Origin of the sequence: Aliigemmobacter aestuarii (genome assembly GCF_004799285.1) — a bacterium.
Taxonomy (GTDB): Bacteria; Pseudomonadota; Alphaproteobacteria; order Rhodobacterales; family Rhodobacteraceae; genus Aliigemmobacter; species Aliigemmobacter aestuarii.
Genome location: NZ_SSND01000001.1, coordinates 784,543 through 1,010,297, shown reverse-complemented (window position 1 = coordinate 1,010,297; position 225,755 = coordinate 784,543). Strand labels below are relative to the sequence as shown.

The following is a 225,755-nucleotide window of genomic DNA, read 5'->3' as shown; positions in this document are numbered from 1 at the left end:
TACTGATTTTCGCCTTAATGGTTTACAGTGCGCACGAGACCGGGTGCGCGAGAGCCCACGCGCCCCTTTGGACGGAATCGGCGGCGGATCGGCCGCCAAGGATGGAGGAGCTTGCATGTCGGATCAGGGTCAGGTCGTGGGGATGGTCCCCCCTTCGGCTGATTTCATCGCCAAGGCGCATATCGATGCAGCCGGCTACGAAAAGATGTACGCCGCTTCGGTGGCCGATCCGGCGGCCTTCTGGGCCGAGCAGGGCAAGCGCATCGACTGGATCCGGGATTATACCAAGGTCAAGGACACCACGTTCGATTACGGCCAGGTGTCGATCAAGTGGTTCGAGGACGGCACGCTGAACGTCAGCGCCAACTGCATCGACCGTCACGTCGCCACGCGCGGCGACCAGACGGCGATCATCTGGGAACCCGATGACCCGAAGACCCCGGCGCAGCACATCACCTATGCCCAGCTTCTGGAAAGCGTCAGCCGCATGGCCAACGTGCTCAAGGCACATGGCGTGGGCAAGGGCGATCGCGTCGTCCTCTATCTGCCGATGATCCCCGAAGCGGCCTATGCGATGCTGGCCTGCGCGCGGATCGGCGCTATTCATTCGGTCGTCTTCGCGGGCTTCTCGCCCGACGCGCTGGCGAACCGGATCAACGACAGCGAAGCCAAGGTGGTGATCACTGCCGATTTCGCGCCCCGCGGCGGCAAGAAGACCCCGCTGAAGTCGAACACCGACAAGGCGCTGTTCGACTGCTCGGACAAGGTCAAGTGCATGGTGGTCAAGCACACCGGCGACCAGACCACCTGGATCGACGGGCGCGACATCGACGTGAAGGCCGAGATGGCCGCCGCCAAGCCCTATTGCGCCTATACCGAAATGGGCGCGGAAGACCCGCTGTTCATCCTTTACACCTCGGGTTCGACCGGGCGGCCGAAGGGTGTGGTGCATACCTCGGGCGGCTATCTAGTTTATGCCTCGATGACCCATCAGTATACCTTCGACTATCATGAAGGTGACGTGTTCTGGTGCACGGCCGACGTGGGCTGGGTGACCGGCCACAGCTACATCCTTTATGGGCCGCTGGCCAATGGCGCGACCACGATCATGTTCGAGGGCGTGCCCACCTATCCCGATGCAGGCCGCTTCTGGGAGGTTTGCGCCAAGCACAAGGTGAACCAGTTCTACACCGCCCCCACCGCGATCCGCAGCCTGATGGGCATGGGGCCGGAATGGGTGGAAAAGCACGACCTGTCGTCGCTGCGCGTCCTGGGTTCGGTGGGCGAACCGATCAACCCCGAAGCCTGGAACTGGTACAACACCCATGTCGGCAAAGGCAAATGCCCCATCGTCGACACCTTCTGGCAGACCGAGACCGGTGGCCACATGCTGACCCCGCTGCCCGGCGCGATCCCGACCAAGCCGGGTTCGGCCACGCGCCCGTTCTTTGGGGTCAAGCCCGTGGTGCTGGACCCGGCCAACGCCGAGGTCAAGACCGAGACGGAAACCGATGGCGTGCTGTGCATCGCCGACAGCTGGCCGGGCCAGATGCGCACGCTCTGGGGCGACCACGAACGCTTCCAGGAAGCCTATTTCGCGCAGTACCGCGGCTATTATTTCACCGGTGACGGCTGCCGCCGCGATGCGGATGGCTATTACTGGATCACCGGGCGCGTGGATGACGTGATCAACGTCTCGGGCCACCGGATGGGCACCGCCGAGGTCGAAAGCGCGCTTGTGGCGCACGAGGCCGTGGCCGAAGCCGCCGTCGTGGGCTATCCGCATGACATCAAGGGGCAGGGCATCTATGCCTATGTCACGCTGATGAACGGGGTCGAACCCACCGACGCGCTGCGCAAGGAGCTTGAGGCCTGGGTCCGGACCGAGATCGGCCCGATCGCCAAGCCCGACCTGATCCAGTGGGCCCCCGGCCTGCCCAAGACCCGCTCTGGCAAGATCATGCGCCGCATCCTGCGCAAGATCGCCGAGAACGACTTTGGCAGCCTGGGCGACACCTCGACGCTGGCCGATCCCTCGGTGGTGGACGAACTGATCGAAAACCGGATGAACCGTGGCTGACGGGGTGGCTGACATCATGGCGGATACTCCCGTTCTGATCCTTCTCGGTCCTCCGGGGGCCGGGAAGGGCACACAGGCCCGGATGCTCGAAGAGGATTTCGGGCTGGTCCAGCTTTCCACCGGCGATCTCTTGCGCGCGGCCGTGGCCGCGGGCACCGAGGCGGGCCGCAAGGCCAAGGCGGTGATGGAAGCGGGTCAGCTTGTCTCGGACGAGATCGTTCTGGCGATCCTGAAGGACCGCATGGCCGAACCTGACACCGCGCGCGGCGTCATCCTCGACGGCTTCCCCCGCACCGATGGCCAGGCCGCGGCGCTGGATGCCATGCTGGCCGAAAAGGGCCAGAAGGTGACGGCGGCGATCAGCCTGGAAGTGGACGACGAGGCCATGGTCGGCCGCGTTTCGGGCCGCTACACCTGCGCCGGTTGCGGCGAGGGATATCACGACGAATTCAAGCAGCCCGCCCACGCAGGCACTTGTGACAAATGCGGCGGCACGGAGTTCAAACGCCGGGCCGACGACAACGCCGAGACGGTGCGCGAAAGGCTGAAGGCCTATCACGCCCAGACGGCACCGCTGATCGCCTATTACGACGGGCGCGCTGTTCTGGAACGGATCGACGCGATGGGTGCCATCGCCGACATCCGCGACGGGCTCGCGGCCATCGTGAAACGCGTTTCGGCGTGAAGGGAGGCTGCCGTCCCTCGGGGAAGGGGGGCGGTGGTATGGAGAGAAACCTCAGGGAGTAGCACTCATGGCGGACAAATCATCGTCCAACGCCTATTGGGCCGCGAACGTCCGGATCATCCTCATTTCTTTGGCGGTCTGGTTTGCGTGCTCGTTCGGGCTTGGCATCATCCTTCGCCCCGCGCTGAAGGGCATCATGGTCGGCGGCGCCGATCTGGGCTTCTGGTTCGCGCAGAACGGGTCAATCTACGTGTTCCTCGTGCTGATCTTCGCGTATGCCGCGCGGATGAACAAGCTCGACAAGGAACACGGTGTGGACGAATAAGGGAGCAGGGGACAGATGGATCAGTTTACCCTTAACCTGATCGTGGTTGGCATCACCTTTGCCATCTACATCGGGATCGCGATCTGGGCCCGGGCGGGCTCGACCGCGGAATTCTACGCCGCCGGTCAGGGTGTGAACCCGATCATGAACGGGATGGCCACCGGCGCCGACTGGATGTCGGCCGCGTCGTTCATCTCGATGGCGGGCATCATCGCGCTGGCACCTGCCGGCGGCTATCAGCAGTCGGCCTTCCTGATGGGCTGGACCGGTGGTTACGTGCTTCTGGCGCTGCTGCTTGCCCCCTATCTGCGCAAGTTCGGCAAGTTCACCGTGCCGGAATTCATCGGCGACCGTTTCTATTCGACGACGGCGCGTCTGGTGGCGGTGATCTGCCTCATCGTGATCTCGGTCACCTACGTGATCGGCCAGATGCGCGGTGTGGGCGTGACTTTCTCGCGCTTCCTCGAAGTGTCGACCGACATGGGCCTTTATATCGGTGCGGCGATCGTGTTCGCCTACGCCGTTCTGGGCGGCATGAAGGGCATCACCTACACGCAGGTGGCGCAGTACATCGTCCTGATCATCGCCTACACCATCCCGGCGATCTTCATCTCGCTCGCGCTGACCGGGAACTTCTTCCCGCAGCTCGGCCTGATCGGCAGCTATGCGCCTTCGAACGGTGAAATCTCGATGCTGGCCAAGCTGGACAGCCTCGTGACGGAACTGGGCTTCACCGCCTATACCGCCGAAACCTCGAACATGTTCAACATGATCCTGTTCACGATGGCGCTGATGATCGGTACCGCGGGTCTGCCGCACGTGATCATCCGCTTCTTCACCGTTCCGAAGGTTGCGGACGCCCGTTCGTCGGCCGGTTGGGCGCTGGTCTTCATCGCGCTGCTCTACACTGTCGCTCCGGCGGTGGGTGCGATGGCCCGTCTGAACCTGACGACGACCTTCTGGCCCGGTGCCGTGACCGGTCCGGCCCTGTCGGCCCCGGCGCTTTCGATCGCCGATATCGAAAGCAAGCCCGAACTGTCCTGGATCAACACCTGGAAAGCCACCGGCCTGCTGAACTTTGAAGACCGGAACGGCGACGGCATGATCCAGTACTTCAACGAACCGGCTGCCGTGGCGGCCGCCAACAAGGCTGTGGCCGATGCCCAGAAGGCACTTGCCGAAGCCGCGGCGGATGCCGACAAGGCCCCGCTTGAAGCTGCCGTGACCGAAGCGCAGGCCGCTCAGGCCGCCGCGCTGGCCGAAGCCAAGCTTGGCGACAAGTCGCTGGCCGAACTCGGTCTGGTCGGCAACGAACTGACCAAGGTCGACAACGACATCATGGTGCTGGCGAACCCGGAAATCGCGGCTCTGCCGGGCTGGGTCGTGGCTCTGGTGGCTGCCGGTGGTCTGGCTGCCGCTCTGTCGACCGCCGCCGGTCTGCTGCTTGCGATCTCGTCGGCGATCTCGCACGACCTGATCAAGGGCGCCCTGAACCCGAACATCTCGGAAAAGGGTGAACTGCTGGCCGCGCGTATCTCGATGGCGGTTGCCATCGGTGTGGCGACCTGGCTGGGTCTGAACCCGCCCGGCTTTGCCGCGCAGGTGGTGGCGCTGGCCTTCGGTCTGGCTGCCGCGACGATCTTCCCGGCTTTGATGATGGGCATCTTCTCGAAGCGCATCAACAAGGAAGGCGCGATCCTCGGCATGCTGGCGGGTCTGGTGTTCACCGCGGTCTACATCTTCCTCTACCTGGGCTGGTTCTTCATCCCCGGCACGAACGTGTATGCCAACACCCCGGCCAACCACTTCTTCGGCATCTCGCCGCTGTCCATCGGCACCATCGGTGCTCTGGTGAACTTCGGCGTGGCCTGGATCGTGTCGATGGCCACCAAGGCTCCGCCGCGCGAAGTGGTGGATCTGGTGGAATCGATCCGCATCCCGCGCGGCGCCGGCAAGGCGCAGGCCCACTGATGATGACGGCGCGTCCCCGCTCAGGGGGCGCGCCACCCAACAAGGGCGGCGACCATGATTCCATCTGACGATCCCATCATCGGTTTTCTGGAAAGCGTCCATCCCTACGATACCCTGCCGCGGGACGAACTGGCGCGGGTCGCCGGTTCCTTCAGCCGCAGGGAATTCGCCGCGGGCGAAGAGGTCTATCACGCGGGTGAGCCGCTCAAGGGTCTTTACCTTGTCAAGCGTGGTTCGGTCGAGGTTCTGGAACCTTCGGGCGGGCTTGTGTCGCTTCTTGGGGTGCGCAACAGTTTCGGCGAACGGGGGCTGATGCGCGACGGGCTGGCGGTGACGACCGCGCGCGTGACCGAGGATGCGGTCCTTCTGCTGCTTCCCACGGCCGAATTCCGGCGCCTGATCGCGACCTTCCCGGCTTTCGAACGGTTCTTCAACCGCGGCCGGTCGTCCGAGGGGCGCAACACCGACCTGACGACGTTGAAGGTGGGCGACCTGATGGCGCGCAAGCCGGTCACGGTGGGCGCCGCCGACAGCGTGCGCACCGCGGCACAGAAGATGCGCGACGCGCATGTCTCAAGCCTGGGCGTCGTCGAGGATGGCCGCTTCGTCGGCATCGTGACGACCCGCGACATGACGAACAAGGTTCTGGCCAGCGGGATGGACCCGGCCACGCCCGTGGGCGAGGTGATGACCGCAGACCCGGTGGCCCTGACCCCCGAAAGCCTGGGTTCCGACATCCTTCACATCATGCTGGAACGCCGGATCGGACACCTGCCGGTGGTCGACGATGGCCGCCTTGTCGGCATGGTCACCCAGACCGACATCACCCGGTTTCAGGCCGTGTCCTCGGCGCTTCTGGTCCGCGACGCGGCCACCGCCGAGACGGTCGAGGAAATGGCCGCCGTCACGGCGCGCATCCCGAAACTGCTGGTCCAGCTTGTCGGCGGCAACAACGCGCACGAGGTCGTCACCCGCCTGATCACCGACATCGCCGACACGGTGACGCGCCGGCTTCTGGCCATGGGCGAGGCACAGCTTGGCCCCGCGCCGGTGCCGTATCTCTGGCTGGCCTGCGGAAGCCAGGGACGGCAGGAACAGACGGGCGTGTCGGATCAGGACAACTGCCTGTTCATCGACGACAGCGCCACCGATGACGACATGGCCTATTTCGCCGATCTGGCGCGCTTCGTTTCGGACGGCCTGCACGCCTGCGGCTATGTCTATTGCCCCGGCGACATGATGGCGACCAACCCGCAATGGTGCCAGCGCATGTCGGTCTGGCGCGGGTATTTCAGCGGCTGGGTCAACAAGCCCGATCCGATGGCCCAGATGTTGGCCAGCGTGATGTTCGACCTGCGGCCGATCGGCGGTGCCGCCAGCCTGTTCCGCGACCTTCAGGCCGAAACGCTGGAAATGGCCGCGAAGAATTCCATCTTCGTCGCGCACATGATCTCGAACAGCCTCAAACACACGCCGCCGCTTGGCCTGTTGCGGGGCTTTGCCACGATCCGGTCGGGCGAACACAAGAACCACATCGACATGAAGCACAACGGCGTGGTGCCGGTGGTCGATCTGGGCCGCATCTACACGCTGATCGGCCAACTGGAACCGGCGAACACCCGCGCGCGCCTGCTGGCCGCCGAGGATGCGGGCGTGATCTCGACCTCGGGCGCGCGCGACCTGATCGAGGCCTATGACCTGATCGCCCAGACCCGGCTGGAAAACCAGGCGCGGCTGGTCCGGTCGGGCCGCAAGCCCGACAATTTCCTGGCGCCGTCCGATCTGTCGGATTTCGAACGAAGCCACCTGCGCGACGCCTTCGTGGTGGTGCGGACGATGCAATCCGCCATCGGCTCGGCCCGTGGCGCGCGAGGATAACAGAGGAAGAACATGGCACTCGAACTGATCGCCGCCATCGTCGCCGCCATGGGCTTTGGCGGGATCGCGCTGCTGATGCGCAAGATTTCCGGTTCGAGGATTCCCCGCTGGTTCGTCACGGTCGTCGCGGCGGCGGGGCTGATCGGCGTGACGATCTGGCTGGAATATGACTGGTTCGACCGCGTGTCGGGCGAACTGCCCGAGGGGTTCGAGATCGTCGAGACCCGGACCGAACCGCAGGCCCTGCGCCCCTGGACCTTCATCGTGCCGATGACTTCGGGCTTTCTGGCGATGGACCGGTCCAAGACCGCCCGCCATCCGGAACGCGCCGAACTGAAGGTCGTGCAGCTTTTCGCCTTTGAACGCTGGAAGAACCCCAGAAACGCCCTGATGGTGTTCGACTGCGCCGAAGGGCGCCGCGTGCCCGTGACGGAAGGCATGAACATTGGTCCCGATGGCACGCTGACCGGTGCCGAATGGATTGTACCCGAGACGGAAGACAGATTGCAGAAGGCGGCCTGCCAGGAGGATTGATATGGCCGACGGAGGGAGGAAACATCGCGTTCTCGTCGTCGAGGACGAGGACAACATCGCCATCGCGCTGGATTTCCTGATGACGCGCGAAGGCTATGACCATGACCGCATCGCCAGCGGCGGCGAGGCGTTGGAGCGGATCCGCGCCACGCATCCCGATCTGGTCCTGCTCGACGTGATGCTGCCGGAAGTGTCCGGCTATGAGATCTGCCAGGGGGTGCGGCTTGATCCGGACCTTGCGGATGTGAAGATCCTGATGATGACCGCGCGCGGGTCGGCCATCGAACGCAAGAAGGGTCTGGCCCTCGGCGCCGACGGATTCATCTCGAAGCCCTTCGAATTGAAGGAGTTGCGCGAAGAGGTCCGCCGCCTGCTGGGCGAGGGGGCCTGATCCATGCTGTCAAGGCTCAGCCTGCGGGTAAGGATGTTCCTGTTCTTCGCCGCGCTGGCCGTGGGGGCGGTGGCGGCGGTGGGGGTCGGCCTTTGGCTGGGATACCGGCGCCTTGGTGATCCGGAAACGCTTTCGGCCTTCATCCAGGGCGGCACTGTCGGTGGCTTTGCCATCTTCGGACTGACCGCCTGGGTCTGGTACCTGTTCGACATGAACGTCGCCAAACCGATCGAGACGCTGGCGGGTTCGCTGCGTGCGCGCGCCCATTCCGATGCGTCGGGCGACATGAACGCCGAAATCGCGCGCTATCTGGGCGATCTGGCCCCCGCGGCGAAGGCGGCGGCGGCAAGCCTCGATGAAACCCGCAATGCGCTGGCCGAAGCGGTGGCACGGGAAACCACGCGCCTTGCCTCGGAAAAGGAGAGGCTTGAAACCCTGCTGTCGGATGTGCCCGTGGGGGTGCTGCTGTGTTCGGCCGATCATCAGCTGGTCTTCTACAACGGGCAGGCTGTGGAACTGATCGGCGCCGGGGCTGCCGCGCCCGGACTGGACCGCAAGCTGTTCGATTACCTGCGGGCGGGGCCTGTAAAGCTCGCCTATGACCGTCTTGTCGCCACCGGCGACGAGGATGCCGCCTCGGACCTGCTGGCCACGACGGTGGGCGAGGCGCGTGTTCTTGCCGCAAGGATGCGGCTTTTGCCGGTCGATGCGGGTTCGGCCCCCGGCTATGTCCTGACCTTGCGCGATGTGACCGGCGATCTGGCGATGCATGCCCGGCGCGAGGCGCTGATGGCCGAAATCTTCGACCGCCTGCGCCGGCCAGCGGCCAACCTTGCCACCCTGATGGGCGTGCTGCCCGAAGGCGAAGCGCCGCCGCCCCGCATTGAAAAGGCGCTGCGCGACGAGGTCTCGGCCCTGTCGCAGGCTGTGACCGACCTGGGCCGCCGCCACGACGAGGGCCGCAGCGAAGGCTGGCCGCTGTCCCTGACCCGCGCTTCCGACCTGATCGACGGCCTGCGCGCGCGGATGGAGGCGGACGGCTACCGGGTCGAAACCGAAACCGCGCCACTCATGCTGCGCTGCAACGGGTTCGAGGTGATCGGGCTTCTGGACATGCTGGCGCTGCGTCTGGCGCGGGCAGGGCATGGCGACGCCTTCCGCGTCACGCTGGCCGAGGACGGGACCGAGGCCATGATCCGCCTGTCGTGGCAGGGCCGGACCCTTTCCGTCACGGACCTGGAAAGCTGGCTGTCCGAACCGCTTGACCCCGCCGTGCCGCAGGTCACGGGCCGTTCGGTCCTGGCGGCGCATGCGACCGAGATCTGGCCCGAACCCGCCGGGGCCGGCCGGGCGCAGCTTTGCCTGCCGATCCGCGCCGCCCGGCGCGAGGTGAAGCGGCCAAAGCCCGTCGTCCGGGCCGTCGTCTACGATTTCGATCTTCTGTCGAAGGCGAGGAACGAGGAAGTGGCCGCCGCCCGCCTGGAAGACCTGACCTATGTCGTCTTCGACACCGAAACCACCGGCCTGATGCCCGCCCATGGCGACGAGATCGTGCAGATCGCCGCCGTGCGGATCGTCAACGGCAAGCGGGTCGAGGCCGAGGTCTTCGACACGCTGGTCAATCCCCGCCGCCCGATCCCGCCCGGATCGACCGAAGTGCATGGCATCACCGAGGCGATGGTGTCCGAGGCCCCTTTCATCGAGGAGGTGGGCCGCGCCTTCCACAAGTTCGCCGAGGGCGCCGTGCTGGTGGCGCATAATGCGCCCTTCGACATGGAATTCCTGCGCCGCCACGAAGACGGGATCGGGCAGCGCTTCGACAACCCGATCCTCGATACGGTTCTTCTTTCGGCGGTCGTCTATGGCCAGCACGAGGTGCACAGCCTTGATGCGCTGAGCCACAGGCTTGGCATCACCATCCCCGAGGAGGCCCGCCACACCGCCATCGGCGACACGGTGGCCACGGCCGATGCCTTCCTGAAGCTGGTGCCCATGCTGAAGGGGCGCGGCCTGACCACCTTTGGCGAGGTCCTGACCGAAGTGCGCCGCCACGGCCGCCTGTTGAAGGATCTGAACTGATCCGGGGCTTTCGGCGCACAGGCGATAGGGGGGCTGTCTGGCCCTCGTTGCCCGCGGCAGATTGACCGCACCGAGTGTATTTCCGAACAGGTGAGGGACGATCCGGGTCAAAGGTGGCCCCTTTTCGTTTCGGCTAGCCCCTCGCTGGCGCCGTCAACCCGCGAACGGGTCCGAAGGATAGCCGACCCCGGTCAGATACAGCCCCTGCGGCGGGCAGACCGGGCCGCAGGCGGCGCGGTCGCGGGCGGCAAGCGCGGCGCTGACGTCGTCGGGGCTCCAGCCCCCGGCGCCCACCCGCTCCAGCGTTCCCACGATCGACCGGACCTGGTTGTGCAGGAAGCTGCGCGCCCTGAGCGCAAAGCGGTATTCGCGCCCGCCGGGGTAGGGGTGTTCGGTGATCGCGATCTCGTCCAGCGTCTTGACCGGCGATTGCGCCTGACAAATGGATGACCGGAAGGTGGTGAAGTCGTGATGCCCGATCAGGCGCGCAGCCCCGGCGCGCATCCCGGCAAGGTCAAGCGGGTTCATCACCTGCCAGACAAGCCCCGCATCATGCGTCACGGGCGCGCGGCGCTGGACAAGGCGGAACAGGTAGCGCCGTTCAATGGCCGAAAACCGGGCGTGGAACGTGTCATCGACGCGGACCGTCGAAAGGATCGCCACCGGGGCAGGTTTCAGATGCCAGTTCAGCGCTTCGGACAGGCGGAACGGATCCCAATCGCGCGCGAGGTCGCAATGCGCGACCTGCCCCGTCGCATGGACGCCCGCATCGGTGCGGCCCGCCGCCGCGATGGTATGCGCCCCCGGTTCCAGCCGCGACAGCGCCGTCTCGATCGCGGCCTGCACCGAAGGCTGGCCTTGCGCCTGCCGTTGCCAGCCACTGAACGGGCCGCCGTGGTATTCGATCTTCAGTGCAAATCTGGGCATGGCGCGGGCATAGCGCGGGGCGCGCGCGCTGGCAACGGTCGGCACGCGCGGACCTTTCCCCCCTGTTCAGCCACGCGGGGCCTGCCTATCTTGGGGGCGCAGGCGGCAACGGGCGGGCGGCACTTGGGACTGAGCGATATCACCGACGGGATCGGGCGGAGCCTCGAGGGGCTGGTGTCAACCGTGACCGATCCCTTTGGCGACCCCGTGATCCGGCTGGGTGTGACGGGTCTGTCGCGGGCCGGAAAGACGGTGTTCATCACCGGACTGGTCGCGAACCTTCTGGATCGGGGGCGGATGCCGCAGTTCAAGGGGGCCGAGCGGATCGAGGCCGCCTACCTGCAACCGCAGCCCGACATGACCCTGCCGCGTTTCGATTACGAGACGCATCTTGCCGCCCTGACCGGGGACGACCCGCGCTGGCCGGAAAGCACGCGGACCGTGTCGGAACTGCGGCTGTCCTTCCGGATCCGCCCTTCGGGGTTCCTGTCGGGACTGACCGGGCCGCGCACGCTGCATCTGGACATCATCGACTATCCCGGCGAATGGCTTCTTGACCTTGCGCTGCTGGACAAGGGCTATGCCGACTGGTCGGACGAGACGCTTGCGCGCCTTGCGAAACGGACCGAGGCCGCGGGCTGGCTGGCCCAGGCCCGGGCCGTTGACGGATCGCGGCCACTGGACGAACCCGAGGCGCAGGCGCTGGCCGCGGGCTTCACCGCCTATCTGCGGGCGGCGCGGGCGGCGGGCTGGACGGACTGCACGCCGGGCCGTTTCCTGCTGCCGGGCGATCTGGCCGGATCGCCGGTCCTGACCTTTGCGCCCCTGCCGCGCCCCGCGATGACCCCGCGCGGGTCCCTCTGGCGCGAGATGGAACGGCGGTTCGATGCCTACAAGGCCAAGGTCGTCAAACCCTTCTTCCGCGATCATTTCGCCCGGATCGACCGGCAGGTCGTCCTGGTCGATGCTCTTGGTGCGATCCACGCGGGGCCTGCGGCGCTGGAGGACCTGCGCCGCACGATGGCCGAGATCCTTTCGGCCTTCCGTCCGGGTCGCAACGGGTTCCTGTCGCAGATCCTGCTGGGCAAGCGGGTGGAACGGATCCTGTTCGCCGCGACCAAGGCCGATCACCTGCATCACAGCCAGCACGCCCGGCTGACGGCGATCATGCAGGCGATGCTGCGCGAGGCGCGCGACCGCGCGGCCTTTGCCGGGGCGCGGGTCGAGGCGATGTCGCTGGCCGGGCTGCGTGCCACGGTCGAGGCCGAGGTTACGCGCGATGGCGCCACGCTTCCTGCGGTGCGGGGGCGGCTTTTGACGACAGGCAAGCAGGCGGTGATGTATCCGGGCGAATTGCCGGAAGACCCGGCGCGACTGCTGTCGCCCGCGCGCGGCGGCGCCGAGGCCTGGCTGGATGCCGAATTCGCGCTGATGGCCTTTGCCCCGGCGCGGATGACGGTGCGCCCCGGAGAGGGGCCGCCGCATATCCGCCTTGACCGGGCCGCCGAATTCCTGATCGGAGACATGATTTGACCGAAGATCCCGCGCCCCTGAAGCGCCCCGCGCTGATCGAGATTGACGAGCGCGAGGCCATGGCCGGACCCGCCGATCCGGGGCTGGCGCCGCCTGTGCCCGAGGCTGCGGCGGCGAACGGGCAGGCCATGCAGATCGCGATGCGGGCAACGGGTGTGGGACAGGGCGGGGGGCTTGGCCGTCTTGCGGCCTGGGTCTTTGCGGCCCTTTTCACCTTCGTGCTGTCGGTTGCCGCTTGGAACTTCGTCAACGGGCTTTTGGCCTCGAACGCGCTTCTGGGGGCGGTGGCCTTCGGGCTGATCCTGCTTGCGTCGCTGTTGGCGCTGATCCTTGGGCTGCGGGAATGGTTGGCCTATCTGCGGCTTGGCCGGATCGAGGGGCTGCGTGACAGGGCCGCGCGGGCGCGGGCGGGCGACCTGGCCGAGGCGCGCGCCACGGTCGACGCGGTGGCGCGGATTTATGCCGGGCGCGAGGATCTGGCCTGGGCGCGCGCCCGGTTCGGGGAACGGCGCGCGCAGGTGATGGATGCCGATGCGCTGCTCGACCTGGCCGAGACCGAACTGATGGCCCCGCTGGATCAGGCCGCGCGCCGCAGCATCGAAACCGCCGCGCGTCAGGTGGCGACGGTGACTGCGCTGGTGCCGATGGCGCTGGCCGATGTGGCGGCGGCACTGTTTTCCAACCTGCGGATGGTGCGGCAGATGGCGCAGATCTATGGCGGCCGGTCCGGCAGTCTTGGCAGCTGGCGGCTGATGCGGCGGGTCTTTTCGCATCTGGTGGCGACCGGGGCCGTGGCGCTGACCGATGACCTCATCGGTTCGGTGGCCGGCGGTGGAATTCTGTCCAAGCTGTCGCGCCGGTTTGGCGAGGGGCTGGTGAACGGTGCGCTGACCGCGCGGGTGGGTGTGGCCGCGATGGAGCTTTGCCGCCCGATGCCGTTCCATACATTGCCCAAGCCGAAGGTGACGAACCTTGTCGGCCGCGCGCTGGCCGGAGTCTTTGAACGGGACGAGGCCGACGCCGGGTCGGGAAAGCCGGACTAGCCTTTCGGCCTGCCGCATGATCAGATGCGCCTGATGGGTCGCCCGTAACAAGGGCGCTCGTGATGGGCGAAGTGCGGGTGACGGTGGAATGGAAGACGCGCTCATTCTGATGGTGGTGCTGGTCGCGCTGGCGATCCCGATCGCCATCGTTTACCTGCTGGTCGCTGTCCGGGGTCTGAAGGGCCGGGTGAGCGACCTTGAACAGGCGCTGACCGAAGCGCGCGCCGGTGCGGGGCTTGCCGAACGGCGCCAGCCCGCGACCGCCGCCCCGCCCACGCCCCCAGCCCCGCAGGCCGAACCCGAAAGCCCGGCGGTTCCGGCATCTCGGCCCGAAGACAGCGCGGCAGAGCCGTCGGAAAGACCTGTCATCAAGGACCCGTGGAGCGGGCGCACGACCCCCGCCGCCGGTGGTCCGGTGATCCCCGTGCCCGTGCAGGCGGCCGCAACAGCCGGGGCAGGAATGCGGCGCCAAGCTGAGCCCGACGTGTCGCAGGATCGGCCCCTGGTCTTCCGCGCTGACCGGATCGCCACGCTGGGGCGGTGGCTCGTCCAGAACTGGGTCTATGTCCTGTCGGCCGTCTCGCTTGGTCTGGCGGGTATCTTCCTTGTCCAGTACGGGGTGCAGAAGGGCCTCTTGCCGCCGCCTTTCAGGGTGCTGGCCGCCCTTGCACTGGGGGCAGGGCTGGTCGCCGCCGGCGAATGGCTGCGCCGCAGGCATGGCGATGCCGACGGGGCGACAGCCTATCTGCCCTCGACCTTCTCGGCCGCCGGGATCACGGTTGGCTTCGCGGCGATCCTTGCGGCGCGCCAGATGTACGGGCTGATCGGCCCAGTCCCGACCATCGCCGGCCTCCTGGTGGTCGCGGGCGGCGCGCTTTACCTTGGCTGGCGGCATACCCCGGTCCTGGCCGCGATGGGCCTGACGGGGGCCGCCGCCGCGCCCTTCCTGACCGGCGGCAGCGCCGAAAGCATCGACTGGCTTTACGGCTATGCCGCGCTGATCGCGGCGGTGGGTCTGGGTATCGACGCCTTCCGCCGCTGGGCCTGGATTTCGGTGCTGGCGCTGTCTCTGGGCTATGGCGTCGGCCTTCTGGTGGATGCGGGTGGCGGGTCGGATTTCGGCCTTGCCCTGCTGGCCACGGGCCTGCCCGCCCTGGCCTTCACGATCCCGGTCCGGTCGCTGATGCCGGTGATGACAGGGGCGACGGTCGGCGGCGCGATCCTGCGCGCCTTCGCCTCCGGTGCAAAGGGGGCGTGGCCGGAATTCCCGGTGCGCCTTGTCGCTGCGGCACTGCTGGCTTCGGTGCTGATCCTGCTGGCGGTCGTCAAGCCCGGAGAGGCGTCATTGCCCGCGTTCGTGTTGCTGACGCTTCTGGCCGCGGGCGGCGCCGTCTGGGCCAGCCGTTCGCCGGCCGTCAGCGACCTTCTGCTTCTGCCGGTGATCGGTTTTGTCGCGCGCCTGCCGCTGGAGTGGACGGAATACGGCGGCATCGCGCGGGACTTCGCGGCCCAGACCATCGCCGCCCGCCCGCCGGAAACCGGCGCACCGGCGATCGTGTCGCTTCTGGTGCTTCTGGCCGTGGCGATGGCGGCGGCGGCGGGAATGCGTGCACTGATCGGGCCGGACCGCCCGCGGTATTGGGCCGTGATCGCGGCCGCGATCCTGCCCGCGGCGGGCTTCATGCTTGAGGTCTTCTGGCTGCCCGTTCCGGTCCTCGGGGCCTACCCCTGGGCGTTGCACGCGATGGCGGCCGCCGCGATGATGACCGGGCTTGCCCTGATGCTCGCGCGGTCCGGGCAGAAGCCGGGCGCCACCTATGCGACCCTGTCGGCGCTGGTGCTTATTGCCTTCGCGATGGTCGTCACGCTGAGTTCTGCGGCGCTGACTGTCGCGCTTGGGGTGCTGCTGGTGGTCGCGGCCGCACTCGACCGGCAGTTCCGCCTGCCCGAGATGGCCTGGTTCATCCAGGCGGCGACGGCCGTTCTGGCCTGGCGCCTGGTTGCCGATCCGGGCCTCGCCTGGGCCTTCGAGGATGGCCCCCTGTGGGAAGTGCTGCTGGCCAACGGGTCTGCCGTCGGTGCCGGTCTGGCCGGGCTGTGGCTGTTGCGCGAACTGGACCGGCCGCTGGCCAGGGTCGTTCTGGACTCCGCCGTCTGGGTCTTTGCCGCGCTTCTGGCCGATGTCCTGTTGTGGCGCCTGCTGGAGGCGTTGCTTCCCGTCACCTACAGTGTCGAAGCCTGGCGCATCACCCTTCTGGCGCTGCCCTGGCTTGCCGTTTCCCTGGGGCAGCTGGTGCGGGCAAGGCTGGGGGGGGCGCTAAGGTTCATCCGGATCGGGCTTTCGATCCTGACAGGCGCCTTTTATGCCCTGCTGCAACTGGGGGCCGTCACCATCGCGAACCCGGCGGCGGGGATCTTTGGCGAAAGCCGCGTCTTCGGCCCGCCTGTGGTCGACACGCTGGCCATCGCCTATGCCCTGCCGGGGATCGTGCTGATCGTGGCGCGGCGCTGGCTTGGCCAGCCGTCCCGCGTCGTGTCGGTGATGCTTCTGGCTGCGGGCACGGCGCTTCTGACGCTTTACGCGGTGCTGGAGATCCGGTCGTGGTTTCATGCGCGCGACCTCGGGGCCATGGGCGTCACGCAGGGCGAGCTTTACACCTACACGATGGCGATGATGTTGACCGGGGCGGTGCTGCTTTGGCAGGCGCTGGCAAAGCGGTCCGTCCTGCTGCGGCGTCTGGCGATGGCGGTGATCGGGTTGACGGTGGCCAAGGTGTTCCTGGTCGATGCCTCGGGGCTGACCGGGCTGACGCGGGTCGCCTCGTTCCTGGCGCTCGGTCTGTCCCTGGCGGGGCTGGCATGGCTCAACCGTTGGGCTGCGGGGCGGCAGACTGGGACCGCCTAGCGCAGGCGGGGGATGCCCTGCGCGTCGGTCTGCGCCTCGACCAGACCATAGCGCAGGCCCCTGCCGATCCGGTGGGCGAGGGCGGACCATTGCGCGGCGGTTTCAATGGGCAGGTTGCGCCGCAGCACCGTGTCGAACAGCCCGAGCCAGACGTCGAACATTCCCGGCCGGACATTCCCCGCGGCGCGGTGGGAGTGCATCGGATTGCCGTCATAGCCGCCTTCGAACAGAATCGCATTGCGCCAGAAGCGCGCGATCTTTTCCTCATGCGCGGGCCAGTCGGTGACATGGGCAGCAAACACCGGACCAAGGCCGGGATGCTGGCGGATCAGGAAGTAGAATTCCTCGACCACGGCGTCGATCTCGGCCGGGGTGACGGGGAACCGGGGCGGAATGGCGGGCATGGCGCGTCCTTTCCCGGCATCCTTTGCCGAAACCCGCGCCCCTGACAAGCGACAGCCTGTCGCGCGCCCGCCGCAGGAAGGGGGCTCTGCCCCCCCCCTTTACCCGGACCGGCCCCAACCCTATAAGGCGGGGCATGAAGCATCCGGCCGCCCGCAACGCGATACGAATTAGCGGCCCGGCGTCCTGAACAGCGGGGCGCCGGGACCAACCTCTTGCGCCCTTTCCGCTTCATCCGACCTTTTCAAGGACCCCGCCCATGTGCGCCGATACGCCCGACACGACTGGCCCCGACTATCGCGATACCGTCTTCCTGCCGGAAACCGAATTTCCGATGCGCGCGGGCCTGCCGCAGCGCGAGCCCGGCTGGCTGGCCCGCTGGGAGAAGATCGGCGTCTATGACCGCCTGCGCGAGAAGACGGGGCGCAAGCCCTTCACCCTGCATGACGGCCCGCCCTATGCCAACGGCCACCTGCACATCGGCCACGCGCTGAACAAGATCCTGAAGGACATGGTGGTGCGGTCCCAGCAGATGATGGGCCATGACGCGCGCTATGTGCCCGGCTGGGATTGCCACGGCCTGCCGATCGAATGGAAGATCGAGGAACAGTATCGCGCCAAGGGCCTGAATAAGGACGACGTCGACGTGGTGGCCTTCCGCCAGGAATGCCGCAAGTTCGCCGAGGGTTGGATCGACATCCAGCGCGACGAATTCAAGCGCCTCGGCGTGACCGGCAACTGGGCCGATCCTTACCTCACGATGGATTTCCACGCCGAGGCGGTGATCGCGGCGGAATTCATGAAGCTTCTGATGAACGGCACGCTCTATCAGGGATCGAAACCCGTGATGTGGTCGCCGGTCGAAAAGACCGCGCTTGCCGAGGCCGAGGTGGAATACCACGACCACACCAGCCACACGATCTGGGTGCGGTTTCCGGTCGTGAAGGTCGGGGCAAATGAGTTTGCCGATGCCGTCAAGCAGATCATTATTGATCCCGTTGAGGCTGAGGCGGCATCTCAGAGCGTCAAGGACGAGTTGCTGCAAGCATCCGTAGTCATTTGGACGACTACTCCATGGACGATTCCGCAGAACCGTGCAGTTGCATTCAATCCTTCTTATGCTTCGGTCGACTACGGCCTCTACCAAGTAGTTGGTTCGAATGATGGTAGTAATGCGAAAGACGGTGAGCTGCTCATCATCGCCAAGTCCCGAGCCGACGATGTCGCATCAGCCGCCAAGATTGACGCATTGGAACTCCGACGGGACGTCAGCCAAGTCGAACTTGCCAATCTCACCCTCGCCCACCCCTTCCGGGGTGTCGAGGGTGGCGCGGGCGAGTGGGATTTCGATGTTCCCATGCTGCCGGGCGATCATGTGACCGATGATGCGGGCACGGGGTTTGTTCATACCGCGCCCAGCCACGGGGATGACGACTATCAGCTGGGCCTGAAATTCGGCCTGCCGATGACCTATAACGTCGAACCCGACGGCAGCTATCGCGCCGATCTGCCCTTGTTCGGGGGGCAGGCGATCATCCAGCCCGATGGCAAGGAAGGCCCGGCCAACGTCAGCGTGATCAAGCAGCTGGCCTATGCCGGCGCGCTGTTTGCCAAGGGCAAGATCAAGCACAGCTATCCGCATAGCTGGCGGTCCAAGGCGCCACTGATCTATCGCAACACGCCGCAGTGGTTTGCCGCGATCGACCGGCCGATCGAGGACGGGCAGGGGGCCTATGGCGACACGATCCGGGAACGCGCGCTGCGCTCGATCTCGGAGCTTGTCAGCTTCACGCCGCCCTCGGGCAAGAATCGGCTTTACTCGATGATCGAGGGCCGCCCCGACTGGGTGCTGTCGCGCCAGCGCGCCTGGGGGGTGCCGCTGACCTGTTTCGTGAAGAAGGGCGCAAGGCCCACCGATCCGGATTTCCTGCTGCGTGACGACCGGGTGAACGCCCGCATCGTCGCGGCCTTCGAAGCCGAGGGCGCCGACGTCTGGTATGTGCAAGGTTTCAAGGACCGCGTGTTGTCGGACCTTGTGGATTCGTCCGAATATGAACAGGTCTTCGACGTGCTGGATGTGTGGTTCGACTCTGGCTCGACCCATGCCTTCGTGCTGCGCGACCGGCCCGATGGCACGGCGGACGGTCTGGCCGACCTTTACCTGGAAGGCACCGACCAGCATCGCGGCTGGTTCCATTCCTCCATGCTGCAGGCCTGCGGCACGCGCGGTCGCGCGCCCTATCGCGGTGTGCTGACCCACGGCTTCACCCTGGACGAGAAGGGCATGAAGATGTCCAAGTCTCTGGGCAACACCGTGGCCCCGCAGCAGGTGATCGACGAATACGGTGCCGATATCCTGCGGCTGTGGGTGGCGCTGTCGGATTACACGGTCGACCTCAGGATCGGGAAGGAAATCCTGAAGGGCGTGGCCGACAGCTATCGGCGGCTGCGCAACACCATGCGGTTCATCCTGGGCAATCTGGACGGGTTCGATCCTGCCGAACGGGTTGCTGCGGCCGAGATGCCCGAACTGGAACAATGGGTGCTGCATCGTCTGGCGGAACTGGATGCCGAGGTGCGCAAGGGCTATGCCGCCTATGATTTCCAGGGCGTGTTCCAGAAGCTGTTCACCTTCGCCACCACGGACCTGTCGGCGGTCTATTTCGACATCCGCAAGGACGCGCTTTACTGCGATCCGCCGGGGTCGATCCGGCGGCGGGCCTGCCGGACGGTTCTGGACATCCTCTATCACCGTCTGACCGTCTGGCTGGCGCCGATCCTGGTCTTCACCATGGAAGAGGCCTGGCTGTGCCGGAACGCGGACGAGGCGGCGTCGATCCACCTGGAGGATTTCCCCGACACTCCGGCCGATTGGCTGAACGAACCGCTGGCGGCGAAATGGGCGCAGGTGCGCCAGGTGCGCCGCGTGGTGACCGCCGCGCTTGAGGTGCAGCGCACCGCCAAGGTGATCGGCGCGAGCCTCGAGGCAGCGCCCGTCGTGCATGTGCAGGACAAGGCCGTTCTGGCGGCGCTGAAATCGGTGGATTTCGCGGAAATCTGCATCACCAGCGACATCCAGGTGACGGGCGATCCGGAACCGGCCGAGGCGTTCCGCCTGCCCGAAGTGCCCGGCGTGGCGGTGGTCTTCGAACTGGCCGAGGGCGAGAAGTGCCAGCGCTGCTGGCAGATCCTGCCCGATGTGGGAAGCCACGCGCACGCAGGCACCTGCAAGCGCTGCAACGACGCACTGGGCTAGGGCCGGGTGGCCCGCGCGCGGGATCATGGCGTGATGATCGGGCGGTTTCCGCCCGGTCGCTGGAACGCGATCACCGATGTGGCGGGTGTGGCCGTGGGGCATGTCACCCTGATCGAGGGCGAACGCACCCGCACCGGTGCGACCGCGATCCTGCCCCATCCGGGAAACCTGTTCGCCGAGAAGGTTCCGGCGGGAATTTCCGTTCTGAACGGCTTTGGCAAGTTCGCGGGCGTCACGCAGGTGCAGGAGCTGGGGCAACTGGAAACGCCGATCCTTCTGACCAACACGCTGGCCGTGGGCCGGGCAATGCAGGCGCTGGTGGCGCACACACTGGACCAGCCCGGCAACGCGCGCGTGACATCCATCAATGCCGTGGTGGGCGAAACCAATGACAGCCGCCTGAACGATATCCGCGCGCCCCGCCCCACGCTGGCCGAAATGCGCATGGCGCTTGATGCTGCCCGCCCCGGCCCTGTGGCCGAGGGCGCGGTCGGCGCGGGCACGGGATGCGTGGCCTTCGGGATGAAGGGCGGGATCGGCACCGCCTCGCGCATCGTGGATCGCCAGACCCTTGGCGTTCTGGTGCAGGCCAACTTTGGCGGAAGCCTGCGGCTGAACGGGCGGGACTGGCCCGGTTCGACGGCCGACAAGGACGGGTCCATCGTCATCATCCTGGCCACCGACGCGCCGCTGGATGCGCGCGGCCTGACACGGCTGGCGACCCGCGCCTTCGGCGGGCTGGCGCGCACCGGGGCGGCGCTGTCGAACGGGTCGGGCGATTACGCGCTGGCCTTCTCGACCGCGCGCGGCATCCCTTCCTTGCCGCCCGAGGCCTGTTCGCCCCTTTTCGAAGCGGCGATCGAGGCCACGGAAGAGGCGATCGTGAATGCCCTTCTGGCGGCAGGCGACATGGACGGATGGGATGCCGGGCAGGACTGCCCGTCGCATTATCCGGGGCTTCGCCTGTGAGCGCGACCGTCCGGTCCCCTTTCGGCCCGCTGTCGGTGGCCGAGGCGGGCGGGCGGATCGTGGCGCTTTACTGGAAACCTTCCGGGCCTGACCCCTCCGCCCTTCAGGTCGAGGCGGCACGGCAGCTTGCGGCCTATTTTGACGCCCGGTTGTGCGCCTTCGACCTGCCGCTGGACTTTGGCACCGGGTTTCAGGAAAGGGTGCGCAGGGCGATGGCCGCGATCCCCTTCGGCGAGGTGCGCCGCTATGGCGATCTTGCGCGCGATCTGGGGGTGCCGGCGCAGGCCGTCGGGCAGGCCTGCGGTGCAAATCCGATCCCGATCCTCATCCCGTGCCACAGGGTTCTGGGCAAGGGCGGGCTTGGCGGGTTCTCGGCGCCGGGCGGGGTGGAAACCAAGGTCGCCCTCTTGCGCCATGAAGGCGCGGCGGGGCTGTTGATCTGAACGCTCAGCGGATCCGCGTCAGGCCTTCGGGGATGATCTGCTGTGCGATGCCCGCCAGCACCAGATAGACCGATGTCACCACCAGGCCCCAATGCACCCAGATGGCCGGGTGAAAATCGACCCAGGCCGCCCAGCCGGCAAAGAATGTCCACCCCAAGGCCATCGGCAGGGTGACGCTGCGCCAGCGGTCGGTGCGCACGGGATGGACGAATTTCAGGTTGGTGAACATCGCGACCGTCAGCGCTACGACCATCGCGAGGATCCAGCCCTTGCCGGGCTCAAGCGCGAACATCACCAGCACGAACATGTTCCAGCAGGCCGGAAAGCCCGCAAAGGAATTGTCCTTCGTCTTCATCCGCGTATCGGCGAAATAGATCACCGACCCGAAAACGATCACGATGATCGCGATCCAGCCGGTCCAGCCCGGCAGCAGCCCCGATTTGAACAGGGCGAAGGCGGGGATGAAGACATAGGTCAGATAGTCAATGATCAGGTCCAGAAGCACACCGTCATAGGTGGGCCAGTTCGTCTTGACGTGATAGCGGCGGGCCAGAGGGCCATCGACGCCATCCACGACCAGCGCCACGACCAGCCACAGGAACATCAGATCCCACTTGCCATCCACCGCCGCCAGCATCGCCAACATCGACAGGACCGCGCCGGTCGCGGTCAGGAGATGGACGGAAAGGGCCTTGTAGCGGATATCCATTTTTCGGGTTTCGCAGCTATTTTCCCGGGGTGCAAGTGTTCCGGCCCGCTCAGGCACGGGGATGGGCCCTTTCGTAAACCTCCATCAGCCGCGCCGCGTCCACCGCCGTGTAGGCCTGCGTGGTGGAAAGCGAGGAATGGCCCAGAAGCTCCTGGATCGCGCGCAAATCGCCCCCCGCCGAAAGAAGATGCGTGGCAAAGGAATGGCGCAGCGCGTGCGGTGTGGCCGTGGGCGGCAGGCCGAGCGTGGCGCGCGCCCGTTCCATCGCAAGCGCGATCAGGCGGGGGTTGAGGGCGCCGCCACGCGCCCCCCGGAACAGCGGGCGATCGGCAACCAGATCATAGGGACAAAGATCGGCATAGGCTGCAACCGCCTCGCGCGCGGCAGGCAGGACGGGCACCAGCCGTTCCTTGCCGCCCTTGCCGCGGATGCGCAGCACCTCGGGCAGGGGATGGGCGGCGCCGGTCAGGCCAAGCGCCTCGGATATCCGCAGGCCGCAGCCGTAAAGCAGCGTGACCACCGCCGTATCGCGCGCGGCGATCCAGTCTTCGCGTGCCTGATCGGCGACATGGGAAATCACCGCCTCGGCCGCGTCCTCGGTCAGCGGGCGCGGCAGCTTGCGGCGGTATTTCGGGCTGCGGGCAGACAGGACGGCGGTCGCCTCGCCCGCGTGGCGGTCCGCAAGCCAGGCGGTGAAGCCGCGCACCGCCGACAGCGCCCGCGCCATCGACCGCGCGCCAAGACCCCGGGCGCGTTCGTGCGCCATCCAGGCCCGAAGATCGGACAGCGGCACATCGGCCAGCCCCGCCAACCCCTCGTTTCCACCCCGATGCACGGCCAGAAACCCCAGCCAGCCCGCCACATCGCGGGAATAGGCGCGGATCGTGTTTTCGGACGCACCATCCAGTGCCCGCCGTTGCGCCAGCCATTCCGACAGCGCCGCCCGCGCCGCTGGCGAGATGGCCAGCGTATCGGCCCCGCCGGTCACGACAGCCAGCGACGCATGGTCCGTTCGAACACCCCGGCGAAGAAGGCCAGAAGGTCGGTGCCATGCGTCGGCTTGAACTGATGCGGGTCTTCGGCGCCCATGACCAGAAGGCCGGGCAGGCGCCCCTTGCCGAAATCCAGCCGCATCAGCGCCTCGGACCGGATAAAGGCGGCGCGGTCGCCGTAGATCGCGTCCGATGTGGGCAGCGTCTGGCGCAGGGTGACAGCGCGCAGGGGCACGTTGCGGCCACCCGAAAGGTAATCCGCGATGAACCCCGGTTCGGCCACGCAAAGCACGTCACCCAACCGCCGCAACGCCGGGTCGTCTGCATCCTGCACGCTTTCCAGCACCAGCCGGATGCAATCCACCTTCAGCGTCTGTGCCACGTCGCCGGCAAGCGATTTCAGGAAATCCTCGAAGCTCAGCGGATCCAGCAGCTGCAGGATCGCCCGATGCACCTGATTGGTGCCGGCCAGGTTTTCATAGGCTGCCGCGATCACCGAACGGTGCGTGTCTTCAAGCCGGTCAAGCCGCGCCTCGAGCCGTTCCATCGCGATCCCGCGAAGGTCGATGATGTTCGACCCCATCGCCCGTTCGTTGGCCGCGATCAGCGCGCGCATCAGGTCGCGATCTTCCAGGATCACCTCGGGTTCCGAGATGATGCGGTCGCGCATGTCCTGTTCGATCATGGAAAGTACCGTCCCAGGCGTTTCTTCGCTTCTGGGCGCGGACCATATCAGGCATCGGATCGGATTTCCGCAGAAAATTGCAGGCTTGCAGGCCTTTCTTCACAAGGCGTTGCAGTTGGGTCAACGCGCGGGGGCACGCCGTGCCGCCTGTGGGCAGATGCGGAAAGGGGCGGCCCCGATGGCCGCCCCCGTCCGTTTGCCGCCCTGTGCGGAGCTGTCAGAGGATTTTCTGCCCGGTCTTGGCCCAGTCCTTCATGAACTGATCCAGCCCCTTGTCCGTCAGGACGTGGCTGGCCATCGCCTTGATCACATTGGGGGGCGCGGTCGCCACATCCGCGCCGACCAGCGCGCATTGCGTCATGTGGTTCACGCTGCGGATCGAGGCGGCCAGGATGTTCGTCTCGAAGCCGTAGTTGTCATAGATCGTCCGGATATCCGAAATCAGGTCCATCCCGTCGATGTTGATGTCGTCCAGGCGCCCGATGAAGGGGCTGATGAACGTGGCCCCCGCCTTGGCCGCCAGAAGCGCCTGATTGGCCGAAAAGCACAGCGTGACGTTCACCATCCTGCCTTCGTCCGACAGGACCTTGCAGGTCTTCAACCCGTCCCAGGTCAGCGGCACCTTGACCGCGATGTTCGGTGCGATCTCGGCCAGCTTGCGGCCCTCGGCGATCATGTCGTCGGCCTTCAGCGCCACGACTTCGGCCGAAACCGGGCCATCGACGATCGAACAGATCTCGCGCGTGACCTCCAGGATGTCACGGCCCGATTTCAGGATCAGCGAAGGGTTGGTGGTGACGCCGTCGACCATGCCCAGATCATTCAGTTCGGCAATGGCCTCGACATCGGCGGTATCGACAAAGAAACGCATATCGGCTGTCCTTGAGGTTCGTCCCGCACGATGCGGGGTTGCAGCGGTGTCGGGGCGTGTCATACCCCATGACTCGGCAAGGGGAAAGAGAGGCAGGCGGCGTGACCGGCGCAGAGGACCGCATTTTTGCACCCGGCGACCGGGTGGGCGTCCTGACGGCCGAGCCGTTGGGCCGGGTGCTGGATTACCTCGCGCCCGAGGAAGGCTGCGGCACGGGCGATTTTGTCGAGGTGCCGCTTGGCCCGCGCCGGGTGCTCGGCGTGGTCTGGGGTGCGGGCGACGGGCGGTTCGATGCGGCACGGCTGCGCCGGGTGCACCGCGTGCTGGATGCGCCGCCCATGCGGGCGGAGTTGCGCGCCTTCCTGGCGCGGGCGGCCGATTACACGTTGACCCCACTTCCGGCGATGCTGCGCCTCGCGACCCGCGCGCCGGGGCTCGGCGATGCGCCGGGGCTGCGGCGGGTGTTGCGGGCAGGGCCCGCCGAACCCGACCGGATGACCGATGCGCGGGCCCGGGTGCTTGCGGCGCTGGCCGCCTTCGGGGGCGCGGCGATGACCCTGGGCGAACTGTGCGCCGAGGCGGGTGTGACCGCCTCGGTCGTGAAGGGCCTTGTGAAACAGGGCGCGATCCTGGAAGAGGACGCGCCGCGCGACCTGCCCTACCCGCGCCTTGATCCGGACGGGCAGGTGCGCCTTGAAGGCGATCAGGTGGTGGCGGGCGATGCGCTTGTCGCGGCGGTCGCGCAAGGCGGATACGGAACGACGCTGCTGAAAGGGGTGACAGGATCGGGCAAGACCGAGGTCTATCTGGAAGCCGTGGCCGAATGCATCAGGCAGGGCAGGCAGGCGCTGGTCCTTTTGCCCGAGATCGCGCTGACGTCAGAGTTCCTTACCCGGGTCGAGGCCCGGTTCGGCGCGCGTCCGGGCGAATGGCATTCGGGCGTGACCCAGACCGAACGGCGGCGGCTGTGGAAGATGGTCGCCAGCGGGCATTGCCAGATGGTCGTGGGGGCGCGGTCGGCGCTGTTCCTGCCCTTCCGGGAACTTGGCCTGATCGTGGTGGATGAGGAACACGACACCTCATACAAGCAGGAGGATGGCGTGCTTTACAACGCCCGCGACATGGCTGTGCTGCGCGCGGCGATCTGTGGCTGTCCCGTGGTGCTGGCCTCGGCCACGCCCTCTCTTGAAACCTGGGTCAACGCCGATCTGGGGAAATACGCGCGCCTCGACCTTGGGTCGCGGTTCGGGGTGGCGGAACTGCCGGTGATGCGGGCGATCGACATGCGGGGGGAAACCCTGGCAGCCGACCGCTGGATCTCCGAACCGCTGGCCCAGGCCGTGCGCGCCCGGGTGACGGCAGGGGAACAGGCGCTTTTGTTCCTCAACCGGCGCGGCTATGCGCCGGTGACGATCTGCCGGGCCTGCGGGCATCAGGTGGGATGCGACGACTGCGATGCGCGCATGGTCGAACACCGGTTCCTGAAACGGCTGGTCTGCCACCAGTGCGGCGCGACGAAACCCGTGCCCACGACCTGCCCCGCCTGCGGGGTCGAAGGGCGGATGGCCCCGGTCGGCCCCGGCGTGGAACGGCTTGCCGAAGAGGTCGCCGCCCGGTTCCCCGAGGCGCGGCTCGCGGTCCTTTCCTCTGACCTTTTCGGGTCGGCCCGGGCGCTGAAGGAACAGATCGCCACCATCGCGGACGGCGGGGCCGACATCATCATCGGCACCCAGATCGTGGCGAAGGGGCACAATTTCCCGCTGCTGACGCTGGTCGGCGTTATCGACGCCGATCTTGGCCTGCAGGGGTCGGACCTGCGCGCCGCCGAACGCACCTTCCAGCTGATGCGCCAGGTCGCGGGCCGCGCGGGCCGTGCCGAACGCCGGGGCGAGGCGCTGCTGCAAACCCATCAGCCGGACCACCCGGTGATCCGGGCGATCCTGGGCGGCGATGAAGAAGCCTTCTGGCGCGCCGAGGCCGAAGAGCGCCGCGCCGCGGGCATGCCGCCCTTCGGCCGCATGGCGGGGATCATCCTCTCGGGCCCCGACGTGGCGCAGGTGTTCGATTTCGCGGGTGAACTTGCCCGGCGCGACGCTCCGCTGCGGCGGATCGCGGCGCAGGTTTTCGGCCCGGCCCCGGCCCCGATCGCGCGCATCCGGGGGCGGCACAGGGTGCGGCTCCTCGTCAAGGCGGACAAGACGGCGCCGCTGCAGGCCGCGCTCGCGGAATGGATCGGGCAGCTGAAACCACCAGCCAACCTGCGCCTCGCCGTTGACATCGATCCGCAAAGCTTCTTCTGACAGCGGGGGCAGGGGGGCTGTCTGCCCCCCTCTTTGGCTGCGCCAAATTCACCCCCCGAGGGTATTTTCGCCAGGTTGAAAGACAACTTGAGTCAAACGTTCTTCTCTTTGGCTCAAATATCCTCGGGGGGTGAGCCGCCGGAGGCGGCGAGGGGGCGGAAAGCCCCCTGAACGGAACAAGTCCGGATCGGCGGTCGGGTCAGGCGGCCGGCAGGGCCGCCGAGCGGGGGCTCGATGCCCCCCGAGGCGGCGTCATCCGTCAAAGAGATCGGACTGGCCGGGTGCCCTTGGGGGTTCGAGGCCCAGGTGCCGCCAGGCCCGCGCGGCCAGCATCCGCCCGCGCGGCGTGCGCTGGATCAGCCCCTGTTGCAGCAGATAGGGTTCGATCACCTCTTCGATCGCATCCCGGCTTTCCGACAGGGCGGCCGATATCGTCTCCACCCCCACCGGGCCGCCGCCATAATGTTCGGCCAGAAGCAGCATGTAGCGCCGGTCCGCCCCATCGAGGCCGAGGTTGTCCACCCCCATCCGTGTCAGTGCCCGGTCGGCGATGGCGCGGGTCAGCCGCCCGTCACCCTCGACGGTCACGAAATCGACCACCCGGCGCAAGAGCCGCCCGGCGATCCGGGGGGTGCCGCGGGCACGTCGGGCGATCTCGCGCGTGCCGTCAGCGTCGGTGGCGATCCCCATCAGCCGCGCCCCGCGGGTCACGATATGGTCCAGTTCGTCCTCGGTATAGAACTGAAGCCGTGTGGGGATGCCGAAACGGTCGCGCAGCGGGGTCGTCAGCAGGCCAAGGCGGGTGGTGGCGCCGACCAGCGTGAAGGGCGGCAGGTCTATCCGTACGGTCCGTGCGGCTGGACCCTCGCCGATCACGAGGTCGAGCGCGAAATCCTCCATGGCGGGATACAGCACCTCTTCCACAACGGGGGAAAGGCGGTGGATCTCGTCGATGAACAGCACGTCACGCGGTTCGAGGTTGGTCAGGATCGCCGCAAGGTCGCCCGCCTTGGCCAGCACCGGCCCCGATGTCATGCGGAAACCCACACCCAGTTCGCGCGCCATGATCTGCGCCAGCGTCGTCTTGCCGAGGCCCGGCGGACCGTGGAACAGCGTGTGGTCCATCGCCTCGCCGCGCTTGCGGGCGCTTTCGATGAAGACACGCAGGTTCGCCCGCGCTTCGGCCTGGCCCACGAAATCGTCGAGCGCCTGCGGCCTGAGCGCGCGGTCGGCGTCTTCCGGGATCCGTTCGGGGCGAAGGGCGGGATCGGGTTGCATGCCTTACCCCTTCGGTGCCAGCAGTTTCAGTGCGGCGCGGATCAGGGCGGGGGCTTCGGCCTCGGGTGTTTCGGCGGCGGCGGTGGCGACGGCCTGGGCCGCCTCGCCGGGCCCATAGCCGAGGTTCTGAAGGGCCGAGAGCGCGTCGGCGGAATGGTTCGCGCGTGAGGGCGCAGGGGCGGCCGGCTTGCGCGCCGCCCTGGCGGGGGCGGATGGCGGGGGTTCGACCACCTCGTCAAGGTCGGGCGCGGCCGAGGCGGGGCCGGCACCCATCGCCATGATCGCGGGCGCTTTCGACTTAAGTTCAAGCACCACCCTTTGGGCGATCTTCGGGCCGATTCCGGGGGCGGACTGGATGGCGCGGGCATCGCCAAGCGTGATCGCACGCGACGTGCCTTCGGCACCCAGGGTGCCGAGGATCGCCATCGCGGCCTTTGCGCCGACGCCCTGCACCGTCATCAGCAGGCGGTGCCACTCCTTTTCGATCAGGGTCGGAAAGCCGAAGAGCTGCAGCAGGTCCTCGCGCACCAGAAGTTCAGTGTAAAGCGACACGGCCTCGCCGGGGCCGGGCAGGGCGGCCAGCGTTCGCTCGGACACATGGACGATATATCCCACGCCGCGCACGTCGATCAGCACGTGATCGCTGGCGCGGTAGTCGAGCCTGCCGGAAATCCGCCCGATCATCCTGCCGCCCTTTTCAGCGCCTCGACCAGTCGGCCTGCGGATTGCTGGTGGTGGGCATGGCAGATCGCGATAGCAAGCGCATCGGCCGCATCCGGCCCGGCGAGATGGACGCCGGGGAAATGCAGCCGCACCATGTGATCGACCTGTGCCTTGGCCGCGTGGCCGACGCCGACCACCGTCTTCTTGACAGCGTTCGGGGCGTATTCGCCCACCGTCAGCCCGAACTGCGCGGGCACCAGAAGGGCGATACCGCGCGCCTGTCCCAGTTTCAGCGTCGCCACCGCGTCCTTGTTGACGAAGGTGTGTTCGACGGCCGCGGTCTCGGGCGCATGGGTGCGGATCACCTCGGTCAACTGGGCATGAAGCGATTTCAGCCGCTCGGCCAGATCGCCTTCGCCCTCGCCGGGGGCGGAATGGCAGATGCCGTTCGCGACATGGCTCAACCTCGCGCCCGAGACGTCGATGATTCCCCAGCCAAGGTTTCTCAGCCCCGGATCGATGCCGATGACGCGCATGCCTGCCCCGTGCCTGCCCTGTGTTTCCTGCCCTGGACCGGAATTAGCACGAAAAGAGAACATCCGCCAACTGCTTTCCGGGCTTGCCATTCCGGGGGGTGAAGACTATGCAGATGCAGAAATCCGACGCAGTGACGCAAGAAAGCGACGGATGGCATGCCTTGCATCCGCTTTGCCAATGAAAAAAGGGCAAAAATCGGGTTGTGAGCCATGCATTTGCTGCAAGGGGGCATTGCTTCCTTGGCAGTTGTTTTGCACATGCAGCACGAATAATTACCAGCCAGCCGAGCAGGACGCCCGGTGTTTGAGCAGTTCTGAAAAAGGAAACCCGTCATGGCCGCCTATGAGACGACCCGTACGGCGCCCTTCGGCGCCATTTCCACCTACCGCTTCATCAACTTCTTCGGCGGTGTGTTCGCTGCTGTCGCCGCGTGGAACGATGCCCGCGTGACGCGCAACGCGCTGGCCAGGCTGTCGGACCGCGAACTGGACGATATCGGCCTGTGCCGCGGCGACATTGAGGCCATCGGATCGGTGGTTCGCTGAACACGACGCCACACACATGCTGGCGCGTGAAGGAAGGCCGCAGGGGTTAACCGCTGCGGCCTTTGTGTTTTTCCGCCTGTATGGAACCTGCCTGCGCCCGGCCGCCCCTGCCCATCCCTCTGACGGTCCCTCTGGCCCGTCCCGATGACCCGTTCCTCTGGCCCATGGGCCAGCGGTTGACGGCGGTGTGCCCGGCTTAGAGGGTCGACAGCTTTTTCGAAACGAACAGCGTCGCCGGGTCTGCCTGCATGAGATAGCCGCCCAAGCGTTCGAACCCGTCGCCCTGCATCAGGCGTTCGACCCGCGCGTCGTAGATCGCATCGCCGATCTGGTGGTGCAAGGCGCCCTTCATGCCGATGACGCACATCAGCGAAAAGATCACCGGCGCCACGATCGAGCGGCTCCGTTTGCGCGGTTTGCGATAATAGGAACGGCCAAGGGTGCCTTCGGCTTCAAATCCATAGCCAAGGGCCCGGGCCTTCTCGATGCGGGCAATACGCCCGTAGAATTCGGAGAGATCCGCGTTGGACATGTCTTTCTCCACACTCTCGGCCCCCGCCTAAGGGTTACTTAGGGCCAGATTGTGGCAAAATTAGGGCCAAGGCGGCGATTTTGTGGCATCAGCGCTTTCGCAGGACGAGCGTTGACCATTCCCCGATGTCCTCGCGCGCCGTCAGTTCGAAGCCGGCGGCAAGATAGGCATCCGTCACCGCTTCGGCCTGAACCACCAGAAGGCCTGACAGGATCGCGACGCCGCCTTTCGCGCAATGCGCCGCCATGGACGGGGCGAGTTCGATCAGCGGGCCTTTCAGGATATTGGCGAAGATGAGGTCGAACGGGGCGGCGCTGGCGAGGCGGGGATGGTCGAAGCCTGAGGCCTCAAGACATTCGACACGGCCATCCAGCCCGTTGATCGCGACATTCGCCTCGGCCACGTCCACGGCGACCTCGTCGATGTCCGAGGCGATGATCAGCGCGTCGGGCAGGACGGCGGCGGCGGCCAGCGCCAGGACCGCGGTGCCGCAGCCGATGTCGGCCACGCGGGCCGGGCGGAACCCGTCGGAATAGAGCTGGTCGAAAGCGCGCAGGCAGCCCAGGGTGGTGCCGTGGTGGCCGGTGCCGAAGGCCACGGTCGCCTCGATCTGAAGCGGGATGCAGCCCGCGGGCACCTTGTCGGCGTCATGGCTGCCATAGACGAAGAAACGCCCCGCCTCCACCGGATGCAGTTCGCGCTGCACCTTGGCGACCCAGTCGACATCGGGCAGTTCCGACAGCGCGAAGGGCTTCGCGCCGAAGGCAGCGGCGAGGACATCCAGCATGATCTCGTCGGGTTTTTCCGTGAAATAGGCACCCACCTCCCACAGGCCCGACCCGTCCTCGATCTCGAACACGCCGACACCGACAGGTTCGGGATTCAGCTTTTCGATCGCAGCGGCCAGCGCCTCGGCCGGGTCTTCGCCGGGCAGGGTGGTGAGGGCGGAATAGGTGGTCATCGGGGCATCCTTGCGGCTGGCGCTGTCGTTTGGGCGCTGTCTAGCAGGGAAGCGGGAGACGCGCCACCCGGCGCGGCGCGGCCCTGTCGACGGATTGCCGGGATCATACCCTTGCGAGCGGCCGCAGCCGGTTGGTCAGCCGCGTCTCGTTGCCCGGTTCGGGGTGGCGCGGCACCAGAAGCGCCAGCGTGAGCGAGGTCGATGCCATCCCCGCCGCCAGAAGGAACACCGATGACGGCGAGGTGACCCAGAGATAGCCCAGAAGCGCCGGCAGGAACACGGCCGCGATGTGGTTGATGGTGAAGGCCACCGCAGCCGTGGGCGCGATGTCGGCGGGATCGGCGATCTTCTGGAAATAGGTCTTCAGCGCGAAGGACATGCCAAAGAACAGATGATCGAGCACATAGAGAACCGCCGCCACGACGAAGCCCCAGCCAAACCAGTAGAGCCCGCCATAGGCCATGAACACGCAGACGAGGCCCGTGTATTCGATCAGCATGGATTTCTGTTCGCCGAAGCGGCCGATGAAGCGGCCAAGGAACGGGGCCACCACCATGTTGACCGCGAAGTTGATCATGAACAGCGCCGTCAGCTGATGCACCTGGAAACCGAAGCGTTCGACCATCATGAAGGCGGCGAAGACGACGAAGATCTGCCGCCGCGCGCCGGCCATGAACTGCAGCGCATAGTAAAGCCAGTAGCGCCGCCGCAGCACCATGCGCTTGTTCTGCGGGTGGGGCGCCTCGAACTGGCGGAAGCCCAGAAGGCACCACACGGCAATGGCCGCCGTGATCCCGCCCGCGACCATGAAGACGGTGTTGTAGTCAAGATCGAAGGTTTTCCACGTCAGCACGATCGCGCCGTAGGCCAGAAGCGAGGCCCCCGCGCCAACCGCCACCAGCTTGCCGATCACCTCGGGGGCGCGGGCCTTTTCGATCCATTGCAGCTGCAGGCTCTGGTTCACGGTTTCATAGTAGTGAAACCCGATCGAGGACAGGAGCGTGACAACCAGAAGCCCGCCGAAGGACGGAAACCACGCGGTCACCGCCGTCGCCACGCCCAGAAGGAACAGCGAGACGACACCCAGCACCTGTTCGCGGATGAACAGGATAAGGAAGATCACGCCGATGGCAAGGAAGCCGGGAATCTCACGCACCGTGTGCAGCCAGCCGATTTCCACGCCGGTGAAACCCGCGGCCTCGATCACGAAGTTGTTCAGCAGCGCCGACCAGGAATTGAAGGCGATCGGCATCGCCGCCGCCATCAGCGCCAAGAGGAACACGGGCCGCCGCCAGACCGGCAGGGCGCGCGTTTCGGACAAAGGCAGCGGAGCGTTGAGAATCATGCAGATCTGTTACGCCTTTCCGGCGCGATGCGCGAGGGTCCTGTCCACGGCAGGCGGCGCGCCTCGGGTGTCAGGCCGCCATGTCAAAACACCACGCCCATCCGCAGGATGAAACAGCCGAAGGGGCGGTTTTCGGTGCAGCGGACCACGGCGAATGCGCCGCGTGCCTTCTGGTAGAAGGCTTGCCGTTCGATCGACCCGACCCCTGCGCCATCGGGAAGAGCCGCCCGGATCACCGGCAGCGCGGCCTGATGCACCGGGTCGGGTGCGTCTCCGGCGCCGTCGCGTTCCATCCACAGCGCGCCGTGATCGGTGAACCCGTCCAGCGGCATCAGGCCAAGGATCACCCGAAGGGTATCGACGACATCCAGCCCCGGCATCTCGACCACGCGGCCCGTGACGGTTTCCAGCGAATGGGCGGGGTAGTTCGAATCCACCACCGCAAGCTCGTCGCCATGCCCCATGCGCATCAGCACGTCCATCAGGTCGGGTGTGATGCGCGGGTCGATTCCCTTCAGCATGGCGGCGCCCTCTTTGTTGCACCCGCATAGTGCCCAAGGTTGCGGGGCCAGAAAAGACGGCTTAAGCGGTGGTTGCGCAAGGCAGAAGGCGGAAAGGGTGCGGGCGATGGATGCGGCAGAGGTTCAGGCGCTGTTCACGCGGGCCGACGGGCAGTATCTTTGCGCACGCTGGGGCCGGCCCATCGTGCCGGTGGTCTTCGGGGTGGATGACGCGACCCTTTCGGTCGTGAAGGGGGCGATCGAGGCGGTCGTTGCGCTGGCCGGTCACAAGATGGCCGAGACGGACCCGGAACTGGGCGCGAACCTGATGGTCTTCTTCTTCCGGGATTGGTCGGAACTGCCCGAGGTTCCCAACCTTGACAGGCTGATCCCCGACCTGGCGCCGCTCTGCGACCGGTTGCAGGGGGCCGGTGCCAACCAGTACCGCATCTTCCGCTTCGACGAGGCGGGCGCAATCCGGGCGGCCTTTGTCTTTGTGCGGATGGATTCCGATCTTCAATCTGTCCCGGCCGAGACGCTGGCGCTGAGTCAGGCGGTGCAGGTCATCCTGCTGTGGTCGGACACGGCCTTTCTGGGCGCATCGCCGTTGGCCCGCGCGGGCGAGACGGTCATCCTGCGCCCCGAAATCGGCGACGTGATCCGCGCGGCCTACGATCCGGTCATGCCGGCGGTGGCCCGTGATGCCAGCCACGCCTTGCGGCTGGCCGCGCGGACCGGGCGCACGACCCAGGCCTGAGGGGCCGCGATCCGGGGTTTTCGGGGCTTCGAGATTGCCAAGGCGCCGGTTTCCGTCTAGCCCTTTGGGCGCATTAGGGGCGATGCCCCAGGGGGCAGCGGACATGGCGCATATCCATCACCTAAGGGTCTATTACGAGGATACGGACCTTGCCGGGATCGTCTATTACGCCAACTACCTGAAATTCATCGAACGCGGGCGCAGCGAATGGGTGCGCAGCCTCGGCATCGACCAGACCCGCCTGCGGGCCGATCAGGGCATCGTCTTTGCCGTCCGCCGGGTCGAGGCCGATTACCTGCGCCCGGCGAAATTCGATGACGAGTTGCAGGTCGTCACCCGTATCCAGACGGTCGGCGGCGCCCGGATCGTGCTTGAGCAGGAGGTGATCCGCACGGGCGAGCGGCTGTTCGCGGCCACGGTGACGCTGGTCTGCATGGCCGAGGATGGCCACGCGGCCCGCCTTCCGCCCGAAATCCGCGCCCGTCTGGCGCCGGGGCTGCACTGACCCCGCATGGGCGCTGCACAGGTGCCGTGCCAGACATTTGAAGGCCCTCTGGGCGGAAACCTGCATCCTCGCAAGGATGTGTTGGCTTTCCCCCTCAAATCCGCGTAGAATCACGCGTAATGGAAGGCCGGAGACAACGGCCACAGCAACGAGCAGGCGTAATGGAAACGGAAACCCTCGCGATGGCGCAGGAGATTGATTTCTCCATGCTTGCCCTTTTCGCTCGCGCGACCCTGACGGTTAAGATCGTCATGATCATGCTTATGGTCATGTCCTTCTGGTCCTGGGCGATCATCATCCAGAAACACATCATGTTTCGCGGTGCCCGCCGCGAGGCGGCGGTGTTCGACCGGGCCTTCTGGTCGGGCGAGCCGCTGGACGAGCTGTTCGAACGCATCGGGCCCGAGGCCGTGGGCGCAAGCGAGAAGATATTTGCCAGCGGCATGGTCGAATGGCGGCGCAGCCACAGGCAGGACGGCGGCCTGATCGCGGGCGCGCAGGCCCGGATCGACCGGGCCATGGACGTGGCCATCGCGCGCGAAAGCGAGGCGCTGAACAAGGGCCTGTCCTTCCTTGCGACGGTCGGTTCGACGGCGCCCTTCATCGGGCTGTTCGGCACCGTCTGGGGGATCAAGCACGCGTTCGAGCAGATCGCGATCAGCCAGAACACCAACCTTGCCGTCGTGGCGCCGGGGATCGCCGAGGCGCTTCTGGCGACCGGGATCGGCCTTGTCGCGGCGATTCCGGCCGTGGTGTTCTACAACAAGCTGAACGCCGACAGCGAACGCATCATCGGCGGCTACGAAGCCTTTGCCGACGAATTCGCCACCATCCTGTCGCGCCAGCTGGACGCCTGACCGATGGGCGCGGGTGTCATCAAGGGCGGTGGAGGCGGCGGGCGCCGCGGCCGCCGCCGGCGCGGCAAGGCCGCCGCGATGAGCGAGATCAACGTCACGCCCTTCGTGGACGTGATGCTGGTCTTGCTGATCATCTTCATGGTTGCGGCCCCCCTGCTGACGGTGGGCGTTCCGATCGAGCTGCCCGATACCGCCGCACGGTCGCTGCCGACCGAACAGGAAGAACCGCTGTCGATCACCATGGCCGCCGACGGACGGCTTCTGATCCAGACGACCGAAGTGACAGAAGACACGCTGATCCCCCGCCTGCAGGCGATTGCGGCGGAACGGACCAGCGACAAGATCTTTCTTAGGGCCGATGGTGGCATTCCCTATGCCCGCGTGGCGCAGCTGATGGGGGCGCTCAATTCCGCCGGTTTCAATTCCATCGGTCTGGTGACGGACACCGACGGTCCGACCTTTGGCGGTGGCAACTAGGCCCAGGCGATGAACAAGGGCGTCATCATCTCTGGCATCGGGCATCTGGGCCTGATCCTCTGGGTCATCCTGGGGGACTGGCTCTTTGCGCCGAAGGACCTTCCGGCGGTGGAGGTGGCCGAGGTGTCGCTGATGTCGGGGGCCGAGTTCGAGGCGATGATGGCATCGGTCCCGGCCGATGCCGTGCCTGTCGAAGTGCCGCCGGCGCCCGAACCGCAGCCCGAAGCGCCGCCGCCGCGCCCCGAACCCGAGCCGGAACCTGAACCTCAACCGGAGCCGGAACCCGAACCTCAACCGCAGCCCGAAACGGAGCCCGAGCCGCAACCGGTTGTCGAGCCTCAGGTCGAACCCGAGGCCGAGCCGGTCATCGCGCCGCCGTCGGAAATCGTGCCGATCGACCCGGTCCCGACCGCCTCGCCCCGTCCGCGTCCGCGCCCGGCGGATCGTGTGTCGCCTGATCCGGTGGTGGCGCCCGAAGAGCCTGTGGAAACCGCGCCCGAGCCGACCCCCGCCGTCAGCCCCGAACCTGCACCCGAGGCCGAGGTGGTCGAGGAAGAACGCCCCGAGACCGCCCCCGAGGAATCGGGCGACATCCTGCGGACCGAGGCGACCGAAGAGGTCGAAGAGGCCCAGGCTCTGGCCCCGGTGGCCAGCGCCCGGCCGAAGCCGCGCCCCGCCCGCCGGGAAACCCCGGCCGAAACCCCGGCAGAGACGCAACCGGAAACGCCCGCCGATACGGGCACGAACGATGCCGTGGCCGCCGCCCTTGCCGAGGCCACGGCCGAACCCGCCCGGCCCTCGGCGCCGTCGGGGCCGCCGATGACCGGCGGCGAGAAGGACGCGCTGCGCGTCGCCGTCCAGCGTTGCTGGAACGTCGGCTCGCTGTCGACCGAGGCGCTTCGCACGACAGTCGTCGTCGGGGTCAGCGTGGCCCAGAACGGCGTTCCGGATGCCGGGTCGATCCGTCTGATCGAAAGCTCGGGCGGGACGGACGGGGCGGAACGCCAGGCCTATGAGGCCGCGCGCCGCGCCGTCATCATGTGCGGGTCGCGCGGGTTCCCGCTGCCGCCCGAAAAATACGAACAGTGGAAAGAGCTGGAACTTGTCTTCAACCCCGAAGGGATGCGGATGCGATGACACGGGTTCCGCCTGACCGGTTTTTCCCATTGGCGCAGGGCGCACGGCAAATTTATGCCGGATCGCGCCGTTGCCTGTCACGCTTCGCGCCGAAGCGTGCTATCCAGACCGCAAAGCATGAGGATCGCATGAGCCTGTTCCGTACCCTAGTCACCGCCCTGTGCGTGGCGCTTGGCCTTGGGGCGCTGTCCGCGCCCGTGCTGGCGCAGAGCGGCCCCTTGCGGATCGAGATCACGGAAGGCGTGATCGAGCCGCTTCCCTTCGCGGCTCCGGATTTCGTGGCCGAAAACGGCGCGGCGGCCGATTACGCGACCAACATCGCGCGGGTGATCGCCTCGGACCTGACCGGCACCGGGCTGTTCCGCGAGATCCCGGCCAGTGCCCACATCAGCCGCGTCACCAGCTTTGACGCGCCGGTGGCTTATGCCGACTGGAAGGCGATCAACGCGCAGGCACTGATCACCGGCGCAGTCGAGGTGGGCGGCGACAGGATCGTGGTGAAATTCCGGCTGTTCGATGTCGTTTCGGGCCAGCCTTTGGGTGACGGGCTGCAGTTCGCGGGAACGACGCAAAGCTGGCGGCGCATGGCGCACAAGGTGGCCGATGCCGTCTACAGCCGGATCACGGGCGAGGGCGGTTATTTCGACAGCCGTGTGGTGTTCGTGTCGGAAAGCGGCCCGAAGAACGCCCGGCAGAAGCGTCTGGCGGTGATGGATTATGACGGCGCGAACCTGGCCTATCTGACGGATTCCTCGTCGATCGTGCTGGCGCCGCGCTTTTCGCCCCGGGGCGACCAGATCCTGTTCACCTCCTACACCTCGGGGTTTCCGCGCATCTACCTGATGGACGTGGCCAGCCTCGCGACCCGCGCCCTTGCCGAACAGCCCGGCACGATGACCTTCGCGCCGCGCTTCTCGCCGGACGGGCAGACTGTGGTCTTTTCGCTTGAGCGGGGCGGCAACAGCGACCTTTACGCGCTGTCGCTGGGGTCGGGGCAGCTGACGCAACTGACGAACGCGCCGTCGATCGAGACCGCGCCGTCGTTCAGCCCGGACGGCAGCCAGATCGTGTTCGAAAGCGACCGGACCGGCACGCAGCAGCTGTATATCATGCCCGCCTCGGGTGGCGAGCCGCGCCGCATCTCGGGCGGGCAGGGGCGCTATGGCACCCCGGTCTGGTCGCCGCGCGGCGACCTGATCGCCTTCACCAAGCAGAACGCGGGCCGCTTCCACATCGGCGTGATGCGCACCGACGGGTCCGAGGAACGTCTGCTGACCGCCTCCTTCCTGGATGAAGGCCCGACCTGGGCGCCGAACGGCCGGGTGCTGATGTTCACCCGCGAGACGGCGGGCGAAGGTGGGCGGCCCGCGCTTTATTCGGTTGATATCTCGGGGCGGAACCTCAAACAGATCCAGACCGAGACGGCGGCGTCCGATCCGGCTTGGTCGCCCTTGTTGCCGTGAACGAAAGAGAACGTGAACAGGCGCCGGATTCCCCCGGCGCCGCAAAGCTGATAACCTGCCCGGCAAGGGACAATTCCCGTGGGCAAGACCTGTCGAGGGGCAAGACATGCAGATGATGACCAAGGCACTGATGGTGGTGGCGGCGTTCGGCCTGGCCGCCTGCAACAATCCTGACCGTTTCGGCGGCGGCCCCGGCGGCCCGGGCGGCCCGCTGAACGGGACGGGGATCGACGGATCGACCCTGGGCGGGCCAAACGATCCGCGCTCGGTGGCCTATTTCAACCAGACGATCGGGGATCGCGTGTTCTTTGCCGTCGACCAGTCGACCCTGTCGCCCGAGGCGACGGCGACGCTGATGCAACAGGCGCAGTGGCTGAACACCAACACCGATTACGCGGTCATCGTCGAAGGCCATGCCGACGAACAGGGCACGAGGGAATACAACCTTGCCCTCGGCGCGCGCCGTGCCAGCGCGGTGCAGAACTACCTGATCTCGCAGGGGGTGTCGCCGAACCGCATCCGCACCGTGTCCTACGGCAAGGAACGCCCGGTCGAGGTCTGTTCGGACGAGGCGTGCTATTCGCGCAACCGCCGCGCGGTGACGGTCCTGTCGATGGGGGCGGGGGCGTAACGCCGTGCTGCGGGTCCTGACCCTTGTCGCGTTCTTGCTGCCCGGTTTGGCCCTTGCGCAGGACCGGGCGCAGACACTGGCCGACATCCGGGCCGAGCTGTCCCAGCTGAATGCGCAGTTCACCGCGCTGAAGCAGGAGCTGGTGACGACCGGCGCCGCGCAGACCGGCATCGCCGGCGGTTCCGCGCTGGAGCGTCTGAACACGATCGAGGCGGAACTGATGCGGCTCAACGCCAAGACCGAGGAGGTCGAACTGCGCCTGAACCGCGTGGTGCAGGACGGATCGCTGCGGCTGAACGATCTGGAATTCCGCGTGGTCGAGATGGAAGGCGGCGATCTTTCGCAGGTCGGCCAGGCCCCGCCCCTGGGCGGTGAAGCGCCCGTGGCCGCGTTTCCCGCACCCACAACCCCGCCCGCCGGGACGCCCGAGCTTGCAATGGGCGAACAGGCGGATTTCGACCGGGCCAAGGGGGTGCTCGGTCAGGGTGACTTTCGAACCGCCGCGGACCTCTTTGCGGCCTTTGCCACGGCCTACCCGGGCGGCCCCCTGAGCCAGGAGGCGCAATTCCTGCGCGGCGAGGCGCTGGAAAACCTGGGCGATACCGCGAATTCCGCGCGTGCCTATCTTGAGGCGTTTTCCGGCCAGCCCGACGGCCCGCGCGCAGCCGAGGCGCTGTTCCGGCTTGGCCGGCAACTGGGCGCGCTGGGGCAAGGCCCCGAGGCCTGTGTGACACTGACCGAGGTCGGCGCGCGCTTTCCGGGCTCGCAGGCGGCGGCCGATGCGGCGGCGGCAATGGCAGGGCTGGGGTGCCAGTAGACGGCTGGCCGCCGGATCAGGGGGCGGATGCGCCCCTCTTGCTGTCGGCGAGCCATCCCTTTCCGCCGGATGCACGTCGGATAGGCGTTGCGGTTTCTGGCGGCGGGGATTCCATGGCGTTGCTGCATCTGCTGCACCGCGCCGCGCCCCATCGCGGGTTTTCCCTTTCTGCGGTCACCGTCGACCACCGCCTGCGCCCCGAGGCTGCAGCCGAGGCCCATGCCGTCGCGCGGTTCTGCGCAGGTCTTGGCGTGCCGCATGAAACGCTGGTCTGGGATCACGGCGCGATCCAGGGCAACGTGATGGACGAAGCGCGCCGGGCGCGGATTTCGCTGATCTCGGCTTGGGCGCGGGCCAAGGGGATCGGCCATGTCGCGCTTGGTCACACCGCGGACGACCGGGCCGAGGGGTTCCTGATGGGTCTGGGCCGGGCGTCGGGGCTCGACGGGCTGACCGGCCTGCGCCCCTTCTGGCGCGAGGCGGGCGTCTGGTGGGGGCGTCCGCTGCTGTTGCACGGGCGCCAGGAGCTGCGCGCCTATCTCACGCGCCACGGCATCGGCTGGATTGACGACCCGACGAACGAGGATGACCGCTTTGCCCGGATCAGGGCGCGGCGCGCGCTTGCCGCGCTGGCGCCCCTGGGCATCACCATCGACCGGTTGGCGACCACGATCGACGCCCTGACCGAGGCCCGCCGCGCGCTTGAGGCGGCGACGAAGGCCGCCGCCGCGCGCATGGATTGCGCCGCTGGCGCCTTGCGGATCGGTCAGCAGGACCTGGCGGATCTGCCACGGGAAATCCGCCGCCGTCTGTTGACTGCCGCGATCCGCTGGATGGGCGGGGCGGACTATCCGCCGCGTGAGGCGAAGGTCGCGCATCTTCTGGAGGCGCTGGACGAGGGGCGGGATGCAACGCTGGGGGGCGTACGGTTCCGGTCGCGCAAGGGCGGGGTGTCGATCACCCGCGAGCCGCGCGCGGCATGCGGGCCGGTGGCGATCGGGCAGGTCTGGGACCACCGCTGGCAGGTCGAGGGGCCGGACCTTCCGGGCGCGCATGTCGCGGCCCTTGGGGCAGAAGGCCTGCGGCAAGTCGCGGACTGGCGGCAATCGGGCCTCGCGCGCGATGTACTGGCCGTGACGCCCGCGATCTGGCAGGGAAAGCGGCTGATTGCCGCGCCATCTTGCGAAAAAACGGGGCAATGGCGCGCCACTTGCTGCCCGTCCTTCGTGACATTCATCTTATCGGATTGAACCCCTCGCAGTTATGCCTATTTTATTCGGCAAGGCGTGCGCCAACATCCTTGGCGCCGTATGGGGAGACATATTCGTGGGCAATGCACGAAACATCGCATTCTGGGTCGTCCTGTTCCTTCTGGTGCTGGCCCTGTTCAACTTGTTCAGCGGCGGCCAGACCACGACGTCCTCGCGGAGCCTGTCCTATTCTGATTTCATCCAGAAGGTCGATGCGGGCGACGTGACGTCGGTCACGATCGACGGCGAACGGGTGATCGTCCGGGGCAAGGATGGCAATCAGTACATGACCATCCGCCCCGAGGGTGAAGACGGGCTGACCGAACGGCTGATCGCGAAGGAAGTGGAAATCCGCGCCGAGCCGCAACAGCAGTCGGGCTTCATGTCGCTACTTTCGCTGTGGCTGCCGTTCCTTCTGCTGATCGGTGTCTGGATCTTCTTCATGAACCGGATGCAGGGGGGGGGCCGTGGCGGCGCAATGGGCTTTGGCAAGTCGCGCGCGAAACTGCTGACCGAAAAGCACGGCCGCGTCACATTTGACGACGTGGCCGGCATCGACGAGGCCAAGGAAGAACTGGAAGAGATCGTCGAATTCCTGCGCAACCCGCAGAAATTCAGCCGTCTGGGGGGCAAGATCCCGAAGGGCGCGCTTCTGGTCGGCCCGCCCGGCACCGGCAAGACCCTTCTGGCCCGCGCCATCGCGGGTGAGGCGGGCGTGCCCTTCTTCACCATCTCGGGTTCGGACTTTGTCGAGATGTTCGTGGGCGTGGGCGCAAGCCGCGTGCGCGACATGTTTGACCAGGCCAAGAAGAACGCCCCCTGCATCGTTTTCATCGACGAGATCGACGCCGTGGGCCGGGCCCGTGGCGTGGGCATCGGCGGCGGCAATGACGAACGCGAACAGACGCTGAACCAGCTTCTGGTGGAAATGGACGGCTTCGAGGCGAACGAAGGCGTGATCATCGTGGCCGCGACGAACCGCAAGGATGTGCTGGACCCGGCCCTGCTGCGTCCGGGCCGCTTCGACCGGCAGATCCATGTGCCGAACCCCGACATCAAGGGCCGCGAGAAGATCCTTGGCGTGCATGCCAAGAAGGTGCCGGTCGGCCCCGACGTGGACCTGCGGATCATCGCGCGCGGCTGCCCCGGCTTTTCGGGCGCGGATCTGGCGAACCTCGTGAACGAGGCCGCGCTGATGGCCGCGCGTGTGGGCCGCCGGTTTGTCACCATGGAGGACTTCGAGAACGCGAAGGACAAGGTGATGATGGGGGCCGAGCGTCGCAGCATGGTGCTGACCCCCGAACAGAAGGAAAAGACTGCCTATCACGAGGCCGGCCATGCCATCGTCGGCATGAACCTTCCGAAATGCGACCCGGTCTACAAGGCCACCATCATCCCGCGCGGGGGCGCGCTTGGCATGGTTGTCAGCCTGCCCGAGATGGATCGGCTGAACATGCACAAGGACGAAGGCAAGCAGAAGATCGCCATGACGATGGCCGGCAAGGCCGCCGAGATCATCAAGTATGGCGAGGAGGGCGTGTCTTCGGGTCCGGCGGGCGACATCCAGCAGGCGTCGAGCCTGGCGCGTGCCATGGTCATGCGTTGGGGGATGTCCGACAAGGTCGGCAACATCGACTACGCCGAGGCGCATGAGGGTTATCAGGGCAACACGGCGGGGTTCTCGGTTTCGGCCCATACCAAAGAGCTGATCGAGGACGAGGTGAAGCGCCTGATCGACGAGGGCTATGAGACCGCGCGGCGCATCCTTCTGGAAAAGGCCGAGGATTTCGAACGACTGGCCAAGGGCCTGCTGGAATACGAAACCCTGACCGGCGACGAGATCCGCAAGGTGATGGCCGGCGAACCCCTGGGCGGCGATGACGACGCGGGCAAGGGATCGTCCGGGGGCGGCGCAAGCTCGATCATCGCGATCCCGAAGACCAAGCCTCGCGCCCCGAAATCGGGTGGCGGGATGGAGCCCGAACCCTCGGCGTGATCCGGCCGCAACACTGTTGGCAAACCCCCGCCCATCCGGCGGGGGTTCTGCTTTCGGGGCCATCGACATCGGTTTCGCCCGGTCCGAAAAGGTGGTCTTATCGCCCTGGAACTGCGGGAGCCGCATATGATCACGATCTATGGTGTGGAAGCCGGTCGGCTTGTCGCGCTGCCGGGGCAGGACGACAGGACGCAGGCCCCTGCCGGGGGGCCGGCGCCCGTGTGGATCGACATGCTGTTTCCCTCCGAAGACGAGGAAAGGTTCGTCGAGGCACTGCTCGGGATCGGTATCCCCACGCGCGAGGACATGCAGGAAATCGAGATCTCGTCGCGGCTTTATCAGGAGGACGGCGCGCTTTTCCTGACGGCCCTTGTCATGGCCAGCGTCCCCGGCGGCCTTGCGGAAAACGAACCGGTCACCTTCGTGCTGATCCGGAACATCCTTGTGACCATCAGATACCATTCGCCACGGTCTTTCGGGGTCTTTGTCGATCTTGCGGGCCGGCAGTCCATGGGCCTGACGGGTGGCGGCGCCGTGTTCACCGCGCTTCTAGAGGTCGTGATCGACCGGCTGGCCGATATTCTTGAGGGCGAAAGGTTGCGGCTCGACGGCCTGACGGGGATGATCTTCCGCATAGGTTCCGACGACACGACGCACAAGCGGGCGGCCGATCTGACCGAGATGCTGGACCGGATCGGCCTTGCAGAAGACATGAACGGAAAGGTGGCCGAGTCGCTACGGTCGATCGAACGCGTTCTGGGCTTTGCCGTTGCCCCGAGCCCGGGCACAGGCGCCGCGCTTCAGAAGGTCGATCTGGTGCGCGTCAAGACGATGCGACAGGATCTGAAATCCCTCAGCGAATATGCCGAGACGCAGGCACAGAAGGTCAGGTTCCTGCTGGATTCCTCGTTGGGCCTGATCAACATCCGCCAGTCCGAGATCATCAAGGTCTTTTCGGTCGTGGCCTTTGTCTTTCTGCCGCCGACGCTGATTGCGTCCATCTACGGGATGAACTTCGATTTCATGCCCGAATTGCGGTGGCAATGGGGATATCCCGCTGCCTTGCTGGCGATGGTCGTATCGGCCGTCCTGCCCTATCTGTTCTTCAAGCTGAAGGGATGGATCAAGTGACCGACTGGAACCCGTCGAAATATGCGCAGTTCGGCGATTTGCGCCTGCGCCCGGCGCTGGATCTGCTGGCGCGGGTCGGCGACCTGCCGCCGGGGGCGGTGGTCGATCTGGGCTGCGGCAACGGCCCGGTCGGGGCGGCGCTTGCCGCGCGCTGGCCGGACCGCGACCTGATCGGCGTGGACCAGAGCCCGGCGATGCTGGAAAAAGCCCGCGAGACGGGGGCCTATGCGCGCCTGATCCAGGCGGATGTGGCAGACTGGCAGGCCGACGCGCCGCCTGCGCTGATCTTTTCCAATGCCGTGCTGCACTGGCTGCCCGATCATGACGGGCTGCTGCCCCGTCTGGCGGGGATGCTGGTTCCGGGCGGGATGCTGGCGGTGCAGATGCCGCGCCAGTTCAAGGCGCCTTCGCACCGGTTCCTGCGCGACATCGCCGCCTCGATGTTCCCCGACCGGTTCGATTTTGCCGACTATCAGCCACCTGTCCGGTCGTCCGAGGCGTACTGGGCGCTGCTGGAACCCCTGGGCGCGGTCGATGCCTGGGAGACGGACTATGTCCAGAAGCTTGACCCCTGGGCGGATGGTCACCCCGTGCGGCGCTTCACCGAAAGCACCGCGATGCGGCCGTTCCTGGAAAAGCTGACCGGGGCCGAGGCGGCGGAATTCATTCATGCCTATGAAACCGCCCTTGGCGCGGCCTATCCGCCGATGGCGGACGGGTCGGTGCTGTTTCCGTTCCGGCGCTGTTTCTTTACGCTGAAAGTCTGAACCCGTGCCGGCCCTGATGAAAACCGGATTGTCCGCGCGCATCGTCTGGATGGGTCTGGTGGCCGACCGCGCGGCAGCGCTGGAGGCAGCGCTGGTCACGTCCATCCTGGCGCGGTTCTCAGGGCCCGAGGGCGACGCGCATGGCGGGGTGACGCGCCCCTCGTGCAGCCGGGTCCTGGGGCAGTATCCGCGCGGCACGACGATCCGCAACACGCGGCAGTTCTCGATCCTGTCGGCCGAGGATCTGGCGTCCATCGCGGCGGAAATGGGGCTCGAAACGCTTGATCCAGCGCTGGTCGGGGCGACGGTCGTGGTCGAGGGGCTCCCGGATTTCAGCCACCTGCCCCCATCGTCGCGCCTTCAGGCGCCGTCCGGGGCGACGCTGGTCGTCGACATGGAAAACCGGCCCTGCTCCCTGCCGGCCCGTCCGATCGAGCGGCGCCATCCCGGCAAGGGCAAGCTGTTCAAGGCCGCCGCAGCCGGGCGGCGGGGCGTCACCGCATGGGTCGAGGCCGAAGGCGAATTGCGGCTGGGCGATGTGCTGACGCTGCATATTCCCGATCAACCCGTCTGGTCGCAGCTGGAACGGGTCCGCGCCCGCTGAAGCGGTTCGGCGCAATCTTGTGGAACGTATGTTCCACTGCGCGAAACTTTCCATCCATGCGTTCCGTTTTTTCCCATCGGAAACGACTGCTGGCGAATTTGCCGCCAATCGTGTCGGATTCGCTCCTTCCGTCGTTTTTCGGCCTCGGTATAGCGGGGGTGACGGAATAACAGCGTCACGGGGCGGCCCCGGCGCAGGGAGACAGATCAGCATGGCGTTCAAGACCGATATCGAAATCGCACGCGAGGCGAAGAAGAAGCCGATCATGGAAATCGGCGACAAGCTGGGCATCCCGGCGGAACACCTGCTACCCTATGGCCATGACAAGGCCAAGGTCGGGCAGGAGTTCATCAAGTCGCTGGAAGGCCGTCCGGATGGCAAGCTGATCCTCGTGACCGCGATCAACCCGACGCCCGCGGGCGAGGGCAAGACGACAACGACCGTGGGTCTGGGCGACGGCCTGAACCGGATCGGCAAGAAGGCGATCATCTGCATCCGCGAAGCCAGCCTTGGCCCGAACTTCGGCATGAAGGGCGGCGCCGCGGGCGGCGGCATGGCCCAGGTCGTGCCGATGGAAGAGATGAACCTGCATTTCACCGGCGACTTCCACGCGATCACCAGCGCCCACAACCTGCTGTCGGCGATGATCGACAACCACATCTACTGGGGCAACGAGCTTCAGATCGACGAACGCCGCGTGTCCTGGCGGCGGGTGATGGACATGAACGACCGCGCGCTGCGCGACATCGTCACCTCGCTTGGGGGCGTGTCCAACGGGTTCCCGCGGCAGACCGGGTTCGACATCACCGTGGCTTCCGAGGTGATGGCGATCCTCTGTCTGTCGAAGGATCTGGAAGACCTGCAGACGCGTCTTGGCAACATCGTGGTGGCCTATCGCCGCGACAAGTCGCCGATCTATTGCCGCGATATCAAGGCCGACGGCGCGATGACCGTCCTTCTGAAGGACGCGATGCAGCCGAACCTGGTGCAGACGCTGGAAAACAACCCCGCCTTCGTGCACGGCGGCCCGTTCGCCAACATCGCGCATGGCTGCAACTCGGTCATCGCGACGCAGACCGCGTTGAAGCTGGGCGAATATGTCGTGACCGAAGCCGGTTTCGGGGCGGACCTCGGCGCCGAGAAGTTCTTTGACATCAAGTGCCGCAAGGCTGGCCTGAAACCCGCCGCGGCGGTGATCGTGGCCACCGTGCGCGCGATGAAGATGAACGGCGGTGTGGCCAAGGCCGATCTGGGCGCGGAAAACGTCGAGGCGGTCAAGAAGGGCTGCCCGAACCTGGGACGCCACATCGCCAACGTCAAATCCTTCGGCGTTCCGGTCGTCGTGGCGATCAACCACTTCTACAGCGACACCGATGCCGAGGTGCAGGCCGTCAAGGACTATGTCGCCGGTCAGGGCGCCGAGGCGATCCTGTGCAAGCACTGGGCCGAGGGCAGTGCAGGGATCACCGACCTCGCGAAGAAGGTGGTGCAACTGGCCGAATCCGGGGCGTCGCACTTTGCACCGCTCTATCCCGACGAGATGCCGCTGTTCCAGAAGATCGAGACGATCGCCAAGCGCATCTATCACGCCGACGAAGTGATTGCCGACAAGTCGATCCGCGACCAGCTGAAGACCTGGGAAGCGGCGGGCTATGGCCATCTGCCGATCTGCATGGCCAAGACGCAATACAGCTTCTCGACCGATCCGAACCTGCGCGGTGCGCCCACCGGCCATTCGGTGCCGGTGCGCGAGGTGCGCCTGTCGGCCGGCGCGGGCTTCATCGTGGTGATCTGCGGCGAGATCATGACCATGCCGGGCCTGCCCAAGGTGCCGTCGGCCGAAGTGATCCGGCTGAACGACCTGGGGCATGTCGAAGGCCTGTTCTGATCCGTCGCGGGGCGTTGCCATCCGGGGCCGGCGGGCGTAAGCCCCCGGCAGACCCGGAAGGAGACTTGGCAATGAAGACCCCGGCGGAATGTGCGACCATGGCCGACATCCGGGCCGAGATCGACCGGCTGGATGCGGAACTGGTGCGGCTCTTTGCGGCGCGCGCGGGCTATATCGACCGCGCCGCAGAGGTGAAGCAGGCCGCCGGCCTGCCCGCCCGGATCAACGACCGCGTCGAGGAAGTCGTCGCCAATGTGCGCCGGCACGCCCTGGAGCATGGTCTGCCGCCAGACGGCATGGAAGCGATCTGGCGCGGTGTCATCGAATGGTCGATCGCGCGGGAAATGGAAACGCTGGGGCCGGGCGCGCACGCCTGACCCCGAGACGGCGGAAGAAGGCGGGGGCCGGAGTGGCAGCGACACTGATCGACGGAAAGGCCATTGCTGCGGGAATGATGCAGGCGGCGCGCGCCGAGGTCGCCGAGCTTGAGGCAAAGGGATGGGCACCGCGTCTGGTGTCGATCTCGGTCGGGGATGTGGCCGCCGCCGAACTTTACGTGCGCAACCAGCGCCGGCAGGCCGAGGCGGCGGGCGTGGCCTTCGAGGCACGAAACTACCCCAACACCATCAGCCTTGAACAGCTTTCCGGCGTGATCGCCGGGCTGAACGCGGACCCGCGCGTCAACGGGATCATCATCCAGCGTCCGCTGCCCGGGCATATCCCGGTGAAGGCGCTGCAACGCGCGGTTCATCCGCTGAAGGATGTCGAAGGGATGCACCCGGCATCCATCGGCAACATCGTCTATAACGACCTGGCGCTTGGCCCCTGCACGGCGGTGGCGGCGGTCGAGATCCTGAAGACGCTGCCCCTGAACATCGAGGGCCTGGATGTCTGCGTGATCGGCCACAGCGAAATCGTCGGCAAACCCATCGCCTTCCTGATGATGGGGCTGGGGGCGACGGTCACGGTCTGCCATCACATGACCCGGCAGGTCGCGGTGCATTCGCGGGCGGCCGATGCGGTCTTTGTTGCGGTGGGCAGACCCGGCCTGGTGACAGGCGCGATGCTGAAACCCGGCGCGGCGCTGATCGACATCGGGATCAACCGCATCGAAGGCCCGGACGGAACGGCCCGCACCGTGGGTGACGCGGATTTCGACAGCTGCGCCGAGGTCGCGGGCTGGATCACGCCGGTTCCCGGCGGGGTCGGGCCGGTCACGGTCGCCACGCTTCTGCGCAATGCCGTGCTGGCCACGCGGATGCAGATGGACCATTACAGCCGCGCCTTCGCGGCCGAACAGTGAAGAAGGGGGACAGACCCATGACGGCGAAGATCATCGACGGCAAGGCCTTTGCGGCCAAGGTGCGCGAACAGGTGGCAGCCCATGTCGCGCGGCTGAAGGAAGAGCAGGGGATCACCCCCGGCCTTGCCGTGGTTCTGGTGGGCGAGGACCCGGCGTCGAAGGTCTATGTGTCGTCGAAGGGCAAGCAGACCGTCGAGGTCGGCATGAACTCCTACGAACACAAGCTGCCCGACACCACCGGCGAGGCCGAACTGCTGGCCCTGATCGCCAGGCTGAATGCTGATCCGGCGGTGCACGGCATCCTTGTCCAGCTGCCGCTGCCAAAGCACCTGAACAGCGACCTGGTGATCAATGCGATCGACCCCGCGAAGGATGTGGACGGGTTCCACATCTCGAACGTGGGCCTTCTGGGGACGGGGCAGAAATCCATGGTGCCCTGCACGCCGCTTGGCTGCCTGATGATGCTGCGGGACCATCATGGATCGCTGGCGGGAATGGATGCGGTCGTCGTCGGACGGTCGAACATCGTGGGCAAGCCGATGGCGCAGCTTCTGCTGGGCGACAGCTGCACCGTGACCATCGCGCACAGCCGCACGAAGGATCTGGCCGAAGTTTGCCGCCGCGCCGATATCCTTGTCGCCGCCGTGGGCCGGCCCGAGATGATCCCGGGCGACTGGGTCAAGCCGGGGGCGACAGTGATCGACGTGGGGATCAACAGGATCGAACGCGATGGCAAGGCACGCCTGGTGGGCGACGTGCATTACGACAGCGCCGCCGCCGTGGCCGGTGCCATCACGCCGGTGCCCGGTGGCGTCGGTCCGATGACGATCGCCTGCCTTCTGGCCAACACGCTGACCGCCTGCTGCCGTGCGAACGGCCTGCCCGAACCCGAGGGGTTGACCGCCTGACCGGCGCGGCCGGGGATCAGCCCCGGTCGGTCGCCGCGTCCACGGGGACCATCGTGCCCTGGAAGATCGCGATGCTGTGTTCCTTGTCGCCCGTCACCGCGACGACCTCGGCGGTGACGACGGTCAGGCGGCGACCGGCCTTTACCACGCGGCCGCGGGCGATCAGCCTTTCGCCCAGGGCGGGCGCGATCAGGTTGATCTTTGCCTCGGCCGTCATCACCTCTTGCCCCGGTGGCATCAGGGTCAGGGCGGCATAACCCGCCGCGCTGTCCGCCAGTGCGAAGGTCAGGCCGGCATGTCCCGCGCCATGCTGCTGGGTCGCGCCGGGCAGGATCGGCGCCTCGATCCGGCAAAATCCCCCTGCGGCCTCGACCAGCGATGCATGAAAAGTCGTCATCAGCCCCTGACGGCTGAAACTACTCGAAATTCTTGGGTCGATCCTGGTCGGTTGCGCTGTCATGTCGCCTTCATTTCCGGTTGCGAGAGCCTATAGGTAGTTGATTCTTGCAGGCGGTGACAGCTAAGGGAAGCTGTAGTCGCGTAAATGGTATGTCGAGATGATGAGGGTTTGGAAAGTTCTGGAGAGCGATCTCCGGTCGCCGTTGCCATATCTGATATGGCTTGTCGTCACGATCATGTTCGGTCTTTCCGGGCCGTTCGGCAGTTTTCAGGCGCTTGACCTTTGGCCACGCATGGCGTTCTGGGCAGGTGCTGCCCTGGTAGCCGTGTTGCTTGGACTGATCGTCGATGCCTTCGTGACCGAGATCATGGGGCTCCGCGGTTTCGGCCGTGGGGCCATGATGACCTCGGCCCTGGTCACGGCACTCCTGACCGGTCCGCTGCTTCTGGTCTGCGAGCAGATGTTCGGGGCGCATCTATCGTTGATGGACTACAGCGCCGAATTTGGCGTCTTTGTCTTTTGCGTCACCTTGTCGGCCGCGGCCGTCCGGCTTGCCCTGAAGACCGGCAACGCCTTGCCTGACGCCTTCACCCTTGCGGAAGCGGAACCCCATTCCACCAGCGATCCCCGTTCCCCGCGCCTGCTGGAGCGTCTGCCCGAGGAGGTGCGTGCCGAGGTTGTTTCGGTGTCGGTGCGCGACCATTATGTCGACGTGAAGACGGAGGCGGGAAAGGCCAGCCTGCTGATGCGGTTTTCCGATGCCATCGCCGAGCTTGAGGGCGTCGATGGCGATCAGGTCCATCGGTCGCACTGGGTTGCTTGGAACCATGTCACGGGTGCCGAACGGGTGGGAAACAAGCTTGCGGTGCTGATGCGCTGCGGACGGCGCATTCCGGTCAGCCGAAATCACCGCGACAAGCTTGAGGAGCGCGGGCTGATCTGATCCAGCGGCGCCACGATCGGGCGCGGGCCGGTCAGGATCACCCTTGCGCCCTTTCCGAACAGATCGCGCAGCGCGGGCGTGGTACAGTCGAGACCGCCCGTATAGCTGCCGTAGGCCGGCAGGACGAGCCTCGATCCGTCGGTGACGAAGCAGGGGCGCGAAAGCCCCGCGATCCGGGCCTTGGGGTGGAAGTGACCCGACACCTCTGCCCCGCCGTCCGGTTCGGCAATATGCCGGAACGACAGCGGCCCGACCCTGAGGCTTTCCAGATGTGCGCCGCCGATGTCGATCGGCCCCGGATCGTGGTTGCCTTCGATCCAGAGCCAGTCGCGCCCGGCCATCAGCCGCAGCAGCCAGAGCCGGTCGGCCTCGTCCATGGCCTCGGCGGCGGCCAGATCGTCGAAACTGTCGCCAAGGCAGATGACCCGCGCGGGCCGCACCGCCTCGATATCGGCATCGAGCCGGGCAAGGGTGGCGGCGCTGTCATAGGGCGGCAGCAATGCGCCCGCCCGGCGGGCCATGCGTTCGGACCGGCCCAGATGCAGGTCCGAAACACAAAGCAGGCCTTCATCGGGCCAGAACAGCCCGCCCGAGGGCAGGGCGATCAGCGCGGCGCCGGAGAGGGTGAGGCTGTGGCCAAGGGTCATGCCCGCCTTCTGCCCGATGGCGCAGGGCGGGGCAAGGATCGCCGTCAGGCCAGCCCCGCCGCCTTCATCAGGCGTTCGGCGGCGGCCTCGGCAAGACGTTCGCGACCCTCGCCCTGCACCGGGATGCGGCCCGGTTCCAGAAACAGCGGGGCGGCCAGCGGCGTCACGCGGTCAAGCCGGACAAGGTCGATCCGGCCTTCGGTGCGGGCGATCATCTCTTCGATGCGGGCGAAATCGACGAGGCCGCGCATCGCCTCTTGCCGGGTGATGTCCAGCAGAAGATGGCCCGGATCGAACCTGTGCAGCGTGTCATAGAGGATGTCCGAGGAAAACGTCGCCTGCCGCCCCGTCTTGCGGCGGCCCTGATGGCTGCGCTCGATCAACCCCGCGATGATCGCCGAGGCGCGGAAGGTGCGCTTCATCACGGCATTGCCCGACAGCCAGCCTTCCAGCCCGTCGCGCAGCGCCGCGATGTCGAACAGGGGTGCGGGGTCCGTCACCGGCTCCAGCCCCCAGATCAGCGTGGCATAGTCCGTGGCGACGAACCCCAAGGGGGCAAGGCCGGTTTCCTCCATCCGCTTGGTCAGCAGAAGGCCAAGTGTCTGCTGCCCGTTGCGCCCGGCAAAGCCGTAGACGCACAGATGTTCGCGCCCGTCGTGGGGAAAGCTTTCCAGCAGCAGCCGGTCGGGTTCCGGCAGGCGCGACACGTCGCGCTGAAGCGCCAGCCATTCGGCGGTATGGCGCGGCAGGTCGGGCCACGCCTCTTGCTGGAACATCCGCAGGATGCGTTGGGTCAGAAGGGTCGATGTGGCGAATTTCGTGCCGTTGAAGACAGCCACCTTGGGGTCGCGACCGGGCTGGCGCGTGACCTCGACGGTCATTTCGCGCAGGCCTTCGTAGCGGACGATCTCGCCCCCGATCAGGAAGGTGTCTCCGGGGGTGAGGGTGGATGCGAAGCCCTCTTCGACCTCGCCAAGCGGTGTGCCGCCGGGGCGGCCTTTCAGCCGCACCTTCAGCGTCTCGACGTCGATGATCGTGCCAAGGTTCTGCCGGATCACGGCGGCCTGCCTTGGGTCGCGCAGCTGCCAGCGGCCATCGCGCAGGACAAGGCGCTGCCAGCGGTCATAGGCGCGCAGGGCATAGCCGCCGGTGGCCACGAAATCCAGGCAGGCGTCGAATTCGGGTCGCGTCAGGCTGCCGTAGGGGCCGGCCTCGCGGACCTCGGCGAAAAGAGCATCCGCCTCGAACGGGCCGGAGGCCGCCGTCATCAGGATATGCTGGCAGAGCACGTCGCGGGGGCCGGGGCCGCGCGGTTCGCCATCAAGATCGTGATCGCGCACGGCCTGGAGGGCAGCCACGCATTCCACCACCTCGAACCGGTTGGCCGGAACCAGAAGCGCCTTGGAGGGGGCGTTGTAGCGGTGGTTCGCCCGCCCGATCCGCTGAACCAGGCGCTTGACGTTCTTCGGTGCGCCGACCTGGATGACCAGATCCACATCGCCCCAGTCGATCCCCAGATCCAGCGATCCGGTGCAGACCACGGCGCGCAGCTTGCCTGCGGCCATTGCCGCCTCGACCCGCTCGCGCTGTTCGCGCGCAAGGCTGCCGTGGTGGATGCCGATGGGCAGGCTGTCTTCGTTGGCAAGCCAGAGGTGATGGAAGAACAGTTCGGCCTGGGCGCGGGTGTTGTGGAAGATCAGCGTCGTGCGGTGGCGGCGGACCTGGTCGAGGATGGCGGGAATGGCATGGCGCCCGCCCCCGCCGGCCCAGGGCGGCGGCGCGCCGGTGTCGAGCATCGAGATGTCGGGATCGGGGCCGGGATCGGCCTGGAGGATCGCGGTATCGGGGCCGAGATAGCGTGCAAGCGCGGGCGGGTCTTCGACCGTGGCCGAAAGCCCCACGCGGCGCAGGCCGGGCGCAAGCCGGGCCAGGCGCGCGAGGCACAGCATCAGCTGGTCGCCCCGCTTCGATTCGGCCAGCGCGTGGATTTCATCCACGATCACCCGTTGCAGCCCTGAAAAGATGCGGGGGGCGTCCTCGTAGGACAAAAGGAGCGCGAGGCTTTCGGGGGTGGTCAGCAGGATATGGGGCGGGTCGGCGCGCTGGCGCCGCCGCTGGGTGTAAGGGGTGTCGCCGGTGCGATCCTCGATCCGGATCGGCAGGCCCGCGCCTTCGACCGGGGCGCGCAGGTTGCGCCGGATGTCGGCGGTCAGCGCCTTGAGGGGCGAGATATAGAGTGTGTGGAGTCCCGCATGGCCCTGCGCGAGTTCTGCAAGCGAGGGCAGGAATCCGGCCAGCGTCTTGCCCCCGCCGGTGGGTGCGATCAGGAGCGTCGAGGCCCGTCCGGCCCGTGCCAGCATGTCGGTCTGATGCGGATGCAGCGCCCAGCTTTGGGCGGAAAACCAGTCGGCAAGGGGGCGGGGCAGAGCGGGCATGGGGCGAAGGTAGCCAGTGCGCGGGCGCTGTCAAACCCGGACCTGCGGAAGGACGGAGAGCGCCGGGGGCTGCCTGCCCCCGGACCCCCGGGGGTATTTTGGCCAGGTTGAAGACGGGCGGGGCTTGTCTGATGGCGGAGGGCGGCCTATTGGCAGGGAATGAAGCTTTTATTCCTTGGCGATGTGATGGGGCGCGCGGGGCGCAAGGCGGTCATTGACCGGCTTCCGGGCCTGCGCGCGGAATGGGGCCTCGATTTCGTCGTGGTCAACGGCGAGAACGCATCGAGCGGCGCGGGGCTTACGGCCGAACACGCGCGGCTTCTGCTGGATGCGGGGGCCGATTGCCTGACGCTGGGAGATCATGCCTTCGACCAGAAGGACATGCTGACCTTCGTGGAGCAGGAGACCCGGATCATCCGCCCGCTGAACTTTGCCAAGGTGGCGCCAGGACGCGGCGCGCGGCTGTTCCAGGACAGGCGCGGACGCAAGGTTCTGGTCGCGCAGGTTCTGGGGCAGGTGTTCATGAAACGCCCCTTCGACGATCCGTTCAGTGCGATCGACGGGGTGCTGAAGACGCATCCGTTGGGCGGGATGGCGCAGGCGGTGATCGTCGACATGCACTGCGAGGCGACAAGCGAGAAGATGGCGATGGGCCACTGGTGCGACGGGCGGGCGAGCCTTGTGGTGGGGACCCATACCCATGTGCCGACGGCCGATGCGATGATCCTGTCGGGCGGGTCGGGGTATCTGACCGATGCGGGGATGTGCGGTGACTATGACAGTGTGATCGGCATGAACAAGGCCGAACCGATGCGCCGCTTCATCACCGGCATGTCGAAATCGCGATTCGAACCGGCGACCGGCGAGGCCACTCTGTCGGGCATCTATGTCGAGACCGACGACCGCAGCGGCAAGGCCACGCGCATCGTCATGGTGCGGATCGGCGGCCGCCTGCCGGAAAGTCGCCCCTGATCCGGCGCGTGGCATTCGCCTTGCGTTTCGATTGCTTTCCCCGTGCGGATCGTTAGACAGGCTGTCGGGGATTTTCGGAAGGCATCATGTTCGGGCTCGAACTTTCGGCGACGGTGCAGGCGTATCTTGCGGTGGCGATCGTCCTGGGGATGTTGGCGCTGTTCATCCGCGAGACCTTTCCGGTCGAGGTGACGGCGATCGGCGGTGCGGTGGCGATGCTGGTCCTGGGCATCCTGCCGCAGGATGACGCGCTGGCCGTCCTGTCGAACCATGCCCCCTGGACGATCGCGGCGATGTTCATCATCGTGGGCGCGCTGGTACGGACCGGGGCTCTGGACTGGGTCACGCAACTGGCGGGGCGGCATGTCGAGGCGCGGCCCGTGACCACGCTGTTCGTGCTGTCCTTGGCGATCATCGGCATGTCGGCCTTCATGAACAACACGCCGATCGTCGTCGTGATGCTTCCGGTCTTCATGCAACTGGCCAGGCAGATGCAGATGTCGCCGTCCAAGTTGCTGATCCCGCTCAGCTATCTGGCGATTTTCGGGGGTACGGTCACGCTGATCGGGACATCGACGAACCTTCTGGTCGACGGTGTCGTGCGCCGGGCCGGGCTTGAGCCTTTCGGCATCTTCGAGATCACGCCGCTTGGCCTTGCGATGTCGGCGGGCGGGCTGATCTACCTGGCGCTGTTCGCGCGCCGCCTGCTGCCGGACCGCGACAGCATGTCGGTGATGCTGTCGGACCGGTCGAAGATGAAGTTCTTCACCGAGGTGGCGATCCCCGAGGGGAGCGCCCTGATCGGCCGCAAGGTCGATGAGGTCGAACTGTTCAAACGCGACAGCCTGAGGGTGATCGACGTGCTGCGCGGCGATGCGAGCCTTCGTCGCGCGATGGCGGATGTGGTGCTGGAAGAAGGCGACCGCGTGGTGCTGCGCACGCCCATGTCCGAGGTGCTGAGCCTGCAGCAGCACAAGGAACTGCGACTGGTCGACAAGCTTTCCTCGGTGCAGACGACCACGGTCGAGGTTCTGATCACGCCCGGCTGTCACATGGTGGGCCGGAGCCTGGGGTCGATGCGCCTGCGGCGGCGTTATGGTGTCTATCCGCTGGCCGTGCACCGGCGGAACCAGAACATCGGGCGTCAGCTTGACGACCTGATCGTGCAGGTCGGCGACACGCTGCTTCTGGAAGGGGCCCCGGCGGACATCCAGCGGCTGGCCGCCGAGATGGACATGGTCGATGTCTCGCGCCCGTCGGAACGGGCCTATCGGCGCCGCCATGCGCCGATCGTGATTGCGGTTCTGGCCGGTGTGGTCGGGCTTTCGGCGCTGAACCTGGCGCCGATCGTGATCCTGTCGATGATCGGGGTGGCGATCGTGCTGCTGACCGGCTGTATCGACGCCGAGGAGGCGTTCGGGTTCATCGAAGGGCGTCTTCTGGCGCTGATCTTCGCGATGCTGGCGGTTGGCGCAGGGCTGGATCATTCGGGCGCGGTGCAGCTGATCGTGAACGCGATTGCCCCGGCGATGACGAACCTGCCGCCCTTCGTCCTGGTGTTCGCGGTCTACGGGCTTGCCTCGATCCTGACCGAGATGGTGTCGAACAACGCGGTCGCGGTGATCCTGACGCCGATCGCGATCGGGCTTGCGCAAACGCTCGGGATCGATCCGCGCCCGCTGATCGTGGCGGTGATGTTCGGCGCTTCGGCCAGTTTCGCCACGCCGATCGGCTATCAGACCAACACGCTGGTCTATGGCCCCGGCGGCTACCGGTTCACCGATTTCCTGCGGATCGGGATTCCGCTGAACGTGACCATGATGTTCGTGATGTCCTCGCTGATCCCGATCTTCTTCCCGTTCTGACAGGCCGGTGACGAAGCGTCGCTTGCGGCGCGCCGCGCGCGCCGGGGTTGCCCTGCCCCCCGGCGCTGCGCTATAGGCCCCACATTCAGCCGAAATACCGCATGACCGGAGTAGGGCACCATGGCAGGCCATTCGAAATGGGCGAACATCCAGCACCGCAAGGGCAAGCAGGATGCGATCCGCTCGAAGATGTTTTCCAAGCTGGCGAAGGAGATCACCGTCGCCGCAAAGATGGGCGACCCCGACCCGGAGAAGAACCCGCGCCTGCGACTGGCGGTGAAGGCCGCCAAGGCCGTGTCGATGCCCAAGGACGTGATCGACCGCGCAATCAAGAAGTCGATGGGCGGCGATGCCGCCGACTACACCGAAATCCGCTATGAGGGCTATGGCGCGGGCGGCATCGCGATCATCGTCGAGGCGATGACCGACAACCTGAACCGGACCGCCTCGAACGTGCGCAGCTACTTCACCAAGGCGGGCGGCAACCTGGGCCAGACCGGATCGGTCAGCCATTCCTTCGACCGCGTGGGCGAGATTTCCTATCCCGTCGGCGCGGGTGACGCCGATACGGTCATGATGGCCGCGCTTGAAGCGGGCGCGGATGACGTGGAATCCGACGACGAGGGCCACTGGATCTATTGCGCGGTGGAAAACCTTTCGGACGTGTCCGACGCGCTGGAAAAGACGCTTGGGGAATCCACCGAATCCAAACTCGTGTGGCGCCCGCAGTCGCGCACCGAGGTCGATCTGGACACGGCGCAGAAGCTGATGAAGCTGATCGACCTGCTGGAAGAGGATGACGACGTGCAGACCGTCACCCACAATTTCGACGTGCCCGAGGATGTGGCGGCACAGCTTGCCTGAGCCTTCCTGACCACGAGATTCCCGACAGCCCCCCTTGCGGGGGCTGTCTGCATTTCGGGGGATCAGACCAGCGCGGCCTGCGCCGCTTTCCGGATCGCCTCGGTCAGCGGGGAAAGCGTGCGGGCGGAAAGCCGGGTGAACTGCCAGTTGAGCGGCACGTCAAGCGGCGTGCCGGGGATGATCTCGACAAGGCGCCCGGTGGCCAGATGGGACGCGATCAGCGGTTCGGGGTTCATTCCCCAGCCAAGACCCGCGAGGGCCGCGTCGACGAACCCCTGGCTTGAGGCGATGCGGTGGGTCGGAAAGGGAAAGGGCGGGCCGAAGCGCGCCGCAAGCCAGGCGCTCTGCAGGCGGTCCTTGTCGGAGAATGTCAACGCCGGGGCGCGGGCCATCGCGGCGGCCGTGGCCCCGCCGGGCAGGTGGCGGGCCATGTAGGCAGGGCTTGCCGTGGCGCGATAGCGCAGATGGCCCAGAGGCACCGTGTCGCAGCCCTGAAGCGGGCCCGGATGCGAGGTGATCGCGGCCGCGACCTCGCCCCGGCGCAGCCAGTCCTGTGAAAAATCCTGATCGTCGATCACCAGATCGAACAGCAATCCGGGGCAGGCGGCCAGCGCCGGGATCACCCAGGTGGCAAGGCTGTCGGCATTGACTGCAAGCCGGATCGTGGCCGGCCCGCCATCGGGCAAGGGCAGGTCGGCCGCCAGCGTGGTTTCCAGAAGTGCCACCTCGTCATGGTGGCGGATCAGGCGCAGCCCGGCGGGCGTTGCGGTGCAGGGCTGTCCACGCCGGATCAGAAGCGTGCCGATCCGTTCCTCCAGCGCCTTGATCCGTTGCGATACCGCCGAGGGCGTCAGCCCAAGCTGCGCCGCGGCAAGTTCGAACGACCCGCGCCGGTGAACGGCGGCGAGAGCGGCGAGATTGGGATAGTCGATCATTAGAGTTTCTTAATCAACTGGAGAAAGATTAAATTGATTGAAGGTGGAACGTGATCCTATGTCAAGCAAACGGGAGGATCGCGATGACGGGTGAAACGGATCTGGCGGTGCTGTTGCGGTCGATGCAGCCCGACCTGCGGGGGAAAGACTGGGGCTTTGCAGTGGCTCACGCAGTGCCCGAGGGTATCCTGCCTTTTGCCACAGTCGCCGAGGATGAAGGGCTGACGCTGGTGGCGCCGATGGCGGCGCTTCAGTCGGCGGGGCTGGCGCCCGAGGGGCCGATGGCGCGGATCAGCCTGACGGTCCATTCGTCGTTGCAGGCAGTGGGGCTGACGGCGGCCTTTGCCACAGCACTGGGGCAGGCGGGCATCAGCGCGAATGTGATCGCCGGTTTTCACCACGACCACATTTTTGTTGCGGCGGCGGATGCCGACCGGGCCATGACCGTCCTGAGGGCGCTTTCGAATGCTTGAAGCAGCGCTGGCAGGGTATTTCGTGGCGCTGAGCCTGATCGTCGCGATCGGTGCGCAGAATGCCTTTGTGCTGCGCCAGGGCCTGCGGCGCGAACATGTGCTGACGGTCGTCCTGATCTGCGCGCTGTCCGATGCGGTTCTGATCGCGGCCGGGGTTGCGGGGTTTGGCGCGGCCTCGGCGCGGCTGCCCTGGCTGGGCGAGGCGATGCGGTGGGCCGGTGTAGCCTTCCTTCTGGTCTATGGCGCGTTGCGGTTCCGCGCCGCGTGGCGCGGGGGCGAGGCGCTGATGCCGGCCGAAGCCACCCGTGCGCCGCTGCGGCAGGTGGTGCTGATGTGCCTGCTGTTCACCTGGGCCAATCCACATGTCTATCTGGATACGGTCGTCCTGATCGGTTCGGTCTCGGCGCAATACACGCCGCACGGGCTGATCTTCGGCCTTGCCGCGGCAACGGCCTCGCTGTCGTTCTTTTCGGCGCTCGGGTTCGGGGCGCGGCTGCTGGCGCCTGTCTTTGCCCGCCCCCGTGCCTGGGTGATGCTGGAAATCGGCGTGGGCTGCGTGATGTGGGCGATCGCGGCGGGCCTTGCGATCGGGGCCTGAGGCCATCGCAGGGCGGCCATGCGTGGTCGGCCCTTGCCATTCGCCGCGCCTTCGGGTCAGGTCGCGGCATGGCCGATGCACCTGCCCCTTCTGCCCCGTCCCGCCCGCTGGTCGGCGTCCTGTGGATGCTGGCCTCGGGCCTGAGCTTTGTCGGCGTGACCGGCATCGTGCGGTATCTGGGGACCGACCTGCCCGCCGCGCAATCGGCCTTCCTGCGCTTTGCCTTCGGCGTCGTGTTCCTGCTGCCAAGCCTGCTGCCGCTGATCGGGCGCGGCTTTGCCCCCGGCGCGATGCGCCTCTTCACGCTGCGGGGGGTGGTCCACACGGCGGCGGTCGTTGCATGGTTTTATGCCATGGCGCGTATCCCCGTGGCCGAAGTGACCGCGATCGGCTATCTGAACCCGGTTCTGGTGACGCTTGGGGCGGCGCTGTTCTTCGGGGAAAAGCTGGCGCTGCGCCGGATCATGGCGGTCGTGGTCGCGATCCTCGGGGCGCTGATCGTGCTGCGGCCCGGTGTGCGCGAGGTGACGGACGGCCACATGGCGCAGGTCGCCGCAGCGTTCTTCTTTGCCGGGTCGTATCTTTTTGCCAAGCGGCTGAGCCAGATGGAAAGCGCGGGCACGGTCGTGGCGATGATGTCGCTGTTCGTGACACTGGGCCTTCTGCCCTTCGCGATCTGGGTCTGGGTGCCGGTCAGCCCGGCACAACTGGGCTGGCTTGCCCTTGTGGCAGCCTTCGCCACCAGCGGCCATTACTGCATGACGCGAGCCTTCACCGCCGCGCCGCTGACGGTGACGCAGCCCGTGACGTTCCTGCAACTTGTCTGGGCCACGCTTCTGGGGGCGCTGGCCTTCGGCGAGGCGGTCGATCCTTTCGTTCTGCTGGGGGGCGCGGTGATCATCGCCGCGGTCAGCTACATCACCTGGCGCGAAGCATCGCTGAAGCGGCGGGCGATCACCCCGGCCGTCGGGGAAACCAAGGTCTGACCCTGTTGCGCGGGGCATGCCTTTGCCGCGCGCCCGGTTCATCCCGCGTGAAGCCTGCGCACATAGCTTGCCGCGCCAGGCGATCCCGCGGAGGTTTTCATGCCCGATCAGACATCGGCCCTGTCCTTACCCCTGATCCTGCCATCGCAGGCCCAGAAGCACGTCACCCATAACGAGGCCCTGCGCATTCTCGACGTGGCCGTGCAGCTGAGTGTGCAGAGCCGGTCACAGACCGATCCGCCCCCGAACCCGGCCGAGGGGGCGCGGTTCATCGTGAAGTCGCCCGCCACGGGGGCCTGGCAGGGTCACGCGACCGAAGTGGCGACCTTCACGCCCGAGGGGTGGGAGTTCCACGAACCAAAGACCGGATGGCGGGCCTTCGTGGAAGACGAAAGCCAGATCGCCGTCTTCGACGGTCTGGCCTGGGTCGTGCTGGGGGGCGAGCTGTTGTCGACCGACATGATCGGGGTCAACACCACCGCCGACCCGGTCAACCGGCTTTCGGTCAAGGGTGATGCGGCGCTGTTCAACGCCGAAGGCAACGGCATCCGGGTCAAGATCAACAAGAACGGCGCCAACCAGGTGGCAAGCCTTCTGTTCCAGATGGGGTTCAGCGGGCGGGCGGAACTGGGCCTGATCGGCGACAACGACCTTTCGGTGAAGGTCAGCGCGGATGGCACGACCTTTACTGACGCGTTGCAGGTCGCGCGGGATACGGGGCGGGTGCGCGTGCCTGTCGGTCTCAGGGCGCAGTCCGGCACGGCTGCGGCGCCGTCGCTATCGTTCATCGACGATCCGAACACCGGCCTGTTCGCCCCGTCGCCGGACGAAATCGGTTTTTCCACCGATGGCGTGGCGCGCGCGGTCCTGACGAATGCGGGGCTGGATGCGGTGAACCTGACGCAAGGCGGCAGCCAGGTCTTCGGACGCAACAACCTTCTGGGTCCGGTCGCCTTTCAGGGCGGGCTTCCTTCGGGGGCGGTGATCGAGACGGGCGAAAATGCCAATGGTCGTTTCGTCAAATTCGCCGACGGCACGGCCTTTTGCCTGCACCGGCTGACCGGCATCAGCACGACCGCGCAGATCGGCGCTTCGGGGATCTATTTCAACAACCCGAATTTTTCCTGGAACTTCCCGATCACCCTGCAATGGAACAAGCCGCGCCTTCTGTGGGGCAATGTCAGCAACACCGCGCCCGGCATTTCGGTGAATCTCGCCTGGGACAATGGCACGGGCATGGTCGGCGGGCGGGTCTATACCAACGGCGCGCTTGGCAGTGTCGATGTCACCGTCGGCGTCTTCGGCTTCTGGAACTGAGGAGGATCACGGATGTTCAGGATCGGGTTTTCCCCCGTGCGTTCGGAAGACCGGCTGAGCCTGTCGCTTGACGGCGACCGGATCACCATCAACGGCCAGCGCTTCGATCTGGCGCCGCTGGACGAGGGCGCGGCGCTGCCCGCCTTTCATCCCTGGGTCGAAGGCGAGATTGTGCGGCAGGGGGGCGTCATCCTTCTGCGCCTGCGTCTGCCCCATGGCCCCGATGCGCCCGAAGAGGCCAGGTTTCCGAAACCGGCGACGGATGCGTCAGAGGTTCCGGGCAATACCCCCTGGGACGGCGAGGTCATCGATCAGCCCGTGGACTGGGCCGGAATGATCCCCGCTGAAAGCCGCAACACCGCGGCACTGCGCGAGGCCCGCGCGCTGGCGTTGCAGCAGGTAACGGCGCGGCTGGAGGCGGTGGCGCTGGCGATCACCGGGGCCGTGCCCCTGGTCGAGATGCTGAGCTGGGGTCCGAAGGAGGCGGCCGCGCGGGCCTGGGTTTCCGGCGATGCCGGGGCCGAGGCGCGCGCCCTGATCGAGGGCGAGGCGACCGTGACCGGGGAAGAACCCGGCACGCTCGCCGTCCGGATCCTCGCCAATGCCGACGCCTATCGCGCCGCCGTCGCGGCGCTGACAGGCCTTCGGCGCAAGGCCGAGGTGGCCCTGGCTGCGGCCGCCACCCCGGCCGAGGTCGGCGCGGTCGCGGCCGGGATCGACGATCAGCTTCGGACCATGGCGGGTTGATCCGCCCGGGACGACCGAGACCCCGCGACACCGCCCCCATCCGGGGCGGTGTTTGCATTGACGCCCCCCGTATGGCTTTGCCGGTTTGACTTGTCCGGGGCGAGTGCCTAGAGATCGGGCAAAAGCGTAAAGGTGGGCAGTGCCATGAAAATCGCCATGATCGGAACGGGCTATGTCGGGCTGGTGTCGGGCGTGTGCTTTTCGGACTTTGGGCACGAGGTCGTCTGCGTCGACAAGGACCCGGCCAAGATCGACAGGCTGCGGGCGGGCGAGGTGCCGATCTTCGAGCCGGGACTCGAAGACCTGATGGCGAAGAACGTGAAGGCGGGGCGGCTGTCCTTCACGCTGGATCTGGCCGAGGCGGTCGCGGGGGCGGATGCCGTCTTCATCGCGGTGGGAACGCCCACCCGGCGCGGCGATGGCCATGCGGACCTGACCTATGTGATGTCTGCCGCGCGCGAGATTGGCGCGGCCCTGACCGGCTATGCCGTGGTGGTGACGAAGTCGACCGTGCCGGTGGGCACCAATCGCAAGGTGGCCGAGGCCGTGGCCGAAACCGCGGGCGATACGCCCTTCGATGTGGCCTCGAACCCCGAATTCCTGCGCGAGGGCGCGGCGATCGACGATTTCATGCGACCCGACCGGGTGGTCGTGGGCGTGGAAAGCGAACGCGCGAAGAAGGTGATGGCCGATATCTACCGCCCGCTGTCGCTGCGCGAGTTTCCTGTCGTCTACACCAATCTCGAATCCGCCGAGATGATCAAATACGCGGCCAACGCCTTTCTGGCCACCAAGATCACCTTCATCAACGAGATCGCGGCGCTTTGCGAACGGGTCGGCGCCGATGTGAAGGCGGTCAGCAAGGGGATCGGCATGGATGGGCGGATTGGGGCCAAGTTCCTGCATGCCGGCCCCGGCTATGGCGGCAGCTGCTTTCCCAAGGATACCAAGGCTCTGGCCCGGATCGGGCAGGAACATGCTGTTCCGATGCAGATCACCGAAACCGTCATCCGCGTGAACGAGGAGATCAAGCATCGCATGATCGCCAAGATCGTGGACCTGTGCGGCGGCGTGCTGCGTGACAAGGTGATCTGCGTTCTGGGTGTCACCTTCAAGCCCAACACCGACGACATGCGCGAGGCGCCGTCGCTGACCATCGTTCCGGCACTGGTAGGCGCCGGGGCGAAGGTGCGCGTCGTCGACCCGCAGGGCCGGCACGAGGGCGAGGCATTGCTGCCCGGCGTCAAATGGGCCGAAAACCCCTATGGAGCGGCGCAGGGGGCTGACCTGATCGTGCTGCTGACGGAATGGAACGAATTCCGCGCGCTCGACCTGCAGAAACTGGCGCGCAAGATGGCCCATCCCCGGATGGCCGACCTGCGCAACGTCTATGACCGCGACGAGGTCCTGGAAGCAGGGTTCGAGGCCTATGAGGGCGTGGGCCGGTAGACCGCGCCTTTCGGTCTTTCGCGACAAGAGACGACGCGGGGGCCCTGGCCCCCGTTTCCTTATTCGCGCGCATGCAAGGCAAATGCCCCAATGCCGCCATCATCGGTTAAGCCCCCGCTGACCCCGCAGCGCCACCCTGTTCCCGGGTGTGTGAGACATGTGTGGGGAATGCTGTGGCAACGATCTCGGTCTACGGGACGTTCGGCGGCGCGTCCGCGTCCTTTCTGACGGGGATCGCCGATCTTTTCCTGCGGGATGGGCCGGGGGGCCTTCATCTTTATTCGGCCACGCGCAAGGGCGCCGTCATGGTGCTGCTGGTCGATGCAGGCTGGGTCAGGATCGACCAGGCGGGCGGCGGCGGGGGCGCGGTTCTGCCCGCGCCCGCGCGGTTCGGCCTGTTCGATCTGGGCGGGGCACCGCTTCTTGCGCTGACGGGCGCCGATGAAGCGCGCATCGGCGGCTGGCGCCTGAACGCCAACGGCGCGCTTGGCGCGGTGCAGGACCTCCAGGGATCGGCCACCGGGCGTCTGACCGCACTGGAAACCGCGTCCGTCGGATCAAACGCCTATCTTTTCACAAGCCGGATGGGCGAACAGTCGATCCTGGGCTACCGGCTGAACGCCAATGGCACGGCCACGGCGGTTTCCGAATTCGACCATTGGGGCGAATTGCAGGGCGTGGACATCACCAGCCTGAAGGCGGTGGCGGTCGATGACGGCATGCGGCTTCTGGCGCTTTCGACGACGGGCGATGTGCTGCGGTCCTTCACCATCGGATCTGGCGGCGCGCTGACCTTGACGACAACGCTTGGCGCGGGCGGCGGGCTTGGCGTGTCGAACCCGTCGGATATGGAAACCTTTTCGGCCTATGGCGCCAGCTGGGCGGTGGTCGCGGGGGCCGGATCGTCCTCGCTCAGCGTGGTGGAGATGCGGCCGAACGGGCGGCTTCTGTTGCGCGATCATGTCGTCGATACGCTGGAAACCCGGTTCCAGGGCGTGCAGGCGGTCGAGGTCATCGAACAGGCGGGCCGGGTCTACCTGTTCGCGGGCGGAGGCGATGACGGGTTGACGATGTTCACCCTGATGCCCGACGGGCGGCTTTTGTGGCTGGCCGAGGCGCTGGCCCGTCCCGGCGCGCGGATCGACAATGTGACGGATATCGAGGGGGTCTTTCGCGGCGGCATCTTCGATCTTTTCGTCGCCAGCGAAAATGGCGGCCTGATCCGGGTGCAGGCCGATCCCGGCCCGATCGGCCAGACCACCCTTCTGGGGTCCGGCAACGATACCCTCGCCGGAGGTGCCGCGGGTGACATGATCGCGGGCGGTGGCGGCAACGATTCGCTGCGCGGCGAGGGCGGGCAGGACATCCTGATCGACGGCGCGGGCCAGGACACGCTGCGCGGGGGCGCGGGGGCGGATGTCTTTGTGCTGACAGGGGACGGGACGACCGACACGATCCAGGATTTCGATCCGACCGAGGACCGGATCGACCTGACGGATTGGGGCCGCATCTTCAGCTTCGAAGAAATCCGCCACAAGGAACGCCGCAACGGCGCCCTGCTGACCTGGGGGGATGAACAGCTTCTGGTGGTATCCGCGGACGGTTCCGCCCTTCCCCGTTCGGTCTTCGAAGAGGCCGATCTGTTCCGTCTGTGGCATGTGCGCGCGCCCGGTCCGGCCGAAGGGCTGCGGATCAGGGCCGCGGCGCAGGGCGACACGCTGACCGGCGGGGCGGGCGAAGATACGCTGGTCGCATCGGCGGGGGCCGACGTCATGCAGGGTGAGGACGGGTTCGACCTGGTCGACTACGGCGAGGCCACGTCGGGTGTGACCGTCGACCTTGTGACACCGACGGCGAACCTGGGGTTTGCCCAGGGCGATCGGCATTCCAGCATCGAGGGCGTTCTGGGCAGCGCCTTCGCCGACATCCTGATGGGCACCGGGGGGCGGAACGTGCTGCGGGGCGAGGGTGGGAACGACCGGCTGGCTGGACGCGGTGGGAATGACCTTGTCTATGGCGGCCCCGGTGATGACACGCTGGCCGGCGGCGCGGGGCGCGATCTGCTGCATGGCGGGGCGGGGACCGATCTGGCGGACTATGCCGAGGCGTCCGGCCCGGTCCGGATCGACCTGCATGACCCGTTCCGCAACACCGGCGAAGGTGCGGGCGATCGGCTGGTGGCGATCGAAGGCATCATCGGCAGCCGCTTTGCCGACCAGCTTTTCGGCGATGGCGGCGACAACGATCTTCGCGGCGGGGGGGGCGACGACCGGCTGACAGGGCGCGACGGGCATGACCGCTTGCAGGGCGATGGCGGCAATGACCTGCTGCGCGGGGATGCGGGGGATGACACGCTGATCGGCGGGTCGGGGTTCGATACGGCCGATTTCGGCGGCAGCATCGCGGTCACGGTCTCGCTGGCCGTTACCGGGCGGCAGAACACCGGCACGGGGCTGGACCTTCTGGGCGGGATCGAGGCGCTGACCGGAGGCACGAAGGCCGACCGGCTGACCGGCAACACCGGGGCGAACCGGCTGGACGGCGGGGCGGGGAATGACACGATTTCGGCCGGGGGCGGGGCCGACACGGTGATCGGCGGGTCGGGCAATGACGTTCTGGACGGCGGGGCCGGTTTCGACTGGCTTTTCTTCGGCAGCGTCCGGGGGGGCTTGCGCGTTTCGCTGGCCGCGACCGGCTGGCAGGTGACGGGCGAGGGGACTGACCGGCTTCGCGGTTTCGAGGCCCTGTCCGCAGGCGCCGGAAACGACAGGCTGACCGGCAGCGCCGGGGCCAACCGGATTCTCGGTGGGGCGGGCCATGACACCATCGCCGGAGGTGGCGGTGCCGATACGCTGGAAGGCGGCGCCGGGACGGATACGCTGATCCTGTCGCCATATCCCACGGCGGGCGCCTCCCTCGCCGCCGACCTGGCCTCGCTCTACGTCCGGACGCCCTGGGGCACGATCCGCCACAGCGGATTTGAAAACCTCGTCGGCGCGAACGGCAACGACAGCCTCAACGGAAACGGGCTGGCGAACCGGCTTGAGGGCGGGGGCGGAAACGACCGGCTGCAAGGCCGGCAGGGAAATGACACGCTGATCGGCGGGGACGGCCGCGACCTGCTTTTCGGCGGGGCGGGCAATGACCAGCTCTATGGTGGCAACGGTCGCGACATCGCCGATTTCAGCGGAGCGATCCAGGGGGCGCGGGTCGATCTTGGCCTTGCTCGATGGCAGGGAACGGGCGAGGGGGCCGATCTTGTCGTTTCGGTCGAGGATCTGATCGGCGGGACCGGGCGGGACATCTTCCGGGGATCGGCCGGGGCCAATCTTCTGATCGGCGGCGGTGGCGCCGACCGGCTTGACGGACGCTCGGGCGCCGACACGCTGAAGGGCGGCGCGGGAAACGACAGGCTGACCGGCGGCGCCGGAAACGATGTGATGCTGGGTGGCGGTGGCAGCGACACGGTCCTTTTCACCGGGCGTGCGGCCGTGACACTGAACCTGTCGAAACAGGGCTTTCAGAACACCGGGCATGGCCGCGACCGCATCGCCGGTGTCGAGAACGCGCAAGGCGGCGGCGGGAATGACCGGATCACCGGCACGGGCGGCGCGAACACGCTGTCGGGGCAGGGCGGGAGCGACCGGCTGGAGGGCCGGGGCGGGAATGACCGCCTGTCGGCCGGCGGCGGTAATGACCGGCTTTCGGGCGGTTCCGGGGCCGATCGCCTTTCCGGCGGAAGCGGGCGCGACCTGCTGGCGGGGGCTGGCGGAAATGACCGGCTGGACGGTGGCGGGCAGGCCGACCGACTTTCCGGCGGGGGTGGTCGCGACCGGCTGGACGGCGGCGGCGGCAGTGACATCCTGACCGGCGGCGCCGGGCGCGATACCTTCGTCTTCGGCGGCGGTGTCGATGTGGTCACGGATTTCACCCGCCTCGACCGGATCGTGATCCTTGATCAGGGCCTGCCCGCTTCGCGCTTCATGTCGGGCGCGCGGGTTCTGGATCGCTATGCCGAGGAACGTGGCGACGCGGTCATCCTCGATTTCGGGCGCGGCGACAGGTTGATCCTTGAGGACGTGGCCGACATGCGCGGCCTTGCCGATCGGATCGACGTGATCTGATCGCCGCCCTTCCGGCCCGGCGATCAGATCAGGACGATGTCGTCGGCCAAACGGTCCAGATTGGTGACGCCCCGCAGGATCAGCACGTCACCATCGCCAAAGTCGATCCGGGTCGCGCCGCCCGACCGCGTCGCCAGATCGTCCAGCATGCCGTCAACGCCGCCCCTCCCGGTCCAGAGCGCACGCGAAACGGCCAGCGTATCAATCCCCAGCTGATGGTCGGTGACGATATCGCGCCCTGCGGTGAAGACGAACCTGTCCGAACCCGCGCCGCCCGTCACCCTGTCGTCGCCCGCGCCGCCGACCAGCCGGTCGGCCTGCTGGCCGCCGATCAGGGTGTCATTGCCGCCCCGACCGAACAGCCTGTCGTTCCCCGCGTTTCCGGCCAGCCGGTTCGCCCCGCCATCGCCGCGCAGCACGTCATCGCCCCTGCCGGACACCAGGTTCTCGATCCCGGTCAGGCGGTCGCCGCCCTGGCCGGTCACCTGCCGGTCGGACCGCGCCAGATCGACGCGGATATCGGCCCCGCCCTCGAAACGGGCGGTATCACGCCCGCGGCCACCGTTCAGGATGTCATTCCCGGCCCCGCCGACCAGCGTGTCGGCCGCCCCGCCGCCCCGCAACGTATCGGCGCCGGCCTGTCCGGAAAGGACATTGGCGGCATCGTCCCCGGTCAGCACATCGCCGCGCCTTCCGCCGGTCACCTTCTCGATGGAGTCCAGCCGGTCGCTGCCATGCCCCGTGCCCGAGGCGACGCCCCGGCCCAGATCGACCCGCACCGAGCCGGCCCCGGCATAGACCACGGTATCACGCCCGCCGCCGCCGTTCAGAACGTCGTTTCCGCTGCCGCCTGTCAGCGTGTCGTTGCCAAGCCCGCCGGTGAGGGTATCGCGCCCGGCCCCGGCCGAAAGGCGGTTCGCCGCGGCATTGCCGATCAGGCGGTCATCGCCCGCACCGGTTCGGGCTTCCTCGATCACGACATCCCGCGCGATCAGCAGGTTGTTGCGCAGACCCGCGACACTGGACGCGGCACCGGGGGCGAGGTCGATCTTGGCGTTGTTCGACAGGGTCGAAACGTCGATCCGGTCGCGACCGCCGGTGTCGAAGATGGTCATCGTCCAGGGGTTCCGGATGAAATCGCGTTGCGAGGCCGAAGCGCCGTCGAAGATCGCGGCGAAGACGCGGCCCAGATAGCCGCCCACGTTCGAATTCGCGCCATAGACGGTGTTGCCGTGATAGGCGCGGATACTGTCGCCGTAAAGCAGCCGGATCGCCTCGATATCGGCCATCATAGGCGTCAGGGTAAAGGCGTAGCTGGCGTTGACGTTCGGGTTATCCTCCTGGCTGAAGTAGGACATGATCGTCGTCTGCCAGCTGTCATCCGCGAACTTGTCGTCGCGCCCCCAGATCGCATCGCCGTTGTAGTCGCCCGCGTGGCCAAGCCCCAGGGCGTGGCCGATCTCGTGCATGTAGGTCTGGAACCAGTAGCTGTTGATCGAGACCGGATCGAAATCCCAGTTCGATTCCACCATCACAAGCGAGGCGACGATGCGATCGCCCTCAAGGTCCGAAATGGAAAAGGCACCGCCCTCGGGATCGCTGTTCGTGAAGGTGATGCCGGCGAGGAGCGGGCTTTGCGATACCGTCAGCCGGTATCCCCCCGCGTATTCATCGTTGAAGGTTCCGGCGTCGATGTAATGGACACCCGTGTAGCCTGCCGTGAAGGTGATCAGGGAATCGCGTGTGCCGCCATAATCGTCATTGGCGGAAAGCAGGGTTCCCGAACCGTCGCGCAACCGCAGGAACGGATCTTCGACGCCGGACGCCCCGCGGCCTTCCAACGCGAAAGAGTAGGTCTGCCCGCGCTGCAGGCTGACAGCGTACACGTCCCTGTCGCCGGGGGCGAAGAATGATCCGTCAAGCGCCGTGTTCATCGCCAGCGGTCGTGCGCCGCCGATGGTCGCGGGTGCATCCGTGCCTTCGGTGGCGCTGGCCAGTGCAGGCGCCACGAAGGGTGTGAACCGCAGGCCCGTGACGTTGCTCCAGGCCTCAAGCGCGGCCACCGCGATATGCCGTTCTGCCGCGCTCAGGTCGCCCAGGTTGTAGGTCAGCGTTCCACCGGGCGCGACGTCGAAGGCGCGCGGCCCTTCCCCGAAGGACGCCCAGTAGCCCGAGACAAGCTGCGTCACCAGTTGGCCCACAGACTTGGTCACCACGGGGGCCGTTCCGCCGCCCTCGGCACCATGTCGGTCATAGGCAGCCGTAAGGTCGGCCGGTCGCCGGGCGGCGCAGATCATACACATGAACCAGTCCTCGCAATTCCCCTGGCCAATCTAGGGCACGGCACCGATGCGTTAAACCCTTGGCGTCCGGATCGGCCCGCACGCCAGCGGTTTTTCCAAAGCAGAGGTTCGACATCGCCCGCCAATCCGGCTAACACTCGGCGAAAGCAAGGCGAAATGGTGAGGTCTGCGGTGGCGGAACATGTGCTGGTGACGGGCGGGGCAGGGTACATCGGGTCGCATGCGTGCAAGGCGCTGGCCCGGGCGGGTTTCGTGCCGGTGGCCTTCGACAACCTGTCGACCGGCTGGGCCGAAGCGGTGAAGTTCGGCCCCTTCGTGCAGGGCGATCTGATGGACCGTGCCCGCGTCGACGAGGCTTTCGCCCGCTTCCGTCCGGTGGCGGTCATGCATTTCGCGGCGCTGTCGCTGGTGGGCGAATCGATGCGCGACCCCGGCCTTTACTGGCGCATCAACCTTGGCGGCGCGCTGAACCTGTTCGAGGCGGCGGTGGCCGCGCAATGCCGCAACATCGTCTTTTCCTCGACCTGCGCCACCTATGGCGATCAGGACGGGGTGATGCTGGACGAAGGCTGCGAACAGCGCCCGATCAACGCCTATGGCGCATCGAAACGCGCGATCGAGGACATGCTGGTGAATTTCGGGCAGGCCTACGGCCTGAACCATGTCATCTTCCGCTATTTCAACGTGGCCGGTTCCGACCCCGAGGGCGAGATCGGCGAACAGCACCGCCCGGAAACCCATCTCATTCCGCTGATGCTGGAGGCGATCGAGGGCAAGCGGCCCGCACTGACGCTGTTCGGCACGGATTACCCCACGCCCGACGGCACCTGCGTGCGCGATTACGTCCATGTCACCGACCTGGCGGATGCGCATGTGCTTGGCCTGAAGCGGCTTCTGGACGGGCAGGGGAACGGTGTCTTCAACCTTGGGACGGGGCGCGGCTTTTCGGTGCGCGAGGTGATCACCCATGCGGGCGCCGTCACCAACCGCCCGGTGCCCGTCGTGGAAGGGCCGCGTCGGCCCGGCGATGCGGCGGCGCTGGTATCGGGATCGGTCCGCGCCTGCGAGGAACTGGGCTGGCGGCCGGAACGGTCCGACCTGCGGCAGATGATCACCGATGCCTGGCGGTGGAGCCAGTCGCCCGGCTATTCGGAATGACCCGGCGCGCGGGCGGCACGTTTCCGTGCGTCTGTGATAGGTGACGGCTTTCGGGATGGTCTATTCCGGCTGGAAGCCGCCGATCAGCTGCCGCAGCCCGACAACCGCGCCAAGGAAGATCGCGGCCAGCGTGACCGGCCCCGACCAGGCCAGCGTGGCAAAGGCCGTCACACCCTGACCGACCGAGCAACCGATGGCGATCACCCCGCCGATCCCCATCAACGCGGCGCCCGAAACCTGGCGGCCCAGTTCGCGCGGGTCCTCGCAGGCCTCCCAGCGGAACAGCCCGCGAAGGGTGGACCCGGCCAGCGCGCCGATCATCACCCCCGCCACCGAGCCCACCGAAAAGGTGATCCCGCCCGCGGTCGAAGTCATCAGGAAGATCAGCGTGCGCCCGATGGGCGCGGTGAACGAAGGCCCTTCCACCCCGATCTCGCCGAAGGACAGGTTGTTGACCCAGGTCGTTCCGGCAAAGCAGAAGGCCACCGAAAGGCCCGCGGCGATCCCCCAGAGGATCATGTTGGGACGTGCCCGCAGTGGCGCATGTGCAAGCCCCCAGGCAAACAGCCCCGCCGCCAGCGGCAGCGCCAGCGCCAGCGCCGGAAGGCCGGTCGTGGCCGCGAAAGCATGGGCCATGCCCTGCGGGCCGGTCGCATCCACCTGCGAGAACAGCATGATCCTGAGCGGCGCGAGCGGCCCCGACAGGGCGATGAAGCCGAAGATCCCCATCACCACCACCACGACAAGCGACCGCAGGTCGCCGCCGCCGAAACGCACCAGCGCGCCGAAGCCGCAGTTGCCCGCCAGTGCCATCCCGTAACCGAAGACCAGCCCGCCGAAGATCGACGCCAGCGGGTTCCAGGCGATCTGGTGATAGAAGGTGCCGCCCACATCGACGAGGCCGACCGCCGCCCCGATCCAGGTGGCCGCGATCGCGGTGCCCAGCACGATGCCCCACAGCCGCAGGCGTTTGTGGTCGGCGCCGTAGACGGCCGATTCGATCGCACCCAGCGTGCAGAAATCGCCCAGCCGTGCCGCAAGCCCCAGCACGATCCCGCCAAGCAGCCCGACCAGGGCTGCCAATGCACCGTAGGGAAGCGTTTCCATACCTGTTTCCCCTATCTGCCGCCGTCCCCCGCGGGGGCGCCGGATCAGCCTTGCGCTCCGCCCTCGGGCGGGCAGAACAATTCCGTCAAGAGGGCCACCATGCGTTCGACCTTCGGATCGAGGATCGAATAATAGATGGCCTGCCCGTCGCGACGGGCGTTCACCAGACCTTCCAGCCGCAAGCGGGCAAGCTGCTGGCTGACCGCAGCCTGCCGCGACGACAGAAGGTTTTCAAGCTCGGTGACGCTTTTCGGGCCAGAGGACAGGTGGCAAAGGATCATCAGCCGTCCTTCGTGCCCCAGTGCCTTCAGGAAATTGGCGGCGTCGTTGGCATAAGGTTGCAGAAGGTCAAGCGCGACCGGGCATACCGCCGGTTGGCCGGTCGGGTCGGTCAGCTCGTCCTTGTGATCCTCTGCCCACGGCATGATCTGCCCCAGCCCTCCGGCGCACCTCGTGATCCACTGTCTGCCTAGCATGCGCGCAGGTTTCACGCAAACCGCCAGCCGATCCGACTTTCGTGGGGCGTCCGTTCAGTTCGACGCCGGCTGGTGGCCGGTTTCGGCCGCCCGGTCCAGCATCTGGTTCAGAAGCCCCCAGAAGAAATCCTCGCCCGGATACCCTTCGATCCGGCCGATTTCCTGCCCGTTGCGGGCCAGGATGAAGGTCGGCGTGAAGACGGGCATGCTGACCACCGTCAGCCCCTCGGGCACGCCATCCCGGATGTTGGTCATCTGCAAGGGGGCGGTGCGCCCTTCCTCGGTGATGGCATAGGCATCGCCAACCTCTGCCTTCCAGCGTTCGCAATAGGCGCAGCCCGTCTGCTCGAACATCCATAGCGTCAGATCCGAGGCCAACGCAGGCAAGGATGCCAGGAGGCCGAACGCCGCGCCAAGCGTCACCGCCTTCGGTATCCGGCGCAGGAGCGTGTCGAGCATGATTGACGGCCTCCAAGAAATATAGAAACATCGTAATGTATTTTCGCGCTTCCGCAACCGGCTTCACGCGGAACCGCAACCTGGAGGCCCTGATGCTGGATATCACCTTTGGCGGCGCGCTGCTTGCCGGGTTTCTGGCGTTCTTCACCCCTTGCATCCTGCCCATGGTGCCCTTCTACCTCAGCTACATGGCGGGCCTGTCGATGGCCGAACTGCGCGGCGAGGGCCAGATCGCGCCCGGCGCGCAACGGCGCCTGTTCCTGTCGGCGCTGATGTTCGCGCTTGGGGTGACGACGATCTTCATGCTGATGGGCATGGGCGCCAGCGCGCTTGGGCAGGCGTTCCGCGAATGGTTCGGGGTGCTGCGCTATGTGGCGGCGGCGCTGATCTTTGCCTTCGGCCTGCATTTCCTGGGGGTGATCCGGATCGGCATCCTTTACCGCGAGGCGCGGATGCAGTCGAACCTGAGCCCGAAGACGGTGCTTGGGGCCTATACGATGGGCCTTGCCTTCGGTTTCGGCTGGTCGGCCTGCGTCGGGCCGATCCTGGCCACGATCCTGATGATGGCCTCGGGCATGGGCGATGTCTGGCGCGGGGGCCTCTTGCTGGCGGTGTTCGGGTTCGGGATGACCGCACCTTTCGTGGTGGCTTCCCTTTTTGCGCGGCCCTTCCTTGGCTGGATGCAGCGCAATCGCAAATACCAGCCCCATGTCGAAAAGGTGCTTGGGGTGATGCTGGTGGTCTTCGCGATCCTGATCGCCACGGGCAGCGTGAACGCGATCGCGAACTGGATGATCGAAACATTCCCCTTCTTCGCCTCGCTGGGTTGAGGCGGGCAGGGGGCAGCACAGGGAGGGTGCGATGACGGGATGGATGACACGGGCGGGCGCGGCGCTTGTCGCCGCTGTTCTGGCCCTGCCGCTGGCTGCGGCGGAACTGGGCGATGACGGGCTGCACAAGCCCACCTGGCTGCGCGATACGTTCAAGGACCTGTCCGAGGATCTGGCCGAGGCCAATGCCGAGGGCAAGCGCCTGCTGATCATCGTCGAACAGCGCGGTTGCATCTACTGCACGCAGATGCACGAAGAGGTCTATCCCGACCCCGAGATCGACGCGCTGATCCGCGAGAATTTCTTTGTCGTTCAGATGAACCTGTTCGGCGACGTCGAGGTGACGGATTTCGACGGTACGGTGCTTTCCGAAAAGGACATGGCCGTGCGTTGGGGGGTGATGTTCACGCCCACGATGATCTTTCTGCCGGAAGAAGTGGCCGAAGGTCAGACCGCCGCGCAGGCCGCCGTGGCCGTGATGCCGGGCGCCTTCGGCAAGGGCACCACCTCGGCCCTGCTAACCTGGGTGAAGGACAAGACCTATGAAAACGGGGAACATTTCCAGAAATACCTCGCCTCGCGCATGACTCAGGGCAACTAGGCGAACGCTTGTTGCGCGGCGGATATCCGCCGCGCAATCTTATGAATATTCAACTATTGGAATAATTATCATTGCATGCGACGGCATGCCCGGTTTACAGTCCGACTCGGGAGAACCAGGGAGGACTCAATGAAGCGCCACGCAGCACTGGGCATGATTGCGGCAGCACTTGCAGCCACGCCCGTCTGGAGTGAAACCGCTCCGACCGCAGTGAATTACGAAGAAGGCGCCATCGCCGAATCGCTGAGCGGCACGCCCGGCGACCCGGCTTCGGGCGCAAAGATCATGACCACCAACGCCTTGGGCAACTGTGTGGCCTGCCACGCGATCGCCGCGATGCCGGAGGTCCCGTTCCAGGGCGACATCGGCCCGGCGCTTGACGGCGCCGCCGACCGCTGGACCGAAGCGCAACTGCGCGGAATCGTCGCCAACGCCAAGATGACCTTCGACGGCACCTTCATGCCGGCCTTCTACAAGACCGAAGGCTTCGTCCGCCCGGGCAACGCCTACACCGGCAAGGCGCCCGAAGGCGACCTGCCGCCGATCCTGAATGCGCAGCAGATCGAAGACGTCGTGGCTTATCTCATGACGCTCAAGGAATGACGGAACCCGGTTCCACCTATTCGAGGAGATGACAATGAACCTTTCCAGACGAGAAGCGATCCTGCTGGCCCTGGCCAGCGTCGCCGCCACCTCGCTTCCGGCGCAGGTGAAGGCCGCCGTCGAAGACGCTATCGCGGCGTTCACCGGTGGCGCCGAACTGAAATCCGAAGGCATCACGCTGACCGCCCCGGAAATCGCCGAAAACGGCAACACCGTCCCGGTGGCCGTCGACGCGCCCGGCTCGGCCAGCATCCTGATCCTGGCGGCCGGCAACCCGACGCCTGGCGTCGCCACCTTCACCTTCGGCCCCGCGGCCGGTTCGCGCATGGCCGCGACCCGCATCCGCCTGGCCACGACCCAGGACGTGATCGCCATCGCCAAGATGGAAGACGGCAGCTTCGCCGAGGCCAAGGCGACCGTGAAGGTCACCATCGGCGGCTGCGGCGGCTGATCTGCGGCACGAGACATAGGAGAGAGACATGGCAAAAGACGTCAAACCCCGCGTGAAAGTGCCGAAGTCCGCTGCGGCCGGCGAAGTCATCACGCTGAAGACCCTGATCAGCCACCCGATGGAATCGGGCCAGCGCAAGAACGCTGACGGCTCGGTCATTCCGCGGTCGATCATCAACCGCTTCACCTGCGAGCTGAACGGCGTGAACGTCATCGACGTGACGCTGGAACCCGCGATCTCGACGAACCCCTACATCGAATTCGATGCCAAGGTGGACGCCGCGGGTGAGTTCAAGTTCACCTGGTACGACGACGACGGCTCTGTCTACGAAGACGTGAAGCCGATCGAAGTCGCCTGAGGCGCTCAGTCGCCGGGGCGCGGGTAGGGCGCCCGTCCAAGGACAGGTCATCCGCCGATGGTGGCGGGTGACCCCACCCAGGGAGGAAATCACATGCGTCTGCACTTTGGCAGAACACTCATCGCAGCCTCGGCTCTGGCGCTGGCCAGCACGGCGATGGCCGATCCGGTCGACGATACGCTGGTCATCGAGACCGACGACGGCAGCATCGAACTCGTCACCCAGACCGCCGCGCCGGACCATCTGAAGGATGTGTTGGACACGGTCTATTCCGGCTGGCTGTTCCGCGAGGATGAAACCCGCGTGCTTCAGAAGGACGATTTCGACAACCCCGGCATGGTGTTCGTCGACCGCGGCCTTGACAGCTGGAACGCGGCCCAGGGCGCCAAGGGCGAAAGCTGCGCCGGCTGCCACGAAGGCCCCGAAAGCATGAAGGGCCTGCGCGCCGTCACCCCGCGCGTGGACGCGGAAAGCGGCAAGCTGATGATCGTGGAAGACTACATCAACGAATGCGTCACCGAACGCATGGGCCTTGAAGCCTGGGGCACGACCTCCAGTCCGATGAAGGACATGGTCTCGCTTATCTCAATGCAGTCGCGTGGCGAAGTCGTCAATGTCGCCATCGACGGCCCGGCCGCCGCCTTCTGGGAGAAGGGCAAGGAAATCTACTACACCCGTTACGGGCAGCTGGAGATGTCCTGCGCGAACTGCCACGAAGACAACTACGGCAACATGATCCGCGCCGACCACCTGAGTCAGGGCCAGGTCAACGGCATGCCGGTCTATCGCCTGAAGGATGCAGGCGTGGTGACGGCGCAGCAGCGCTTTGTCGGCTGTGTCCGCGATACCCGCGCCGAAACCTTCAAGGCCGGTTCGGACGAGTTCAAGGCGCTGGAGCTTTACGTCGCCTCGCGCGGCAACGGCCTGTCCGTTGAAGGCGTCGGCGTCCGTCACTGATACGACCGGCGGCCCCCCGATATCGAGGGGGGCCGCCACCCCATTCGTTTGGACATTTTCAGACATGGGCTGCCTGCCTGACGCGCCTCTGGCGCGAACGGCCTTGACGTGCCCGGTGCCAAGGAGAAGACAGACATGATCACCCGGCGCGAATTCCTTCAGGCGTCCCTCGCGGCTTCGGCCATCGTGGGCGCCTCGGGGATCGGCAACTGGTCGAAGCTGGCCGCCCAGCAGGCGTTGACGCAGGACCAGCTTTTCCAGTTCGACGATTTCGGCAACGTCACGCTGATCCACATCACCGACATCCACGCGCACCTGCGCCCGATCTGGTTCCGCGAGCCGGAATGGAACATCGGCGTGGGCGAGGTGAAGGGCCTGCCGCCGCATGTCGTCGGCCAGGACTTCATCAAGATGTTCAACCTCCAGCCCGGCAGCCCCGAGGCCTATGCCCTGACCTACGAGGACTTCGCCGCATTGGGCAAGACCTATGGCCGGATGGGCGGGCTTGACCGGGTGGCCACCGCGGTCAAGGCCATCCGTTCTGCCCGGCCGGACTCCATCCTGCTGGATGGCGGCGATACCTGGCACGGGTCGATGACCAGCTACCTGACTAATGGCCAGGATGTGGTCAACGCGATGAACGCCCTGGGCGTCGAGGGGATGACCAGTCACTGGGAATGGACCTTCGGCACCGAGCGGGTGAAAGAAATTGTCGAAACCCAGCTGAAGTTCCCCTTCCTTGGCGCGAATATCTATGACGCCGAATGGGACGAACCGGCCTTCGAGCCCTACACCTGGTTCGAACGCGGCGGCGTCAAGATCGCGGTCATCGGGCAGGCCTTCCCCTACATGCCGATCGCCAACCCCGGCTGGATGTTCCCCGAATACAGCTTTGGCATCCGCGAGGAACGGATGCAGGCCGTCGTTGACGAGGTCCGTGCCGAAGGGGCGCAACTGGTGGTCTGCCTGTCGCACAACGGCTTTGACGTGGATCGCAAGATGGCAAGCCGGGTCAAAGGCATCGACGTGATCCTGACCGGCCACACCCACGACGCGATCCCCGAACCGGTTCTGGTGGGCGAGACGATCCTGATCGCCTCGGGCAGCCACGGCAAATTCATCAGCCGCGTTGACCTTGACGTGCGCGACGGCCGCATGATGGGTTTCAAGCACAAGCTGATCCCGATCTTCTCGGACGTGATCGCGCCCGATCCCGACATGGCCGCGCTGATCGAGGCCGAACGCGCGCCCTACAAGGACCAGCTGGAAGAGGTGATCGCCAAGTCCGAAAGCCTGCTTTATCGCCGTGGCAATTTCCAGGGCACCTGGGATGACCTGATCTGCAACGCCATCATCAGCGAGCGCGACACCCAGATCGCCCTGTCGCCAGGCGTCCGCTGGGGTGCGTCGATCATGCCGGGGCAGGACATCACCCGCGAGGACATCCATTCGGTCTGTTCGATGACCTATGGCCAGGTCTACCGCAGCGAGATGACGGGCGAATTCCTGCACACGATCATGGAAGACGTGGCCGACAACATCTTCAACCCCGATCCCTATTACCAGCAGGGCGGCGACATGGTCCGCGTCGGCGGCATGGCGTTTACCTGCGACGTGTCAAAGCCCATCGGGCAGCGCATCACCAACATGACGCTGGCCGCCACGGGCGAGGCGATCGACCCGGCCAAGACCTATGTCGTGGGTGGCTGGGCCAGCGTCAACGAAGGCACCGAAGGGCCGCAGATCTGGGATGTGATCGAATCCCATCTGAAGAAGATCGGCACCGTGAACCTCGAACCCAACACCTCGGTGACCGTCACCGGGATCTGACCAGACAACCAAGGAGACTGAGCCAATGACCGATGAGTCGAAAGTTGGCGAAAGCCGCCGGGCCTTTCTGCGGGGCACTGTCGCCGCCGGAGCCGGTCTTGTGGCCGGAACCACCGCGGCCCGCGCGGCAACGCCCGATCCACTGATCACCGAAATCCAGGACTATGCCAGCTCGACCGGCGATGCGGTGGATGCGGTGCCCTACGGGATGCCGATCAAGTATGAAAACCACGTCGTGCGCGGCTATGTCGAATGGCTGACCGAAAGCCCGATCTCGTCGATCAACTTCACGCCGATCCACGCGCTTGAAGGCACGATCACACCGCAGGGCTGCGCCTTCGAACGTCACCATTCCGGCGCGATCGAGATGACCAAGGGCGAATATCGCCTGATGATCAACGGCCTCGTGGACACGCCCCTTGTCTTCACCTTCGAAGACCTGATGCGCTTCCCCCGCCGCACCATGACCGCCTTCTGCGAATGCGCCGCCAACGGCGGCATGGAATGGGGCGGCGCGCAGCTGGAAGGCTGCCAGTATACCCAGGGCATGATCCACAACATGGAATACACCGGGGTCATGCTGAAGGATCTCCTGGCCGAGGCGGGCGTCCAGCCCGAGGGCAAGTGGATCTATGCCGAAGGCCATGATGCAAGCTCCAACGGCCGCTCGATGCCGCTGGAAAAGGCGATGGACGACGTGATGGTCGCCTTCTTCGCCAATGGCGAGGCGCTGCGCAAGGAACACGGCTATCCCGTGCGTCTTGTCGTGCCGGGCTTCGAGGGCAACATGTGGGTCAAGTGGCTGCGCCGCATCGGCGTCTACCACGCCGCTGTCGAAAGCCGCGAGGAAACCTCGAAATACACCGACCTGATGCCCGACGGAAAGGCCCGCAAGTGGACCTGGGTGATGGACGCGAAATCCGTCATCACCTCGCCCAGCCCGCAGGCGCCGATCCGCCACGGATCCGGCCCGCTGGTCATCACCGGCCTGGCCTGGTCGGGCCACGGCAAGATCACCCGCGTCGACATCTCGGTGGATGGCGGCAAGACCTGGGCGCCCGCGCGCCTTGCGGGCGAACCGCAGTCGAAGGCCCTGACCCGGTTCCATTACGACATGAACTGGGACGGCAGCGAGATGATCATCATGTCGCGCGCCATCGACGAAACCGGCTATGTCCAGCCGACCAAGGATCAGCTGCGCGCGATCCGGGGCACGAACAACGTCTATCACAACAATTCCATTCAACCCTGGTGGGTCCACGCCAATGGGGAGGTCGAGAATGTCGAAATCGCGTAATCTGCTGATCGGTTCGGCGCTCGCCCTGTCCGTGATGGCCGGCCCTGCGCTGGCGGAAAAGCTGGGTCTGGGCCGTGCCGCCCTACCCGAAGAAATCGACGCCTGGGATGTGGCCGTGCTGCCCGATGGCACCGGCCTTCACGAAGGATCGGGCGACGTGGCGACCGGCGACGAGGTCTTTGCCGACAAATGCGCTTCGTGCCACGGCGATTTCGCCGAGGGGATCGACAGCTGGCCGGTTCTGGCTGGTGGGATCGGATCGCTTCAGGATCCGCGCCCGGTCAAGACGATCGGCTCTTACTGGCCTTATCTTTCGACCGTGTTCGACTATGTCCACCGGTCGATGCCCTTCGGCGCGGCGCAGACGGTGACGGTCGATGAAACCTATGCCATTGCCGCCTTCCTTCTGTATTCCAACGGCCTGGTCGAGGACGACTTCGTCCTGACGAAGGAGAACTTCACCGAAGTCGTCATGCCGAATGCGGACGGGTTCGTCGTCGATGACCGCGAGGCCACCGAATACGCCCTGTTCCGGGCCGAACCCTGCATGGAGAACTGCCGCGAGACCGCGCCAGAGATCACCAAGCGGGCGATCAACCTGAACGTGACCCCGAAGGATGAAAACGGCCTTCCGCTGAACACCATCCCGCCGCTTTCGCAGGCTTCTGCCGAAGGTGCGACCGAGGCGGCACCTGCCGAAGCGACCTCGACCGAAGCCTCGGCCGAAGCGCCCGCCGAAGCCGAGGCCCCGGCCGAAGCCGCGGCCGCCGAAGCCCCGGCAGAGGCAGCAGCCGAACCCGCCGTGGCCGCCGCCGATCCGGCGCTGGTCGAGGCGGGCGAGAAGGTGTTCAAGAAATGCTCGGCCTGCCACAAGGTCGGCGACGGTGCGAAGAACGCCACCGGGCCGGTGCTGAACGGCATCGTCGGCCGGGCGGTCGCGTCGGTCGAGGGCTACAAATATTCCAAGCCGATGGCGGATGCGGGCGCATCCGGCATGGTCTGGGACGACGCGAACCTGCACGGCTACCTGGCCGATCCCAAGGGCTTCATGCCGAAGAACAAGATGTCCTTCGCGGGCCTGAAGAAACCCGAAGACATCGACGCGGTCATTGCCTATCTGTCGACCTTCGGCGGCTAGATCATGCGAAAGGCTGTATCACGTATCTGGACAGCCTTCGCCATCCTTGCAGCCGGGGCGCTTGCCGCCCCGGCTTCCGCCGAACTGATCGGCGACGCACAGCGCGGCGCCACCCTGTTCGAACGGCAGTGCAAGGCATGCCACCAGATCGGCGAAGGCGCGATCAACCGTGTCGGGCCGCAACTCAACCGCATCTTCGGACGGCGGGCGGCGACGGGCGCGGATTTCACCTATTCCAAGTCGATGGCGCGGATGGGCGCGGATGGCCTGACCTGGACGCTGGAAACCCTCGACGTCTACATCGAAAACCCCAAGGCGCTGGTGTCGGGTACGCGGATGAACTACCGCGGCATGGCCGACGACCAGTCGCGGTCCGATCTTCTTGCCTTTCTGCGCACCCTGTCGGACAATCCCCAGAACATCCCCGAGGCGGAACCGACCGCGCGGATGACGGATCACGATCTTGATCCCGCGATCCTTTCCATCAAGGGCGACCCGGAATACGGCGAATACCTGTCGTCGGAATGTGTGACCTGCCATCAGCCGGACGGTACCGATCAGGGCATCCCCGCCATCACCATGTGGCCGGAAGAGGATTTCGTGATCGCGATGCACGCCTACAAGCGCAAGTTCAGGCCCCATCCGGTGATGCAGATGATGGCCAGCCGCCTGTCGGACGAAGAAATCGCCGCACTGGCCGCCTATTTCGCCACGCTCGGGCAATAGGCGGGACGAAACGAGAGGGGCCGCAGAGCGGCATAATGCCAGTAAGGGAGGAACGAACCATGTCACTCAACAGACGACTGTTTATCGGAACGGCGGCGGCCATGACCGCCGGACTTGCCGCACCCTGGGTGCGCGCGCAGACCAAGCCCCGCGTCGTCGTGATCGGCGGCGGGCCGGGGGGCGGCACCGTCGCCCGCTATCTGGCCAAGGATGCCGGTGACGCGCTGGACATCACGCTGGTCGAGGCGAACCCGATCTACACGACCTGCTTCTTCTCAAACCTCTACATCGGCGGGTTCTGGGACTTCGAGAACCTCCAGCACGGCTATGACAAGATCGCCGCCGGCGGCGTCACGGTCATCAACGACATGGCCATGGGCGTGGACCGCGCCGCGAAGACAGTGACGCTGGCGGGCGGGCAGGTGCTGCCCTATGACCGTCTGGTCCTGTCGCCGGGCATCGATTTCAAGGACGGCTCGGTTCCCGGATGGTCGGCCGACCAGCACGCCGAAATCATGCCCCATGCCTACAAGGCCGGCCCCCAGACCCAGCTTCTGAAAAAGCAGGTCGAAGAGATGCGCGAAGGCGGGCTGTTCTGCATGGTCGCGCCGCCCAACCCCTACCGCTGCCCGCCCGGCCCGTATGAACGCATCAGCATGGTCGCCCATGTGCTGAAGACGCGGAACCCGACGGCCAAGATCCTGGTCCTCGATCCGAAGGACAAATATTCCAAGCAGGCCCTGTTCGAGGAAGGCTGGCAAAAGCACTATTCCGGCATGGTCGAATGGCTTGGCCCCGACATGGGCGGCGGCGTGGTCGAGGTGCGCCCCGACACGATGGAAGTCGTCGTCGATGGCGAGGTGACCAAGGTCGATGTCTGCAACGTCATTCCGGGCCAGATGGCGGGCAAGATCGCCCAGATCGCCCAGGTCACCGATGACAATGGCTGGGCCCCGGTCATGCCCGACAGCATGAAATCGAAACTGGACGAAAACGTCTTTGTGCTGGGTGATGCCAGCGCGCAGGGCGACATGCCGAAATCGGGCTTTGCCGCGAACAGCCAGGCCAAGATCGTGGCGATGACGATCCGTGGCGAACTGACCGGCTCTAAGGTCTTCCCGGCGAAATACACCAACACCTGCTGGTCGCTCATCGCGCCCGAGGATGGTGTGAAGGTCGGTGCCTCCTACGAACCGACGCCGGAAAAGATCGCCTCGGTCACCAGTTTCGTCAGCAACACCGGCGAGGATGCCGCGCTGCGCAAGGCCACCTACGAGGAAAGCCTTGGCTGGTATGCGGGGATCACCACCGACATCTTCGGCTGAGGCCGCCGATTGAACCGCCGGGGCGTCCCGTGACCGGGGCGCCCGTTCTGATGCATAAGAAAAGGACCGCAGCCATGCTGACCCGCCGCCAGATCCTGACCACGATCGGGGCCGCCCTTGCCGCCCCCGCCCTGCCGCGCCGCCTTTGGGCCGGATCGACCCTGACGCTGGGTAGCGTGCAGATCGACACGTTGTCGGACGGGCATCTGGTGCTGCCGGGCGATTTCATCCTGGGCGGCATGCCGCAAGAGGAAATGGCCGCGATCGTCGGCAAGTATGGCCTGCCGACCGACCGGCTGGAGCCGCCCTGCAACGTCACCCTGATGCGCGACGGCACGAACACGGTCCTGTTCGACGTGGGGTCGGGCCCGGATTTCATGCCGACGGCGGGCAAGCTGCAAGAGGCGATGGATGCCCTGGGCGTCACTGTCGAGGACATCACCCATGTCTGCTTCACCCACGCCCACCCCGATCACCTCTGGGGCCTTCTGGACGAATTCGACGAACCGCTGTTCCCGAACGCCGAATTCCTGATCGGTCAGGCCGAATTCGATTACTGGATGGACCCCGAGACCGTGAACACCATCGGCGAGGCGCGCACCACATTCGCCGTGGGGGCGCAGCGCCGGCTCGAGGTGATCGCCGATCAGGTCCGCAAGTTCGGTGACGGCGAAGAGATCCTGCCCGGCATCGCCGCCCGTGCCACCTTCGGCCACACGCCGGGCCACATGGCCTTTGAAATCCGGGGCGGATCGGAAAGTGCGATGGTCGTGGGCGATGCGCTTGGCAATCACCATGTGGCCTTCGAACGGCCCGAATGGGCATCGGGGTCCGATCAGGATGGGCCGATGGCGGCCCAGACACGCCAGGCGTTGCTGGATCAGCTTGTCGCTGCCCGGATGCGCCTGATCGGCTTCCACCTTCCGGGGGGCGGCATCGGCCACGCCGAGAAGGCCGACGCCGGCTACCGCTTTGTCGAGGAGGCCTGAACCATGCGCACGCTTTCCGTCCTGGCCTGCCTGATGGCCACTTCTGCCCTCGCGTCCGAGGATATCCCCGACCAGTATCCCCAGTCGGTGCTCTATTCGAAGCCGGTCGAGGTCATCCCGCATGTCTTTTCGGCCATCGGCGCAACCGCGCCGCCGACATATGAAAACGCGGGCCACAACAACAACCTGTCCTTCATCGTGACCGGAGACGGCGTGGTCGTGGTGAACGGCGGGGCCTCCTACCTGCTGGCCAAGGCGCTGCATGACGAGATCAGGGCGGTGACGGATCAGCCGGTGAAGCTTGTCATCAACGAGAACGGCCAGGGCCATGCGATGAACGGCAACGGCTATTGGGCGGAACAGGGCGTGCCGATCCTGGCCCATGTCGAGGCCGCGGCCGAATACGAGGATGGCAATCCGCAGGACATCGCCAGCCTTCAGAACTATGCCCGCGAGAATGCCGAAGGCACCGTCGCGACCCTGCCCACCGAAACCTTCGAGGACGCAAAGACGATCCAGATGGGCGATGTGACGATCGAGGTGCTGCACCTTGGCCCCGCGCACAGCCCCGGCGACACGCAGGTCTGGATCCCGCAATGGTCGATGATGATCGCGGGCGACATCGCCTTTCACGAACGGATGCCGCCGATCTTTGAAGGCACCTGCACAAGCTGCTGGATCGAGACCTGGGAGACAAAGCTTGTTCCCCTGAACCCGACCTACATCATCCCCGGCCACGGCCATCCGACGAACCTTGCGCAGGTCACGCGCTATACGCGCGACTATCTGGTGGACCTGCGCGAGAAGATCGGCGCCCATATCGAAGAGGGCGGCGATCTGGCCGGGGCCTATTACGTCGACCAGTCGCAGTGGCAGCACCTCGACACGTTCGAGGAACTGGCCACCAAGAACGCGGGCGTCGTCTTTGCCGAGATGGAATTCGAATAGCCCGCGTCGCCGGTGAAGAAAGGCCGGTCACAAGAGGCCGATCAAGAAAGAAGGGGGCCGGATGGCCCCCTTCGTCATTCCGTCCGTATGGAAGGGGCCGTCAGGCCGCCGCCGTCTTTGTCGCGCCGGCCTGATCGACCAGCCAATCGGTGATTACCCCGCCGATCCACATGCACAGAAGCGCAAGCCAGGCCGTCGCGGCAAAGATCGACCCGCCGGTGACGCCCGCGCCGATGGCGCAGCCCCCGGCCAGCATCGCGCCAAATCCCATCAGCACCGCCCCGATCATCGACCGCTGCATGGCCGCCGCGCCGTCGAAACCCTGGAACTTCAGCTCGCGCCCGACAAGGGCCGCAAGGAAGGCGCCGATCACCACGCCCGGCACAAGGCCCACGTCGAACTCCAGCGCCGGGTCGGGGATCAGGAAGAACATCAGCGTATTGGCCGACGGACCCGAGAAGGTGGCCGAGGTCACGTTGACCGGCTCGAAGGCCGATTGCGCCAGCGTGTAGGTCAGCACCCAGCCCACTGCCACGGCAAAACCCACGCCCGAGGCAAAGACCAGCGTGCGCGCGCTGATCCGATTCTTCCACGAGACGTAAAGCGCCAGCACCGCAAAGATCAGGCCGATCACGAAGCCCGTGGCATCGGGCAGGCCAAGCCAGCCCAGCATGTCCACGTTCCGCCCGCCCGGCGTGACCCAAAGCTGCGCCAGCCGGTCGCGCAGCGGCGACAGCCAGCCATGCAGGCTCATCTGCGCGACCACGGCAAAGATCAGGCCGGACACGACCGACCGCAGGTTGCCCGTGGCCGCCAGAACCAGAAGCCGCCCCGAACATCCCCGCGCCAGAACCATGCCCGCGCCGAACATCAGCCCGCCGATGATCGCCCCCGACCATGACCCGGCCACTGCCATCATCCGAGCGTCATCCGGGCTGAACCAGCCCATAAGCCGCGCCCCCTGAACCCAGACCAATGCGGTCGAGAAGGTCAGGAACCACACCGCCATCCGGCTGCCAAGCTGGCCACGCGCGAATTCGACGGTTGCCGCTCGCAGGCAGAAACTGGATCGCTGCGCGGCAATGCCGAAGACGATGCCGGTGATCAGCCCGAACAGCGCGGCGACCGGTCCTTCGCCAAGCGCGTCGATCAGGGGGACGATGTCGAACATGCGCGGTCTCCTTCCCGTTCCGCCCCTCATACGCGCGTGCGCGCGCGGCGCCTTGACATAAATCAGAAGGGGCGGGAAATCCCCCGCCCCTCATGCATGTTTTTGCTGGCGTCCGTGCCCTGTCAGGTCTTGAAGACGCGGTAGATCGCCGGGATCACCAGAACGGTCAGCAGCGTCGACGTCAGCAGCCCGAACAGAAGCGAGATCGCGAGCCCCTGAAAGATCGGGTCGGCCAGGATCACCACCGCGCCGATCATCGCCGCGATCGCGGTCAGCAGGATCGGCTTGAATCGGATTGCCCCCGCCTCGATCAGGACGCCCACCTTGCCCTTCGATTCATCGGCGTGCCGGATGAAATCGACCAGCAGGATCGAGTTGCGCACGATGATGCCCGCCAGCGCGATGAAACCGATCATCGAGGTCGCGCTGAACGGCGCGTCGAACAGCCAGTGCCCGGCGATGATCCCCAGGAAGGTCAGCGGGATCGGCGTCAGGATCACCAGCGGCAGGCGGAACGATCCGAACTGCGCCACCACAAGGATGTAGATGCCCAGAAGCGCCACGCCGAAGGCCGCCCCCATGTCGCGGAAGGTGACGAAGGTCACTTCCCATTCACCGTCCCACAGAAGGGTGACGCCCAATTCATCCTCGGGCTGGCCGTTGAAGGCGATAACGGGTTTCTGCCCCTCGGGCCAGTCCATCGCCTCCAGCGCATCGGCGACGGCCAGCATCCCGTAAAGCGGCGCCTCGAAATCCCCGGCCAGTTCGGCTGTCACCATCTCGGCCTCGCGGCCGTTGTGGCGGAAGATCGGGTAGCTGGCGGTTTCCTCGGTCACGCGGATCACGTCGCCCAGTTCCACGACCCCGCGCGCCCCCGGCAGGACGTTGGCGGGCAGGGGGGTGGACAGGAAACGTTCGTCCAGGATGCGGTCGGCCCGGTCGCGGCGGATCTCGATCGGGATCGCCTGACGGCCCTCGCCGCGATGGGAATAGCCCACCACCTGCCCCCCGTTCAGAAGCGCTAGCGTGTCGAACACGTCCTGTTCCTGCACCCCGAAGAACTCAAGATCGTCGGTCGAGATCGTCGCGCGCAGGCGGCGCGGCTCTACCCCGAAACTGTCGTCCACATCGACGATGTAGGGCACGCTTTCATAGGCTTCGCGGATCTTCGCCGCCGCCGCCCGCCGGGTTTCGGCATCCGGGCCATAGACTTCGGCCAGCAGGGTGGCGATGACCGGCGGGCCGGGCGGGGGTTCCACCGTCTTCAGGACGGTCCCCTCGGGCACATCCAGCGCGTTCAGCCGTTCCCGAAGGTCCAGCGCGATGTCGTGGCTGGTGCGGTCGCGGTGTTCCTTGTGGGCCAGAAGGATCTGCACCTCGCCCAGTTGCGGTTCCTGCCGCAGATAGCTGTGGCGCACCAGCCCGTTGAAGTTGAAGGGCGCGGCCGTCCCGGCATGGGTTTCCACCGACAGGACCTCGGGAAGCGCCATCACCACGCGCGCCACATCCTGCGCCACGCGGTCCGTCGCCTCCACGCTCGATCCTTCGGGCAGGTCGATCACGACCGACAGTTCCGACTTGTTGTCGAAGGGCAGAAGCTTGACCGTGACATCCTTGGTGTAAAGCGCGGCAAGCGACCCGAAAGACAGGGCGGCCGTGACCAGAAGGAACGTCAGGCTGCGCCCTTTCGTCGCCAGAAGCGGGGTCGCCACCGCGGCAAAGGTCCGTCCGAGAATGCCGCCCGGATAGCCGCCGTGACTGTCGTCATGGGCATGGGCCGACATGTCGGCGCGTCCGGCGATCTTGACCATCAGCCAGGGAGTGATGATCACCGCCACGAAGAAGGAAAAGATCATCGCCGCGCTGGCATTGGACGGAATGGGCGACATGTAGGGCCCCATCAGACCCGACACGAACAGCATCGGCAGAAGGGCGGCGACCACGGTCAGCGTGGCCACGATCGTGGGGTTGCCCACCTCGGCCACAGCGTCGATCGCGGCCTGCATGCGCGGCCGCTTGTCGCCCATGCCCCAGTGCCGGGCGATGTTCTCGATCACCACGATGGCGTCGTCGACCAGGATCCCGATCGAGAAGATCAGCGCGAACAGCGACACGCGATTCAGCGTGTACCCCATGATCCAGGCAGCAAAGAGCGTCAGCAGGATCGTCACCGGAATGACGATCGCCACCACGATGCTTTCCCGCCAGCCGATCGCCAGAAGGACAAGGCCGATGATCGACACCGTCGCAAGGCCCAGGTGGAACAGCAGTTCGTTGGCCTTTTCGTTCGCCGTCTCGCCATAGTCGCGGGTCACGGTGACGCCCACCGAATCCGGGATCAGGCTGCCCTTCAGGGTCTCGACCTTGTGCAGGATCTCTTCGGCCACGATCACGGCATTCGCCCCGGCGCGCTTGGCCACCGCCAGGGTGACGGCCGGCACGCGTTCGATCTCGGCCCCTGCCGCCGCGTGATCTTCCCCGGCACCATGCGCCGCATCCGCGCCCACGCGGCGGATCTGGCTCACCATCCGGTCCGAGGTGTCGGGCACGAAAAAAACATCCGCCACATCCGAGACGTAGACCGGCCGGTTGTCGCGCGTGGTCAGCAAGAGGTTCGCGACCTCGGCCGGCGAGGTCAGCGTTTCGCCCGCCACAAGGTCGATCTGTTCGCCCGCGTCCAGAAGCTTGCCGGTGTTGAACGACCGGTTCGCCTGCGCGACCTTGCCCGCCAGCTGTTGCAGCGTTACGCCGTAAAGCGCCAGCCGTTCGGGATCGGGCGCGATGCGGATCGCCTCGGACGCCTCGCCAACCAGATAGGTCAGCCCGACGTCCTGGGTCTTGGCGATCTCGGCCCTGAGTTCGCGGGCAATGCGCGTCAGATCATTCGCCGTCACGTCTGCCGCCCCCGGCGCGGGGGTCAGGGTCAGCGACACGATGGCCACGTCGTCGATCCCGCGGCCCACGATCATCGGTTCGGGAATGCCCACCGGAATCCGGTCCATGTTCGCGCGCACCTTGTCATGCACGCGCAGCACCGCCGCATCCGACGAGGTACCCACAAGGAACCGCGCCGTCACCAGCGCCGTGTCGTCGCGGGTCTGGGAATAGATGTGTTCCACCCCGTCGATGCCCTTGACGATCGTTTCAAGCGGTTCGGTGACCAGCTTCATCGCATCCTCGGCACGCAGGCCGGGGGCCTGGATGTGGATGTCGACCAGCGGAACGGAAATCTGCGGTTCCTCCTCGCGCGGCAGGCTGACCAGCGCGACAAGGCCCACGGCCAGCGCGGCCAGGATGAAGAGGGGCGTCAGGGCGGAGTTGATGAAGGCCTTCGTCAGGCCCCCCGCGATCCCCAACGGGTGTTTGACGGGCGTCTCATTCATGATCGGTCACCACGACATCGCCTGCCACAAGGCCCGACAGGACCTCGACCATCGCGTTGCCCTCGGCCTCATGCGCCGCGCCAATGACGACCGCCCGCGTAAGGATCGCATCGCCCGATCGCACGGCGACCATGTCCAGCCCCGAATGGCTGCGCACCGCATCCGCGGGCACCAGCAGTGCCTCGCGCTCGGCAACCGGCAACCGCACCAGGACGCGCGCGTCGACGAAGGCATCGGAAAGCCCCTCCACCTCCACATCCGCGACCACGCGGCCATTTTCGATCTGCGGATAGATCCGCGCCAGCTTGCCCGAGCCTTCGCCTTCGGCAGTTTCGATCCCGATGGCGTCGCCCTCTTTCAGGAAGGTCGCGTGCCGTTCCGGCACCGCCAGCCGCAGGAAGGTGCCGCCGCCGCCGATCGTCGCAACCGCCTCGCCCGGCATCACCACGGCGCCCGCGGCCACCGGCACATCCAGCACGCGACCCGAGACCGGTGCCAGGACCGCGCCTTCGGCGGCCTGCTGTTCCAGAACCTTGCGCTGCGCTTCCTGCGCGGCGATCTGGCCCGACAGCACGTCGACCTGGGTGCGCAGCTGGTCCAGCCGCTGCACCGTCGTCACCCCGCGCGACAACAGATCCTCGCCCCGCGTCAGTTCGGTGCGCGCGTTGTCGAACTGCGCCCGCAGCGCATCAAGCTGGGCGTCGATGGCCGACAGCTGAAAGCCGATCTTGTCATCCACGATCTGCGCCAGAACCTGGCCGGCTTCGACGGTATCGCCTTCGGTGACGGTCAGCGAGACCAGCGTGCCCCCCAGACGCGCCCGCGCAGGCAGGCGGTCGCGGCTTTCGATGCGGCCATAGACCGCCTTCCATTCGGTGACGGCGGTCGGGGACAGGGTGATCTCCTGCCCCGGCGACGGGGTGGCAAGCGACAGAGAGACAAGCGCAGAGGCGGTCAGCAAGCGAAACATCGGGTGGCCTTTCCAAGCAGGGCGTGGGGCACGGTTAAACATTCAAAACATTGAATATAAACTTCCGCGCCGTTTTGCAATGGGGAGCGCAGAAAATCGCCTTAATTTGGCCGGGTTCACCCGGGATTTGTCAACAAATACAATGAATATCTTTGTGTTGTGCCGGTCTGTGGTCGAACATCGCCACGCCGGCCAGATGCAGAGAGAGGCCGGAACAGGAAAAAATGCGCCAACTCACCTTCGCTGCGGCGACTGCATTGATCGTCATTTCGGGCCCCATGCCTGCGGCAGCGCAGTCCGATGGCGCCGAGGGATCACGCTTTGTCATGGGATTCGCGCGGCTTTTTTCGAACGATGCGATCGGCGATGGCCGCGACCGGTGGCGCAGCGGGTCCTACATGGTCAGCATGTTCCGTGGCCGTGGGTGGGGGGGGCGGCTGACCCAGTCGCCCGGTGATATCCTCGAATACCGTCTGCGGTCGGAAATCGTGGCGCCCTCCACGCTTTCCCGCCCGCCCGCCTGGGACCGGCGCTATGCCGGCATCCTGTCGCTCGGGCTGCACAATCACTTTGCCCTCGGTCCGCTTGACGCGCGGGTTGGCGCCGATCTGGTCTTCACCGGCCCGCAGACGGGTGTCGGCGCGTTCCAGCGCGAATTTCACGAGGCCTTCGACTATCCCCGCCCCCGCGTTCTTGGCACGCAGATCCCGAACGGGCTGCATCCGACGCTGTCGGCCGAACTGGGCCGCGACTTCGCGATCGGCGAGGCGGTCACCCTTCGCCCCTTCGTCGAGGCGCAGGCGGGGATCGAGGATTTCGCGCGCGGGGGCGTCGACCTTACCTTGGGTCAGGGCTTCGCAGGCGCATTGATGACGCGCGATCCGGTCACGGGCCAGCGGGTGCAGGGCGTCGCGGGGCCGGATGCCGAAGGCTTCACCTTCACCTTCGGCGCGGATGTCGCGCGGGTTTTCGACAGCGAGATCCTGCCAAGGGGCGGGGCCGCGCCCCTGGAACAGACCCGCTCGCGCCTGCGCGCCGGGGTGCACTGGCGCAACGACCGGTCCGAAGTCTTCTACGGCCTCACATGGCATGGCCGCGAATTCACCACCCAGCCGGACGAACAGGTGACAGGCTCCCTTCGCCTGCGGTTGCGCTTCTGACACGGACTGTTGCCGAAATCCTATAGCCAAGACCGAATCAGCCTGTTAACCTTTTCGAACAAAGATAAAAAAACGAGCAGGCAAGACAGGCATGAAAACGGGCTCTCGGGGCACGTTTGTCATCTCTTGGTCGCAGACAGAAACAGACGGCTTGAAGGCCGCGCCTCTGGACGTGCTCAACGTCGGCGCCACATGGCGCTGGACGGGTGAGCCGGTACGAGTGGACGGCCCGCAGGGGCTTCTGATTCTGGAAGGCGCCGAAGGGGCGGCAGACATCCGCAAACGGGCCGCGCGCATGGTGCGGCGGCTGGTCGGCGCGGCAATCGGCAGACAGGATCACGCCAAGGGCGAAGACGCCCCGGACGATCAGGCTGAAGACGCCACGGAACAGGGCTTCATCGTCACAGATGGCCATCAAAGCTATACCGTCACACTGATCGACGTGCCCGATACCGGCGCGCGTCTGGTGATGTTTGTGGGCGACCTGCCGCTGCCGGACAGCGATCTCTGGGTGGTGCGCGTTGCCATCGACCGCACCCACCGCGGGGCCGGGGCACGGGCCGCGGGCGGGGTGATCTGCTTTACCCCCGAGACGATGATCGCCACGCCCGACGGGGCCAGGCGAATCCGCGACCTGCGCGAGGGCGACCGCATCCTGACCAAGGACAACGGCCCGCAAGAGGTGCTGTGGACCGGCAGTCGCCGGATGACCGGCGCACGGCTTTACGCCATGCCCCACCTGCGCCCGATCCGGTTCCGCGCGGGCGCCTTCGGGCCCCGTCGGCCTGATGAGGATCTGCTGGTTTCGCCCCAGCACAGGATGCTTGTGAAGGGTGCCGCGGCGCGGGCGCTGTTCAACGCCGACGAGGTGCTTGTGGCGGCCGAGGACCTGCTGAACGACCACAGCATCGTCATCGACCACATGATGCGCGAAGTCACCTATGTGCACATCCTGCTGGAGCGTCACAACATCGTCTTCGCCAACGGGCTGGAAACCGAAAGCTTCCATCCGTCGAACACGGCCTTCGACACGATCGACGCCGCCGCGCGCGACCGCCTGCTGCATCTTCTGCCGGGAATCGACCAGAACCCGCAGACCTATGGCGATTACGCCCGGCGCAACCTTTCCGCGTCCGAGGCCGCGATCCTGCGGCACGACCTGGCGGCCTGAGGAAGAAAGGGCAGGGGGGCAGCGCCCCCTTTCCCCGGCAATTTCGCGCGTGATGGCCACCGGGCGTTGACAGTGCCTCCCCCACCTGTATAAGCGCGCCACTGTCCCGGAAGCGATTCCGGGGCTTTTCATTGGTGTTGGTGGCCCCCGCAAGGGGATGCCTGTCGGCCGCAAGGCAAAGGACAACGCCCTTCACATATGACGAAGGAGATCAGCGGTGACCAAACGCACCTCTGCCAAGTATAAGATCGACCGCCGCATGGGCGAAAACATCTGGGGCCGCCCCAAGTCGCCCGTGAACAAGCGCGAATACGGCCCCGGCCAGCACGGCCAGCGCCGCAAGAACAAGCTGTCGGATTTCGGCACCCAGCTGCGCGCCAAGCAGAAACTGAAGGGCTATTACGGCGACCTGACCGAAAAGCAGTTCCGCAAGATCTATGGCGAAGCCGAACGCGTCAAGGGCGACACCGGCGAAATGCTGGTGGGCCTGCTGGAGCGCCGCCTGGACGCCGTGGTCTATCGCGCCAAGTTCGTTCCGACCATCTTCGCCGCCCGCCAGTTCGTGAACCATGGCCATGTGACCGTGAACGGCAAGCGCGTGAACATCGCTTCCTACCGCGTGAAGGAAGGCGACGTGATCGAGCTTCGCCAGAAGTCCAAGCAACTGGCCCTCGTGCTGGAAGCCGTGGCCCTGACCGAGCGTGACGTGCCCGACTACATCGAGGTCGACCATTCGAAGATGACCGCCAAGTTCGTGCGCACGCCCTCGCTGGGTGACGTGCCCTATCCGGTCGTCATGGAACCGAACCTCGTCGTCGAATACTACGCCAAGAACTGATCCGTTCAGGATCATTTCGAAAAAGGCCCGCCGTCGTGCGGGCCTTTTGCGTTCCATGGCCCCCCTTCTGCGGCGAGGCGGCCCCTTTCCGAATCCTCCGCTTTCCCGTATCGGCTGGCGCGTTGCACATTCTGGCGAGGGTAGCGATGGCAGCCGACAAGACATCGGTCGAGGCGCGTATGGAACAGGGGCTTTTCGCCTCGCGCTGGCTGATGGCGCCGATGTATCTGGGCCTGGTCGTCAGCCTTGCGATGCTGACGGTCGTGTTCGTCAAGGAACTGGCCTATTACGCGGGCAAGACCCTGACGATGACGGCCGATCAGGCGATCCTTGCGATCCTGACGCTGATCGACCTGACGCTGGCGGCGAACCTGCTTTTGATCGTGCTGTTTTCCGGATACGAGAATTTCGTGTCCAAGCTGGACCTGACCGATAACAAGGACCGCCCGGCCTGGATGGGCAAGGTCGATTTCTCGGGGCTGAAGATGAAGCTGATCGCCTCGATCGTGGCGATTTCGGGCATCCATCTGCTGAAGGTCTTCATGGAAATCGGCAAGGCGGCCGACGGCCGCGCAGTGAACGAAAGCCAGCTTCTGTGGATGGTCGTCATCCATCTGACCTTCGTGCTGTCCGGCGTGCTTCTGGCCCTGATGGACTGGCTGGGCGCCCGCAGCGCCAAGGGGTGAAGGCGGCAGCCGCCGAAGCTGCGGCGCATCGTCCCGCGCGCGGTCAAGTTGACGCTGGCAATGCGCCCGGTCGGTCGGTAATACGCAGGCAAGACCGGGCCGGACCCACCGCCCGACCGTTGGAGAGCCACATGACGAACGCCATCCGCCCGCAACCCGGCATCATGGACATCGACCTTTATGTCGGTGGCAAGGCCCATGTCGCCGGGGTGCAGAACGTGGTCAAGCTCAGCTCGAACGAAAACCCGTTCGGCCCTTCGGACAAGGCGCGCGAGGCTTTCGCGCGGTCGGTCCACCAGATCCACCGCTATCCTTCCACCGATCATGCCGATCTGCGCGCGGCGATTGCCGATGTGCATGGCATGGACCCTGACCGGGTCATCTGCGGCGTGGGCTCGGACGAGATCATCATGCTGCTCTGCCAGGCTTATGCCGGGCCGGGCGATGAGGTGATCCATACCGAACACGGGTTCCTGATGTATTCGATCTCGGCCAAGGCGGTGGGTGCGACGCCGGTCCAGGTGCCGGAACGCGACCGCACCACCGATGTGGATGCAATCCTTGCCGCCTGCACCGACCGCACGCGGCTGGTGTTCCTTGCCAACCCGAACAACCCGACCGGCACGATGATCGCCGAGGCCGAGGTGGCGCGCCTGGCCGACAGCCTGCCGCCGCAGGCCATGCTGGTGCTGGACGGGGCCTATGCCGAATATGTCGAGGATTTCGACGCGGGCCTTGCCCTGATCGAGGCGCGCGGGAACGTTGTGATGACCCGGACCTTTTCCAAGATCTACGGCCTTGGCGGGCTGCGGATCGGCTGGGGCTATGGCCCGCGCGAAATCATCGACGTGCTGAACCGGATCCGGCAGCCCTTCAACCTGTCCAACACCCAGCTTGACGTGGCCGAAGCCGCGGTGCGCGACCAGGCCTATGTGACCAAATGCCGGGACGAAAACGCGCGCATGCGCCATTGGCTGGCCGAGGCGCTGGCGGCGCTTGGCGTGCCCTCCGATACCTCGATGGCGAATTTCGTGCTGGCGCGGTTCCACGATGCCGCCGAGGCCGAGGCCTGCGATGCCTGGCTGCAATCGCAGGGGCTGATCGTGCGGCGGGTGGCCAGCTACAACCTGCCGCATTGCCTCAGGATCACGGTGGGGGACGAGGCAAGCTGCCGCCGGGTGGCCCATGCAGTGGGTGAGTTCAAGCGGGGCGCGCAGGGATGACGGTGATCTACAAGAAGGTGGCGCTGATCGGGCTGGGGCTGATCGCCTCGTCGATGGCGCATGCGATGCGCACGAAGGGGCTGGCGGCCGAAATCACCGGCCACGCGAAATCGGCCGAAACCCGCGCCACCGCGCTGGACATTGGCCTGTGCGACAGCGTCTTTGCCACGGCGGCCGAGGCGGTGGCGGGGGCCGACCTTGTCGTTCTGGCGGTTCCGGTGGGGGCCATGGGGGCGATCGCCGCCGAAATCGGGCCGCATCTGGCACCAGGCGCGACCGTGACCGACGTCGGATCGGTCAAGCAGGCGGTGATCGACGCGGTGGCGCCGCATGTGCCTGAAGGCGTGCATTTCATCCCCGGCCATCCCATCGCGGGCACCGAACATTCCGGGCCGCGGTCGGGCTTTGCCACGCTGTTCGTGAACCGCTGGTGGCTGCTGACGCCGGTGCCCGGCTCCGACCCCGAGGCCACACGGCGCCTGCGCCTGTTTTGCGAGGGGATGGGCGCCAAGGTCGACGAGATGGACGCGCCGCACCACGATCTTGTTCTGGCGGTCACAAGCCATACGCCGCACCTGATCGCCTATACGATGGTGGGCGTCGCCGATGACCTGCGCCGCGTCACCGACAGCGAGGTGATCCAGTATTCGGCGGCGGGTTTCCGCGACTTTACGCGGATTGCCGCCAGTGACCCCACCATGTGGCGCGATGTGTTCTTGACGAACAAGGAAGCGACGCTGGATATTCTGGGCAGGTTCACCGAAGAGCTTTTTGCGTTGCAAAGGGCGATCCGGCTGGGGGATGGCGATCACCTGCACGCCTATTTCACCCGCACCCGCGCGATCCGCCGAGGCATCATCGAGGCCGGGCAGGACACGGCGGCGCCGGACTTCGGTCGTGTGGCTGCGTCGTCGGGGGATAAATGAGGAAATCAGGTCTGGTTCTGGTGGTGGCGGTCGCGCTTTTTGCGGGCGCCGTTCAGGCGCAGGATGCGCAATCGCCGACCCGCCCGATGCCGCGCCCGATGGCCGTTGTGGCCGATGCTGCGGGCTTGCCCCTTCTGCGCCCCAGGCCTCGCCCCGAACCCGCAGCCGCGGCCATGCCCGGCACCGTTCCCCTGGCCGAGACGGCGGCGGGGCCGACCCTGACCGCCGATGCCACGCCCCGGCGTCCGGCCGAAGCCGCGACCACGCTCGCCGCCCTGCCGGTGCTGATCCCGGCGCCGGCGCAAACCGGTGTTCCGGCCCTTGCCGGCGCAACGCTTCCCGCGATCCCGCCCCACGCCCCGGCACCGGCCGCAGCCACCTTGCGCGAACGCGTGACGGTGTCGACCTCGGGCCAGCGGGTTCCGCAGGCTGCGCGTTCTCTGGCGGGGCAGGATGAGGTGATCGTCGCGGCGGCCACAGCCGACAGCCCGCGCCCGCGCCTGCGTCCAGCGACCTCAGGGCCGGTCGTGCCCGCGGCGGCCAAGGCTCCCGTCGCCATGATCGACCCGCTTCCCCGCCCAAGGGCGCGCCCCGCCGCGCTGGTCCGGGCGGTGCCTGCCGCCCCCGAACCGGCGACGGCGCAAGCCACCGAGGCCCCGGCCACCGAAGCCGCGCCGGTGGTCCTTGCGGGTCTTGCCCGCAGCCTCCGGCCCGAGGCGCGGCCCAAGGGGCTGACCAAGCGAAGGGCCTCCGAGGAACCCGCAATCATCCAGGCGGCGGCTGTCAAGGTCCAGCCTGGCGGCGTTGGCATCCTGCCGAAGAAGGGGTCGATTTGCGGTGACAGGTCGATCCGCGGCGAGACGATGGGGCGCATCACCGCCAAGGTCGCGGGCTGCGGGATCGAGGAACCCGTTAAGGTCACGCATGTGGCAGGCGTCAAGTTGAGCCAGGCCGCGCTGATGGATTGCCCGACGGCGCTGGCGCTGCGGAGCTGGGTCGAAAACGGATTGCAGCCGAGCTTTGGCCGGAACCCGGTGGTCGAACTCAAGGTCGCTGGCCACTATGTCTGCCGCACCCGCAACCACAAGAAGGGCGCCAAGGTTTCCGAACACGGCAAGGGGCGGGCGATCGACATTTCCGGCTTCACGCTGGCCAATGGCAAGACGATCTCGATCCTGAAGGGCTGGCGCGGGGATTACGGCAAGGCCATCCGGGCCGCGCACAAGGCCGCCTGCGGGCCGTTCGGCACCACGCTTGGCCCGGGTTCCGACGGCTATCACGAAGACCACCTGCATTTCGACACCGCGCGCTACCGCAGCGGCCCGTACTGCCGCTGAACGGCCTGCCCGACCCGTGTCGCCGGGGCGTCAGCGCAAGCGGGGGGCGGGGCCGAGAGGCCAGGTGCCCAGAACCGTCATGCCATTGGCAAAGCTCAGGGGCAGGGTCAGCGTTTCGGGCGTGCCATCCTGCTGGGCCATCCCCGAAAGCATGGCCGTCACGACGAACAGCGCGTCGGGCTGGATCACGCCCGCCGCCTGAAGGGCTGCGGGCAGCACGCGCCAGCCGGTTACCTCTACGGTCAGGGTTCCTTCGGCCAGACCGGCGGCATCGGGGCGAAGCTCTCCTTTCGCCGTCACCGTCAGGTCGCCCCAGACCAGATCGGCCTGATCCACGCTGAGGCCCGTCAGCACCGGCAGGCTTTCGGGCGCGGCGGGGCGGATCGGCCCGTCGAACCGCGCCACACCGCCAAGGTTCGCCCGCGCGATCACATCCGGCAGCCCCGCCGAGGCGAACAGCGCCATCAGGCCGGGATCGGGCCGCAGGTTCGTAGCCAGGAAGGCGTATTCATGCGCATTTTCGGCCAGAGGCTCCTGACGCGTCGCGATCCGCAGCGTTTCGGCCCCGGCGATCGGCCCGCCCGAGGCGTTGGCCTCCAGCGCGTCCACGGCGATATTCATCCGGTCAAGCGGCAGTGCGGTGCCCGGCTCCATCACCAGCGAGCCCTTGAAACTGTCTGACCGCAGCGTGATGACGTCCCCCGGCAGGGTGATCGTCTGTTCTGGCGGCAGGGCGGCGATCAGGTGCCACGGCTTGTAGGACAGCGAAAAGACCTGCGCGAAGGGCGCGGCCCATTCGACCCCCGCCTGCGGATCGCCAAAGCGTGGATCGGTCAGCGTCAGGTCGAAACGGTTGGGAAAGCCGCGCAGCGAAAGGTCCGATGTTTCGGCGACAAGCCCCTGCGCCTGAAGCCCGGCCAGTTGCGATTCAATCGCTGTCCGCGCCGCACTTGCCCCCACGAACCAGTAGCCGCTGTAGATCGCGGTCAAACCGGCCACCCCCCAGATGATCGCGCGCATCCTCGCCCCTTTTCCTTTGTCCGCTCTCCCATTATCAGCCAATCCCGACGGAGGGCCAGTGTGATGCATACCCCGCTTTGGGTTTTCGGCTACGGATCGCTGATCTGGCATCCCGGTTTTCCGGTGGCCGAACGGCGTGTCGCGCGTCTGGCCGGGTGGCACCGGTCGTTCTGCATGCGGTCGATCCATCATCGCGGAACCGAGGAAAGGCCGGGCCTCGTGCTGGCGCTGGACCGCGCCGGGGGCGCGCACTGCGACGGCGTGGCCTTCCGTGTGGCCGAAGGCGCCGAGGACGAAACCCTGGCCGCGCTGCGCGAACGCGAACTGATCTCGTCGGCCTACCTTGAAGAGTGGCTGGCCCTCAGCCTTGAGGGCGGTGCCGAGGTGACGGCGCTGACCTATGTGATCGATCCCGCGCACTGGCAGTATTGCGGCGGTCTGGCGCTGGAAGAACAGGCGCGGATCATCGCCGGCGCGGTCGGCGGGCGCGGGCCGAACTGCGAATATCTGTTCAACACGGCCGCGCACCTTTCCGAACTGGGCATCGGTGATGCCGATCTGGAATGGCTGGCAGCCCGTGTCGCGGAATTGAAGCGACCCTAGGCCAAACCGCTTGGCAGAGGCTCGTGCTTGCCCCTATTGTCGGGACATCGAAACGAAGGGGCCACACCTTCCGATGGACAAGAGCAGAGCCGCGGTGAAGCCGGTCTTCACCCAGCCCATCCGCCAGATCACCCTGATGCTGATCGTGATCGGCCTTTTCATCGCGGGCGCCTGGGTGGCCTATCCCATGGTGTCGGGGGTGTTCTGGGCCAATCCGATGCTGAACGGGTTCATCGGGTTCGTCTTTGTGATCGGCATCCTGTCCTGCATCTGGCAGGTCGTGCAACTTGTGCAGTCGGTCAGCTGGATCGAGGCTTTCGTTCAGGCGCGCGCGGAACAGGGCCATGCGCCGCGGCTGCTGGCGCCGCTGGCCGCGCTGTTGCGGGCGCGGGGGGCCGAGATGCAGATCTCCGCCTCCTCCGCCCGGTCGATCCTCGATTCCGTCGCCACCCGCATCGACGAGGCGCGCGACATCACGCGCTATCTGGCGAACCTGCTGATTTTCCTGGGGCTTCTGGGCACATTCTACGGCCTTGCGACCACCGTGCCGGCGGTGGTGGAAACCATCCGCGCGCTGAAGCCCGAGGAAGGGCAATCGGGGCTTGAGGTCTTCGACAAGCTGATGAGCGGCCTTGAGGCGCAGCTTGGCGGCATGGGCACGGCGTTTTCATCCTCGCTTCTGGGGCTGGTGGGATCGCTGGTCGTGGGCCTGCTGGAGCTTTTCGCCGGCCACGGGCAGAACCGGTTCTACCGCGAGCTTGAGGAATGGCTGTCCTCCTTTACCCGGCTCGGTTTTGCCGGGGCCGATGGTGACGGCGCGGGCGAGGGCGAGGCGGGCACGGTGGTGCAGGTTCTGGATCACCTGACGCGGCAGCTTGACGCGCTGCATCAGATGCAGGCGGAAACCGACACGCGGCGCGCGCTTCTGGATGAACGGATCGCCGAGATGGTCCAGTCCGTCGGGCGCCTGACCGACCGCATGGCCGAAGGCGAGGGCCAGTCGGCGGCGCTTCTGCCCGCGCTGGAACGGATCGCCGAAGGCCAGGAACGCGTGATCGCGGCCCTTGGCGGCGGCGAGGGCGGCGGAGATGCCGAAAGCCGGATGCGCCTGAGGTCGATCGACGTGCAGCTTCTGCGCATCCTCGAAGAGATCTCCGCCGGGCGTCAGGAAAGCGTGGCCGACCTGCGGGCGGATCTGACGGCGCTTACGGCGGCGGTCAGGCAGCTGTCGCGCGTGGCCACCGGCCGGACGGGGGGCTGAGCCATGGCGCTGGCGCGGCGCGGATCGGTCAGAACGGGCGACGGGGTCATCTGGCCCGGTTTCGTCGATGCGATGACCGCGCTGCTGATGGTCCTGATGTTCGTGCTGACCATCTTCATGCTGGTTCAATCTGTCCTGCGCGAAACCATTTCCTCGCAGGATGACGAACTTGACGCGCTGACCGCGCAGGTCGCAAGTCTGGCTGATGCGCTTGGGCTGGAACGCAACCGCGCCAGCCAGTTGCAGGCCGACATCGGGCGCCTGCGGTCCGACCTGACCGCGGCCGAAGCGCGGGGCGAGGAACAGTCGGCACTGATCGCCACGCTTACCGGCCAGCTGACCGCGCGCGAGGGCGAACTGGCCGCCGCGCAGACGCGGATCGCGAGTTTCGAGGAACAGGTGGCGACCCTTCTGGCCGAACGCGACGCCGCACGGGGCGATGTGGCGACGCTGACGGCCTCGGTCGAGGATCTGAAGGCCGCCGAAGCGCGCCTGATTTCCGACGCCGAGGCGATGCGGCTGGCGCTGGCCACCGCGCGCCAGGAGGTCGACGCCCAGACCGAGGCCGCACGCCTTGCCGCCGCACAACGCGAGGCGCTGGAGGTGCTGATCGCCGATCTTCGCAGGCGGACGGCCGATGCCGAAACAAGGGCCAGCGCGGCCGAAACCACCCTGACCGAAGCCGAAACCGCCCGTCTGGCCGATGCCGCGGCCCTTCAGGCGCTGCGCGAAAGGCTGGCGGGGGCGGATGCGGAACTGATCGCCATGACCCTGGCGCTGGAAGAACAGCGCAAGCGCGCCGAGGAAACGCTGACCCTGCTGGCGGCGGCCCAGACCGAAGCCGCCCGCCAGGCGCAGGATGTGACCGGGAAGGATGCGCTTCTGGCCGCCGCCGAAAAGGCGCTGTCCGAGGAACAGGCGCAGTCGGCCGAGGCGCAACGGCGCGTGGCGCTGTTGAACGAACAGATCGCGCAGCTGACCGCGCAACTGGGCGTGTTGCAGGGATTGCTGGACGCGGCGGCCGAAAAGGACGCGGCGGCGCGGGTCCAGCTTGAATCGCTGGGATCGCAGCTGAACTCCGCGCTGGCGCAGGTGGCCGCCGAACAGAAGCGCCGCGCCGAACTGGAAGAAGCCGAACGCAAGCGGCTTGAGGCCGAAAAGCAGGATCTGGAACGCTTCCGGTCGGAATTCTTCGGGCAGTTGCGGCAGGTTCTGGCGGGGCGCGAGGGCGTGCGGATCGTGGGCGATCGGTTCGTCTTTTCCTCCGAGGTGCTGTTCAATCCGGGGGCGGCCGATCTGGCGCCCGAGGGCCGGTCGCAGATCGCCGGGGTGGTGGCCACGCTGAACGAGGTCGCGGGCCAGATCCCGCCGGGGATCGACTGGGTGATCCGGGTCGATGGGCATACCGACAACGTGCCCCTGTCCGGTCAGGGCGAATTCGCCGACAACTGGGAACTGAGCCAGGCCCGCGCGCTTTCGGTGGTGCGTTTCATGCAGGATGAACTGGGTTTTCCGCCAAACCGGATGGCGGCGACGGGTTTTGGCGAATATCAGCCCGTCGCCAGCGGCGACAGCGCCGAGGCGCGGGCGCAGAACCGGCGGATCGAACTGAAACTGACCGAACGCTGACGCGGCGGGGCGGGCTATTGCCCGCCGTCCTGCAGCCAGTCCAGAACATCCTGCCAGCTGACGCGCCCGTCATCGGGGCCGTAATGGCCCAGCCGGTCGCGCGCTTTCCAGAAGGTGGCGCGCAGGATATCGTCATCCTGAACCTGCGTCTCGGTCTCTTCCCGGGTGATGCTGTCACCGTCCACCTGCAGCCAAAGCCCGCCCTCGCGGCGGATATGGGAATAGCTTTCCCTGTTGCCGGTCAGGCTGATCCCGCGTCGGCGGATCAGGATATCGAGGATCGCGGCGGCGATGTCGGGCGGAGGCGCGCCCGTCATCCGTCGATCCGTGCCGCGATGACGATCCGGTCGATCTCGGCGCCCGCGCGGATCAGGACGGCCTCGCCAGTGTAATCGCCCACGGGCCAGCCGGACGGGCCGCGCAGCCGTTTTCCCACCGCGCGAAAGGCCTGCGCCTGTGTCCGGTCAAGCGGGACGGTTTCGGAAATCACCTCGCCCTCGGGGCCGGTGATCGTCAAGCGCAGTTCGTCGCCCGCCCGGTTGCCGAAGTAATAGCCCCAGATCACCAGCGCGGGCGCCTTGGCGGGCAGGACCGCGCGCGCGGGCATTCCGGCCTTGACCGCCTCGTATTTCGGCACGGCGATGTCGAACCCCGCCGCGATCAACCCGCCGGGCCGGTAGGCGGGCGGATCGGACCAGAGCGGTGGCGCGGTTTCGCCGCAGGCCAGCGTGCCGTCGGGGTCGAACGGATCGACGGTTTGCCCATCCTTGCGGACGGTGACGTGCAGGTGCGGAAACTCTGTCCGGCCCGACAGGCCGACCTGCCCGAGCGGCGTGCCCGCCGCCACGCTGTCGCCGCTGCGCACCGCGACCGACCCGCGCGCCATGTGGCAATACTGGGTCTGCCAGCCCTGCCCGTGGTCGATCACCACGCCGTTGCCGCAATCGCGCCCCTCAAGCGGCGGCGCGGCAGGATCCGAGACCAGGATGTCGGGCATCCCGTCGCGAACGCCAAGGACCGTGCCGGGGGCCGCTGCGCGAACCGTCACGCCGGCCTGCAACGCGGCAAGCGACGGCAGGGCGATGTCGGTGCCCTCGTGCCCGTCATAGGCCAGCGTCCCGCAGGCGAAATCGGTGACGCCGGGGCCGGGGTCGCGATCGACATATTGCTGGATGAAACAGGTTTCGCCCGGCGTGCAATCGACCGGCCAGTTCAATTCAAAGGCCCCCGCCGGGCAGGCGAGGGCCAATATCAGCGCGCAGGCCGCGCGGGTCATTCCGCCGTCAGAAGCGGCGGCTTGGACCGCGTGAGGCGGGGCTTCTGCGGTTCCTCGACGATCAGGTCGATGGCGTCGTCCTTGACCGCCACACGCACCACGCCACCCTTCTGCAACCGGCCGAACAGCAGTTCCTCGGCCAGCGGCTTCTTGATGTTCTCCTGGATCACACGGGCCAGCGGGCGGGCGCCCATCTTGTCGTCATAGCCCTTGTCTCCCAGCCATTTCGCGGCCTCGGGCGTCAGCTCGATATGGACGCCACGATCCATCAGCTGCGCCTCAAGCTGCATGACGAACTTCTCGACCACCTGAAGGATCGTGTCCTTGGCCAGCGGCGCGAAGCTGATCACCGCATCCAGACGGTTGCGGAATTCGGGCGTGAACAGCCGTTCGATGGCAGCCGTATCCTCGCCCTCGCGGCGGTCGCGGCCAAAGCCGAAGGCGGCCTTCTGCATGTCGGCGGCGCCCGCGTTCGAGGTCATGATCAGGATCACGTTGCGGAAATCCACCTGCCGGCCGTTGTGGTCGGTCAGCTTGCCGTGATCCATCACCTGCAGCAGGATGTTGTAGACATCCGGATGCGCCTTCTCGATCTCGTCCAGCAGAAGCACGCAATGCGGGTGCTGGTCGACGCCATCGGTCAGCATGCCGCCCTGGTCAAAGCCGACATAGCCCGGAGGCGCGCCGATCAGGCGGGAAACCGCGTGCTTTTCCATGTATTCCGACATGTCGAAGCGCAACAGTTCCACCCCGAGCGAGCTTGCAAGCTGCTTGGCCACCTCGGTCTTGCCGACGCCCGTGGGGCCTGCGAACAGGTAGTTGCCGATGGGCTTTTCCGGCTCGCGCAGGCCGGCGCGGGCCAGCTTGATCGCCGCCGTCAGCGCCTCCACGGCCTTGTCTTGGCCAAAGACCACCCGCTTCAGCGCGCCTTCGAGATCGCGCAGAACTTCGGCATCGTCCTTGGACACGTTCTTCGGCGGGATGCGCGCGATCTTGGCGACCACGGCCTCGATCTCTTTCGGGCCGATCGTCTTGCGCCGCTTGGACGGGGCCAGCAGATGCTGGGCCGCGCCCGCCTCGTCGATCACGTCGATCGCCTTGTCGGGCAGCTTGCGGTCATGGATGTAGCGCGCGGCCAGTTCCACGGCGGTGCGGATCGCATCGCGCGTGTAGGTCAGATCGTGATGCTCCTCGAAATAGGGTTTCAGCCCCATCAGGATCTTGACGCTGTCCTCGACCGAAGGCTCGTTCACGTCGATCTTCTGGAACCGCCGCGACAGCGCCCGGTCCTTTTCGAAGTGCTGGCGGAATTCCTTGTAGGTGGTCGATCCCATGCAACGCAGCTTGCCGCCCTGCAGCGCGGGCTTCAGCAGGTTCGAGGCATCCATCGCCCCGCCCGAGGTGGCACCCGCGCCGATCACGGTGTGGATCTCGTCGATGAAGAGGATGGCGTCGGGGTGGTCTTCCAGTTCCTTGACCACCGCCTTCAGCCGTTCCTCGAAATCGCCGCGATACCGCGTGCCCGCCAGAAGCGCGCCCATGTCGAGCGAAAAGATCGTCGCCCCGGCCAGAACGTCGGGCACTTCCTTCGAGATGATCTTGCGCGCCAGCCCTTCGGCGATGGCGGTCTTGCCCACGCCCGGATCGCCCACCAGAAGCGGGTTGTTCTTGCGGCGGCGGCACAGCACCTGGATGCAGCGTTCCACTTCGGTTTCGCGCCCGATCAGCGGGTCCACGTCACCCTTGCGGGCCTTGACGTTTAGATCGACGCAGTATTTCGACAGCGCGCTTTCCTTGGCCTCGCCCGCTTCGCCCTTGGGCGTCTCGTGCTGGTCCTCGGCGCCGGTCACGGGGCGGGCTTCGCCGTATTCGGGGTTCTTGGCCACGCCGTGCGCGATGAAATTCACCGCGTCATAGCGCGTCATGTCCTGTTCCTGAAGGAAGTAGGCGGCGTTCGATTCCCGTTCGGCGAAGATCGCCACAAGGACATTCGCGCCCGTCACCTCGGTCCGGCCGGAGGATTGCACATGGATCGCCGCGCGCTGGATCACGCGCTGGAAGGCGGCGGTGGGAACCGCCTCGCTGCCCTCGACCTCGGTCACGAGGGTCGACAGGTCATCGTCGATGAAATCGGTCAGCGTCTTGCGCAGCTCGTCCAGATTGACGGCGCAGGCCTTCATCACGCGCGCCGCATCGGGTTCGTCGATCAGGGCAAGCAGCAGATGTTCCAGCGTCGCCAGTTCATGGCGGTGCTGGTTCGCGATGGCCAGAGCCTGATGGATTGCCTGCTCGAGTGTTGTCGAAAAAGATGGCACGCTTTTGCGCTCCCGTCCTGCGGTCTGGGGGGCCGTGGGGCCCGCGTCGACCATGGCCTCATACTATTAGACTTCGGTTCTTTTGCCCGGGCTTCAAGTGCTAATTGCCGGATTTGGCGCTTTTGCGGGATGTCGTCGCAAAATGTGATCGGCAGGCGGCAGATCGAACGGCGGCGTGATCGTTTCAGAAGCGGTTCTTCATCGCCCTGAGTTCGGCAAAGACCTCCTGATCGCTCGCCCCGTCCAGCCCGAGCGTCCTTCTGATATGGGGGTCGGAGGCGCGAAGAAAAGGGTTGGTCGCCAATTCTCCGGAAAGGCGCGAGGGCACGGTGGCCCGGCCCTCGGCGCGGGCCTTGACCACGCGCATCATGCGCGCGGCCAGTGCGGGGTTCGTGCTGTCGACGGTCAGGGCAAAGCGCAGGTTGGACTGGGTGTATTCATGGCCCGAACAGATCCGGGTCGAGGCGGGCAGGGCGGCCAGTTTGGAAAGGCTGTCCCACATCTGTGCAGGTGTCCCTTCGAACAGGCGGCCACAGCCGCCCGCCATCAGGCTATCGCCGGTAAAGGCCAGACCGCTTTCGGGGAAGTGAAAGGCGATGTGGCCGACGGTGTGGCCGGGCACGTCGATCACATGACCCGCCTCGGTGCCCACGGTGACGATGTCGCCTTCCTTCAAGGCGCGGTCGAGGGAGGGCAGGCGGTGCGCATCGGCCGCGGCCCCCGCCACCCTGGCGCCGGTCGCCGCGCGGATCGCGGCCACCCCGTCGATATGGTCGCCGTGATGGTGGGTCAGGAAGATGTCGGTCAGCCGCCATTCGCGGCTTTCCAGCGCGGCAAGGACCGGCGCGGCCTCGGGCGCGTCGAAAAGAGCCGTGTCGCCCGTTTCGGGGTCATGCAGCAGAAAGGCATAATTGTCGGCGAGGCAGGGAATCGTCACCAGTTCGAGCGGCATGGTCTTTCCGGCTTTGTCGGGTATGATCTCCCCCGACTGTCCCCGGAACGGGCCGCGAATGCAATGCATCTGGATGTGCTTGACCTGCGCAATTTCTATTACCGGACCCAGCTGGGCCGGGTGGCGCAGCGCGCGATCCGCGATCAGCTGGTGAGCTTCTGGCCGAATGCGCAGGGCCAGACCGTGGCGGGCTTCGGCTTTGCCGTGCCGCTCTTGCGCCCCTTCCTGACCGACGCGCGCCGGGTGATCGGCCTGATGCCCGCGCCGCAGGGCGTGATGCCCTGGCCCGCGGGGATGGAAAATGTCTCGGTCCTTTGCGAGGAAACGAACTGGCCGCTGGCCACGGGCATGGTCGACCGGCTGGTGCTGATGCACGGGCTTGAGACATCGGAAAACCCCTCGGCCGTGCTGGCCGAGGCGCATCGCGTGCTTGGCCCCGGCGGGCGGGCGGTTTTCGTCGTGCCGAACCGGTCGGGCCTCTGGGCGCGGCGCGACGGCACACCCTTCGGCTTCGGGCGGCCCTATTCGCTGAGCCAGCTCGAAGCGCAGTTGCGCCGTCACGAGTTCACGCCCGAGCGTCACCTTTCGGTGCTGCATGCGCCGCCCTCGCATCAGCGGTTCTGGATGCGGATGGCGGGGGTGCTGGAAGGCGCGGGGCGGCGGTTCGCGCCCTGGCTGGCGGGCGGGGTGCTGATGGTGGAAGCCTCCAAGCAGGTCTATGCCCCCACCCGTGGCGGGCTTGGCGCCGTGGTGCGCCGTCCGTTGCGGGTGCTGGAAGGGGTCGGCCAGCCGGTTCCCAGCCCGCGCCTGCCCAAGGGGTGATTCACCCGCCGGACCCGCCGCAGCATGCAATCCGGGGCGAAAACCTGCGCCGGAAAGCGGCAATTTCCCATCCCTGCGCTAAGCTGACGCAGGTCATCGGAAAAGACAGCCGCTAACAACCGGAATCCCGCGACATAGGAGGTTGCGAGGTTCTGATGCCTCTGCTAGAGACGCCACGACTTTTGGACGCATGCGCCCGCATGCGGCTTAGGAATGCCTCTATCCCGTGCGCTTGTCGCGGTGCCAAGGGGCCAAGACATCGGAAGGGTTGACGTGTCCGAACCAGCTTCGATCTCCTCCGGCATTGCCGCGCGTTACGCCACCGCCGTTTTCGAACTCGCCAAGGAAGAGGGCGCCCTTGCGGCGCTTGAAGGCGATGTCGATGCGCTTGACGCGGCTCTTGCCGCCAGCGCCGACCTGCGGTCGCTGATCGATAGCCCCATCCTCTCGCGCGAGGATCAGGGCAAGGCCATTGCCGCCATCGCCGCAAAGATGGGTCTTTCGGCGACCGTGACCAACACTCTGGCGCTGATGGCCGCGAACCGCCGCCTGTTCGTGCTGCCGCACATGCTGGCCGACATCCGCGCCCGCATCGCCGAAGAAAAGGGCGAAGTGACCGCCGAGGTCACCTCGGCCGCCAAGCTTTCGGCCGCGCAGGCCAAGAAACTCGCCGCGACGCTGAAGGCGCGTGTCGGCAAGGACGTGAAACTGAAAACCGCCGTCGATGAAGCCCTCATCGGCGGTCTCGTCGTCAAGCTGGGCTCGATCATGATCGACACTTCGGTCAAGTCGAAGCTCGCGGCTCTCCAGAATGCAATGAAAGAGGTTGGATAATGGGAATCCAGGCTGCTGAGATCTCTGCGATCCTCAAGGAGCAGATCAAGAACTTCGGCAAGGACGCTGCCGTGGCCGAAGTCGGCCGCGTTCTGTCGGTTGGCGACGGGATTGCCCGCGTCCACGGTCTGGACAATGTCCAGGCCGGCGAGATGGTGGAATTCCCCGGCGGTATCCGCGGGATGGCGCTGAACCTCGAAGTCGACAACGTCGGCGTCGTGATCTTCGGTTCCGACCAGGACATCAAGGAAGGCGACACCGTCAAGCGCACCAAGGCGATCGTGGACGTGCCCGCCGGTGACGCCCTGCTGGGCCGCGTCGTCGACGCGCTTGGCAACCCGATCGACGGCAAGGGCCCGATCAAGGCCGCCGAGCGTCGCGTGGCCGACGTGAAGGCGCCGGGCATCATCCCGCGCAAGTCGGTGCACGAGCCGATGGCGACCGGCCTGAAGGCCGTGGACGCCATGATCCCGATCGGCCGTGGCCAGCGCGAGCTGATCATCGGCGACCGTCAGACCGGCAAGACCGCCGTGGCGCTTGACGCGATCCTGAACCAGAAGTCGTACAACGCCGCCGCCGGCTCGGACGAGTCGAAGAAGCTCTACTGCGTCTATGTCGCCGTCGGCCAGAAGCGTTCCACCGTGGCCCAGCTGGTGAAGAAGCTGGAAGAAACCGGCGCGATGGAATACTCGATCGTCGTCGCCGCGACCGCTTCGGACCCCGCGCCGATGCAGTTCCTTGCGCCTTACTCGGCCACCGCAATGGCGGAATACTTCCGTGACAACGGCCGCCACGCGTTGATCATCTATGATGACCTTTCCAAGCAGGCCGTTGCCTACCGCCAGATGTCGCTCCTGCTGCGCCGTCCGCCGGGGCGCGAAGCCTATCCGGGCGACGTGTTCTATCTCCACTCGCGCCTGCTGGAACGTTCGGCCAAGCTGAACGAGGATTTCGGCGCCGGTTCGCTGACGGCACTGCCGATCATCGAAACCCAGGGCGGCGACGTGTCGGCCTTCATTCCGACCAACGTGATCTCGATCACCGACGGCCAGATCTTCCTTGAAACCGAACTGTTCTACCAGGGCATCCGCCCGGCCGTGAACACCGGTCTGTCGGTGTCCCGCGTGGGGTCGTCGGCCCAGACCTCGGCCATGAAGTCGGTCGCGGGCAAGGTGAAGCTGGAACTGGCGCAGTATCGCGAAATGGCAGCCTTCGCCCAGTTCGGTTCGGACCTCGACGCCTCGACCCAGGCGCTGCTGAACCGCGGCGCCCGCCTGACCGAGCTGATGAAGCAGCCGCAGTATTCGCCGCTGACCAACGCGGAAATCGTCTGCATCATCTATGCCGGCACCAACGGCTATCTCGACAAGGTCGCCGTCAAGGACGTGGGCCGCTACGAAGCCGGTCTGCTGAAGCACCTGCGCACCAACTGCAAGGATCTTCTGGACGACATCACCAAGAACGACCGCAAGGTTTCCGGTGATCTGGAAAAGTCGATCCGTGCCGCACTGGACGCTTTCGCGAAAGACTTCGCCTGAGGGCGGGGCCATAAGGAGCAGGTAGATGCCTAGCCTTAAGGACCTCAAGAACCGGATCGGAAGCGTCAAGAACACGCGGAAGATCACGAAGGCGATGCAGATGGTCGCGGCGGCGAAACTTCGCCGCGCCCAGGACTCTGCCGAAGCCGCGCGCCCCTATGCCGAACGGATGAATGCCGTGATGGGCGGGCTTGCGGCCTCGGTCGGCAATTCGGAAGGCGCCCCGCGCCTTCTGGCCGGAACCGGGTCGGACAAGGTTCACCTTCTGGTCGTGATGACCGCCGAACGCGGTCTGTGCGGCGGCTTCAACTCGTCCATCGTCCGCCTGGCGCGGGTGCGGGCGAATGAACTGCTGCTGGCCGGCAAGACGGTGAAGATCCTGACCGTCGGCAAGAAGGGCCGCGAACAGCTGCGCCGCGATCTGGGCAACCATTTCGTCGGACACGTCGACCTGAGCGAGGTCAAGCGCATCGGTTACGCCAATGCACAGGCCATCGCGAAGGACATCCTGGCGCGCTTCGACGCCGGCGAATTCGACGTGGCGACGCTGTTCTACAACCGCTTCCAGTCGGTGATCAGCCAGATCCCCACCGCCCAGCAGGTCATCCCGGCCGTGTTCGAGGGCGGGGCCGAGGCATCGGCGCTGTATGACTACGAACCCAGCGAAGAGGCGATCCTCGCCGATCTTCTGCCGCGGGGCGTGGCCACGCAGGTCTTTGCCGCGCTGCTGGAAAACGGCGCATCCGAACAGGGTGCCCGGATGAGCGCGATGGACAACGCCACGCGGAACGCGGGCGACATGATCAACAAGCTCACCATCCAGTACAACCGGTCGCGTCAGGCTGCGATCACCAAAGAGCTTATCGAAATCATTTCGGGCGCTGAGGCGCTCTGAGGAACCGGAGAAACGACATGGCAAAAGCACCGAAAGCAGCAGCGGCGGCCGGCAAGGTGACCCAGGTCATCGGCGCCGTCGTGGACGTGCAGTTCGAAGGCGCTCTGCCCGCCATTCTGAACGCGCTGGAAACCGAAAACAACGGCAAGCGCCTTGTGCTGGAAGTGGCCCAGCACCTGGGCGAAAACACCGTCCGCACCATCGCGATGGACGCGTCCGAAGGTCTGGTCCGGGGTGCCCCGGTCCGCGACACCGGCGCGCCGATCTCGGTTCCGGTGGGCGACGCGACCCTGGGCCGCATCCTGAACGTCATCGGCGAGCCGGTGGACGAAAAGGGCCCGGTTTCGGCCAAGGAAACCCGTGCCATCCACCAGCCGGCCCCGGATTTCGCGGCCCAGGCCACCGAAAGCCAGATCCTCGTGACCGGCATCAAGGTGATTGACCTGCTGGCCCCCTACGCCAAGGGCGGCAAGATCGGCCTCTTTGGCGGTGCCGGCGTGGGTAAGACGGTTCTCATCATGGAACTGATCAACAACATCGCCAAGGTGCACTCGGGCTATTCGGTGTTCGCCGGTGTGGGTGAACGGACCCGCGAAGGCAACGACCTGTATCACGAGATGATCGAATCGGGCGTTATCAAGATCGACGCGCTGGCGGAATCGAAAGTGGCGCTGGTCTATGGCCAGATGAACGAACCCCCGGGGGCGCGTGCCCGCGTCGCGTTGACCGGCCTGACGCTGGCCGAACAGTTCCGCGACCAGTCGGGCACGGACGTTCTGTTCTTCGTTGACAACATCTTCCGCTTCACCCAGGCGGGGTCGGAAGTGTCGGCGCTTCTCGGCCGTATCCCTTCGGCCGTGGGCTATCAGCCGACGCTGGCGACCGACATGGGCGCGCTGCAGGAACGCATCACCTCGACCAAGAACGGCTCGATCACCTCGGTGCAGGCGATCTACGTTCCGGCCGACGACCTTACCGACCCGGCGCCTGCGACCTCGTTCGCGCACCTCGACGCCACCACGGTGCTGTCGCGCGCGATCTCGGAACTCGGCATCTACCCGGCCGTGGACCCGCTCGACTCGACCTCGCGCCTGCTTGACCCGGCCGTGATCGGCGAAGAACACTACAACGTGGCCCGTTCGGTGCAGGGGATCCTTCAGCGCTACAAGTCGCTGCAGGACATCATCGCCATCCTCGGCATGGACGAACTGAGCGAAGAGGACAAGCTGACCGTGGCCCGCGCCCGGAAGATCCAGCGCTTCCTGTCGCAGCCGTTCGACGTGGCGAAGGTGTTCACCGGTTCGGACGGTGTGCAGGTTCCGCTGGACAAGACCATCGCCTCGTTCAAGGCGGTGGTGAACGGCGAATATGACCACCTGCCGGAAGCCGCCTTCTACATGGTCGGCGACATCGAAGAGGTGAAGGCCAAGGCCCAGAAACTCGCCGCGGCTGCGGCGTAAGGGGGCGGGAATGGCCAACACCCTGCAATTCGATCTTGTCTCGCCGGAGCGGAGGCTTGCCTCCGTTGCCGCGACCGAGGTCCAGATTCCGGGCGCCGACGGCGACATGACGGCGATGGAGGGCCACGCGGCCACCATCACCACCCTGCGCCCCGGTGTTCTGCGGGTGACGAGCGCCGAGGGCGTCAAGTCCTATGCCGTCACCGGCGGCTTCGCCGAGATCAACGCCACCTCGGTCAGCGTTCTGGCCGAAAAGGCGGTGCCGTCCGAGGAAGCGACCGGAACGGTGCTGGACGACATCCTTGCCGAGGCGCGTGAACTGGCGGCCGCGGCCCTGCCGGAAGACCGGGACATGGCCGAAAAGGCCGTGAACGACATCCTGGCGATGAAGGCGGGTCTCGGCCACTGAGGCGAGACAGAACATGCGATCAAGGCCCCGCGTTTTCGTGGGGCCTTTTTCATTATCCTACCCAATTTTGGCCGGGATTGCGGTATAAGGCAAAGCGGTGGAAGGGGATTTTTCGAACATGCGGCGGATTTCTTCAGCGTCGGTCGGCATCGATCAGGGCAGCCGCGTGCTGTTTTCGGACTTTGCCGACGACGGCGTGATGTGGACCGGCAGCGGCGACCGGGAAAGCCGGCACATCGTGAAATTCAAGGAACCGTTCCGTGCGCCACCCAGCGTGATGGTGTCGATTTCGATGTGGGACACCGACCACAAGACGAACGCCCGCGCCGACATCACCGCCGAGAACGTCACAGCAAAGGAATTCCACCTGGTCTTTCGCACCTGGGGCGATACCCGCATCGCCCGTATCCGGGCCGACTGGATGGCGATCGGCCCGGTGAAGGACGAGGACGACTGGGACCTTTACTAAGCCCCTGCGCCGAGCCCCGTCCCCGGCGGGTCAGCGCGAATACATGCCTTCGTAGATCGGCACCAGCGTTTCGGTGTCGAACAGCGACGATACCGAGGTTCCGTTCCAGATGTTCAGGATGGCTTGCGCGAACATCGGCGCGGTCGGCACGATGCGGATGTTCCGCGCGGCCTTCACCTTGTCGCCCTGTTCGATGGAATCGGTGATCACCAGCGATTTCATGACCGAATTCTGCACCCGCTCTACCGCCGGGCCGGACAGCACGCCGTGGGTGATGTAGGAATGCACTTCCGAGGCGCCGTTCTCCATCAGCACTTCGGCCGCCTTGCACAGCGTGCCGGCCGTGTCGCAGATGTCATCGACGATGATGCATTTCTTGCCGGTGACATTGCCGATGACCGTCATCTCTGCCACTTCCCCGGCCTTCTCGCGGCGCTTGTCGACGATCGAGAGGGGCGCGTTGATCCGCTTGGCCAGTTCGCGCGCGCGGGCCACGCCGCCCACGTCAGGCGAGACGATCATGATGTCATCCATCGCGCCCTTGAAATGGTGTTCGATGTCCAGCGCGAAGACGGGGCTGGCATAGAGGTTGTCCACCGGAATGTCGAAGAACCCCTGGATCTGGGCCGCGTGCAGGTCCAGTGTCAGCACCCGGTCGACGCCCGCCTGGGTGATCAGGTTCGCCACCAGCTTGGCCGAGATCGGCGTGCGCGCCTTGGCGCGGCGGTCCTGCCGGGCATAGCCGAAATAGGGGATGACCGCGGTGATCCGGTCCGCCGAGGACCGGCGCAGCGCGTCGGCAATGATCAGCAGTTCCATCAGGTTGTCGTTGGCCGGGTTCGAGGTGGGCTGGATGATGTACATGTCCTCGCCCCGGACGTTTTCATAAACCTCGACAAAGACCTCTTGGTCGTTGAACCGTTCGACCCGCGCGTCCACCAGCCCGACGTTCATCCCCCGGTGCATCGACATCCGCCGCGCAATGGATTTGGCCAGCGGCATGTTGGCATTGCCGGAAATCAGTTTCGGTTCGGTGATGGCGGGCATGGTCGGGGTCCTTGGCAGTGGTCCGGATGGGTCAGGGATCGGCGCCGGAATGACGGATTCGTGACGTTGACACCGCTTATCACCCGGCTACGGTCTTGCAAACCGGGCGCAACGGATAGGGGCCGCGAATGCTGCAGATCGATTACTTTTTCTCCACGCTGTCACCTTACACCTATCTTGCGGGCACCCGGCTTGAGGAAGTCGCCGCCCGGCACGGGGCGACGGTGGCCTACCGCCCCTTCGACATCGGGGCGCTGTTTGGCCGAACGGGGGGCACGCCCCTGCCGCAGCGGCATGACAGCCGCAAGGCCTATCGTTTGCAGGAACTGCGCCGCCAGTCGGCCAAGACCGGCCTGCCGCTGAACCCGCAGCCGATGTTCTGGCCGGTGAATGGCGCGCCGTCCGCTTATGCGATCATCGCGGCGGCCCGGTCGGGGCAGGGGGATGTGGGCGCGTTGACCCATGCCTTCCTGCGCGCCTGCTGGGCCGAAAATCGCAACATTGCCGAGGATGACGTGATCCGCGATATCCTTGCGGCGAACGGCTTTGCCCCCGACATCGCCGACCGGGGGATGCTGATGGCAGCCGAAACCTATGCTCAGAATCTGGAAGAGGCCGTTGCGCGCGGTGTCTTTGGATCGCCCTTCTATATCGTGGGCGACGATCGGTTCTGGGGCCAGGACCGGCTGGAGGATCTTGACCTGCATCTGTCGGGCAAGATCTGACGATGAACGGCGTCCGGGCGTGGACCTGCGGCGGGTCGCGCCCGGTTCTGGCGCTGCACTGTTCGCTGTCACATTCCGGGGCGTGGTCGGGGCTGGTGGGGCATCTGGCGGGTGTGACCGTCACCGCTCGGGATTTGCCCGGCCACGGGCGCGCGCCCGAATGGGACGGCAAGACCGATCTGCACACCCTTGCCACGCGCTGCGCGCTGACCCTTGCCGAAGGGATCGGCGGGGGGGCGCCGGTCGATCTGCTGGGCCATTCCTTCGGCGCGACCGTCGCGCTGCGGATCGCGCTGGAACGGCCCGAACTGGTGCGCAGCCTGACCCTGATCGAACCCGTGCTGTTTGCCGCGGCGCGGGCCGCTGGGTGGCCCGGCTGGGCCGTCTTCGAACAGGAGGGGCAGGAGATGCGCTGCCTTCTGGCCTCGGGCGACAGGGAGGGCGCCACCCGTGTCTTTCTGGCCGACTGGGGGGCGGCGGTGCCGTTTGATGACCTGCCGGCCGCATTGCGCAAATACATGACCGACCGCATCCACCTGATCCCCGCGCAGGACGATACGCTGCTGCGCGATGCGGCGGGGCTTCTGGGGTTCATGCGTCCAGAGGGGCTGGGTCTGCCCGTTCTGCTGGTCGAAGGGGCCGATAGCCCGCCGGTCATGGCCGCGATCCTGGATGAACTGGCCCGCCGCCTGCCCGATACACGTCGGCTTGTGGTGCCGGGGGCGGGGCACATGGTGCCGATCACCCATCCCGAACCCGTGGCCCGTGCGATCATGGCCCTTCTGGCCGAAAGCTGACCCCCGGCGTGGGGCCTCAGCCGCGTAGCGCCGCCAGAAACCCGTCCACATCCGCCGCGCGGGTCGACCACGAGGTGACAAGCCGCGCCGCCTCGCGTCCCGGCGGGGCGGGGAAGGGGTAATAGACCGCGCCCGTCGCCTGCAACCGGGCGTGGGCGCCCTCATCCCATTCGGGGAACAGGATGTTCGCCTCAACCGGATGGCGCAGCGTCACGCCGGGCAGGGCGGAAAGCCCCTCGGCCAGCCACGCGGCCATCAGGTTGGCCTGACGCGCCAGATGCAGCCAAAGGCCGTCGGCCAGATAGGCCTCCATCTGCGCCGAAAGGTAGCGGTGTTTTGAAAAGAGGTGTCCGCCACGCTTGCGGCGCAGCTCGAATTCCCAGGCCCGGGCCGGGTCGAAGAAGATGACTGCCTCGACGCCCATCAGCCCGTTCTTGGTGCCACCGAAGGATACGGCATCGACGCCGGCCCTCCATGTCATTTCCGCCGGGGTGGCGCCGGTGGCGACGATCGCGTTGGCAAAACGCGCGCCGTCCAGATGCACCGGCAGCCCCGCCGCCCGTGCGATTCCGGCCAGTTCGGCGATCCGGTCGGGCGTGTGCACCGTGCCCGCCTCGGTCACGTTCGTCACCGAAAGGCAGCCGCGCTGCACGCCATGCACCCCGCCCGCGCCGGTCCGGTCGATCGCCTCGCGCAGGGCCGTTGGGTCCATCCGGCCGTGATCGCCGCCCACCAGAACCAGTTTCGCCCCGTTGGTGTAGAATTCCGGCGCGCCGCATTCGTCCTCGGCGATATGCGCATGGGTGTGACAAAAGACCGTCTGCCAGGGCTGGCACATCGTGGCCAGCGCCAGTGCGTTCGCGGTGGTGCCGGTGGCGACCAGATAGACCGCCGCTTCGGGCGCTTCGAACAGGTCGCGAATCATCTCGCGCACGCGGTCCATTCCGGGATCGCGCCCATAGGGCATGGCATAGCCCGCGTTGGCCACGGCCAGCGCCTCGATCACCTGCGGCGGCACGGGCGACGAATTGTCGGACGCGAAGAACATCACAGGCCCCCTTCGATCACATAGTCATCCCAGTCGTCCTCGCTGACCTCGAACTCGGGCACGGTGCGTCCCCGCATCGACATTCCGGCCTCATGCACGCTTTCGGGATTGCCGGAGATCAGCGGATGCCAGTCGTACAAGGGCTGGCCGAAATGCAGAAGCCGGTAGGCGCAGGTCTGCGGCAGCCAATAGGCCACGTCCTTCAGCTTGGCGTGGGTCAGTGTGACGCAGTCGGGCACGAACTGATGCCGGATCGGATATTGCGTGCAGCGGCAGGTCTCGCCGTCGAGCAGCCGACAGGCGACGGTGGTGAAATCGACCTCGCCGGTGTCTTCGTATTCGATCTTGTTCAGGCAGCATTTGCCGCAGCCGTCGCACAACGCCTCCCATTCGGTGGGCGTCATCTTGGTCAGCGGGACGGTTTCCCAGAACCGGGGGCGAAGCTTGGTCATGCCGGGCAAGATGCGCCGGAGCTGCCGAAAAGGAAAGGACGGCGCGGCGAAAAAAAGCCCCCCGGCGCAGGAAAGCCGTGCGAAGGGAAAGGCCCCGGTCAGACGGCGGCGAGGATTGTCCGGGCGCGGGCGCAATCGGCATCCATCTGCGCGATGAGCGCGGGAAGCCCGTCAAACTTCATCTCGGGGCGCAGGTAGTCGATGAAGGCCACCGAAAGGTGGTGGCCGTAAAGATCGCCGCTGAAATCGAAGAGGAAGGTTTCAAGGTTGGGCGTGTTCTGGCCGAACATCGGCCGCACGCCCAGACTTGCCGCGCCGTCGTAGCTGCCCGCCTGCGGCCCGGACAGAACATCGACCTTGACCGCATAGACGCCGAGACGGGGCAGGTGCAGCCCCGCGACCGACATGTTCGCCGTCGGATAGCCCAGCTCGCGCCCGCGCTTTTCGCCGTGGATCACCGCGCCCTCGATCCGGTGCCAGTGGCCCAGCATCCGGGCGGCATCGCGCGGGCGGCCATCGGTCAGCGCCTGCCGGATCGCGGTGGATGAAATCTCGGCCCCTTCCACGGTCACAAGATCGGCGATGGTCACATCGAAGCCGAACCGCTGCCCGAAGCGGCGCAGGTCTTCCGCCGTGCCGGTGCGCCCCTTGCCAAAGCAGAAATCCGCGCCCACCACCACATGCGCGACCCCCAAGCCCCCGGCCAGCACGTCGCGCGCGAAGGCCTCGGGCGACAGGCCCGCCAGTTCCGCATCGAAGGGCAGTTCGTAAAGCCGTTCGACCCCAAGCTTGGCCAGGCGGTTCGCGCGGGATTCCGCGTTCATCAGCCGGAAGGGCGGGGCATCGGGCGCGAAATACTGGCGCGGATGGGGTTCGAAGGTGATGATCCCCAGCGGGCCGCGCCCGCGGGCACGGTCAATCACCGACAGGTGGCCAAGATGGACGCCATCGAAATTGCCCATGGCCACGGATGCCCCGCGCGCATCGGCCGCCAGCCCTTGCCAGTGATGGTAAACCTGCATGCGTCCCCGGTCTTGGTCGGGCGGGAACGCGTCGGCGCCCGCGCCTTCAGTCGAACTTCCGGCTGGGCGCCAGAACCAGCGCCTCGCCCTTCAGGACAACCGTATTACCCACGGCGCAGTGGGTTTCAAGGGTGACACGGCGGCGCGCGTGGTCGATCGCCGTCACCTTGACCTCGGCATGGACCGTGTCGCCGGGGCGGACAGGGGCCATGAATTTCAGGCTCTGGCCCAGATAGACGGTGCCATGACCCGGAAGCTGTTCGCCGATCACGGCCGAAATCAACCCCGCCGTCAGCATCCCGTGGGCGATGCGCCCTTCAAAGATCGTGTCCTTGGCATAATCGTCGTCAAGGTGAACCGGGTTTCGGTCGGTCGATACCTCGGCGAACAGTTCGATGTCGCGGCTGGTCACGGTTTTCCGCAAGCTGCGTGTCATGCCGATTTCAATGTCTTCGATGCAGATCGTGCCACGGGGCATATTGTCGAGCATCCTGCGAATCCCTTGCCGATACTGCCATGCAGCATAGCGCATGCTGCGTTGCAGCGCAATCGGGAAGGTAATTTTTTAACGCCGATGCGACAAAAGTCGCAATATTGTTGCGGGGGCAATCAGCGCAGCGAGGGGGCGGTGAAGGTGGGGTTCTGGCCCTGTTCTGCCAGCCATGCCTCCAGCAGCTGCGCGTCGGGGGGCGCATCGGGCCCGAAAAGGCCCGCGGCCAGCCCGCCGGTCACGAACAGCGTATCCAGCCCTTCGCCCTGACCGCCGCGGATGTCGGTGCCGATGCCATCGCCGATGCACAGGATCTCGTCATCGGGCAGCACGCCCGCCATCGCGGCCAGACGGCGCCGGGCCAGATCGTAGATCGGCGGATGCGGCTTGCCGAAATACAGCGCCTCGCCCCCCATCTCTTCATAGGCCTGTGCAAGGGCGCCGGCACAGAAGATGCGCTTTTCCCCCAGATCGACCATGATGTCGGGGTTTGCGCAGAGCATCTTCAGCCCCTTGGTCTTGGCGAAAAGCAGTGTCGCGCGGTAATCGTCGGGTGTTTCGGTCAGGTCGTCGAACAGCCCGGTGCAGACGATGCCTTCGGCCTGGTCCAGCGGCACGCGGTCGATCGGCGGTTCACTGGCGCGGATCGCCTGAAGGTCATCGGCGAATTCGGTGAAGAACGTCAGGTCCTTTTCGGGGCCAAGGTGATAGACCCGGCGCCCCACTGCCCCGGTCAGAAGCGCGTATTGCGCCGCATCGCCCGATGTCACCACCTCGTCCCAGGCGTCGCGCGGCACGCCCAGCCGGTCAAGCTGCGCCACCACCGGCGGCTTGGGGCGTGGCGCGTTGGTCAGAAGGATCACCTTGCCGCCCGTCGCACGAAAGCCCCTGAGGGCCGCGACGGCCTCGGGGAAGGCCGCAACGCCGTTGTGCAGGCAACCCCAGAGATCGCACAGCACCGCGCGGTAACGGCCCTGGATCGAGGCGAGCGAGGCGATGATCTGGGTCATGGTGGTCGTCCTTCCTGATGTTGCGGCCCTTCATACCGCAGGGCGCGGGCGGGCCATAGGGTCGAAACGACGGGCCGCGTGGCCGGGTTCCACGAAAAAGGGCCGGGGAATGCCCCGGCCCTTCCTGAATGATCCGGACCGATCCGCGCGGGATCAGAGCTTCAGCGCCGGGATGATCTGCTTCTTGCGGCTCATGATGCCGGGCAGGACAACCGTGTCGCCCGTGGCCTTCGCCCCGAACGAGGCTTCGGCCATCTGGCGAACCAGATCGTTCGGCACCAGAAGGGTGGCTTCTTCCTTCAGGATGTCGACGACGAACAGCAGCACCTGGTCGGCGCCGTCCTCTTTCGCCACTTCGACCATCGAGGCCATCAGGCTGTCTTTCCGGTCAAGGATCAGCTTGGGCGCGGTGGTTTCCAGAACGCTGACGCGCAGTTCCTTGCCGGCGACGTTGTATTCCTTGGAATCCATCCGCAGCAGTTCGGCATCCGAAAAGGCCGAGACATCGGATTTCGCCTCGAACATCTTGGTCGCCAGATCGCCCAGATCGACGCCCAGATCGGCGGCCAGCTTTTCGGCGACGGCGCGGTCATGGGCAGTGGTGGTGGGCGACCGGAATTCCAGCGTGTCCGAAAGGATGCAGGACAGCATGGCGCCCTTGACGCCCTTGGGCGCGCGGGCCAGGGCATCGCCCATCAGGTCGTGCATGATCGTGGCGGTGCAGGCCAGCGGGCGGATGGTGATGTCGATCGGGTTCTTCGTCTTGATCCCGCCCACCAGCATGTGGTGGTCGATGATGCCGACGATCTTGGCATCGTTGACCGACGGCGGCAGTTCGGCCGGGTTGTTTGTGTCGACGATCACCACGGTGTCATCGGCGGTCACGTCCGAAATGATCTCGGGCTTGTCGAGGCCCCAGTGACGCAGCACGAAGGCGGCTTCGGTGTTGGGTTCACCCAGCAGCACGGGCTTGGCCGGGGTGCCCTGCACTTCGGACAGGTACCAGGCCCAGATGATGGGCGAGCCGGTGGAATCGGTGTCGGGGGCCTTGTGGCCGAAAACCTTGATCATGGTCGGGTCCGTTCGTCAGATGTGATTTGGCGCGCCTTATAGGCAAGGCGCGCGCCAATGTCACGCGGGCGGACCGGCGTCGGGCGTCGAATGCTGCGCCGCAGCAACAGCCGCGTCAAAGGGGAAGCTGTTCGACCGTATAGCCGGCCTGTTCCAGCAGGTTCAACACGCCCTCGCGCCCGGCAAGGTGCAGCGCGCCGAAGGCGACAAAGACCGGCCCCTCGACCGCCGCCGCCTCGATCACCGGGATCCATGCCCGGTTCCGGGCGTTCATCAGCACCTCTTCGAACTGCGCGAATTCCGCATCGGCGCGGGCCGCGTCATAGCCGGGCAGGGTGGCGCTTTCGATCCGCAGGAATTCCCACATCCGGCGCGCCTCGCCCCGGAAATAGGCCTGAAGAAGGGTTTCCTGGATGTCTTCGGCCATGCCTTGCGCATCATAGGCCAGCGTGGCGCGGATCATCTCCATCTGGTCCTCGAAGCTCATCGTGGCGAACAGTCCGAAGATCGTGTCATAGGGTTCCAGCGCCCGCACCGGCGTGTCGTTCCCCTTGGCGCGGTCCATCACCAGCTGGTCAAGCCCGTTGCGCGCCGTCATTTCGCCCATGGCGCACGGCGGCATCGCCAGCATCATCGACAGATACCAGGGCTGCATTCGCGCGGCCATGATCGACGGCAGGCCGCGCGCCTGCATCGCGGCCGAGATCATGGCCCAGTCCTCGGCAGGAAGCCGTTCGATCAGCGAACCGCCCTCGGACAGGAACAGCAGGTCGGGCCGTTCCGCCATCGCCTTCATCAACAGCCGTTCTTCCTCGGGTCCGGCCTCGACCAGCACGGTGGCGGCGGCGTCGATCATCGGTGCGACACGGTCCATTGTCGCGGCGTGGCGCGGATCGGCCAGGTGATAGGTGCCCAGAATCGTCAGGCGTTGATCCCCGCGCGTCGCCTGCCAGAGGTTCCCCGCGGCAAAGGGCTGCGCGGCGGTCGCCGCCTCAAGCGCCGCCGCCTTCTCGGCGCCAAGTCCGGCCAGAAGGTCACGCCCCTCGCATTGCGCCAGCACCGCGGAACCCCCTGAAAACATCAGGAAAACGGAAAGAAGGACAGACAGGCAGATCCGGATCATCGCGCCTTACCTCGGTTTTCCGAAAAGGTGGCACGGATCGGCCGGATGGCCAAGGGGGCATCGGTCACGACCGATTTTTTCGCAGATCGGGCGTTGACAGGCGCTGACAGTTTGCCTACTTCTCCGCCGTTAGCACTCGCACCCTGTGAGTGATAACAGAATTCAACCTGGATACCCATGGGAGTGTTACCAGATGGCTTTCAAACCGCTGCATGACCGTGTGCTGGTCCGTCGCGTCCAGAGCGACGAAAAGACCAAGGGCGGCCTGATCATCCCCGACACCGCCAAGGAAAAGCCCGCCGAGGGCGAAGTGGTGGCCTGCGGCGAAGGCGCGCGCAAGGATTCGGGCGAACTGATCGCGATGTCGGTGAAGGCGGGTGACCGCGTTCTGTTCGGCAAGTGGTCGGGCACCGAAGTGTCGCTGAACGGCGAAGAACTGCTGATCATGAAGGAAAGCGACATCCTCGGGATCATCTCCTGAGATCGCCCTTTCCGATCCCGCGCGGCTGACCGCGCGAAACCCCTGAAATTCAGACAACTGGAGCAAGCACAATGGCTGCCAAGGACGTCAAATTCGATACCGATGCCCGCGATCGTATGCTGCGTGGCGTCAACATCCTCGCCGATGCGGTGAAGGTCACCCTGGGCCCGAAAGGCCGCAACGTGGTGATCGAGAAATCGTTCGGCGCCCCGCGCATCACCAAGGACGGTGTGTCTGTCGCCAAGGAAATCGAACTGCAGGACAAGTTCGAGAACATGGGCGCGCAGATGGTAAAGGAAGTCGCCTCGCGCACCAATGACGAGGCTGGCGACGGCACCACCACCGCCACCGTTCTGGCCCAGGCGATCATCAAGGAAGGCCTGAAGGCCGTCGCCGCCGGCATGAACCCGATGGACCTCAAGCGCGGCATCGACCTCGCGACCGCCAAGGTCGTGGACGAGATCAAGGCCGCCGCCCGTCCGGTCAAGGACAGCGACGAAGTGGCCCAGGTCGGCACCATTTCGGCCAACGGCGAAGTCCAAATCGGCCGCTTCATCGCCGACGCGATGCAGAAGGTCGGCAACGAGGGTGTCATCACCGTCGAAGAAAACAAGGGCATGGACACCGAGGTTGAAGTCGTCGAAGGCATGCAGTTCGACCGCGGCTACCTGTCGCCCTACTTCGTGACCAACGCCGACAAGATGGTCGCGGAACTCGAAGACGCGCTGATCCTGCTGCACGAAAAGAAACTGTCGTCGCTGCAGCCGATGGTCCCGCTGCTGGAAGCCGTGATCCAGTCGCAGAAGCCGCTGATCATCGTGGCCGAAGACGTGGAAGGCGAAGCGCTGGCCACCCTCGTGGTCAACAAGCTGCGTGGCGGCCTGAAGATCGCCGCCGTCAAGGCGCCGGGCTTCGGGGATCGCCGCAAGGCCATGCTGCAGGACATCGCGATCCTGACCGGCGGCCAGGTGATCTCGGACGACCTGGGCATGAAGCTGGAGAATGTCACCATCGACATGCTCGGCCGTGCCAAGAAGGTGTCGATCAACAAGGACAACACCACGATCGTTGACGGCGCCGGCGACAAGGCGGAAATCGAAGCCCGCGTGGCCCAGATCCGCACCCAGATCGAGGAAACCTCGTCCGACTACGACCGTGAAAAGCTGCAGGAACGCGTGGCGAAGCTCGCCGGCGGTGTGGCGGTGATCCGTGTCGGCGGCTCGACCGAGATCGAAGTGAAAGAGCGTAAGGACCGCGTCGATGACGCCCTGAACGCGACCCGCGCGGCCGTTCAGGAAGGCATCGTCGTCGGTGGCGGCGTGGCACTGGTTCAGGCCGGCAAGTCGCTGGACGCCGTCAAGGGCGCCAACAGCGATCAGGACGCGGGCATCGCCATCGTTCGCCGCGCGCTGGAAGCCCCGCTGCGCCAGATCGCCGAAAACGCCGGTGTCGACGGTGCCGTGGTCGCGGGCAAGATCCGCGAATCCTCGGACAAGAACTTTGGCTTCAACGCCCAGACCGAAGAATATGGCGACATGTTCAAGTTCGGCGTGATCGACCCGGCCAAGGTGACCCGCACCGCGCTGGAAGATGCGGCCTCGGTCGCCTCGCTTCTGATCACCACCGAAGCGATGATCGCCGACAAGCCCGCCAAGGAAGGCGCGGCCCCGGCGATGCCCGGTGGCGGCATGGGCGGGATGGACTTCTGATCCATCCGGTCACGGATTGGGAAAGGGCGCCTTCGGGCGCCCTTTTCTTTGTCCGCCATCAGGCGGGCCTGATGCAAATCAACGCTCCGTCCCTGCGGCTGGCTAGAATGGCCGGGTTGCAGCAATACGGAGGCGAAGATGTTCCCACTTCAGCGTTTCTTGTGCCTTTTTCTGCTGGCCGGCCTGTGCCATCTGGCGCCATCTTCCGCAATGGCGTCCGATCCGGCCGAGCTTTCAGCCGAGGACCGCGAGGTCATCGAACTGCTCTTGAACAACCGCGACCTCGTCTTGGTGCCGGACATTCTGGCCCTGGACGGATACGTTCAGGACATGGCGACCATCTCCGGCTTGTCGGTCGTGGCGATTCGACGTGATGATCTGCTTGACGCCCGGCTTGTCGGAATCCTGTCCGATAGGGCCGATACCGAACAACTGGCGCGCGCGCTGCTGCTATGGGACAGGGCGGTTCGCGACGAAATGGCCGCGCTGCTGGCCGCAGGTCAGACAGGTGCCTCGACGACCGAGGCTGCGCCAGCCGACACAACCGAAGCGCAGTCCGCGCCCGATCTTGTGCCCGATCTTGTGCCCGGCATGTGGAAGGGGGCTCTGGATGATGCGGCCAAAGCCCGTGAACTGGCCCGGTTCAACGCCGCCACGGGGGCGCAGCTTGAGGTCTACGAGGCCGATGAGGTTAGCCTTGTGCTGGATGCCGAGGCTGGCACGGTCGAGATCGAGGGGACGCCGATGTGCGAAGTCCACACCGTGACGCAAACCAGTGACGGGCGCGACGCGGTCTTTGTCAGGACGATCACGCGCTACTCGACCGATGGCCCCACGCCCCTTCACGACCGCACCTTCGATGTCCGGGTCAGCGTCACACGCACATCGACCGATCAGAAGGGGCGCCCCGTCGGCCCGCAAGGCACGACCGAAACCTTCCGGCAGGCAACCCTGACAAAACCGGACGGCACCGGCACGCGCCAGTTGATCATGTATAATGGCCAGCCGTCGGTGCATGAGGTTCCCTGGCTGATGGTGCCAAGCAGCGGTTGACGCACGACGGGCTTTCCTTTTGCCGGGGTTGCGTTAGGGTCGCGGCCCATGCGCCTGTTCCTTGTGACCGCCCTTGCGATGCTGGCCTTTGCCGGAAACTCTGTCCTCAACCGGATGGCGGTGGCCGGGGGGGCGATCGACCCGATGGCTTTTGCGGTCTGGCGGGTGGTGGCCGGGGCGGGGATGCTGGCCCTGCTGGTCGCGTTCCGGCGGGCTCGGTCGGGCGGGGTGGTCTGGGCCGGATGGGCCGGGCGGGGCGCCGGGGTGGCGGGGCTATTGGTCTATCTTTTCGGGTTCTCGCTGGCCTATGCGGCGCTGGATGCGGGCACCGGCGCGCTGATCCTGTTCGGCGCGGTTCAGGTCACGATGTTTCTGGGCGCGCTCTGGCTGCGCGAGGATGTGCCGCCCCGCCGCTGGGTGGGCGCGGGGCTGGCCTTTGGGGGCCTCGTGCTGCTGCTGGCGCCGGGGCAGGGCGCGGTGCCGGTGATGGCGGCGGGCATGATGGCGCTGGCCGGTGTGGGCTGGGGCTTTTATTCGCTGGCCGGGCGGCGCGCGGGCGATGCGCTGGCGGCGACGGCGGCGAATTTCGTGCTGGCGGTGCCGGTGGCCCTGACGGCGCTGGCGCTGTTGCCCGAGGCGGCGGAGGCGGTGCCCGCGTCCGCGCGCGGCATCGTGCTGGCGGTCCTGTCGGGCGCCGTGACCTCGGGGATGGGCTACGCGCTGTGGTATGCGGTGCTGCCGCAACTGGGGGCGGGACGGGGCGCGGTGGCGCAACTGACGGTGCCGGTGATCGCGGCGGCGGGGGGTGCTGCGCTGATCGGCGAAGGCGTCGGCTGGCGCTTCGCTCTTGCTTCGGCGCTGGTCTTGGGGGGTGTGGCCTGGGCCAGCCTGCCCGCCCGTCAGAGCGGCTTGACCAGGCGGTGAATCCGATGTCCGGTGGCATCGTCCTGGCGGCTGATCCCGGTCGCCCGAAACCCCTCGCGTTCCCAGAAGGCGCGGCCGCGCGGATTGGCCTCAAGCACGGCAAGAAACAGCGCGGGGCACCCCGCCGCGCGCGCGCGTGCCTCGACCTCGGCCAGAAAGGCGGCGCCGTGGCCCGCGCCCTGCGCCCAGGGGCCAAGGATCATCAGCCCCAGAAATCCGTCGCCCGCCTGCGGAAAGCCGAAGGACAATTCGGCCACGCCGGAAAGCCGCCCGTCCTGAAAGAGGCCCAGCCGGTGCGAGGCCGCCGGATCGCAGCCGGGGGGCGCGTCGGTGAAGAATTCTGCGGCCTGCCGGTCGGGGTCGCACCCGCCTTCGGCGAGGATCCAATAGTCGGGCGCGTCGCGGAAGAAGGCGGCGACAAGGGCGGTATCGGCCCTGGCGTCAAGCGCGCGGATCATCGGCCGGGTCTGTGGGCTGTTCAATGCGGATCACCTCAAGGATGACGGCGCCGGAAGGGCGCCTCCAGGTCACGGTATCACCGATCGCCGCGCCGATCAGCGCGCGGGCCAGCGGGGATTGCGGCGCGATGCGTCCCTGTGCGGGGTCGGCCTCATCCTCGCCGGTGATCTGATAGGTCGTCTCGTCCCCGTCCTCGTCGGCGACAGTTACCAACAGGCCGAAGGCCACTTCCGATCCGTCGTGCTGTGCGGGATCGACCGCGATCGCGCTGGCAAGGCGTGCCGAAAGATAGCGGATGTCGCGTTCCGCCGCCGCCTCGGGCAGCTTGTCCAGCCGGTCGGCTCGCGCCCGCAGCGCGGCAAGATCGGCCTGCCGGGCGGCCAGCGCCGATTGCAGCAACGCAAGCCCGCGGGGGGTGACAAAGTTCGGATGCGGGCTGATCGGCAGGTCGGGCAGATCGGGCGGCGCGTTGGTATCTTCCTTGACGAAGGCCCGGCTCATCGCAGGATCACCTCGAGCGGGTCGTAAAGGATGCCGTCGGTATCCCAGGCAGCAGCGGGCAGGCTGTCGGGCTTGAAACGCAGTGCTGCCATCTCGTCCCGCGTCACAAAGCGCCGCTGGCTGACGATACCCTCCGGGTCCTGCCAGCTGTCGTCCAGCGTGCCGGAAACAAGCGTGCAGCGAAAGTAGATGTCGACCTGGTGAAAGCCCGTGTCCGGGTCGTGGAATTCATTGACAAGCGCGGGGCTGCCCACGGCCACGGTCAGGCCGGTTTCCTCGTGCACCTCGCGGATCAAGTTTTCGGGCAGGCTGGTACCGGGATCGGCGCCCCCGCCGGGCGCGCACCAGATATCCGAAAGCCCCGCCTTGTAGGCGTTCACCAGCAAGAGCCGGTTTTCCCGCAGGATCAGAGCCCGCACGGCGAGCCGGGGTGTCTTCCATTTCATGTCCGCAAGCTGTGACGCGGCGGCGCAAATGTAAATGCCCCCTCGCATCCTCGGATGGGCGGGCCTATTCTTGCGCCCATGAAACGGTTCCTGTTTCCCTTTGTCCTTCTGGCCCTGCCGCTGCCCGCGCTGGCAGGGGAATGCGTCGTGCTTCTGCACGGGCTGGCGCGCACCGAAGACAGCCTCTTGCCGATGCAAGCCGCGCTGGAAGCGAATGGCTACCGCGTCGTCAATCAGGGCTATCCGTCGACGTCCGCCCCGATCCGTGATCTGGCGCGCGATCATGTCGGCCCGGCCATCGCCGCCTGCGAGGGGGCCGCGCGGGTGCATCTCGTCACCCATTCGATGGGCGGCATTCTTGCCCGGTTCTGGCTCAAGGACAACCGGCCCCCGAACCTGGGCCGTGTCGTCATGCTGGCGCCGCCGAACAAGGGATCAGAAATCGTCGATGCCTTCGGGCAGATTGGCGCCTTCGAATGGATCAACGGCCCGGCCGGGCTGCAACTGGGCACCGGGGCCGGGTCGGTGCCGCTGGCGCTGCCGCTTCCGGATTATGAACTGGGGGTGATCGCGGGGAACCGGTCGCTGTCGCCGATCTATTCGACCATCATCGAAGGGCCGGATGACGGCAAGGTTTCGGTGGAAAGCACCCGCGTGGCCGGGATGACCGATCACATCACCCTGCCGGTCACGCATACCTTCATGATGATGAACCCGGTGGTGATCGGCGAAGTGCTGAACTTCCTGGCCGAGGGGCGGTTCGACCCTGCCATGACGCTGACCGAAGGCGCAGAGCGCGCGTTGGGGCAGATTGGGGGGCAGAATGGGGGGCAGGATCGCGGCGCGCCCTAGCCGCGCGTCACGATCCGGTTCACATGTCCCATCTTTCGGCCCGGACGGGCCTCGGCCTTGCCATAAAGATGGATCGAGGCGCCGCGTTCCCGCGCGATCTGTGGGATGCGGTCCACGTCGTCGCCGATCAGGTTTTCCATCACCACATCGGCGTAGCGGCTGCCATCGCCAAGCGCCCAGCCCGCCACGGCGCGGATATGCTGTTCGAACTGGTCGACCGCGCAGCCCTGCTGCGTCCAGTGGCCCGAGTTGTGGACGCGCGGGGCGATTTCGTTCACGATCAGGCCCGCAGGTGTCACGAACAGCTCGACTCCCATGACGCCGACATAATCCAGCGCGTTCAGGATGCGCGCCGCGATCAGCACCGCATCGCTGCGCTGGCCGGCGGACAGCCGGGCGGGCACGGTGGTTGTGGACAGGATGCCATCCTTGTGGACGTTCTCGCCCGGATCGAAGGCCGCGACCGACCCGTCAAGGCCGCGCGCGGCGATCACCGAAACCTCGTGGCTGAAATCCACGAAGCCTTCCAGAACGGCGGCGGCGCCCTGCATCGCGGCGAAGGCCGCCGGCGCATCGGCCAGCGACCGGATCCGCGCCTGCCCCTTGCCGTCATAGCCAAGGCGCGTGGTCTTCAGGATCGCGGGCGTGCCGATCCGCGTGAGCGCGGCGGTCAGGTCGGCCTGCGAGGTCACCGCCGCATAGGGCGCGCAGTTCAGGCCAAGCCCGGTCAGGAAATCCTTTTCCAGCAGCCGGTCCTGGCTGACCGCCAGCGCGCGGCGGTTCGGGCGGATCGGGCGCAGCGATTCCAGCAGGTCAAGCGCGTCGGTCGGGATGTTCTCGAATTCATAGGTGATGACATCGACGCTTTCGGCAAAGGCGCGCAGGGCGTCTGCATCCTCATAGGGCGCGGTCGTCACCCGGTCGGCGACCTGGCCTGCGGGCGGATTGGCGGCGGGTTCGTAGATATGGCTGCGAAAGCCAAGGCGGCTCGCGGCGACCGAAAGCATCCGGCCCAGCTGGCCGCCACCCAGAATTCCGATCACGGCGCCGGTCTGCAAAGGCTCAGTCATCCGAAGGCTCCTCTGGGATGGAGGCGGACAGCGCTGCGCGCCATGCATCCAGCCGCTCGGCCACCGCCGGGTCGCTGACGGCAAGGATGCCCGCCGCCATCAGCCCGGCATTGGCGGCCCCCGCCGCCCCGATCGCCATCGTCGCGACCGGAAAGCCCTTGGGCATCTGGAGGATCGAATAAAGGCTGTCGACACCCGACAGCGCCTTTGTCTGCACCGGAACGCCAATCACCGGCACACGGGTCTTTGACGCCATCATGCCCGGCAGATGCGCCGCCCCGCCCGCGCCCGCGATGATCACCTTCAAGCCGCGCGAAACGGCGGTCTTGCCATAATCCCACAGCCGGTCGGGCGTGCGATGCGCGCTGACGATCTTCGCCTCGTAGGGGATGGCGAGTTCATCCAGAATGGCGGCGGCTTCCTTCATCGTGGCCCAGTCCGACTGGCTGCCCATGATGATCCCGACTTCTATGGCCATCGCGTCCGTCCCTTTCGCTATGGGATGGCGCCTCTATAGCGGCTTGGCGGTCGGGGGCAAGCGGTGCGGCGGTGCTGGCGCGGAAATGCGTCCACCCCTGTGGCGGAAAACGCCCGTGCAGGGACTTCAGGCGATGATGTCGGGGATCAGCTGATCCTCGATCTTCACGATCTGGTCCTTCAGCGCAAGCTTTTGCTTCTTCAGCCGCCGAAGGGTCAACTGATCGGGTCGCCCGGTTTCCTCAAGCGCGTGGATCGCGGCGTCAAGATCGCGATGTTCGCGCCTGAGCACCTCGAGCTTGATCCGCAGCATCTCTTCGAGGTTGAGTTCCATCGACGCGTTCATGGTGGGCTCATTGCCTGAGTCGTTTCGTTCGTTCGGGCCAGTATAGCCGAACCGGGTGATTCCCGGAAGAAATCTGCGAAACAAGTCGGGGCCTTGCAGGCCGCCCGCCGCCGCCCCATATTCAGGGGGCAGGTGCCCGTGCGGGGCCTCGCGAACCGAACTGTCGCTTTTCCAAGGGCATGTCCGATGACAAAACTGAGCTTTGGGTCCCACCCCTATCTTCTGGGCTTCGACCGGCTGGAGCGGCTGGTGGAGCGGACGGCGAAAGCCGGGGGGGATGGCTATCCGCCCTTCAACATCGAGGCGGTCAGCGAAAATGATTACCGGATCAGCCTGGCCGTCGCCGGGTTCCGCGAGGATGACCTGTCGATCACCGTCGAGGATCGGCAACTGGTGATCCGCGGTCGTCAGGGCGAGGATGATCAGGATCGCGTCTTCCTGCATAGGGGCATTGCCGCGCGCGCCTTCCAGAAGGCCTTTGTCCTGGCCGACGGGGTCGAGGTGGCGGGGGCCAGCATGGAAAACGGGCTTTTACACATCGACCTGCGGCGGGTGGTGCCGGAAACGGTCGTGCAGACCATCAAGATCGGTTCCGCCCGGCCGGCAAGGCCCAAGGACATTGGACGCTGAACAGAAGGAGGCGCAGAATGGATGTGAAATTCGAAGGTTTCCCCGAAGAGGGCGAGCGCATCGTCTATGTCCGCCCCGTTGCCGTGGCGGACCTGCCGGAAGAGATCCGCCAGCAGGCGATGGGGCTGGATACGCTTTATGCCGTGCACACCGCCGAAGGTGAACGGCTGGCGCTGGTGCGCGACCGCAGGCTTGCCTTCGCGCTGGCCCGGCAGAACGATCTGGCGCCGGTAAACGTGCACTAAGGTGAACGTTCACTGACCGCTCATCCCGCCGGATACGCCGGACGCAAACGAAAAACGCCGCCCCGTGGGGCGGCGTTTCGCGTTCCGGTTCAGGCGCAGGTCACGCCTTGATCAGGCCCATCGATTCCAGCTTCAGGATCACCTGATGGGCGCAGTTGTCGACGTCGACATTTTCCGTCTCGACGCGCAGTTCGGGGTTCTCGGGCACTTCATAGGGGTCGGAAATGCCGGTGAATTCCTTGATCTTGCCCTCGCGTGCCAGCTTGTAAAGCCCCTTGCGGTCGCGGCGTTCGCATTCCTCGACCGAGGTCGCGACATGCACTTCGATAAAGGCGCCATAGGCCTCGATCATCTCGCGCACGGCACGGCGGGTCGCGGTGTAGGGCGCGATCGGCGCACAGATCGCGATGCCGCCGTTCTTGGTGATCTCGGACGCGACATAGCCGATCCGCTTGATGTTGATGTCGCGGTGTTCCTTGGAAAAGCCCAGTTCCGACGACAGGTGCTTGCGCACGACATCGCCATCCAGAAGCGTCACCGGGCGGCCGCCCATTTCCATCAGCTTGACCATCAGCGCGTTGGCGATCGTCGACTTGCCCGAACCCGAAAGCCCGGTGAAGAAGACGGTAAAGCCCTGCTTGTCGCGCGGGGGCGAGGTGCGGCGCAGCTGCGTCACCACCTCGGGGAAGCTGAACCATTCCGGAATTTCCAGCCCTTCACGCAGACGGCGGCGCAGTTCGGTGCCCGAAATGTCCAGAACGGTCGTGCCCTCGGGCACTTCGTTCGCGGGATAGTACTGGGCTTTCTCCTGCACATAGACCATGTGCTTGAAGTCCACCATTTCGATCCCGATCTCGGCCTGGTGCTTCTGGAACAGCTCCTGGGCGTCATAGGGGCCATAGAAATCCTTGCCCTGGCTGTTCTTGCCGGGGCCGGCGTGATCGCGACCGACGATGAAATGGGTGCAGCCGTGGTTCTTGCGGATGATGCCGTGCCAGACCGCCTCGCGCGGGCCGGCCATGCGCATCGCAAGGTTCAGAAGGCTCATCGAGGTGGTCGAGGCCGGATACTTGTCCAGCACCGCCTCATAGCAGCGGACGCGGGTGAAGTGGTCCACGTCGCCCGGCTTGGTCATGCCGACGACCGGATGGATCAGCAGGTTCGCCTGCGCCTCGCGGGCGGCGCGGAAGGTCAGTTCCTGGTGCGCGCGGTGCAGCGGGTTGCGGGTCTGGAAGGCCACGACCTTGTTCCAGCCGACCTTGCGGAAGAAGGCGCGCAGTTCGTTCGGCGTGTCGCGGCGGGCCTTGAAGTCATAATGCACGGGCTGCTGGATGCCGGTGATCGGGCCGCCCAGATAGACGGGGCCCGCGACATTGTGCAGGTAGTTCACCGCCGGATGGGCCAGATCATCGGCGCCGAACACCTTTTCCGCCTCGCGCGCCTTGTTCGGCACCCATTTGTCGGTGACCGAAAGGATTGCGAGGATCACGCCCTCGGCGTCGCGAAGGGCGATGTCTGTGCCCGGTTCCACCTTGTCGGCAAAGGCCTGGTTCACGTCCAGCGTGATCGGGATCGGCCACAGCGTGCCGTCGGCGGTGCGCATGTTTTCCACGACACCGTCATAGTCGGCTTCGGTCAGGAAGCCCTTCAGAGGGTAGAACCCGCCGTTCATCAGGAGTTCCAGATCGCAGACCTGCCGCGCGGTCAGGTCCCAGGACAGCAGGTTGCCCGCGTCATGCTTCAGTTTCTGGGCGGAGTCGTACGAGACATAAAGTTCGGGGATCGGGGCAAGGTTGTTCTGCACGATGTTTGTCCTATGCGTTAGGGGACGAAGCCCGCTGGTGGTGCCGGTCAATTCGGCGTGCAACGCGTCGTATTCGGCAAGTTTCCGGGCGAGGAACCGGTCGGTCAGGCGCGCCTTTTCGGCGGCGCCGGTGGGGGTGAGCACATAGGCGAAGCGCTGCCGCCGGTCGGGGCCGGCCCGGTCGCCGACCTTCACGAAGCCCGCCTCGGTCACCGCACGCAACAGGGCGTTCAGGTGGCCAAGAGATACCCCGATGGCCTGCGCCGTCGCACGCTGCGACGCCTCCGGCGCCAGATCAAGCTGGCGCAGAAGCCGGAAGATCTGGTCTTCCTCGGGCAGGTTGAGGCGGGCATCAGGCGCGGACATCGACGACTCTGAATGTGTTCACGCGTGAACACATCGCAGATTTCACCCGCCGGGAAAAGGGGGGGCGTCGTCTTGGGCGGAAATGTGCCAATTCCGCAACGGGGCGCGCTATCCGGGCGCCGCCATCAGGGCGCGGGTACGAAAGGCAAGGGCGCGCCGTCGCGGCGCAACTCCGGCGCGCCGGGCATGTTCCAGCGGAACAGCACCAGATGCCAACGTTCGGGGGCGCTGCGGGCGGCATAGATGATCCCGTCGTGGTCCGTCGCCCGTGCGGCGTCCGACGCGCGCCACGTTGTGGCGGGCAGGCCCTTCGCCCGTTCCGGCAGCCAGGGAATTGCGGTTTCATCCCCCCGCAAGCCAAGAGCCGCGCAGGTGTCCCCGTCGCGCAGATCCGCAAGGCGGGCCCGTTCCAGAAAAAGCGGCACGCTCAGCCGCGGCGGATCACCTGGACGCAGGTAAGGCGCAATGGCAAAGGCGGCATCCCGGGGCGACGGCGATAGATAGATCGCGCGCTGGCCGTCGCGGTGAAACCGCCCCTCGGCCGAGGTCGCCCCGTCCAGCACATGGTCCAGCCGGTGTTCGGCAACGATCCGCCAGAACCGGCCGGACAGCGCCGTCCCGGCCGGTGGCACGGGCTCAGTCCTCGCCGGCGAGGAAGCGTTCCGCGTCCAGCGCCGCCATGCAGCCCATGCCCGCGCTGGTCACGGCCTGGCGATAGACATGGTCGGTCAGGTCGCCCGCGGCAAAGACGCCGGGGATCGAGGTGCGGGTGCTTCCCGCCTCGACCTTCACATAGCCGCCGTGATGCAGTTCAAGCTGGTCCTTGACCAGTTCGGACGCGGGCGCGTGGCCGATCGCCACGAAAAAGCCCGCGCAGGGCACATCGGTGATGGCGCCTGTCTCGACATGCCGGGCGCGCACGGCGGTCACACCCAGCGGTTCATCGGTGCCCAGAACCTCGTCCACCGCGTGGTTCCACAGGATTTCCACCTTGGGATTCTTGAACAGGCGGTCCTGCATGATCTTTTCGGCGCGCAGGCTGTCGCGGCGGTGGATCAGCGTGACCTTGGTGGCGAAGTTCGTCAGGAACAGCGCCTCTTCCACTGCGGTGTTGCCGCCGCCGATCACCACGACCTCTTTCCCGCGATAGAAGAACCCGTCGCAGGTCGCGCAGGCCGAAACGCCAAAGCCCTTGAACCGTTCCTCGGACGGCAGGCCAAGCCATTTCGCCTGTGCGCCCGTCGCAAGGATGACCGCATCGGCGGTGTAGGTCGTGCCGCTGTCGGCCTGCGCGGTGAAGGGGCGTTTCGAAAGGTCGAGCGACGAGATGTAATCGGAAATCACCTCGGCCCCCATCGCGCGGGCGTGTTCCTCCATCCGCACCATCAGGTCGGGCCCCATCACATGCGTGTCGCCCGGCCAGTTTTCCACCTCGGTCGTGATGGTCAGCTGCCCGCCCGGCTGCAAGCCCTGCACAAGGATCGGGTTCAGCATCGCGCGGGCGGAGTAGACCGCCGCGGTATAGCCGGCGGGGCCGGAACCGATGATCAGGACGCGGGTGTGACGGGTTTCAGCCATGGTGCCCTCTGTCTTTGCTTTTCAAATGTCCGTTCCCATATATGCGGCCCGTCCGCGGGCGGAAAGCCCCAAGACAGCGCAGGCCGCGACCTCGATGCCATTGCGCAGGGGAAAAGACTTGCGTAAGGAATGCGCAAAATTCTTGCGCGGCGTTGAAACATAATTGCGCCGAGGCTGCGGCAGCCGTAAACTCTGCCGCGAAAAGGGAGAGCCAGATGGCCGCTTCGAAATTGGACCCGATCGACCGCCACATCCTGGCGGAGCTTCAGGCAGACGGCCGCATGACCAATGTGGAACTGGCCAAGCGGGTGGGCATCTCGGCCCCGCCCTGCCTGCGCCGGGTGCGCACCCTGGAAGAGGCCGGATATATCAAGGGCTATCACGCCGACATCGACGCGCGCGAACTGGGGTTCGAGGTGCAGGTTTTCGCGATGGTGCGCCTGCACAGCCAGGCCGAGGCCGACCTTTCCGCCTTCGAGGCGCGCTGCCGGGCCTGGCCGCTTGTCCGCGAATGTCACATGCTGAACGGCGAGATCGATTTCATCCTGAAATGCGTGGCCCCTGACCTGTCCACCTTCCAGAGCTTCCTGACCGAACAACTGACCGCCGCCGCCAATGTCGCGAGCGTCAAGACAAGCCTTGTGATCCGCTGCGCCAAGGATCAGCCGGGCGTTCCTTTCGACGTGCTGGAGGCGCGTTTGTCAAAGTCGGCCTGAGCCGACGGCAGGGCGACATCACCCCGTTAACCGCAAAGGCCCGCGTATCCCCGCGGGCCTTTTGTCCTGCGGCGCTGCGCAGAAGATGTTGGGGGGAAGGGGATGACGACCGTGCGAACCATGCAGATAGGCGGCCCCCTGTGGTGCGCAGAGGTTCGCACCGGGACCGCCTTACCGAGCATCAATCCTGTCCGGAGGAGTGGTGCCCGGATGGGTCTTACCTCACGTTCCGCCGAAGTCTGTCCAAGACAAGGCAAAGATGGCGGAAAGCGGGCAAAGCGTCAAACGGATGTTGGTATTGAAGCGGATCGCGAAACCGTCTGCCGATCGCAAGGCGCATTGTTCTCAAGGTAAGGGGGAAATCCGCCGGGAATTTCCCTATGTCGCCCCGGAAAGGCCACCGAAGCGGCCCGAATCGCTTAGCGGGCGGCTTTGCGCTGCGACGGCTGCGCGGGTTTGAACGCCGCCGGGCGGCTGCGGGTGGCGCGCGACCAGGGCAGGGCAAGCTGCGTGTCCTGCGCGGTGGCGATGGCGGATTTCAACCAGCGACGATCTTTCTTCATGACATTCCCCATATCACACGCATCAACGGCCCTTCGGCCCGATGGCTTTGGTTATCGGGGATGTTTGCGGCGGCGGTTGGGCCAAGATGAACAATTTTCGGGGCCATCGCATGGAAAGGCCGCCGCGCGCGGTCCACCGGCCATACACGGGCCATAGTCGCCGGGTTCCCTGCAAATCCAAGGATTATTGGCCATTTCGGAAACAATGCGGGCCGCGTCTGGCCGAGCGTTTCCACGAAATATGGCAATCAGGCGGCGATTTCGCCGTAATCCGGGCCGACAACGGCGGGTGTCAAAGCCGGATCACGCTGATCAGGCGGCCATAGTCGACCTCGCCCGCGTGGGTGGCCCGGCGATAGGAGAAAAACCGTTGCGGGTCGCGGTAGGTGCAGTGGCGGGTCCATTCCGTCGCGCCGATCCCGGCCCGGCGCATCCGCCACAGCGCATAGCCCGGCAGGTCGAACAACGCCCTGTCGCCCTGGCCGTTGGCGAAGAAGCGCGCGGTTTCGGGATCGTCGTCCAGAAAACCCTCGACGAATTCGGGGCCGACCTCATAGGCGGCCTGGCTGATCGTGGGGCCGATCGCGGCCACGATCCGGTCGCGCCGTGCGCCCAGATCCTCCATCGCGGTAATCGTGGCCTCAAGCACGCCGTCCCGCGTGCCGCGCCATCCGGCATGGGCCGCGCCGATCACGCCCCCCTCGCGGTCGGAAAACAGCACGGGCTGGCAATCGGCCGTCAGCACCCCCAGGCACAGCCCCGGCGTCGCGGTGACCATCGCATCGGCCCTTGGCCTTGGTTCGGCCAGCGGTCCCGTCACGCGGACCACATCCGCCGAATGAACCTGATGCAGCGTGGCCAGATGATCGGCGGGCACGCCCATGGCCTCGGCCACGCGGGCGCGGTTGATCGACACGATCTCGGCCTGGTCGGAGGAACCGGGGCCGCAGTTTAGGCCTGTGAAGATACCCGAGGACGCCCCGCCGCGCCGGGTGAAGAACCCGTGGCGAACCCCTTCCAGAAGGTCGGATGTCAGAACTTCAAGCGTCATGCAAAACCCGGTGGCAGCGGATCGCCCGCCCGGCAGAGGGCGAGTGTCTTGAACAGCGAACCCATTTCCTCGGGATCGGTCAAGCGCCGAGTGGCCGCAAGATGGGATTCCAGCGCCGCGCCGTGCAGCGATTGCGCCAGACGCGCCGCCCGTTGCGCGATGCCAAGCCGTTCCAGAAAGGCGCCCTGGGTGGCAATCGCGTGCTGGCAGGGCGCGGCCGCAAGGGCGAGGGCCTCGAAATCCACATGCGCGGTCAGGTCGGCCCGGCCCGGACGGGCGAGGGGATCGGCATAGGCGTGGTCCTCCATCGCCTGGAACGTGTCCCCCAGCGACCGCCAGCCGCCATAATCGGTGATCAGCGCGGCCCCCCCGTGGCGGGCGATGCGCCCGGCGATCCCGGCCATCGCCGCCGCCGCCGCCGGGCAGACTTCGACGATGTCGCCCTCGGCCGTGTCGGCCAGCCTGTGCGCCAGGGCGGCCAGGGGGGCGGCGGGGGCCCGGCCAAGGCGCAACCGGCCTTCGACCAGACCCACCATCGTTTCCGCCCAGCCGTCGCCCTGCCGGGTGAACTGGCGGATCGGCAGGGCGTCGAAGAATTCGTTGGCGACCAGGAACAGCGGCTGTTCGGGCAGGTCGGTCAGGCTGTCGGCCCATGCGACGGGCCAGGCGGCCAGCGTCCGCGCCTGTTCGGCCCGGAGCGCGGGCGAGGCCTCGATCAGCAGGACCTGCGCGGCGTGATGAAAGCCCGGCACCCCCCGCGTGGCCCGCAGCACATCGGCCATCAGCGTGCCACGGCCCGGCCCCGGCTCAGCCAGGGTAAAGCGGCCGGGGGCACCGTGATCCAGCCAGGCCTGCGCCAGCGCCAGCCCCATGAGTTCGCCGAACATCTGGCTGATTTCGGGCGCGGTGGTGAAATCGCCCTTCGCCCCGAACGGCGGGCGGGTGGTGTAATAGCCGTGGTCGGGATGCAGCAGGCATTCGGCCATGTAATCGGCCAGCGTCATCGGCCCTGCCGCCGCGATCCTGCGGATCAGGATATCGGCCAGAGGCGTCATGCCCGCGACTGGCGCCGCCGACCGCGCGACCATAGCCAGAGCCCCACGACGATCATCGGGATCGACAGGGCCTGTCCCTGCGTCAGCCCCCATCCGCCGACCTGCCAGGCAAGACCCAGCGGGTTGCCGTCCGACACGAATTGCGGATCGGGCTGGCGGACGAATTCCACCACAAAGCGCGACAGCCCGTAACCGGCGACGAACAGGCCCGCCGTGCGCCCCGGCGTCTTCAGCCAGCCGCGCCTGTAGACAAGGTAAAGCAGCAGGCTGCCAAGGATGAGCCCTTCCAGCGCGGCCTCGTAAAGCTGGCTGGGATGACGGGCGCAGACGCCCGTGACACCGGGGCAGAACTGCGCCGCCTCGCCGGGAAAGGCCACGCCCCAGGGCAGGGTGGTAGGCCTGCCCCAAAGCTCGGCATTGATGAAATTGGCGATCCGGCCCAGGAAAAGGCCCATCGGCGCCGCCACCGCCAGAAGATCGGCCATCTTCAGCATTGGCACGCCTTCGCGCCGGCAGAACCAGACCCCGGCGATCACGACGCCCAGAAAGCCCCCGTGAAACGACATGCCGCCCTGCCAGACCATCAGGATCTCGCCTGGGTTCTGCACGTAATAGCCCGGCTGATAGAACAGCGCATAGCCGATCCGCCCGCCCAGGACGACGCCGAGGATGATCCAGGTCAGAAGCCGTTCGACCTGTTCGGGCACCATCGGCGCGGGGCCGTCCCACAGGTCCGCGCGCTTCACCAGCCGCGCGATCAGCCACCAGCCCCAGATCAGCCCCGCGATATAGGCCAGTGCATACCAGCGCAGCGCGAAGGTGATGCCGCCGACCTCGATCGAAACCAGATCGGGCGAGATGTCTGGAAAGGGGATATAGGCCATGGCGTCTCCGTTGGAAAAAGCTTGTCCTGTGGCGCTGCGGCATTGTCAACCGGCCCCACGGGCTTGTGTGTGGGGGGCTTCGCCCCATATATGGGGTCAACCGGAAGGAGCCCGTCCCATGCAGAGCCGCAACAAGTTCTTCGACGACATGTCGCAACTGATGACCAATGCCATGGGCGTGGCGCAGGGAGCCAAGACCGAGGCCGAAACCGCGATGAAGGGCTTCATCGACCGCTGGATGGCCGATCGCGATTTCGTCACCCGCGAAGAATTCGATGCCGTGCGCGCCATGGCCCAGAAGGCCCGCGAGGAAAACGAGGCCCTGTCGGCGCGCATCGCCGCGCTTGAGGCGTCGCTGGCCGGCAAAGCCAAAAAGGGCTGATCCCGGCGCGGGCCGAAGGGCGGTAACGTGGCGGCGATCATTCCGCCGCGTCGCGCCTTTCAGGGGCAAGGCACCTGCCGACCAGATCGCGCAATTGCGCCATGTCGACGGGCTTTGCCAACACCACCGTTGCGCCGGCGGCGCGCATCCTTTCCAGATCATCGCCCACGACCGCTGCCGTCAGCCCGATGACCGGCAGTCTGTGCCCGCGCGCCCGAAGCTGGCGGATCAGTTCATCGCCGTCGATCTCGGGCATGAACAGATCGGTGATCAGCAGGTCGATGCCGCCTTCGGTGATCCTGTCCAGCGCGTCCTTGCCGTTTCCGACCACCTCGACCGTGCCGACAAAGCGCAGCAGCCGGTTGCGCATCACCTCGGCCACAAGCGCGTTGTCCTCGGCCAAAAGGACGCGCGCCTCGGGATGGACCGTGGCGGTGGCGGCAGGGGCGGGCGGCGCGGGGGCTTCCCCTTCCTCTGCCAGCGCGCCTGGCAGCGTGATGCGATAACCCGTACCGCCCTCGTCGGGCCGGAAATGCACGATCGAACCGCCCAGAACCTCGATCGAGTTGCGGGCGATGTAGAGGCCAAGGCCGGATCCGTCGACGCGCTTGCCGGGATCGGACCCGCCGCGCTCGAACGCCTCGAACAGGCGATCCACATCCGCATCGGGGATGCCGATGCCGTTGTCGGTGACCTCCCACAGGGTCAGAGGGGCGCCGCCTTCGGTTGCCGGCGGGGCGGCCCGGAAGGCGATGCGCACGACCGAACCGCGGCTGTGCAGGATGGCGTTGCGCAAAAGGTTCGACAACGCCTGTCGCAGCCGCAGGCTGTCGCAAAGGCGCGCCAAATCGGCCCCCTGGCCAAGCGACAGGTCGATCGCCATCCCCGCGTCCCTCGCCATCGGCGCCAGCGCGGTGCGCAGCGATTCCGCCAGTTCCGCGGGTTTGTAGGGCTCGATCCGCACCGGCAGGTTCTGCGTCGGGTTGACCGTCTGGCGCATGTCGGCCAGCACGCCCAGAAGCTGGTCCGTCGCGTCGCGCAACTGCTTGCGCGTTCGCCCGTCCGCGGGGTCGCGCTCCAGCTCTTCCAGCAGCATGGACAGAAGCGAGGCGGGCGTGCGCAATTCATGGCTGATGATCGAAAAGATCTGCGCCTGCCGTTGCTGGCGCGATGACAGTTCCGCAAGCGTCGCCTTCAGCGCGCGTTCCTGTTCGTGTTCCACGGTCACGTCGACGGCCAGCCCATAAGCCACTGCCTCGCCCGAAGGCGCCCGTTCATACCACAGGAACAGCCGGATCACCGGGCGCGGGCTGTCGTCATCCGCCGCCCGAAGCCGCAGCAAGAGCACTGCCGACCGGTCGCGATCGGGCTTCAGGGCCTGCGCCAGATCCTGCCTGTCGACCCCGTCGAAACGGTCCAGCAGGGTGCCGGCCCGGCCATTCGCCGGGATGCCGAGAATCCGCCGGGTGGACCGGTCCGCGCGGATCTGCCCGGTTGTCAGGTTGATCGAAAAGACCCCCACGCTGGCGAAGTCCCGCACCCGGTTGAGCCGCCGGATCGCCCCGATGAATTGCTGCCGGCCGTGATTGTGCAGGCTGCGCATGGCCGCCAGCAGCACCGTCAACACCAGCCCCGCCACGGAATAGCGCACCAGCCAGACGCCCTCGGTCGCGGTGCTGACCGTATCGTTCAGGAAATGCCCGGTGAGGGCGGAAAAGAAGGACACCCCCAGAAGCGCCGTCAGCGCAGCGATCCGGATCGGCGCGAACATGGCGATCAGCAAGGCCAGCGCCACCGCATCCAGCATCGGATACATGCCGAAGCCTGCGACATTCACCAGCGCAAGGGCCGGAAAAAGCATGGACAGGGCCAGCGCGCGCCCCAGATCGCGCAGCGAAGGCGCCTCGATCACCGCCAGCATGAATCCGGCCGCCACCGTTCCGCCCCGGATCATGCGATAGATCGACCATTCCAGATAGTTTTCATGAAACCCGAGCGCCTGGGCCGCCTCGGGCGGAAGGCTCCGGCAGAAGCTGTAAAGCACGGCGACCAGAACAAGACCAAGCCCGATGAACCCGGCGAGGGTGAACAGTGCGGTCAGGAAATCCACCAGGTAGGGGCGGAACCGGCGCCGCAAGGTCGCGAAAAAACCGCGCAAGGCCGCACCGGTCGCCAGCGCGGTGATCAGGTTCAGGGCAAAGATCCGGGCCATCTTGTCCAGCGTCAGCGCCTCGATCCCGATCCAGGCCGATCGCTCGTCCGCGTGCAGGACGAAGGGCAGGGCATGGGCCAGCACATAACCCAAGACCGGCACCCACAGCAGCCGCGCCGGATAGAGCAGAAGCCCGACAATCAGGATGAAATGTGCGATATGGGGCGACTGGTTCACGGCAAAGCCGTTTTCGCCGTGGAAGGCCGAACCGATGGTGACCATCGCAGTCCACAGTATGGCGATGGCGAAGTATGCCAGCGAATAAAAGACCGGGTGCGTTGTGACGGCATCCCGGATGGCGCTGATGCGGGACCGTTCGAAATCACGAAAGACGAACCCGGCGCCGGGCGGGGTCATGCGTCCGTTATTTCGCTCTGGCGCCTCGTCCGTCGTCATCGTCTGCCACCGTTACTCCGGGCCGCAGCCAGCACCCGCATGGACACGGCCGCAATCCCCTAACAAGATCCCGCCGATCGCGCGCCCCTGTAGAGTTTCACGCCCGGAAAAGGGAAAATCAAACCCTCAATGCAGGGAAGCCGTTTTTTTGGACTTGTCCACAGAAGAATTCCCTTTACAGGGTTCCCCTTTCGGCACACCATATTTAGTAAGGACGGTGTCAGGCATACGCCGTACCTTGCCAGACACCCAGCTTCTTGTGGGTCGTGGCCCGCCAGAAGCCTTATAATGAGGCCGGGCAATGTCGCTATCTGAAGATTTCCTGTCAACGGACGAAATGCATCCGATCGACATCGTCGAGACCCTTGCCGAACATCATGACTGGGAATTCGACCGGGTGACGGACGATCAGATCGCCATGGCGGTCGAGGGGCAGTGGCGGACATATTCGCTGACGCTGGCCTGGTCGGCGCAGGATGAAACCTTGCGCCTGATCTGCACCTTCGAGATGGAGCCGCCCGAACACCGCCTGTCCGAACTTTTCGACGTGCTGAACCGCTGCAACGACCTGGTCTGGAACGGCGCGTTCACCTGGTGGGCCGAACAGAAGCTGATGGTCTGGCGCTATGGCCTGTGCCTTGCGGGCGGCCAGGTGGCCGGGCCGGAACAGATCGACCGGCTGATCGCAAGCGCGGTCATGGCGGCGGAACGCTTCTATCCGGCCTTCCAGCTGGCGACCTGGGGTGAACGCACGCCATCCGATGCGATGAAGGTCGCCATTGCAGAGGCCTACGGGCGCGCCTAACCTGCCCCCGAACCAACGGGGGAGAGGATGACCTTGCAGGATGTGACGACGCGCGGCCTGGTGCTTCTGGGGTGCGGCAAGATGGGTTCGGCAATGCTTGAGGGCTGGCTTGCCCGGGGCGTGCCGTCAGACAAGGTCTGGGTGATCGACCCGAACCCTTCGGACTGGGTGAAATCCACCGGCGTCCATGTGAATGCGGCGCTGCCGCGCGATCCCGCCATCGTCCTGATCGCCGTCAAGCCGCAGATGATGGGCGCGGCGCTGACCTCGCTTCAGGCGCTTGGGGCGGGGCCGCTTTACCTGACGGTTGCGGCGGGCACCACGATCGCCACCTACGAGGCGGCGCTTGGCGCGGGGATCCGGCTGGTCCGGGCGATGCCAAACACCCCGGCGGCGGTCGGGCGCGGGATCACCGCGATCATCGGAAACGCCCATGCCAGCCCGGCCGATCTGGATCTGGCCGAGGCGCTTCTGTCGGCGGTGGGGCAGGTCGTCCGGCTGGATCACGAGGGTCAGATGGATGCGGTAACAGCCGTTTCCGGCTCGGGCCCGGCCTATGTCTTTCACCTGATCGAGGCGCTGGCCGCCGCGGGCGAGTCCGAGGGCCTGCCAGCCGACCTTGCGATGCGGCTGGCGCGCGCGACCGTGACGGGGGCAGGGGAACTGGCCCGTCTGGCGCCCGAAAGCGCGGCGCAGCTGCGCATCAACGTCACCTCGCCCGGTGGCACGACGGCAGCGGCCCTTGCCGTGCTGATGGACCCCGACAGCGGCTTTCCCCCGCTTTTGCGCCGGGCGGTCAAGGCCGCGGCGGACCGTGGGCGGGAGCTTGGCAAATGACCGGCGGCGGACAGATCACCTATGACGATTTCGCCCGCGTCGATATCCGCGTGGGCACGATTACCCGTGCCGAACCCTACCCCGAGGCGCGGAAACCCGCGATAAAGCTCTGGGTCGATTTCGGCGAAGGGATCGGCGAAAAACGGTCCTCGGCCCAGATCACGCGCCACTACACGCCCGGCGAACTGGTCGGGCGGCAGGTTCTGGGGGTGGTGAACTTTCCGCCCCGCCAGATCGGCAAGTTCGTCTCCGAGGTTCTGGTGCTTGGTCTGCCCGATGCCGATGGCGAAGTGGTGCTGATCGGCCCCGGCCACGCGGTACCCAATGGCGGGAGGATGTTCTGATGCCGACGCTTCTGATCACACGGCCACTGCCCGAACCCGTCGTCGCCGCGGCCCGCGCGGGGTTTGACGTGACCCTGCGCGAAGATACGCGGCCCCTTGATGCGCTGGAACTGCGCGAGGCCCTTCTGAGCTTTGATGCGGTCCTGCCGACGCTGGGCGATCTGTTTTCGGCCGAGGTCTTTGCCGATGTCCCGCGCCCGCGCGCGCGGCTTCTGGCGAATTTCGGGGTGGGCTACAACCACATCGACACGGCCGCCGCCCATGCCGCGGGCATCATGGTGTCGAACACGCCGGGCGCCGTGACTGACGCAACGGCGGATATCGCGCTGATGCTGATCCTGATGACGGCGCGGCGCGCGGGCGAGGGCGAACGGCTGGTGCGGTCCGGCCGGTGGGAGGGCTGGCACCCGACCCAGATGCTGGGCCTGCATGTTTCCGGCAAGCGGATCGGTATCATCGGCATGGGGCGGATTGGCCAGGCGATCGCGCGGCGCGCGCATTTCGGCTTCGGGATGGAGGTGGTGTTCCACAACCGATCGCCGCTGGCCGATCCGGGGCTGCCTGCGACACAGGTGACGATGGCCGAGGCAATGGCCGCCGATGTGGTCGTCGTGGCGGTGCCCGGCGGGCCCGCGACGCGCCACCTGATCGACGCCGAGGCCCTTGCGCACATGCGGCCGCACGCGATCTTCGTCAACATCGCACGCGGCGACGTGGTGGACGAGGCCGCGCTGGTTAAGGCCTTGCAGAAGGGGCAGATCGCCGGGGCGGGGCTGGATGTCTATGAATTCGAGCCGCGCGTCACGCCGGCGCTTCTGCACATGGAGAACGTGACGCTCTTGCCCCATCTGGGGACGGCGGCGCTTGAGGTGCGGACGGCCATGGGCCTGATGGCGGTCGACAACCTGACCGCATGGGCGGCGGGGCGGACGCCGCCCAATCTGGTCACGCCGCCCCCTGCGGGCTGAGGCGGGCAGGCGCCGATGATCATCTCGCGCGGGCGGCGGTTCATCTTCGTTCATATCCCCAAGACCGGGGGCACGGCGCTGAGCCTCGCACTGGAAGGACGCGCGATGAAGGATGACATCCTGATCGGCGACACGCCCAAGGCGCGGGCGCGGCGCGGCCGCCTGAAGGGGGTGAAGACCGCTGGCCGGCTGTGGAAGCATTCCACCCTCGCCGACATCGCGGGGCTTGTCACCGAAGACGAGATCGCCACCTTCTTCACGCTCGCGCTGGTCCGCAACCCATGGGATCGCGCGGTCAGCTATTACCACTGGCTGCGCGCGCAATCCTTTGCCCATCCTGCCGTCGGCCTTGCGAAGTCCCATGATTTCAGCGGTTTCCTGAACCACCCGCAGACGCAGACCGGCTTCCGCCTCTGGCCGGCCGCAGCCTATATGCGCGACAGGACGGGCGCCGAACGCGCCTCGCTCTATGTCCGGCTTGAACATCTTGCCGCCGATATCGCCCCGTTCGAGGCCCATCTGGGGTTTCGCCTGCCGGCGCTGCCACGGATGAACGAAAGCGCCCGCGCCCCGGACTGGCGGCCTCTCTACAGCGATGCGGACGCAGCACTTCTGGCCGATTTGTGCGCCGAGGATATCGAACGCTTCGGGTATCGCTTTGACGATGGGCCGCGTCCGCACGGCTGATAGCACGGATTTCCTGCGCGTTTGCCCGTTTCAGGCCCCAGTTGCGCCCCGCTTTTCGCCGCGATTTCCCCGCAAGCCGGGGGCGGGTGCCCGGCGGTTCCAGACTGGCGGGATGTGGGTTTGCGGTGTGTACGGGGGCGCGTTTGGGCGTCGGGTCGTGGAAAAGGTTAGGGCATGAGGACGTCCCGGCGGTGGCCGAAGGCGTCCTTTCGGGCACACCCATAGCCACGCCGCGCGGCTGGGTTCCGGTTGAAGAGCTGTCTCCGGGCGATCTGGTGCTGACCTTCGATGACGGGCCGGTGCCGCTGTTCGAACTGTGGTCGCAACCCTTGCCCGGCCTGCCTGCCGCCATCGCCCTGCGCGCGCACTGGCCGCTTGACGTGCCGGTGGCCGCGCTTGGCAACCGCAGCGCGCTGCGCCTTCTGCCGGAACAGCATGTGCTGATCGAATGCGATGCCGCCGAAGAGGCGCATGGCGAACCTTTCGCGCTGGTCCCTGCTGCGGCGCTGGAAGGCTATCGCGGCATCGGCCTTGCGCGGCCCGAGCCGGGCCTTTCGGTCTGGCGGCTGGGGTTTCCGCGCGATCAGGTCGTCTATGCCGGACGCGGGGCGCTGATCGCGGCGCCCGCGCCCGATCTGGCCACGGCCCACGATCCCGAAGGCGGGGCGGATCGCACGCCCTATCCGACCCTTCCCCTGTCAGAGGCGCGTGCTCTGGTCGCCTGCCTCATGGCCGAAGACCTTGGCACCGCCCTGCGGCCCCTGCCGCAGGACGATGCAGGTGCGGGTCAGGCCGCGCGTTTTTCCGGCGCGAAGCGGCCATAGAAGGTTTCGCCCTTCCCGGCCATTTCGCGCAGAAGCGCGGGGGCACGGAACCGCGCGCCGTGTGCCGCTTCCAGACCTTCGCAGATCTCCACCGCGCGGGCTGCGCCCAGGATATCAAGCCACGAGAACGGCCCGCCAGACCAGGGTGCAAAGCCCCAGCCAAGGATCGCGCCCACATCGCCTTCGCGGATGTCGGTCAGCACGCCTTCCTCGAGGGCGCGGACGGCCTCCAGCACCTGCGCCATCAACAGGCGGTGCTGAACCTCTGTCAGGGTCGGTTGGTCTTCGGCCACGGGGAACTTGCCCGCAAGCCCGTCCCACAGACCCAGCCGCTTGCCCGCCGCGTCATAGGCATAGAAACCGGCATTGGCCTTCTTGCCCAGTCGGCCTTCGTCGGCCATCCAGAACAGCACGGCATCGACGGCAGCATCCGGATAGGCATCGCCCATGGCCACCCGCGTGGCCTTGGCGATCTTCACGCCCAGGTCGATCGAGGTTTCATCGACCAGTTGCAGCGGCCCCAAGGGCAAGCCCACCAGTTTGGCCGCGTTTTCCACCAACGCCGGTTCCACCCCTTCGGCCACCATGCGGATGCCTTCGTTGATGTAGGGGATGATGCAACGATTGGCATAGAAGAAGCGCGCGTCGTTCACCACGATCGGCGTCTTGCGGATCTGGCGCACGAAATCCAGCGCCTTGGCCACGGCGACATCGCCGGTCTGGCGGCCCTTGATGATTTCCACCAGCATCATCTTGTCGACCGGGCTGAAGAAGTGAATCCCGATGAACTGTTTGGGGCGCGCGCTGGCGCGGGCCAGATCGGAAATCGGCAGGGTCGAGGTGTTGGTGGCAAAGATCGCGTCCTGCGGGATCACCGCCTCGGCCTTCGCGGTGACATCGGCCTTGACCTTCGGATCCTCGAACACCGCCTCCACGATCAGGTCGCAGCCCGCCAGCGCCGCGTAATCGGTGGTGGCGGTGATCCGGCCCAGAACCTCGGCCTTCTTCTCGGCGGTGACCTTGCCGCGCTTCATCCCCTTGTCGAGGATGCCCTCGGAATAGGATTTGCCCCGGTCGGCCGCCTCTTGTGCGGCGTCGATCAGCACCACCTCGATCCCGGCATTGGCGCTGACATAGGCGATGCCAGCCCCCATCATGCCCGCACCCAGCACGCCCAGCTTGCGCACCGCCTGATCGGCCACGGCGGGGCGTACCGCGCCTTTTTCCAGCGCCTCCTTGTTGATGAACAGGCTGCGGATCATCGCCGCCGAGGACGGGTTCATCAGAACGGACGTGAAATGCCGCGCCTCGATCCGGAGCGCCGCGTCGAAGGGCACCAGCGCGCCTTCATAAACGGCCGCCAGCAGCGCCTTTGCGGCCGGGTAAACGCCCATCGTCTTGCCGTGGACCATGGCGGATGCCCCGACAAAGGTCTGGAACCCCGCCGGATGATAGGGCGCCCCGCCCGGCATCTTGTAGCCCTTGGCATCCCAGGGTTTCACCAGATCGGCCTCTTTGGCGGCCAGCACCCATTCCTTTGCCCGCGCCAGAAGGTCTTCGGGCGCCACGACCTCGTCGATGATCCCCGCGCCCTTGGCGGCTTTCGGGTCCGAAAGCTTGCCTTCCAGCAGGAAGGGCGCCGCCATCATCGCGCCCATCTTGCGCACAAGCCGCGTCGTGCCGCCCGCGCCGGGGAAGATGCCGACCATGATTTCCGGCAGGCCGATCTTGGCCTTCGGATTGTCGGCCGCGATGATCCGGTGGCAAGAGAGCGGCAGTTCCAGCCCGATCCCCAACGCCGTGCCGGGCAGGGCCGCGACGATGGGCTTGGCGCCTTTGAGCGTATTCGGTTCCATCCCCGCGCGTTCGATCTTGCGCAACACGCCGTGCATCTGCATCACACCGTCAAAGATGGCCTGCGCGCCGCCCGCCCGCATCTGGGCGATCACGTTCAGGTCCATGCCCCCGGCAAAATCCTTCTTGCCGCTGGTGATGATCACGCCCCTGACGTCCTGATCGGCCAGGGCCCGGTCGATCATGCTGTCCAGAAGGGCAAAGCCCTCGAGGCTCATCACGTTCATCGACTTCCGGGCGACGTCCCAGGTGATGGTGGCCACGCCATCGGCGTCCACGGCATAGGTAAAATCTGCGGTCATTTTCTGTGTCCTCCCGCCCGTCTCAGACGCGTTCGATGATGGTGGCAGCACCCATGCCGGAGGCGATGCACAGCGTGGCAAGGCCAGTGCCCTTGCCCGTGCGCTCCAGCTCGTCCAGCAGCGTGCCGATGATGATGGCGCCGGTCGCGCCAAGCGGATGGCCCATGGCGATGGAGCCGCCGTTCACGTTCACCTTCGCGGCGTCCACGTCAAAGGCCTGCATGAAGCGCAAGACGACCGAGGCAAACGCCTCGTTCACTTCGAACAGGTCGATGTCCGAAATCGCCATGCCGCTGTCCTTCAGGATCTTTTCCGTCACGGGCACCGGCCCCGTCAGCATGATCGTGGGATCGGTCCCGATCTTGGCCGTGGCGCGGATGCGCGCGCGCGGCTTCAACCCGTGCGCCTCGCCGAATTCCTTCGACCCGATCAGCACGGCTGCCGCCCCATCGACGATGCCGCTGGAATTGCCTGCATGGTGGATATGCTCGATCCGCTCGAGATGCGGGTATTTCATCAAGGCGACCTTGTCGAAACCGGGCATCACCTCGCCCATGTCCTTGAAGCTGGCCTTCAGCGCCGCGAGACCCTCCATCGTGGTGTCGGGGCGGATGAATTCGTCCCGATCAAGGATCGTCAGCCCGTTCATGTCGCGGACCGGCACGATGGAGCGGGCAAAGCGGTTGTCGGCCCAGGCAGCGGCGGCGCGGCGCTGGCTTTCCACGGCCAGCGCGTCGGCATCCTGACGGCTAAAGCCGTATTCCGTGGCGATCAGATCGGCGGAAATGCCTTGCGGAACGAAATAGGTCTTCATCGCCAGCCGCGGGTCAACGGCAATCGCCGCCCCGTCCGACCCCATGGGCACGCGGCTCATCATCTCGACCCCGCCCGCGATATAGGCCGCGCCCGCGCCACCCTTGACCTGATTGGCGGCAAGGTTCACCGCCTCCATCCCGCTGGCGCAGAAACGGTTGATCGACAGGCCGGGGATGCGCTCGTCCAGATCGGACATCAGGACGGAAGAGCGCGCGAGGCATCCGCCTTGTTCGCCCACCTGCGTGACATTGCCCCAGATCACATCCTCGACCACATGGCCCGCAAGCCCGTTGCGTGCGGCCATCGCGTTCAACATCTGCGCCGAAAGCGAAACCGAGGTCACTTCGTGCAGCGATCCATCCGCCCGGCCCTTGCCGCGCGGGCTGCGGATCGCATCATAGATATAGGCCTCTGTCATGGTTGTCCTCCTCAGGCCCGGTCCGAAGGGTTGCCGGGCATCAGTTCATAGGGGTGTTTCCAGCCGGGCAGGGCCGCGATGCGATCCAGCCAGCGGTCGATATGCGGCCAGTCGGCGCGGTCAAATCCGAAAGGCTCGGGGTAATAGAGGTATCCGCAACAGGACAGGTCGGCGATGGTCGGCCCGTCGCCCACGATCCAGTCGCGCCCCGCCAGATGCGCGTCCAGAATCGTGTAGGACGCCTTCAACCGCCCCTGCAGGAAGGGGATCACCCCTTCGGGTCGCTTGGCCTCGGGCAGGAAATTCGCAAGGAAACGGACCGTTCCGGCCTGCGTCGACAGCTTGTGATTGTCCCAGAAAAGCCAGCGCAGCACCTCGCGCCGCTCGGCCGCCGACCGCCCGCCCAGCTTCCCGGTCTTCGAGCTGAGATAGTCCAGGATCACGCCCGACTGCGTCAGCACCGTGTCGCCATCCACCAGCACCGGTACCTCGCCCATCTCGTTCAGGGCGCGGAATTCCGGCGTGCGGGTGCCCCCGTTGAAGAAATCGACGAACACGGGGCGCCAGTCGGTGCCCGTCAACTCAAGCGCGAGCGCCACCTTGTAGGCATTGCCGCTTTCGCCAAAGCAATGAAGCTGCATCGTCATTCTTGCGGTCCTCCCGGCCCCCGGCGGCAGCGGGGGGCTTACGCGCCCCCCGCACCCCCCGCGGGGTATTTTCATCAGGTTGAAGAAGGAATTGTTAACCTTCCTCTGATCTTGTCGCGGTTGCGGTACAGGCTGGGGAGCCGATGACCGCTCAGGTTGAAGCCCCGTCCCGATAAGTCGCATAGCCAAGGCGTAAGGCGGGGCGGGGTGGATACGTCTTCAACCTGACGTAAATACCCTCCCGCCGAAGGCGTCCGCAGCCTCCGCCATGCTCAGCGCTTCCTGTCCTCGAGCTCGCTGTTGAACAGTCGCAGCCGGTGGGTGAGGTTGTCGTGATGGATCACGCTCGACCAGTTCTCGAACAGGAAGGACAGTGCCTCGCCTTCGTCCAGGCCCGCCTCGGCGGCGAATTTCTTCAGGCGCCGGTATCCGTCCTCCGTCATGGCGACCGGGAAGCGGCGGGTCAGGCGAAATCGTCTGGGCATGGGTCACTCCGTTCGGGGGAGGGGGGGATTTTTCGGAGAAAAATCCTGGCCCCTGAAAATGGGTTCCCGCAGCTTAGAACGCCTCGGCTGCAAGGGCCATCACAGGATCGGCGCCGGTTTCGATCCTGGCCAGATGCATCGCGCAGGCGGGCAGCTGGCGGGCCATGTAGAAGCGTCCGGTGGCGATCTTCGTGTTCAGGAAATCCGCGTCGCCCCGGCCTTCGTCCAGCGCGGTGAAGGCGGCGCGCGCCATGCGCGTCCACATCAGCCCCATGCAGACATGGCCCATCAGGTGCATGAAGTCATAGCTCCCCGCCAGCGCAGCGTTGGGGTTCTTCATGCCCTGCGCCATGAAGAACATGGCCGCCTGCTGCAGCTGTTTGGAGGCCGTTTTCAGCGCTTCGGCGAAGGGGGCCATCCGGGCGTCGTCGTCGTGCGCCTTCACCTCGGCCTTGACCATCTCGAAGAAGGCCATGACGTGTTTGCCCCCGTCCTGTGCCAGCTTGCGGCCCACAAGGTCAAGCGCCTGCACCCCGTTCGCGCCTTCGTAGATCATCGCGATCCGGGCGTCGCGGGCGAACTGGCTCATCCCCCATTCCTCGATATAGCCGTGCCCGCCATAGACCTGCTGGGCCTGCACGGCCATCTCGAACCCCTTGTCGGTCTGGAAACCCTTGATGACCGGGATCATCAGGCTGATCAGGCCCTCGGCCGCCTCGTCGTCCTGCCGCACTGAACGGTCGATCAGATGCGCGCCCCAGAAGGTCAGCGCGCGGGCGCCTTCGACAAAGCTTTTTTGCTCCATCAGGTTGCGGCGGATGTCGGGGTGGACGATCAGCGGATCGGCGGGGGCGTCGGGGTTTTCCGCCCCGGTCACGGCACGGCCTTGCAGGCGATCCTTCGCATAGTTCAGCGCGTTCTGATAGGCGGCCTCGGCCACCGCATAGCCCTGCAGGCCCACGCCCAGACGGGCCTCGTTCATCATGGTGAACATCGCGCGCATGCCCTTGTGCAGGTCGCCCAGCAGCCAGCCGGTTGCGCCGTCATAGTTCATCACGCAGGTGGCATTGCCGTGGATGCCCATCTTTTCCTCGATCTTGCCGACCGAGACCGCGTTGCGCGCGCCAAGGCTGCCATCGTCATTCACCAGAAACTTCGGCACGATGAACAGGCTGATGCCCTTCGTCCCCTCGCCGCCGCCGGGCGCCTTGGCCAGCACCAGATGGATGACGTTTTCCGACAGGTCATGATCGCCCGCCGAGATGAAGATCTTCTGCCCCGTGATCCGGTAGCTGCCATCGGCCTGCGGTTCGGCCTTGGTGCGCATCAGCCCCAGATCGGTGCCGCAATGCGGCTCGGTCAGGTTCATCGTGCCCGTCCAGTCGCAGCTGACCATCTTGGGCAGATACATCGCCTTCTGTTCGGGCGTGCCGTGGGTGTGGATCGCCGAATAGGCGCCATGCGTCAGGCCCTGATACATGTTGAAAGCCATGTTAGCCGAGACAAAGATTTCGCCCACGGCCGTGCCCATCAGGTAGGGCAGGCCTTGCCCGCCATAGGCCGGGTCGCAATCCAGCGCGGTCCAGCCGCCCTGTTTCATCGCCTCGAACGCTTCCTTGAAGCCTTTCGGCGTGCGGACCACGCCGTTTTCCAGCGTGCAGCCTTCGCGGTCGCCCACGGCGTTCAGCGGGGCCAGAACCCCGGATGCCACCTTGCCCGCCTCTTCCAGCACCGCCGAGGTGAAGCCCTCGTCCAGATCGGCATAGCCCTCGATGCCGGCTTCGGTGACTTTCAGCACGTCATGCAGCAGGAACTGCATGTCCTTCACGGGGGCGGTGTAGCTGGGCATCGGTTCTGTCTCCCTTGGTCGTCGGTCAGGCGGCGTTCGAGGCGAAACGCGCGAGCATTTCCTCGCCCCAGGCCAGTTGGTCTTTCAGGTCCGCGATCGCCACGTCGAGTTCGGCGCGCTGCGTCTCCATCGCGGCAAGGCGTTCACGGGCCAGGTCATAGGTGCGGCGCAGCTGGGTTTCCTGGCTGCCGTCGCGGTCGTACATGTCCAAGAGCTGCCGGATGTCCTCGAGGCTGAAGCCAAAACGCTTGCCGCGCAGGATCAGCGTGAGCCGGGCACGGTCGCGCTTGGTGAACAGTCGGCGGGTGCCTTCCCGGATCGGGAAAAGCAGTTCCTTCGATTCGTAGAAACGCAATGTGCGCGGCGTCACGTCATAGGCTTCGCACATCTCGCGGATCGTCATCAGGTCGGTCGTCATGATCTACTCTCACGCAGGGTCAACTGCGCGGCACATGGGGCGTTTCCCGATTCAATACCAGAGTGCTTGACGTTGACGTAAATGTAACGTCACGTCAGAAAAAGCCTGACGAAACGTCATGCAAGGTGACGCAGGGGAACGGGCAACATTCTGAGCCGCCCAAGCGCGGGTCAGGTCAGTTTGCCGGCCTCGTCCGCGGCGGTGGTGCGCAGCGATTTCAGGTCCTCGATGGTCACGTCAAGCTCGGCCCTCTGGCGGTCAAGCTCGGCCAGCTGACGGTCGGCCATTGCGACGAAGGCAAGCATCTGGTCGCGCGTGCCCTTGTGCTGGTAGATCAGCAACCACTGGCGGATTTCCTCGAGGCTGAAACCGAACCGGCGACCGCGTAAGATCAGCGTCATGCGCGCCACCTCGCGCGGGCCGTAGTACCGGGCGCGGCCTTCCTTTTCGGGGAACAGCAGCTCGATATATTCGTAGTATCGCAACGTGCGCGGGGTCACGTCGAACTTGCTGCACATTTCCTTGAATGACAGGCGCTTTTCGTTCATGGCGTCCTCCGGTCCGGCGATCCTAGCGGCAAGGCCGCCGTCGGGCAACGCGGCTTTCCGGCCTCAGTTCATGAAGCCGGGCGCCAGGAAATAGAACCCGTAGGCCACGATCAGGGCGGGGATCGTGGAATAGAGCGTGGCCAGGATCGCCGCGCGCGGGTTGAGCGCGATCGCCGGGAACAGCGCATCCCCGTCGTTCGAGATCGCGTTGCCGATCAGGGCCGAGAAGGGCACCGCGCCATTGATGTAGAGCGTTGCCACAACGACCTGAGGACCGCAGCCGGGGATCAGCCCCACCGCGACCCCGGCCAGAGGCAGGATCGGCGCGATGGTGGTGAACAGCGCGGCCAGATCGAGGCCCGAGAAGACGGCGAGGTAATCATAGGCGAGGTAGGCCACGATCACCCAGACCGAGATGAACGCGGTTTCCTCGGCCATCCGGGCCAGCGGCGGATCGGAAGGGTTGGTCATCGCCTGCAGCGGCGAGGCGGCCCAGATCAGAAGGCCCACGGCGGTGCCCGCAAGGGCGATGGCGGGCAGGGCAAGGCCGAAGATCGCCTCGATATCCTGACCGGCAAGGTCGGTGATCCCCATGACAAGGCCGGGCAGCGCCAGCGCGCCGAAGGCCAGATCGCGCCACCGGTTGCGACCGATAAGCGGCACGGTGATCCCGCCGGTGCAGGAATTGCGCACCGGGAAGCGGCGGGACAGAAGGTCGATCGCCCAGCCCGACAGCACCCCCACCACGAAGGAAAGCGGCAGCACCACCGCCGCCGCATCGGGCCGGGTGGCGATCAGCAGGAAGGCCGCGTCGCCCATCGTGGCGGTCAGCGTGGCCACCACCGCGCCAAAGCTGACATGACCCGAGGAATAGGCCGCCACGACGACCACCGCACCGCCGCATCCGGGTGTCGCGCCCAGCAGGGCGGCCAGCGGCACCTGCCAGACCCGCGCCCGGCTCAGCGCCTGGCCGATGTCGAAGCGGAACAGCTTTTCCGCACCATAGAACAGAAGCAGCGTCGCCGCCACGAAGGCCGACACCTGCACGAAGGCATCCACCATCAGCCCCCGTGTAAGCGGCCCGAGCTCGCCCGGGGCGACGGCCAGGGCGGCCAGCAGAAGGGCGATGGCCAGCCGGTTGGCCCGGAACGGGCCGATCCGTGTCGGCAGGACGGGGGCGGTCGCGGCTACGGGCTTTGACATGGCGCTTTCTGTAATGAGAATGGTTCGCAATTGCAAAGATAGCCCTTGCAGCGGGTTTGGCAAGTGACAAACCTGCGCAGGCACCGGCAAAAAGGCAGAACGCCGCGAAGGAGTCCGCATGTCCCAGACCGAAGACGAAGGGCGCGCCCGCCTTGCGCGCCAGTTCATAGAGGCGATCCCCCATTCCCGCGCTCTCGGGATGGTGCTGGAACGGCTGGAAGACGGGGTTGCGGTGATCTCGATGGCCTACGATCCGCGCTTCGTGGGCGATCCGGCCACCGGCGTCATCCACGGCGGCGCGGTGTCCGCGCTGATGGATACCGCCGCAGGCGCTGCGGTGATGAGCCATCCGGCCTCGGCCGCGGGAACGGCGACGATCGACCTGCGGATCGACTACATGCGCGCGGCGACGCCGGGCCAGAGGATCACGGCCCGGGCGGAGTGCTATCACGTCACCCGCAGCGTGGCCTTCGTCCGCGCGGTCGCCGCCGATGAGGATGGCGACCGGCCCGTGGCCACCGCCACCGGCGCCTTCACCGTGGAACGGAAAGGCGGTGCGAAATGACCCGGCCCAGGCCCGAACCCGTCCAGGTCGTCAAGCAGCGCCGCGACGCCGCGCTGCGCAGGCTGGTCGAAGGCGTGCCCTACATCAGCTTCCTCGGCATCCATTTCGACCGCAGGGGCGACGAGTTGACCGCGATCCTGCCCTTCGACGACAAGCTGATCGGCAACCCGCTTCTTCCCGCGATCCATGGCGGCGTGACGGCGGCCTTCCTGGAAGTCACCGCGATCATCGAACTGTCCTGGTCGCTGATGTGGGAAGAGATGGAACAAGGCGCGCTTGACCCGCTGGCGGTGGATGCCAACCACCTGCCGCGCCTGCCCAAGACGATCGACTTCACGGTGGATTACCTGCGGTCGGGGCTGCCGCGCGATGCCTATGCGCGTGCGCGGGTGAACCGGTCGGGGCGGCGCTATGCGTCGGTCCATGTCGAAGCCTGGCAAGACAACCGCAGCCGTCTGTTCGCCCAGGCGACGGGCCATTTCGTGATGCCGGAACGGGGTGGCGATGGCTGATCCCGCCCCATCGGCCGAGATCACGCACACCCGTGTCCTGAAGATCGCCCTGCCCATCGTCCTGTCGAATGCGACGGTTCCGCTGCTGGGGGCGGTCGATACGGGCGTTGTCGGCCAGATGGGGCAGGCCGCGCCGATCGGGGCCGTCGGCGTGGGGGCGATGATCCTTGCCATGCTCTACTGGGTGTTCGGCTTTCTCAGGATGGGCACGACCGGACTTGTCGCGCAGGCGCACGGGCAGGGCGACAGGGCCGAAAGCTCGGCCGTCCTTCTGCGCGCCTTCCTGATCGCAGGGGCGGCGGGGCTGATGCTGATCGCGCTGCAATGGCCGCTGTTCTGGGCGGCGTTCCGGCTGGCACCGGCCAGCGCCGAGGTCGAAGGCCTGGCGCAGAGCTATCTTTCGCTGCGGATCTGGGGCGCGCCCGCCACCATCGCGCTTTATGCGGTCACCGGCTGGCTGATCGCGGTAGAGCGCACGCGCGGCGTGCTTGTGCTGCAATTGTGGATGAACGGGCTCAATGTGGTGCTGGACCTGTGGTTCGTCCTCGGGCTTGGCTGGGGCGTCGCGGGCGTGGCCACGGCCACGCTGATCGCGGAATGGACGGGGCTCCTTCTGGGCCTGTGGCTGTGTCGCGAAGCCCTGGCCGGGCCGATGCTGGCGGCGGCACGGGTGCGGCTTGCCGACCGCGCGGCGCTGATGCGCATGGGCGCGGTGAACAGCCAGATCATGCTGCGGTCGATCCTGTTGCAGGGGGCCTTCGCCACCTTCCTGTTCATGGGGGCGGGGCAGGGGGATGTGACGCTGGCCGCCAATCAGGTGCTCCTTCAGTTCCTGGAGATCACCGCCTATGCGCTGGACGGTTTCGCCTTTGCCGCCGAAACGCTGGTCGGCCAGGCGGTGGGGATGCGGTCGGCCGCGCGCCTGCGCCGGGCGGCGGTGATCAGTTCGATATGGGGCGCCGGGGGCAGTATCGCGCTGGCGCTCGCGTTCCTTCTGGCCGGTCCCTGGATCATCGACCTGATGGCCACCGCCCCCGATGTCCGCACCGAGGCGCGGGCCTATCTTCCCTGGGTGGTGATCGGTCCGATGATCGGGGTTGCAAGCTGGATGCTGGACGGCATCTTCATCGGCGCAACCCGGACCGGCGACATGCTGCGCGCCATGGTGGTTTCCGTGGCGGTCTATCTGCTGGCCCTTGCAGTGCTGGTTCCGGCCTACGGCAATCACGGACTCTGGGGCGCGCTGATGGTGCTTAACACCGCGCGCGCGATCACGCTTGCGCGCGCCTATCCCCGGATCGAGGCCGCCACCGCCCTGGGCTGATGCGTCAGTTCCGCAGCAGCCGGAACGCGGCCGAGGCCAGCCAGCCCGCCACCACCGCGACGAAAAGCGACAACAGCCCGTAGACAAGCGGCTGGTCATGCGCCAGCCGGAAGAAGAACCGCTCCAGCCCCTCTTTCCGGACAAAGATCGACCGTTCGAGCTTGTCGAGGACCCGCCCGTCACGCGTGAGGAAGACACGCACGCGATAATCGCCCTCGGTCAGCGCGGCCGGCAGTTCGATGTCGGTCCGGAAAAGCGTCTGGTCGGACAGCGCCACAGAGCGTTCCTTCAGCACAAAGCGCTTTTCCTGGATCCGGATGCGTTGCAACGCGTTGACGAAGGCGGGGCTGTCATCGGCCTGGGCGGCGATGCCCACGGCGCGGATCACGCGGGTGATCGAGATGCGGTGGCGCAGGTCCTCTGTCTCGGACAGGACCTCGCGCAGCGGACCGGTCGTGGCGATGGCATAGAAGCTGGGCGCACGGTCGATCGTGACGGCGGCGCTGTTGACCCAGATGCCCCATCGCCGGTCCTTGCGCCAGACGGTCAGCGGCGTCGACGGCCCCTCGACCGTGACGACCACCTGCAGCGGCGGGCCTGCCGGGATCGGCTCCTGCCGCTTGACCGCGCCATAGACGAGGATCTCGGACCCGTCGAAATCGGCGGTGATGGACACACGGTATTCCGACAGGCCCAGCACGATCTGTTCGGCCGTGGCGGGCAGGACCGAAAGAAGCAGGGCCAGAAGCGCGCGCAGGATCGTCATGGCAGCCGCCCCGCCACGATCGAATAGGTTTCACCCGGCGTCAGCAGCAGGTCGAGCGCGATCTTGAAACTGACCGCCAGCACCAGAAGCGCCAGAAGGATGCGCAGCTGGTCGGCCCTGAGCCGTACCCCCACCCGCGCGCCGATCTGTGCCCCGACCACGCCCCCGAAGATCAGGATCAGGGCCAGCATCATGTCGACGGTCTGGCTGGTGACGGCATGCATCACCGTCGTGAAGGCTGTCACGAAGATGATCTGAAAGAGCGAGGTGCCGATCACGACCTTGGTCGGCATCCCCAGAAGATAGATCATCGCGGGCACCATGATGAACCCGCCGCCCACGCCCATCACGGCGGCCAGGAAGCCCACGAAGGCGCCGACGCCCAGGGGCGGCAGCACGCTGATGTAAAGCCCCGAGGCGCGGAACTTCATCTTGAAGGGCAGGCGATGCACCCAGGTGTGCACATGCGCCCGCCGGATCGGGGCATTGGGGTTGCGCGACCGCAAAAGCGTGCGCAGGCTTTCGTTCAGCATCAGCGCCCCGACAAGCCCCAGGAACAGCACATAGGACAACTGCACGAACAGATCGACCTGGCCCATGGCCTTGAGCAGCGCAAAGACCCAGATCCCCAGGCCCGAACCCGCCACGCCCCCGGCCAGAAGGATGCCGCCCATGCGGAAATCAACTGCCTTTCGCCGCAGTTGTGCCAGCACCCCCGAAACCGACGAGGCCACGACCTGGTTTGCCCCGGTGGCCACGGCGATGGCGGGCGGGATGCCGAGGAAGAACAGCAGGGGCGTGATCAGGAAGCCGCCACCCACGCCGAACATTCCCGACAGGAAGCCCACGATTCCGCCCGCCCCCAGAAGCAGGAAGGCGTTGACGGAAACCTCGGCAATGGGGAGGTAAAGCTGCATTGCGACCGGTGCGCGCGGATGGGGCCAAGGGACTGTCCAAGCTAAGACCTGCCCGGACGGGGATGTCAAATGCCGTCCCGCCTCATCGGAGCGTTCGCAGGAATTCGCGGATCACCCGTTCCAGTTTGGCCGCACCCAGGGGCGCCATCGCCTTGGTGTGTTCATGGCTGATCTTTTCGTCCGACAGGCCCGCGGCCTTGTTCGTGACGGTCGAGATCGCCGCCACGCGCAGGCCGAGGAACCGTGCGAGGATCACCTCGGGCACGGTCGACATGCCGACGGCATCCGCGCCAAGTGTGCGCAGCATGCGGATCTCGGCCGGGGTTTCGAACGAGGGGCCGGAATACCAGGCATAGACGCCTTCCGGCAGGGGCACGCCGACGCGTTCGGCCGCCGCCTTGAGGGCCGCGCGCATCCCTGCGTCATGCGCATCCGTCATCGGCACGAAACGCGCATCGGTGCGTTCGCCGATCAGCGGGTTTAGCCCGCTGTAGTTGATGTGATCCGACAGAAGCATCAGGTCGCCCGGGTCGATCTCGGGGTGCAGCGAGCCTGCGGCATTGGTCACGATCAGCGACTCGGCCCCAAGCGCGCGCAGGGTTTCAAGCGCCGGGCGCATCGCCGCCGGGTTGCCGTTTTCATAGTAATGTTCGCGCGCGCCGAAGATCGCGACCCGCACCCCTTCCAGATCGCCGATGTGCAGGTTCGGGTTGTGGCCGGACACGGCGGCATGCGGAAAGCCCGGCAGGTCGGCATAGGGGATGGCCATGCCCTCGACCGCATGGGCCAGATGGCCCAGACCGGACCCCAGGATCATCCCCAGGCGCACGGGGGCAGTCCCGGCGCGGGCGCGGATCGTGTCGGCCAGGCGGGGGATATCGGCGCGGGAGAGGTCGGCGGGGTGCGTCATGGTCGGTCTTTCACGGGGAGGAGAGGCCGGGGGGCTGTCTGCCCCCCGGACCCCCCGAGGGTATTTTCGTCAGGTTCAAGTCGTGGAGGTCAGCGTTCCTTGACATAGGGCTCGCCGCCCGCGCGCGGCGGGATCGCCTTGCCCACGAAGCCCGCCAGCACCAGCACCGTCAGCACATAGGGCAGCGCATCGAGCGCGGGCACCGGCACCTTCACGCCGACAACCCCTTCCACCACGTCCGGGCGCAGCGCAAGCGCCTGGAAGAAGCCGAACAGCAGGCAGGCGTAAAGCGCGGCCCAGGGGCGCCATTTGGCAAAGATCAGCGCGGCCAGCGCGATATAGCCACGCCCCGCCGTCATTTCGCGGCCAAAGCCCGCCTGGAGCGCGGTGGCCATGTAGGCGCCTGCGACGCCGCAGAGGACGCCGGTGATCATCACGGCGGCAAAACGCAGGCCGCGGACCGAGACGCCCGCGGTGTCGACGGCGGCGGGATTTTCGCCGACCGCGCGCAGCCGCAGGCCAAAGCGGGTGCGGTAGAGCACCCACCAGGTGACCGGAACCATCAGAAGGGCCAGATAGACCAGCGGCGAATGGCCCGAAATGACCTCGTAGTAGAGCGGCCCGATCACCGGCACGTCGCGCATGGGTTCGGCGAAGGGCAGGATGACCGGGTTCGACCGCGCGCCACCCGTCAACGGCGGGGTGCGCCCGCCCTGGCCGAACAGGCTTTGCGCCACCAGAACCGTGATCCCCGAGGCGATGAAATTGAGCGCCACACCGGAAATCAGCTGATTGCCCCGGAAGGTGATCGACGCCACCCCGTGCACCAGCGCGAACAGGAGCGACCCGCCGATCGCCGCCAGAAGCCCCAGCCAGACCGACCCGGTCAGCGCCGCGACCGCGCCCGAGGACATGGCGGCCATCAGCATCTTGCCTTCCAGCCCGATGTCGAAGACGCCTGCGCGTTCGGAATAGAGCCCCGCCAGGCAGGCCAGCAGAAGCGGCGTCGCAAAGCGCAGCGTGGTGTCGAGAAGCTGCAGAAGCGTTGCGTAATCCATCACTTCGCCCCCACGCTTTCGGCGCTTTGCGACAGGCTGAACAGCCAGCCCAGCATCATCCGCACCATCATGTCGAGCGCGCCCGTGAACAGGATCACCAGGCCCTGGACGACGATCCGCATCTCGATCGGGATCGAGGTCCAGAGGCCAAGCTCGGCCCCGCCCTGATAGAGGAAGCCGAACAAGAGCGCGGCCAGCACGACGCCCACGGGATGATTGCGCCCCATCAGCGCCACCGCGATGCCGATGAAGCCCGCCCCCTCGGACGAGTTCTGCAACAGCCGTTCCGCCTCGCCCATGACATTGTTGATGCTCATCATGCCGGCAAGCCCGCCCGAGATCAGCATGGCGATCATGGTGATCCTGACGGCATTGATCCCGGCATAGCGCGCGGCGGTTTCCGACTTGCCGAAGGCGCGGATCTCATAACCGAGCCGGGTGCGCCAAAGGATCGCCCAGACCACCCAGGCCATGAAAAGCGCGATGAACAGCGTCACATTGGCGGGCACGGCCTTCTCGAAGATCAGGTTGAAGCCGGGGATCTCGTTCAGCGCGGGAAGGTTCGCACCCTCGGGGAACCGGGCCGAGGCCGGGTCCATCTGACCCGCCGGGCGCAGCACGTCCACCAGGAGATAGACCAGAAGCGCCGCGGCGATGTAGTTGAACATGATCGTGGTGATCACGATGTGGCTGCCGCGCCTGGCCTGTAGATAGGCCGGGATCGCAGCCCAGGCCGCACCGAAGGCCGCGGCGCCCAGGGTCGCCGCCGCAAGCGCCAGCGTCCAGTGCGGCCAGGGCATCGACAGGCAGACCAGCGCCACGCCAAGCCCGCCCAGTTGAGCCTGCCCCTCGCCGCCGATGTTGAAGAGGCTGGCGTGGAAGGCCACCGTCACCGCGAGGCCGGTGAAGATGAAGCTGGTGGTGTAGTAAAGCGTGTAGCCCCAGCCATAGGGCGACCCGAGCGCGCCGTCGACCATGACCTTGAGCGCGTTCCACGGGTCATGCCCAATGGCGACCAGGACGATGGCCGCGACGATGGCCGCCAGCATCAGGCTGATCAGCGGAACAAGGGCGACATCGGCCCATTTCGGCAGCTTCGTCATGCCGCGCCTCCATCGGTGACGCCGGCCATCATCAGACCCAGTTCGCGTTCATTGGTGGATCTCGGATCGCGTTCGCCCATGATGCGGCCGTCGAACATGACGGCGATCCGGTCCGACAGCGACATGATCTCGTCCAGTTCCACGCTGACCAGAAGAATGGCCTTGCCCGCGTCGCGCAGGGCCACGATCTGCTTGTGGATGAATTCGATCGCGCCGATGTCGACGCCGCGCGTGGGCTGGCCCACCAGCAGCAGGTCGGGGTTTCGTTCGATCTCGCGTGCGACAACGATCTTTTGCTGGTTGCCGCCCGAAAAGCTTTTCGCCGCAAGTGTCGGGATCGGGGGGCGCACGTCGAACGTGGCCATCTTCCGTTCGGTATCGGCGCGCAGGGCGTCGTTGTCCATGAACAGGCGGTTCTTCTGGTATTCCGGCGCGTGGTGATAGCCGAAGGCCACGTTTTCCCAGGCGGTGAAATCCATGATCAGGCCCAGGTGCTGGCGGTCTTCGGGCACATGGGCGATGCCGCGCGCGCGGCGGGTCTGGCCGTTCGAATGCTTGCCGGTCAGGTCGATCTCGTCGCCCTTGATGCGGATGTGTCCGGTTCCGGCCTGCATCCCGCCAAGGACGGCCAGCAGTTCGGACTGTCCGTTGCCCGCGACCCCGGCGATGCCGAGGATTTCGCCCGCGCGCACCTTCAGGCTGATGCCCTTCAGGCGTTCGACACCCTGATCGTCCTTCACGCGCAGGTTTTCGACATCGAGCACGGTCGCGCCCGGATTGGCCGGCCCCTTGGCCACATGCAGCAGGACCTTGCGCCCGACCATCAGTTCGGCCAGTTGCTCGGGGCTCGTTTCGGCGGTCTTCACCGTCGCCGTCATTTCGCCCCGGCGCATCACGCTGACGGTGTCGGTGATCTCCATGATCTCGCGCAGCTTGTGCGTGATCAGGATGATCGTCTTGCCCTGTTCCTTCAGCCCGCGCAGGATGCGGAACAGGTGGTCCGCCTCGGCCGGGGTCAGCACGCCCGTGGGTTCGTCAAGGATCAGGATATCGGCCTGCCGATACAGCGCCTTGAGGATCTCGACCCGCTGCTGGTGGCCGACCGACAGGTCCTCGATCAGGGCGTCCGGATCGACCTCGAGTTCATATTCCTCGGCCAGTTCGCGCAGCACGCGGCGCGCCTTCGCCAGCGAACCCGCCAGCATCTGGCCCTCTTCGGCGCCAAGGATGACGTTTTCCAGCACCGTGAAATTCTGCACCAGCTTGAAATGCTGGAACACCATGCCGATGCCCGCGCGGATGGCGCTCTGGCTGTCGGGAATGGCGGTGACCCTGCCGTTGATCACGATCTCGCCCCGGTCGGCCTTGTAGAAACCGTAGAGGATCGACATCAGCGTGGACTTGCCGGCGCCGTTCTCGCCGATGATCCCGTGGATGGATCCCTTGGCCACCTGGATCGAGATATCCTTGTTCGCCTGAACAGGACCGAAGGCCTTGGATATGCCCTTCAGTTCGATGGCATAGGGCGCGGTTGGGGCGGCAGTTGCCTGCCGCCCCGCATCGGTTGACACCGACATGGCTCAGAACGTCGCCGCCGGGCAGGTGTTGTCGCTCATGTAGTCATGCACGGCCAGCTCGCCCGACTTGATCTTGGCGGCGGCCTCGTCGACCGTGGCCTGCATCTCGGGCGTCACCAGCGCGGCGTTGTGTTCGTCCATCGCATAGCCGACGCCGTCATTGGCCAGGCCCATCACGTTGATCCCCGGCGCCAGCGCCTCGCCTTCCTTGAAGGCTTCGTAGACGGCATTGTCCACGCGCTTGAGCATCGAGGTCAGGACCTTGCCGGGGTGCAGGTAGTTCTGGTTGCTATCCACGCCGATCGACAGGATGCCTTCGTCGGCCGCGGCCTGAAGCACGCCCACGCCGGTGCCGCCAGCGGCGGCATAGATCACGTCCGCGCCCTGCGCCTTCTGGCCCTTGGCCAGTTCGGCGCCCTTCACCGGGTCGTTCCAGGCGGCAGGGGTGGTGCCGGTCATGTTCAGGATCACGGTGGCATCCGGATTCACGGCCTTGACGCCCTGGGCATAGCCGCAGCCGAACTTGCGGATCAGCGGGATGTCCATCCCGCCGATGAAGCCGACGGTGCCGGTCTTCGACGCCAGCGCCGCCATCATGCCGACAAGGTAAGACCCTTCATGTTCGTTGAAGACCACCGATTTCACGTTCGGCTGTTCCACCACCATGTCGATGATCGCGAACTTGGTGTCGGGGAAGTCCGGAGCCACGGTGTTCAGCACGTCGCCGAAGGCAAAGCCCGTCATCACCACCGGGTTGGCGCCGGATTCCGCCAGACGGCGCAGCGCCTGTTCACGCTGGGCTTCCGACTGCATTTCCAGTTCCTTGAACGTGCCGCCGGTTTCCTGTGCCCAACGTGTCGCGCCGTTGAAGGCCGCCTCGTTGAACGACTTGTCGAACTTGCCGCCCAGGTCGAAGATGATGGCCGGCTCGGCCACGGCAGCGGCGGCGCCAAGCGCAAGCGTCGCGGCCGCGCCCATCAGGGTTTTCATAACGGTCATGGAAATCTCCCGGTTTATCATTCGTTATGCCAATAGGGCCGACCGGGACTCATCGGTCGGCCGCTGCTGGGTCGTGCCTGAATTAGGGCGGATTCCGGGGAAGCGGTCAATGGGGAAAAGCGGGGCCGTGGCGGCAGATTTGACCGCATGGTCAGGTTGCGGAGCGGCCCGTGGCGGTTGACGTTGCGTCGGGTCTGCCGCCCTGTTCAGGGGTGGTCAGGGCAGGGATCGCGCCAGCAGCAACGCATCCGTCCGCGCGCCGTCGACTTGCCGGTAATATCCGAGTCGGCGCCCTGTTTTGGCGTAACCCGCCGCCGTGTAAAGCGCCCGCGCCGCATGGTTCGTCTCGGCCACTTCCAGAAACACCCGTGCGGCACCCGCCGCCTCGGCCCGCGCCTGAAACGCCGCCAGCGCCCGGCGCGCCAGACCCTGCCTGCGGAAGGCCGGATCGGTCGCCACGGTCAGGATCTCGGCCTCGTCCAGCAGGACACGGCCAAGCACGAAGGCCCGCGCGTCGCCGCAAAGGATGACCCCGGACTGCGCCAGAAGGTCGCCGAATTCCTGCGCCGACCAGGCCCTTTCGCCGCCGGCGAAGGCAGCGGCATGGGTGGCGGCCAGCGCAAGAGGATCAGGCGGAATCGCCTCAGGCATCGAGGATGACCGGGGGCGGATCGGCCGGCGGCGCGGCATCGGCCGCCCGCAGGTAGAAGGGGGCTGGTCGCGCCACGCCGGGGCCACGCGTGGCCGCGATGCGGGCGATGGCCTCGGCCAGAGGATAGCGCGCGCCCAGCACGGCGCCCCCTGTCAATGCGGCGGCGGGTTCGGCCGCGGACCCGACAAGGGGCACATCGCCTGTTTCCATGGGCAGCGACGAAAGCTCGGTGATCCGCGCCGCATCCGGTTCGGGCCAGAATTCCTGAAGATAGACATCGCCGTGCCGCGCGTCCTCGACCACCGCCAGCGGGCGCGGCAGGTCTAGGGCCAGCGCCTCGAAACGGGTCACGCCATGCGCGGGCACCCCAAGGCCAAGCGCCAGCCCGCGCGCCGCCGCAACCGCGATGCGGATGCCGGTGAAGTTGCCCGGCCCGACCCCGACGCCAAGCGCCGTCACGTCCTTCCAGCCGATGCCGCCTTCGGCCAGAACCTCTTCCAGAAGCGGCAGCAGGCGTTCGGCCTGTCCCTTCTGCATCGCTTCGGAGCGCTGGACGATCCTGCCGCCCGGCAAAAGCAAAGCGGCCGCGCAATGCGCGGCCGATGTGTCGAAGGCCAGAACGACAGGCTCAGGCGGCAACGGGGCGCACCTCGGTCACTTCCGGGATGTAATGCCGCAGCAGGTTCTCGATCCCCATCTTCAGCGTCAGGGTCGAGGACGGGCAGCCCGCGCAGGCGCCCTGCATGTGCAGATAGACGACGCCACGGTCGAACCCGTGGAAGGTGATGTCGCCCCCGTCCTGCGCCACGGCGGGACGCACGCGGGTATCCAGCAGTTCCTTGATCTGGCGGACGATGTCGGCATCCGGGCCGTCATGCGCCGCATGCCCGCCGGAACCGGCACCGGCGGCGCCTTCGATCACCGGCGCGCCCGACTGGAAATGTTCCATGATCGCGCCAAGGATGGCGGGCTTGATGTGATCCCAGGCAGAGGCCGCGTCCTTCGTGACGGTCACGAAATCCGATCCGAAGAACACGCCCGCAACCCCGTTCACCGCAAAGATGCGGCTGGCCAGCGGCGAGGCCTTCGCCGCCTCGGACGAGGGGAAATCGGCAGTGCCGACCTCAAGCACGGTCTGTCCGGGCAGGAATTTCAGCGTGGCCGGGTTCGGGGTGGATTCGGTCTGGATGAACATGACGCCTCTCCAACTGTTCCTGTCGGATATGCGCCCCAGGGGCGGGGATGTCAATATTTGGAACGATTCTAAATCGGTCCCCGCCCCCCGATCCGACGGTCGCGCGACGATTTCAGCCGACGTCGTAATAGGCGAACATCACGTCAAGCGCGGTCTGTTCCGGGCGGGCCGGACGCGGGCGCGCCGGTCGGGGCTGCGGCATGTAGTAGGGTTCGTATTCGAACGCTGCGGCGGCTGCCCTGGGTTGCGGTTTCTTCTGCGACATGGGTCGTCTCCTGTGCGACCCTCCCTCGGGCAGGAGTATGGGGGCGCGGCGGGGCGGGGAAAACCTCTGATCGGGCATGCCCGCGTTGCGCGTTGCGCAACCGTGACGCAGGGTCAACCGGCACCGGTCAGGTGATCGCCTCAAGCCGTTCCTTGGACATGTCGCCCGGAACGATGGTGATCGGGATCGGCAGGTTGCCGGAATTGCGGCTCATCTGCGTGACCAGCGGGCCGGGGCCGGATTTTTCCGTCCCGGCGCCCAGAACCAGAACGCCCACCTCGGGGTCGTCCTTCACCTGGGCGAGGATCTCGGTCACCGGATCGCCTTCGCGGATCACCAGTTCCGGGTTCACGCCCTGCTTGTCGCGCATCCACTTGGCGAAGACCTCGAAATGCGCCTCGATCCGTTCGCGGGCCTCGGCGCGCATCAGGTCGGACACGCCGATCCAGTGCTGGAATTCCTCGGGCGGGATGATCGACAGGATCTGCACGCCCGCACCGGTATGGGCGGCGCGCAGCGCGGCATAGCGCATGGCATTCAGGCATTCGCGGCTGTCGTCCAGAACGACAAGGAACTTGCGCATTTCCAAACCTCTTTCGCAGCCGGATCATGGACCCGGCGGGGCAGGGTTGGCAAGCCGTCCGTTGGGTGACGTTGCAGAACGGGGCGGACCGGCCCGAAAAGGCCGTGAAAGGCCGCCGCGCCTTCGGCGCGGTCAGCCGCCGATCTGTCCCCGCATCATCGCGAGATGCTGCCGGAACGACGGCGCGAACAGCAGCAGCCAGCCGGTGAGCCAGTAAAGCGCGAACAGCCCCGGCCACCACAGCACGCAGAAAACGACGCCGACCGTCCCGGCCAGCCGCAGTGCGCGTCCCGCCGGCATCACCCGCAACAGGCCAAGATAGAACAGCTTGCCCCCGTCCAGCGGTTGAACCGGCACCATGTTGAAGAAGAAAAGCGCGATGTTGATCAATGCAACAAGGTTCGCCCAGTACAAAAGCTCGGCCATGACGGGCGTCAGGTCGCGCAGGCTGGTCAGCCCGCCCACCACCGAATTGACCCAGATCGAGCTTATGGCCCAGAGGATCAGGTTCACGATCGGCCCCATCGCGACGATCAGTTCGTCCTGCCGCGCGCTGGACCGGCGGTGTTCGCAGAACCCGCCGCCGCCAAAGATCACGATCCGTTCGACCGGCACGCCCTGAACCCGGCAGCCCCAGGCATGGCCAAGTTCGTGCAGATAGATCGACAGGACGATCAGGCCCACGGTGATCAGCGCATCGATCAGGCCCTGCATGGAGCCGACCGACAGCACGACATAAAGAAGCGCCAGCAGAACCAGCGATTGCCTGACCTCGACTCGGATCCCGAAGATCCCGCGAAACACGAACAGAGTGGGCTCGTTACCGAACATGCGCGGCCGTCCTAGACGATGCGACCGGTGGTCAGCGCCCAGTCCCAGTACAGATCGCGCACCCGCCGCGTCATCGGGCCGACCTGGTATTCGCGGTCCTCGAAGGCCTTTACCGGCGTCACCTTGGCGAAGTTGCCCGACAGGAAGACCTCGTCGGCATCGCGGAAATCGTCGAAGGTCAGCACGCCTTCGACCACCTCGACCCCGTCGGCGCGCAGGTTGGCGATGTGGCGCGCCCGAGTGATGCCCGACAGGAAGGTGCCGTTGGCGATGGGGGTAAAGACCACGCCATCCCTGACCATGAAGACATTGGCCGTGGCGGTTTCGGCGACATTGCCCATGGCATCGGCCACAAGCGCGTTGCCAAAGCCCTTGCTGCGGGCCTCGACCAGCATCCGCGCGTTGTTGGGGTAAAGGCAGCCCGCCTTGGCGTTGCAGACATTGTCCTCCAGCACCGGGCGGCGGAACCGGGTGCGGCAGAGCGTGGTGGCGGCATCCTTCGCGGGCATCGGCACCTCTTCGAGGCAGAGCGCGAAGCCGGTGGAATTCTCGGCCGGGGCCACGCCCAGATCCGATCCGTCGATCGCCCAGTACATCGGGCGGATATAGACGGCCTGGTCGCGGCCATAGGCGCGCAGCCCGTCGCGGGCGATGTCCAGCATGTCTTCGGCGCTGACCGTGGGCGTGATCATCAGGGCGGCAGCCGACCGGTTCACGCGTGACAGATGGTGATCCAGATCCGGGGCGACGCCCTCGAACAGGCGCGCACCGTCGAACACCGAAGACCCCTGCCAGATGCCATGATCGGCGGCGCGCATCACGGGGATGTCGCCGTCGTGCCACTTGCCTTCGAAGAAGGTCCGGATGTTCCTGCCAAATGCCATGACGCTGCCTTTCGCTTCCGTGCGCGGGCAGTCAATCACAGGCGGCAGGCAGGGTCTAGGTCCGCCGGTGCGATCCGCGGCCGATGGTCACGCGGCCTCGGCCAAGAGCGCGTGAAGGTCCAGCCGACGCGTGACCATCGCAAGCGTGCCGTTGGCATCACGCGGCCAGTCGGCCTCGTCGCGGTCGCGGTAAAGTTCCACGCCGTTGCCGTCGGGATCGCTGAGATAGATCGCCTCGCTCACGCCATGATCGGACGCGCCCTCGATCGGCCAGCCCGCGGTGACAAGGCGCTTCAGCGCGTCGGCCAGCGAAGCCCGGTCGGGATAGAGGATGGCCGTGTGGTAAAGCCCGGTGTGGCCCGGCGGCGGGGCGCTGGCGCCCTTCGATTCCCAGGTGTTCAGGCCGATGTGGTGGTGATAGCCGCCGGCCGACAGGAACGCGGCCTGCGTGCCATAGCGTTGCGTGACCTCGAAGCCGAGGACGCCGGAATAGAAGGCGATGGCGCGATCGAGGTCGGCGACCTTCAGATGCACATGCCCGATGCGGGTGGCGGGATGGACGGGTTGGGTCATGGCGGATGCTCCTGTCAGCTATCCGCAACCTAGGCCGGAATGGCCATGCAGATAAGCCACCCGGCCGCGCAGACCCTGTGCGGAAGGGCGCAATCCGGCCGGGCAGGGGGGCTGTCCGCCCCCCTCTCGGCCTTCCGGCCAATTCACCCCCCAAGGGTATTTCGACCAGGTTGAAAGGGGGCTGTGGAAAGGAAAGCCCCCGGTCGCGGGGACAGCGGACCGGGGGCAGAAGGGGCCTGCGCGACAGATGGGGACGTCCGCGCGGTAGGGGACTGGTCGGCCCTGTGCCCTGGGGCACGAAAGGCAGACTGGTGGGATTCGGATTCGGTTTTGTGACGGTCTGGCCAGGACCGGTCGTCACGGTCGGGGTCGGTCGGCGCGCGAAAGGCGCCTGCGCAGCTGGCGCAGGACGGCGGACTGGATCAGCCCGCCTGCGGCAAGCCCGAGCGAGGCGGCGAGGGACAGAAGCGCCGCCGCGAAACCGAAGGCCATTTCGGAAAGCCGCACCGTGGCACGCAGGACCCGCGCCGGGCCGAGCAGTTCGGCGCGGGCGACAAGGCGGGGGCCGTCCATCGCTTCGGCCGCATTGGCCAGACGCCGGGCGCTGTTGGCATCCTCGACCAGCGGCATCAGGTGCAGGGTGTGGGCAATGCCCACCCGGCCGGTCATGCGGTGCAGGTCGCCCGCCACGGAAACCAGGGGCGCGAACGCCTCGGCGCGGAGTGCGGTCTTCAGGTCATCGACCGAGCGGACGCCGGGCAGGGCGACCCAGTCCACCCCGTCAACCACCGCCCGCCGTGTCAGGGCGACAAGGCCATCCGACAGCCTGCCCATCCCGCGGGCGACCTTGGCCAGACCCGCCCCCGCCTTGACCGCCGCCGACGACCCGCCCGTGACGATCACCAGCGCGGTCGCGCCCACGCCCACGATCGACAAGGCAAGATCGACCTCGTCCACCGGCCTGCCGGCCAGATATTCCTTGGCGGCGCGGAGGATGCCCGCCAGGTCGCCCACCGGGGTTAGGTCCATCGCGCGCGGCACATCAGGGCCAGATTGGTCGTGCAGGCGGACCAGTCCATCACGCAGGCAACGCAGGCCTGCGCCGTGGCGAGAAAGCTGCTGTCCTGGGCGCGCGTCGTGTCGAGGCGCTGCGGGAGGTCACCGGGCAGGGCGATGCCCCGCTCTGACGCCAGACCGGCCAGCGCGTCGATCACCACCCAGTCGCGCGGATCTTCGTCAAGCCGCGCCGCGATCCGGGCGGCCAGAGCCTCGGGCGTCGCGCGTTCGGCCAGCGCGCGGTTCATGGCGGCCTCGATCCCGGATGCAGCGCGGTCGGCGTAGATGGCAGCAACCGGGGCCGAGGCCAGTTCGGCCCCGGTGCGCAGCGTGAAGACGAACGAGACCAGAAGCGCCAGCGTCAGCGTGAGCCGGGCAAGCGCGCGCATCGCCCTACCGCCGCCGCGACCGGATCATGCCCACGATGTCATAGACCTGATCGACGATCGGGCGGGCGATGGCCTCTGCCCGGTCGGCGCCTTCGCCAAGGATGCGGTCGATCTCGGCCGGGTCCTTCATCAGGCGGTTCATCTCGGTCGTGATCGGTTCGAGCTTGGCCACCGCCAGATCGGCCAGCGCGGGCTTGAAGGTGCCGAACTGCGCGCCCGCGAAATCGGCGATCACCTGTTCGGCGCTGTGGCCGGCAAGAGCCGCATAGATGTTGACCAGATTGCGCGCCTCGGGGCGGTCCTTCAGGCCCTCAAGCGTGTCGGGCAGCGGTTCGGGATCGGTCTTGGCCTTGCGGATCTTTTTCGAGATCGTGTCGGCGTCATCGGTCAGGTTGATCCGCGACTGGTCGGAGGGATCGGATTTCGACATCTTCTTCGTGCCGTCGCGCAAGGACATCACGCGGGTCGCCGCGCCTTCGATGATCGGCTTCACCACCGGGAAGAAATCCACGCCGAAATCGTTGTTGAACTTGATCGCGATGTCGCGTGTCAGTTCCAGATGTTGCTTCTGGTCCTCGCCCACGGGCACCATCGTGGCGTGATAGGCAAGGATGTCGGCCGCCATCAGCGCCGGATAGGCAAAAAGGCCAAGGCTCACATTCTCGCTGTTCTTGCCGGCCTTGTCCTTGAACTGGGTCATGCGGCTCATCCAGCCCATGCGCGCGACGCAGTTGAATATCCAGCCAAGCTCTGCATGCGCTGTCACCTGGCTCTGGTTGAACAGGATCGACCGGGCCGGGTCGATGCCCGCGGCGATGAAGGCCGCGGCGCCTTCGCGCGTCTGCTGGCGCAGCTTGTCGGGGTCCTGCCAGACGGTGATCGCGTGCATGTCGACAAGGCAGTAGATCGTCTCGATCCCCTCGTCCTGCTTTTCGACAAAGCGCTTGAGCGCGCCGAGATAATTGCCCAGCGTCAGCCCGCCCGAGGGCTGGATGCCCGAAAAGATGCGGGGCCTGAAGGCGGCGTTGGTCTGAGGCGTTTGGACCGGCTCGGACATCGGGGGCTGCTCCATCTGGATATTGATGCGGGTTTCCGCTTACCTTCCCCTCGGAGGGGCGTCAATCGCGCCCCGGCCCGAAGCGATGAGGAACCCATGCGGCCCGGACATGATGCGCCCGTCTTCAATCCCCTGCCCTGGATCGTCTGGGTGCTGGCCCTGCCGGTGATCGCGGCCGAACTGTTCTTTGCGCTTGGCCAGAGCGGAATCATCGGCGGGCCGCAGGCGATCGGCTGGCGGCTGGATGCGGTGAACCTGTTCGGCTTCGCGCCCGACTTCCAGCGCGGGCTGGTGGCGCGCGGGATGTGGCTGGATCAGGGCTGGCTCAGGCTGCTGACCTATCCGGTCGCGCATCTGTCCTTCACGGATGCGCTGTTTTCGGTGGTGATCCTGCTGGCGATCGGCAACCTGATCGGGCGGGTGTTTTCGCCGGTTGCGATGGTGATCCTCTATTTCGGGTCGTCGGTCGCGACGGCCGCGCTTTACACCCTGATGGGGTTCGATGCGCCGCTTGTCGGTGCGGATGTGGCAGTCTACGGGCTGATCGGCGCCTTCACCTGGATGCGGTGGGCGCAGTATCCGGCAGGCCATCCCGAGCGGTATCAGGCCTTCACCCTGGCGGGGTTCCTGATCGGGCTGAGGGTGTTCTTCTGGTGGGTCTTCGGCGGGTCAATGGCCTGGGTTGCGGCGGTTCTGGCGGTGCCGGTGGGCTTTGGTCTGGCCATCCTCTGTGCGCCCGGCGGTCTGGCGCGGGTGCTGAACCGGATGCGTCAGCGCTGACGGCGCATGTTGCCGGTGATGTCCGACAGGCGGAACGCGCCGATCATCGCGCCCGAGCCGAAATAGCTGATCACCCCGATCCCGACGAGTGCAGCCAGCGCCACATAGCGCCAGAACGCCATGCCGAGCGCGGGGCCAAGGATCACCGTGCCAAGCCACAGGCACAGCCCCATGAAGGCGCTTGCGGCGATGATCCGGGGCCAGCGGCGGTGGAAACGGTCGTCGAATGTGGCGGCGATGCCCATTCCGCGCGCCCCCCACCACAGGAAACCGACCATTGCCCAGCCCGCCAGCGTGGTCGCCAGCGCCGCGGCGATGAAGCCGATGACCGGCGAAAGACCCACCGCGACAGCCGCATTCACCACCATCGCCAGGAGCGCGAACCAGAACGGCCGCCGCGTATCCTCGCGCGCGAAGTAAAGCGGTTGCAGCACCTTCTGCAGCACGAAGGCCGGCAGGCCCAGGCCATAGACCGCGACCGCGAAGGCGGTGGCGGCGGTGTCGTCGGGGCCGAACTTGCCGCGCTCGAACAGGACCGAGACCAGCGGGATCGGAATGACCACCAGCGCGACCGAGGCGGGGATCGTCAGCATCAGCGCGAATTCGCTCGCGCGCGATAAGGAATGGCGCCCGCCCTCTTCGTCGCCGGCCTTCAGGCGGCGCGACAGGTCGGGCAGAAGGACCACGCCGATGGCAATCGCGACAACCCCCAGCGGCAACTGGTAAAGGCGGTCGGCGTTGTAGAGCCAGGCCACGGCGGCATCGTAATAGCTGGCCACCTGACGACCGATCAGCAGGTTCACCTGAACCACGCCGCCCGCCAGCATCGCGGGTGCGGCGATCAGGGCAAGGCGCCTGAGGTCCGGCGTCAGTCGCGGCATCCGGGGGATCAGGCGGATGCCCGCGGATCGGGCCGCCCACCACACCAGCGCGAACTGTGCGATGCCTGCCACCGGCACCGTCCAGACCAGCGCCGTGCCGAAATCCCAACCGAGGCGCGGTGCAAGGCTCAGCGTGCCGATGAAAAGGACGTTCAGAAGGACGGGCGCCGCGGCAGCCGCGGCAAAGCGGCCCGTGGCGTTCAGGACACCCGAGGCCAGTGCCGCCAGCGAGATGAACAGGATGTAGGGAAAGGCGATGCGCCCGAAGTCCACCGACAGGGCAAAGCGTTCGTCCCCGGCATAGCCCGAGGCCATCAACCAGACGAGGCCCGGCATGAAGACCTGCGCCAGAAGCGTGACCGCCAGCACCACCGTGGCCAGCCCCGCCATCGCGTCGCGGGCAAAGTCCTCGGCATCCTCGCCGCCTTCCAGTTTCTTGGAAAACATCGGCACGAAGGCCATGTTGAAGGCGCCCTCGGCGAAGAAGCGGCGGAACATGTTGGGCAGGGCGAAGGCCACGATGAAGGCCTGCGCCACCGGCCCCGTGCCAAGCGCGGCGGCGATCCAGGCGTCGCGCACGAAACCCAGGATGCGGCTGGCCAGCGTCCAGCCGCCGACGGTCAGGAAGCCCCGGACGAGGCGGATCGGTTTCATGCCCTTGCTCTTTCCGCGCCTTCGGTGATCGCCTGGCGCAGTTTGCGTTCCAGCGCGTCCTGCTTGGACTTCGCGTGCAGCTTCAACCCGAACATGTCCTTGACATAGAAGCTGTCCACCACCTGCGCGCCGAAGGTCGCGATCACGGCGCTGGCGATATAGATATTGTTCGCTGCTAGGGTCCGGGTCAGGTCGTAAAGCAGGCCGGGACGGTCGCGGGTATCGACCTCGATGATCGTGTAGATGTCCGATCCCTCGTTGTCGAAGGTGATATGGGTCGGGAAGCGGAACTCGCGTTCGCGCTTTTTCACCTTGTCGCGGTCTGCCAGCGCCTCGCGCGGGACGACCTCGCCCTTCAGCGTCTTGTCGATCATCTGCCTCAGGCGGGGCAGGCGGGCGGCCTCATAGGGGTGGCCGTCGGCATCCTGCACCCAGAAGACAGCCGTCGCGTAGCCGTCCTTCGAGGTATAGGTGCGCGCATCGACGATGTTTGCGCCCACCAGCGCCAGCGCCCCCGCCAGACGCGAGAAGATGCCGGGATGGTCGGCCAGCGCGAAACAGGCGCGGGTTGCGTCGCGCGCGGTTTCGGGGTGCAGGTCGATCCGGATCTCGTCATCGCCGATCCGCTTCAGCAGCCGGGCAAAGACGGCATGGGTATCGGTGCCCAGTCCCTGCCAGTAGGGCGGATAGTGGCGCGCGAGTTCGGTGCGGATGTCCTTGCCGTCCCAGTCCGAAAGCGCTTCGCGCAGGTAGCGCTTCGCTTCGCTTTCGCGTTTTTCGCGGTTGAGGTTCTCAAGCCCGCCTTCCAGCGCCTCGGCCGTATCGCGGTGCAACTGGCGCAGCAGCATGGCCTTCCAGTTGTTCCAGGTTCCGGGGCCGACGCCGCGGATGTCGCAGACCGTCAGCACCGTCAGCAGGTCCAGCCGCCTGCGCGTCTTCACCACCTTGGCGAAGTCGCGCACCGTGCGCGGGTCGCCGATGTCGCGCTTCTGCGCCATGTCGGACATCAGGAGGTGATAGCGCACCAGCCATTCGACCGTTTCACATTCGTCGTCGCTCAGTCCCAGGCGCGGGGCGACGCGCCGCGCGATCTGCGCGCCCAGGATCGAATGATCCTCGGGGCGGCCCTTGCCGATGTCATGCAGCAAGAGCGCGACGTAAAGGATCTTGCGGTTCACGCCCTGCTTGAGGATGTCCGACGACAGCGGCAGTTCCTCGACCAGTTCGCCCCGTTCGATCTGCGCCAGGGTCGAGATGCACTGGATCGTGTGTTCGTCCACCGTGTAGTGGTGGTAGACGTTGAACTGCATCATCGCCACGATCGGTTCGAATTCCGGGATGAAGGCGGCCAGAACCCCCAGTTCGTTCATCCGGCGCAGCGCGCGTTCGGGGTTGCCGTGTTTCAGCATCAGGTCAAGGAAGATCCGGATCGCTTCCGGGTCTTCGCGCATGTCGTCGTCGATCAGGTCGAGGTTGGCCGTGATCAGCCGCATGACGTTGGGATGCAGAAGATAGCCCGTGCGCAGCGCCTCCTCGAAGATCCGCAGAAGGTTCAGCTTGTCCGAAAGGAACTCGGTCTCGTCCACGATGTCGATCCGGCCCTGCACCAGCTTCAGCCCCTTGCGCACGCGCTTGCGGCGGCGGAACAGCCCGATCAGGCTTGCCTCGCCCTTGGCGTGGCGGGCCTCAAGCTCGGTCAGGAAGACGCGGGTCAGTTCACCCACGCGGGTGGCATGGCGGAAATAGTCCTGCATGAAATGTTCGACCGCCCGTCGCCCGCCGCTGTCGGCATAGCCCATCCGGGCCGCCACCTCGACCTGCATGTCGAAGGTCAGCTGATCGACCGGGCGGTTGGCGATGTAATGCAGATGGCAGCGCACCGACCACAGGAACGCCTCGGCGCGGGCGAAGGTCTCATATTCCTCGCGCCTCAGAAGCCCGGCGCCGACAAGCCCTTCGGCATCAGGCACGCGGTGCAGGTATTTGCCGATCCAGTAAAGCGTCTGAAGGTCGCGCAGCCCGCCCTTGCCCTCTTTCACGTTGGGTTCCAGCACATAGCGCTGGCCGCCCTGGCGCTTGTGGCGTTCGGCCCTTTCGGCCAGCTTCGCCTCGATGAACTCGGGCCCGGTATTGCGGAACAGATCGTCCCAGAGCCTTTTGTCCAGTTCGCGCGCCAACCCCATGTCGCCCGCGATGAAGCGGTGTTCCAGAAGCGCGGTGCGGATCGTGATGTCCTCGCGTCCGAGGCGGACGCAGTCTTTCACCGTGCGGGTGGAATGGCCCACCTTCAGCTTCAGATCCCACAGGATGTACAGCAGCGATTCGATCACCGATTCAGCCCAGGGTGTGACCTTCCAGGGCGTGAGGAACAGCAGATCCACATCGGAATGGGGGGCCATCTCGGCCCGCCCGTAGCCACCCACCGCCAGAACGGCGATCCGTTCCGCCTCGGTCGGGTTCGGCAGCGGGTGCAGCAGGCGCGTCGCCACCGCCAGCGCGGCGATCACCAGCCCGTCGGTCATCGCCGCCTGCGCCCGCGTCAGCGCCCGCCCCTCGGCCGGATGGGCCGAGAACAGGGTCGACAGGCGGGCGTTCGCCTCGATCTTCGCGGCGGCAAGATGCGCCACCGCGATGGCACGCGAGGGCTTGCCCGCCTCCCCGCCGGGGTCGGCGGCGATGGCGGCCACGATGCCCTCGGGGTCGATCAGGTCGGCCCCGAGGGGAAAGGGAGAGGCGAAGCTTACGGGATGGGTCAGCGCCGGTTCAGAAACCGGCGCCTGCGAAGCTGCGGGGCGCGGGGTCAATCACGATCACCTGGTTGTTGCGGATCTCGGCCACGGCCAGACCGCGTTCGTTGGTGCCGTCGGGGCGCAGGCGGAAGATCCCGCCCACCCCGACGAAGCCGGCCCCTTGGGTCAGTGCGGCCCCGGTCAGCGCATCGGCCTTGCCCTGCTTGAGCAGCGCGCCGATGGCCGCGATGCCGTCATAGGCCAGACCCGAGATCGGGTGCGGCGCCTCGCCATAGGCGGCCTGATAGCGCGACTGATACTGCTGATAAAGCGCCGGATCAGGCAGCGCGAACCAGCCCCCCTGCACGCCGGGCAGGCTTTGCGTCGCGGCCGGAATGTCCCAGCGGGTCAGGCCGATGAACTTGGTGGTTTCGGGGTTGACCTGATTGTCGCGCAGAAGCTGCGTGACAAGCGGCAGCGCCCCGGCGCTGTCGGCCGTCAGGAAAAGCGCATCCGCCCCCGAGGCGCGCGCGGTGGCGGCAATGCCCGGAATCGCGCTGACGATCCCGTTCTGCGAGAATTCATAGCCCTGCGCCGCCACGACCGATCCCCCGGCGCGCGCGACGCCCTGTTCGATCGCGGCCTTGCCGATCTGACCTGCGGTGTTCTGGTCATAGACGACCATGACGCGCCGCTTGCCCTGACGGGCGGCATAGGTCGCAAGCCGGCTCGCCGTGTTCTGGAAGGTCGGCCCCATCACGAAGACGTTTCCGCCCGCAATGTCGGTGTTGTTCGAGAAGGACAGCACGTTGATCCCGCGCGCGGCAAGCGCCACGCCCACCGCGTTGGCCTCCTGCGCGAAGACGGGGCCCAGCACGATCTTCGCGCCCTCGTCGGCGGCCTTCAGCGCCATCGCCTGCGCCTGTCCGGGCTGGCCGGCGGTGTTGTAGACGCGCAGGTCGATCGCGACCCCGCCCAGATCGTTGATCGCCATCCGCGCCGCGTTCTGCAGCGACCGCGCCAGCAACTCGTCGCTGGCCTGGCCCGATCCGCCGGGCACCAGAAGCGCGACGGGAACCGGTTGCGAGGTGTCGACCCGGGGGCCACTGCGGCCGGCAAGATTCGGCGTCGGGACGCAGGCCGCAAGCGCGAGGGACGTGAAAAGGGCAACCAGAACGGCTGCCGACTTGCGGGCCAGACTCAAAACGGACAACATGCGCGGATTACCTCACTCCCTGGGTCGAGCAGTCTTCCGACCCTAAGCGGTTTGGCGCGTGAAGTAAACTTGTCAGGGACGATGGAAGGGGCAGCGACGTGACGATCGGCAAGAGCCGGCCTGCGGCGGCAGGGATTGCGCCGGGTCTGCATTTCATCGCCACGCCGATCGGCGCGGCCCGCGACATCACGCTGCGCGCGCTGGACCTGCTGGCCGGCGCCGATGTTCTGGTGGCCGAAGACACACGCAGCCTGAGGCACCTGATGGCGATCCACGGGATCGCGCTCGGCGGGCGCCCGCTCTGGGCTTATCACGATCACAACGGCGATCAGATGCGCCCCCGCATCATCGCCGCTCTCAAGGACGGGCGTTCGGTGGTCTATGCCTCCGAGGCCGGGACGCCCCTCGTCGCCGATCCCGGATACCAGCTGTCGCGCGCCGCAATCGAGGCGGGCCTTCCGGTCCTGGCGGCGCCGGGCCCCTCGGCCGTCCTCGCCGCGCTTTGCGTGGCGGGGCTGCCCTCCGACCGGTTCCTTTTTGCAGGCTTCCCGCCAGCGACAAGGGCGGCCCGGCGTGCCTTCCTTGCCGAACTGGCGCAGACCAAGGCGACGGTCGTCCTTTACGAATCCCCCAAGCGCGTTGGGGAAACATTAACCGAACTCTGCGAAACCTTCGGACAGACGCGGCAGGCTGCGCTATGCCGGGAACTGACCAAACGGTTCGAGGAAGTGGCGCGCGGCACGCTGGCGGAACTGGCCGAACGGTTCGGCGGGCGCGAGGTGAAGGGCGAGATCGTCCTTGTCATCGACCGCGCGGCCCCGGCCCGCGCCGGGGCGGCAGAGATGGAGGAGGCGCTGAAGATGGCGTTGCGGGACATGACGGTCAAGGATGCGGCCGCGGCGGTGGCCGATGCGCTGGGGTTGCCCCGTCGCGAGGTCTATCAGGCCGCCTTGCGCCTTGCGGGCGCGACATGAGCGGCGCGCGATCCTGGCATGCGGGACGGGCCGCCGAGCAGGCGGTCGCACGGCATTATGCAGGGCAGGGGCGATCCATCGCCGCCGAACGCTGGCGCGGCCATTCAGGCGAGATCGACCTGATCGCGCGGGATGGCGGGCGCGTGATCTTCATCGAGGTAAAGCAGAGCGCGACCCATGCCGAGGCGGCGCAGCATCTCGGTTCCCGCCAGATGGCGCGGATCTGGAATGCGGCGGCCGAATTCCTTGCCGGTGAACCCGCCGGACAGCTGACCGAATCGCGCTTCGACGTGGCGCTGGTGGATGGCGCGGGACGGATCGAGGTGATCGAGAACGCCTTCGCCGCATGATGGCGCGCGGCGGCGCATGACGGCGGCGCGTGACGGCGGCACGATGGGCGCCCGCGGCGCCATGGAGCGGGCGCGCCTGTCTTTCGAGACGTCGCCGGTTTGGTCCGTCGCTGATCTTACCCGTCGCCGGTTTGGCCCGTCGCCGATTTTGCCCGTCGGATTTCCGCCCGTCGCGCGTCTTGTCCCGCTTGCACCGGTCGCGCCTTGTGCGGACATGCGCCCTCCGGTCTGGGCCGCCGCCGTCTTGCTTCCCGCCCTCTTGCTTTCCGGTGTCGTGTTTCGTGGCGTCCTGCTTGCGATTGCATCCGGCGCGGGGCTGGGCCAAGAAAGGGGCCCACGCCCCCTGAATGTCATGCGGAGAACGCCATGGCCCTGAAAGTCGCCCTGCAGATGGACCCGATTGGGTCGATCAACATCAATGCCGATTCGACCTTTCGCATCGCGATCGAGGCTCAGGCGCGGGGGCATTCCCTGTTCTACTACACGCCCGACCGTCTGGCCTTTGTCGAGGGGCGGGTGATGGCGCGGGGCTGGCCGGTCACGCTGCGCCGCGAGGTCGGCAACCATGTCACCTTCGGGGACGAGGCCGAGGTGGATCTGGGCAGCTTCGACGTGGTCTGGCTGCGGCAGGACCCGCCCTTCGACATGGGCTACATCACCACCACCCATCTGCTGGAGATGATCCATCCCAAGACGCTGGTGGTGAACGACCCGTTCTGGGTGCGCAACTATCCTGAAAAGCTGCTGGTCCTGCGGTTCCCGGACCTGACCCCGCCGACCGCCATCGCGCGCGATCTGGCGACGATCCGTGCCTTCAAGGCGCGTCATGGCGACATCATCCTCAAGCCGCTTTACGGCAATGGCGGGGCGGGCGTGTTCCGGCTGGACCCGAACGACCGCAACCTCGCCTCGCTGCACGAGCTTTTCACCGGCATGAGCCGCGAGCCGCTGATCGTGCAGAAATTCCTGCCGGCGGTCGCGAAGGGCGACAAGCGCATCATCCTGGTGAACGGCGAGCCGGTGGGCGCCATCAACCGCGTGCCCCAGGCCGGCGAGACGCGGTCGAACATGCATGTGGGCGGGCGGCCCGAACAGGTCGGGCTGACCCCGCGCGATCTTGAGATCTGCGCCGCCATCGGCCCCACGCTGCGCGACAGCGGGCAGATCTTCGTCGGCATCGACGTGATCGGCGACTGGCTGACCGAGATCAACGTGACCTCGCCCACCGGCATACAGGAGCTGGAGCGGTTCGACGGGATCAACACTGCCGAACGGATCTGGCAGGTGATCGAGGAAAAGAGCCGCGGCTGAGGCCGCACCCCGGCGCGCGGCTCAGCCTGGGGTCGGCACGGCCAGCCGGTAGCTGACCGCCTCGGCCACATGCGGCTGGCGCACCCCGTCGGACCCGTCCAGATCGGCGATGGTGCGCGCGACGCGCAGCACCCGGTGATAGCCGCGCGCCGAAAGGCCAAAGCGTTCGGCCACCCGCGACAGCAGCGCGCGGCCCCCGGCATCCGGTGTCGCCACTTCGTCCAGAAGCGCGCCCTCGGCATCGGCATTGACCCGTGCATGGGGATGGCCCGCGAAGCGCCGCGCCTGCCGGTCGCGTGCCCGTTCCACCCGGGCGGCGACCACGGGCGAGGCATCACCCGAGGCGGGAAGGTCCAGGTCTGTATAGGCCACGGGCGGCACCTCGACCCGCAGGTCGAACCGGTCCATCAGCGGCCCCGAGATGCGCCCCAGATACTCTGCCCCGCAGGCCGGCACGCGTGCGCATGCCCGCGCCGGGTCGGCCATGTGGCCGCAGCGGCAGGGGTTTGCCGCGGCCACCAGAAGGAACCGGCAGGGATAGCGCACATGGGCATTGGCGCGGGCGACCACCACCTCGCCCGTCTCGATCGGCTGGCGCAGGGTTTCCAGTACGGTGCGCGGGAATTCGGGGAATTCGTCCATGAACAGGACGCCGTTGTGGGCAAGGCTGATCTCGCCCGGTTTCGCGCCGCGCCCGCCGCCCACGATCGCGGCCATCGAGGCGGTGTGATGGGGTTCGCGAAAGGGCCTGTCGCGGCTTATCCCGCCTTCGTTCAGCAGCCCCGCAAGCGAATGGATCATCGAGGTTTCCAGCGCCTCGGCTGCCGAAAGCGGCGGCAGGATGCCGGGCAGGCGCGCGGCCAGCATCGATTTGCCCGACCCGGGGCTGCCCACCATCAGCATGTGATGCCGTCCGGCCGCAGCGATTTCGAGCGCGCGCTTGGCGCGTTCCTGGCCCTTGACCTCGCGCAGGTCGCGGGGGTGGCCGGCACGGGCCACCTCGCCCGCCTCGGCCGGGGTCAGCGGCGCCTGCCCGGTGTAGTGGCGCACCACCTGGTCGAGCGAGGCGGGGGCCAGGACCTGCGTCGCCCCGACCCAGGCCGCCTCGGCCCCGCAGTCGCGCGGGCAAAGCAGCGCGCGGTCCGCGACCGCCGCCGCCATCGCGGCGGGCAGCGCCCCCACCACCGGCACCAGCCGCCCGTCCAGCGACAACTCGCCAAGGGCCACCGTGCGTTCGACATCGTCGGCCGGGATGATCTCCAGCGCGGCCAGCAGCGCCAGCGCGATCGGCAGGTCGAAATGCGAGCCTTCCTTGGGCAGGTCGGCGGGCGACAGGTTGATGGTGATCCGCTTTGAGGGCAGCGCGATCGACATCGCCGACAGCGCCGCCCGCACCCGTTCCTTGGCTTCGCTGACCGCCTTGTCGGGCAGGCCCACGACGGTGAACGACGGAAGCCCTGGCGCGGTGGCGCATTGCACTTCGACCATGCGCGCCTCGACCCCTTCGAAGGCGACCGTAAAGGCCCGTGCCACCATTGCCTGCGCTGCCCTTTGTTAACCCCTGTTAACCCGAGGCGTAGCGTGGAAATGGTTTACGAACGGTAAAGCGCCATGAAGGCGGGCCACGCTTCGGGGTCGGCCATGGTCTTGTCGCGGCAGAAGGCGTTGCAGAAGCCGAACCGCCGCCCGTCGAGTTCCAGAACATGCGTGACCGGGTCGCTCGAATAGGGGCAGGCGGCGTCTTCCGATGCTGTCCCGTCCACGGCCCGCGCGGGCAGCGGCACGGGGCCGGGCCAGGGCCGGATCGGATAGTCCCGGCGGTAAAACGCCTGATCCGGCCCGTCGACCATCCCCATCGCGCGCCAGCGGCGGAACGAGGGATGCGCCAGATGTGCCGCAACATAGGCGCGGGCGGGCCCGTCCACCGGCAGGTTGTAGGTGGCGATCCGCGTCGCAACCGGGGCAAAGAACACATCCACCGCCGAATAGGCGCCGCAAAGCCAGGGCCCGGTGGCGCCCGTGGCCGCGCGCGCCCAGTCCCAGATGACCTGAAGCCGGGCCAGATCGTCCAGCACCGCCTGCGGCGGGGCGCAATCCGTGTAGGACACGCGCAGGTTCATCGGGCAATGGCTGCGGAGCGCGGTGAAGCCTGCATGCATCTCGGCGGCCAGCGCCCGCGCCACGGCGCGGGCCTCGGGATCGGCGGGCCAGATCCCCGCCTCGGGGTGGCGGCTGGCCAGTTCCTCGGCGATGGCAAGGCTTTCGGGAACGACGGTTCCCGCCGGGGTGCGCATGGTGGGCGCGGTGCGCGCGGGATGGAAGGATTTCAGAAGGTTGGGCAGTTCGTTGGTATAAAGCCGGGCGCGATGCAGCCGGACCGGGATGCCGAAGGCGTAGAACAAAAGCCAGCCGCGCAGCGACCAGCTTGAATAGGCGCGGTCCCCGATCACAAGGTCATAGGTCATTCCGGCAATCCTTTGGCAATCCACGCGCAGGCTACGCCGTGGCGGAGACAGGCGAAAGGGGCGTTTCAGCAAGGCGGCAAAGCAGGGGGCAGGCCCGTCAGGGGCAGTGATTGACGATCCGTTCGATCCAGCCGGCCCCGTCCCGGTCCAGGCGCGTCACCGAAAGCGTGTCGATGCCCTGTGCCAGAACCTCGGCGGCGGAACAGCCGCGCGCGGCCTGAACCTGCGTCAGGATCGCCCCGAAATGGGCCACGACGACCAGGTCCGCGCCGGGATGCGCGCGGACAAGCCGATCCACCGCCGCCGAAACCCGCCCCGCCGCCGCGTTCCAGCTTTCGCCGCCGGGGGGCGCGATGTCGCCGGGGGTTTCCCAATAGGCCCGCGCCAGACCGGGATCGCGGGCGTCGACCTCGGTCCAGTGCAGCCCGTCCCAGTCGCCGAAATGGATCTCGCGCAGCGCCGGGTCATGCGGTAGGCGGGTCCGCCCCGTGGCCAGCGCATCGGCGGTCGCCACCGCCCGGATCAGGTCGGACGAGATCAGCAGGGCATCGGCAGGCAGGAATTCATTCAGCCTCGCCAGCGCCTCGGTATCGGAAAGATCGGCGGGCACGTCGCGCCAGCCGGTAAAGGTCTTCTGATGCGTCGGCCCGTGCCGTACCCACCAGAACCGGGTCATGCCATGCCGTCCGGCAACTGGCCCTTCAGCACGAAGGGCAGGCCGGCCATCACGCCGACAACAAGCCCGGCCGTCTCGGCGATCCTCTGGTTGAGCCGCCCCTGTTCGTCGCGGAACCGGCGTGCCAGCGCGTTTTCCGGCACGATCGACAGCCCCACCTCGTTCGAGACGACGACGACCGGCGCCGGGCAGGCCGAAAGCGCGGCCAGGAAGGATGCGGTTTCGGCGGCAAGGTCCGCCTCGGCCAGCATGACGTTGGTCAGCCAGAGGGTCGCGCAATCCAGCAGCACGACCTCGTCCGCGGCGACCTGTCGCAGCACGGCGCCCACGTCGCGCGGGGCCTCGACGGTGCGCCAGCCTTCGCCCCTGTCGGACCGGTGCGCGGCGATCCTGTCGCGCATCTCGTCATCCCAGGCTTCGGCGGTGGCCAGATAGACGCGGCCCCGGCCGCTGGCGGCAACCAGCCGCTCCGCAAATCGTGACTTGCCTGACCGTGCCCCGCCCAGGACCAATGAAAGATGTGGCAGGGATGGCGATTTTATTTTTGATCCGCTCACCCGGTTCCCTCGTAGCCCCTGCAATGATTGGCAAAACCGCCGAGAGCGACACCGACAGGGGGATGTCATGGCGCTAGACGGATATACAGACCAAACCATGTCGCGCCAAGCGATGCGCGCCGAACTTCTGGATGCCGAGACCGAGGCGCGGCTGGCCTATGCCTGGCGCGACCATCGGGACGAGGCGGCGCTGCACCGGCTGATCACGGCCTACATGCGGCTGGCAATCTCGATGGCGGCCAAGTTCCGCCGCTATGGCGCGCCGATGAACGACCTGATCCAGGAGGCGAGCCTTGGCCTGATGAAGGCCGCCGACAAGTTCGACCCGGACCGCGGCGTGCGCTTTTCGACCTATGCCGTATGGTGGATCAAGGCCAGCATCCAGGACTATGTGATGCGCAACTGGTCGATGGTGCGGACGGGTTCGACGAGCAGCCAGAAGGCGCTGTTCTTCAACATGCGCCGCGTCCAGGCGCGTCTGGAACGCGAGGCCGAAGCTGCGGGCATGACGCTCGATGCGCATCAGCTGCGCGAGAAGATCGCTTTGGATCTTGGCGTTCCGCTGTCGGATGTCGAGATGATGGAAGGCCGCCTGTCCGGGTCCGACTATTCGCTGAACGCCACCCAGTCGACAGACGAGGAAGGCCGCGAATGGATCGAGGCGCTGGAAGACGATGGCGCACAGGCCGCCGAGATCGTCGAGGGCGCGCATGATTCAGAACGCCTGCGGGGCTGGCTGGCGGCGGCACTTGCCACGCTGAACGCGCGCGAACGCTTCATCGTCACCGAACGCAAGCTGCGCGAAGAACCGCGCACCCTGGAATCGCTGGGTGAGGAGCTTGGCCTGTCGAAAGAACGTGTCCGCCAGCTTGAGGCTGCGGCCTTCGCCAAGCTGCGCCGCCATCTGGAAACCCAGTCGCGCGAAGTGCTGCACTTCCTCTAGGCGCATGGCGCGCGGCGACGCGGCGGTTGAGTTCGCGGCTTGCCCCGCCTATGGATTGGGGGTGCAACGGGCGAGGCGATCATGCTGGCGGGCAAGCGGATACTTCTGGTCATCGGGGGCGGCATCGCGGCCTACAAGTCGCTGGAGCTGATCCGGCTTTTGCGCACGGCAGGGGCGGGGGTCGTGCCCGTACTGACGCGCGCGGGTGGGGAATTCGTGACGCCGCTGTCCGTTTCGGCGCTGGCGGGCGAAAAGGTCTATCGCGATCTCTTTGACCTGACCGACGAGGCCGAGATGGGCCATATCCAGCTTTCGCGCGCCGCCGATCTGGTCGTTGTGGCCCCGGCCACGGCCGATCTGATGGCGAGGATGGCGGGGGGGCATGCCGATGACCTCGCCTCGACCCTCCTGATGGCAACGGACAAGCGGGTGCTGATCGCGCCGGCGATGAACGTGCGGATGTGGGAACATCCCGCGACGGCGCGCAATCTGGCGACGCTGCGGGGGGACGGCGTGCTGGTCGTGGGGCCGAACGCGGGCGAGATGGCCTGCGGCGAATACGGCCCCGGACGCATGGCCGAACCGGCAGAGATCCTCGCCGCGATCGAGGCCGCGCTTGCGGAGGGTCCGCTTGCGGGGCGGCATGTTCTGGTGACATCCGGGCCGACCCATGAACCGATCGACCCTGTGCGATACATCGCGAACCGGTCGTCGGGGGCACAGGGCACGGCGATTGCCGCCGGTTTGCGCGATCTGGGCGCGCGCGTGACCTTCGTCACCGGCCCCGCCACGGTACCGCCGCCGCCGGGCGTGACGGTCGTGCGCGTCGAAACCGCGCGCGAGATGCTGGCGGCGGTTCAGGCGGCGCTGCCCGCCGACGCGGCGGTGATGGCGGCGGCCGTCGCCGACTGGCGCGTGGCCAATGCCGCGGGCCAGAAGATGAAGAAGGACGGCTCGGGCAAGGCCCCGGCGCTGGAATTCGCCGAAAACCCCGACATCCTTGCCACCGTGTCGCGCATGACCGAGGGCCGCCCCCGGCTGGTCGTCGGATTTGCCGCCGAAACCGAACGGGTCGAGGATCACGCCCGCGCCAAGCGCGACCGGAAGGGTTGCGACTGGATCGTGGCCAATGACGTGTCGCCGGAAACCGGGATCATGGGCGGCAGCGAGAACGCGGTGACGCTGATCACGGATGCGGGTGCCGAACACTGGCCCCGGATGGGCAAGGATGCCGTCGCCCGGCAACTGGCCCGTCGCATCGCCGAGGCCCTGGCATGACCGGGCCCGCCATCCGCCCCGTGATCCGCATCCTTTGGGAGGACTGGGCCGACCGGTCCTTGCCCTTGCCCGCCTATGAAACCGCAGGCGCCGCCGGGGCTGACATCCGCGCGAACCTGCCCGAGCCGGACCGCGCTGCCGGGATCACCCTTCTGCCCATGCAGCGCCTGATCGTGCCGACCGGGATCCGGGTCGAGATTCCCGAAGGCTTCGAAATGCAGATCCGGCCCCGGTCCGGCCTTGCGCTTAAACACGGGATCACGCTGCCTAACACGCCCGGCACGATCGACAGCGACTATCGCGGCCCGCTGGGTGTGGCGCTGGTCAATCTGGGCGACGCGCCCTTTACCGTCGCACATGGCGACCGCGTGGCGCAGATGGTGGTCGCCCCGGTCGTGCAGGTGGGGTTCGCCGTGGTCGATGCGCTGAGCGACACCACCCGCGGCAACGGCGGTTTCGGCTCCACGGGGCGGCAATGAAGGGTGGCGGCCGGGGGCCGGCGATGGGGATGCTCGGGTGATCGGGCTTCTGGGGTTTCTGGCGCTGTTCCTGGCGCGCGGTTGGCTGCCCGGACGGCGGGCGTGGCTGGTGCTTTCGGCCGTCTGGCTGGGGTTTCTTCTGCTGATGCACGCGCCGTTCCTGCCGCAGCCCAATCCCGGCTCGCGCCTTGTGGGGGGGGACCTGCGGGCCTGGGGCCTTCTGGCGGTCTTGGCGGCGGGGGCTGCGGCCTATGCTGCCGTGCTGCGGCGCCTGCGGAACCGGATTGCCGTCCCGTCACCGGAACCCGCGCCGCGGGGCTCGGCCTTTGGCCCGGCGGAACTGGATCGCTACGCCCGCCACATCATCCTGCGCGAGATCGGCGGGCCGGGACAGAAGCGGCTCAACTCCGCGCGCGTCCTTGTTGTGGGGGCAGGGGGGCTGGGCAGCCCGGCGCTGCTTTATCTTGCGGCCTCCGGGGTGGGCACGATCGGCGTGATCGACGATGACGAGGTGGACAATTCGAACCTTCAGCGCCAGGTGATCCATACCGACGACCGGATCGGGATGGCCAAGGTATTTTCCGCAGAAGTGGCGATGAAGGCATTGAATCCTTTCATAGAAATCCGACCCTACAAGCGCCGCCTGACGGTCGATATCGCCACGGACCTGATCGGCGAATATGACCTGGTGCTGGACGGAACCGACAATTTCGACACCCGCTATCTGGTCAACCGCGCCTGCGTGGCCGCGGGCAAGCCGCTGATCGCGGGCGCGATCACCCAGTGGGAGGGCCAGATCTCGCTTTACGATCCGGCGCGCGGCGGCCCCTGCTATGAATGCGTCTTTCCCACCCGTCCGGCCCCTGGCCAGGTGCCGACCTGCGCCGAGGCGGGCGTTGCCGCACCCCTTCCGGGCGTCATCGGAACGATGATGGCGATGGAGGCGGTCAAACAGATCACCGGGGCTGGCGAAGGATTGCGCGGGCGGTTGGTGATCCACGATGCGCTTTATGCCGAAACACGAGTTATACGCACTAAGGCCAGCGACACATGCCCGGTCTGCGGGCATCTTCATGCCCGAATGTCGAGCTAGGGGCGAACCGCGCCTTGCGCACCGCGCGGCGCGGTTCGCGTTGTCTGATCAGCAATCCCCTGCCGGCAGCATCGTGATCGACGAGTACCGTCCGTCCGAGGTGACGATCTGTGCGCAGGCTCCGGTGGCGCGGTTGAACCAATAAGAGGTCAGACCTTCGGACCGGATCAGTTCATAGCCAAGGTTGGTAATGCCCATTTCAGCCTGTCCCGCCCGGGCCCCTTCAAAATCGCTCAGGTCCGAGGCACTGCCCACAGCGGGGGCGGAGACCAACGGTGCGGATTCCTCGACACACGCGCCGAGAAGAAAGAGAGCAGAAAAGCCTGCGGCGATTTTTGTAGCATTTTTCATGTCAGTTTCCATTCATTGAAAAGGGGTTCGCGCGTTTGCGTCAGTTGATGGAAAAGTCGACCGCATATTCGGCCGCCGCGCCACCGCGATTGACCACTTCCACCACATGATCACCGGATTGCCAAAGCTGCCCGGCATAGGGGGTGCCTGCCGGGATCAGATCCAACAGGAAGCTTTGGTCAGGATTGAATATCTGGTATTCGACCGAACCTTGCATCACCGTGACATTGACCGACAGGTTCTGATTGGCACTCGCGCCCAGAACATAACGCGTGCTGCTGCCCGGCGTCAGGGTCGAGGTGTAAGAAGCACCCGATGTTCCGGCTGCGAACTGAACGGTCACCGTGTCTGTCGTGGGCTCGCCCGAAGTGGGGGCACCGGCCATGGCACCGCCACCGTCATCGGCCGCCTCGGCTACGGCCAGTTCGCCGACAGCGCCATCGTTATAACCGATGCAACGCCATACTGTGCCGCCTGCATCCTTCAGCATGACAATCGTTCCTGCCTCGGAATACTCGCTGCTGAGGATCTCGCCGCCATTCTGGGCGTCGGGGCCGCCGACGGCACGCAGCTGATCAATGCATCCGTCGATCGCGGCTTGTTCATCTGCCATCACGGGCAGCGCAAGAAGGCAAATTGTGGCCGCCAGGGCGGGCGGAAGTATTCTGGGCATGATTGAGGTCCTTGTTAAGCAAAATCCCAAAAAGCGCGCAGGAACCACCTAACGTTATCCTGAACCGACCAAGCAACGCGCATCGTTGGAACCCTAGATTTTCACGCAAGAGAATGCAGGTCAATCGATTACCTGCGAGCGAAAGCCCCAGAAGACAAGGTCGAGCTTTCCGGCGCTGGACTCTCGGCCGGCGTAAGATACTCTTCTGTCAAACGTCCAACGCGGAGCCTGACTCATGAAACTGACCGCTGCCTTTGGCGCGATGGCCCTTTTCGCCAGCGCTGCCACCGCCACCTTCGCCGCCGACCTGCCCGACCTCGCCGGACGCGAGATCGTGGTTGTGACCGAAAACGCCTATCCGCCCCTGCAGTTCGTCGATGCCTCGGGTGCGGCGGTCGGCTGGGAATACGATGCGATGGCCGAAATCGCCAAGCGTCTGAACGCCACCGTGAAATATGAAAACATCAGCTGGGATGCGATGATCGCCGCCGTGTCCGAAGGCCAGTTCGACATGGGCATGACCGGGATCACCATCCGCGACGACCGCAAGGAAATGGTCGATTTCTCGGACGCCTACATGCGGTCGGAAATGGTGATGATGGTGCGCGGCGACGAGGCGCGCTTTACCGATGCGAAAAGCTTTGCCGCCGACGAAACCCTGCTGATGGCGGCCCAGCCCGGCACGACGCCCTTCTATGTCGGCGTCTACGAGGTGCTGGACGGCAACGAGGCCAACCCGCGCGTCAAGCTGTTTGAAACCTTCGGTGCGACGGTCGAGGCGCTCAAGGCCGGCGACGTCGATCTGGTGCTGACCGATGGCACCGCCGGCGCGGGCTATGTCGAGGCATCGAACGGCGGCCTGAAGATCATCGGCGAAAAGCTGGGGACCGAGGATTTCGGCTTCATCTTCCCCAAGGGGTCTGACCTTGTCGCACCGATGAATGCCGCGATCCAGTCGATGAAGGATGACGGCACGATCGACGCGCTGAACACCAAGTGGTTCCTCGAATACAAGATGGGCGGCTGAGCCCCGATCCCCCGGTCCGGCAACGGGCCGGGGGCTGTTGCCCATGCTGGGACCGTCACGGCAAACCGAAGATTTCCCATGGTGGCTGCTGATCCTGATCGGGGTCGGCGGCTGGCTGTTCCTTGAGGTCGCCACATCGGAAATCTACGCCCGCGTGTTGCAGACGCTGGTGAAGGGCATCGGCATCACCATCTTCGTCACGCTGGTGGGCTTCGGCCTTGCCGCCGTCCTCGGGCTTCTTCTGGCGGTGGCGGGGCTGTCGCGCTTTCTGGTCGTCCGGCAGGCCGCCCGGCTTTATGTCGAGATCGTGCGTGGCATCCCGATCATCGTGCTTCTGCTTTATGTCGCCTTCGTGCTGGCCCCGGCGATCGTCGCCGCCTGGAACTGGGCAACCGCGCCCCTCGGGCTTGAACCCTGGAAGACGCGTGATTTTCCCCTCATCTGGCGCGCGATCATCGCCCTGACCATCGCCTATTCGGCTTTCCTATCCGAGGTGTTCCGGGCGGGCCTCCTGTCGGTCGACAAGGGCCAGATCGAGGCCGCGCAGGCCCTGGGCCTGAACGGCTGGCAACGCTTTCGCCACATCGTCTTTCCCCAGGCGTTCCGGATGATCCTGCCGCCGCTCGGCAACGATTTCGTCGCGATGGTCAAGGACAGCTCGCTGGTGAGCGTCCTGGGCGTGACCGACATCACCCAGCTGGGCAAGGTAACGGCGGCGGGCAACTTCCGCTATTTCGAAACCTACAACGTCGTGGCGCTGGTCTACCTGACGATGACGATCACGCTGAGCCTTATCCTGCGCCGGATCGAGGCGCGGTTGCGCGGGCCCGACGCGCGCTGACCCGGCGCTGGACGTTTCGGCGGACGCTGCCTAGGTTGACCGTCAAAGGAGAGTGCCGATGACCAACCCGCTTCTGGAAGACTGGACCACACCCTTCGGTCTGCCCCCTTTCGACCGCATCCGGGACGAAGACTTCTTGCCCGCCGTTGATGCCGCGCTGGACGAGGCGCGCGCCGCCGTCGCGGCCGTCGCCGCCAGCCCCGAACCGCCCGGCTTTGCCAACACGATCGAGGCGCTGGATCTGGCCGACCGCAGGCTCGACCGGGTGCTGGGGGCCTTCTATGCCCTCGCAGGCGCCGACAGCAACGAGGCGCGCGAGGCGTTGATGCGCGACTTCGCCCCGAAACTGTCGGCCTATGCCTCCGAGGTAGTCTCGAACCCCGCCCTCTTCGCCCGGATCGACAGCCTCTGGCAGGCGCGCGACGATCTGGGTCTGTCGGCCGAACAGCGGCGCGTGCTGGACCTGACGCACCGCAATTTCCTGCGCGCGGGCGCACGGCTGGAAGGCGATGCCGCCGACCGGCTGAAAGAGGTCAAGATGCGCCTCTCGGTCCTCGGCACGCAGTTTTCCCAAAACCTCTTGGCGGACGAGCGCGACTGGTTCATGCCGCTGGCCAAAGCCGACCTGGAAGGCCTGCCCGATTTCGTCATCGAGGCCGCCCGCGCGGCCGGCGAGGACAAGGGCGCGCCCGGCCCCGTGGTCACGCTCAATCGGTCGCTGATCGTGCCCTTCCTGCAATTCTCTCCCCGCCGCGACCTGCGCCGCCGCGCCTATGAGGCCTGGGTGGCGCGCGGCGAGAATGGCGGCGACACCGACAACCGCGCCATTGCCGCCGAAATCCTGTCGCTGCGCGAGGAACGCGCGCGCCTTCTGGGCTATGCCGATTTCGCCGCCTTCAAGCTGGAAACGGAAATGGCAGGCTCGGCAGACCGGGTGCGCGACCTCTTGATGCGGGTCTGGGAACCGGCCCGCCGCGCCGCCCTTTCCGACGCGGCCCGGCTTGAGGCGATGCTGCGGGCGGACGGCTTCGATGGGCCGCTCGAACCCTGGGACTGGCGCTTTTACGCCGAACGGCGCCGCAAGGCGGAACACGACCTCGACGAGGCCGAACTCAAGCCCTTCTTCCAACTCGACCGCATGGTCGAGGCGGCCTTCGCCTGCGCGAACCGCTTGTTCGGGCTGGAGTTCGCACCCGTCGACGTCCCACTTTACCACCCGGATTGCCGGGCCTGGAACGTCACGCGCAACGGCGCGCATGTGGCGCTTTTCGTGGGCGACTATTTCGCGCGCGGATCGAAACGGTCCGGCGCCTGGTGCTCGGCGATGCGCAGCCAGCAGAAACTGGCAGGCGACATCCGGCCGATCGTGGTCAATGTCTGCAACTTCGCCAAGCCTCCGGCGGGCCGTGCGGCGCTTCTGTCCTATGACGACGCGCGCACGCTGTTCCACGAATTCGGCCATGCGCTGCACCAGATGCTGTCGGACGTGACCTATCAGCTGATTTCTGGCACGTCGGTGGCCCGCGATTTCGTGGAACTGCCCAGCCAGCTTTACGAACACTGGCTGGAAGTGCCCGAGGTCTTGGCCGAATTCGCCACCCATGCCGAAACCGGCCAGCCGATGCCGCGCGACCTGATCGACCGGATGCTGGGCGCCTCGACCTTCGACCAGGGCTTTGCCACGGTCGAATTCGTCGCCTCGGCGCTGGTCGACCTTGCCTTCCACGAAGGCGCGGCACCCGCCGACCCGATGCAGAGGCAGGCCGAGGTTCTGGAAGCCCTGGGGATGCCGCGCGCGATCCGGATGCGCCATGCCACGCCGCATTTCGCGCATGTCTTCTCGGGCGACGGATATTCCAGCGGCTATTACAGCTACATGTGGTCCGAGGTGATGGATGCCGACGCCTTCGCCGCTTTCGAGGAAGCCGGCGACCCGTTCGATCCGGAAACGGCGGCGCGACTGGAACGGTTCATCCTCTCGGCGGGGGGCTCGCGCCCGGCCGAAGAGCTTTATCTGGACTTCCGCGGCCGGATGCCGGGGGTCGAGGCGCTTTTGAAGGGCCGTGGGCTTCTGGGCGCGGCATGAGGGGGCGCTGCCCCCTGCGCCTTTCGTGCCGAAAGGCTACCCCCGGGGTATTTCGATCAGGTTGAAACGCATTTGAATCGAATTGTCCTTCAACCTGACGGAAATACCCTCGGGGGGTGAATTTGGCGAAGCCAAAGAGGGGGGCAGACAGCCCCCCTTCCCCTATCTGAGGGCCGAGGGCGGCTGGCCGAAATGCGCGCGGAAGGCGCGGCTCAGGGTCGAGGCGCTGGAAAAGCCCGTGCGCAGGGCCACCTCGGCCAGCGGATGCCTTGTGTCATTGATCATCCGCCGCGCCGCCTGAAGCCTGAGCGACAGGCCGAAGGCCCCCGGCGTCTGGCCCAGTTCGGTATGGAACAGGGTTTCCAGACGTCGAGGCGACAGGCCGAGCGCGCGGGCGGTCGCGGCGACCGGTTCGGGCGCGTCAAGCCGGGTTTCCATCCGCGCGATGGCCGCCGCGACCCGCGGGTCGATCCGAAGCGGGGCGCGCGCGGGCGCGATCTGGGTTTCGGCGCCCTCGCGCGGGGTGGTGATGAAGCTGCCCGCCACCTGAAGTGCTGTGGCGCGTCCCGACCGGTGCGCGATCAGGTGCAGCATCAGGTCCGCCGCCGGGGCCGCCCCGCCCGCTGTCATCCGCGTCCGGTCGATCACGAAACGATCCGGCAGCACCTCGATGTCGGGATAGGTGGCGGCGAAATCCTCAAGGTCTTCCCAATGGACGGTGGCGCGGTAGCCCTGCAGCAGCCCGGCCCGGGCCAGCACCCATGACCCCGCGTCGATCCCGCCGAGGGCCTTGAAGCGCGGCGCGATGCGGCGCAGGCCGCGGATCAGCGCGGCGGTCGCCACGTCGGCCTGATTGTATCCGGCGATCACGATCAGCGCATCCGCCCCCGCCGCCGCCGACAGCGGCCCGTCGGCGGGCAGTTCGATGCCGCAGGTCAGGGGGGCGGCCTGCCCGTCGGGCGTGACGACCCTCCAGCGATAGGCCTCGAACCCCAGATGCCGGTTCGCCGCGCGCAACGGGTCCAGCGTCGAGGCCACCTCGAGGATCGAGGCGCGCGGAAGGACCAGCAGCGCGATGGTCAGCGGTTGCCGCGATGCAGCGAGGATTGATGCGGAATCTGCCATGAAGATTTCGTAAATCGCAAAGCGCGGGCCTGCAAGGGCGTTAGGATCGGCGCCATGAATCTGGAGGATTGCCGATGCCCTTGACCATGAATCGCGAGGTTTTCATCACCTGTGCCGTCACCGGATCGGGTGGCACGCAGGATCGCAGCCCGCATGTGCCGCGCTCGCCCGAACAGATCGCGACCAGTGCGATCGACGCGGCCAAGGCGGGGGCGGCGGTGGTGCATTGCCACGTGCGCGATCCCGAAACCGGCAAGCCCGCCCGCGACCCTGCGCTTTACCGCGAGGTCACCGAACGCATCCGCGACAGCGGCACCGATGTGGTTCTGAACCTTACCGCCGGCATGGGCGGCGACATGCTGTTCGACGGGACCGAGGCGATGAACCGCATGTCACAGCGCAGCGACATGGCGGGGGCGACCGAACGCGTCGCCCATGTCGTCGAATGCCGCCCGGAAATCTGCACGCTCGACTGCGGGACGATGAACTTCGCCGAAGCCGACTACGTCATGGTCAACACCCCCGGCATGCTTCGCGACATGGCAAGGCGCATGGTGGACGCGGGCACGCGGATCGAGATCGAGGCCTTCGATACCGGCCACCTCTGGTTTGCAAGGCAGCTCGCGGATGAGGGGATCATCCCCGATCCGGTTCTGGTGCAGCTTTGCATGGGGGTGCCGTGGGGCGCGCCGGACGACCTGAACACCTTCATGGCGATGGTGAACAACGTGCCGAAGCACTGGCATTGGTCGGCCTTCTCGCTTGGCCGTCACCAGATGGCCTATGTCGCGGCGGCTGTTCTGGCGGGCGGCAATGTGCGCGTGGGGCTCGAGGATAACCTGTGGCTCGACAAGGGCGTCCTGGCCACCAACGCGCAGCTGGTGGAACGTGCCGTGACCATCATCGAGAACATGGGCGCCCGCGTGATCGGCCCCGACGAGGTGCGCGCGCGGCTGAAACTGGAAAAGCGCGCGCCGATGGCGCGGTGATGCGCGGCGCCGGGGGATCGGGACGATGATGTGCAAGGCCCTGTGGATGATTGCCCTGGTCGCCCTCGGGGCCTGCCGCCCCGAGGCGGCCGAAGATCCCCAGGGCCTGACCCTGACCGAAACCGCCCGCGCCGAATGTCAGGCGGGGGGTGGCAGCGTCGGTCGTGGCGGGCTGATGGAGCGCGAGATCTGCTTCACCCCGACGCCGGATGCGGGCAAGTCCTGCAGCCGCGCGTCCGAGTGCAGCGGCCATTGCCTGGCCGAAACAAGGACCTGCTCGACGCTGGAGCCGAACCTGGGCTGCTTTGATTTTCTGGACGACAAGGGGCAGGTGCAGGGCATCTGCGTGGATTGACGGGCAGCCGGGGCTGCCGGAAAGAGAACGGGAAGATACAAGATGGCACGCAAGGCATCCATCATCGGCGGGGGCGTGATCGGCGGCGGCTGGGCTGCGCGCTTCCTTCTGAACGGCTGGGACGTTTCGGTCTTCGATCCCGACCCCGAAGCCCCCCGCAAGGTGGGCGAGGTGATCGCCAACGCGCGCAAGGCGCTGCCGGCGTTGTCGGATCTGCCGATGCCCGCCGAAGGCAAGCTCAGCTTTGCATCCACCATTACGGAATGCGTTGAAGGGGCTGATTACATTCAGGAATCCGTCTCCGAACGACTGGATTTGAAACACCGCGTCTTCGCCCAGATCCAGCAGGTATCGAAAGGCGTGCCGATCGGCTCGTCGACCAGCGGCTTCAAACCCAGCGAGCTGCAGGAGGGCGCGGCGGATCCTTCGACGATCTTCGTCGCCCACCCGTTCAACCCGGTCTACCTGCTGCCCCTGGCCGAGGTGGTTCCCAGTGCGAAATCCGACCCGGCGCTGATCGAACGCGCCAAGGAAACCCTGCGCGAGATCGGGATGTTCCCGCTGCACATCCGCAAGGAGATCGACGCCCATATTGCCGACCGCTTCCTTGAGGCAGTGTGGCGCGAGGCGCTGTGGCTGGTGAAGGACGGCATCGCCACCACCGAGGAAATCGACGAGGCGATCCGCATGGGCTTTGGCCTGCGCTGGGGCCAGATGGGCCTGTTCGAAACCTATCGAATCGCGGGCGGTGAAGCCGGGATGAAACATTTCATGGCCCAGTTCGGCCCCTGCCTGACCTGGCCCTGGACCAAACTGATGGACGTGCCCGAATTCAACGACGAACTGGTGGACCTGATCGCGGGCCAATCCGACGCGCAATCGGGCCACCATTCGATCCGCGAATTGGAACGCATCCGTGACAGCAATCTGATCGGTTTCCTGCGGGCACTGAAGGATCGCGACTGGGGCGCGGGGCGTGTGCTGCTGGAACATGACCGACGGCGCCAGGCCGCGTTCTTTGAACCCGAGGGCGGTCTGTCCGCTGCGGCCCCGCTGGTCATGGCCCGGCCGCAGGTCCTGCCGTCCTGGATCGACTACAACGGCCACATGACCGAAAGCCGCTATCTGTTTGTCGCCTCCGAATGCACCGACAATTTCATGCGCCTGATCGGGGCCGATGCCGCCTACATCAAGGGCGGTCACAGCTATTACACCGCCGAGACGCATATCATGCACCGCGGCGAGGCCAAGTTGGGCGACCGGTTGACCGGGACGCTGCAGGTGCTGATGGCGGACGAGAAGCGGATGCATGTCTTCATCACGCTGACCCGCGATCAGGATGGCAGCACGGTGGCCACGCTGGAACAGATGCTGTTGCATGTGGATATGGCTGCGGGCCGCGTCTGTCCGGCCGCACCCGAGGTGCACGCCCGCCTTCAGGCCGTGGCGCGCGCCCATGCGACCCTGCCCCGGCCTGATGCCGTGGGCCGCCATGTGGGGCAGCGGACATGACGCCGCGGGTTCTGGTCACGGCGGGTGCCAACGGCATCGGCCTTGTGATGGCGCGCGCCTTTCAGGACGCGGGATACCGCGTCTGGGTCACCGATGTGGATACGGCAGCGGTGGCGGCTGTGCCAGAAGGCATCCGCGCCACGGTCTGCGATGCCTCGGCCGAGGCGGAAATGGCCATCCTCTTTGGCGACATCGCGGCCGAGTGGGGCGGGCTGGACGTGCTCTGCGCCAATGCCGGGATCAAGGGACCGACCGCCGCGATCGAGGACATGGACCTTGCCGAATGGCATCAGTGCCTATCAGTCAATCTCGATGGCGCAATGCTGGCCGCGAAATATGGCGCGCGTCTGATGAAACCGGCCGGGGCCGGGGCGATGATCTTCACCTCCTCGACCTCGGGCCTTTTCGGAACGCCCTTCCGCGCCCCCTATGTGGCGGCGAAATGGGCGGTGATCGGGCTGATGAAGACGGTCGCGATGGAACTGGGGCAGCATGGAATTCGCGCCAACGCCATCTGCCCCGGGTCGGTCAATGGCCCCCGCATCGACCGCGTGATCGCAGCCGAGGCCGAAGCCAAGGGCATGACCGCGGATGCGGTCCGTCAGGGCTATGCCGCGGGCACCGCGCTCAAACGCCTGTCCGATCCCGAGGACGTGGCCGCGACAGCCCTGTTCCTGGCCTCACCGGCCGCCCGCATGATTTCGGGGCAGGCGATCACGGTGGACGGCTTTACCTACAACGTCGACCCGTAAGAGGCTCCCATGCAGTTCGGACTGAACGAAGAACAGCAGATGATTGTCGCGACGACCCGCGCCTTTGTAGAAAACGAACTTTTCCCCCATGAGATGGAGGTGGAACGCACCGGCCACCTGCGCATGGATCTGGTTCGTGAAATCCAGAAAAAAGCAATAGAAGCAGGTCTTTATGCGGCAAACATGCCGTCCGATGTCGGTGGGGCGGGGCTTGATACCCTGTCCTGGCTGCTTTACGAAAGGGAACTTGGCCGGGCGAACTATGCCCTGCACTGGACCTGCGTCGCGCGGCCTTCGAACATCCTGCTGGCCGGAACCGACGAGCAGCGCCAGAAATACCTCTACCCCTGCATCCGCGGCGAGAAATGGGACTGTCTTGCCATGACCGAGCCGGGCGCGGGTTCCGACCTGCGCGGGATGACCGCAAGCGCCCGGCGCGAGGGCACCGACTGGGTGCTCAACGGCACCAAGCATTTCATCAGCCACGCCGACATCGCCGATTTCGCCATCGTCTTCATGGCCTCGGGTGAAGAGGAAACCCCCCGCGGCCGGAAGAAGCTGATCACCGCCTTCTTCGTCGACAAGGGCACACCCGGTTTCACCGTGCGCGAGGGCTACCGCAATGTCAGCCACCGCGGCTACACCAACGCGGTGCTGGAATTCGACAACTGCCGCCTGCCCGAAAGCGCGATCCTTGGCGAGGTGCACAAGGGCTTCGAGGTTGCCAACACCTGGCTTGGCGCCACCCGCCTGCAGGTCGCGGCCACCTGTCTGGGCCGTGCCGACCGCGCGCTTCAGCACGCCATCCGCTACGCCGCCGAACGACGCCAGTTCGGCCAGCAGATCGGCAAGTTCCAGGGGGTCAGCTTCAAGCTCGCGGATATGGCGATGGAACTGAAGGCCGCCGAACTGCTGACATGGGAGGCGGCCTGGCGCTTCGATCAGGGCAGCGTGACCGAGGCCGACATGTCGATGGCCAAGCTGAAGGCGACCGAGGTGCTGGCCATGATCGCCGACGAGGCGATCCAGATCCACGGCGGCATGGGGCTGATGGACGACCTGCCGCTGGAACGCATCTGGCGCGACGCCCGGGTGGAGCGGATCTGGGAAGGCACCTCCGAGATCCAGCGCCACATCATCAGCCGCCAGCTGCTGCGCGAACACGGGGCCTGAGGTGCTGCGACAGGCCGGGCAGGGGGGCTGTCTGCCCCCCTCTTGGCCTTCGGCCAATTCACCCCCCGAGGATATTTGAGGACAGAAAATGCCCACCGAAGTTCACCTTGCGTTAACCTCCGCGCGTTATCGTGGCTATGCGGTACAGGCGGGGACGCCGATGACCGTGACAGGAAATGACGCCTCGTCGGCACATGTCCGGCGGGGCGTTTCCATTTTCTGTCTCGAAATATCCCGGGGGTCCGGGGGCAGAGCCCCCGGCCTGCCTCATCGGCACGGGGGGCGCGGATGAGAGATTTCAGCCGCCTTCTGCGCCCGAAGTCGATCGCTGTCCTCGGGGCTGGCTGGGCCGGGAACGTCATCGAGCAGTGCCGCAAGATGGGCTTTGACGGGCCGGTCTGGCCGGTGCATCCGAAGCGGTCGGAGGTGGGCGGCGTCAGGGCATATGCGCGCCTCGCCGATCTTCCCGCGCCGCCCGATGCGACGTTCATCGGTGTGAATCGCTTTGCCACGATCGAGGTGGTGCGCGAGCTGTCCGCGATGGGTGCGGGCGGGGCGATCTGCTTTGCCAGCGGTTGGGAAGAGGCGGGCGAGGCGGGCTTGCAGGCCGATCTGGTCGCGGCGGCGGGCGAGATGCCGATCCTTGGCCCCAATTGCTATGGCGTCATCAACTATCTCGACGGCGCGCTTCTGTGGCCCGACCAGCATGGCGGCCGGCGGGTGGAACGGGGCGTGGCGCTTCTGTCGCAATCCTCCAACATCGTCATCAACCTGACGATGCAGGCGCGCGCGCTGCCGGTGGCCTATGTCGCCTGTCTTGGCAATGCGGCGCAGGTGGGCCTTGCGGAACTTGCGGGCGCGCTTCTGGCCGATGACCGCGTGACCGCACTTGGCATGTATGTCGAGGGGATCGACGACGCGCCCGCGCTGGCCGAACTGGCCGAGGCGGCTCGTGCCGCGGGCAAGGGGATCGTCTGTGTCAAGTCGGGCAAGACCGAGGCGAGCCGCACCGCCGCGGCCTCGCATACCGCCTCGCTTGCGGGGGGCGGCGCGGCGTCCAGCGCGTTCCTGCGGCAGGCGGGCATCGCCGAGGTGAACACGCTGCCCGAACTGCTGGAAACGCTGAAGGTGTTTCACGTCCACGGCCCCGGACTTGGGGTGCGGATGTGTTCGCTTTCCTGTTCGGGGGGCGAGGCGGGGCTGGTCGCGGATCTGGCCGCCCCCTTCGGGATATCGTTCCCGGCCCCGTCGGACGGACAGCGCAAGGCCCTGGGCGACATCCTTGGCCCGATCGTGACCATCGCCAACCCGCTGGATTACCACACGTTCATCTGGGGCGACGGGCCGCGCACCACGGCCGTTTTCACCGAGATGCTGGCTGGCTATGATGCGGGGATCTTCATCATCGACCCGCCGCGCCCGGACCGCTGCGATCCGTCCTCGTTCCAGCCGGCGCTCGACGCGATCGAGGCAGCGCAGGCCGCGACCGGCAAGCCTGCCTTTGCGGTGGCCTCGATCCCCGAGAATTTCGACGAGGATCGCGCGGCCGGGATGCTGGCACGGGGATGCGTGCCGATGATGGGGCTGGAAACGGCGTTGGGGGCGCTGAAGGCGGCGCAGACGCCTTCCGGGCGCGCGGGCTGGCGGCCGCTCGCCGCGGCGCCGCAGCGTGCGACGCGGCTCCTGGACGAGGCCGAGGCGAAGGCGCTGCTGGCGGGGGCCGGGGTCGCCGTGCCGCGGGGCGTCAGCGCGCGGACGCTGGCTGACCTGCGCGCCCGTGCGGGCGGGCTGACGGCGCCGCTTGCGCTCAAGGGCCTGGGCTTTGCCCACAAGACCGAGGCGGGTGCCGTGCGCCTTGGCCTGTCCACGTTGGAGGGCGAGGCCGCGATGCCGGGCGCCACCGGCTATCTGGCCGAAGAGATGGTCACCGGCGCGGTGGCCGAGGTGCTTCTGGGCCTGCGCCGCGATCCGGTCTACGGGCTGACGCTGACCCTGGGCATGGGCGGCATCACCGCGGAGGTTCTGGCCGATACGGTCACGCTGGTCTGGCCGGTCGCCGAGGCCGAGGTCATGGAGGCGCTGACCCGGCTCAGGCTTTATCCGCTCTTGGACGGCTATCGCGGCGCGCCGCGGCCCGACCTGGGCGCACTGGGCGCGATGGCGGTGCGTCTGGGCCGGCTGATGGCCGGGGATGCGACGCTGGAAGAGATTGAAATCAATCCCGTGCTGCTGCGCCCCGACGGCGCGGTCGCGGTGGATGCCTTGATCAGAAAGGGATAGGAGATGGCCATGGAAATGCGCACCGAAGGACCGATCCGCACGCGGCGCGAGGGCGCCATCCTCGAGGTCACGCTGGACCGGCCCAAGGCCAACGCGATCGACCTTGTGACCAGCCGGATCATGGGGCTGACGTTTCGCGACTTCCGCGACGATGACAGCCTGCGGGTCTGCATCCTGCGCGCCGAGGGGGACAAGTTCTTTTGCCCCGGATGGGACCTGAAGGCGGCGGCCGGGGGGGATGCGGTTGACGGCGATTATGGCGTGGGCGGGTTCGGCGGTTTGCAGGAATTGCCCAACCTCAACAAGCCGGTGATCGCGGCGGTCAACGGCATCTGCTGCGGCGGTGGGCTGGAACTGGCGCTGTCTGCCGACCTGATCCTGTGTTCGTCGAACGCCACCTTCGCGCTGCCGGAAATCCGGTCGGGCACGGTGGCGGATGCGGCCTCGATCAAGCTGCCCAAGCGTATCCCCTATCATGTCGCGATGGATCTTCTGCTGACCGGGCGCTGGTTCGATGCCGAAGAGGCGCATCGCTGGGGCCTGATCAAGGAAATCTGCGCGCCCGGCGATCTTCTGGCAAAGGCATGGGATCTGGCGCGGCTTCTGGAAAGCGGGCCGCCGCTTGTCTATGCCGCGATCAAGGAGGTCGTGCGCGAGGCCGAAAACATGCGTTTCCAGGATGCGCTGAACCGGATCACCAAGCGCCAGATGCCCACGGTCGACAGGCTCTATTCCAGCGAGGATCAACTGGAAGGCGCCCGCGCCTTCGCCGAAAAGCGCGATCCGGTCTGGAAGGGGCGCTGAGGGTGCGCCCGGGCAGCGGGCGGAAAGCGACATTTCGCGTCGCCTTCCGTTGCGCCTGCCGCGTTCGCGCGCAATAGGGTCGCGACCCGAACCCAAGGTCCGAGGCTGCCATGACCAACGCCGACATCACCCCCGATTTCGTCATCATCGGCGCCGGATCGGCCGGTTGCGTGCTGGCGAACCGGCTGACCGAAAACGGCCGGTTCAGCGTGGCCCTGTTGGAAGCCGGCGGCAGCGATGCGCGGTTCTTCGTTCAACTGCCGCTGGGGTACGGCAAGCTGTTCTATGACCCGGCGGTAAACTGGCTTTACAGGACCGAACCCGATCCCGGCCTGGCCGGTCAGCGCGACCACTGGCCGCGCGGCCGGATCCTGGGCGGATCTTCCTCGATCAACGCGATGGTCTATATCCGCGGCCATGCCGAGGATTACCGCGAATGGGGCAGGGCGGCGCCCGGCTGGGGCTGGGACGAGGTCCTGCCCGCCTACCGGGCGATGGAGGATACCGAGGCCGGCGCCGACGAATGGCGCGGGGCGGGTGGCCCTCTCTTCGTCTCGGCCAACCGGCGCGGGCTGCATCCGCTGGTGAAGGACTACATCGCCGCCTGCGAACAGACGGGCCTGCGCCACAACCCCGATTTCAACGGCGCCGATCAGGAAGGCGCGGGCATCTACCAGATGACGATCAAGGGCGCACGGCGCAATTCGGCGGCACGCGCCTTCCTGCGCCCGGCGATGCGGCGGCCGAACCTGACCGTGATCACCCGCGCGCAGGCGACGCGCATCCTGTTCGAGGGGAGGCGCGCCGTCGGTGTCGAATATGTCCAGGGTGGCCAGATCCGTCAGATCCGCGCCCGGCGCGAGGTGATCCTGTCGGGCGGCGCGGTGAACTCTCCCCAATTGCTGGAGCTTTCGGGCGTGGGGGACGGCGCGCGCCTGCAGGCGCTCGGCATCCCCGTGGTGCAGCACAACCCCAATGTCGGCGAACATCTGAGCGACCATCAGGGCATCAACTACACCTGGCGGATGAAGGTGCCGACCTACAACGCCATCCTTCGGCCCTGGTGGGGCAAGCTCTGGGTGGGGATGCAGTATTTCCTGACGGGCGGCGGGCCCCTGGCCAAGTCGATCAATCACGGCGGCGGGTTCTTCCGCACCTCGCCGGACCAGCCGCGCCCGAACATGCAGCTGTACTTCCAGGCCTTTTCCACCCTGATCCCAAAAGAGGGCGAACGCCCGCTCCTGACGCCCGACCCGTTCAACGGCCTGTCGATCGGCCTGTCGAACTGCCGCCCGACAAGCCGGGGCAGCATCCATCTGACAACGCCCGATCCGCTGGCACATCCCAGGATCGTCGCGAACGCCTTTTCCACCAACCACGACGTGCAGGAAATGCTGGCGGCGGTGAAGTTCCTGCGCCAGATCGCATCCCGCCCCGCCTTCTCGCGCCTCGTCGAGGAAGAGCTGCGCCCCGGCCCGGATTGCGTGACCGATGATCAGCTGATCGAGGATTTCCGCCTGCGGTCGGGCACGGTCTATCACCCGTCCTGCACCGCGCGGATGGGGCAGGACGCCGCCGATAGCGTGACCGACCCGCGGCTTCGGGTGCATGGGGTGGCGGGTCTCAGGGTCTGCGATGCCTCGGCCTTCCCGAACCTGATCGCGGGCAACACCAACGCGCCCGCGATGCTGATGGGTTGGCGCGGTGCCGAACTGATCCTCGCCGATCACAGCTAGGGGCCTTCGCCGGGGGCATCGAACCCCCGTCAAAGGCGCTGCCGCGGAAGGGTCCGCAGGCTGGGTCCTGTCGAAAAGGTCGGATCGGGCATTAGATCCAGGGCGAAAAACCCCTTCAACCTGACACAAATACCCAAGACGCCGAGCCGAGCGGCGCAAGCCGCGCAGGCGAGGGAAAAGGCTTGCGCGCGGCACGCGCGCGCCGCCGGATCAGCCGTCATTCGCCGCGCGGAAACCGCTTCGATTCCTCCAGAACGTTCAGGTCCATGTGGTTGCGCATGTAACGTTCGGACGCCTTCTGCAACGGCTGGTAATCCCAGGGATAATAGCTGCCATTGCGTAGCGCCTCGTAGACGACCCAGCGGCGCGCCTGGCTTTGGCGCACCTCGGCGTCATAGGCCGACAGATCCCACCGCGCCTCGGCCATCGCGCGAAACCGGGCAAGGGTGGCGGCATGGGCCGGATCGCGGGCGAGGTTTTCCCGTTCCTCCACATCGGTTTCCAGGTTGAACAGCAGTTCCGGATCGGCCGCGCAGCGCACGTATTTCCAGGGGCCGTCGACCAGCGCCACGATCGGGCAGATCGAGGCTTCGGCGGCATATTCCATCGCCACGGGGCTGGTCCGGTCGAAACCGCGCGCCAAGGGCACAAGGCTTTCGCCATCCGTCCAGGGCATGACCTCGTCCATCGAGACGCCCGCCAGGTCGCACAGCGTGGGCGTCACGTCGATGGTCGAGACGGGCGTTTCGACCAGCCCCGGTTCAAGCCCCGGCGCCGCGATCATCAGCGGCACGCGGGCCGACCCTTCGAAGAAGTTCATCTTGAACCATAGGCCCCGCCGCCCCAGCATCTCGCCGTGATCCGACACGAAGACGACGATCGCCTCCTGCCGCGTCGCCTCAAGCACAGCAAGGATTTCCCCGATCTTGTCGTCAACATAGCTGATGTTGGCGAAATAGCCCTGGCGGGCGCGGCGGATGTGGTCGGGTGTGACCTCCAGCGACTTCCAGTCGCAACTGTCGAGGATGCGCTGCGACTGCGGGTCCATCTCTTCGTAGGGGATCGTCTCGGGCGGGTCGAGGTGTTCGCAGTCGTTGTAAAGATCCCAGTATCGGCGCCGCGCGACGAAGGGATCGTGCGGATGGGTGAAGCTGACGGTCAGGCACCACGGGCGCCGGTCGGCGCCGCGCGACAGGTCATAGAGCTTCTGGATCGCGTGATGGGCGACCTCGTCGTCATATTCCAGCTGGTTCGTGATCTCGGCCACGCCCGCGCCGGTGACCGAACCGAGGTTGTGATACCACCAGTCGATCCGCTCGCCGGGCTTGCGGTAATCGGGTGTCCAGCCGAAATCGGCGGGGTAGATGTCTGTCGTCAGGCGTTCCTCGAACCCGTGCATCTGGTCGGGGCCGACGAAATGCATCTTTCCCGACAGGCAGGTCTGATAGCCCGCCCGGCGCAGGTGATGGGCGAAGGTCGGGATGTCCGAGGTGAATTCGGCGGCATTGTCATAAACGCGCGTGCGGCGCGGCAACTGCCCCGACATGAACGAGGCACGGGCCGGGGCGCACAGCGGCGATCCCGTGTAGCTGCGCGAGAAGCGCACCGACCGTTCGGCCAAGGCGCGCAGGTTCGGCGTGTGCAACCAGTCGGCCGGGCCGTCGGGAAAAAGCGTTCCCGTCAGCTGGTCCACCATCAGGATGAGGATGTTGGGTCTGGTCATTCGCGTCCCTGTCTGTGAATGTCGCCTTTGTGCGAGAGATGGCCGCATTGCGCCTTATGGTCTGCTTCAAAGGCGACGCTATCTGGCAGCACGCGCCACGTCGGGACCCATGCGAGGAGATGCCATGAAAACCGTCAGCGAGTTCCCGTGCAAAGTGGTCGATCACCCCGATGTCGGCATTGTCATGCCCGACGGCGTGCGCCTTTCGGCGCGCATCTGGATGCCTGAGGGCGCGACCGAAAACCCGGTTCCGGCGGTGCTGGAATACATACCCTATCGCAAGCGCGACGGGACCCTGCCGCGGGACGAACGGATGCACCCCTATTTCGCGGGCCATGGCTATGCCGCCGTGCGGGTGGACATCCGCGGCAATGGCGACAGCGAAGGGCTGATGACGGATGAATACAGCGAACAGGAACTGGCCGACGCAGTCGAGGTGATCCGCTGGCTTGCCGAACAGCCCTGGTGCAGCGGCGCGGTGGGCATGATGGGAAAAAGCTGGGGCGGCTTCAACTGCCTGCAGACTGCCTTCCTCCGCCCGCCGGCGCTGCGTGCGGTGATCTCGGTCTGTTCCACAACGGACCGGTTCGCCGATGACATCCATTTCAAGGGCGGCTGCCTTCTGGGCGAGAATATGGGCTGGGGCGCGGTGATGCTGTCCTATTCCTCGCGCCCGGCCGATCCGGCCCTGCGCCCCGACTGGCGTGAGGACTGGATGCGCCGGCTTGACGCCGAGCCGTTCCTCGCACCCCGCTGGGCCTCGCATCAGGCGCGCGACGCCTACTGGAAGCACGGATCGGTCTGCGAGGACTGGCAGGCGATCCAGGTGCCTGTCCTGTCCGTGGGCGGCTGGGCCGACAATTACATGAACACCGTCGGCCACCTGATGGCCAACCTGAGCGTGCCGGTCCAGGGGCTGATGGGCCCCTGGGTGCATCAGTATCCGCATCAGGCGGTGCCGGGTCCGGCGATCGGCTTTCTGCAAGAGGCCGTGCGGTGGTGGGATTGCTGGCTGAAGGGCGTGCAGAACGGCGTGGCCGAAGGGCCGCGCTTGCGCGCCTACATGCTGGACAGCGAAGCGCCCGATGCCTCGATCGCCCATCGCAAGGGGCACTGGGTGACGGAAGCGGCCTGGCCAAGCCCGCGGGTGCGGGACGAGGTGCTGGAGCTTGCGCCGGGGGGCGCTTTCGGGGGCGTCCTGGGGGGGCGGGCCGCGCCGATGGAGGTCAGGCTGAAGACGCCGCAGGATCTGGGCTTTGCGGCAGGCGAGTTCTTTCCGATGGGGCTGAACGCGGAACTGCCCGGCGACCAGTCGGGCGACGATGCGATGTCGGTCTGCTTTGATACCGCGGCGCTGGCCGAGCCTCTGGCGCTTCTGGGCCAGCCGCGCCTGCGCCTGCGCCTGCAGTCGGACCGGCCGCGCGCCTTTGTCGTGGCGCGGCTCTGCGATGTCGCGCCCGATGGCCGTTCCGTGCGGATCTGCCACGGCATGCTGAACCTGTGCCACCGCGACAGCATGGAAACGCCCTCGGACGTGCCCGTGGGCGTGCCCTTCGACGCCGAGGTGACACTCGACCTGTGCGGCTACCGGCTGGCGGCGGGGCACCGGCTGCGAATCGCCCTGTCGACGACCTACTGGCCCTTCCTCTGGCCCAGCCCGGAAGAGGCGGAACTGACCATCCTCGAAGGCCGGTTGCACCTGCCGGTTCATCCGGGCGTTGTGGCCGACGAATGGCAACCGCCCGCGCCCGAGGCCGCGCCCGCCTGGCGCCACCGCGTGGTTGCCGCAGGGTCATCCGCACGGCGGATCGAACGCGACCTTCTGTCGGGGCGCACAAGCCTTGTCGTCGAGGATCACGGTGGTCTTGCGGAAAACCTGACGCATGGTCTGATCAACGGTCACGCGATGGTCGAGCGGTTCAGCATCGAACCGGGCAACCCGTTGTCTGCAAAGACGGAAATCGAGTGGACTGAGCATTTCGAACGGGACGGATGGAAGGTCGTGACGCGGTCGTCCAGCACGATGACCGCCACGCGCGAGGCGCTTTTGTTCACCGGGCGGCTCGAAGCCTACGAGGGCGAAAAGCTGGTCTTCGCGCGCGATTATTCCGAATCCGTGCCAAGGCGCTTCGTCTGACGGTCAAATCTGCGGATGGCCGCGAAAAAAGGGTTGTCCCGACGGGGTGGGATGGTCCAACATTGATTCAACAGTCAACAAAAAACCTCAGGGAGAAGGAAATGAAAGACGATCTGGCGAAACTGATCGACCATATCGAGGAAATGCGCATGAACCGTCGCGCCTTCCTCAACCGCACGGCGGCCTTCGGCGTCGCGGCGGCGGTCGGCGCTTCGGTCATGGGGTCGGAAGCCCGCGCGCAGGAACCCAAGAAGGGCGGCGTCCTGAAGATGGGTCTGGGCGGCGGCGAGACGACCGACACGCTCGACCCCGGTCTGGCCGACAGCCCGGTGCCCTTCGCGGTCAACCGTCAATGGGGCGACACCATCGTCAATGTCACCCCCGACGGGCAGATCGAGTTCCGCCTCGCCGAAGCGATGGAGTCCAACGCCGACGGCACCGAATGGCGTTTCAAGATCCGTCAGGGCGTGAAGTTCCATGACGGCAGCGACATGACGGTCGATGACGTGGTTGCCACGTTCAAGCGCCACTCGGACGAAAACTCCAAATCCGGCGCGCTGGGCATCATGCAGGGCATCGCGGACATTTCCGCAGATGGCGACAGCGTGGTCTTCAAGCTGGCCACCGGCAACGCCGACCTTCCCTATCTGCTGTCGGACTATCACCTGGTCATTCAGCCCAAGGGCGGGATGGACAACCCCACCGCCGCCATCGGCACGGGAACCTACAAGCTGGTCAGCGCCGAACCGGGCGTGCGCTATGTGTTCGAGAAGAACCCGAACGACTGGGACGCGAACCGCGGCCATTACGACGGGGTCGAGATCATCGTGATCAACGACGCCACCGCGCGGACCTCGGCGTTGCAGTCGGGGCAAGTGCATCTGATCAACCGGATCGACCCGAAAGTGGCCAAGCTTTTGGGCCGGGCGCCGGGCGTCGTGGTCGAGAACGTGTCGGGCCGCGGGCATTACGTGTTCATCATGCATTGCAACACCGCGCCCTTCGACAACAAGGACCTGCGCCTTGCCCTGAAGTGGGCGATCAACCGTCAGGAACTGGTCGACAAGATCCTTGATGGCTTCGGCGGCGTCGGCAACGACACTCCGATCAACGCGGCCTATCCGCTGTTCACGCCCTTGCCGCAGCGCGAATATGACGCGGCCAAGGCGGCCGAGCATTACAAGGCCTCGGGCCATGATGGCAGCCCGATCGAACTGCTGGTGTCCGATGGCGCCTTCCCCGGCGCGGTCGACGCGGCGTCCTTGTTCCAGCAGTCGGCGCAGGCCGCCGGCATCCCGCTGGAAATCAAGCGTGTGCCGGACGATGGCTATTGGTCGGACGTCTGGAACGTGAAGCCCTTCTGCGCCAGCTACTGGGGCGGTCGCCCGGTGCAGGACCAGATGCTGTCGACGGCCTATCTGTCGACCGCCGACTGGAACGACACCAAGTATTTCAACCCGGATCTGGATGCGCTGATCCTTGCCGCGCGGTCCGAAACCGACACCGCCAAGCGGACCGAACTTTATGCCAAGTGCTCGGAAATCCTGAACGATGACGGCGGCGTGATCTGCCCGATGTTCAACGATTTCATCGACGCACGCAGCGAAAAGGTCGCCGGGTGGGTCAAGGATCCGAACTATGAAATGATGGGCGGCTGGGCCACGGCCAAGACCTGGTTCGCCTGATCCGATGGTGCATCCCATCCTGAAACTGGTTGTCCAGCGCGTTGCGCTGGGCATCCTTCTCTTGCTCGCTGCGTCGGTGCTGATCTTCGTCGGCACGCAGATCCTGCCCGGCGACGTGGCGCAATCGATTCTGGGACAGTCTGCGACACCGGTGTCGCTGGCAAATCTTCGCGCCGAGCTGGGTTTGAACGACCCGCCGGTGACACGTTATTTCAACTGGCTTTCCGGCGTCTTGCAGGGTGATCTGGGCACGGCCCTGTCGAACGGTCAGGACATCGCCACCGCGATGGGCCGACGCCTGGGCAACACGCTGTTCCTCGCCTTCTGGGCGGCGATCATCGCCGTGCCGCTGGCCATCGTCCTTGGCCTGATCTCGGTCCGCTATCGCGACCGCTGGCCGGACAAGCTGATTTCCGGGGTCACGCTGGCGACGATCTCTGTGCCCGAATTCCTGGTGGGCTATATCGCCGTCTTTTTCCTTGCGGTGCAGCTGCAATGGTTCCCGTCGATCGCCTCGGTCTATGACGGGATGACGCTTGGCGAACGGCTTTACGCCATCTCCATGCCGGTCATCGTTCTGGTGCTGGCCGTGCTTGGCCACATGATGCGGATGACCCGCGCGGCGATCCTGAACGTGATGCAGTCGGCCTATGTCGAGACGGCCGAATTGAAGGGCCTGTCGCAATTCACCATCATTGCCCGCCATGCCCTGCCGAACGCGGTGGCGCCGGTGGTCAATGTGGTGATGCTGAATCTTGCATATCTGGTGGTGGGCGTCGTCGTGGTCGAGGTGGTGTTCGTCTATCCTGGCATGGGCCAGTATCTGGTCGACCACGTGGCCAAGCGTGACGTGCCGGTGGTTCAGGCCTGCGGGCTTGTCTTTGCGGCCGTCTACATCGGTCTGAACCTGTTGGCGGATGTGATCTCGATCCTCGCCAACCCGCGGCTGAGGCACCCGAAATGAGACGGATTCCCCTTGCCGCCCTGATCGGGCTGATCTTCACCGGGGCGTATTTCGGCGCGGCCATCTTCGCGCCGTGGATCGCCCCCTATGGCATGGCCGAGGTCGTCGGCGACAGTTGGGAGCCGTGGTCCTCGACCCATTGGCTGGGAACCGACACGATCGGGCGCGACCTGCTGAGCCGGATGATCTGGGGCGGGCAGACCACGATTTTTGTCGCTGCCGCGGCCACGCTTCTGTCCTTCAGCCTCGGTTCGGTCCTGGGCTTCACCGCGGCCGTGCGCGGCGGCTGGGTCGATCAGATCCTGTCGCGGACGGTCGATCTGATGATGTCGATCCCCTCGCTGATTTCCGCGCTGGTGATCCTGTCGGTGATGCCGGTCACCCTGCCGGTCCTGATCCTCGTCATGGGCATTCTGGATTCCACCCGCGTCTTCCGCCTGTCGCGCGCGGTGGCGGTCGATATCACCGTGATGGACTATGTCGAGGCCGCACGGTTGCGCGGTGAAGGGCAGGGCTGGATCATCTTCCGCGAGATCCTGCCCAATGCCCTGTCGCCACTGGTGGCCGAAATGGGGCTGCGGTTCATCTTCGCCGTTCTCTTCATCTCCACCCTGTCCTTCCTCGGCCTTGGTGTCCAGCCGCCGATGGCCGACTGGGGCGGCATCGTGAAAGAGAACAAGGAGGGCATCGTCTATGGCATCCCCGCCGCGCTGATCCCGGCCTTTGCCATCGCGACGCTTGCGATCTCGGTCAACCTTGTGGCCGACTGGATCCTCAACCGGACCTCTAGCCTGAAAGGAGGGCGCGGTGGCTGACGTGCTGCTCGATATCCGCAACCTCAGGATCGAGGCGACATCCTACCCGCCGGGCGAACCCCCGCGCGACGTGGTTCTGGTGGATGACGTGTCGGTCGCGGTCGAAAAGGGCCGGGTGCTTGGCCTGATCGGGGAATCCGGCGCGGGCAAATCCACCATCGGGCTTTCGGCCATGTCCTATGGCCGGGGTGGTGTCCGGCTGACCGGGGGGCAGATCCTGCTGAACGGGCGCGAGATCCGCACGGCGGGGATGCGCGAATTGCGCAGCCTGCGCGGGCACGAGGTGACCTATGTTGCCCAGTCTGCCGCTGCGGCCTTCAACCCGGCCAAGCAGCTGATGGAACAGGTTATCGAAACCAGCCTGTCCCACGGCCTGATGCCACGGGCCGAGGCAGAGGCGCGCGCCGTCGACCTGTTCCGCCAGCTTGGCTTGCCCGACCCCGAAAACATCGGCAAGCGCTATCCGCACCAGGTGTCGGGCGGGCAGTTGCAGCGGGTGATGACCGCGATGGCGCTGTGCCCGAAACCCGATCTGGTGATCTTCGACGAACCGACGACCGCGCTTGACGTGACCACCCAGATCGATGTTCTGGCGGCGATCAAGCGGGCGATCCACGAAACCGGCGTGGCCGCGCTTTACATCACCCATGACCTTGCGGTGGTGGCGCAGGTGGCCGATGACATCATGGTGCTGCGTCACGGCAAGATGGTCGAATACGGCACGACCGAACAGATCATCACCCGCCCGAGCGAGGAATACACCCGTGCGCTGGTGTCCGTGCGGGGGATCGAACACGCCGAAAAGGACCCCTCTGTCGAACCCGTCCTGCGCGTCCAGAACGTGACGGCCCGCTACAAGGGCACGAATTTCGACGTGTTGAAGAATGTCAGCGTGGACCTGCCGCCGGGGCAGACGCTGGCCATCGTAGGCGAAAGCGGTTCGGGCAAGTCGACGCTTGCGCGAGCGATCACCGGGCTTCTGCCGCCGTCGCAGGGACGCATCACCTTTGCCGGCCGCGAGTTGAGCCGCGAGTTGAAGGCCCGCTCCAAGGATGATCTGCGCGAGGTGCAGATGATCTACCAGATGGCTGACGTGGCGATGAACCCGCGCCAGACCGTCGGCACGATCATCGGCCGGCCGCTGGAGTTCTATTTCGGCATGTCGGGCGAGCAAAAGCGCGTCCGCATCCAGGAACTGCTGGACCAGATCGAGATGGGCCGCGGCTTCATCGACCGGTATCCGGCCGAATTGTCGGGCGGGCAGAAGCAGCGTGTCTGCATCGCCCGCGCGCTGGCCGCCAAGCCCAAGCTCATCATCTGCGACGAGGTGACAAGCGCGCTTGATCCGCTGGTGGCCGACGGCATCCTGAAGCTTCTGCTGAACCTTCAGGCGGCCGAGGGCGTGGCCTATCTGTTCATCACCCATGACATTGCCACCGTCCGCGCCATTGCCGACCGGATTGCGGTGATGTTCAAGGGGCAGGTCGTCCGTTACGGGCCGAAAAGTCAGGTTCTGGCGCCCCCCTTCGACGACTACACCGATCTTCTGCTGTCCTCGGTTCCCGAAATGGAACTGGGTTGGCTGGAACAGGTGTTGGAACATCGCAAGATGGAAAGTGCCGGGAATTGAGAAAGCTTCTCTTGATCATCATCGACGGCGTTCCGTGGCGGAACTGGCGCCGGCTCTTTGGCAACCTCGAAGGTTTTGTCGCCCATGGCGAGGCGCGGGTGTGGAAGATGCGGTCGGTCCTGCCGTCGACCTCGGCCACCTGCTATGCGTCGATCCACACGGGCCTGCCGCCGCAGGTGACGCAGGTCTGGGGCAACGAGGCGATCCGGCGGCTCGACTTCCCCGACATCTTTTCCGCCGTGACGGGGGCGGGGGGCAGGACCGGCGCGGTGGCGCACAGCTTCTGGTCGGAGTTCTTCAACCGCGCGCCCTTCGACGTGGTGCGCGACATCGAATACGACGAACCCGGCGGGCCGATCACGCATGGCCGCTTCCACACCATGTATGGCTACAACCTGATCAACCAGGCGACCCCGGCCGATGTCGACCTGTTCGGCACGCTGACCCGTCTTTGCGAAAGACATGGCATTGATTACGGCATGTTGCATACATGCACGCTGGACAGTATGGGCCATCGCTTCTTTCACGACTGTCAGGAAATGGACCATGCCTGCTATGCGCTGGACGCCCAGCTTGCGCCCTTTGTCCGGCGCTGGCGCGACAAGGGATACGAGGTGATCGTGACGGCTGACCACGGGCAGGACGCGCGCGGCCATCACGGCGGCGCGGACGACCTGCAACGCGACTTCGCGCTCTATTACTTCGGCGATGCGGAGGGCCCCGGCAAGGATGTGCTTCTGGACCAGTTGCAACTGGCCCCGACCATCCTGACCCGCATGGGCGTGCCCGTGCCCGAAACGATGCGCGCGGCGCCGTTCCTGGCAGGGTAGCGGCGGCGGGAACGGGCCTCAGGCCGCGTAATCGTCGCCTTCGGCGTCCAGCAGGGCCCGGATCTCGCGCAGGTGGGCATTGGCGAAACCGGGATAGCTTTCCCATTCCTGCGCGGTCTTTTCGGCGATGGCATCGGGCAGGATGCGCAGGGGCCGCCCGGTCTGAAGCGCGCGGATGTAGGTTTCGGCCGCGCGTTCGAAGTAATAGAGCCGGTTGAAGGTTTCCGCCACGGTTCGCCCGACGACCAGCACGCCGTGATTGCCCATGATCATCGTGGTGATCTGCGGGTCGGCCAGCAGGGCCGCGCAGCGCGCGCCCTCTTCTTCAAACGCCATGCCGCCGTAATGATCGTCCACCACATGACGGCCGAAGAACATCGCGCTGTTCTGGTCGATCGCGGGCAGGTGGCTGTCGGCGAGGCTGGCCAGAACGGTCGCGTGGATCGAATGGACATGCATCACACAGCGCGCATGCGGCAGCGCCCGGTGGATCGAACCGTGCAGCCCCCAGGCCGTGGGATCGGGCGCGTCGGGGCGGTCCATCGTCGCGGGATCGTTCGCGTCGATCTCGATCAGGTCGGCGGCGCGGATGCGGGCGAAATGCCGACCGTTCGGATTGATCAGAAAGCGCGTGCCATCCTCGTTCACCGCAAGGCTGAAATGGTTGGCCACCGATTCGTGCATGTTCAGCCGCGCCGTCCAGCGGAAGGCGGCGGCCATGTCGGTGCGTTCGGCCCAATGGGTCAGGTTCGGGGTCGGGGCGTTCATGCGGTTCCTCCCATGCGGGCGATGGCGGCGGTGATGCGAGCGAAACTGTCGCGCGCGCGTGTGACGGTGCGCCGCGCGCGCAGATAGCCGTGAACCAGCCCCGGTTCGACGACACATTCTGCCCTGCCCCCCGCGGTGCGGATGAGGTCGCAATAGGCATGGCCATCGTCGGCCAAAGGGTCGCATTCGGCCACGATCACGACCGTGGGCGGCAACCCGGCAAAGTCGGTGTCCTGCAGGACGGCGGCGGTTGGATCGTTCCGCGGCGGCGGGCCGTCATGGCGGATGCGGTCGTAGAACAGCACATCCTCGCGCGTCAGCATCGGCGCATGGGCGTGGGTCAGGTAGCTGCCCGCGTCGCGATTCCCGCCAAGGCCGGGATAGATCAGCACCTGCCCGAGAACATCAAGGCCCGTGCCCCGCGTGGCGTGTACGACCGAGGCCGCCAGCGCCCCGCCCGCACTGTCGCCTGCCAGAACAAGGCGCGGCCCGTATTCCGCCGCGACCGCGCGGGTGACGGCAAGGCAATCGTCGAAATGGGCGGGATGCTTGTGTTCCGGGGCAAGCCGGTAATCGGCCGAAACCACACGCAGGCCGGTGGCCGCGCAGATCTCGGCGCAGACATCGTCATGGCTTTCCAGCCCTCCGACAACGAAACCGCCGCCGTGGAAATAGAGGACGGTCACGGTTCCCGCGCCCTTTTCGTAGATGCGGCAGGGCACGCCCCCGAAGGCACGATCGGTCGTTGACACGCCCTCGGGCGTGCCTCGATGAAAGGCCCGGCACATCCGGTCATAGACCGCGCGCTGTTCCGCGATCGTCATCCCGATGGCATCGGGCGGATACCATTTTTCCGTCTCGCGGATGAACGCCCAGGTCTCGGCGTCGATAAGGGCCTGGTAATCGGGCAGGGTCATTCCTTGTTCCATCGCAGGGGGACGGGCAGGGGAATACTGCGCCAGCGCGCCGGGCCGGGCAATGGCCCGAATGTGGTCTCATTGTCGACGATGGGTGTGAAATGCCCGGATTTGCCCCCATTCCGGCCACAATCGGCAATCATGGTTGATGGAAGGTGTTTTGGTGATGGAGTGAGACATGGAATTCTCTCCGATCTTCGAAAAGGATGCCGCCCTCGTCGGTCTGGGGATTCGCGCCATCCTTGCCGGAACGGCGGGTAAAGGTGTTGATCAGGTCGCTGAGCGTCTGACGCTGGCGGGGGTTATCGTGGACCCGGTCGGGGATGTCTTCACCGCCATGTCCGCCCTCATCGACGACCCGGCCGATTACGCCCTTCTGGTCGTTCGTGTCGCGTCCGGCGAACAGGTCGAGGACCTCGAACGCAATCTGCGCCGGTTGGGAGATCTGCGTCGGCGCATTCCCGTAATCATCATTTCGGAAGACTGCCGCGAACAGGCCTTCCCAAATGATCGGGCCGAGGCGATCCGCCTGCGTGCGCCCCTTTCGGCGGTGTCGCTGCGCGTTGCGCTGGAACACGGGTTGCGTGACCGGGTGATGTGGCGCATCGCTGCCTGAGCGTAACCTGGATTACCGTAATCTTGATTTCACCGTTGCGGTGACATGAAAAAGGGGCGTGCCATCGGCACGCCCCTTTTCCGTGTGGTTGCCGCGCCGGGCGAACCCGGCGGCGTCCAATCAGGCCAGAGCCAGATTGGTGGCCGACTCGCGGCCATCGCGGCCGGCTTCGATGTCGAAGGTCACGGCCTGACCGTCAGCCAGCGAGCGGATGCCGGCGCGTTCCAGCGCGGTGATGTGAACGAACACGTCCTTCTTGCCGCCTTCCGGGGCAATGAAACCGAAACCTTTGGTGGCGTTGAACCATTTCACGGTGCCTTTGGCCATCGTGATGTCTCCTTTTTGCATGCCGCCTGCGGAAGTGCAGCGGCCCGGCCCCGTCAGCGCAAGATCGATAGCTGTGGCCGTATGAGGGAGACAGTGGTCGATAGAGATAACGTCGCAGCCCCGATATGGGGTCTCGCCCCCAGAAAAGCAAGGAAAATCGCCCCGGACCGCAAGACGCAAGGCAAAAGGCGCATCCTCCGCCCGGTCGCGGGGCCGGGCAGGAAGGCTTGCGTCCGCAGTTGTGGGCAGAAGGGCAGGTGGCGCTCACGCTGCAACGCGGCGGACATAAAATTACAAAATGGACACTCGCACTATTGCAATCTTGCGCAGGCTGCGTATTCCTAGCCTCCGAACGGCGCCGATTCTGCGGCGCGGCATCAGATGCAGGAGGGCCGGATGGCTTTGGACACGAATCCCGGAATCGTCGCCTATGACGCGCCGAAGAAAGATCTTTACGAAGTGGGCGAGATGCCGCCCCTCGGCCATGTGCCTTCGAAGATGTACGCCTGGGCGATCCGCCGCGAACGTCACGGCGAACCCGAGAAGTCCTTCGAGGTCGAGGTGGTCGACACCTGGAAGATCGACAGCCACGAGGTGCTGGTTCTGGTGATGGCCGCGGGCGTCAACTACAACGGCGTTTGGGCGGGCCTCGGCGTGCCGATCAGCCCCTTCGACGGCCACAAGGCCGCCTATCACATCGCCGGGTCGGACGCGGCAGGCATCGTCTGGGCCGTGGGCGACAAGGTCAAGCGCTGGAAGGTCGGCGACGAGGTCGTGATCCACTGCAACCAGGACGACGGCGACGACGAAGAATGCAACGGCGGCGATCCGATGTTCTCGCCCACCCAGCGGATCTGGGGCTACGAGACGCCGGACGGGTCCTTCGCGCAGTTCACCCGCGTGCAGGCGCAGCAGCTGATGCCACGCCCCAAGCACCTGACCTGGGAAGAATCGGCCTGTTACACGCTGACGCTGGCCACCGCCTACCGCATGCTGTTCGGCCATGCGCCGCATGACCTGCAGCCGGGCCAGAACGTTCTGGTCTGGGGTGCCTCGGGCGGTCTGGGTTCCTATGCGATCCAGCTGATCAACACCGCCGGCGCCAATGCGATCGGCGTGATTTCGGACGAGACCAAGCGCGACTTCGTCATGAGCCTCGGCGCCAAGGGCGTGATCAACCGCAACGATTTCAAGTGCTGGGGCCAACTGCCCAAGGTCAACAGCCCCGAATACAACGAATGGCTGAAAGAGGCCCGCAAGTTCGGCAAGGCGATCTGGGACATCACCGGCAAGGGCGTGAACGTCGACATGGTGTTCGAACACCCGGGCGAAGCCACCTTCCCGGTGTCGTCGCTGGTCTGCAAGAAGGGCGGCATGGTCGTGATCTGCGCGGGCACCACCGGGTTCAACTGCACCTTCGACGTGCGCTACATGTGGATGCATCAGAAGCGCCTGCAGGGGTCGCATTTCGCGCATCTGAAGCAGGCCAGCGCCGCAAACCGCCTGATGATCGAACGTCGGCTTGACCCCTGCATGTCCGAGGTCTTCCCCTGGGCCGATATTCCGAAGGCACACACGCTGATGTGGAAGAACCAGCACAAGCCCGGCAACATGGCCGTTCTGGTGCAGGCGCCGCACACCGGCCTTCGGACCTTCGAAGACACGCTGGAAGCCAGCCGCAACCGCTGATCCTGCATGAAAGACCACAGGGAACCGCCGCATCCGATGCGGCGGTTTCTTGCCGTTTGCGGCCTTTGCCCGGCGTTTTCCGGAGTATCTATTGACGACTTGGCGCCAATCGTCAGGCTCTTACGAGAATTGTTTCTGATTCCAAAACAATCTTGCCGGAGGTTCCATGCGCCATGACTGGATTCTGGATGTCCTGTCCGATCTTGCGGCCTATGCGCGCGACAACGGCATGCCGGGTCTGTCAGCCGAGGTGGAGCGGACCCTGACGCTTGCGCGCGACGAGATCCAAGTGGCCGAGGACGACGGGCTCGGCGCCGATGCCTTCGATCCGGTCACCCTCGAACGCCGCTGGCGGCGCCCGGTCTAGGCTTTCACCCTCGCCTCTGCCGGAACGATGCACTAGGGTCGCGCCATGCAGGCGACGAACGCGCTGACCTTTTCCGACGATCAGGCCGAAGCCTGGGACCGCGTGGCCGACCTGCTGCGCCGCAACGGTGTCGATCTTCTCGAGGCAGCGCTGACCCCGCCGACCGAGGGCAAGACGGATGTCCTGGCCGTGATCGGCAAGGCCGGATCGGGCAAGACCATGCTGCTGGCCAGCCTCTACAAGGCGATGGTGGCCGCAGGGGTCGAGGTGATTTCCGGCGATTACGAGGGCCGCAAGCGCAAGGACCGCCGCACGCTGGCCATCCTTGCCCCCACCAACAAGGCGGCAAGCGTCCTTCGGATGCGGGGGGTGCCTGCGACCACGATCCACCGCATCCTCTATACGCCGCTTTATGATCCGCAATACGAAAAGATCGCTGACTGGCTGGCGGGCAACGGCCCCCGGCCCGAGGTCGAGGGGCTGACCGAACAGGCGCTGGACCGCGCGAAGGCGTTCTATGACCAGGTGCCGTCGATCCCCGGCGCGCTGGCGGCTGCGGGGCTGCGGGGCAGCGATTTCATCAAGGGATGGAAGCGGCGCGAGGAACCGCTCGATGTGGGGTTTGTCGACGAAAGTTCGATGCTTGACGAACGCCAGTTCGACGATCTGCGCGAAATCTTCCCCACGCTGGTCCTGTTCGGCGATCCGGCGCAGTTGGCCCCGGTGGGGCAGTCCGGGCAGATGGTGTTCGACCGGCTGGGCGAGGCCTGCAAGCTGATGCTGAACCGCATCCACCGTCAGGCCGAAGACAACCCGATCCTCGATCTGGCCCATGCGCTTGCCGATCCGGCGCTTGGGTTCGAAAGCTTTGAGCGGATGGTCGAGGATGCGGCGCGGCGGGATGACCGCGTGGTCTGGGCCGAACGGGTCGACAGCGACATGATGGCCCGGTCCCCGGTGCTGGTCTGGCGCAACACGACCCGCGTGCGGCTGATCACGGCCTTCCGCGCGGCCCATGGTGCGCCCGAATTCGAACTGATGCCCGGCGAGCCGCTGATCTGCGACGGGATCGAACTGCCGCTGAAGCACCGCAAGAAACGGATCGATCTCGAGGCGCGCGGCCTGATCAAGGGCGCGCAGGTGATCTACATGGGGCCGGGCACGCGCGACGGGTTCGCCCGCCTGCATGTGATCGGTGCCGAGGAACCGCAGGTCAGCGCCGCCTCGATCATCAAGATCGAAAAGCCGGACGAGGAAGAACCCTTCATCCCCTCGGCCGCGCGGATGGGGGCGGCCTTCCTGCATGGCGCGGCTGTGACGATCCACAAGGCGCAGGGCAGCCAGTGGGAAGAGGTGCAGGTCTTTGCCCCCGACATCTGGGCGGCGGCGCAGGCCGGGCGCAGCGAGGCGGGCCTGCCGCTGTGGAAACGGCTGGCCTATGTGGCGATCACCCGCGCCGAACGGCGGCTGTTCTGGGTGGTGCGCAACCGTCTGGCGCGGCCGCATCGCCCGCTGGGGATCGAGGATCTGAAGGCGCAGGCGCAGCCCGCGCCCCTGTCGCTGGCTGCCGGGGATGAGGGGGAGTGACCCTTTCCAACCCCTCCGCCTGCCGCTAATCTGCCCGCGTCACCCAAGGAGCCCGCCCCATGACCTGCGTCTTCGTCCAGTTCCGCTGCACACCCGGCCAGACTTATGCCGTGGCCAATGCCATCTGGGATCGTGAAGTGGTCAGCGAGCTGTACTCGACCAGCGGCGAATTCGACCTGATCGCCAAGGTCTATATCCCCGACGAGGCCGACGTGGGCCATTACCTGTCGGAACGGCTGTTCGACATTCCGGGCATCCAGCGCACCTTGACGACGATGACCTTCAAGGCGTTTTGAGGCGGCCGACTGGAAGGGCCAGGGGCCAGGCCCGACGGAGCCCCCATGGGAACAGGTTCAAGTCAGAGCCAGTCCGCCCGGCCGGTGCCGACTGCATCGGCCACATTCGCAAATCCGTTCCGTTCCAGCAGGCTGTCCAGCCCGTGGGCGATGCGGGCGGCAAGGCCGATCCCTTCATAGACCATCGCAGTGTAAAGCTGCACGGCGCTTGCCCCGGCGCGGATCTTCTGGAACGCCTGATCCGGGGTCGAGATGCCGCCCACGCCGATCAGCGGCAGCCGCCCCTCGGTCAGGACCGACAGCCGCGCCAGAACGCGGGTCGATCTTTCGAACAGGGGCGCCCCCGAAAGCCCGCCCGCCTGATCGCGATGGGTGCTTTTCAACCCCTCGCGCGACAGGGTGGTGTTGGTGGCGATTACCGCATCGACACCCGACGCCAGCGCGACCTCGGCCACATCGGCCAGATCGGCCTCGGTCAGGTCGGGCGCGATCTTGAGGAACACCGGGATCGGCCGGGCCAGCGTGGCGCGGGTTTCCATCACGCCCGCCAAAAGTGCCGCAAGCGCCGCGCGCCCCTGAAGATCGCGGAGTTTCTCGGTGTTGGGGGACGATACGTTGACCGTCGCGAAATCCACATGCGGCCCGCAAGCGGCCAGAACGGCGGCGAAATCGGCCGCACGGTCGGCGGAATCCTTGTTCGCCCCAAGGTTCAGGCCGACAGGCACCGGGCCCTTCGGCCGCAACGCCAGCCGGGCGCTGATCGCGGCGGCACCTTCGTTGTTGAACCCGAAGCGGTTGATCGCCGCCCGATCCTCGGCCAGCCGGAACAGGCGCGGCTGCGGATTGCCGGGCTGTGGGCGCGGTGTGGCGGCACCCACCTCGATGAAGCCAAAGCCCGCGCGCATCAGGGGGCCGATGGCGACCGCGTTCTTGTCGAACCCCGCTGCAAGGCCGACCGGATTGGGCAGGTCAAGGCCCGCCACCCGTGTCGCCAGCCGCGCCGAGGTGACGACGCCCGGCAGCGGAACAAGACCCAGCGTCAGCGCCTTCAGCGACAGGCCATGCGCCCGTTCCGGGTCGATCCGGTGCAGAAGGCCAAGGCCCGCGCGTTCGATCAGGTTCACAGAAGCCCCTCGGGAAAGATGTGGCCCGTCGCGCCAAGCGGCAGGGACTTGTCCCAGACCACCTCGGACAGGTGCAGCTTGCGGTAGAGATGGGGAAAAAGGGCCCCCCCGCGTGAGGGTTCCCATTTCAGCGCCTCGCCCATGCGGTCGGCCTCGAAGGCCACCAGCACCAGGTCGCTTTGCCCGGCGAAGTGGCGCGCGGCGGTCTCGACCACCTGGCTTGCGGTCGAGAAATGGATGAATCCGTCCGCCAGATCGACCGGTGCGCCCGGCGTCTCGCCTGCGGCGCGGAAGGCATCCCATTCGGAGCGTCGGAAAATCTTGAAGATCAGCATGGGCTTTCCATGCACGGGCGGACCCGCGCGGTCAATGGGCAAGCGTCGGACGGCCCCGCTTTCCCGATCCGTCCCCGTCATGGTGCCATGTCATTGGATCGTCATCGCCGGACGCTACGTCAGCGCCAAGACGGGCTTTGACAGACCGCGCCCGTCGCCGCAAAGTGAAGCGATCAACCAACAAGGGAGTATTTCCAATGATGTCCCGTCTTCTTCTTTCGGGGGCCGTTCTGGCCTTGACGACCGGAGTGGCACAGGCCGACTACACGCTTCACGTGCTGCACATCAACGACTTTCACAGCCGGATCGAGGCCGTCAACCGCTTCGATTCCACCTGCTCGGCCGAAGAGGCCGAAAAGAACGAATGTTTCGGCGGCGCCGCCCGTCTGGCGACCAAGATCAACGAATTGCGCGACGGCCTGAGGGCCGCGGGCCAGAACGTCGTCGTCCTCGACGCGGGCGACCAGTTCCAGGGCAGCCTGATGTACACGACCTACAAGGGCGCCGTCGAAGCCGAGATGATGGAAAAGATCGGCTTTGACGTCATGGCCGTGGGCAACCACGAATTCGACGACGGCCCCGATGGTTTTTCGGCCTTCCTCGAAAAGGTCAGTTTCCCGGTGATCTCGGGCAATATCGACGTCAGCCAGTCCAACGTGCTGGCGGGCAAGGTGCAGAACCATGTCGTGCTTGAGGTCGGCGGCGAGAAGATCGGCATCATCTCGGCGCTCGCCACCGACACGCCCGAAACCTCCAGCCCCGGCGAGGCGGTGATCTTCCAGGACGACATCGAAAGCCTCAAGGCCGACGTGGCCACGCTCGAAGCTGAAGGTGTGACCAAGATCATCGCGCTGACCCATGTGGGCATCTCCCGCGACCAGGAAATCGCCGCAGCCGTGCCGGGGATCGACCTGATCGTCGGTGGCCATTCGCACACCTACCTTTCCTCCACCGATCCCAAGCGCGCGGGCGCCTATCCGACCTGGGTCAGCCGCGAGGATGGCTCTATGGTGCCGGTGGTGCAGGCCTATGCCTATTCCAAATATCTCGGCCATGCCGAACTGACCTTCGATGACGCGGGCAACCTCGTCTATGCCGGGGGCAACACGATCCTGCTGGATGCCTCCGTCACCCCCGATCCGGAAATCGAGGCGCGGGTCAAGGAACTGGCCGGCCCGATCGAAGAGCTGAAGGCCCGCGTCGTCGCCGAAGCCGCGGCCGAGATCGACGGCAACCGCGACAACTGCCGCCAGATCGAATGCACGATGGGCAACCTCGTGGCCGATGCGATGCTGGACCGGGTGAAGGATCAGGGCGTGACGATTGCGATCGCCAATGGTGGTGGCCTGCGCGCCTCGATCGACGCAGGCCCGGTGACGATGGGCGAGGTGCTGACGGTGCTGCCGTTCCAGAACACTCTGTCCACCTTCACCGTCACCGGCGATGTCGTTCTGGCCGCCCTGGAAAACGGCGTGAGCCAGGTCGAGGAAGGCGCCGGCCGCTTCCCGCAGGTCGCCGGGCTGAAATACACCTTCGATCCCGCCCAACCCGCGGGCAGCCGCGTGTCCGACGTGATGGTCAACGAAGGCGGCAACTGGGTCGCGCTGGACCCCGCGAAGGAATACGGCCTTGTCTCCAACAACTATGTGCGCGGCGGCGGCGACGGCTACCGGATGTTCCGGGATGCCAGGAACGCCTATGATTACGGCCCGGATCTGGCCGATGTGACCGCCGAATTCATGGCGAAGATGGGCGCCTATACGCCCGCGCTGGACGGCCGCATCACCCGCAAGTGACACGCCCCCGGTTCCGCCCGCCCGCCCTGGCGCGGGCGGAACCCTTGCCCGCCCTCGGTGCCCGGCCTAGTCTCGGCCCATGTGCGGACGCTTCACCATGACCCACCCGGACGAGGCGATGGCGCGGCTCTTCGGTGCGGTGCCGGGCAATGACCTGCCACCGGTTCCGCGCTACAACATCTGCCCCACCAATCCGGTTGCCGTTGTCACCTCCGACGGCGGCACGCGGCGCCTTCGGGCGATGCGATGGGGGTTCCTGCCGCACTGGTACAAGTCCGTGACCGACGGCCCGCTGATCATCAACGCCCGGTCCGACACTGTGGCGACAAAGCCCGCCTTCCGCGAGGCGATCCGCCAGCGCCGC

Annotated in this window: 220 protein-coding genes (1 of these 220 running past the window's edge); 127 read left to right on the top strand and 93 right to left on the bottom strand. The window is 66.4% G+C overall.

The genetic code is table 11. The features are described from left to right. Window positions 1-115 precede the first annotated feature (115 nt). The 8 genes from acs (at window position 116) to E7811_RS04825 (ending at window position 9,943) form a co-directional block, all read left to right on the top strand. Complete coding sequence (gene acs, locus E7811_RS04860) at window positions 116-2,080, top strand: acetate--CoA ligase (RefSeq protein ID WP_168732927.1); 1,965 nt, start codon at window positions 116-118, stop codon at window positions 2,078-2,080. Between the two features lie 16 nt (window positions 2,081-2,096). Beyond that, window positions 2,097-2,765, top strand: coding sequence for an adenylate kinase (locus tag E7811_RS04855; RefSeq protein WP_136393431.1), 669 nt, complete (start codon window positions 2,097-2,099; stop codon window positions 2,763-2,765). 67 nt (window positions 2,766-2,832) lie between these two features. Further along, a complete protein-coding gene (locus E7811_RS04850) occupies window positions 2,833-3,090 on the top strand; it encodes a DUF4212 domain-containing protein (RefSeq protein WP_136393430.1) in 258 nt (85 codons plus the stop codon). A gap of 15 nt (window positions 3,091-3,105) precedes the next feature. Beyond that, window positions 3,106-5,061, top strand: a complete 1,956-nt coding sequence (locus tag E7811_RS04845) for a sodium:solute symporter family protein (RefSeq protein ID WP_136393429.1) — start codon at window positions 3,106-3,108, stop codon at window positions 5,059-5,061. A gap of 54 nt (window positions 5,062-5,115) precedes the next feature. Beyond that, a complete protein-coding gene (locus E7811_RS04840) occupies window positions 5,116-6,939 on the top strand; it encodes a DUF294 nucleotidyltransferase-like domain-containing protein (protein ID WP_136393428.1) in 1,824 nt (607 codons plus the stop codon). A 12-nt stretch (window positions 6,940-6,951) separates the two neighbouring features. Next, on the top strand, window positions 6,952-7,473 hold the full coding sequence (locus E7811_RS04835) for a hypothetical protein (RefSeq protein ID WP_136393427.1): 522 nt from the start codon (window positions 6,952-6,954) through the stop codon (window positions 7,471-7,473). Window position 7,474: 1 nt separating this feature from the next. Continuing rightward, window positions 7,475-7,864 (top strand): response regulator transcription factor, encoded by a 390-nt coding sequence (locus E7811_RS04830; protein WP_136393426.1) that lies wholly within the window; start codon window positions 7,475-7,477, stop codon window positions 7,862-7,864. A 3-nt stretch (window positions 7,865-7,867) separates the two neighbouring features. Beyond that, a complete protein-coding gene (locus tag E7811_RS04825) occupies window positions 7,868-9,943 on the top strand; it encodes a 3'-5' exonuclease (protein ID WP_136393425.1) in 2,076 nt (691 codons plus the stop codon). A gap of 153 nt (window positions 9,944-10,096) precedes the next feature. On the opposite strand, the gene truA is transcribed toward E7811_RS04825, so the two are convergent. Further along, window positions 10,097-10,870, bottom strand: a complete 774-nt coding sequence (gene truA / locus E7811_RS04820) for a tRNA pseudouridine(38-40) synthase TruA (RefSeq protein ID WP_136393424.1) — start codon at window positions 10,868-10,870, stop codon at window positions 10,097-10,099. Between the two features lie 123 nt (window positions 10,871-10,993). On the opposite strand from truA, the gene E7811_RS04815 reads away from it, so the two are divergent. The 3 genes from E7811_RS04815 (at window position 10,994) to E7811_RS04805 (ending at window position 16,351) form a co-directional block, all read left to right on the top strand. Then, complete coding sequence (locus tag E7811_RS04815) at window positions 10,994-12,403, top strand: YcjX family GTP-binding protein (protein ID WP_136393423.1); 1,410 nt, start codon at window positions 10,994-10,996, stop codon at window positions 12,401-12,403. 59 nt (window positions 12,404-12,462) lie between these two features. Further along, window positions 12,463-13,446, top strand: coding sequence for a YcjF family protein (locus tag E7811_RS04810; RefSeq protein WP_136394231.1), 984 nt, complete (start codon window positions 12,463-12,465; stop codon window positions 13,444-13,446). A gap of 88 nt (window positions 13,447-13,534) precedes the next feature. Further along, a complete protein-coding gene (locus E7811_RS04805) occupies window positions 13,535-16,351 on the top strand; it encodes a DUF2339 domain-containing protein (protein ID WP_136393422.1) in 2,817 nt (938 codons plus the stop codon). On the opposite strand, the gene E7811_RS04800 is transcribed toward E7811_RS04805, so the two are convergent. After that, window positions 16,348-16,755 (bottom strand): group III truncated hemoglobin, encoded by a 408-nt coding sequence (locus E7811_RS04800; RefSeq protein ID WP_136393421.1) that lies wholly within the window; start codon window positions 16,753-16,755, stop codon window positions 16,348-16,350. The genes E7811_RS04805 and E7811_RS04800 overlap by 4 nt on opposite strands. Window positions 16,756-17,012: 257 nt before the next feature. Between E7811_RS04800 and ileS the strand changes: the two genes are divergently transcribed. From ileS to E7811_RS04785, 3 genes are read left to right on the top strand one after another with little or no spacing between them, the layout of a single operon-like run. Continuing rightward, window positions 17,013-20,009 (top strand): isoleucine--tRNA ligase, encoded by a 2,997-nt coding sequence (gene ileS / locus E7811_RS04795; protein WP_136393420.1) that lies wholly within the window; start codon window positions 17,013-17,015, stop codon window positions 20,007-20,009. A 6-nt stretch (window positions 20,010-20,015) separates the two neighbouring features. Beyond that, window positions 20,016-20,978 (top strand): P1 family peptidase, encoded by a 963-nt coding sequence (locus E7811_RS04790; protein ID WP_211092085.1) that lies wholly within the window; start codon window positions 20,016-20,018, stop codon window positions 20,976-20,978. After that, window positions 20,975-21,421 (top strand): methylated-DNA--[protein]-cysteine S-methyltransferase, encoded by a 447-nt coding sequence (locus E7811_RS04785; RefSeq protein ID WP_168732926.1) that lies wholly within the window; start codon window positions 20,975-20,977, stop codon window positions 21,419-21,421. The genes E7811_RS04790 and E7811_RS04785 overlap by 4 nt, the downstream gene beginning before the upstream one ends. 4 nt (window positions 21,422-21,425) lie before the next feature. Here E7811_RS04785 and E7811_RS04780 read toward each other — a convergent pair whose 3' ends face one another. The 4 genes from E7811_RS04780 to fsa form a co-directional block, all read right to left on the bottom strand. Then, window positions 21,426-22,130: a CDP-alcohol phosphatidyltransferase family protein gene (locus E7811_RS04780; protein WP_136393418.1), complete on the bottom strand. Its 705-nt coding sequence runs from the start codon at window positions 22,128-22,130 to the stop codon at window positions 21,426-21,428. A 49-nt stretch (window positions 22,131-22,179) separates the two neighbouring features. Further along, on the bottom strand, window positions 22,180-23,118 hold the full coding sequence (locus tag E7811_RS04775) for a tyrosine recombinase XerC (RefSeq protein ID WP_136393417.1): 939 nt from the start codon (window positions 23,116-23,118) through the stop codon (window positions 22,180-22,182). Continuing rightward, entirely contained in the window at window positions 23,115-23,807 is a 693-nt protein-coding gene (locus E7811_RS04770) for a DUF484 family protein (RefSeq protein ID WP_136393416.1), read from the bottom strand. The genes E7811_RS04775 and E7811_RS04770 overlap by 4 nt, the downstream gene beginning before the upstream one ends. 217 nt (window positions 23,808-24,024) lie before the next feature. Next, window positions 24,025-24,678: a fructose-6-phosphate aldolase gene (gene fsa, locus E7811_RS04765; RefSeq protein WP_136393415.1), complete on the bottom strand. Its 654-nt coding sequence runs from the start codon at window positions 24,676-24,678 to the stop codon at window positions 24,025-24,027. Between the two features lie 68 nt (window positions 24,679-24,746). On the opposite strand from fsa, the gene E7811_RS04760 reads away from it, so the two are divergent. Then, window positions 24,747-26,978 (top strand): primosomal protein N', encoded by a 2,232-nt coding sequence (locus E7811_RS04760; RefSeq protein ID WP_136393414.1) that lies wholly within the window; start codon window positions 24,747-24,749, stop codon window positions 26,976-26,978. A 252-nt stretch (window positions 26,979-27,230) separates the two neighbouring features. Here the strand turns inward: E7811_RS04760 and ruvB are convergent, their stop codons facing one another. Genes ruvB through ruvC form a run of 3 tightly spaced genes read right to left on the bottom strand, consistent with a single transcriptional unit; the run spans window position 27,231 to window position 29,455 of the window. Then, complete coding sequence (ruvB, locus tag E7811_RS04755; RefSeq protein ID WP_136393413.1) at window positions 27,231-28,256, bottom strand: Holliday junction branch migration DNA helicase RuvB; 1,026 nt, start codon at window positions 28,254-28,256, stop codon at window positions 27,231-27,233. 3 nt (window positions 28,257-28,259) lie between these two features. Continuing rightward, a complete protein-coding gene (gene ruvA, locus E7811_RS04750) occupies window positions 28,260-28,940 on the bottom strand; it encodes a Holliday junction branch migration protein RuvA (RefSeq protein WP_136393412.1) in 681 nt (226 codons plus the stop codon). Further along, window positions 28,937-29,455: a crossover junction endodeoxyribonuclease RuvC gene (gene ruvC, locus E7811_RS04745; protein ID WP_136393411.1), complete on the bottom strand. Its 519-nt coding sequence runs from the start codon at window positions 29,453-29,455 to the stop codon at window positions 28,937-28,939. The genes ruvA and ruvC overlap by 4 nt, the downstream gene beginning before the upstream one ends. A gap of 333 nt (window positions 29,456-29,788) precedes the next feature. Between ruvC and E7811_RS04740 the strand changes: the two genes are divergently transcribed. Next, window positions 29,789-30,001 (top strand): DUF1127 domain-containing protein, encoded by a 213-nt coding sequence (locus tag E7811_RS04740; RefSeq protein WP_136393410.1) that lies wholly within the window; start codon window positions 29,789-29,791, stop codon window positions 29,999-30,001. A gap of 196 nt (window positions 30,002-30,197) precedes the next feature. On the opposite strand, the gene E7811_RS04735 is transcribed toward E7811_RS04740, so the two are convergent. From E7811_RS04735 to E7811_RS04720, 4 genes are all read right to left on the bottom strand, one after another. Next, window positions 30,198-30,533: a hypothetical protein gene (locus E7811_RS04735; protein ID WP_136393409.1), complete on the bottom strand. Its 336-nt coding sequence runs from the start codon at window positions 30,531-30,533 to the stop codon at window positions 30,198-30,200. 88 nt (window positions 30,534-30,621) lie between these two features. Beyond that, window positions 30,622-31,494 (bottom strand): 50S ribosomal protein L11 methyltransferase, encoded by an 873-nt coding sequence (locus E7811_RS04730; RefSeq protein WP_136393408.1) that lies wholly within the window; start codon window positions 31,492-31,494, stop codon window positions 30,622-30,624. Between the two features lie 103 nt (window positions 31,495-31,597). After that, on the bottom strand, window positions 31,598-32,839 hold the full coding sequence (locus tag E7811_RS04725; protein ID WP_136393407.1) for an MFS transporter: 1,242 nt from the start codon (window positions 32,837-32,839) through the stop codon (window positions 31,598-31,600). Window positions 32,840-32,922: 83 nt separating this feature from the next. Then, on the bottom strand, window positions 32,923-33,360 hold the full coding sequence (locus E7811_RS04720; RefSeq protein ID WP_136393406.1) for an RbsD/FucU family protein: 438 nt from the start codon (window positions 33,358-33,360) through the stop codon (window positions 32,923-32,925). A gap of 106 nt (window positions 33,361-33,466) precedes the next feature. On the opposite strand from E7811_RS04720, the gene E7811_RS04715 reads away from it, so the two are divergent. From E7811_RS04715 to folD, 17 genes are all read left to right on the top strand, one after another. Next, the gene (locus tag E7811_RS04715; protein WP_136393405.1) at window positions 33,467-34,096 is read left to right on the top strand and encodes a hypothetical protein; all 630 of its coding nucleotides are present in this window, start codon (window positions 33,467-33,469) and stop codon (window positions 34,094-34,096) included. Between the two features lie 103 nt (window positions 34,097-34,199). After that, a complete protein-coding gene (gene ybgC / locus E7811_RS04710; RefSeq protein ID WP_136393404.1) occupies window positions 34,200-34,601 on the top strand; it encodes a tol-pal system-associated acyl-CoA thioesterase in 402 nt (133 codons plus the stop codon). 161 nt (window positions 34,602-34,762) lie between these two features. Next, entirely contained in the window at window positions 34,763-35,458 is a 696-nt protein-coding gene (gene tolQ, locus E7811_RS04705; protein ID WP_136393403.1) for a protein TolQ, read from the top strand. Between the two features lie 3 nt (window positions 35,459-35,461). After that, a complete protein-coding gene (gene tolR / locus E7811_RS04700; protein ID WP_136393402.1) occupies window positions 35,462-35,935 on the top strand; it encodes a protein TolR in 474 nt (157 codons plus the stop codon). Window positions 35,936-35,944: 9 nt separating this feature from the next. Beyond that, window positions 35,945-37,072, top strand: coding sequence for a cell envelope biogenesis protein TolA (locus E7811_RS04695; RefSeq protein WP_136393401.1), 1,128 nt, complete (start codon window positions 35,945-35,947; stop codon window positions 37,070-37,072). 128 nt (window positions 37,073-37,200) lie between these two features. Beyond that, complete coding sequence (gene tolB, locus E7811_RS04690) at window positions 37,201-38,535, top strand: Tol-Pal system beta propeller repeat protein TolB (RefSeq protein WP_136393400.1); 1,335 nt, start codon at window positions 37,201-37,203, stop codon at window positions 38,533-38,535. Window positions 38,536-38,641: 106 nt separating this feature from the next. Next, entirely contained in the window at window positions 38,642-39,166 is a 525-nt protein-coding gene (gene pal / locus E7811_RS04685) for a peptidoglycan-associated lipoprotein Pal (RefSeq protein WP_136393399.1), read from the top strand. 7 nt (window positions 39,167-39,173) lie between these two features. Beyond that, the gene (gene ybgF / locus E7811_RS04680; RefSeq protein ID WP_136394229.1) at window positions 39,174-39,983 is read left to right on the top strand and encodes a tol-pal system protein YbgF; all 810 of its coding nucleotides are present in this window, start codon (window positions 39,174-39,176) and stop codon (window positions 39,981-39,983) included. Further along, a complete protein-coding gene (gene tilS / locus E7811_RS04675; protein WP_394345594.1) occupies window positions 39,974-41,233 on the top strand; it encodes a tRNA lysidine(34) synthetase TilS in 1,260 nt (419 codons plus the stop codon). The genes ybgF and tilS overlap by 10 nt, the downstream gene beginning before the upstream one ends. Before the next feature lie 76 nt (window positions 41,234-41,309). Beyond that, entirely contained in the window at window positions 41,310-43,229 is a 1,920-nt protein-coding gene (ftsH, locus tag E7811_RS04670; protein WP_136393397.1) for an ATP-dependent zinc metalloprotease FtsH, read from the top strand. Between the two features lie 126 nt (window positions 43,230-43,355). Further along, complete coding sequence (locus E7811_RS04665; protein WP_136393396.1) at window positions 43,356-44,360, top strand: magnesium transporter CorA family protein; 1,005 nt, start codon at window positions 43,356-43,358, stop codon at window positions 44,358-44,360. Further along, window positions 44,348-45,127 carry a methyltransferase domain-containing protein gene (locus tag E7811_RS04660; protein WP_136393395.1) on the top strand — a complete coding sequence of 260 codons (780 nt, stop codon included), beginning with the start codon at window positions 44,348-44,350 and terminating at the stop codon, window positions 45,125-45,127. The genes E7811_RS04665 and E7811_RS04660 overlap by 13 nt, the downstream gene beginning before the upstream one ends. Before the next feature lie 4 nt (window positions 45,128-45,131). Further along, entirely contained in the window at window positions 45,132-45,731 is a 600-nt protein-coding gene (locus tag E7811_RS04655) for an MOSC domain-containing protein (protein ID WP_136393394.1), read from the top strand. Window positions 45,732-45,942: 211 nt separating this feature from the next. Next, window positions 45,943-47,619, top strand: a complete 1,677-nt coding sequence (locus tag E7811_RS04650; RefSeq protein ID WP_136393393.1) for a formate--tetrahydrofolate ligase — start codon at window positions 45,943-45,945, stop codon at window positions 47,617-47,619. A gap of 71 nt (window positions 47,620-47,690) precedes the next feature. Beyond that, a complete protein-coding gene (locus tag E7811_RS04645; protein ID WP_136393392.1) occupies window positions 47,691-47,996 on the top strand; it encodes a chorismate mutase in 306 nt (101 codons plus the stop codon). 32 nt (window positions 47,997-48,028) lie between these two features. Next, window positions 48,029-48,922 carry a bifunctional 5,10-methylenetetrahydrofolate dehydrogenase/5,10-methenyltetrahydrofolate cyclohydrolase gene (locus tag E7811_RS04640; RefSeq protein WP_281277022.1) on the top strand — a complete coding sequence of 298 codons (894 nt, stop codon included), beginning with the start codon at window positions 48,029-48,031 and terminating at the stop codon, window positions 48,920-48,922. 17 nt (window positions 48,923-48,939) lie between these two features. Then, entirely contained in the window at window positions 48,940-49,830 is an 891-nt protein-coding gene (folD, locus tag E7811_RS04635; RefSeq protein WP_136393390.1) for a bifunctional methylenetetrahydrofolate dehydrogenase/methenyltetrahydrofolate cyclohydrolase FolD, read from the top strand. A 16-nt stretch (window positions 49,831-49,846) separates the two neighbouring features. On the opposite strand, the gene E7811_RS04630 is transcribed toward folD, so the two are convergent. Beyond that, on the bottom strand, window positions 49,847-50,227 hold the full coding sequence (locus E7811_RS04630) for a PaaI family thioesterase (RefSeq protein ID WP_246020213.1): 381 nt from the start codon (window positions 50,225-50,227) through the stop codon (window positions 49,847-49,849). Window positions 50,228-50,465: 238 nt separating this feature from the next. Here E7811_RS04630 and E7811_RS04625 point away from each other — a divergent pair, with 238 nt between their 5' ends. Then, a complete protein-coding gene (locus E7811_RS04625; RefSeq protein ID WP_136393388.1) occupies window positions 50,466-51,173 on the top strand; it encodes a LytTR family DNA-binding domain-containing protein in 708 nt (235 codons plus the stop codon). On the opposite strand, the gene pdeM is transcribed toward E7811_RS04625, so the two are convergent. Both pdeM and E7811_RS04615 read right to left on the bottom strand, forming a co-directional pair. Then, on the bottom strand, window positions 51,137-51,820 hold the full coding sequence (pdeM, locus tag E7811_RS04620; RefSeq protein WP_136393387.1) for a ligase-associated DNA damage response endonuclease PdeM: 684 nt from the start codon (window positions 51,818-51,820) through the stop codon (window positions 51,137-51,139). The two genes, E7811_RS04625 and pdeM, sit on opposite strands and share 37 nt — an antisense overlap. A gap of 44 nt (window positions 51,821-51,864) precedes the next feature. After that, window positions 51,865-54,255 (bottom strand): ligase-associated DNA damage response DEXH box helicase, encoded by a 2,391-nt coding sequence (locus E7811_RS04615; protein WP_136393386.1) that lies wholly within the window; start codon window positions 54,253-54,255, stop codon window positions 51,865-51,867. Window positions 54,256-54,414: 159 nt separating this feature from the next. Here E7811_RS04615 and E7811_RS04610 point away from each other — a divergent pair, with 159 nt between their 5' ends. From E7811_RS04610 to E7811_RS04600, 3 genes are all read left to right on the top strand, one after another. Then, window positions 54,415-55,227: a TIGR00282 family metallophosphoesterase gene (locus tag E7811_RS04610; RefSeq protein ID WP_136393385.1), complete on the top strand. Its 813-nt coding sequence runs from the start codon at window positions 54,415-54,417 to the stop codon at window positions 55,225-55,227. Between the two features lie 86 nt (window positions 55,228-55,313). Beyond that, the gene (locus E7811_RS04605; protein WP_168732924.1) at window positions 55,314-57,092 is read left to right on the top strand and encodes an SLC13 family permease; all 1,779 of its coding nucleotides are present in this window, start codon (window positions 55,314-55,316) and stop codon (window positions 57,090-57,092) included. 120 nt (window positions 57,093-57,212) lie between these two features. Continuing rightward, window positions 57,213-57,956 (top strand): YebC/PmpR family DNA-binding transcriptional regulator, encoded by a 744-nt coding sequence (locus E7811_RS04600; RefSeq protein ID WP_136393383.1) that lies wholly within the window; start codon window positions 57,213-57,215, stop codon window positions 57,954-57,956. A gap of 62 nt (window positions 57,957-58,018) precedes the next feature. Here the strand turns inward: E7811_RS04600 and E7811_RS04595 are convergent, their stop codons facing one another. After that, on the bottom strand, window positions 58,019-58,891 hold the full coding sequence (locus E7811_RS04595; protein WP_136393382.1) for a LysR family transcriptional regulator ArgP: 873 nt from the start codon (window positions 58,889-58,891) through the stop codon (window positions 58,019-58,021). Window positions 58,892-58,974: 83 nt separating this feature from the next. Between E7811_RS04595 and E7811_RS04590 the strand changes: the two genes are divergently transcribed. The 7 genes from E7811_RS04590 (at window position 58,975) to E7811_RS04560 (ending at window position 68,585) form a co-directional block, all read left to right on the top strand. Continuing rightward, on the top strand, window positions 58,975-59,364 hold the full coding sequence (locus tag E7811_RS04590) for an ACT domain-containing protein (protein ID WP_136393381.1): 390 nt from the start codon (window positions 58,975-58,977) through the stop codon (window positions 59,362-59,364). Continuing rightward, a complete protein-coding gene (locus tag E7811_RS04585; protein WP_136393380.1) occupies window positions 59,357-59,962 on the top strand; it encodes a LysE/ArgO family amino acid transporter in 606 nt (201 codons plus the stop codon). Before E7811_RS04590 ends, E7811_RS04585 begins: the two co-directional genes overlap by 8 nt. A 68-nt stretch (window positions 59,963-60,030) precedes the next feature. Beyond that, window positions 60,031-60,948 carry a DMT family transporter gene (locus E7811_RS04580; protein ID WP_246020211.1) on the top strand — a complete coding sequence of 306 codons (918 nt, stop codon included), beginning with the start codon at window positions 60,031-60,033 and terminating at the stop codon, window positions 60,946-60,948. Between the two features lie 99 nt (window positions 60,949-61,047). Continuing rightward, window positions 61,048-62,265: a DUF2793 domain-containing protein gene (locus E7811_RS04575; protein ID WP_136393379.1), complete on the top strand. Its 1,218-nt coding sequence runs from the start codon at window positions 61,048-61,050 to the stop codon at window positions 62,263-62,265. Window positions 62,266-62,277: 12 nt separating this feature from the next. Beyond that, window positions 62,278-63,012 (top strand): hypothetical protein, encoded by a 735-nt coding sequence (locus E7811_RS18105; RefSeq protein ID WP_211092083.1) that lies wholly within the window; start codon window positions 62,278-62,280, stop codon window positions 63,010-63,012. Between the two features lie 144 nt (window positions 63,013-63,156). After that, a complete protein-coding gene (locus tag E7811_RS04565; protein WP_136393378.1) occupies window positions 63,157-64,461 on the top strand; it encodes a UDP-glucose dehydrogenase family protein in 1,305 nt (434 codons plus the stop codon). A 173-nt stretch (window positions 64,462-64,634) separates the two neighbouring features. Further along, complete coding sequence (locus E7811_RS04560; protein WP_136393377.1) at window positions 64,635-68,585, top strand: calcium-binding protein; 3,951 nt, start codon at window positions 64,635-64,637, stop codon at window positions 68,583-68,585. A gap of 23 nt (window positions 68,586-68,608) precedes the next feature. Here the strand turns inward: E7811_RS04560 and E7811_RS04555 are convergent, their stop codons facing one another. Beyond that, window positions 68,609-70,888 carry a M10 family metallopeptidase gene (locus E7811_RS04555; RefSeq protein WP_136393376.1) on the bottom strand — a complete coding sequence of 760 codons (2,280 nt, stop codon included), beginning with the start codon at window positions 70,886-70,888 and terminating at the stop codon, window positions 68,609-68,611. Between the two features lie 171 nt (window positions 70,889-71,059). Between E7811_RS04555 and galE the strand changes: the two genes are divergently transcribed. After that, on the top strand, window positions 71,060-72,046 hold the full coding sequence (gene galE / locus E7811_RS04550) for a UDP-glucose 4-epimerase GalE (RefSeq protein ID WP_136394227.1): 987 nt from the start codon (window positions 71,060-71,062) through the stop codon (window positions 72,044-72,046). 60 nt (window positions 72,047-72,106) lie between these two features. Here galE and E7811_RS04545 read toward each other — a convergent pair whose 3' ends face one another. From E7811_RS04545 to E7811_RS04535, 3 genes are all read right to left on the bottom strand, one after another. After that, window positions 72,107-73,153, bottom strand: coding sequence for a YeeE/YedE family protein (locus E7811_RS04545; RefSeq protein ID WP_136393375.1), 1,047 nt, complete (start codon window positions 73,151-73,153; stop codon window positions 72,107-72,109). 44 nt (window positions 73,154-73,197) lie between these two features. Then, window positions 73,198-73,578 (bottom strand): ArsR/SmtB family transcription factor, encoded by a 381-nt coding sequence (locus E7811_RS04540; protein WP_136393374.1) that lies wholly within the window; start codon window positions 73,576-73,578, stop codon window positions 73,198-73,200. 105 nt (window positions 73,579-73,683) lie between these two features. After that, on the bottom strand, window positions 73,684-74,088 hold the full coding sequence (locus tag E7811_RS04535) for a thioredoxin domain-containing protein (RefSeq protein ID WP_136393373.1): 405 nt from the start codon (window positions 74,086-74,088) through the stop codon (window positions 73,684-73,686). A gap of 92 nt (window positions 74,089-74,180) precedes the next feature. Between E7811_RS04535 and E7811_RS04530 the strand changes: the two genes are divergently transcribed. The 13 genes from E7811_RS04530 (at window position 74,181) to E7811_RS04470 (ending at window position 86,141) form a co-directional block, all read left to right on the top strand. Then, window positions 74,181-74,918 (top strand): cytochrome c biogenesis CcdA family protein, encoded by a 738-nt coding sequence (locus tag E7811_RS04530; protein WP_136394226.1) that lies wholly within the window; start codon window positions 74,181-74,183, stop codon window positions 74,916-74,918. Window positions 74,919-74,949: 31 nt separating this feature from the next. Next, window positions 74,950-75,519 carry a SoxW family protein gene (locus E7811_RS04525; protein WP_136393372.1) on the top strand — a complete coding sequence of 190 codons (570 nt, stop codon included), beginning with the start codon at window positions 74,950-74,952 and terminating at the stop codon, window positions 75,517-75,519. A gap of 129 nt (window positions 75,520-75,648) precedes the next feature. Continuing rightward, on the top strand, window positions 75,649-76,122 hold the full coding sequence (gene soxX / locus E7811_RS04520; RefSeq protein ID WP_136393371.1) for a sulfur oxidation c-type cytochrome SoxX: 474 nt from the start codon (window positions 75,649-75,651) through the stop codon (window positions 76,120-76,122). Between the two features lie 34 nt (window positions 76,123-76,156). Continuing rightward, window positions 76,157-76,573, top strand: a complete 417-nt coding sequence (gene soxY / locus E7811_RS04515; RefSeq protein WP_136393370.1) for a thiosulfate oxidation carrier protein SoxY — start codon at window positions 76,157-76,159, stop codon at window positions 76,571-76,573. A gap of 28 nt (window positions 76,574-76,601) precedes the next feature. Next, window positions 76,602-76,931, top strand: coding sequence for a thiosulfate oxidation carrier complex protein SoxZ (gene soxZ / locus E7811_RS04510; RefSeq protein ID WP_136393369.1), 330 nt, complete (start codon window positions 76,602-76,604; stop codon window positions 76,929-76,931). 93 nt (window positions 76,932-77,024) lie between these two features. Continuing rightward, entirely contained in the window at window positions 77,025-77,888 is an 864-nt protein-coding gene (gene soxA / locus E7811_RS04505; protein ID WP_136393368.1) for a sulfur oxidation c-type cytochrome SoxA, read from the top strand. 135 nt (window positions 77,889-78,023) lie between these two features. Beyond that, a complete protein-coding gene (gene soxB, locus E7811_RS04500) occupies window positions 78,024-79,718 on the top strand; it encodes a thiosulfohydrolase SoxB (protein WP_136393367.1) in 1,695 nt (564 codons plus the stop codon). A 25-nt stretch (window positions 79,719-79,743) separates the two neighbouring features. Further along, window positions 79,744-81,015 (top strand): sulfite dehydrogenase, encoded by a 1,272-nt coding sequence (gene soxC / locus E7811_RS04495; protein WP_136393366.1) that lies wholly within the window; start codon window positions 79,744-79,746, stop codon window positions 81,013-81,015. After that, window positions 80,999-82,153 (top strand): c-type cytochrome, encoded by a 1,155-nt coding sequence (locus E7811_RS04490; RefSeq protein ID WP_136393365.1) that lies wholly within the window; start codon window positions 80,999-81,001, stop codon window positions 82,151-82,153. Before soxC ends, E7811_RS04490 begins: the two co-directional genes overlap by 17 nt. Window positions 82,154-82,156: 3 nt before the next feature. After that, window positions 82,157-82,879: a c-type cytochrome gene (locus E7811_RS04485; protein ID WP_136393364.1), complete on the top strand. Its 723-nt coding sequence runs from the start codon at window positions 82,157-82,159 to the stop codon at window positions 82,877-82,879. Window positions 82,880-82,938: 59 nt separating this feature from the next. Continuing rightward, window positions 82,939-84,204 carry an NAD(P)/FAD-dependent oxidoreductase gene (locus E7811_RS04480; RefSeq protein ID WP_136393363.1) on the top strand — a complete coding sequence of 422 codons (1,266 nt, stop codon included), beginning with the start codon at window positions 82,939-82,941 and terminating at the stop codon, window positions 84,202-84,204. A gap of 74 nt (window positions 84,205-84,278) precedes the next feature. Beyond that, a complete protein-coding gene (locus tag E7811_RS04475; protein WP_136393362.1) occupies window positions 84,279-85,193 on the top strand; it encodes an MBL fold metallo-hydrolase in 915 nt (304 codons plus the stop codon). Window positions 85,194-85,196: 3 nt separating this feature from the next. Further along, window positions 85,197-86,141, top strand: a complete 945-nt coding sequence (locus tag E7811_RS04470; RefSeq protein ID WP_136393361.1) for an MBL fold metallo-hydrolase — start codon at window positions 85,197-85,199, stop codon at window positions 86,139-86,141. A 100-nt stretch (window positions 86,142-86,241) separates the two neighbouring features. Here the strand turns inward: E7811_RS04470 and E7811_RS04465 are convergent, their stop codons facing one another. From E7811_RS04465 to E7811_RS04455, 3 genes are all read right to left on the bottom strand, one after another. Further along, window positions 86,242-87,312 carry a YeeE/YedE family protein gene (locus E7811_RS04465; RefSeq protein ID WP_136393360.1) on the bottom strand — a complete coding sequence of 357 codons (1,071 nt, stop codon included), beginning with the start codon at window positions 87,310-87,312 and terminating at the stop codon, window positions 86,242-86,244. Between the two features lie 122 nt (window positions 87,313-87,434). Continuing rightward, on the bottom strand, window positions 87,435-90,695 hold the full coding sequence (locus E7811_RS04460) for an efflux RND transporter permease subunit (RefSeq protein WP_136393359.1): 3,261 nt from the start codon (window positions 90,693-90,695) through the stop codon (window positions 87,435-87,437). Further along, window positions 90,688-91,665, bottom strand: coding sequence for an efflux RND transporter periplasmic adaptor subunit (locus tag E7811_RS04455; RefSeq protein WP_136393358.1), 978 nt, complete (start codon window positions 91,663-91,665; stop codon window positions 90,688-90,690). Before E7811_RS04455 ends, E7811_RS04460 begins: the two co-directional genes overlap by 8 nt. 224 nt (window positions 91,666-91,889) lie before the next feature. On the opposite strand from E7811_RS04455, the gene E7811_RS04450 reads away from it, so the two are divergent. The 7 genes from E7811_RS04450 (at window position 91,890) to E7811_RS04415 (ending at window position 99,006) form a co-directional block, all read left to right on the top strand. Beyond that, the gene (locus E7811_RS04450) at window positions 91,890-92,825 is read left to right on the top strand and encodes a lipid A-modifier LpxR family protein (RefSeq protein ID WP_136393357.1); all 936 of its coding nucleotides are present in this window, start codon (window positions 91,890-91,892) and stop codon (window positions 92,823-92,825) included. Between the two features lie 151 nt (window positions 92,826-92,976). Continuing rightward, the gene (locus tag E7811_RS04445; RefSeq protein WP_394345593.1) at window positions 92,977-93,996 is read left to right on the top strand and encodes a Hint domain-containing protein; all 1,020 of its coding nucleotides are present in this window, start codon (window positions 92,977-92,979) and stop codon (window positions 93,994-93,996) included. 217 nt (window positions 93,997-94,213) lie between these two features. Beyond that, a complete protein-coding gene (gene rpsD, locus E7811_RS04440) occupies window positions 94,214-94,834 on the top strand; it encodes a 30S ribosomal protein S4 (RefSeq protein ID WP_136393355.1) in 621 nt (206 codons plus the stop codon). A gap of 146 nt (window positions 94,835-94,980) precedes the next feature. After that, the gene (locus E7811_RS04435; protein ID WP_136393354.1) at window positions 94,981-95,520 is read left to right on the top strand and encodes a TIGR00645 family protein; all 540 of its coding nucleotides are present in this window, start codon (window positions 94,981-94,983) and stop codon (window positions 95,518-95,520) included. 131 nt (window positions 95,521-95,651) lie between these two features. Then, window positions 95,652-96,743, top strand: coding sequence for a histidinol-phosphate transaminase (gene hisC, locus E7811_RS04430; RefSeq protein WP_136393353.1), 1,092 nt, complete (start codon window positions 95,652-95,654; stop codon window positions 96,741-96,743). Then, a complete protein-coding gene (locus E7811_RS04425) occupies window positions 96,740-97,669 on the top strand; it encodes a prephenate/arogenate dehydrogenase family protein (protein ID WP_136393352.1) in 930 nt (309 codons plus the stop codon). Before hisC ends, E7811_RS04425 begins: the two co-directional genes overlap by 4 nt. Continuing rightward, entirely contained in the window at window positions 97,666-99,006 is a 1,341-nt protein-coding gene (locus E7811_RS04415; protein ID WP_246020209.1) for an extensin-like domain-containing protein, read from the top strand. The genes E7811_RS04425 and E7811_RS04415 overlap by 4 nt, the downstream gene beginning before the upstream one ends. A 30-nt stretch (window positions 99,007-99,036) precedes the next feature. Here E7811_RS04415 and E7811_RS04410 read toward each other — a convergent pair whose 3' ends face one another. After that, window positions 99,037-100,026 carry a DUF2125 domain-containing protein gene (locus E7811_RS04410; RefSeq protein WP_168732922.1) on the bottom strand — a complete coding sequence of 330 codons (990 nt, stop codon included), beginning with the start codon at window positions 100,024-100,026 and terminating at the stop codon, window positions 99,037-99,039. Between the two features lie 63 nt (window positions 100,027-100,089). On the opposite strand from E7811_RS04410, the gene E7811_RS04405 reads away from it, so the two are divergent. The 3 genes from E7811_RS04405 (at window position 100,090) to E7811_RS04395 (ending at window position 103,519) form a co-directional block, all read left to right on the top strand. Further along, on the top strand, window positions 100,090-100,629 hold the full coding sequence (locus E7811_RS04405) for a gamma-glutamylcyclotransferase (RefSeq protein WP_136393350.1): 540 nt from the start codon (window positions 100,090-100,092) through the stop codon (window positions 100,627-100,629). Between the two features lie 73 nt (window positions 100,630-100,702). Next, entirely contained in the window at window positions 100,703-101,890 is a 1,188-nt protein-coding gene (locus tag E7811_RS04400) for a biopolymer transporter ExbB (protein ID WP_136393349.1), read from the top strand. A gap of 3 nt (window positions 101,891-101,893) precedes the next feature. After that, on the top strand, window positions 101,894-103,519 hold the full coding sequence (locus E7811_RS04395) for a peptidoglycan -binding protein (RefSeq protein ID WP_136393348.1): 1,626 nt from the start codon (window positions 101,894-101,896) through the stop codon (window positions 103,517-103,519). Between the two features lie 14 nt (window positions 103,520-103,533). Here the strand turns inward: E7811_RS04395 and E7811_RS04390 are convergent, their stop codons facing one another. The 4 genes from E7811_RS04390 to gloB form a co-directional block, all read right to left on the bottom strand. Next, complete coding sequence (locus E7811_RS04390) at window positions 103,534-103,836, bottom strand: hypothetical protein (RefSeq protein WP_136393347.1); 303 nt, start codon at window positions 103,834-103,836, stop codon at window positions 103,534-103,536. Continuing rightward, the gene (locus E7811_RS04385) at window positions 103,833-104,795 is read right to left on the bottom strand and encodes a M23 family metallopeptidase (RefSeq protein WP_136393346.1); all 963 of its coding nucleotides are present in this window, start codon (window positions 104,793-104,795) and stop codon (window positions 103,833-103,835) included. Before E7811_RS04385 ends, E7811_RS04390 begins: the two co-directional genes overlap by 4 nt. Next, window positions 104,792-107,110 carry an ATP-dependent Clp protease ATP-binding subunit ClpA gene (clpA, locus tag E7811_RS04380; protein WP_136393345.1) on the bottom strand — a complete coding sequence of 773 codons (2,319 nt, stop codon included), beginning with the start codon at window positions 107,108-107,110 and terminating at the stop codon, window positions 104,792-104,794. Before clpA ends, E7811_RS04385 begins: the two co-directional genes overlap by 4 nt. A gap of 184 nt (window positions 107,111-107,294) precedes the next feature. Continuing rightward, window positions 107,295-108,062, bottom strand: coding sequence for a hydroxyacylglutathione hydrolase (gene gloB, locus E7811_RS04375; protein ID WP_136393344.1), 768 nt, complete (start codon window positions 108,060-108,062; stop codon window positions 107,295-107,297). Window positions 108,063-108,125: 63 nt separating this feature from the next. On the opposite strand from gloB, the gene E7811_RS04370 reads away from it, so the two are divergent. From E7811_RS04370 to E7811_RS04340, 7 genes are all read left to right on the top strand, one after another. Next, complete coding sequence (locus E7811_RS04370; RefSeq protein ID WP_136393343.1) at window positions 108,126-108,884, top strand: class I SAM-dependent methyltransferase; 759 nt, start codon at window positions 108,126-108,128, stop codon at window positions 108,882-108,884. A gap of 273 nt (window positions 108,885-109,157) precedes the next feature. Then, window positions 109,158-109,718: a F0F1 ATP synthase subunit delta gene (locus E7811_RS04365; protein ID WP_136393342.1), complete on the top strand. Its 561-nt coding sequence runs from the start codon at window positions 109,158-109,160 to the stop codon at window positions 109,716-109,718. Further along, on the top strand, window positions 109,718-111,256 hold the full coding sequence (gene atpA / locus E7811_RS04360; RefSeq protein ID WP_136393341.1) for a F0F1 ATP synthase subunit alpha: 1,539 nt from the start codon (window positions 109,718-109,720) through the stop codon (window positions 111,254-111,256). Before E7811_RS04365 ends, atpA begins: the two co-directional genes overlap by 1 nt. A gap of 25 nt (window positions 111,257-111,281) precedes the next feature. Next, window positions 111,282-112,151 (top strand): F0F1 ATP synthase subunit gamma, encoded by an 870-nt coding sequence (locus tag E7811_RS04355; protein WP_136393340.1) that lies wholly within the window; start codon window positions 111,282-111,284, stop codon window positions 112,149-112,151. Between the two features lie 17 nt (window positions 112,152-112,168). After that, window positions 112,169-113,611, top strand: a complete 1,443-nt coding sequence (gene atpD, locus E7811_RS04350; RefSeq protein WP_136393339.1) for a F0F1 ATP synthase subunit beta — start codon at window positions 112,169-112,171, stop codon at window positions 113,609-113,611. A 10-nt stretch (window positions 113,612-113,621) separates the two neighbouring features. After that, window positions 113,622-114,020, top strand: coding sequence for a F0F1 ATP synthase subunit epsilon (locus E7811_RS04345; protein ID WP_136393338.1), 399 nt, complete (start codon window positions 113,622-113,624; stop codon window positions 114,018-114,020). 118 nt (window positions 114,021-114,138) lie between these two features. Then, entirely contained in the window at window positions 114,139-114,489 is a 351-nt protein-coding gene (locus E7811_RS04340) for an H-type lectin domain-containing protein (protein ID WP_136393337.1), read from the top strand. A 30-nt stretch (window positions 114,490-114,519) separates the two neighbouring features. Here E7811_RS04340 and E7811_RS04335 read toward each other — a convergent pair whose 3' ends face one another. Continuing rightward, on the bottom strand, window positions 114,520-115,536 hold the full coding sequence (locus E7811_RS04335; RefSeq protein WP_136393336.1) for a ribose-phosphate pyrophosphokinase: 1,017 nt from the start codon (window positions 115,534-115,536) through the stop codon (window positions 114,520-114,522). Between the two features lie 128 nt (window positions 115,537-115,664). On the opposite strand from E7811_RS04335, the gene E7811_RS04330 reads away from it, so the two are divergent. Further along, window positions 115,665-116,261: a 2-hydroxychromene-2-carboxylate isomerase gene (locus E7811_RS04330; protein WP_136393335.1), complete on the top strand. Its 597-nt coding sequence runs from the start codon at window positions 115,665-115,667 to the stop codon at window positions 116,259-116,261. 2 nt (window positions 116,262-116,263) lie between these two features. Continuing rightward, window positions 116,264-117,058: an alpha/beta fold hydrolase gene (locus tag E7811_RS04325; protein ID WP_136393334.1), complete on the top strand. Its 795-nt coding sequence runs from the start codon at window positions 116,264-116,266 to the stop codon at window positions 117,056-117,058. Window positions 117,059-117,074: 16 nt separating this feature from the next. Here the strand turns inward: E7811_RS04325 and E7811_RS04320 are convergent, their stop codons facing one another. The 7 genes from E7811_RS04320 to E7811_RS04290 form a co-directional block, all read right to left on the bottom strand. After that, the gene (locus E7811_RS04320; RefSeq protein ID WP_136393333.1) at window positions 117,075-118,106 is read right to left on the bottom strand and encodes a threonine aldolase family protein; all 1,032 of its coding nucleotides are present in this window, start codon (window positions 118,104-118,106) and stop codon (window positions 117,075-117,077) included. Continuing rightward, window positions 118,106-118,558: a YcgN family cysteine cluster protein gene (locus tag E7811_RS04315; RefSeq protein ID WP_136393332.1), complete on the bottom strand. Its 453-nt coding sequence runs from the start codon at window positions 118,556-118,558 to the stop codon at window positions 118,106-118,108. Before E7811_RS04315 ends, E7811_RS04320 begins: the two co-directional genes overlap by 1 nt. 98 nt (window positions 118,559-118,656) lie before the next feature. Further along, a complete protein-coding gene (locus E7811_RS04310) occupies window positions 118,657-119,580 on the bottom strand; it encodes a bifunctional riboflavin kinase/FAD synthetase (RefSeq protein WP_136393331.1) in 924 nt (307 codons plus the stop codon). A 46-nt stretch (window positions 119,581-119,626) separates the two neighbouring features. Further along, window positions 119,627-120,070 carry a MaoC family dehydratase gene (locus tag E7811_RS04305; RefSeq protein ID WP_136393330.1) on the bottom strand — a complete coding sequence of 148 codons (444 nt, stop codon included), beginning with the start codon at window positions 120,068-120,070 and terminating at the stop codon, window positions 119,627-119,629. Window positions 120,071-120,189: 119 nt separating this feature from the next. Then, window positions 120,190-121,080, bottom strand: coding sequence for a TIGR01459 family HAD-type hydrolase (locus E7811_RS04300; RefSeq protein WP_136393329.1), 891 nt, complete (start codon window positions 121,078-121,080; stop codon window positions 120,190-120,192). Window positions 121,081-121,233: 153 nt separating this feature from the next. Next, complete coding sequence (locus E7811_RS04295; RefSeq protein WP_136393328.1) at window positions 121,234-122,151, bottom strand: manganese-dependent inorganic pyrophosphatase; 918 nt, start codon at window positions 122,149-122,151, stop codon at window positions 121,234-121,236. A gap of 115 nt (window positions 122,152-122,266) precedes the next feature. After that, window positions 122,267-123,274: a TraB/GumN family protein gene (locus E7811_RS04290; RefSeq protein ID WP_246020208.1), complete on the bottom strand. Its 1,008-nt coding sequence runs from the start codon at window positions 123,272-123,274 to the stop codon at window positions 122,267-122,269. A gap of 193 nt (window positions 123,275-123,467) precedes the next feature. On the opposite strand from E7811_RS04290, the gene E7811_RS04285 reads away from it, so the two are divergent. The 4 genes from E7811_RS04285 (at window position 123,468) to E7811_RS04270 (ending at window position 127,441) form a co-directional block, all read left to right on the top strand. Further along, a complete protein-coding gene (locus E7811_RS04285; RefSeq protein WP_136393327.1) occupies window positions 123,468-123,755 on the top strand; it encodes a co-chaperone GroES in 288 nt (95 codons plus the stop codon). 71 nt (window positions 123,756-123,826) lie between these two features. Further along, on the top strand, window positions 123,827-125,464 hold the full coding sequence (gene groL / locus E7811_RS04280) for a chaperonin GroEL (protein WP_136393326.1): 1,638 nt from the start codon (window positions 123,827-123,829) through the stop codon (window positions 125,462-125,464). Between the two features lie 210 nt (window positions 125,465-125,674). Beyond that, a complete protein-coding gene (locus tag E7811_RS04275; RefSeq protein ID WP_136393325.1) occupies window positions 125,675-126,517 on the top strand; it encodes a hypothetical protein in 843 nt (280 codons plus the stop codon). 48 nt (window positions 126,518-126,565) lie between these two features. Then, complete coding sequence (locus E7811_RS04270; protein WP_136393324.1) at window positions 126,566-127,441, top strand: DMT family transporter; 876 nt, start codon at window positions 126,566-126,568, stop codon at window positions 127,439-127,441. Here E7811_RS04270 and E7811_RS04265 read toward each other — a convergent pair. From E7811_RS04265 to E7811_RS04255, 3 genes are read right to left on the bottom strand one after another with little or no spacing between them, the layout of a single operon-like run. Next, the gene (locus tag E7811_RS04265) at window positions 127,417-127,899 is read right to left on the bottom strand and encodes a GNAT family N-acetyltransferase (RefSeq protein WP_136393323.1); all 483 of its coding nucleotides are present in this window, start codon (window positions 127,897-127,899) and stop codon (window positions 127,417-127,419) included. The two genes, E7811_RS04270 and E7811_RS04265, sit on opposite strands and share 25 nt — an antisense overlap. Further along, entirely contained in the window at window positions 127,883-128,401 is a 519-nt protein-coding gene (locus E7811_RS04260; RefSeq protein ID WP_136393322.1) for a GreA/GreB family elongation factor, read from the bottom strand. The genes E7811_RS04265 and E7811_RS04260 overlap by 17 nt, the downstream gene beginning before the upstream one ends. Continuing rightward, window positions 128,398-128,847 (bottom strand): NUDIX domain-containing protein, encoded by a 450-nt coding sequence (locus tag E7811_RS04255; protein ID WP_136393321.1) that lies wholly within the window; start codon window positions 128,845-128,847, stop codon window positions 128,398-128,400. Before E7811_RS04255 ends, E7811_RS04260 begins: the two co-directional genes overlap by 4 nt. Window positions 128,848-128,925: 78 nt before the next feature. Between E7811_RS04255 and E7811_RS04250 the strand changes: the two genes are divergently transcribed. Beyond that, complete coding sequence (locus tag E7811_RS04250) at window positions 128,926-129,699, top strand: alpha/beta fold hydrolase (protein ID WP_136393320.1); 774 nt, start codon at window positions 128,926-128,928, stop codon at window positions 129,697-129,699. On the opposite strand, the gene E7811_RS04245 is transcribed toward E7811_RS04250, so the two are convergent. From E7811_RS04245 to E7811_RS04235, 3 genes are all read right to left on the bottom strand, one after another. Beyond that, on the bottom strand, window positions 129,696-130,769 hold the full coding sequence (locus E7811_RS04245) for a 5-(carboxyamino)imidazole ribonucleotide synthase (RefSeq protein ID WP_136393319.1): 1,074 nt from the start codon (window positions 130,767-130,769) through the stop codon (window positions 129,696-129,698). The genes E7811_RS04250 and E7811_RS04245 overlap by 4 nt on opposite strands. Next, window positions 130,762-131,247: a 5-(carboxyamino)imidazole ribonucleotide mutase gene (gene purE, locus E7811_RS04240; protein ID WP_136393318.1), complete on the bottom strand. Its 486-nt coding sequence runs from the start codon at window positions 131,245-131,247 to the stop codon at window positions 130,762-130,764. The genes E7811_RS04245 and purE overlap by 8 nt, the downstream gene beginning before the upstream one ends. Window positions 131,248-131,373: 126 nt before the next feature. Next, the gene (locus E7811_RS04235; RefSeq protein ID WP_136393317.1) at window positions 131,374-131,592 is read right to left on the bottom strand and encodes a YdcH family protein; all 219 of its coding nucleotides are present in this window, start codon (window positions 131,590-131,592) and stop codon (window positions 131,374-131,376) included. Between the two features lie 186 nt (window positions 131,593-131,778). On the opposite strand from E7811_RS04235, the gene E7811_RS04230 reads away from it, so the two are divergent. Both E7811_RS04230 and E7811_RS04225 read left to right on the top strand, forming a co-directional pair. After that, window positions 131,779-132,222 carry an Hsp20 family protein gene (locus E7811_RS04230; protein WP_136393316.1) on the top strand — a complete coding sequence of 148 codons (444 nt, stop codon included), beginning with the start codon at window positions 131,779-131,781 and terminating at the stop codon, window positions 132,220-132,222. A 17-nt stretch (window positions 132,223-132,239) separates the two neighbouring features. Next, window positions 132,240-132,467, top strand: coding sequence for a DUF1150 family protein (locus E7811_RS04225; RefSeq protein ID WP_136393315.1), 228 nt, complete (start codon window positions 132,240-132,242; stop codon window positions 132,465-132,467). A 100-nt stretch (window positions 132,468-132,567) separates the two neighbouring features. On the opposite strand, the gene E7811_RS04220 is transcribed toward E7811_RS04225, so the two are convergent. The 3 genes from E7811_RS04220 to trxB all read right to left on the bottom strand — a co-directional run bounded on the left by E7811_RS04220 (window position 132,568) and on the right by trxB (window position 136,215). Next, complete coding sequence (locus E7811_RS04220) at window positions 132,568-134,637, bottom strand: bifunctional sulfate adenylyltransferase/adenylylsulfate kinase (protein WP_136393314.1); 2,070 nt, start codon at window positions 134,635-134,637, stop codon at window positions 132,568-132,570. Window positions 134,638-134,762: 125 nt separating this feature from the next. Next, window positions 134,763-135,269 carry an RES family NAD+ phosphorylase gene (locus E7811_RS04215; protein WP_136393313.1) on the bottom strand — a complete coding sequence of 169 codons (507 nt, stop codon included), beginning with the start codon at window positions 135,267-135,269 and terminating at the stop codon, window positions 134,763-134,765. A 4-nt stretch (window positions 135,270-135,273) separates the two neighbouring features. After that, window positions 135,274-136,215, bottom strand: coding sequence for a thioredoxin-disulfide reductase (gene trxB / locus E7811_RS04210; RefSeq protein ID WP_136393312.1), 942 nt, complete (start codon window positions 136,213-136,215; stop codon window positions 135,274-135,276). A 215-nt stretch (window positions 136,216-136,430) separates the two neighbouring features. Between trxB and E7811_RS04205 the strand changes: the two genes are divergently transcribed. Next, the gene (locus tag E7811_RS04205; protein ID WP_136393311.1) at window positions 136,431-136,931 is read left to right on the top strand and encodes an Lrp/AsnC family transcriptional regulator; all 501 of its coding nucleotides are present in this window, start codon (window positions 136,431-136,433) and stop codon (window positions 136,929-136,931) included. A 419-nt stretch (window positions 136,932-137,350) separates the two neighbouring features. Here the strand turns inward: E7811_RS04205 and E7811_RS17875 are convergent, their stop codons facing one another. From E7811_RS17875 to lgt, 4 genes are all read right to left on the bottom strand, one after another. Beyond that, the gene (locus E7811_RS17875; protein WP_168732921.1) at window positions 137,351-137,494 is read right to left on the bottom strand and encodes a hypothetical protein; all 144 of its coding nucleotides are present in this window, start codon (window positions 137,492-137,494) and stop codon (window positions 137,351-137,353) included. Window positions 137,495-137,786: 292 nt separating this feature from the next. Next, window positions 137,787-138,545 (bottom strand): peptidoglycan editing factor PgeF, encoded by a 759-nt coding sequence (pgeF, locus tag E7811_RS04200; protein WP_136393310.1) that lies wholly within the window; start codon window positions 138,543-138,545, stop codon window positions 137,787-137,789. After that, window positions 138,542-139,600, bottom strand: a complete 1,059-nt coding sequence (locus E7811_RS04195; protein ID WP_136394223.1) for a class I SAM-dependent methyltransferase — start codon at window positions 139,598-139,600, stop codon at window positions 138,542-138,544. Before E7811_RS04195 ends, pgeF begins: the two co-directional genes overlap by 4 nt. After that, window positions 139,597-140,484: a prolipoprotein diacylglyceryl transferase gene (lgt, locus tag E7811_RS04190; protein ID WP_136393309.1), complete on the bottom strand. Its 888-nt coding sequence runs from the start codon at window positions 140,482-140,484 to the stop codon at window positions 139,597-139,599. The genes E7811_RS04195 and lgt overlap by 4 nt, the downstream gene beginning before the upstream one ends. A 118-nt stretch (window positions 140,485-140,602) precedes the next feature. Between lgt and E7811_RS04185 the strand changes: the two genes are divergently transcribed. Continuing rightward, window positions 140,603-140,866, top strand: coding sequence for an accessory factor UbiK family protein (locus E7811_RS04185; RefSeq protein WP_136393308.1), 264 nt, complete (start codon window positions 140,603-140,605; stop codon window positions 140,864-140,866). Between the two features lie 37 nt (window positions 140,867-140,903). Here the strand turns inward: E7811_RS04185 and E7811_RS04180 are convergent, their stop codons facing one another. Next, complete coding sequence (locus tag E7811_RS04180) at window positions 140,904-143,435, bottom strand: hybrid sensor histidine kinase/response regulator (RefSeq protein ID WP_168732920.1); 2,532 nt, start codon at window positions 143,433-143,435, stop codon at window positions 140,904-140,906. Between the two features lie 340 nt (window positions 143,436-143,775). Between E7811_RS04180 and E7811_RS04175 the strand changes: the two genes are divergently transcribed. The 6 genes from E7811_RS04175 to E7811_RS04150 all read left to right on the top strand — a co-directional run bounded on the left by E7811_RS04175 (window position 143,776) and on the right by E7811_RS04150 (window position 147,939). Continuing rightward, window positions 143,776-144,279, top strand: coding sequence for a type III secretion system chaperone family protein (locus E7811_RS04175; RefSeq protein ID WP_136393306.1), 504 nt, complete (start codon window positions 143,776-143,778; stop codon window positions 144,277-144,279). A 27-nt stretch (window positions 144,280-144,306) separates the two neighbouring features. Then, complete coding sequence (proC, locus tag E7811_RS04170) at window positions 144,307-145,116, top strand: pyrroline-5-carboxylate reductase (RefSeq protein ID WP_136393305.1); 810 nt, start codon at window positions 144,307-144,309, stop codon at window positions 145,114-145,116. Next, window positions 145,113-145,460: a tRNA-binding protein gene (locus E7811_RS04165; protein WP_136393304.1), complete on the top strand. Its 348-nt coding sequence runs from the start codon at window positions 145,113-145,115 to the stop codon at window positions 145,458-145,460. The genes proC and E7811_RS04165 overlap by 4 nt, the downstream gene beginning before the upstream one ends. Continuing rightward, window positions 145,460-146,428, top strand: coding sequence for a 2-hydroxyacid dehydrogenase (locus E7811_RS04160; RefSeq protein WP_136393303.1), 969 nt, complete (start codon window positions 145,460-145,462; stop codon window positions 146,426-146,428). Before E7811_RS04165 ends, E7811_RS04160 begins: the two co-directional genes overlap by 1 nt. A gap of 15 nt (window positions 146,429-146,443) precedes the next feature. After that, window positions 146,444-147,115 carry a sulfotransferase family 2 domain-containing protein gene (locus E7811_RS04155; protein WP_136393302.1) on the top strand — a complete coding sequence of 224 codons (672 nt, stop codon included), beginning with the start codon at window positions 146,444-146,446 and terminating at the stop codon, window positions 147,113-147,115. A gap of 191 nt (window positions 147,116-147,306) precedes the next feature. Then, a complete protein-coding gene (locus tag E7811_RS04150) occupies window positions 147,307-147,939 on the top strand; it encodes a Hint domain-containing protein (protein ID WP_168732919.1) in 633 nt (210 codons plus the stop codon). Here E7811_RS04150 and E7811_RS04145 read toward each other — a convergent pair. From E7811_RS04145 to E7811_RS04110, 8 genes are all read right to left on the bottom strand, one after another. Beyond that, complete coding sequence (locus E7811_RS04145) at window positions 147,903-150,095, bottom strand: 3-hydroxyacyl-CoA dehydrogenase NAD-binding domain-containing protein (protein ID WP_136393300.1); 2,193 nt, start codon at window positions 150,093-150,095, stop codon at window positions 147,903-147,905. The two genes, E7811_RS04150 and E7811_RS04145, sit on opposite strands and share 37 nt — an antisense overlap. Window positions 150,096-150,117: 22 nt before the next feature. Beyond that, window positions 150,118-151,329, bottom strand: a complete 1,212-nt coding sequence (locus E7811_RS04140; RefSeq protein ID WP_136393299.1) for an acetyl-CoA C-acetyltransferase — start codon at window positions 151,327-151,329, stop codon at window positions 150,118-150,120. A gap of 11 nt (window positions 151,330-151,340) precedes the next feature. Continuing rightward, window positions 151,341-151,976 carry a glutathione S-transferase family protein gene (locus E7811_RS04135; RefSeq protein WP_136393298.1) on the bottom strand — a complete coding sequence of 212 codons (636 nt, stop codon included), beginning with the start codon at window positions 151,974-151,976 and terminating at the stop codon, window positions 151,341-151,343. A 272-nt stretch (window positions 151,977-152,248) separates the two neighbouring features. Then, entirely contained in the window at window positions 152,249-152,461 is a 213-nt protein-coding gene (locus tag E7811_RS04130) for a hypothetical protein (RefSeq protein WP_136393297.1), read from the bottom strand. Between the two features lie 73 nt (window positions 152,462-152,534). Further along, complete coding sequence (locus tag E7811_RS04125; protein ID WP_136393296.1) at window positions 152,535-154,310, bottom strand: acyl-CoA dehydrogenase C-terminal domain-containing protein; 1,776 nt, start codon at window positions 154,308-154,310, stop codon at window positions 152,535-152,537. Between the two features lie 25 nt (window positions 154,311-154,335). Further along, a complete protein-coding gene (locus tag E7811_RS04120; protein ID WP_136393295.1) occupies window positions 154,336-154,728 on the bottom strand; it encodes a MerR family transcriptional regulator in 393 nt (130 codons plus the stop codon). Window positions 154,729-154,898: 170 nt separating this feature from the next. After that, on the bottom strand, window positions 154,899-155,276 hold the full coding sequence (locus E7811_RS04115) for a MerR family transcriptional regulator (protein ID WP_136393294.1): 378 nt from the start codon (window positions 155,274-155,276) through the stop codon (window positions 154,899-154,901). Window positions 155,277-155,339: 63 nt separating this feature from the next. Next, window positions 155,340-156,479, bottom strand: a complete 1,140-nt coding sequence (locus E7811_RS04110; RefSeq protein ID WP_136393293.1) for a putative manganese transporter — start codon at window positions 156,477-156,479, stop codon at window positions 155,340-155,342. Between the two features lie 118 nt (window positions 156,480-156,597). Between E7811_RS04110 and E7811_RS04105 the strand changes: the two genes are divergently transcribed. From E7811_RS04105 to E7811_RS04095, 3 genes are read left to right on the top strand one after another with little or no spacing between them, the layout of a single operon-like run. Next, window positions 156,598-157,044 carry a PaaI family thioesterase gene (locus E7811_RS04105; RefSeq protein ID WP_136393292.1) on the top strand — a complete coding sequence of 149 codons (447 nt, stop codon included), beginning with the start codon at window positions 156,598-156,600 and terminating at the stop codon, window positions 157,042-157,044. Then, window positions 157,041-157,556 carry a PaaI family thioesterase gene (locus E7811_RS04100; protein WP_136393291.1) on the top strand — a complete coding sequence of 172 codons (516 nt, stop codon included), beginning with the start codon at window positions 157,041-157,043 and terminating at the stop codon, window positions 157,554-157,556. Before E7811_RS04105 ends, E7811_RS04100 begins: the two co-directional genes overlap by 4 nt. Then, complete coding sequence (locus tag E7811_RS04095) at window positions 157,549-158,880, top strand: MATE family efflux transporter (protein WP_136393290.1); 1,332 nt, start codon at window positions 157,549-157,551, stop codon at window positions 158,878-158,880. The genes E7811_RS04100 and E7811_RS04095 overlap by 8 nt, the downstream gene beginning before the upstream one ends. A gap of 4 nt (window positions 158,881-158,884) precedes the next feature. Here the strand turns inward: E7811_RS04095 and E7811_RS04090 are convergent, their stop codons facing one another. From E7811_RS04090 to trpS, 18 genes are all read right to left on the bottom strand, one after another. After that, window positions 158,885-159,646 (bottom strand): TIGR02186 family protein, encoded by a 762-nt coding sequence (locus E7811_RS04090; protein WP_136393289.1) that lies wholly within the window; start codon window positions 159,644-159,646, stop codon window positions 158,885-158,887. Then, window positions 159,643-160,563: a sulfite exporter TauE/SafE family protein gene (locus E7811_RS04085; protein ID WP_136393288.1), complete on the bottom strand. Its 921-nt coding sequence runs from the start codon at window positions 160,561-160,563 to the stop codon at window positions 159,643-159,645. The genes E7811_RS04090 and E7811_RS04085 overlap by 4 nt, the downstream gene beginning before the upstream one ends. Window positions 160,564-160,645: 82 nt before the next feature. Beyond that, complete coding sequence (locus tag E7811_RS04080; protein ID WP_136393287.1) at window positions 160,646-161,473, bottom strand: purine-nucleoside phosphorylase; 828 nt, start codon at window positions 161,471-161,473, stop codon at window positions 160,646-160,648. Between the two features lie 89 nt (window positions 161,474-161,562). Next, window positions 161,563-162,531 carry an ABC transporter permease gene (locus E7811_RS04075; RefSeq protein WP_136393286.1) on the bottom strand — a complete coding sequence of 323 codons (969 nt, stop codon included), beginning with the start codon at window positions 162,529-162,531 and terminating at the stop codon, window positions 161,563-161,565. After that, window positions 162,531-163,634, bottom strand: coding sequence for an ABC transporter permease (locus E7811_RS04070; RefSeq protein WP_136393285.1), 1,104 nt, complete (start codon window positions 163,632-163,634; stop codon window positions 162,531-162,533). The genes E7811_RS04075 and E7811_RS04070 overlap by 1 nt, the downstream gene beginning before the upstream one ends. Then, complete coding sequence (locus E7811_RS04065) at window positions 163,631-165,211, bottom strand: ABC transporter ATP-binding protein (protein WP_136393284.1); 1,581 nt, start codon at window positions 165,209-165,211, stop codon at window positions 163,631-163,633. Before E7811_RS04065 ends, E7811_RS04070 begins: the two co-directional genes overlap by 4 nt. 3 nt (window positions 165,212-165,214) lie before the next feature. Beyond that, entirely contained in the window at window positions 165,215-166,210 is a 996-nt protein-coding gene (locus E7811_RS04060; RefSeq protein WP_136393283.1) for a BMP family lipoprotein, read from the bottom strand. Between the two features lie 216 nt (window positions 166,211-166,426). Next, window positions 166,427-166,861, bottom strand: a complete 435-nt coding sequence (locus tag E7811_RS04055) for a GNAT family N-acetyltransferase (RefSeq protein ID WP_136393282.1) — start codon at window positions 166,859-166,861, stop codon at window positions 166,427-166,429. Further along, the gene (tsaB, locus tag E7811_RS04050) at window positions 166,854-167,501 is read right to left on the bottom strand and encodes a tRNA (adenosine(37)-N6)-threonylcarbamoyltransferase complex dimerization subunit type 1 TsaB (RefSeq protein ID WP_136393281.1); all 648 of its coding nucleotides are present in this window, start codon (window positions 167,499-167,501) and stop codon (window positions 166,854-166,856) included. Before tsaB ends, E7811_RS04055 begins: the two co-directional genes overlap by 8 nt. Next, the gene (locus E7811_RS04045) at window positions 167,491-168,057 is read right to left on the bottom strand and encodes a NifU family protein (protein ID WP_136393280.1); all 567 of its coding nucleotides are present in this window, start codon (window positions 168,055-168,057) and stop codon (window positions 167,491-167,493) included. The genes tsaB and E7811_RS04045 overlap by 11 nt, the downstream gene beginning before the upstream one ends. 112 nt (window positions 168,058-168,169) lie before the next feature. Then, window positions 168,170-168,322 carry a hypothetical protein gene (locus E7811_RS17870; protein ID WP_168732918.1) on the bottom strand — a complete coding sequence of 51 codons (153 nt, stop codon included), beginning with the start codon at window positions 168,320-168,322 and terminating at the stop codon, window positions 168,170-168,172. Window positions 168,323-168,449: 127 nt separating this feature from the next. Continuing rightward, window positions 168,450-168,905, bottom strand: coding sequence for a universal stress protein (locus E7811_RS04040; protein WP_136393279.1), 456 nt, complete (start codon window positions 168,903-168,905; stop codon window positions 168,450-168,452). 132 nt (window positions 168,906-169,037) lie between these two features. Continuing rightward, window positions 169,038-169,736, bottom strand: coding sequence for a metalloprotease (locus E7811_RS04035; RefSeq protein ID WP_136393278.1), 699 nt, complete (start codon window positions 169,734-169,736; stop codon window positions 169,038-169,040). A gap of 11 nt (window positions 169,737-169,747) precedes the next feature. Beyond that, the gene (locus tag E7811_RS04030) at window positions 169,748-170,620 is read right to left on the bottom strand and encodes a branched-chain amino acid aminotransferase (RefSeq protein WP_136393277.1); all 873 of its coding nucleotides are present in this window, start codon (window positions 170,618-170,620) and stop codon (window positions 169,748-169,750) included. Window positions 170,621-170,707: 87 nt separating this feature from the next. Continuing rightward, a complete protein-coding gene (locus E7811_RS04025; RefSeq protein WP_136393276.1) occupies window positions 170,708-171,193 on the bottom strand; it encodes a VOC family protein in 486 nt (161 codons plus the stop codon). Window positions 171,194-171,550: 357 nt separating this feature from the next. Continuing rightward, the gene (locus E7811_RS04020; RefSeq protein WP_136393275.1) at window positions 171,551-172,222 is read right to left on the bottom strand and encodes a hypothetical protein; all 672 of its coding nucleotides are present in this window, start codon (window positions 172,220-172,222) and stop codon (window positions 171,551-171,553) included. Further along, complete coding sequence (locus tag E7811_RS04015) at window positions 172,213-172,638, bottom strand: hypothetical protein (RefSeq protein WP_136393274.1); 426 nt, start codon at window positions 172,636-172,638, stop codon at window positions 172,213-172,215. Before E7811_RS04015 ends, E7811_RS04020 begins: the two co-directional genes overlap by 10 nt. 4 nt (window positions 172,639-172,642) lie before the next feature. Further along, a complete protein-coding gene (gene trpS / locus E7811_RS04010) occupies window positions 172,643-173,695 on the bottom strand; it encodes a tryptophan--tRNA ligase (protein ID WP_136393273.1) in 1,053 nt (350 codons plus the stop codon). A gap of 96 nt (window positions 173,696-173,791) precedes the next feature. On the opposite strand from trpS, the gene E7811_RS04005 reads away from it, so the two are divergent. After that, window positions 173,792-174,475, top strand: a complete 684-nt coding sequence (locus tag E7811_RS04005; protein WP_136393272.1) for a rhomboid family intramembrane serine protease — start codon at window positions 173,792-173,794, stop codon at window positions 174,473-174,475. On the opposite strand, the gene murJ is transcribed toward E7811_RS04005, so the two are convergent. Genes murJ through E7811_RS03990 form a run of 3 tightly spaced genes read right to left on the bottom strand, consistent with a single transcriptional unit; the run spans window position 174,466 to window position 179,955 of the window. Further along, complete coding sequence (murJ, locus tag E7811_RS04000; protein ID WP_136393271.1) at window positions 174,466-176,010, bottom strand: murein biosynthesis integral membrane protein MurJ; 1,545 nt, start codon at window positions 176,008-176,010, stop codon at window positions 174,466-174,468. The genes E7811_RS04005 and murJ overlap by 10 nt on opposite strands. Then, the gene (locus tag E7811_RS03995; RefSeq protein ID WP_394345606.1) at window positions 176,007-178,718 is read right to left on the bottom strand and encodes a [protein-PII] uridylyltransferase; all 2,712 of its coding nucleotides are present in this window, start codon (window positions 178,716-178,718) and stop codon (window positions 176,007-176,009) included. Before E7811_RS03995 ends, murJ begins: the two co-directional genes overlap by 4 nt. A gap of 55 nt (window positions 178,719-178,773) precedes the next feature. Then, on the bottom strand, window positions 178,774-179,955 hold the full coding sequence (locus tag E7811_RS03990; protein ID WP_136393270.1) for a penicillin-binding protein activator: 1,182 nt from the start codon (window positions 179,953-179,955) through the stop codon (window positions 178,774-178,776). A 98-nt stretch (window positions 179,956-180,053) separates the two neighbouring features. Here E7811_RS03990 and rsmI point away from each other — a divergent pair, with 98 nt between their 5' ends. From rsmI to gshB, 3 genes are all read left to right on the top strand, one after another. After that, the gene (gene rsmI / locus E7811_RS03985; protein ID WP_136393269.1) at window positions 180,054-180,929 is read left to right on the top strand and encodes a 16S rRNA (cytidine(1402)-2'-O)-methyltransferase; all 876 of its coding nucleotides are present in this window, start codon (window positions 180,054-180,056) and stop codon (window positions 180,927-180,929) included. Next, on the top strand, window positions 180,926-181,279 hold the full coding sequence (locus E7811_RS03980) for a YraN family protein (protein WP_136393268.1): 354 nt from the start codon (window positions 180,926-180,928) through the stop codon (window positions 181,277-181,279). Before rsmI ends, E7811_RS03980 begins: the two co-directional genes overlap by 4 nt. A gap of 366 nt (window positions 181,280-181,645) precedes the next feature. Next, the gene (gshB, locus tag E7811_RS03975; protein ID WP_136393267.1) at window positions 181,646-182,590 is read left to right on the top strand and encodes a glutathione synthase; all 945 of its coding nucleotides are present in this window, start codon (window positions 181,646-181,648) and stop codon (window positions 182,588-182,590) included. 21 nt (window positions 182,591-182,611) lie between these two features. Here gshB and E7811_RS03970 read toward each other — a convergent pair whose 3' ends face one another. The 4 genes from E7811_RS03970 to cobU form a co-directional block, all read right to left on the bottom strand. Then, window positions 182,612-184,126: a YifB family Mg chelatase-like AAA ATPase gene (locus tag E7811_RS03970; RefSeq protein ID WP_136393266.1), complete on the bottom strand. Its 1,515-nt coding sequence runs from the start codon at window positions 184,124-184,126 to the stop codon at window positions 182,612-182,614. Between the two features lie 56 nt (window positions 184,127-184,182). After that, window positions 184,183-185,055 (bottom strand): glutathione S-transferase, encoded by an 873-nt coding sequence (locus E7811_RS03965; RefSeq protein WP_136393265.1) that lies wholly within the window; start codon window positions 185,053-185,055, stop codon window positions 184,183-184,185. Between the two features lie 97 nt (window positions 185,056-185,152). Then, window positions 185,153-185,731, bottom strand: a complete 579-nt coding sequence (locus E7811_RS03960; protein WP_136393264.1) for a histidine phosphatase family protein — start codon at window positions 185,729-185,731, stop codon at window positions 185,153-185,155. Beyond that, window positions 185,728-186,288, bottom strand: a complete 561-nt coding sequence (gene cobU / locus E7811_RS03955; protein ID WP_136393263.1) for a bifunctional adenosylcobinamide kinase/adenosylcobinamide-phosphate guanylyltransferase — start codon at window positions 186,286-186,288, stop codon at window positions 185,728-185,730. The genes E7811_RS03960 and cobU overlap by 4 nt, the downstream gene beginning before the upstream one ends. Window positions 186,289-186,355: 67 nt before the next feature. Between cobU and E7811_RS03950 the strand changes: the two genes are divergently transcribed. From E7811_RS03950 to E7811_RS03935, 4 genes are all read left to right on the top strand, one after another. Beyond that, window positions 186,356-187,231, top strand: a complete 876-nt coding sequence (locus tag E7811_RS03950; protein WP_136393262.1) for an RNA polymerase factor sigma-32 — start codon at window positions 186,356-186,358, stop codon at window positions 187,229-187,231. A gap of 81 nt (window positions 187,232-187,312) precedes the next feature. Next, window positions 187,313-188,509, top strand: a complete 1,197-nt coding sequence (gene coaBC, locus E7811_RS03945; protein WP_136394221.1) for a bifunctional phosphopantothenoylcysteine decarboxylase/phosphopantothenate--cysteine ligase CoaBC — start codon at window positions 187,313-187,315, stop codon at window positions 188,507-188,509. Window positions 188,510-188,520: 11 nt separating this feature from the next. Continuing rightward, on the top strand, window positions 188,521-188,988 hold the full coding sequence (dut, locus tag E7811_RS03940; protein ID WP_136394220.1) for a dUTP diphosphatase: 468 nt from the start codon (window positions 188,521-188,523) through the stop codon (window positions 188,986-188,988). Between the two features lie 37 nt (window positions 188,989-189,025). Beyond that, a complete protein-coding gene (locus tag E7811_RS03935) occupies window positions 189,026-190,081 on the top strand; it encodes a HesA/MoeB/ThiF family protein (RefSeq protein WP_394345592.1) in 1,056 nt (351 codons plus the stop codon). A gap of 48 nt (window positions 190,082-190,129) precedes the next feature. Here E7811_RS03935 and E7811_RS03930 read toward each other — a convergent pair whose 3' ends face one another. Both E7811_RS03930 and E7811_RS03925 read right to left on the bottom strand, forming a co-directional pair. Then, window positions 190,130-190,444, bottom strand: a complete 315-nt coding sequence (locus E7811_RS03930) for a hypothetical protein (protein ID WP_246020206.1) — start codon at window positions 190,442-190,444, stop codon at window positions 190,130-190,132. A 28-nt stretch (window positions 190,445-190,472) separates the two neighbouring features. Continuing rightward, window positions 190,473-191,105, bottom strand: a complete 633-nt coding sequence (locus tag E7811_RS03925) for a hypothetical protein (protein ID WP_136393260.1) — start codon at window positions 191,103-191,105, stop codon at window positions 190,473-190,475. 235 nt (window positions 191,106-191,340) lie between these two features. On the opposite strand from E7811_RS03925, the gene E7811_RS03920 reads away from it, so the two are divergent. The 3 genes from E7811_RS03920 to E7811_RS03910 are packed head-to-tail and all read left to right on the top strand — an operon-like array spanning window position 191,341 to window position 195,059. After that, window positions 191,341-192,132, top strand: a complete 792-nt coding sequence (locus E7811_RS03920; protein WP_136393259.1) for a transporter substrate-binding domain-containing protein — start codon at window positions 191,341-191,343, stop codon at window positions 192,130-192,132. A gap of 43 nt (window positions 192,133-192,175) precedes the next feature. Then, window positions 192,176-192,973 carry an amino acid ABC transporter permease gene (locus E7811_RS03915; RefSeq protein WP_136393258.1) on the top strand — a complete coding sequence of 266 codons (798 nt, stop codon included), beginning with the start codon at window positions 192,176-192,178 and terminating at the stop codon, window positions 192,971-192,973. A 58-nt stretch (window positions 192,974-193,031) separates the two neighbouring features. After that, on the top strand, window positions 193,032-195,059 hold the full coding sequence (locus tag E7811_RS03910; protein WP_136393257.1) for a M3 family metallopeptidase: 2,028 nt from the start codon (window positions 193,032-193,034) through the stop codon (window positions 195,057-195,059). 162 nt (window positions 195,060-195,221) lie between these two features. Here the strand turns inward: E7811_RS03910 and E7811_RS03905 are convergent, their stop codons facing one another. Next, on the bottom strand, window positions 195,222-196,184 hold the full coding sequence (locus E7811_RS03905) for a GlxA family transcriptional regulator (protein ID WP_136393256.1): 963 nt from the start codon (window positions 196,182-196,184) through the stop codon (window positions 195,222-195,224). 74 nt (window positions 196,185-196,258) lie between these two features. Between E7811_RS03905 and E7811_RS03900 the strand changes: the two genes are divergently transcribed. The 8 genes from E7811_RS03900 (at window position 196,259) to E7811_RS03865 (ending at window position 205,785) form a co-directional block, all read left to right on the top strand. Next, window positions 196,259-197,173 carry a BKACE family enzyme gene (locus E7811_RS03900; RefSeq protein ID WP_136393255.1) on the top strand — a complete coding sequence of 305 codons (915 nt, stop codon included), beginning with the start codon at window positions 196,259-196,261 and terminating at the stop codon, window positions 197,171-197,173. A gap of 46 nt (window positions 197,174-197,219) precedes the next feature. Further along, a complete protein-coding gene (locus tag E7811_RS03895) occupies window positions 197,220-197,528 on the top strand; it encodes a hypothetical protein (protein ID WP_246020204.1) in 309 nt (102 codons plus the stop codon). Window positions 197,529-197,570: 42 nt separating this feature from the next. Next, window positions 197,571-199,040, top strand: coding sequence for a carnitine 3-dehydrogenase (locus E7811_RS03890; protein WP_136393254.1), 1,470 nt, complete (start codon window positions 197,571-197,573; stop codon window positions 199,038-199,040). Then, window positions 199,037-199,792, top strand: coding sequence for an SDR family oxidoreductase (locus E7811_RS03885; RefSeq protein ID WP_136393253.1), 756 nt, complete (start codon window positions 199,037-199,039; stop codon window positions 199,790-199,792). Before E7811_RS03890 ends, E7811_RS03885 begins: the two co-directional genes overlap by 4 nt. Window positions 199,793-199,801: 9 nt before the next feature. After that, window positions 199,802-200,965, top strand: coding sequence for an acyl-CoA dehydrogenase family protein (locus E7811_RS03880; protein WP_136393252.1), 1,164 nt, complete (start codon window positions 199,802-199,804; stop codon window positions 200,963-200,965). Window positions 200,966-201,253: 288 nt separating this feature from the next. Beyond that, window positions 201,254-203,245 (top strand): acetate--CoA ligase family protein, encoded by a 1,992-nt coding sequence (locus E7811_RS03875; RefSeq protein ID WP_136393251.1) that lies wholly within the window; start codon window positions 201,254-201,256, stop codon window positions 203,243-203,245. A 3-nt stretch (window positions 203,246-203,248) separates the two neighbouring features. Then, the gene (locus tag E7811_RS03870) at window positions 203,249-204,049 is read left to right on the top strand and encodes a carnitinyl-CoA dehydratase (protein ID WP_246020202.1); all 801 of its coding nucleotides are present in this window, start codon (window positions 203,249-203,251) and stop codon (window positions 204,047-204,049) included. Window positions 204,050-204,159: 110 nt separating this feature from the next. After that, window positions 204,160-205,785 carry a GMC family oxidoreductase gene (locus E7811_RS03865; protein WP_136393250.1) on the top strand — a complete coding sequence of 542 codons (1,626 nt, stop codon included), beginning with the start codon at window positions 204,160-204,162 and terminating at the stop codon, window positions 205,783-205,785. 217 nt (window positions 205,786-206,002) lie between these two features. Here E7811_RS03865 and betC read toward each other — a convergent pair whose 3' ends face one another. After that, the gene (gene betC / locus E7811_RS03860) at window positions 206,003-207,508 is read right to left on the bottom strand and encodes a choline-sulfatase (RefSeq protein WP_136393249.1); all 1,506 of its coding nucleotides are present in this window, start codon (window positions 207,506-207,508) and stop codon (window positions 206,003-206,005) included. Window positions 207,509-207,632: 124 nt separating this feature from the next. Here betC and E7811_RS03855 point away from each other — a divergent pair, with 124 nt between their 5' ends. The 6 genes from E7811_RS03855 to E7811_RS03830 all read left to right on the top strand — a co-directional run bounded on the left by E7811_RS03855 (window position 207,633) and on the right by E7811_RS03830 (window position 215,569). Then, window positions 207,633-209,645, top strand: coding sequence for a CocE/NonD family hydrolase (locus E7811_RS03855; protein WP_136393248.1), 2,013 nt, complete (start codon window positions 207,633-207,635; stop codon window positions 209,643-209,645). Between the two features lie 101 nt (window positions 209,646-209,746). Then, on the top strand, window positions 209,747-211,330 hold the full coding sequence (locus E7811_RS03850) for an ABC transporter substrate-binding protein (RefSeq protein WP_136393247.1): 1,584 nt from the start codon (window positions 209,747-209,749) through the stop codon (window positions 211,328-211,330). A 7-nt stretch (window positions 211,331-211,337) separates the two neighbouring features. Further along, window positions 211,338-212,294: an ABC transporter permease gene (locus tag E7811_RS03845; protein WP_168732962.1), complete on the top strand. Its 957-nt coding sequence runs from the start codon at window positions 211,338-211,340 to the stop codon at window positions 212,292-212,294. Further along, window positions 212,291-213,109: an ABC transporter permease gene (locus E7811_RS03840; RefSeq protein WP_136393245.1), complete on the top strand. Its 819-nt coding sequence runs from the start codon at window positions 212,291-212,293 to the stop codon at window positions 213,107-213,109. The genes E7811_RS03845 and E7811_RS03840 overlap by 4 nt, the downstream gene beginning before the upstream one ends. Then, window positions 213,102-214,739 carry an ABC transporter ATP-binding protein gene (locus tag E7811_RS03835; protein ID WP_136393244.1) on the top strand — a complete coding sequence of 546 codons (1,638 nt, stop codon included), beginning with the start codon at window positions 213,102-213,104 and terminating at the stop codon, window positions 214,737-214,739. The genes E7811_RS03840 and E7811_RS03835 overlap by 8 nt, the downstream gene beginning before the upstream one ends. A gap of 11 nt (window positions 214,740-214,750) precedes the next feature. Beyond that, window positions 214,751-215,569 carry an alkaline phosphatase family protein gene (locus tag E7811_RS03830; protein ID WP_342773330.1) on the top strand — a complete coding sequence of 273 codons (819 nt, stop codon included), beginning with the start codon at window positions 214,751-214,753 and terminating at the stop codon, window positions 215,567-215,569. Between the two features lie 18 nt (window positions 215,570-215,587). Here E7811_RS03830 and E7811_RS03825 read toward each other — a convergent pair whose 3' ends face one another. Together E7811_RS03825 and E7811_RS03820 are read right to left on the bottom strand one after the other, a co-directional pair. Continuing rightward, window positions 215,588-216,337 carry a class II aldolase and adducin N-terminal domain-containing protein gene (locus E7811_RS03825; protein WP_136393242.1) on the bottom strand — a complete coding sequence of 250 codons (750 nt, stop codon included), beginning with the start codon at window positions 216,335-216,337 and terminating at the stop codon, window positions 215,588-215,590. After that, entirely contained in the window at window positions 216,334-217,254 is a 921-nt protein-coding gene (locus tag E7811_RS03820) for an alpha/beta hydrolase (protein WP_136393241.1), read from the bottom strand. Before E7811_RS03820 ends, E7811_RS03825 begins: the two co-directional genes overlap by 4 nt. A gap of 178 nt (window positions 217,255-217,432) precedes the next feature. Here E7811_RS03820 and E7811_RS03815 point away from each other — a divergent pair, with 178 nt between their 5' ends. Continuing rightward, window positions 217,433-217,870, top strand: a complete 438-nt coding sequence (locus E7811_RS03815; protein ID WP_136393240.1) for a hypothetical protein — start codon at window positions 217,433-217,435, stop codon at window positions 217,868-217,870. Between the two features lie 120 nt (window positions 217,871-217,990). Here E7811_RS03815 and E7811_RS03810 read toward each other — a convergent pair whose 3' ends face one another. Then, window positions 217,991-218,197, bottom strand: coding sequence for a cold-shock protein (locus E7811_RS03810; RefSeq protein WP_008028299.1), 207 nt, complete (start codon window positions 218,195-218,197; stop codon window positions 217,991-217,993). A gap of 396 nt (window positions 218,198-218,593) precedes the next feature. Between E7811_RS03810 and ccrA the strand changes: the two genes are divergently transcribed. From ccrA to E7811_RS03790, 4 genes are all read left to right on the top strand, one after another. Continuing rightward, window positions 218,594-219,886 (top strand): crotonyl-CoA carboxylase/reductase, encoded by a 1,293-nt coding sequence (gene ccrA, locus E7811_RS03805; RefSeq protein WP_136393239.1) that lies wholly within the window; start codon window positions 218,594-218,596, stop codon window positions 219,884-219,886. 166 nt (window positions 219,887-220,052) lie between these two features. Further along, the gene (locus tag E7811_RS03800) at window positions 220,053-220,253 is read left to right on the top strand and encodes a hypothetical protein (protein WP_136393238.1); all 201 of its coding nucleotides are present in this window, start codon (window positions 220,053-220,055) and stop codon (window positions 220,251-220,253) included. Between the two features lie 45 nt (window positions 220,254-220,298). Further along, window positions 220,299-221,840: an ATP-dependent DNA helicase gene (locus tag E7811_RS03795; RefSeq protein ID WP_136393237.1), complete on the top strand. Its 1,542-nt coding sequence runs from the start codon at window positions 220,299-220,301 to the stop codon at window positions 221,838-221,840. 59 nt (window positions 221,841-221,899) lie between these two features. Further along, entirely contained in the window at window positions 221,900-222,136 is a 237-nt protein-coding gene (locus E7811_RS03790) for an Lrp/AsnC family transcriptional regulator (RefSeq protein WP_136393236.1), read from the top strand. 62 nt (window positions 222,137-222,198) lie between these two features. Here the strand turns inward: E7811_RS03790 and E7811_RS03785 are convergent, their stop codons facing one another. Together E7811_RS03785 and E7811_RS03780 are read right to left on the bottom strand one after the other, a co-directional pair. Beyond that, window positions 222,199-223,260 (bottom strand): quinone-dependent dihydroorotate dehydrogenase, encoded by a 1,062-nt coding sequence (locus tag E7811_RS03785; RefSeq protein ID WP_136393235.1) that lies wholly within the window; start codon window positions 223,258-223,260, stop codon window positions 222,199-222,201. Further along, on the bottom strand, window positions 223,257-223,595 hold the full coding sequence (locus tag E7811_RS03780) for a DUF952 domain-containing protein (RefSeq protein WP_136393234.1): 339 nt from the start codon (window positions 223,593-223,595) through the stop codon (window positions 223,257-223,259). Before E7811_RS03780 ends, E7811_RS03785 begins: the two co-directional genes overlap by 4 nt. A gap of 197 nt (window positions 223,596-223,792) precedes the next feature. Here E7811_RS03780 and E7811_RS03775 point away from each other — a divergent pair, with 197 nt between their 5' ends. Beyond that, window positions 223,793-225,391, top strand: coding sequence for a bifunctional metallophosphatase/5'-nucleotidase (locus E7811_RS03775; RefSeq protein ID WP_136393233.1), 1,599 nt, complete (start codon window positions 223,793-223,795; stop codon window positions 225,389-225,391). Between the two features lie 79 nt (window positions 225,392-225,470). Then, window positions 225,471-225,755, top strand: partial view of an SOS response-associated peptidase gene (locus E7811_RS03770; protein WP_136393232.1) — the 5' end (the start) only. It continues 381 nt past the right edge of the window; the window shows 285 of its 666 coding nt (coding positions 1-285); its start codon is at window positions 225,471-225,473; its stop codon lies off the right edge, out of view.

Bases quoted from the DNA above. Each gene is read 5' to 3' on its own strand.
- hisC (WP_136393353.1), top strand. From the start codon at position 95,652: ATGACGAACGCCATCCGCCCGCAACCCGGCATCATGGACATCGACCTT.
- E7811_RS04275 (WP_136393325.1), top strand. From the start codon at position 125,675: ATGGCGTCCGATCCGGCCGAGCTTTCAGCCGAGGACCGCGAGGTCATC.
- soxB (WP_136393367.1), top strand. From the start codon at position 78,024: ATGATCACCCGGCGCGAATTCCTTCAGGCGTCCCTCGCGGCTTCGGCC.
- atpD (WP_136393339.1), top strand. From the start codon at position 112,169: ATGGCAAAAGCACCGAAAGCAGCAGCGGCGGCCGGCAAGGTGACCCAG.
- pal (WP_136393399.1), top strand. From the start codon at position 38,642: ATGCAGATGATGACCAAGGCACTGATGGTGGTGGCGGCGTTCGGCCTG.
- E7811_RS03885 (WP_136393253.1), top strand. From the start codon at position 199,037: ATGACGCCGCGGGTTCTGGTCACGGCGGGTGCCAACGGCATCGGCCTT.
- E7811_RS03890 (WP_136393254.1), top strand. From the start codon at position 197,571: ATGGCACGCAAGGCATCCATCATCGGCGGGGGCGTGATCGGCGGCGGC.
- E7811_RS04780 (WP_136393418.1), bottom strand. From the start codon at position 22,130: ATGGATATCCGCTACAAGGCCCTTTCCGTCCATCTCCTGACCGCGACC.
- E7811_RS04265 (WP_136393323.1), bottom strand. From the start codon at position 127,899: ATGATCCGCGCGCTTGACGCCAGGGCCGATACCGCCCTTGTCGCCGCC.
- E7811_RS04235 (WP_136393317.1), bottom strand. From the start codon at position 131,592: ATGAACGCGTCGATGGAACTCAACCTCGAAGAGATGCTGCGGATCAAG.
- E7811_RS04105 (WP_136393292.1), top strand. From the start codon at position 156,598: ATGTCCCAGACCGAAGACGAAGGGCGCGCCCGCCTTGCGCGCCAGTTC.
- tolQ (WP_136393403.1), top strand. From the start codon at position 34,763: ATGGAAACGGAAACCCTCGCGATGGCGCAGGAGATTGATTTCTCCATG.
- E7811_RS03810 (WP_008028299.1), bottom strand. From the start codon at position 218,197: ATGGCCAAAGGCACCGTGAAATGGTTCAACGCCACCAAAGGTTTCGGT.
- E7811_RS03980 (WP_136393268.1), top strand. From the start codon at position 180,926: ATGAGCGGCGCGCGATCCTGGCATGCGGGACGGGCCGCCGAGCAGGCG.
- E7811_RS03795 (WP_136393237.1), top strand. From the start codon at position 220,299: ATGCAGGCGACGAACGCGCTGACCTTTTCCGACGATCAGGCCGAAGCC.
- E7811_RS04835 (WP_136393427.1), top strand. From the start codon at position 6,952: ATGGCACTCGAACTGATCGCCGCCATCGTCGCCGCCATGGGCTTTGGC.
- E7811_RS04110 (WP_136393293.1), bottom strand. From the start codon at position 156,479: ATGTCAAAGCCCGTAGCCGCGACCGCCCCCGTCCTGCCGACACGGATC.
- ruvC (WP_136393411.1), bottom strand. From the start codon at position 29,455: ATGCGCGTCATCGGCATCGATCCGGGGCTGAGAAACCTTGGCTGGGGA.
- E7811_RS04230 (WP_136393316.1), top strand. From the start codon at position 131,779: ATGACAAAACTGAGCTTTGGGTCCCACCCCTATCTTCTGGGCTTCGAC.
- E7811_RS04145 (WP_136393300.1), bottom strand. From the start codon at position 150,095: ATGACCGCAGATTTTACCTATGCCGTGGACGCCGATGGCGTGGCCACC.
- E7811_RS03895 (WP_246020204.1), top strand. From the start codon at position 197,220: ATGATTGCCCTGGTCGCCCTCGGGGCCTGCCGCCCCGAGGCGGCCGAA.
- E7811_RS04065 (WP_136393284.1), bottom strand. From the start codon at position 165,211: ATGTCGGTGTCAACCGATGCGGGGCGGCAGGCAACTGCCGCCCCAACC.
- ruvA (WP_136393412.1), bottom strand. From the start codon at position 28,940: ATGATCGGGCGGATTTCCGGCAGGCTCGACTACCGCGCCAGCGATCAC.
- E7811_RS04610 (WP_136393385.1), top strand. From the start codon at position 54,415: ATGAAGCTTTTATTCCTTGGCGATGTGATGGGGCGCGCGGGGCGCAAG.
- E7811_RS04245 (WP_136393319.1), bottom strand. From the start codon at position 130,769: ATGACTGAGCCTTTGCAGACCGGCGCCGTGATCGGAATTCTGGGTGGC.
- E7811_RS04405 (WP_136393350.1), top strand. From the start codon at position 100,090: ATGCATACCCCGCTTTGGGTTTTCGGCTACGGATCGCTGATCTGGCAT.
- E7811_RS04020 (WP_136393275.1), bottom strand. From the start codon at position 172,222: ATGGACCTAACCCCGGTGGGCGACCTGGCGGGCATCCTCCGCGCCGCC.
- soxZ (WP_136393369.1), top strand. From the start codon at position 76,602: ATGGCAAAAGACGTCAAACCCCGCGTGAAAGTGCCGAAGTCCGCTGCG.
- soxY (WP_136393370.1), top strand. From the start codon at position 76,157: ATGAACCTTTCCAGACGAGAAGCGATCCTGCTGGCCCTGGCCAGCGTC.
- E7811_RS03800 (WP_136393238.1), top strand. From the start codon at position 220,053: ATGCGCCATGACTGGATTCTGGATGTCCTGTCCGATCTTGCGGCCTAT.
- E7811_RS04095 (WP_136393290.1), top strand. From the start codon at position 157,549: ATGGCTGATCCCGCCCCATCGGCCGAGATCACGCACACCCGTGTCCTG.
- fsa (WP_136393415.1), bottom strand. From the start codon at position 24,678: ATGCGTTTCTTTGTCGATACCGCCGATGTCGAGGCCATTGCCGAACTG.
- E7811_RS03875 (WP_136393251.1), top strand. From the start codon at position 201,254: ATGAGAGATTTCAGCCGCCTTCTGCGCCCGAAGTCGATCGCTGTCCTC.
- E7811_RS04730 (WP_136393408.1), bottom strand. From the start codon at position 31,494: ATGACCACCTATTCCGCCCTCACCACCCTGCCCGGCGAAGACCCGGCC.
- E7811_RS04760 (WP_136393414.1), top strand. From the start codon at position 24,747: ATGACTCGGCAAGGGGAAAGAGAGGCAGGCGGCGTGACCGGCGCAGAG.
- ccrA (WP_136393239.1), top strand. From the start codon at position 218,594: ATGGCTTTGGACACGAATCCCGGAATCGTCGCCTATGACGCGCCGAAG.
- murJ (WP_136393271.1), bottom strand. From the start codon at position 176,010: ATGAAACCGATCCGCCTCGTCCGGGGCTTCCTGACCGTCGGCGGCTGG.
- E7811_RS04415 (WP_246020209.1), top strand. From the start codon at position 97,666: ATGAGGAAATCAGGTCTGGTTCTGGTGGTGGCGGTCGCGCTTTTTGCG.
- E7811_RS04130 (WP_136393297.1), bottom strand. From the start codon at position 152,461: ATGCCCAGACGATTTCGCCTGACCCGCCGCTTCCCGGTCGCCATGACG.
- E7811_RS04715 (WP_136393405.1), top strand. From the start codon at position 33,467: ATGGATGCGGCAGAGGTTCAGGCGCTGTTCACGCGGGCCGACGGGCAG.
- soxA (WP_136393368.1), top strand. From the start codon at position 77,025: ATGCGTCTGCACTTTGGCAGAACACTCATCGCAGCCTCGGCTCTGGCG.
- E7811_RS04475 (WP_136393362.1), top strand. From the start codon at position 84,279: ATGCTGACCCGCCGCCAGATCCTGACCACGATCGGGGCCGCCCTTGCC.
- proC (WP_136393305.1), top strand. From the start codon at position 144,307: ATGACCTTGCAGGATGTGACGACGCGCGGCCTGGTGCTTCTGGGGTGC.
- E7811_RS04290 (WP_246020208.1), bottom strand. From the start codon at position 123,274: ATGATCCGGATCTGCCTGTCTGTCCTTCTTTCCGTTTTCCTGATGTTT.
- E7811_RS03900 (WP_136393255.1), top strand. From the start codon at position 196,259: ATGCCCTTGACCATGAATCGCGAGGTTTTCATCACCTGTGCCGTCACC.
- E7811_RS04355 (WP_136393340.1), top strand. From the start codon at position 111,282: ATGCCTAGCCTTAAGGACCTCAAGAACCGGATCGGAAGCGTCAAGAAC.
- tolB (WP_136393400.1), top strand. From the start codon at position 37,201: ATGAGCCTGTTCCGTACCCTAGTCACCGCCCTGTGCGTGGCGCTTGGC.
- E7811_RS04800 (WP_136393421.1), bottom strand. From the start codon at position 16,755: ATGCCCGCCATTCCGCCCCGGTTCCCCGTCACCCCGGCCGAGATCGAC.
- E7811_RS04435 (WP_136393354.1), top strand. From the start codon at position 94,981: ATGGCAGCCGACAAGACATCGGTCGAGGCGCGTATGGAACAGGGGCTT.
- E7811_RS04075 (WP_136393286.1), bottom strand. From the start codon at position 162,531: ATGGATTACGCAACGCTTCTGCAGCTTCTCGACACCACGCTGCGCTTT.
- E7811_RS04650 (WP_136393393.1), top strand. From the start codon at position 45,943: ATGGCGTTCAAGACCGATATCGAAATCGCACGCGAGGCGAAGAAGAAG.
- coaBC (WP_136394221.1), top strand. From the start codon at position 187,313: ATGCTGGCGGGCAAGCGGATACTTCTGGTCATCGGGGGCGGCATCGCG.
- E7811_RS04385 (WP_136393346.1), bottom strand. From the start codon at position 104,795: ATGACCCGCGCGGCCTGCGCGCTGATATTGGCCCTCGCCTGCCCGGCG.
- E7811_RS04205 (WP_136393311.1), top strand. From the start codon at position 136,431: ATGGCCGCTTCGAAATTGGACCCGATCGACCGCCACATCCTGGCGGAG.
- E7811_RS04070 (WP_136393285.1), bottom strand. From the start codon at position 163,634: ATGACGAAGCTGCCGAAATGGGCCGATGTCGCCCTTGTTCCGCTGATC.
- E7811_RS04485 (WP_136393364.1), top strand. From the start codon at position 82,157: ATGCGAAAGGCTGTATCACGTATCTGGACAGCCTTCGCCATCCTTGCA.
- E7811_RS04425 (WP_136393352.1), top strand. From the start codon at position 96,740: ATGACGGTGATCTACAAGAAGGTGGCGCTGATCGGGCTGGGGCTGATC.
- E7811_RS04285 (WP_136393327.1), top strand. From the start codon at position 123,468: ATGGCTTTCAAACCGCTGCATGACCGTGTGCTGGTCCGTCGCGTCCAG.
- E7811_RS04330 (WP_136393335.1), top strand. From the start codon at position 115,665: ATGCTGCAGATCGATTACTTTTTCTCCACGCTGTCACCTTACACCTAT.
- E7811_RS03880 (WP_136393252.1), top strand. From the start codon at position 199,802: ATGCAGTTCGGACTGAACGAAGAACAGCAGATGATTGTCGCGACGACC.
- trxB (WP_136393312.1), bottom strand. From the start codon at position 136,215: ATGGCTGAAACCCGTCACACCCGCGTCCTGATCATCGGTTCCGGCCCC.
- E7811_RS03825 (WP_136393242.1), bottom strand. From the start codon at position 216,337: ATGAACGCCCCGACCCCGAACCTGACCCATTGGGCCGAACGCACCGAC.
- E7811_RS04195 (WP_136394223.1), bottom strand. From the start codon at position 139,600: ATGACGCCTCTGGCCGATATCCTGATCCGCAGGATCGCGGCGGCAGGG.
- ybgC (WP_136393404.1), top strand. From the start codon at position 34,200: ATGGCGCATATCCATCACCTAAGGGTCTATTACGAGGATACGGACCTT.
- E7811_RS03865 (WP_136393250.1), top strand. From the start codon at position 204,160: ATGACCAACGCCGACATCACCCCCGATTTCGTCATCATCGGCGCCGGA.
- E7811_RS04325 (WP_136393334.1), top strand. From the start codon at position 116,264: ATGAACGGCGTCCGGGCGTGGACCTGCGGCGGGTCGCGCCCGGTTCTG.
- E7811_RS03990 (WP_136393270.1), bottom strand. From the start codon at position 179,955: ATGTTGTCCGTTTTGAGTCTGGCCCGCAAGTCGGCAGCCGTTCTGGTT.
- E7811_RS04060 (WP_136393283.1), bottom strand. From the start codon at position 166,210: ATGACCGTTATGAAAACCCTGATGGGCGCGGCCGCGACGCTTGCGCTT.
- E7811_RS04090 (WP_136393289.1), bottom strand. From the start codon at position 159,646: ATGACGATCCTGCGCGCGCTTCTGGCCCTGCTTCTTTCGGTCCTGCCC.
- E7811_RS04055 (WP_136393282.1), bottom strand. From the start codon at position 166,861: ATGCCTGAGGCGATTCCGCCTGATCCTCTTGCGCTGGCCGCCACCCAT.
- E7811_RS03870 (WP_246020202.1), top strand. From the start codon at position 203,249: ATGGCCATGGAAATGCGCACCGAAGGACCGATCCGCACGCGGCGCGAG.
- E7811_RS04345 (WP_136393338.1), top strand. From the start codon at position 113,622: ATGGCCAACACCCTGCAATTCGATCTTGTCTCGCCGGAGCGGAGGCTT.
- E7811_RS03930 (WP_246020206.1), bottom strand. From the start codon at position 190,444: ATGGAAACTGACATGAAAAATGCTACAAAAATCGCCGCAGGCTTTTCT.
- E7811_RS04645 (WP_136393392.1), top strand. From the start codon at position 47,691: ATGAAGACCCCGGCGGAATGTGCGACCATGGCCGACATCCGGGCCGAG.
- E7811_RS04250 (WP_136393320.1), top strand. From the start codon at position 128,926: ATGAAACGGTTCCTGTTTCCCTTTGTCCTTCTGGCCCTGCCGCTGCCC.
- E7811_RS04225 (WP_136393315.1), top strand. From the start codon at position 132,240: ATGGATGTGAAATTCGAAGGTTTCCCCGAAGAGGGCGAGCGCATCGTC.
- E7811_RS04805 (WP_136393422.1), top strand. From the start codon at position 13,535: ATGGAAGACGCGCTCATTCTGATGGTGGTGCTGGTCGCGCTGGCGATC.
- E7811_RS03850 (WP_136393247.1), top strand. From the start codon at position 209,747: ATGAAAGACGATCTGGCGAAACTGATCGACCATATCGAGGAAATGCGC.
- E7811_RS04630 (WP_246020213.1), bottom strand. From the start codon at position 50,227: ATGACGACTTTTCATGCATCGCTGGTCGAGGCCGCAGGGGGATTTTGC.
- E7811_RS03965 (WP_136393265.1), bottom strand. From the start codon at position 185,055: ATGACCTATGACCTTGTGATCGGGGACCGCGCCTATTCAAGCTGGTCG.
- E7811_RS04840 (WP_136393428.1), top strand. From the start codon at position 5,116: ATGATTCCATCTGACGATCCCATCATCGGTTTTCTGGAAAGCGTCCAT.
- folD (WP_136393390.1), top strand. From the start codon at position 48,940: ATGACGGCGAAGATCATCGACGGCAAGGCCTTTGCGGCCAAGGTGCGC.
- E7811_RS18105 (WP_211092083.1), top strand. From the start codon at position 62,278: ATGTTCAGGATCGGGTTTTCCCCCGTGCGTTCGGAAGACCGGCTGAGC.
- E7811_RS04850 (WP_136393430.1), top strand. From the start codon at position 2,833: ATGGCGGACAAATCATCGTCCAACGCCTATTGGGCCGCGAACGTCCGG.
- E7811_RS04400 (WP_136393349.1), top strand. From the start codon at position 100,703: ATGGACAAGAGCAGAGCCGCGGTGAAGCCGGTCTTCACCCAGCCCATC.
- E7811_RS04125 (WP_136393296.1), bottom strand. From the start codon at position 154,310: ATGCCCAGCTACACCGCCCCCGTGAAGGACATGCAGTTCCTGCTGCAT.
- E7811_RS03790 (WP_136393236.1), top strand. From the start codon at position 221,900: ATGACCTGCGTCTTCGTCCAGTTCCGCTGCACACCCGGCCAGACTTAT.
- E7811_RS04045 (WP_136393280.1), bottom strand. From the start codon at position 168,057: ATGTTCATCCAGACCGAATCCACCCCGAACCCGGCCACGCTGAAATTC.
- E7811_RS04810 (WP_136394231.1), top strand. From the start codon at position 12,463: ATGGCCGGACCCGCCGATCCGGGGCTGGCGCCGCCTGTGCCCGAGGCT.
- E7811_RS04155 (WP_136393302.1), top strand. From the start codon at position 146,444: ATGATCATCTCGCGCGGGCGGCGGTTCATCTTCGTTCATATCCCCAAG.
- acs (WP_168732927.1), top strand. From the start codon at position 116: ATGTCGGATCAGGGTCAGGTCGTGGGGATGGTCCCCCCTTCGGCTGAT.
- E7811_RS04035 (WP_136393278.1), bottom strand. From the start codon at position 169,736: ATGTTCGGTAACGAGCCCACTCTGTTCGTGTTTCGCGGGATCTTCGGG.
- gloB (WP_136393344.1), bottom strand. From the start codon at position 108,062: ATGCCGCTCGAACTGGTGACGATTCCCTGCCTCGCCGACAATTATGCC.
- E7811_RS04465 (WP_136393360.1), bottom strand. From the start codon at position 87,312: ATGTTCGACATCGTCCCCCTGATCGACGCGCTTGGCGAAGGACCGGTC.
- E7811_RS04300 (WP_136393329.1), bottom strand. From the start codon at position 121,080: ATGACCCAGATCATCGCCTCGCTCGCCTCGATCCAGGGCCGTTACCGC.
- E7811_RS04015 (WP_136393274.1), bottom strand. From the start codon at position 172,638: ATGCGCGCGCTTGCCCGGCTCACGCTGACGCTGGCGCTTCTGGTCTCG.
- E7811_RS04185 (WP_136393308.1), top strand. From the start codon at position 140,603: ATGCAGAGCCGCAACAAGTTCTTCGACGACATGTCGCAACTGATGACC.
- E7811_RS04395 (WP_136393348.1), top strand. From the start codon at position 101,894: ATGGCGCTGGCGCGGCGCGGATCGGTCAGAACGGGCGACGGGGTCATC.
- pdeM (WP_136393387.1), bottom strand. From the start codon at position 51,820: ATGACCCTTGGCCACAGCCTCACCCTCTCCGGCGCCGCGCTGATCGCC.
- purE (WP_136393318.1), bottom strand. From the start codon at position 131,247: ATGGCCATAGAAGTCGGGATCATCATGGGCAGCCAGTCGGACTGGGCC.
- E7811_RS04830 (WP_136393426.1), top strand. From the start codon at position 7,475: ATGGCCGACGGAGGGAGGAAACATCGCGTTCTCGTCGTCGAGGACGAG.
- lgt (WP_136393309.1), bottom strand. From the start codon at position 140,484: ATGGCCTATATCCCCTTTCCAGACATCTCGCCCGATCTGGTTTCGATC.
- E7811_RS04160 (WP_136393303.1), top strand. From the start codon at position 145,460: ATGCCGACGCTTCTGATCACACGGCCACTGCCCGAACCCGTCGTCGCC.
- E7811_RS04085 (WP_136393288.1), bottom strand. From the start codon at position 160,563: ATGCAGCTTTACCTCCCCATTGCCGAGGTTTCCGTCAACGCCTTCCTG.
- E7811_RS04310 (WP_136393331.1), bottom strand. From the start codon at position 119,580: ATGCAGGTTTACCATCACTGGCAAGGGCTGGCGGCCGATGCGCGCGGG.
- E7811_RS04120 (WP_136393295.1), bottom strand. From the start codon at position 154,728: ATGACGACCGACCTGATGACGATCCGCGAGATGTGCGAAGCCTATGAC.
- groL (WP_136393326.1), top strand. From the start codon at position 123,827: ATGGCTGCCAAGGACGTCAAATTCGATACCGATGCCCGCGATCGTATG.
- E7811_RS04600 (WP_136393383.1), top strand. From the start codon at position 57,213: ATGGCAGGCCATTCGAAATGGGCGAACATCCAGCACCGCAAGGGCAAG.
- pgeF (WP_136393310.1), bottom strand. From the start codon at position 138,545: ATGACGCTTGAAGTTCTGACATCCGACCTTCTGGAAGGGGTTCGCCAC.
- E7811_RS17870 (WP_168732918.1), bottom strand. From the start codon at position 168,322: ATGTCGCAGAAGAAACCGCAACCCAGGGCAGCCGCCGCAGCGTTCGAA.
- ileS (WP_136393420.1), top strand. From the start codon at position 17,013: ATGTGCGCCGATACGCCCGACACGACTGGCCCCGACTATCGCGATACC.
- E7811_RS04040 (WP_136393279.1), bottom strand. From the start codon at position 168,905: ATGCGCAAGTTCCTTGTCGTTCTGGACGACAGCCGCGAATGCCTGAAT.
- E7811_RS04845 (WP_136393429.1), top strand. From the start codon at position 3,106: ATGGATCAGTTTACCCTTAACCTGATCGTGGTTGGCATCACCTTTGCC.
- E7811_RS04115 (WP_136393294.1), bottom strand. From the start codon at position 155,276: ATGAACGAAAAGCGCCTGTCATTCAAGGAAATGTGCAGCAAGTTCGAC.
- E7811_RS04575 (WP_136393379.1), top strand. From the start codon at position 61,048: ATGCCCGATCAGACATCGGCCCTGTCCTTACCCCTGATCCTGCCATCG.
- E7811_RS04605 (WP_168732924.1), top strand. From the start codon at position 55,314: ATGTTCGGGCTCGAACTTTCGGCGACGGTGCAGGCGTATCTTGCGGTG.
- E7811_RS03970 (WP_136393266.1), bottom strand. From the start codon at position 184,126: ATGGTGGCACGGGCCTTTACGGTCGCCTTCGAAGGGGTCGAGGCGCGC.
- E7811_RS04025 (WP_136393276.1), bottom strand. From the start codon at position 171,193: ATGACCCAACCCGTCCATCCCGCCACCCGCATCGGGCATGTGCATCTG.
- E7811_RS04660 (WP_136393395.1), top strand. From the start codon at position 44,348: ATGGATCAAGTGACCGACTGGAACCCGTCGAAATATGCGCAGTTCGGC.
- E7811_RS03820 (WP_136393241.1), bottom strand. From the start codon at position 217,254: ATGACCCTGCCCGATTACCAGGCCCTTATCGACGCCGAGACCTGGGCG.
- E7811_RS04100 (WP_136393291.1), top strand. From the start codon at position 157,041: ATGACCCGGCCCAGGCCCGAACCCGTCCAGGTCGTCAAGCAGCGCCGC.
- E7811_RS04135 (WP_136393298.1), bottom strand. From the start codon at position 151,976: ATGACGATGCAGCTTCATTGCTTTGGCGAAAGCGGCAATGCCTACAAG.
- gshB (WP_136393267.1), top strand. From the start codon at position 181,646: ATGGCCCTGAAAGTCGCCCTGCAGATGGACCCGATTGGGTCGATCAAC.
- atpA (WP_136393341.1), top strand. From the start codon at position 109,718: ATGGGAATCCAGGCTGCTGAGATCTCTGCGATCCTCAAGGAGCAGATC.
- E7811_RS03960 (WP_136393264.1), bottom strand. From the start codon at position 185,731: ATGACCCGGTTCTGGTGGGTACGGCACGGGCCGACGCATCAGAAGACC.
- E7811_RS04530 (WP_136394226.1), top strand. From the start codon at position 74,181: ATGCTGGATATCACCTTTGGCGGCGCGCTGCTTGCCGGGTTTCTGGCG.
- E7811_RS03920 (WP_136393259.1), top strand. From the start codon at position 191,341: ATGAAACTGACCGCTGCCTTTGGCGCGATGGCCCTTTTCGCCAGCGCT.
- E7811_RS04005 (WP_136393272.1), top strand. From the start codon at position 173,792: ATGCGGCCCGGACATGATGCGCCCGTCTTCAATCCCCTGCCCTGGATC.
- E7811_RS04615 (WP_136393386.1), bottom strand. From the start codon at position 54,255: ATGCCCGCTCTGCCCCGCCCCCTTGCCGACTGGTTTTCCGCCCAAAGC.
- E7811_RS04585 (WP_136393380.1), top strand. From the start codon at position 59,357: ATGCTTGAAGCAGCGCTGGCAGGGTATTTCGTGGCGCTGAGCCTGATC.
- E7811_RS04370 (WP_136393343.1), top strand. From the start codon at position 108,126: ATGCATCTGGATGTGCTTGACCTGCGCAATTTCTATTACCGGACCCAG.
- E7811_RS04470 (WP_136393361.1), top strand. From the start codon at position 85,197: ATGCGCACGCTTTCCGTCCTGGCCTGCCTGATGGCCACTTCTGCCCTC.
- E7811_RS04665 (WP_136393396.1), top strand. From the start codon at position 43,356: ATGATCACGATCTATGGTGTGGAAGCCGGTCGGCTTGTCGCGCTGCCG.
- E7811_RS04480 (WP_136393363.1), top strand. From the start codon at position 82,939: ATGTCACTCAACAGACGACTGTTTATCGGAACGGCGGCGGCCATGACC.
- E7811_RS03780 (WP_136393234.1), bottom strand. From the start codon at position 223,595: ATGCTGATCTTCAAGATTTTCCGACGCTCCGAATGGGATGCCTTCCGC.
- E7811_RS04080 (WP_136393287.1), bottom strand. From the start codon at position 161,473: ATGACGCACCCCGCCGACCTCTCCCGCGCCGATATCCCCCGCCTGGCC.
- E7811_RS04305 (WP_136393330.1), bottom strand. From the start codon at position 120,070: ATGCTCGACAATATGCCCCGTGGCACGATCTGCATCGAAGACATTGAA.
- E7811_RS03950 (WP_136393262.1), top strand. From the start codon at position 186,356: ATGGCGCTAGACGGATATACAGACCAAACCATGTCGCGCCAAGCGATG.
- E7811_RS04390 (WP_136393347.1), bottom strand. From the start codon at position 103,836: ATGACGGGCGCGCCTCCGCCCGACATCGCCGCCGCGATCCTCGATATC.
- E7811_RS04255 (WP_136393321.1), bottom strand. From the start codon at position 128,847: ATGAAATGGAAGACACCCCGGCTCGCCGTGCGGGCTCTGATCCTGCGG.
- E7811_RS04725 (WP_136393407.1), bottom strand. From the start codon at position 32,839: ATGATTCTCAACGCTCCGCTGCCTTTGTCCGAAACGCGCGCCCTGCCG.
- ruvB (WP_136393413.1), bottom strand. From the start codon at position 28,256: ATGCAACCCGATCCCGCCCTTCGCCCCGAACGGATCCCGGAAGACGCC.
- E7811_RS03775 (WP_136393233.1), top strand. From the start codon at position 223,793: ATGATGTCCCGTCTTCTTCTTTCGGGGGCCGTTCTGGCCTTGACGACC.
- tolR (WP_136393402.1), top strand. From the start codon at position 35,462: ATGGGCGCGGGTGTCATCAAGGGCGGTGGAGGCGGCGGGCGCCGCGGC.
- E7811_RS04535 (WP_136393373.1), bottom strand. From the start codon at position 74,088: ATGCTCGACACGCTCCTGCGCCGGATACCGAAGGCGGTGACGCTTGGC.
- E7811_RS04220 (WP_136393314.1), bottom strand. From the start codon at position 134,637: ATGTCCGCGCCTGATGCCCGCCTCAACCTGCCCGAGGAAGACCAGATC.
- E7811_RS17875 (WP_168732921.1), bottom strand. From the start codon at position 137,494: ATGAAGAAAGATCGTCGCTGGTTGAAATCCGCCATCGCCACCGCGCAG.
- E7811_RS04625 (WP_136393388.1), top strand. From the start codon at position 50,466: ATGTTCGGTCTTTCCGGGCCGTTCGGCAGTTTTCAGGCGCTTGACCTT.
- E7811_RS04270 (WP_136393324.1), top strand. From the start codon at position 126,566: ATGCGCCTGTTCCTTGTGACCGCCCTTGCGATGCTGGCCTTTGCCGGA.
- betC (WP_136393249.1), bottom strand. From the start codon at position 207,508: ATGACCAGACCCAACATCCTCATCCTGATGGTGGACCAGCTGACGGGA.
- E7811_RS04770 (WP_136393416.1), bottom strand. From the start codon at position 23,807: ATGATCGAACAGGACATGCGCGACCGCATCATCTCGGAACCCGAGGTG.
- E7811_RS04140 (WP_136393299.1), bottom strand. From the start codon at position 151,329: ATGACAGAGGCCTATATCTATGATGCGATCCGCAGCCCGCGCGGCAAG.
- E7811_RS03915 (WP_136393258.1), top strand. From the start codon at position 192,176: ATGCTGGGACCGTCACGGCAAACCGAAGATTTCCCATGGTGGCTGCTG.
- trpS (WP_136393273.1), bottom strand. From the start codon at position 173,695: ATGTCCGAGCCGGTCCAAACGCCTCAGACCAACGCCGCCTTCAGGCCC.
- E7811_RS03815 (WP_136393240.1), top strand. From the start codon at position 217,433: ATGGAATTCTCTCCGATCTTCGAAAAGGATGCCGCCCTCGTCGGTCTG.
- E7811_RS04315 (WP_136393332.1), bottom strand. From the start codon at position 118,558: ATGACCAAGCTTCGCCCCCGGTTCTGGGAAACCGTCCCGCTGACCAAG.
- E7811_RS04030 (WP_136393277.1), bottom strand. From the start codon at position 170,620: ATGGCATTTGGCAGGAACATCCGGACCTTCTTCGAAGGCAAGTGGCAC.
- E7811_RS04855 (WP_136393431.1), top strand. From the start codon at position 2,097: ATGGCGGATACTCCCGTTCTGATCCTTCTCGGTCCTCCGGGGGCCGGG.
- E7811_RS04720 (WP_136393406.1), bottom strand. From the start codon at position 33,360: ATGCTGAAGGGAATCGACCCGCGCATCACACCCGACCTGATGGACGTG.
- E7811_RS04540 (WP_136393374.1), bottom strand. From the start codon at position 73,578: ATGCCGTGGGCAGAGGATCACAAGGACGAGCTGACCGACCCGACCGGC.
- E7811_RS03905 (WP_136393256.1), bottom strand. From the start codon at position 196,184: ATGGCAGATTCCGCATCAATCCTCGCTGCATCGCGGCAACCGCTGACC.
- E7811_RS04695 (WP_136393401.1), top strand. From the start codon at position 35,945: ATGAACAAGGGCGTCATCATCTCTGGCATCGGGCATCTGGGCCTGATC.
- E7811_RS04175 (WP_136393306.1), top strand. From the start codon at position 143,776: ATGTCGCTATCTGAAGATTTCCTGTCAACGGACGAAATGCATCCGATC.
- E7811_RS04455 (WP_136393358.1), bottom strand. From the start codon at position 91,665: ATGTTTCGCTTGCTGACCGCCTCTGCGCTTGTCTCTCTGTCGCTTGCC.
- E7811_RS04180 (WP_168732920.1), bottom strand. From the start codon at position 143,435: ATGACCCCGCCCGGCGCCGGGTTCGTCTTTCGTGATTTCGAACGGTCC.
- E7811_RS04335 (WP_136393336.1), bottom strand. From the start codon at position 115,536: ATGCCCGCCATCACCGAACCGAAACTGATTTCCGGCAATGCCAACATG.
- soxC (WP_136393366.1), top strand. From the start codon at position 79,744: ATGACCGATGAGTCGAAAGTTGGCGAAAGCCGCCGGGCCTTTCTGCGG.
- E7811_RS03910 (WP_136393257.1), top strand. From the start codon at position 193,032: ATGACCAACCCGCTTCTGGAAGACTGGACCACACCCTTCGGTCTGCCC.
- E7811_RS04740 (WP_136393410.1), top strand. From the start codon at position 29,789: ATGGCCGCCTATGAGACGACCCGTACGGCGCCCTTCGGCGCCATTTCC.
- E7811_RS04545 (WP_136393375.1), bottom strand. From the start codon at position 73,153: ATGGAAACGCTTCCCTACGGTGCATTGGCAGCCCTGGTCGGGCTGCTT.
- E7811_RS04340 (WP_136393337.1), top strand. From the start codon at position 114,139: ATGCGGCGGATTTCTTCAGCGTCGGTCGGCATCGATCAGGGCAGCCGC.
- E7811_RS04595 (WP_136393382.1), bottom strand. From the start codon at position 58,891: ATGATCGACTATCCCAATCTCGCCGCTCTCGCCGCCGTTCACCGGCGC.
- E7811_RS04295 (WP_136393328.1), bottom strand. From the start codon at position 122,151: ATGATCAAGGTTTTCGGCCACAAGGCCCCCGACACCGATTCCACCGGC.
- E7811_RS04460 (WP_136393359.1), bottom strand. From the start codon at position 90,695: ATGAATGAGACGCCCGTCAAACACCCGTTGGGGATCGCGGGGGGCCTG.
- E7811_RS03855 (WP_136393248.1), top strand. From the start codon at position 207,633: ATGAAAACCGTCAGCGAGTTCCCGTGCAAAGTGGTCGATCACCCCGAT.
- E7811_RS04165 (WP_136393304.1), top strand. From the start codon at position 145,113: ATGACCGGCGGCGGACAGATCACCTATGACGATTTCGCCCGCGTCGAT.
- truA (WP_136393424.1), bottom strand. From the start codon at position 10,870: ATGCCCAGATTTGCACTGAAGATCGAATACCACGGCGGCCCGTTCAGT.
- E7811_RS03840 (WP_136393245.1), top strand. From the start codon at position 212,291: ATGAGACGGATTCCCCTTGCCGCCCTGATCGGGCTGATCTTCACCGGG.
- E7811_RS04825 (WP_136393425.1), top strand. From the start codon at position 7,868: ATGCTGTCAAGGCTCAGCCTGCGGGTAAGGATGTTCCTGTTCTTCGCC.
- E7811_RS04590 (WP_136393381.1), top strand. From the start codon at position 58,975: ATGACGGGTGAAACGGATCTGGCGGTGCTGTTGCGGTCGATGCAGCCC.
- E7811_RS04320 (WP_136393333.1), bottom strand. From the start codon at position 118,106: ATGTTCTTCGCGTCCGACAATTCGTCGCCCGTGCCGCCGCAGGTGATC.
- E7811_RS04580 (WP_246020211.1), top strand. From the start codon at position 60,031: ATGGCCGATGCACCTGCCCCTTCTGCCCCGTCCCGCCCGCTGGTCGGC.
- E7811_RS04735 (WP_136393409.1), bottom strand. From the start codon at position 30,533: ATGTCCAACGCGGATCTCTCCGAATTCTACGGGCGTATTGCCCGCATC.
- E7811_RS04565 (WP_136393378.1), top strand. From the start codon at position 63,157: ATGAAAATCGCCATGATCGGAACGGGCTATGTCGGGCTGGTGTCGGGC.
- E7811_RS04490 (WP_136393365.1), top strand. From the start codon at position 80,999: ATGTCGAAATCGCGTAATCTGCTGATCGGTTCGGCGCTCGCCCTGTCC.
- E7811_RS04260 (WP_136393322.1), bottom strand. From the start codon at position 128,401: ATGAGCCGGGCCTTCGTCAAGGAAGATACCAACGCGCCGCCCGATCTG.
- E7811_RS04450 (WP_136393357.1), top strand. From the start codon at position 91,890: ATGCGCCAACTCACCTTCGCTGCGGCGACTGCATTGATCGTCATTTCG.
- E7811_RS04525 (WP_136393372.1), top strand. From the start codon at position 74,950: ATGACGGGATGGATGACACGGGCGGGCGCGGCGCTTGTCGCCGCTGTT.
- soxX (WP_136393371.1), top strand. From the start codon at position 75,649: ATGAAGCGCCACGCAGCACTGGGCATGATTGCGGCAGCACTTGCAGCC.
- E7811_RS04410 (WP_168732922.1), bottom strand. From the start codon at position 100,026: ATGCGCGCGATCATCTGGGGGGTGGCCGGTTTGACCGCGATCTACAGC.
- E7811_RS03925 (WP_136393260.1), bottom strand. From the start codon at position 191,105: ATGCCCAGAATACTTCCGCCCGCCCTGGCGGCCACAATTTGCCTTCTT.
- E7811_RS04555 (WP_136393376.1), bottom strand. From the start codon at position 70,888: ATGTGTATGATCTGCGCCGCCCGGCGACCGGCCGACCTTACGGCTGCC.